The organism is Imperialibacter sp. (genome assembly GCF_048007035.1).
Lineage (GTDB): Bacteria > Bacteroidota > Bacteroidia > Cytophagales > Cyclobacteriaceae > Imperialibacter.
The window spans coordinates 5,670,395-5,901,080 of the sequence record NZ_CP180355.1 but is presented as its reverse complement, the minus strand read 5'-3'; the positions used below and the strand labels follow the sequence as shown (position 1 = coordinate 5,901,080).

Genomic DNA, 230,686 nt, shown 5'->3' with positions numbered 1-230,686 from the left:
TAATGACGCCAACATCGGTCAACAATTGATGGGCAGGATTTTGCGTGATAGGAAAGATCTCTGCTGCACTACCATGGTCTGGAATGTTCTCCATGGCATCGGCAACGACCAGGTTGGAATTCCGTGCCAGGTACCTGGCGGGAATGACCTCGGTGAAAAGGTGGTCTGCATTGCTGGTGCCAAAGTGGTGCCCCCAGTCATCGAACGTTTGCCCATATTGCGACTCGCCGGAAAGCATCTCCAATTGAAAAGAATCGGGTATGAACCTTACGTTCCTGCCATTGGCGTCAATCGGTAACTTAGGTGCGTTGCTATTAGCCGGAAAACGTACCTCACTCCCCTCGTCGCTGAATTCCTTCACACTTACTTTGGGAGTCACCATTCCCTGATGTGCCACATAAATCCAATTGTCGAGGCCATACATGGGTGTATTTGCGATGTGCTGCGGATTGGTCACCGCAAACCCAGTCAACAATACTTCCCTCTTATCCGCCTTTCCATCGCCGTTAGTGTCTTCGAGGTAAAGCACGTCCGGCACGTCTACAACGATCAACCCATTCTTCCACCTCATAAGTCCGGAGGGCAACTTTAGCCCGTCTGCAAACACGACGGCTTCGTCAAACCGCCCGTCGGCATCGGTGTCCAGCAGTTGTTTTATCACCCCACTTCCAGACAAGTCCAGAGGGTATCCGTGCATTTCGAGCACATAGGTTCTTCCCAGCTCATCTACTTCCATAGCCACAGGATCTGCTACCAGTGGTTCCGACGCAATAAGTTCAATTTGGAGGCCTTCGTATAGCTCGAAAGAAGCCAGGGCCTTTTCTGCCAACTGTTCAGCTTCTCTTTTGTCCCCCTGCGAAGCGCAAGAAGACAAGACGATCACAAGAGAGAAAACGAAGGTTTGCTTTAAAGTCATAAGGTAGGTTCGGGTGTGTTGCGACAACAATTTATCAAAAACGCACCTAATCCTTTAACCCACCAACATAAAATTAGCTGAGAATAAATTTAAGGTCGGCCGGGGAGTATTTCACAGACTTCAGGGTTTTTCTGTCCCCGGTTCTGAACACGAGGTATAGTCCGTCCGCTTCTTCATAGTGGCATTCAACACCTTGTGCCTTGTAGTGATTTACTGTGGCTTCAGCTTCTTCAATTGTCTTGCAGGTTTTACTCATATTGGAGCGCTGCACCTCGTCAAAAAGCTCTTTGAATTGCCCACCCAAGCCAAATTCAAGCACAGCACCACTGAGTACATACTGCAGGTCGCACAGAGCGTCAGCTATCTCTACGATGTCTTTTGCCTGAATAGCCTCTTCCAATTCTTTCAGTTCCTCAGCCAGAAGGTTTACTCTGAGGGCACACCGGTCAGCAGAAGGCACAGTAGCCTCTGGCAGTATCGGGTGGCCAAAAGTTCGGTGAAATTTTGCTACATCATTAAGAGAATCAGGCGATTGCATAAAGTGGGGTTTTAGTCTGCATAAATAATCGGATTCTAAAATCCGCCGTTTTACTTTTACAGTCAACCATGAGTGAAGAAAAACTTATCCACAACGAGCCAGCACGGTTCGAAAAACTTAGCGTCATTTACCAGGACGAGCATTTGGTGGCCATCAACAAGCCGAATCGGCTGCTCGTTCACAAAACCAAAATTGCCGAGGAAAAGCATTTTTTTGCCAACAGACTACTGGCCGACCAAATAGGCTGCGAAGTATATCCGGTGCATCGAATCGACAGAGCTACGTCAGGAGTATTGCTTTTCGCCTATTCTCCCCACGGCGTGGCCATGACCCAATCGCTCTTTATGAAAGGAAACGTAACGAAGGAATACCTGGCAGTGGTTCGGGGCTTTGTGGCAGAAACAGGATCGACAAGCGAGCCATTGATTAAACATGAAACAGGTGTTGAGCAAACCGCATTGACTGACTATGAAAGGCTACACACCATCGAAGTCGACATTTCAGTGAACAAATACCCTACCTCACGGTATTCACTTGTGAGAATGCTGCCAAAAACGGGCCGCACGCACCAACTCCGCAGGCATTTCAATCACATGGGGCACCCTATTGTTGGCGATACCAAATATGGTGATCTGCGGCACAACAGGATGTTCGAAAGAGAATGGGGGATCACCTCACTCCTTCTTCACGCCCACAAACTCACTTTTATTCACCCGTTTTCAAACAAAGAATTGAGTCTTCAAGCCCCGCTGTCGCCTGATTTTGTAAAAGCAATAGACACGTTCGGCTGGCAACACAATTACTAAAATTTCAACCCAGGGCTTTCATAGTTCGTATTGGTTAATGCAAAACCAGACTAAGCGTGTATTTAATACAATTCCTTTAATTTTTTGAATTATTCAGTTAATCATTGTTAACCCAATATTAATTAATTAAATTTGTTGTTAACAATTTGGTAACATTAAAAGAAAGGAGCCATCATGAAAGGATTGTATGAACGCAGGTTCAAGTATAGTCTGGACTATTTGGTGCTGGGTAAGCCTAAGAGAAAAGAGCGAGTGATCAATTGGTTGATTCTGGGTTTGGTAGCTCTTTTGGGCATTGTGCTTTCCATTTGAAATAGTCAAAACAGATATACTTACCGAATGCGAGGGGCTACACCCCACAAAAAAGCAAAGGTCTCCGATGAAGGAGACCTTTTTTTATTAGTAGACATTGCTTTGGTTCGCTACTTAAAACGGATCAATCTGTATTTCTGAGGGGATTGATGTTTGGCATGGGTATTTTCTGCTTGCATAAAAAAGCAAAAGGTCCAAGCCTAACCCGGCCGGGCGAGACGCATTGAACCAGTTTTGCTTTTTTATTGCCGTCTATTTGCTGAATCGAATAACACTCCTTTTGAGTTTTATCCCCCAGATTTTCCGCTTGATCCCTTAAAACTTAAGGCAAACTGGCTTAGATACAGAAAACTCTTTGCCAGTAGCAGCCAACAGGCCTGTTTCTTTGTTTCTCGTGAACACAACTATGTTGTTGGTATCCTGGTTAGCAACCAGTAGGAATTTTTCATCGGGCGAAAGCGTAAAATTACGGGGAGTCCTGCCCCCTACCGGTTCATTACCTAAACTGGTCAGGCTTCCGTTGTCCGCCACTGCGTACATAGCTATGCTATGATGTCCTCTATTGGAAGCGTACAGAAATTTCCCGTCTGAAGTAATGTGTATGTCGGCATCGGAGTTTCTTTCGGTGAAGTCAGCCGGTATTGTGCTTTTTCTGTCAATTGCCTCAAACGTGCCCTTTTCAAAATCCGCTTTCATTGAAACAACCGAGCTCGACAGCTCATTGACTACAAAGGCCATTGCCTTTGTAGGGTGAAATATCAAGTGTCTCGGGCCATCTCCTGGCTGCAGTTCAAAAGCAACATGGGCTTCACCGAGGGTGCCATCGGCAGCGAACGGATAGGCAAGTATTTTGTCGATGCCAAGGTCCACTGCGTAGAGGTATCCGCCTTTGAAAATGCTGCAGTGTGCATGGGGGCCTTTCTGGTTGGGATCCACCGGCCCGCTGCCTTCGTGCTGGCGAATCTGCGGACCAGCTTGCAAAGCAAGGCCCTCGCCGAGTTGGTACACTGCCAGGTTACCGGAGCTATAGTTGGCCACGGCTATCTGTCTGCCTGATGGGCTAATATCAACATAGCAGGGGTGTGCGCCTTGCGTTGAAAGCTTGCTAACCTCCACAAGCTGGTTGTTTTCATGGTCCCAGCTAAAAGAGCTAATGCCGCCCTCCTGGGTTTCGTTAACACTGAAAACGCTCTGTCTGTCTTTGCTGATCGCCAGGTAAGACGGGTTCGTGGTCTTCACCAACAAGAGACTGTCGCTGAGCTCACCGGTTGCTGTGTTGAATTGTAACTGGTAGATGCCATTGCTTCCGCCACCGGTATAAACCCCAACAAGAAGGTCTATCGTTTGTGGTTCCATTTTATCATCCTGGCCTTCAGTTTCCTGAGGCTTCTGCTGAGTGCATCCGGCCATAAAGGCGATCAAAACGATGAGCACTCCAAATAGCTTACTCCTTAGTTCCATAATATATTAGGTTAGTAGCACGAATATAGCGGTAAAAGACGAAACCCAACAGGTATTGAAATCACCTATTTAGCAGGGTATTTTTCAAAGCCACTTTTTGCGCTTGAAATAAAGCAGCATTAGAATAAGCACTGCCCCCATTACTCCCCAAACCACAAAGTAGCCATAGCGGTACTTGAGCTCGGGCATATATTCGAAGTTCATTCCATAAATGCCTGCAATAAAAGTGAGTGGAATGAAAATGGTGGCCACCGTGGTCAGCACCTTCATCGTCTCGTTCATTTTCTGACTGAGAGACGAAAAATAGATATTAGCAAGGCTCTCCAGGCTTTTACTTGTGGACTCTATCTCGTCCATGGCATTTTTACAGCTATTGAGCAGGTCATGAAAATACTTCTCATTTTCATTTTCGATGAAGTTGGTACGGCCGTTGAGAATGTTGGTTAAAGCCTCTTTGAAAGGCATCAACGACTTCTTGATCAATTGCGTGTCCTTCTTGTACTTCTCCAACTTGAGTAGTGTGCTCTGAGTGGGATCCTTCAGCACCTCTTTTTCCAGTTCAGCCACTATCAAATTGAATGCATCGATGGTTTCAAAATAGTTGTCCAGCACGGCGTCCAGCAACTGCACCAATAAAAAGTCACTTTTCCGGTGGCGAACCATGCCCAACTTCTCCCTGATCTTGTACCTGATGTGGTCAAAGTGATCTCCTTCTTCTTCCTGCAGCGAAATGATGTAGTTCTTCCCCAGGATAAAGCTGATCTGCTCAATGTTTAGCTCTTGTTGCTCGGTTTGCAGGATCGATTTTACACTGAAAAACAGGTACTTATCATATTCCTCTACTTTAGGCCGCTGGGTGGTGTCGAGCATTTGCCGCACCATCAGGCGGTCAAAAGACATTGCTTTCGACAGGTCTTCATAGAGCGACACCTCGTGCAGACCATGGAAATTCAACCAATAAGATTTTTTCGGATCAGGTGACTGGAGTGCTGAAAAGTCTTCTGGTTGATCCAGCTCCATGCAGTCGTCGGGGCTGTATTCAAACAGCTGAATGGCCACCTTCTCCAGCTTTTTCTTACCGATAAAAACTGTTTGGGCTTTTCCCTTTGATTCACTTTTGAGTGTTGAATACAGGTTGAAGGTAAGGTTGTCGCCTATCGTCCCAAGCGTCCGCAAGCCTGCCATAAGGATTTTGTCGGGCCTTGTAATATCAAATTGCTTCTTGTCCTTCTTCATTCACAGAAATCATTGATTGTCATTTCTTAAACTTACTACACTTATCCTCATCCCTCAAGCAAACCTAAAACATAAAGGCTCCGAACAGGGGCTTTCAGCCAGGTTAAGGCAAAAAAAAACCACCCGAAGGTGGTTTCTTATAGTGTCTTTTAATAAAAAAAGTATATCTATCGATTCCTTTTACTATCGCACTACTTCGACATTAACGGCGTTCATGCCTTTTTTGCCTTGCTCAACTTCAAAAGTCACTTCGTCGTTCTCACGAACTTCGTCAACTAGACCTGAAACGTGAACGAAGATGTCTTCACCGCCATTTGATGGCTTGATGAAACCAAAACCTTTTGAATTGTTGAAAAATTTTACTGTTCCTTCCATTGTTATTATTAATTGATTGTAATAAATGCTATGCTAGTGGCATTTTGGTAAAGGTAAAAAATCTGACTTGAGGGTAATTAATTAAGAAATTTGTGGGGTGCAAAGTTGAAAATTAACGACCTGTGGCCAGGCATATTTTACTATTACTGATTTAAATGCTGTGCAAGGTGGCAAATAGTGCGATTCAAAGCAAATAAATATTTGTTTTTTATTGCGGTCGATCTAAATGGTGGGCCTTTTGCATTCTCACTTTTTCTGGCACGGAATCTGAACAAGCATTTTGGTGACTTAATTGGGGAGTTAGGATTTTGTTTGAATTTTTTTAATTGAGTTGATAATTTAAACCAACCTTACTGTTAGTTTTGTGACTGTAAAAGCGGTTGTTAATCGTTGATAAATATTCATTTACAGATTAAGAATTTTTATTCACGCTATGAGTGTCAAAATCCAGCAGAACATTGACGTGGTGCATAATATCACCAGGAAGGAATTCGAGCAAAATTACTATTACCCACAAAAACCTGTAGTCCTCAAAGGGCTTGTAGATGGCTATCCGGCCAGCAAGAAATGGAATTTCCAATTCTTTAAGGACGAAATGGGTGATATGGAGGTGGGTGTGTTCGACGGGGCACTGGAGCGAGCTGATCGTTCTTTTAAAAAGCCTGACTATTATCTGAAGTTCAGGGAGTACCTGGATGAAATAGAAAAAGGGCCGACAAAAAAGCGGTTATTTCTTTTTAACCCTTTTAAACAGAACAAACGCCTGTTCGAAGACTTCGAATTTCCTAAGATATGCTCCGGGTTCTTAAGGTCTTTTCCTTTCATGTTTTTTGGTGGCGATGGATCAGTAACCCGCATCCATCAGGACATGGATATGTCGTGCGTTTTTCTCACGCAGTTCACCGGAAAGAAAAGAGTAGTACTGTTTGATCCTAAATACTCAACTTTACTGTACAGATTTCCTTACAACGTGCACACTGCTGTTAACATTGAAAAGCCCGACTACGACAAGTACCCGGGGTTGAAATATGTTGAAGGAAGAGAGGCCGTGCTGGAATTTGGCGATACCATCTTTATTCCATCCGGCTGGTGGCACCATATCGAATATGTAGGTAGTGGCTTTAGTATGAGCCTTAGGTGCCTGAGCCCACGGGTGAAAGACCGTGTGCAAGGTGGCTGGAATGTGACAGTTGCTACCCACCTCGACGAATTGCTTCTTAAAATGAGGGGAGACAAATGGTTCAAGCACAAGGAGAAAGTAGCAATCAACAATGCTAACAAAGAGATTGAAAAGCTTATAGCTCAATAGCATTGCCTTTTCAGAAGTGAGGTTGTGCTTTTGAAAAATACGAAACCCGGTCAAATAGTGTTGTTATACTACTTGACCGGGTTTTTAGTTGAGCCACCTCCTACTCTGAGCGCAGTGAATCCACCGGATTGGAGCTGGCCGCCTGCATCGACCGATAGCCAGTGCTAACCAGTGCCACCAGCAGGGAAACTGCAAAGGCCGACACAAATACAGTGAACCCAATGTCTATCTGATAGGCGAAGTCGTCGAGCCAGTCGCTCATAAGCGCATAAACAAGTGGCGAGGCAATTACAAACGCAATGAGTAACAGTCCTGCAATCTCCTTCCAAAACATCAGAAGCATTTGGAGCGTGCCAGCGCCTAATACCTTCCTCACCCCTATCTCTTTGGTCCGTTCGTTGGCCATAAAAGAAATGAGGCCGTACAACCCGAGTGCCCCGATTAGCACAGCGATGCTGGCAAAAATCATAAACAAAGTCGCCAGGTTCCGCTCGCTCTCATACTTTGCAGCTATGGAGGCATCAAGGAAACGATAGTCAAAAATGAATGACGGAAAGGTCTCATTCCAGATTTCTTCCACCCCACTAATGGCCTCGCTGGCTACTGCAGCGGAACTCCCCGCAGAAAATTTTATTACCATGGAATAGAATTCTGGCTGATAGTAAAGCAGTATTACTTTTTCCAATTTTTGGTGCAAAGAGTAAGCGTGAAAATCTTTTACTACACCAACAATCTCCCTCACATTATCGTCGTAGCCAGTTCTTATTTTTGCTCCAATGGCGTCATGGGGACTTTGAAAGCCCAACCCAAGAATAGCCTGTTCACTGGCGATAACAGCCGAAGCGGAATCAGCTGGCCGGAGATTTCTACCTGCCAGTAATTCTATATTGAAAAGTGAGAGATAGTTTTCGTCGACGGCTTTAAAATTGGCCCCGAGATCTGCCCTTCGCTCCTTCGCCACGGCAGGGTCGTAAAAGTTGGCAATAGAGTTTGATGATGACAAAGGCGCCCCTATACAAAATGACACGTTCTCTATCCCCTTTACTGACCTTATCCGCTGCCCAAGTGCGGAGATAGCCGACTGGTCGGGCACCCAGGTGGTAATGATAGCGTCTTTGTCGAAGCCAAGTGGCTGATCCTGTAGAAACCTGGTTTGCTGGAGCACCACCAATGTGCCAAACACTAATACCTGGCTGATCATGAACTGAAACACTACGAGCGCTTTTCTTAGAGAAACGCCTCGCAGTCCTTTGCTATGGGCACTTTTGCCTCGTAAAGCCATTACGGGGCTCAGCTTAGAAAGCACAAGCGATGGATAAAGCCCGGCTGCCAGCGTAACAAGAATGATAACAGCGAGTAGATAAACCAGCAACCATGGTTCATTGACAATACTTACCGAGAGTCGATAGCCAAGCAGGTTCTGCAACTCAAGCAACATCACTTCCGCCAGCGCCAAAGAAAGAAAGCTGGCTAGCACGGTAATGAAGAAGGTTTCCATGAGAAACTGCGTTCGCAGCTGTCGTTTGTGGCCGCCCATTGCTTTACGAATGCCTATCTCTCTGGCTCTTTTGGAAGCCTGGGCTGTAGACAGGTTGATGAAATTGATACAAGCTGCAATCAGGAGGAAAAAGGCAATGGTAATCAAGGCGATGAGCAGTCGGTAGTCCATTACACGGTCGCCGAAGTTGCTGTAATCAGGATTAAAATGCACGTCAGACAGCGGTTGAAGCCCGAAACGGTCGCCGGCATCACCCTCTCCATAATACTTCTTTGCAAACTCCGGCAGTGCCGCTATTAATTGGTTCTTATGCGATTCATCTTTCAACAACACATAACAATTGGTACTGCTGCTAGTGGCATCCCAGTCCTGTCCATCCCCGTAGTCAGGGTCAAAATCGCCAAGATTGTCGTAATGTACCACCAGCTGAAAAGGCAGATCGGTAGTAGCTGGAGATGCCTTAAATACTCCTTTCACCACCACGCTGAGTGTGGAATTAATGGTTATCCTGTTTCCGATTACCTTGTCAAAGCTTTCATCTTTGACATCGAAGTATTTGATGGCCCACTGATCCGAAATCACCGCCGAGTTGGGATGAGACACAGCATCGCTCAGGTTGCCAGCCAATGCTGGAAATGTAAACACATCAAAAACACCAGGTGAAGCGAATACGAGGCCCTCGTCCTCTTCCATCTTCTTTAGTTGTGTATCTCCTTCCCAAGATGCTATTATACCGCCGTACTCGTAATCAATTTTGGCGACAGCGTCTACAAAAGCGTAATCCGCTGCCAGCGCATCGCCTGTGGGGTGCGGCATGGAAGCACTTCCGCCATTGGTTACCCTGTAAATGTGCTCAAAATTGGCATGATGCTTCTCGTAGCTCAGCTCGTAGTTGACAATAAGGTAAATGACTACCGAACAGCCTATACCGAGTGCGAGCCCCAGCATATTGAGCAGCAGAAAGCTGGGGTGCCTCTTGAAAGTTCGGTAAACGGTGACAAGATAGTTTTTGAGCATGGCGGTTATTTTTTTGTTATTCCGACCTCAGAGAGTCCACCGGATTGGAGCTGGCCGCCCTAAGCGCCCGATAGCCTGTGCTAATCAATGCGATGACCAAAGTGAGACCAAAGCCAGCAGCGAGGATCAGTAGGTTGAAATCCATGCGGTAGACGAAGTTCTGCAGCCAGTCGTTCATCAGCCAGAAGGCAACCGGACTGGAGATAGCGAAGGCGATGGCAAGCAAAAGCGTGGTCTCCTTGCTGAAAATAAACATGATTTGAGCTACGCTGGCGCCCAGCACCTTGCGCACACCAATCTCCTTCACTCGTTGGTTGGCCACAAAAGAAATAAGTCCGAAAAGGCCCAGAGCCCCTATGAAAATGGCCATCCCAGAGAAAATAGTGAACAACTTGCTAAGGTTCCTTTCCGATTGGTAGGCAGCACTGATATCGTCTTCTAAAAATGTATAGTCAAAAATAGCCTCAGGGTACACTTCCAGCCACGCTTTGTCAATTTCACTGATCGTATTTTCCATACCTGCCAAAGAGGATGCACTGGCATCCAGCTTGATATCAATGGCGAAAAAGCCAGGAGGATAATAAAGAAGTACCACGGGCTCCAGGTCACTGTGAAGACTTTGCACATGAAAGTCTTTCACCACACCCACAATTTCTTTCTCCCCACCCCAACCTGATTTTATGCTTTTGCCAATGGCATCTTGCGGACTCGAAATCCCGATGAATTTCAGTACCTGCTCGTTAACTACAATGCGTTTCAAAGAGTCGGACGGTCTGATGTTTCGGCCTGCAAGCAGCTCCAAATCAAAGAAATCAACATAGTGCTCGTCTACTACTTTATAATTGGCGCTATAGGATTCCGTCACTCCTCCATCGGGATAGCTGAAATCGCCACTGGCAGTATTTCGGTCAATTGGAGAGCCCATGCCGAATGTCACATCGGCCACCCCGCTAATGCTGTTAATCTTGTTACGAAGCTCCTCAATATCTTTTGGGTTGGGGTTGCTTAAATAGGTGGTAACAATTGCTTCTTTAGTGAAGCCCAGAGGCTGGTTTTCCATGTACCTGATCTGCAAAAACACAACCAGCGTGCCAATTATCAATGCCTGGCTGATAACAAACTGCACCACCACCAGCCCTCTTCTGACTGACAGTCCCCCCGCATGCCTTCCTGAAATATTGTTCTTTATGGCCAGAATCGGATTCATTCTTGACAGCACCAGCGACGGGTACAAACCTGCCATCAGCGAAACCAGCACCACTACTCCTCCAAGAAATAGTATTGCATTGGGGTGACTGCCGAGGTCAACGGAAAGGCGATAACCGAGAATATCCTGTAACTGTATAAGAAACACTTCGGCCACAGCCAGGGCTAAAAACCCTGCGAAAAGTGTGATGAGTAATGCTTCGGAATAAAACTGGAACACCAACTGTCCTTTATGGCTGCCCATCACTTTTCTGATGCCTATTTCTTTAGAGCGCCTTACAGCCTGAGCAGTGGCAAGGTTAGTGAAATTGATACAGGCAGTAATGATCAGAAATGCAGCAATGGCGACAAGGGCCCACAAACGATCCATGTCCACGGCACGGCCGGCATAATTCCCATAGTCAGCATTAAAGTGGATATCGGAAAGCGGCTGCAAATCGAAAGAGGTTCTCGAAACCTCGTCTTCTGAATGATGCTGACTCCAAACCTCCGAGATGGTTCTGAGTAAGTTACTTTTTACTGCCTGATCCTTTACAAGCACAAAGCAGTTGGTGGCGCTACTCATGCTGCTCCACGATTTGCCTTCGTTGTAATAGTCACTCACTTCCCCAATATTGTCATAGTGCATCAGCAGATGAAATGGAAAGTCGCTGGTTTTCGGCGGTGCCTTAAAGACGCCTCTAATGGTTAAACTAAGGCGGGCGTTGATCGAAATAACCTCCCCAATCACACTTTCCCAGTCATCACCCCTCACGTCAAAATATTTCCTGGCCCACTCGTCGGAAATAACCCCCGAGTTGGTCTCTTCTACCGCCTTAGCAAGGTCTCCGCTCAATGACGGAAAAGTGAAGATCTTGAAGAAAGAGGGCGTCACAAAGGCCATGTTCTCCTCTTCACTCAGCTTTTTGAGCTGTTTGTCGCCATCCCATGACGCTACTACACCTCCGTATTGATAATGCGCCATGGCCACTTCGTCAACGGACGGAGACTCTTCTCTTAATGCGCTGCCAAAGGGATGCGGCACATTGGTGGCATGATAGAGTTTGTTGGGCTCCTGAAACGAACGTGTTACCCGGTAAATCTGGTTATAGTTTTCATGATGTTTGTCAAAGCTAAGCTCATACGACACGATCGAATAAACCACCAGTGAACAGCCAATGCCCAGTGAGAGTCCCAAAATATTGAGAAACATATAACCAGGGTTTCTCCGGAAAGTGCGCAGCGTAGTAATGATATAATTTCTGATCATATCCTTGGCTTTTAAGAGGTGAAAAATGATTACTCTGACCTCAATGATTCGACAGGATTGACCCTGGCGGCGAGAAACGATCGGTAGCCAGTGCTTGCCAGTGCTATAACAAGAGATACGCTGATGGCCAATACAAAGAACACCGGACTAAATGGTGTGCTATAGGCAAAGTCATCGAGCCAACCCCGCATCACCCAGTAGGTAAGCGGCGCTGCAACCACAAAAGCCACACCCAGCAACACAACCACTTCTTTGCTGAAAATGAAGATGATTTCGCCCATGCTGGCACCCAGCACTTTACGAACGCCAATTTCTTTGACCCGCTGGTTGGCCAGGAAGGAGATCAAACCATAGAGCCCAAGGCCCCCAATGAAAATGGCGATACCTGAAAAAATAAGGAACAGCTGGCTGACGTTTTTCTCCGTTTGATAGCGGTCGGCAATCTGCTTGTCGAGGAAATCATAATCGAAGATGAAGTCCGGGTAGGTCTCGCTCCACACCTTGTCGACCTCAGCTACCAGGTTATCTATTTTTGCCACCGCATCACCTGTAGTGGAAAGCTTAACCCCCATTTCATAGAATGCACCAGGGTAGTAAATAATCATCGCAGGCCTCAGCTCAGAATGAAGGGAGAAAATGTGAAAGTCTTTGAGCACCCCTACCACCTCTTTGTTTCCGTTGAAGCCAGTTGTTAGCTTTTTGCCAATTGCTTCGGCTGGATTATCGATGCCCATGATGTGCATGACCTGCTCGTTGATGACAACCGCTTTAAGAGAATCGGATGGCCTGATGCTCCTGCCGGCTAAAAGTTGCAGACCGTAAAAATCGATATAGTTCTCGTCGGCTATTTTAAAATTAGCGCTGTACTGATCGGTAACGCCGCCATCAGGGTAGCTGAAATTAGAGTTCGAGTTGCTGCCGGCCAGCGGCGCACCCAGCGAGAATGTAACGTCCTCAATCCCACTCACACCCAGCAGCCTGTTTCGCATGGTCTCAAGTGTTTGAGGATGTTCCTGGTCAGGGATATATACATTGATGATGGCGTCCTTCTCAAATCCCAAAGGCTGGCTTTGTATAAAACGCATCTGCATCAACACTACAATGGTACCTATGATAAGGGCCTGACTGATGGCAAACTGAATGACTACCAATGCCCGGCGCAACGAAAGCCCCCCGGTGTGTCTGTCGGAAGTAATTTTATTTTTGATGGCCAGCACGGGATTCATTCTTGATAGTATCAGTGAGGGATAGAATCCGGCGAGCAGGGTGACAGCAAAAACCGCTGCGATAAGAAACGCCAGCATTTCTGTATTTGACAGCAAGTCAATCGACAACCTGTAACCCAGTATTTCTTCAAGTTGGATAAGAAACAACTCAGCAATAGCCAGGGAGATCAGCGCAGCAATGGCGGTAATGATAAAGGTTTCGCTGTAGAACTGAAGCAAAAGCTGCCCACGGTGGCCACCCATTACCTTACGGATGCCGATCTCTTTAGACCTTTTTACCGCCTGAGCCGTCGCCAGGTTAGTGAAATTGATGCAGGCTGTGATAATCAGAAACAAACCTACTACTCCCAGTGCCATGATCAGTCGCATGTCCATGGTGCGGTCGCCGTAGTTCTCATATTCGCCATTGAAGTGCACGTCGGACAGTGGCTGTAAACCAAACTCCAGCTCTTCAACAGCCTCTTCGTCGTAATACTTTTTAACGAACTCAGGAAAAGAAGCCAAGAGTTGCTCCTTATCGGTTTCGTTTTTAATGAGTACATAACAGTTGGTTGAGCTGCTGGTACTATTCCACCTCGTGCCATCCTCGTAGTAAGGATTCATGTCCTTGAGGTTGTGGTAGTGAATCATGAGTTTGAACGGGAAGTCGCTGTTTTTGGGAGGCGCCTTAAATATGCCTTTAATGGTGACCGACAACTTGGAATTAATCGTCAACCTTTTGCCAATAACACTTTCGACCGTCTCGTCTGTCAGGTCGAAATACTTCTTTGCCCACTCATCTGATATGACTGCCGAGTTGAGCTCTTCCACTCCCCTGGCAAGGTCACCCGACACTGACTCAAAAGTGAATACCTTAAAAAAATCAGGTATTACATACGCTATCCCAACATCCTCGCTGAGCCTTCTCAACTGCTGATCGCCTTCCCAGGAAGCTACAATGGCTCCATACTGGTAATCAACTCTGGCCACTTCATCAATGAAGGAATAGTCTTCACGCAGCGCCTTGCCCAACGGATGTGGTACTCCCGAACCATGTTCGATCTTGTCGGGCTGGTGATCGGCACGTGTAATCCTGTAGATGTGTTCAAAGTTCTCGTGGTGCTTATCATAGCTGAGCTCGTAGGTGATCACCCTGTAGATGACGAGGGAACAGCCAATGCCCAGGGCAAGGCCAAAAACGTTGAGCAGCATGTAGCTGATGTTTCTGCGGAAGCTTCTAATGGTGGTGATGAGATAGTTTCTGAACATGGTGCTAAAGTTAATAGTATGCCAGCCAGTTAAGAAAATGTTGTGCCATTAACTATAGGTTACTTATTGTCAGTCTGTTACGAATAGCGTATGAAAATATAGTTGGCTTAGGTGTTTGGTTTTGCTACAAAAAAGTGTTTGTTTTTGATACAGTATTAACGACTTAGCGTCTCAGAACCGAGATGCCTGCTTTCGCAGGCATGACGCTGCTTCGACGACGTTCTGGTGATTGAAGAACTGCGCATGGATTAAAAATCAACCAAATATGCCCCTCACCCCCAACAAAATACTCATTGTAGACGACGACCGGGATGTGCTTACCACAGCCCGGATGCTCCTCAAACATCACTATGAGGGGGTGAAAACGAGCGTGCACCCCAGCGAGGCCCTCGACCTGATGGAGCAGTTCAATCCAGACGTGGTGCTACTCGACATGAACTTTCAGCGGGGAGAAAACACTGGTGAAGAAGGGCTGCGGGCTTTGACGAATCTGCTGGCCAAAGACCCCTCTCTCAAGGTTATTCTGCTCACTGCCTATGGCGATATCAACCTGGCCGTGGAAGGCATGAAAGCCGGAGCCGCTGACTTTGTGGTGAAGCCGTGGTCGAATGAGAAACTACTGGCCACGATCCAGAATGCATTGAAGCTGAAAGCCGCCGAAAAAAATGCTGAGAAGTACAAAGCGATTAGCACCGACATCACCGAGAGCGGCAAGCTGCTGGAGGAAGAACTCATTGGTCACTCGCCTGCATTCAAACAAGTGCTTGCGACGATCAAAAAGGTAGCGCCGACGGACGCCAACGTGCTGCTGCTGGGAGAGAACGGCACCGGCAAAGATGTGATGGCCCGCTACCTGCACAGCCTCTCTACCCGTAACAACCAGGTGTTTTTCAGGGTAGACACGGGTTCTTTGCACGAAAAGCTGTTTGAGAGCGAATTGTTCGGCCACGTAAAAGGCGCCTTCACCGATGCCAAGGAAGACAAGCCCGGCAAGTTTGAACTCGCCGAAGGTGGTACGCTTTTTCTTGACGAAATCGGCAACCTCTCCCCTGCCTCGCAAGCCAAAATCCTGACTGCGCTACAGCAAAAAACCATTACCCGGCTGGGCTCCAACAAACCCATCCCTATCGACTTCCGGCTGATCAGCGCCACCAACCAGCCGTTGGCACAAATGGTTGCCGACGGGGAGTTTCGGCAAGACCTGCTCTTCCGTATCAATACCATTGAAATTACCCTGCCCACCCTGAGAGAAAGACGGGACGACGTCCTCCTACTGGCCAGTCATTTCATCAGCCATTTTGCCAAAAAATACAGGAAAGGAGCGCTACAGCTTTCTGATGTGGCAAACAAGCAGCTGACCGATCACCACTGGCCGGGCAATATCCGGGAGTTGATGCACACCATGGAGCGGGCCGTGATTATGGCCGAGGGTTCGACCATCAACTACTTTGACCTGAGCCCATCCAAAACAGCGGCTGCTGACTCGCCACCGGAAACGCTGAACTTGCAGGAAAACGAGCTGAAGCTGATCAACGAAGCACTCAAAAAACACCAGGGCAATGTGACCCGGGCAGCCCGTGAGTTGGGCATTGACCGGCTGGCCCTTTACCGCAGAATGGAGAAGTATGGTATTAAATAGATTCCTTCTGTGGCTCACCATCCGCACTGGCCTTGTACTGGCAACACTTGTGGCGATCGCCTATTCGTGGACGCAATTTGACCTGGTTTACACGCCGATAGTGCTCTTAGTCGTCCTCATCTTTCAAGTCAACGACCTGTGGCGGTTTATCCGGCGAACGAATGATAACCTCACCCGTTTTTTGCAGGCCATTGAAACCAGGGACTTTACGGTCGGTTTCCGTCAGGACAAAATTGACCCTTCGGAAAAACGCCTGCACAAGGCCTTTCACCTGATCCTCGACACGATACAGGAGTCGGAGCTTTCCCGTCAGGCGCAGTACTTGTACCTGCAAGGCATTGTGGAGCATATTCCCACGGGCATTATTGCGCTGAATGACAGAGAGCATATTGACCTGATCAATCCAGAGGCGCAAAGCCTGCTCGATATCCCCAACGTGGCTAACTGGAAAAACCTGAAAACGGAAAACTCCGAGGCGATGGCGCAGCTGCTGCAGCTCAGTCATGGTGAAAGTCGATTGCTGGAGATCACCATAAGTGGGAACAAGAAATACCTGAGTGTGTCGCTCTATGCTTTCAAGCTGATTGACAAAAGCATCAGGCTGTTTACTATCAAGGACATTGCCAACGAGATTGACCAGAAGGAGCTGGAGGCATGGATCAAGCTGACCAGGGTCCTCACCCACGAGATCATGAATTCGGTGACTCCCCTCCTGTCGCTGACGGAAACCATGATCATGGTGCTGAAGCAGCCCAATGGCAAAGCCAAAAAGGTGGCTGACCTGACGGACGAAACCATCAGCGACATGGTGGAGTCGCTCGAAACGATACAACTCCGCAGCAAGGGCTTGCTCCAGTTTGTGGAAGACTACCGCCGCTTTACGAGAGTGCCAGAACTACAACCGGCACCTATTGAGGTGAAAGGCATGATCAGCTCCATCAACCTGCTGATGGCATCAGAACTACAAAAAGCAGGCATTCAGGTGCAAATGCCGGAGCAAAGTACCGACCTGACCATTCAAGGTGACCGCAAGCTACTGGAGCAGGTGTTCATCAACCTGCTAACGAACGCCATCCATGCGCTAGATGGATGCGACGCCCCGCTCATTACCTGGCGCTTTGAACCGGGAGACCGCTGGGTGGACATTGCCATCAAAGACAACGGCAGCGGCATCGACCCCGACAAGCTGGAGCAAATCTTCATTCCTTTCTTCTCTACCAAAAAGGACGGCTCCGGCATAGGCCTTAGTCTCAGCCGGCAGATCATCTACCGCCACAAGGGCCGTATTCATGTGTATTCAGAAAAGGGAAAGTTTACGGAGATGGTGGTAAGGTTGCCGGTGGGGTGAATAAGCAAAAGGCTAAACGAAGTGGTAAAACCTTTTCTCTGATACAACGCATTTATCTTTCACGTCTAAGAGTTCGATCAGCTCATTTGGGCTGACGATCAGTTCAGAAATAACAATAGGCAATGCTTTTTTGGCATTAAGCATAATTGCAACATACTCCAGATCAAACGCAGCGCCTCTTCTGCGGATAATGTGTTTAAAATGCATGATTGTTTTGATCTCTTTTCTCTCAATCAACTGGCCTCTAACCGTTAGCCCGTGGTCAGGCTCAATCATAATGACCAAATTCTTTTCAGTTCTAAAGAATTTGACGAAGTTGACCCAGCCTGGAATTTGAAAAGAAAGGATGACTAATGCGCCGATCGTAAGGAGAACTGGCGTTAGATCGAACATAATATCTGATTGATACTCAAACGATACTTTCAAAAGATACAGGACAAAGAGTAGGTAAAAAAAAGGAGAACAATATAGAAGGATAGTGTGGAAATAGATCAAGCTTTCGAACAATTTGGCCTTCAGAATTCATTCTCATTCAAAGGTATTATGGTACCGATCCTCTTATATCGTCCTTTTATTCTCAACAGTTATTTCAGATCCTTCTGCAAGCATAACTGACGTTGGTTGGAGGTTGGAAAGTTCGCCAAATTCAGTTCCATAAACCAATCCGAAGTTGACGTCTATCTTGTATTCAGAAACTTCATAACAATCCCACCTTGGGTGAGTTACTTCATACTCAAGAGATGAATTCTTCCCGGCCTTTGTATATCCCCAGTAATGCTCAGTGATAAATTCAGATTCAGAACCCCGTGCAATAACTGTTGGATCAAGGGCTGCTTTTACCGAAAAGGAATTCCCTTCTCCGTTAAGAGACCAACAATATTTTACTGTTCTGCTATTTTCTTGCTCTCGCCATTCATGAGACATTTTCATTGTCTGGTAGTGCTCCTTATAAACTGCATTCGCTACAAAAGTCAGCGCTGGCTTAGGAACGATTTCCTTTATAAAAACTACTCCTCTTTTCCATTCGCCTTTGTCATTATATCTGACGTAGAATCTCAGATTTACCTCTTCGAAGTTACGATGAAATGGAATGGGTATTCCAAGTAGCCTGGTTTTCAAAAACATAAACCCGACAAGGCTGACATAACAGGTACCGTTCCACAAATCCAATTCAGTTTTGGGTGGGATATGTCTGGCCAATACTTTTGGATCGATTGCGTAATTCGCAATAGCCAGTTTTCTCCATTCTGCCTTGAGGAAGCTCATATGCGGTTGTGTAATGCTAGTTAAAGTCCAAGTAAGAATCGCAATTATGGTCTGTGTATCGACCCTTACATATTATGATCTTGTGGTGCGACATGTTAGCTTGCCATGTCGAATTCTGAATAATTACCTATCTCTTCTTGGATATCAATGCAACGGCTTTCAGTTCCTTGTCCTGTTGATTGCAAGTCAACTATTCTCCCACCATCGGCTTCCCATTCCATCAATTCGCTTCTCTAACCGGATGGCGGAACAAAATAATGCCAAAACATACAGCAAATGCTGCGTAAATGACCCCAACTGTCCAGATAAGGTAGGAAGCATTGGAATTTGACATCAGCACTTTCACCAGGGCCAGTCCGCCAATGAGAAAGTGAGTCATATTGGCTACGGCAACCGGCCGGTTGTATATCCCTCCTATCAGGCTGCCTTTGCTCATCCAGTTGAGCATGGCAAAGGCGAAGTACATGGCACCCAAAATTTGCATCAGCAAGAGGGAAGTCTCGCTCTCCTCCATACCGGCATAATTCAATAAGGCATCGGGCATAAAGGTCAGGGCAATACCGGCAGTCCCCAATATAACCGCTGCCAGTGTCATGATAATTTTGGTGTTCATATTTTTGTGCTGAGATAAAAGGCGGAATATACAGCACAAACGCCTATTCCACCATGGGTAAAGCACTTGTTTCGCAATGCCTGAAGAGTTTTGTTGGGGATAGCGAAGAAAATGAGATGAACACCCCTGTGAGTATCAATACAGAAAATAGGGCTGATTCTGTACGGTATTAGATCGGCTCCGAAATGAAAAGATTGCCGCAGCTGCGACTTAAATCCCGGACACAATGCGTAGGCATTTGCCGCAGCCTCGCAATGACGGTCACCTTTGGGGTTAGTTCCTACTAAATAGGAAGGTGGCAACACTCCCTGTCGCCCCTTCCTACGGGACTCATCAAGACGGGTATGGTGGCACTGAGGCAAACTTTATGGCTTAATGGGAATTGCAAAACCCCACAAGAGAGCTACCGTTGCTCAGTCCCGTATGGACGACACACCGGTAAGCTCACCATCTAACGTCTTTTTTTCGCCAAGTGCCGTAGGTACGACACATATCCTTACCAGCAAGCCCCCTACTTCGCCTGGAGTCTATGCTCCTTCATCAGCCTGTAAATCGAATAGATACCCGGTATCATGGGCAGAAAGGCGGTCCACATGCCCGAAAAGTAGTAGTTACCAGTTGTTTTGTAGTAGTAGTTGGGCATGTCGGCTACTTCCACTCCATGAATGGTTTGGGTAATGTCGCTCACATTGCCTGGCTCCAGGCTGGGCGTCAGCAACGGAAAGACATAGTGAGTGAATTCTGCCACACCTGGCCCGATAAAAATGAACCAGGCAATAAAGCCCGCCAGCGGCACCCGGTAATAAAGGCCCAGCGAAGTTAATGTGTAGACCGTCGGGCCCACAAGAGCAAAAACAAGCAAAAAGCTCCTTTCTGTCCAGGGGATTTCGAAAAGCCGACTCATGGCTGGCGCAAAGCCCGTTTCATACTCTTCAATGATGTGAATTTGCAGACCGGCCACGGTGAGCAAAAACAACGGCAAAATGATTTTTGGATCAGTAGGATTCTTAAGGTAGGTGAAATACCAAAACAGGAAGCCGACGAGGGCAGATCCTCCAACAATGATCACTGGTGGAAGCCCGATGTTGATATAGCCAATTGTTGGCATGACAATACAGAAGGTGATGACAATGACCTGGCTAAAAATTCTGGTTGATTTCGATGTTTGCATGGTTGTAAAAAGTTGGTTGATGCAAACTTTCGAAGAAAAGCTGAGCCGTCTTTTTACAAATGTTAAAAAATCACTTCTTGGCCCTGATACGGCTGAGAGTTACTTGTGTGACACCCAAATAGTTAGAAAGGTCGCCGAGGCTGATCCGCTGCAGGAGCTGCCCCTCATTCGCCACAAAGTGGTTGTAGCGGGCAGTAGCGTTATCTTCCAGCATTTCACTCACCCTTTTCATCATATTGGCCGCCGCCATGGACACCAGTTTCCTGAAAAAAGTCTCCACACAGTGGTGTTTGCCACAAAGCTGCTCCAGGTCAGGCTTGCTGATATAGGTAACCCTCGTTTTTTCCAATGCCAGCATTCCATAATTCGACGGCATTTCGGACACAAAGCTGTCGAGCACGGTAAGCATGGAATGCTCAGCGAAGAAGCGCATGACGAATTCTTTGTCTTCGCTGGTGAAGAATGTTTTGGTCAGTCCTTCGTCGACAAAGCACAGGTGGCGGCATACCTCTCCCCGTTTCAAAATGAAGTCATTTTTTTCAATCGTCCGGCTCTTTAGTTTCTCCAGCAAATCGTCGGACGCTTCCTTATCAAGTGGGCAAAGCCTGTTGCAAAAGCTTAAAAAATCGATCATAGCTGTTCCGATGTTTGTGCCGAGCGTCACCAGCTCAGGTTAGGGTATTCACCTTCCGGCATACATCAGGAATATAGCTATAAATAGGGAGACTTCGCATTGTTTTCACCGGCAAGCCAATGCCCACCCTTTATGGAAGTTAGCCAAACCCCATTCTAACCATAGCCAGCTGCCCATGCATGGGGGAAATTTGTAAAAAATAAAAGTCAAATGTGTATCTGTAGATTACTCCTGCCAGACAGATTGGTGTTGGCGGGCACAACAAAAGCGACCAGCAAATTTGGCCTTCTTTCCTCACTCCTCTTCAGTTTTTACAATCAACTAAAAGTGCTGAAAATCAGTTTAATACCTTCTAAATGTTTTTGACTATGAACGTTGATTTCCGTTATTTTGCAGCTACTATCTCGAAACCAACGGCTCAATTAATAACCTTTTCGAAGCTGTCTGGTTTATGAAATATCGTTAAAATTTTGTATTATATAGTGATCTTTTGACAAGGGTAAGCTATGACTTTTGATCAGAAGAGACTTCGATCTATCCGACCTTAGTTCACTCAATGCCTCCTTTTAGATGTTTCATTTTGTTGTGTCTTTCCTTGTGCATCAGCCGCACAAGCCTAAGCCAACTGTCGACAACCGATAGTCTTGAGCAGGTATTGACGAGGTCAAAAAATGAAGCAAAAGTTGATGTTCTCAATCAGCTCACCTACGAGTTTATCACTGTCGATAATGAGAAAGTACAACTATATAATGGACAGGCGATTGAGTTAAGCAAGAAGATTGCCTATCGTAAGGGAGAAGCCATAGCCTATACGTACAAAGGTGTTAATGAATACCTCTCCGGCTTTCTTGCTCCCGCCCATGTTCACTTACACAAGGGCCTGCGACTGTCGGAGCAGATCGGAGACAGGAAAAACACAGGCTATTCATATCTCCAGCTTGGCAACCTGTCGCTGGAAGAAGTTGCCACCGATTCAGCCTTGTATTTCTTCAATAAAGCCCTTTTCTTTTTTAGCGATGAGTCAGATCCTGCCACCCTTTCGAAAATTTACCGTAATATGAGTGCTGCCTACGGGCAACAGCACAAAATTGACCAGCAGCAAACATACCTCGACAGCGCTATTGCCATACGCAGGAGACTGCCTAAAAAAGCATTGCTGATCGAAGCCCTTCTGCTAAAGGCGAATAACAGCATCAGGAACAATAATGTAAGTGCGGCTGACAGTATCCTTTCGGATGCTGAAAAGATTGCGGCCAGTGCCAACGAGTATGAGGAAAGCCGTTTCGACATCCTTCATATCAAAGGGTTGATCTTGTTTAAAAAAGGCGATGTGGACGGAGCGATGGTGCTGATGGACTCTGCCAGCAGCTTTTTTTGGAAAAATCACTCATCCGCAAATATATAACCCTGCAAATGGACGTTAGTCTTGAATTTGCCCACCGAGCGGAGTACGAGCTGGCCCTTGATCATTTGTATCCCGCCCTTGAACTCTGCAAGCTGCGTGGTTACAACGCAGAAGTTCGCAGCATTATCACCACCATGGGATGGATCCATTATCGGTTGGGCGATTTCCCTCAAGCCGTTGTGCTGGCAGATGAAGTCATAGCTTTGCAAGCTAACACCCAACTGAAGGCGGAAATCGGCACGTCTTTTCTGCTAAAGGGAGCCACACTAACAGAATTAGGCAGGTTTGATGAGGCACAAAGCAATCTGGACTCAGCTTTCAATGTTTTTCAGGCAGTTGATGCCAAAAGGGGCAGCAGCGACGCCCTGATGTATTTGGGTTATCTGAGGGTGAAGCAACAGATGTATGAAGAGGCACTACTCTATTACGGCCGGAGTCTCGAGCTTGCTGAAGAAGCTCGTTCAGACTACAGCCTTGCGCAAGTTAACTGGGGGCTGGCTGATGCCTACTTCAAACTAAAAAAATTCAAGGAGTCGACTCACTTCCTTGACAAGGCTGAGTACTATTGCGGTTTGACTGAAGCCAATGAAATATTGATTATGTGCTTCAACACCCGGCGGGATCTGCTGGCTGCTCAGGGGCAATTCGAAGCCTCCCTGGCCTACTCAATAAAGGCCAGTCAGTTAAAGGACTCGTTGCACAAATCTGATATAAGCAGAAAGTTCGCCAACCTTGAAAAGATGCACCAGATCGACCAGCGAGACCGGGACATCAGGGCATTACAACAAGAAAAGCTGTTGGCTGACAACCAGATTGCCCTACAGAAATCGAAGCTGGATCAGCAGTTTCTGCTACTGATCGTGGGACTCGCCGGCCTCGCATTGCTGGGCTTTGTGGCCATTGCCTACTATCGTTTCTATAAGAGAATCAAGGCATTGCACTCCACTATTGTGGAAAAAAATCAGCGCATTCAGGTGCAGTCGGAGGAGCTGGCCGCTAACAACGAAAGGATCAGCGAGCTTAACCGGGGTCTCGAACAGCTAGTGGAGGAAAAAACAAACGAGCTTGTGAAAACGAACGAGGAGCTTGTTAAATATAACAATGAGCTGGTGCAATTTTCGTATACGGTTTCTCACCATATTCGTGGGCCAGTCGCCCGGCTGCTCGGCTTGTCCGATTTGGCAAGCAGAGAGCTGGATGACACAAGTTCAAAGCAACTGATCGGGCTAATGGGCACCACGGCAGAAGACCTGGATCAAATCATTAAAGACTTAGGGCAGCTCCTGGATCTAAGAACGACACCCAGTCATTATCGTGAGCCCGTGGATCTGGAAAAGGAGTGGCAGGAGAGTATTCGCTCATTGAAAGAAAGCCTCACCGGGAGTGAAACAATTGAGAGTGATTTTTCGGCACTACCTGAGATATTCACGGTTCAGTCTATGATTCAAAGCATTTTTCATAATCTGTTCAGCAACGCTATCAAGTACCAGTCGTGGGACAGAAACCTGGTGGTAAAAGCAAAAAGTTGGGAAGTAGACGACAGTGCAGTTATACGAATCACCGACAATGGGCTGGGGTTTGACGCTGTGCTTTACAAAAAACAGCTATTTAAGCTCTACAAGCGATTTCACACGCACGTAGAGGGACGTGGGATAGGCCTGTACCTCGTAAAAGCCCAGCTTGAGATATTGCACGGGTCGATAGAAGTTGAGTCAGCGCCCGATGAAGGTACTTCCATTACAATCACAATTCCACTGGAGGGCAAGAAAGAAGTGCTTGCCAATAAGCTATTTGACACCACCGAAAACTGATCTAAGGAGTAAGGGAGATCAACAGTATTTTGTTGCCTGGCTCATCAGTTTTGTTTCCAAAGCAACAAGGCTTATTCGGGAGAAGCAAAGGAAACCCCAAAAAAATACCCACTGGTGAAGATTCAAAATCCACAAGCCAGCGGGTATTCTGTATGAGTAGAAAACGTTTCCTATTTTAACGGTACTGATGCCTTCAGCTTCTCCCATGCTATGGTAAAGCTATCCCCTGCCACCGCATAAGAAAGCGACTCCTGCATGTCGGCTGCCATAGGCGTGGTTTTCACTATGAAAACATCACTCTCTGGCTTTCTGGTACTGGTGCCGTCTCTGTTAATACCCCATTGCCCCACTTCTTTGTTGAATATCACCTGCCATTCCTTTTCACTCGGAATGATGTAGATGCTGTACTTGCCTTTGGCAAGTTTGTTGCCACCTACCATGATGTCTTTGTCGGTTTCAAAGGTGGTAGCATTATTGGCTCCTGCTCGCCAAACTTTGCCGTAGGGCACAAGTCCACCCCAAATCTCTCTGCCATTTGCAGAAGGGCTGCTGTACTCGATGGTAATGTTTGCATCGCCAACCTTTCCATTGGCGGTCATTTTGGGGCTCTTAGGCTGCGCCTGGGCATAAACAAGTGCAGCAAAAACAAAAAGGACTGAAAGTCCGAAAGCTCTAATTGAAATACTTTTCATGTTGGATAAGTTATGAGTAAACTGGAAATAATTGTAACCGGTTGGTTCCAAAGGGAAGATACGATAATTACGAGAAATATCTTAACCAAAACGCTACAACCTATGCTCCAATAAGCTCAGCCCGAGCTTGCGATTATGGACAGGCAACTCCTCACTATCGGGCGTAATATAGTTCTCAACGAAGGTGAAGCCGAAGCTCTGGTAATAGTTGATAATGTTGGGGTTAGCCGCCCAGGTGTCCATTCGAACGCCGCTAAGACCTTTCTGCCGGGCATGGCTCTTCGCCCAATCCACAATGTGGCCAAAGAGCCTCTGTCCTTTGAAAGCAGGGTTCACCACAATACGGTGCAAATACACAGCATCACCCTGATCCATAGCTCTCCAAATGAGCTTGTCAGAATAAGCCACGCTAAACACAATAAGTATATCGGCTCCGGCAACCACCTTGTACTGATTGCCCTGCTCAATGTCTCTGATGATCGCTCCCTTGTCGTAGTTGCGCCAGACCGGATAGCCTTTTGCTTCCTGATACCTGATTGATTCGTCAAATAGCTGGAAGATAAAAGGAAGGTCGGATAATTGTGAGTTGGCAACTTTCATTTGAGCAATGCAGTGTCTAAAGATAAAAATTGGCGAACAGTTTTTACAGACAATTCATACCCTTAACTGCCTTCTACTCCTCTCCCACATGCATCTTATAGAACTTCCAGGCCTCCCTCGCCACCTCACGGCCCAGCTTAAGTCCTTCAATATTGTCGGATTGGATATGATAGCCCCCTAGCACCCTTGAAATGCCAGCCATTTCAGCTGTTTGGGTGAATGTTGGAAATCGCAAAGTTACGGTGTCACCCAGGTTGTCGGGTTCTGTCATGGCCCCCGCCACCAAAACCGACTCGGAGCCAAATTCGTCGCTCCCTGTCCATAGCTTCAACGCTTCAGCGCATCCCCCACTGATGGTGCTATGGCCGGATACATAGCTGGGAAACGGCGGACAAAGAAAGGTTTCAGGAGAATAAGGTCGCCATTGATTGCCTTTCATTTCAATCATGCCCTTTCCTTCACCGCCCCAGGCTTTGATCTTTTGGTCATCGTAGTATTGATGCACCAACGCATAAGGCCTCGCATAATCGTAGAACATCTTGGAATCCCATGAAGTAATAAAAGCATCCATGGCTACTACCTGATTGTAGAAGTACATCTTCACGTCCTGGTCAAGGGTATGGTTGTCCCGCACAGAAACGTCCTGAGCAAATTTCAGCCAATGGCCAGCCTGTTGCACCGACTGCGGACCGTCCCGCATAAATTCCACAAGAGCCTTTTGTTCGTCGGTGAGGTTGGCCTGCATATCTATCACCTCCCACACCTCTTTTTCCAGTTGTTCCGACCCTACCATGGGTGGTGGTCCCGGGCGAAACTGGTCACCTGACTTCAGCGCCACTGGCTTCACTTTGTCCCAAAAGGGTGTGAGGCAGCCAGGCGCATACTTCCCTCCTTTGCCGTCTGAAAAATATTTGGGCTGCCAGCGATTCGGATCTTTGTTTTCATCAATGGAGTTTACCGGCGCATAGCCAGTATAGTCGAAATAGGGCTGACCACCGGAGCCCTCTTCCTCCGCATATTGGTTGGCACCGTCGCCTTTTCGTGCTTCAATCACTGCTTTGGCAGCCAGGTTGCCTATTCCCTCTGGTGTGCTAGCATCCAGCGATTCGTTGTCTGGATCAAGCCCCAATTCCTTCATGAAATCCCGGAACATGGGCTCGTCGGAAAAATAATATTCATTCATTGCCCGGAAAGCTGCGTAGCTGATAGCAACCTCTTTATTTTTAAGGGTTTGATCATCGGCAGGTCTTCGTTCAACTCCGGAAAGGTAAACAGGCGTTGCTTTTTCGTCGTATCTGGACCAAGCGTCAAAAACCGACACGAAGATCAATCCCAGGTAACGGGAGGTTATGGTAGGACGTGGTTTGAACTTCTCCGTGTCATTGGCGGTAGCTTTTAAGGCCATTTTGCCCCATTTATAGGCAACATTGTCAGCGCCAATCGGCTCTGGCTGTTGGTTTGAGGATGTTTGATTGTTTTGTTGACAACCGGGTAAAAGCGCTATGAACAGGAAGAGGGTGGAAATTCTTTTCATGACTGATGGTCAGCGTCGGCCGGCCAATGATGGCAATGCTCATTTAGCCAGGCAAAAGCTTCAATTCGTTTTTGAGTAGGTATAAAGCGGCTATTTTATCGAATTTAGATCGGAATGTAAAGGAATATCGGCGATGCATCCTTTTTTTATCCAAAAACAGTGGAAGTCGTGATTTTTCAGATCAGTCAAACCGTGGGTTCCAAAACGCCCATCGGGTGGTGAGCCTGAAAAGCATGAGAACAGATTCGGTTTTTTTCCGGGCAGAAAAGCGTTTGTAGTGTAATAGCCTTAACTTTAAAACATGCAACGCTCAGGCCACGCCGATCTTCCGCTTCACTATGGCACAGTGCCTCGCTGGCTGGCGGAACGCATGTCACTGTTAGGCGGCGCCATAGTAGAGGCCATTGTGCTGGAGTATGGCAAAGCAGAGGTGATCAAGCGGCTGAGCGACCCTGCCTGGTTTCAATCGCTGGGCTGTGTAATGGGCATGGACTGGCATTCATCGGGTATTACAACCTCTGTAATGGGTGCTTTGAAGTCATCGATCAACCCGATTTCAAAAGAGCTTGGCATCTACATCTGCGGAGGACGGGGGAAGCACAGCCGCAACACTCCCAACGAGCTCATGGCTATTGCTGACAAAACGGGGCTCAACGGGGCTGAGTTAGTACGTAGCAGCCGACTTTCCGCCAAAGTGGACAACACAGCCATCCAGGATGGATTCCAGATTTATCTTCACTCTTTCGTCCTGACAGACACAGGAGAATGGTCTGTTATCCAGCAGGGAATGAATGATAAAACAGGCTATGCAAGAAGGTACCACTGGCATTCTTCGGAGCTAAAAAGCTTTACCGAGGAGCCACACACCTTCATTTACGGACGAAATCAAGGGCAGATACTTAACCTCACACATAAAGAGGCTCATACGTCAAAGAACGGAATCATCGCTATTTCAAAGGAAAATCCTGATAAGATGCTTGCCGAGATCAAAAAGATCAGGCTTCCCTCCCATCATGATGTGCAAGCGAAGGATGTCGACCTTAAACGACTGGGTGCTGTGCTGGTGCTGGCGCAGGATTTGCTTACACATGATTTTGAAAACCTGCTGCTTCTTGAAGGCCTCGGCCCACGTACGCTCCAATCGTTAACCCTGGCGAGTGAGGTAATCTATGGCACTTCCTCCCGTTTCAGCGATCCCGCCAGGTTCAGTTTCGCTCATGGTGGAAAAGACGGGCATCCTTTTCCTGTGCCGACTAAGATATACGACGAGAGCATTGACGTGCTGAGAACTTCAATTGAAAAAGCAAAGCTGGGCCACAACGAGAAGTTGAAAGCGTTGAATTCGCTGACAAAAGCATCACAAGCTCTGGAAAAAGACTTTGAGCCAACAGGCAGTCTTGAAGACGTGATCAAGCAGGAAAGAGAGAATAGCTGGCGCTACGGAGGCAGAACGGTGAAGGGAGAAGCAAAACCACCAAAGGGTTTACGGGGTGGGCAGCTGGGGTTGTTTGAGTGAATGGCCCGGCATTGTTGTTTTCAATCAGTTAATTCATAGGCAAATACACCGTTTTATATGCTATCTTACATATAAATTGATGTGCTATGAGAACTACTCTGGATTTACCCAATGGGCTAATCGATAAAGCCATGAAGATATCCGGCGCAAAAACCAAAAGTCAATTGGTAACGGAAGCCCTGGAGGAGATGATTAATCGAAATCAAAGGTTAAAGCTCATATCATTTAAAGGGAAAATTGACCTTGATATTGACCTCGATCAGCTACGGGAACGAGAATGAGACTGAGTGCCAAAATATTAGTCGATAGCTCTATCTGGATTGACTTCTTCAGGCTGGGAAATTACGAAAGGCTGGAAACATACATACGGGAAGACCTTGTATGCACAAATGAACTTATTTTAACAGAGCTTATTCCACCCCTGGAGAAATTAAAGCAAACGGACGTAATCAATAGTCTGCATGCTATCCCGTTAGTTGAGTTGGATATTGATTGGTCTCTGATAAGAAAATATCAGTCACTGAATATCAGCAACGGCGTAAACAAAGTGGGGATAACCGACCTGATCATTGTTCAGCAAGTTATTGAGCACAATTTGACGCTATTGAGTAAAGACAAACACTTTGGGCTTATGCAACATTACCTTTCGTTCGATCTGATTCGGTGACGGGCTTTGCCGAAAAATTAATTATTTCACCACAAGGTAGACGACGTTTTAAAGTTGAAGGCAGCACTCAACTCTTGCCCTTATCTTTTTACCCAAAAGCTGCAACCCAATTCTTATTTAAACGTCTAACAATCTATTAAATATACATTTAGGGTTTTTATGTCTTTCTATTTTATATACATTTAGGACATTAAAGGCAAATGTTATGAACAACTACCAATTGGGCGAGTTTGAAGAGGTTGTATTGCTGACTGTGGCCATCCTGAATGATGACGCCTATGGTGTCAATATCAAGCAGGAAATTGAAATGCGGATGAAACGCAAAGTAAGCACGGGTGCTATGCAAACGGCTCTTCGCAGAATGGAAGCCAAGGGCTACCTGGCCTCCGAGTTTGGCGAAGCGACCGCAGTAAGAGGCGGCAAGAGAAAGCGCTACTTTAAGATTACCCCTTTTGGCGTAAAAGCCCTGGAGCATTATAGAGAAACAAGAATGAGCCTCTGGGATGCCATACCTGGCGCTGTACTTGATTTGAAGATCAGTGGAAGATAGGAAAGCAAAATATTACCCACCCAGCTGGGCCACCAAATGGCTGCTTTGGTTCTGCCATGCCGACTTTGCCGAGGATATACTTGGTGACCTGGAAGAGGAATATCAATTCCATGAACCGGAGACAAGCAAGCTAACCGCCGACTTTTGGTTTGTGAGGCAGGTGGCTGGTATGATGCGGCCCTCATTGATCAAGCCGTTTCTTCCCTTTTTGAAACTCAACAATAAATTGGATATGATTAAGAATTACATCAAAATCGGACTGCGCAACCTCACCAAATACAAGGTGAGTACCGCTATCAACCTGCTGGGGCTTTCGACCGGCATGGCTGCCTTTATTCTCATCGCCTTGTTTGTAAAGGACGAACTTAGCTACGACCGCAACCATGAACATGCAGATGAGATTTTCAGAATAACGATTAAGAACTTCTCTGGCGACGGTGAGACACTGTCCCGTCATTGGGCATTTGCCTCCGCTGGTCATGGCCCACGCATTAAGGAGGACTTCCCACAGGTGACTCATGCGACCCGCTTCTTCCCCTGGGCTTTCCCGGACGTTATTTATGGAGATAAAAGGCTCCCAGGCGAGCAGGTTGTGTTTGCTGACCCTGACGTTTTTGACATCTTCACCTTCCCTTTTCTCCAGGGAAACAAGGAGTCTGCCTTCACCAACGAGACTTCTATGGTTATCTCCGAAGATGCTGCCATCAGAATCTTTGGCAACGACTGGAGGGAGCAGGACATTGTTGGCAAGAGCGTGAAAATTGAAGCAAGAGGTGCCGGACTATCGCTCCAAATCACCGGTGTGATGGAGAATATGCCCCGTCAGCAACACTTTCACTTCGACTACCTGGCTCCATTCGCCATTTATGAAAACGTCGTCAATAACCCGGACGTCACGAACAATGTAACAGGTAACTACAACTACCTGACCTACGTGCGGCTCAGCGATGCCGCCGGTGCTCCAGCTGTGGAAGCTGGCGGGTCAGCTTTTTTTGACAAGCACATTGCCGATATTCGAGGGGTAAAAGCCCATAACTACTACGGACTGGTGCTGCAACCCCTCACCGACATTCACCTCACCTCTAATATTTCGGGGGAAATAGAAAACAATGGCAGCATGTCGCAGGTGGTGATATTCTCTGTGATCGGTATGCTGCTCATCGTGGTGGCTTGTATCAACTATATGAACCTGGCTACTTCACGGTATACCCGAAGGATGAAGGAAATCGGCGTTCGTAAATCAATTGGCGCTTCAAGAGGCTCGCTGATCAGCCAGTTTCTTACTGAGTCGGTCATACTCACATTGATTTCGTTTCCTCTTGCAGTTGGCCTGGCCACCATCGCCTTGCCATCGGTGAATGACTTTATGGACAAGCAGCTCACCATCAATTTTCTTCAGGACTTTCAGCTATTTTTGACTGTGTTCGGTTTGTTGGCTCTGGTTGCCATGCTGGCCGGCATTTATCCTGCCATTTACCTTTCGGGGCTGGATACTATCCGGTCGCTCAAGGGGGAATCAACCTTCAAAACTGGAAAGATAAACTTTCGGACAGTGCTGGTTACATTCCAGTATGTGGTTACGATCGCTATTATCTTCTCGCTGGCGGTTCTCGATGCGCAAATGGGATTTATATTCAACTCTGATCCAGGCTTCGACAAAGAAAGTGTGCTGGATGTTTCGCTATCGAACGATTTATATCCCAAAAAAGACGCTTTCCGAAATGAGCTGCTTGCCAATCAGAACATCACTCACGCCTCCTTTGTGTCCCGGATTCCGACAGGTAACCTGCTCGACTCTCAGGGAGCCAGCATCTTTCTCGGTGATTCGCTTACACCAGTGAATTTCAGACTACCTTACATCGTTGCCGATGAAAATTTCATCACTACCTACGGAATAGAAATGGCCGCCGGCAATGACTTTGAAAGGTATATGGACTCCGATTCCATTGGTTATTTTATCGTCAATGAGGCAGCAGTAAAGGCAATGGGTCTTGCCAGTGCAGAAGAAGCCATCAACCGTTCGATGAACTACGGTGGCACTGACGGGAAAATCATCGGCGTCATGAAGGACTTCCATTTTGAATCGCTTCACAGCGAAATAGGCCCCATGATCATGGTGAAGAATGATAATTACCGCAGGATTTCTCTCAAAATAAACCCGGTAAACCTTTCAGAAACAATAGCCTTTGTGGAGCAGACCTGGGCCAAATTTGACCAGAAGAACACCATCAACTACAATTTTGTAGACGAGTCGTTTGAAAACCAGTATCAGGGCGAGGAAAGGCTCAGTACTATGTTCAAAGCATTTGCTGTGCTGGCTGTGTTGATTAGCTGCCTGGGAATGCTGGGAATGGTCACATTCATCGTAGAGCGCAAAACGAAAGAGATTGGTATCAGAAAGGTGTTGGGAGCGAAATCGCCACATATCGTTTGGCTAGTGAGCCAAAATTTCATCTGGCTTATCAGCGTAGCAGCACTGGTGGCATTGCCCATTGGCTACTACTTCATGAGCGACTGGCTTGACACGTTCGCCTATCAGGTGACTATTTCTCCTGTTCTTTTTGTGGTTCCTATTGTAGCAGTAATTATGATCACCTTACTCACCATACTCTACAGAACCATCAAAGCAGTGTATATCAACCCGGTGAAATATTTAAGGAGTGAATAAATAGGCTTTCCAAGTCGATAAAAAAGAGGCTGCCATTTCCAGCCTCTTTTTTATTATCTCGACAAGTTATTCATCAAATAAGGCTGTTCCCACTATTCCCCTGTCAACATAACACCACTCAAGTCTGCCCTTCCGCTCTTCAAAAGCATAGGTCTACTTGAAGGAATCTTTTTCGCTTTAAATGCCGATTTCGCTTGAGCGTTGGTTGCATTTATTGATCAGCTGCACTTTCCATTGGTAACCCGGATAGTTAGCGTCAAGAGACTGCCTGGCCGACTTTCCTTCCTGACAGGTTTTGATGGTAATGGCAACCACTCCTGCATTGATGGTTCCAGAAACCAGTTCGGCATCATAACCATTGGCCGCAATTTGCCAGGTCGATGCGGGAGAGTCCAGAAAATACAACCGGGTTGGATAACAGGCATCTGCTAGCTCGCAATAACCAAAACCATCATATGCAATGATGCCGGGCCCATCGGCGGTAAAAGAAATCAGTATAGCAATTTTATCACTATTGCTACCGTCGGGGTATCCACAACTGAAGGACACTCCGGTAATAACAGGTGCCGTGGAAATACCTTCGCCACAATCGATTACCTTCAGATGACTGGCTACGTCCCACTCAATGGGGTCAATGTAATCTTCGGTATAAGTAAAACGGGCAGTAAAATCCTGGTCAGCGTCAACATTGCTCGTAAACACTGCCATATACTCTCCATCTATCCATTGCAAAGATCCAGTCACATCAGCATTGTCGACCACGTGAAGGCTCATGTTCTGAAAAGCTGGCGTAAGCGTGCTCTCCTTTAGAGGCAGCATAGCCGGGAAGCTCCCGAATTCGGTCATATAGCTATTCCAAAACTCGGTAAGTATGTTGTAGGCAAGTACAAAATTTCGATACAGGCTCACCTCCGAATTGAGGTCGGAAGGCTGCAAATTACGCATGCGCAGGTTCACATTTACCTTGCGTAGCTGACCATTTTCAAAAGTCTCCTGCGCTGTCCGCTGAAATTCAGCAGTTAAGCTTTTCTGAACAGCCACCATGCTATCGTCAAAAAGGTCGAGCACCGCCTGTACGGCAATTTCTTTTTGTTTAATGATCTGGTTGCGAAAAATAGCGATGCCTAATGTAGCTCCGGCAGTGGCCCACAGTTTGGTACCCACCACACCGCCTGGAATGAAAGCCCCCAATTCTACAAGCACAAGGGCCGGGCCGCCCACCATAGCACCAATCTTGGCCAGCGCAAAAGTTAAAGTGAGGAGTTTCTGTCTGGTTGCAGCATCTACCATTGCCCGTCCTCCGCTTGAACCTTCGGCCAACTGAAGTTCAGCCAGAGACGCCTCAACTTCATCAAAAAGGTGGCGGTTGACAGCAATAAAGCTGGCTGCTTCTTTTATTTCCCCAGCAGTAGCCTGATGCAACATTTGTAGGGTTTCGGCCTGTTCCTGCCGCACGGCCTTTAGAGTGGCGTCAGCGGCTTCTCTACTTTTGGTGCCTGCCTTTACCTGGGCATCAAGGGAAGCCTCAAGTTGGCTAAAATTGGCCTGTTTCACAAATTCATCAAGGTACACGGCCGGTTCAGCTACTTCTGTCGCAGCAGTTACGTTTAACTGCAGGTCAAGCAATTTCCCTTCGATAGTAGCTTGCAGGCTAAATGTCCCGGCCATATTCGGCACCATGGCAACAAGCAGAGTGTCATTGGCCCTCCCAATTGTTATGTCTTCCCTGCCAAATTGACCATTGTAATGAGCTTGTGAGAGCTTTGTGTCTTTGACAAAAATGGAAATTAATTCAAATGCCTGCACATCTGTTTTTAGTGTATATGCTTCTAGCCCGGGCAAGACCTCATCCGGTGTCAAAAGGTGACAGGAGGATAATCCAAGTAGAAAATAACTTGTCAGTACTGTCGAGGTAAGGAACCTGGTTTTCATAGATGAAAGCAAAACGAATGGGTAGCCCTGAATCGGCATTCGCTGGATCGAATATGATCATTAATTCCCGGGAGCAAAGTGTTACGAATCAATTATTTTTGAAGTGATCACTGAGACCCTTCCAACCGAGGCTGGTATAATATCAATACGAAGTTATCAACACTCCCTTCCGGTTATTACGTCTGCCGTTATACCAATTTAAAGATTCCTCTTATGCTACTGACCAGAGCAACCCCTTTTTATCAGCACTTTCTACCGCCGACTTATTTCATTTGTTTCACTATCCAATCGGATACCACCGCCAGGGCCATGGGAGAAAAGGTTTGCTCTATGACGGCGTATTCGGCCAGGGAACCGGTTTTGCTTTCCTGAAACAGGTGATTCAAACCAGGCAATTCCTTAATGGTCACCTGCTTATTTCCCCCTTTGTTTAATGCTTTTTTAATGGCTTCCAGGTTCTCCTTCGGTGGCACCTGCAAGTCATTTTCTCCATTGATGGCCAACACAGGGCATTTTACCTTTACAAGGGCCGGTGCCGGATCATACTTGATAAAATACTGCATCCAGGGACTTACCAGCTGGCTCACCTGCAAGTTCACAAAGTCATCCACATTCATGCCCTGCGGCAATGCGCCGCTTCCGCTTTCTTTCAGGGCGCTGCTGAGGTAGTTCGTCAGGTTTGTTTTTAACGGTTCGGAGTTGGTAGCGCTGGCCACCATTTCAAATGCCTTTTCGCTGATTGACCGATTCTTCTGCAAAACGTCGTCGCTAAGCCCCGATGCTTTCCCAATCAGTTGCTGTTGTGCCAAAAGCAGCTGGTCGCCGGGGATACCTGTTCCAGCCAATAGTACGATGAAAGCGACGTCTTTGGAGCGGGCAGCCACCATTGGTGCTATGAGCCCTCCCTCGCTATGACCAATCAGCCCTATTTTACGCTTGTCTATTTCTTTTCTTGCTTGCAAATAGTCGATAGCTGCTTCCACATCGGTTGCGAAGTCCGCACTGGTAGCGGTCTTGAAATCTCCTTCGGACGAAGCAGTTCCTCTGTCGTCAAACCGCAACACGGCAATACCGTTTCTTGTTAGGTAATCGGATAAAACCAGAAACGGTTTATGCCCTGCCAGCTCCTCATCCCTGTTTTGCGGACCACTGCCGCTTATTAAAATAGCCACAGGGAACAGGCCAGTCTCTTCAGGTAGCGTCAATGTTCCTGCCAGCAAAATGCCTGCTTTCTTATTCTCAAACGTGATATCCTCGGAGTGGTAAGGATAGGGCATTGTTGGCTCCTGCGGCCTTGCTATTTTTTCCTTTTCAACTGCTTCCCTCGACAAGTTCATGGGGAAAGATTGCCCGGCTTGTTTGAAATTTCCTTCCACAACATTGTCTCTCCCCAGAATACCCTCGTATTCAATTCCTGCATTTGCGACGGTAAGTTTCAAAGTGGCATTTTCAAAACTGGTGGTGGTAACGGGTATTCCTCTGGCCCCCTGGTCGGGGCTGTCCATGGTTGACTGAAAGCCGTCATCAACTTTATTGATATTGAAAACAACTCTCAATTGTATTCCCTGCACTTTCAGAATACCATTCCATTGCCCTGTTATGTCCTGTCCATGCGTTGATACAGCTGCCAGGACTATCAATAGCATTGTGATCAGGCTTTTCATCTTCCGGTTTTTAAGGTACTGGCTGAAAGCAGAGATATGAATCAGATTCTTTTTTCGTAGTGATTTGGTAGGTAATAATAATGAAATATTTAGAGAGCATGATTGTTTTTGATCAACGAACAAAGAACAAACATTTCCCCACCTATTCTTAGTAGTGAAGATTTCGTTCAACAACCCAAGTTTCCTCGAATAGCCGCCCAGACGACCCAACCCCGTGTCACAGTCATTCCGCAGTGAAACGGAGGAATCTTCTACAGCCTTGCAAGTCCTTGTTTTTGAAATGGAATCCGGTCATTGATTCAGACACCGTACGCTTTTATTGCTCGTATGGGAATTCTCTCCGCCAGCTGGCGGACTGCGAAATGGCTTCGCTGAGTGACGATTCAGCTTCGAATCGAAACTATCTTACCCAAGCGAAGCGGTGAATAATCTTTTGCCAGGCAAAAACCCAATCAACAACTTCTTAAATACAGGGTTAAAGGTTATTTTTAAACTATGAGTAACTACTTCACCTACATCCTTACCAATTCAACGAAAAAGGTGCTCTATGTTGGAATGACTAACGACCTTGAACAAAGACTAGTCGAGCACTTTCTGAATAGGGGAAAACCTGAAACGTTTGCAGGGAGGTACTACTGTTACTATTTGCTCTATTACGAAAGGTTTACGCTGCCAGGCCATGCATTGGAGAGAGAAAAGGAGATCAAGGATTGGAATAGGAAACGAAAAGAGGGGCTAATCAATTCACTTAACCCTGAGTGGAAATTCCTAAATAGCGAGATTATGCTATGGCCACCTGATCCTGAAACTACAGCGAGGTAGTCGTTCTCCATGTATAGAACCCCGTTCCAGATCTCTTTCAATATGCATAGGATTTCTCCGCTCCGCTGCGAAATGGCTTCGCTGAGTGATGATTCATCTCCGAATCGAAATTGTCGTATCCCAGCAAACTGACCTTCAAAAGATTGCCTGGCCATCCACCAACAGTGTTGCAGCTATTCCAACAACCAAAGTTATCCTCGAACAATCGCCCAAACGGCCGAACCCTGTGTCACAGCCATTCCGCAGTGAAACGGAGGAATCTTCTACAGTCCCGTAAGTCATTTTTTAGTGGAATCAGGCCATCGATTCAGACTCTATACGCTTTTATTGCTCGCATATGATTTCTCCGCTCCGCTGCGAAATCGCTTCGCTGAGTAATGATTGGGCTTCAAGATCAGGAAAAAGTGAGGTGACCAATGAACAGTTACCTAAACTCGCCATGGAACACCGCCGTCCGGTAACAGCCATTCCGTAGTGAAATGGAGGAATCTTCTACGGCCTTGTAAGTCCTTTGAAGTGGAATCCGGTTATTGATTCAGACACCCTACGCTTTTACTGCTCGCATATGATTTCTCCGCTCCGCTTCGAAATCGCTTCGCTGAGTAATGATTGGGCTTCAAGATCAGGAAAAAGTGAGGTGACCAATGAACAGTTACCTAAACTCGCCATGGAGCACCACCGTCCGGTAACAGCCATTCCGCAGTGAAACGGAGGAATCTTCTACCGCCTTGCAAGTCCTTGTTTTTGAAATGAAATCGGGTCACCGATTCAGTTTCCGTACTCTCTTGCTGCTCGCATAGGATTTCTGTCCGCCAGCTGGCGGACTGCGAAATGGCTTCGCTTAGTGATGATTCAGCTTCGAAATTTGGAATGTTCCACCACTTAAAGCCCAAGCCGTCCCATCAATTTCGAGGTTACTCTTGTGGTGCTGGCTAGCGTACCCCCTTAGTCGCCAAGTTTGGCTGATCAGGCACCTCTCGTTCATTCCTAAACCTACATCCTCGGCACCCACAACCCCATGGTAGCTGCTACTATGCCCAGGGCAGTACCTATAGTGATCAAAAAAAGTAGGCCGGAAAACGCCCATTTCGTCAATGCTACCTCTGACTTTTTAGCCAAAAAATAGAAAGCAACAATGGCTTGCGGAAAGACATAGACCATAAAGCCAAGGAAATTTAAAAAAGGCCCTGTGAAAGTTTCGGGGTCAAAACCTACAGGTGCTTGCCATGCCATGATCCACAGCATTAAGAATACCCGGAACAGCCAAACGCCACTCATGGCCAGGAATAAATGCACTGCCCACTGGTTGTGTGAAGCGATGTTCCGGCGAATAGCATTTTTTACTGCGAAGAAGGCACAAATCATAATAATCACCGCATTCATGGTGATAACCACGGAACCTTCCAGCCCTCCAACGGATCCTTTTATCCAGCTGAGGTAAAGGCCTGCCAGGCTGATGAGGAAGGCCGAAAAGATGTAGATACGTCCACTAACCCTGTGAAACCTGGGCGCTTGGCTGCGAACCTGTGGAACGAGCTGCATAGGACCCAAAATCGTGATGATAGCTGCCAGGGCTACATGTAAGCCAAAGATGGTGTTACCCAGCAGGTCGCCCTTGACATAGAAGTGTGAAGAGGCCGCATTCCACCTTTCAAAGTCGCCAAGTGCTGCCGACTTCCAGTAGAGCATGAGTACGTAACAGGCAAAGATCATTTGCCCGATTACCGCCACTACAAACCACGACTTTGCGGCAAGATCCACAGCCTTCGTTGCTGCGGAATGATTCTGTACTTTCATATTGAGTTTTTTTGACCAGACAATAATAGCTGGCCAAAAAGCAAGCACACTTAACAAATGTTAGGAAAGCAACTCCCGCCTGATGCGGCTCAGGCTCTCTGGCTTGATACCCAGGTAAGAGGAGATGTATTTGAGCGGTACGTTTTTTGGAATGTTTGGCTTTTCGGCAACCAGCTTGAGGTAGCGCTGCTCGGCTGTGAGGGTAGCAAGGTCAGTCGTTCGTTGCTTGTCCTCTTCCATTAGCCTCTGAAAAAGCAATAAAGCGTAGTCTTTTGCGGTCAAACCAGTGGCCACCGTGATGTCAAAACCTTCTTTGGTGATTCTGAGCAGCTCGCAGTCGGTGATACAGTGGAGGTTTTCGTTCGAAACTGTCTGGTTAGCAAAATGGAAATAAGAAGTGAAGAATCTCGGTCCGTGGTTTAAGTCAACTGTTACTTCTTCTCCTTTTTCATCAACCCGGAAATTCCTCATATAGCCCGACACGATGAAATTGTGGTATTTGGGTACTTTTCCCGATTCTTCAAGTATGGTATCTTTTGGCACCCAAAGCGGGGTAAAATACTGCCTGCATTGCTCCTTGTCACTTTCCGGCATGGTAAGAATTTGTTCCACATAACTAAAAAATGTTTCGAAGTAGTGGTTCATTGGGCGTGGGTGTCAACCGGAGGTACAATATAAGAGATATGTCTCTGTTTCAAAAAATAGGAGCCGCTGAGCTGAAGTGCAAAGTTACAATCTGTGGTTAGCATGGCACCAATAAGAACAGCCGGTCTCGCAATGCAGACCGGCCATCCCCCCTGCGAGCTATTATAATTTATAGAACACGCCAAATCCCAACATGCCCTGGTCTGCGTTGCCCAGAATATACTTTATCTCAAAAAAGCCGTCAATCTTGCTTGTGAAGGAATAGGCCAGGCCCCCACCCATGTTGAGACCAACTTCTGTGTTGGTTGTCTTGGTGTCATTGACTTTAACTTTTCCGGTGGTGAAATTTATACCCACTAAAGGATACAATTTGACCGCTCCACCCGGTGTAAAATTGTAGTGACCGTCCATGTCAAACATCCATATGTTGGACTTCACCTTAGTACCGTTGCCATTATTGTAGGTGTCAGGAAAGAATAAGCCAAAACCTCCTGCGAGATCGATTTTCGGAGTGATGCCCACCCTGGCCCCCAGTAGAACTCCCATTTTTTCACTTTGCATAGCATATCCAAGGCCGCCTTTCAGGCTGACGTCCTGGGCTTTTGCTTGTAGAAAACAGAGGGCGACAAAAAACGATAGAACGATAAATTTTCTCATAATGCTGGTTAGTTAAAATGAACTGATTGATTCAAAGTCCGAAGAAAAACAAAAAAAATCAGTTTTGCTTGACAAAAGTGATGGATACAGTTTTTGTAAAGGAGGTCATCAAGTTATCACGCTCGGCTTAGGTATTACTACTCAAAAAGGTTGGTAAGTCAGCAAGTAAGTATCAGCCACTTCTTCTTTGGTTCGGTGCAGTTGGAGGACTAATGATTTCTCCTCCAATCGAATGATGTCATAGACTGTTATGGCAGGCCCGTTGGTTAGAATGAGTTGGTTCCCTCCTTTGCAAATACACCAGGTTCCCTTTTCATACACCTGTGGGCTCTCGGGCCGGGCTTTGACTGGCCCCTCGTCGAAGACATAGGTGCCTTTCTCGTCAAAGATGGCCACATCGTCAAGATCAGAGGGACTGAACTGGCCAGTAACGTCTTTGAAATCTTTTGTGGTGGGCATTGCACCTGCGGATAATCTCCTCGCCTCTATGCTTACCTCCTGCCACCGTTTGCCGGTGAGCAATAGTGCTTGTTGCGTAAGCCGAAACTTACATCGAGGTGCATTGTTTGTCAGCAGCGTTCGATTGCATGAGCTAAGGGCAAATAGCAGAAAAAGCAGAGCTGGGAATCTATTCATATCTGACGAAGCACGGTAGTTGCGCTTCAAAACTAAAAACATAGTTAATTATAAACTAATGTTTTAGTTAAAAATTAACGGCTGTCAAAGCTGTCTCGTTTCAGCCTCTTTGGGGAAATGGCTTTTGAACCTTTTGTAAAACCAAAACATAAGGGCCGCACCTATCCCACCCCAGAGAAAAAAGCCAACCCAATTGTTGGGGTCTGCTTCGCCCGCTACAATATAGGCTTCCGGCACTGTGGGGTTTACAAGAAGGTTGAGTGTGTCGCCGGTATGCACTTCGGAAGGATCGTCGGTACTACATTTCAAAACCATGCGAGTAAATTGCCGGGCCGTGTCAATAACAGTCTTTTGCGGGTGCTCAAAAGTTAAGATTGGCGTGATTTCCAAATAGTCTCTGTAGCTACCCGTCCCTATTTTATCGTTTTTTTCAACTATACTCTCCCCGATCACATAAGCCTTTGTCGGTAAGCCATAATCATAAAGGGTCTCTGCTTCCAGAAGGTACTGGCAAGTTGACTGGTACAATACTGCTATACCAAGCAGACCAATGCAGATCGTCAAAACAAATCCGAATCCCTTTTTCATCTTCTTAAACTACGCTATTCCGCTCAACAATGAAACAGAAGTTCGATCTAAGGGCCATTCGATACCGAGAAATTGTAAAATTCTGTCATGTCTTCATTTAGGAAACAAATAAGTTTTTATATTAGGTCTTCAATTAGGACACTAATACTATGAAAGGCACGCAGCTAGGTGAATTGCAGGAAGTTATTTTGCTTTCGATACTGATTTTGGATGATGATGCCTACGGGCTAAAAATCCAGCAGGACATCAGTGAAAGACTCAACAGGCGTTTAAGCCGGGGGGCTCTCCACACCGCCCTAACAAGGTTGAGCGAAAAGGGTTTTGTCACCTCGCACTACGGTGGTGCTACGCAAGAACGTGGTGGTCGGCGCAAGCGCTACTATGCGCTCACTGTGAGTGGCAAAGCCAGCCTCAGAGAAATGAAAACCCTCAGAGACGAAATGTGGAGCCTTGTCCCTTCAACACAACTGTTATGAGCCATCCGCATTTACCCAAATTTTGGTTCCGGCTGCTGCAATGGTTTTGTCGGGAAGAGCTATTTGAAGAGCTCCAGGGGGATCTGGAAGAGGCTTTTGAGGAGAACATCGAAAGCGTTGGTTTACAGCAAGCCCGAAGAATTTACCGGTTGGAGGTGCTGAAGCTTTTCCGCCTCTCGGTGATAAAAAAGCCTGCTGTTGTGCGGGTGAGTCAGCTGCCCGGAAACTACATCACCACGTCAGTGCGGGCCATGAAACACAACCCGTTTTACATCGCAGCCAACATCCTCGGCATGGCCCTTGCGCTTTCTATAGGTACCATTGGCTACTTTAACTATCGTTTCAACGATATGTTCAATGAATACTTCCCTCAAGCGGCGGCGATTTATAAAGTAAACGGACTGCGTACCGCAGAATCAACTGTTGGCACCAGCCCCGGGGCCCTTGCCCCTGCCCTGCACCTCGCCGGCATAGCTGCCTTTCGCTACCACAATGAGTCCATTGCAGTCAAGCTGGCTAGTCAATCAAGCGAGGGAAGTGGACACAAGCTGTTCATGGAAGGCTTGTCCTTTACCGACCCGGGCTTCATTCGCTACTTTGATTTGGCAAACCTCAACAACGAACCACTGCCAGCCCTGGGCCATGGTGAAGTGTACGTGTCGGATGAAACTGCTATGAAATTCTTTGGTGACCCCTACCCCGTCGGCAAACTGTTGACGGTGATATTGCCTAATCATCAGGAGCAGCTATTAACGGTAAAAGATGTTTTCAGAAAGCTTCCCAACAATACAAGCTTCAGGCTGTCTATCCTTGCCGACTTTGAACACTTGTCCGGCTTTTATGGAATAGATGAAAATAGCTGGTCCAATTGGGTAGATGGTACGTTTGTCTATGCACCTGAAGGCGATATGACAAGGGTGGTGTCACAAATGAATAGTTACCTGGATGTTCAAAACCAAGCGAACAAGGACTTACAAATAAGTGGGTACAGACTCGACAATATACTGGAGTGGCCAGCCCTAGAGGCATCGTTGCACAATTCTGCTTTTGTGCCGCAAATGCATCCGGCAGCAGTAGCTGGCACGTTGGGTTCCGCCATTGGCATTTTACTACTGGCCTGCTTCAACTTTATCAACACAAGCATTGCGCTGTCAGGCAACCGCCTGAAGGAAATCGCCGTACGGAAAGTGCTTGGCGGCAACCGAGCCAGTACAATCACCCAATTCATTCTGGAAAACTTCCTTATGATAGGTGTGGCTGTGGTGATAGCGCTGGGACTTACCTATTATATGATTCCAGGCTACAATGCTATGATGAGCTATGAGATCATTCAACCTGATCAGATTCCATGGACCACTTTTATTTACTTTGGTTTGGTGCTGGTATTGTGCGTTGGGCTGATGGCAAGTGCCTACCCCGCTTTATACATTTCAAAGTTTGCATCGCTCGCCATCTTCAGAAACAAAGTGGTGCTTTCTGGTAAGAACAGGCTGATGACAGTGCTGCTTACTTTTCAGTTTGCGCTCTGCTTCTACAATATATTTGGCCTGCTGGTGACCACCGACAACGCATGGTATCAGGAGCGGCTCGACCGGGGCTATGACCTGGGCGGGGTGATCAATATACCTTTGAGCGACCCTCAACAATATACGTTACTGGAAGATCGACTGAAACAGCACACCGATATCAGGCAAATAGCAGGCACAAGCTCGTTGGTTGGGTTCAGCTTTAACAACAGTTCGATTGATTTCAACGGCCAGGAGTATGAAATTGCTGAATTAGGTGTGGGTGCTGGTTACCTTGAAACGCTTGGAATAAGGCTCATTAACGGGTCTCTGTTCTCTGGCAACGGAACACATACAGGAGAGCCCAGAAAGGAAGCAGTTATCAACAGCATGCTGGACGACCAGCTGGGAGGAGATGCGCTCAACAAACCAATTGTAGTAGACGGTGACCGATACACGGTAATTGGTGTTGTTGAGGATTTCAACTTGCGGCAAATCATGTTTAACAACAAAATAAAACCGTGCGTAATGCGCCTGATGAGCCCCCAAAGTTATCGCTATGCCACGTTAAAGGCCGATGGATTGGCCACCGACAAAAACAGGGAGTTGGAAGCACTGTGGTATGAGCTTTTTCCGCAGGAGCTCTACGGAGGTTTTCTTCAGGAAGATGTGATGCAGCAGGTGCGGCAAACCAACTTCATCATGATCAATATCAGCATGATCGTGGCCACTATTTCGATCCTCATTTCCATTTTAGGCCTATACACACTCATTTCTTTGATCGCCCAAAAGAGAAAGAAGGAATTTGGCATTCGAAAAGTGATGGGAGCTTCGTGGCAGCAAATTACGCAGCTGCTGGGAAGAGACATCTATTGGATCCTTGGCATTGCCGCCATCATTGGCCTGGCCGGTGGGTCAGCAGTGATGCATTCTGTGCTTGATGGCATCTACGCCTACCATGTCGACATCAGCATTACCCACTATGTTTGGCCAACCATGATTATTCTTGGGATTGTTGTAGGCGCTGTGGGCTACAAAATGATGCAAACCAGCAAGCTAAATCCCGTAGAGCAGTTGCGGGTGGAGTAGAATAGTATTCACCGTCTGAAATAACGACAAAGCGCCTGGAAACTACTTTCCAGGCGCTTTGGTAACTCATAAAATCAAGTGACAACTACAATGCTGCCTTCTTCATTTTCCTCCGGTAAGCAATTTTCGAGATAGCCACGTACAGCACCGGCACCACAAAGATGGCCAGGGAACTGGCTGCTACCATCCCTCCTGCCACCGTCCAGCCAATGGTTTTTCTGGCTTCAGCACCTGCACCAGTGGAAATCGCAAGGGGCAGCACACCCAAAATGAACGCCAGCGACGTCATGATAATGGGCCGCAGACGCAGCCTTACAGCTTCCAGCGTTGATTCTATAATGTCCCCCCCTGCGTCAACTCGCTCTTTTGCAAATTCCACAATCAGAATGGCGTTCTTGGCTGCCAGCCCTATCAGCGTAATCAAGCCAATCTGAGCATAGATATTGTTCGTAAGTCCTGGTAGAAATGTCAGCGTCAGGATAGAGCCAAACGCCCCAATGGGCACGGCAAACAACACCGAAAATGGTATCGACCAGCTTTCGTAGAGCGCCGCCAGAAACAGGAAGACAAAGACGATGGACACAAGAAATATGATGCTCTGGGTGTTTCCAGCCTTTACTTCCTCGTAGCTCATGCCACCAAACTCATAACTATAACCCGTTGGGAGTACTTCAGCTGCAACTTCCTGCAACGCCTTGATAGCATCGCCGCTGCTATAACCTGGAGCGTAAGTGCCGAGAATCTCAGCCGACCGGTAGATATTATAGTGTGAGATGAGCGCTGGAGTTTCTATCACCTTCGTGGTAATGAGCGCACTCAATGGCACCATCTCACCCATGCTGTTTTTCACAAAGTACTTACCGATGTCATCGATGTCTTTTCTATAGACAGTATCGGCCTGGGTTACCACTCTAAAGTTTCTTCCATAAATATTAAAATCGTTCACGTAGCTGCTTGCCAGCAAAGTCGACAATGTACCATAGGCCTGGGCCACGTTAACGCCCATCTTTTTTGCCTTTTCCTTGTCAAGATCGACCTGGTAAGCTGGTGTGCGAGCCGAAAAGAACGAGTAGGCGGCGGCTATCTCAGGTCGCTGATTGGCTGCCGCAATAAACTTTTGCATGGTCGCCTCAAAACCGAAGATATCGTCGGGGCTGCTGGTCTGCAAGAGCTCAAAAGTGAATCCTGAAGACCTTCCAAGACCAGGAATAGGCGGAGGTGCAATCGCCAGCACCCTTGCTTCCTTGATATCAGAAGTCATGGCCATGACCTGCCCAATAATTTTTTCCACACTCTCCGTTTCCGGATCACGCTCGTCCCAATGCTTTAAGTTTACAAACAGTGTTCCGACGTTCGATTTGTTAGAAAAAGTTAGAATGTTCAGTCCAGCCAGCCCCCCTACTACCTCCAGCGATGGCAGGGTCATGATGCGCTTTTGAAGCTCCAGCTGCATTTCAATACTGCGATTCGTGGAGGTGCCTTCTGCCATTTCATAGGTCACATAAAAGCGTTTTTCGTCTTCAGTAGGAATAAAGCCTGTCGATTTATTTTGGAACAGAAAGAAAAGCCCAACGAAGAGGCAAATCATCATCACCAGCACATACGGAGTTCCCTTGATCCACCTTCTCACCCCGTTTGTATACGAACCCGCCACTTTGTCGAACCAGCGGTTGAAACGGCTGAAGAACCACTCCAGGCCTTTCTTGCTTTTTGACTGATCAGATGGCCTCAACAGCAGCATACATAACGCCGGCGTCAAAGACAGAGCAACGAAGGCAGAGATCAACACCGAAATAGCAATGGTAATAGCAAACTGCTGATAAAGTTTTCCAATTATTCCCGGAACAAAGCCAACCGGAACAAACACCGCAGCCAGAATCAATGCAATGGCTATTACAGGTGCAGAGATTTCCTTCATCGATTTGATGGTAGCATCCTTCGCTGAAAGCTTGTGCGTGTCCATATTGTGCTGAATCGACTCCACCACCACAATGGCATCGTCTACCACAATTCCAATGGCAAGCACGAACGCAAACAGGGTAAGCGTATTAATCGTAAAGCCAAAGGGAATGAAGAAGATAAATGTGCCAATCAGCGACACTGGGATCGCCAGGATGGGAATCAAAGTGGCCCTGAAGGTCTGAAGAAAGAGGAACACCACCAGAATCACCAAAATCATGGCTTCCATCAGCGTAAAAGCCACTTCTTTAAGTGATACTTCCACAACAGAGGTTGTTTCCAACGGAATCAGATAATCCACGTCTTTGGGGAAATTGGCTTTAAGCTGCGCAAGCGTTTCCCGCACGCCCTTGTTTGCTTCCAGCGCATTGGCACCCGGCTCGAGATAAAGCAGCACAAATGAGGCTGGCTTACCCATCACAAAGGGGTGGTTACCATAGCTGGCCTTGGCCAGCTCTACCCTGGCAATGTCCTTTAGGTAAACCATATTTCCCGTGACAGGGTTGGTTTTCACCACAATATCTTCAAAGTCTTCAACCGTGCTTATCCTGCTGTTTGTCAGTATATTAAACTCAAATGTTTGGGTCGAAGCCTGAGGCGTGCTGCCAATTGTTCCTGCCGAAATCTGAAGATTTTGTTCCTGCAGGGCTGCATTCACTTCAGCCGGGGTAATCTTGAGGTTAGCCAGTTTTTGAGGGTCTAACCAAATACGCATACCAAAATCGTCGCCCACTGAAAAGATATCTCCCACTCCCTTTACCCGAAGGAGGGCATCTTTCATGTAGATATTGGCGAAGTTGCCAAGGAAAGTAGCATCATGTGTGCCTTCTGGAGAGTATAGGCCGAGCGCCATAAAAATGCTCGGGTTCCTTTTGCGCACCGTAAGTCCCAACCTCCTTACAATCTCAGGAAGGGTGGGCTCAGCCACACTTACCCGGTTTTGGACGTCGAGCGTAGCAATATCAATATTAGTACCTATATCGAATGTGACGGTGACGCCACTCACTCCGCTGCTGGTGCTGTTGCTCGACATGTACGTCATGCCAGGCGTACCGTTGATTTGCGTTTCAATGGCAGTGGTGGTGGTTTGCTCCACCGTCTCAGCGTCAGCTCCTATGTAAACGCCGTTTACGGCAACAGTTGGAGGTGTGATATCGGGATATTGGGAGATGGGCAATGTGCTCATCGCAATTAGACCAACCAGCACAATCACGATAGATATGACGATGGCGGTTACGGGTCTTTTTATAAAAACATCTGCGACCATTTTTTCTTGATTGAATAGATTCTGGTTGAATTATTTACTTCGCTGCGGCAGGTGAGGCAACGGTGATGGCGGCTCCCTCTCTAAGATTCTGAACACCCTCTACTGCAATTACCTCTCCTTGCTTCAAACCATCGGCAACGACGACGTTGCTGCCAATTTGTTTCCCCAGCTTCACCCGCCTTTGCGACACCTTGCTGCCGTCAGACACGTAGACAAAAAATTCGCCCAGCTGCTCTGTCACGGCTTTGAAAGGTATGGTGATGGATTTGCCGGACACGTTCGACAGCACTTGCAGACTGCCACTCATTCCCGGGCGTAACATGTGCTCTGGGTTTGGCATTTCCACCCGAATTTTGATGGTGCCCGTTTGTGGATCTACCGCCCTGTCGATAAAGCTTAGCTTTCCAAAATGCGGGTACAAAGACTTGTCAAGCACCAGTCTGAAAGTGGAATCGGCGGCGTTATCACTGCCTTTCGCCAATATCTGGCTAAAGCCACCAATTTTACTTTGATCTATAACTACATCCACTGCCATGGGATCATCGGAAGAAATAGTGTTAAGCAGCGTTTGGCCTGGCGTTACCGACGCACCAAGCTTTACTGCTGAAATGCCAATGGTTCCGTCAAATGGCGCCACAATCGTTGAGTAGCGCACATTGGTTTGCACGCTGTTCACAGTGGCTTTCGCTGCTTCTACAAGTTGCTTGGCTGAGGTGTAGGCCGATTCAGCATAATCTACCTGCTGCTTGGCAATCGCATCGTCTTTTTCAAGCTCTTTATATCTTTCAAAATCCTTTTTTGCTTTGTCGAGATTAGCCTCCTGCACAGCCAGGTTTGCCAATGCCTGGCTATATGCCGCCTGCGACTGCTGCTGATCGATGGTGTAGAGCTTCTGCCCTTTTTTTACTTTGTCACCTTCTTTAAAGAAGATTCCCGTGATATAACCACTCACCTGTGGACGAAGCTCAACTTCCTGCAAAGCCTTCACAGTAGCCGGGTATTCTTCATAAAAAGGTGCGATTGCATAGTTGACCTCTTGCACGGTAACGGCAACCGGGCCCCGTGCCGGCCTTCCTTGTTGATTGTTACTTCCGCATCCTGCGGCGATTAGCAGTAAGCCAAAGACAAAAAAGATGTAAATTTTATTCACTGACATGTATGGTTGAGTAATTAAAAGAATTAATAATTGATTTGGCCCAGGGCTTTCAGCACATCCATTTTGCTGGCAAGCACCATATACAGGGCATTGTAATAATTGATGCGGGTTGTTCTCAGGTCACTCTCTGCGATAGTGACTTCGAGGTAGGTTTTTACACCACTTTGATATTGAAGCTGAATGATGTCATAGACTTCCTCAGCAAGTTCAACATTGTCCTTTTGTGCCTGATAGAGTGCCAGATTGCTTTTGTAGGAAGCCAGTGCCCTGGTGTACTCAGTATTGATATTACTTTTCAGGTTTTTCAGTCCAAGGTCTAATCGACTGTTCGACAAATTAGCCTCCTGAATTTTCACTAACCTCTTGCCTCCTTGTAAAATTGGCAGAGCCAGCGAAGCCCCAACAAAAGAAAACGGATACTTTGTGTTGTACAAATCGCTGAAGTTATTGTTTTGATAGTTAAGGTTATAGTTACCAAACAAGCTAACAGAAGGCAAAAAAGCCCATTTGCTGTACTTCACGTTGGCTTCCTGAAGGTTTTTCTGTGACTGCATGATCTTAAAGTCGATATGATCAGCATAGTTCACCTCTTGGGTTGTATCGAGGGCTATTTCCTCTTCCATCAAAAGCGGATCATATTGCACCGGCAGGTTCTGATCAAGGGGATAGCCCATCAGCGTTTTCAGGTACTCTTGCTTGAACTTAAGCAGCTCCTGATTCGTCTTCAAAGAGGCTTTGGCGTTGGTCAGCAAAATAGTGGCTCTTTTGTAGTCCGTTTTATCCGACACACCAGAATTATACCGGCTTTGGGCATCCTTCAGACTCCGTTCCAGCCTGACGATTGACTCCTCGCTTACCTCAATTTGCTGCATCATGGCCAGGGCATCATAAAATGCTTTGGTCACATTCACCACCACATCAATCTTACTGCGGCTGGTATTGAGGCCAGCCTGACTTCGCACCTGGGAAGCTGTGCTACTGGCCAATAACACATCTCTGTTGAAGACAGCCTGCGTAGCACTGAACTGCGCTGATGACGTATTGTTAACGCCAAACCTGATCAGGTTTCCTCCTATTACGCTTGACTGCAGATCGATGAAGCGTTGATAGTTATAGGTAAAATTGACCTGAGGATACCAGTCGGCCAGCTTCCCTTTGATAGCCTTGTCGGTAATTTCTTCGTCAATCTGGGCCTGCTGCACGTTCGGCTGGTGTGCCAGGGCATATTCTACCACCTTGTCAAGGGTAGCTACCTCCAGCGGGTCGCCGCTTTGGCCCGTCGATAAAGAGGTATTCAATAAAATGAACACAAATGTCAGCATCGACATCCTGATGGATGCTTTTTGAAACAAATGTGCTTTCCGTAGAAAAAGCTGCATACTCAAATTTGTTCTTAAAAGTTTATTAATAAGTTACTGGTTGAAGAAGAAGTCACTAGCTAACTGATGGCATTTCTTCATTAAAAATGGTCATATAAATAACCTGTTTTCGTTCAAGCAAAAATTCGTGGTAAGCCTCTTCCGTCATGCCGTGAATAGTTCTTAAAATAGGCTTAGCCAGCATTGGATAGTTGCATAACGCAATAAGGTTAACCAAAAAATGTTCGGGCGTAATGGGCGCCAGCCTTCCCTGCTGGATTTCCTCGGCGAGCTGATCACGAATCAAGTCACTTGATCGGGACTGATTCCTGGCGCAATAGGCTTCAGTTCTATCCTTGTTTCTTACCGTTTCGCTGATGATGAAGTTTTCCAGGTATGGATACGTCATGTTGTAAGTAATGATCGCATCAATGTACCTGGCTATCTTTTCCCTAAACGGCAGGTCGAATGACAGAATGTTTTTTACCCGTTCTCGCTTTTCTTCCATCGCTTCGTCTAGCAGAATACTCAGCATATGCTCCCTCGACCTGAAGTAGTAATGGATCAAAGCCCTGTTCACCCCAGCAGCGTCAGCAATTTCCTGCGTAGTTGTTTTGATCAGCCCTTTCTTAAAAAACAGCTCTTTGGCCTTCGCTTTGATCACCTGCTCAGTCTGTGCTTCTTCGATTTTCATGAACGAAAGCTCTTTACTTTTTTGTTTAACATTTTTGTTAACGCAAGCTTTGGCTTTTAGTTCAGAAAGAGCAAAAGAAAAATTCAAGTGGTTGCTGACAGTGATTCACGGCAGTAGAGTATAACAGGGCAGCGCCTTTACCGTCCACCTTTAGTATTACCTGACAAGGTGAAGGTAGCCCTTCACCTTTTTTTCAGGCCGCAGCTCGTTGGCAAGTTGATAGAAGTAAACACCGGCGGCCAGTTCTCCTCCCTCCCAGTCATTTACATATCCTTCCCTGCGAAAGACCTGGTTGCCCGACCTTGAGTAAATTTCAAGTGTCCATAAGCCGTTTTCCACGCCAGGCAGGTAAAGAGAGTTATTGAAACTGTCGTTGTTTGGAGAAAATGCATTGGGGAGATCGGTGACTTCCTCTTGCACAAAAAACGAATGGACAACAGCAGAGCCGCATCCCACGGTGTCTTTTGTAAAAAGCGTCACATCGTTGTCTCCATAGTTTTCGAAGGAAACGGCCACTTCATTCCCCTCCCACTCTATGCCATCAATCAACCAGAAGTACCCCAAACTATCTGAGTCCTCCGTCACAGAGACTACCACTTCCTCATGGGTGAAAGGGTACATTTCACTGATTGTAAAGTCGGACTCGGGCCCGGGTGCCACGGCGATGGCAGGTGACACCTGATAGGGCACAGTGCAGCCTTGTGAATTGATGAAGACCAGGTTTAAAAAATAGTTCCCAGCTTCATCATATGCTCTGTTTATAGAACTGCTTTGCGTATCCACCACGTCTCCATCGCCAAAATCCCATCTGTAAGTCGATGTGTTTGTGCCATGTGCTTCAAACAGTATATCAAACCCTTCGCAAGTACTCAAACTATCAAAGTCAAGCGAACCATAGGGGCCGCCTACGCTGACTATAGTGTCTTTTGTAACGCTGCTCGTGCAGCCATACCCATCAACTACAGAGAGTGACACTGAGTAGTCGCCCGGAATGAGATAAGTCACCACCGGCTGAGCCAGTGCCGATGTTTGCCCATCGCCGAAATCCCACTGGTAAGAGGCAATGCCATCTCCCGACTTATCCTGAAAGGTGGTGATCAGCGGTGGGCATTCGGTAAAAGTATTGACAGCCTCGAACTTAGCCTGCGGCTGCGCAACAATGACTTCTTTGATCGCTGGTTCTTTGCTCAGGCATCCATCAACGTCCTGCGCAAGAAGCTTGATGGTGTAACTGCCCGGCGTCTTGTAAGAAACAACCGGCCCCAGCTCAGTGGATGTGCTGCCATCTCCGAGTTCCCAGCTATAACCGACGGCGTTCATCGATATGTTTTCTAACGTCAACGTATCATTCACACAATACGCATCGGCTTCCGTCATGAACCTGGGAATCGGCTTAACAAACGAAATAACGTTTTCTCTGAATATTGAGCACGTGCCTTCAGTATTTGTCAGTGTCAGCCCGATATTGTAGTTCATCTCGTCGTAGTAGGCATGTACGGGGTTTTGCAATGTTGACGAGTCGCCGTCTCCAAAACTCCATTCCCAGGCGACTATGTCGGGGGATCCTCTGGAGAAGTCTTTGAAGTCAACCACGAGAGAGTCACATTTATTATTTGTGATAAAACTGAATGCACCGTCGATGTCCAATACCCTGATGACATCTTCTTTTTTTATGGTAGAAGTACACTCGTCGGGGTCGGTAACAGTCAACTCTGCTCCAAAGTAGCCCGCATCATAATAGATTTGAATCGGATTGGTGACATCCGACCTGGTGCCATCAGAAAACGTCCAGACCCAGTGTTCGGCATCAGTTGATGCATCGTTAAATTGAACAGGAATACCTTTACATATCGTGGTGTCGGTGGTGGAAAAATCGGCCCGAACGTTGTAAATGCTTACTCCCTGCTCGACCGATACCACGCAGGACGTTTCATTGTTGAATGCGGTAGCTTTCAATGTATAAGTGCCCCGGCCTGGATAGGTGTGCGATGGGGCTATTTCGTTGCTCTTAGTGCCGTCGCCAAACTCCCATGTGATGCCATCGTAGTCACTTGAAAAGTTGCTGATGTTAATCGTGTTAGGATCGTCGCAGCTTTTCGAAAAGTCAAAACCAACAAAAGGGTTCAATACCTCTATTAGTTCTGTTTTAACAATCTCGTCTTCACAACCGGCATTTTTTGCTTTTAGCTTCACCGTGTACAACCCAGGCCGTTCATAACTATGTACCGGGTTCTCTTCAATAGTCCCTGTGCTGTCACCAAAGTCCCAGCAATAAAAAGTAGCATTCAGGGATTCGCTCCTGAAGTTGATTGGTTCCCAGGCACAAACAACCTGCTTGCTGACAGTGAAGGCCGCTGTTGGCACTGTAGATGACACTACCACGTCCACTTCTCTTCGGCTTGTGCAACCAGATGCGCTTGTCGCCAGTAGCACAACCTCATAGGTTCCCGGCTGAGCGAAAACGTGTACTGGGTTGGCTTCCGTAGTCGACGTATTGTCGCCAAAGGTCCAGAGTAAAGAGTAGCTTTCACTTGCCTCTGTTACAGAAGTAAACGGAAGTGTGAACGGTGCGCAGCCCGACAGCGAAATTTCGCTACAGCTTTGCTGGTCTTCGGGAAGAATCTTTGTATCGACAATATGAACCACCTCAACTTGCTGACTCAGCGATTCTTCGCAGCCCACATCGCTATAGCTGGTTAAAGTCACCTGATACAACCCCGGAGCGGCGTAAGCATGAATGGGTGACTCGTCTTCCGAGGTCATTCCATCACCAAAGTTCCAACTCCATCGGTTACTGTTGGTCGAGCTATTCGAAAACTGGATTTGAAGTGAGCACTTTTGCTGGGCGGTAAACGACGGTGCTGCATCTGCCCCCACGATGATCTCTTTAACTGTTTTTGCTTCACAAGCCTGCCCTTGTAGCTGGGCCGTGAGCACTACCTGATATTTGCCCGGCTCGCTGAAGGTGGTGACCGGAGAAGCTGCATCGGATGTCTTCCCGTTTCCAAAATCCCAGTGTTGGGAGAGTATCGCCTTGTCAGATGTTGCTATGAAGTAAACCTGGTTGCCAACACAAGTCTGTGAAGCAGACGCTGTGAAAGAGATACCAGCACCGCTGCCAATTAGAACTGAAAGCTGCTGAGTATCCTGGCAGCCTTTTTCATCAGTTGCAGTCATTGTCACCTTATAATCGCCTGCGGTTGAGTAGGTATGGGGCGGGTTTTGAGCTGTGCTGCTGCTGCCATCGCCAAAGTCCCATTTGTAACCGACGTTCTGGCCCGAGCCGGCCACACCTGAGCCGGTCACAGCCGCACTAAAGCTCACTTGTGCTGGCGTTTCGCACAAAACGGTCTTATCAGCCCCGATAGTTGCTTTGATACCGTAGGCCTTGATGATAGCACTTTTTGAAACAGTGCTTTCGCAGCCAAATTGGTCTTTTGCCACAAGTGTAACAGAGTAGTCGCCCTGGCTTTTGTAAGTGTTCGTAGGTGCCTCCTCATTGCTGGAGCTGCCATCCCCAAAAACCCACTCGAAAGACTGCAGGGTCTTTCCTGCTGTTAGGCTCTTAGCAGCAAAAGACACTGGCAACGGGCTGCACCCCTCAGCAGGGGAAAACGAAAAATCAATGGAAGGCTTATCATGTACCACAATGTCCATCGTTTTAGTCCCCAAAGTAGTGGCGCCAGATTTAGCCACCAATGTCACCTGAAATGTACCAGAAGCGGTATATACTGCGCTGGGGTTTTGAAGTACGGAGCTATTTCCATTGCCAAAAGTCCACTGATAGTTAGTGATCGGGCTTGCAGTGGATTTGTCAGTAAAATTGACTGTCAGTGGGACACAGCCTTCCGAAAAATCGACTGAAAAATCGACGCTTTGCGCAAGGCAGGACAAAGGAGCCAGACAAAGGGAAAACAGCAGATACTTCATGAATGAACGACTCATTCAAATATATAGGAAAAATACACAACTGATTGAATGCTAAATATACGGTGTTCAAATTATTTGGCATAATAATACATTCCATTAACACATGAATGCTTGCATGCTATCTCACGCAAAGAACGCATTAAGATTCACTAACGACAACAAGCAAACAATACCTTTCCTGGAGCTTAACCTTCGTTCAAATAGTAACCCTCCCACAGCCCCTGAAAGAACCTTCTGGCATTCACACCAAGCACCTTGTTCTTGTAGCCACCTTCCTGAATAACTAAAGTAGGCAACTTGAGTGCGGCAATCATTTTACCGTTGATAGCAAAATCGTCCGGTGACAGCAACCACGTGCCGGAGGGATCGCCCTTAGCGATATCAAGACCGAGTGCTATCACAACGTAATCTGGTTTGTACTTTTTTATGGCCTCAAGTGCTTTCTTCAACGCCTTATGATAGGCCGGCCCCTCTACACCCTTGGGCAAAGCGATGTTGAGGTTAAACCCTTCGCCCTCCCCTTCGCCAGTTTCGTCAGTAAACCCGGTGAAGTTGGGATAGGCGTATTCTGGATCGCCATGAATAGAGACTGTAAAAACATCAGACCTATGATAGAATATGTCCTGCTGGCCATTACCATGGTGATAGTCAATATCGAGGATCACCACTTTTTTACCGTTTTTGCTCAGGTAATGCGCCGCCACTGCGTTGGAGTTCAGGTAGCAAAAGCCGCCAAAATATTTCCGCTCGGCGTGATGCCCCGGAGGCCTCACCAGGGCATAGGCCATAGGTTGCCCGCTCAAAACGACATCAGCGGCAGTGAGTGCACAGTTCACGGCACCTCTGGCAGCCTTGTAGGCATTAGCATTGAGTGGTGTAGAGGTGTCGATACAATAGTAGCCTATTTGAAGCTCAATGTCCTTCGGAAGCCTGGCTGCATTTCTGATGGGAAAGACATCGCCATACATGGTAGTGGTTTCACCGATCCATTCACAAATCTTTTTAAGAAATTTGAGGTATTGCTTGTCATGTACTGCCTCAATATGGCTGTCCGGATACTGCCTGACTGGCGTATCCTTAAAGATGACGGTCTTCCTCAGTTCCTTCAAAATGGAAGTTACCCGCACCGGCGATTCAAGATAGCCTCTTTCCCTCACGTGATGAATCAAGTGCCCTTCGTTCACTACCAGCGCTATTTGTTTGTCGGCAGGAATAGAAACCCTGGCAGATTCCACTGGTTCGGATTTAACATATTTAAAAGGGCGTAGCGCAATTGATCCCTTTATCGACCGTAGCACCTGACCAACGTATTCATCAGATACTTTTCCTCTGGCCTTGTTTTCCAGTATGGCTGAAACAATACTCTTGCAAAGCTGAGCTGAAAGGTGATCTTTCTTGCCTAACCCATCAAAAACGAGGTAAAAGTAGGACTCATCGTCACGGCGCAGGTCATAGCAGAAGCCCTCAAGTGGCCGTGCTCCGTACTTTTCATAAAATTTCAGCCTGGCCTGGTTTTGCTTGTGCTCGGCACCGTCAACGGCCCACTCCCGCTTGTCAGTTAAACAATCGAAGAACACCCCTACAGCCGAAATGCTATGCGCTTCGTCTCTCAGGCGCTCATAAAGGGCCCCGCCAATTCCCCCGCTGATGCGGTGCTTGTTGGTAGCGATGAAGTCCAGAAATATAAAATTGTCCTTCAGAAAATGGGAAGCGATGGCCACTCCAAGCACCTGCTTATCCCTTCCCTCGGCAATAATCACAACCGATCGGTAGGGCTTTACGGCGTGCTCTCCGGCATCGTGCAGCAATTCATCGGCTTCCTTTTCGCTCATGTAGGGAAACTGGGAGAGCAAAATTGCCCTGCACTGTTCAAGCGCAACGATGTTATATTCTGTGGTGTGATCGTAAATTCGACGAATGGAGTTAAGACCCATACTTTAAAGCAGTTAGTTAGCCATTTTGTGGCGCAAAGCTACTTTAAGTATAGGTCAGTTGCAGCTATGAATCGGTATTATCTTTCGCTGCCAATCCTCTTCACACCGTTCGGAAATATACCTGCAAAGTCTGGGATCAAGCTGTAATGACGTTCGTGATTTCCATCCTTTTATTTCGCAAGTCCAGCCCTCCTTCCAGTACGGACTTTAAATTCGCCAGGTAAAAAATCCAGCCCCTTGAATCACCCACAAAATGCTTCATCGCTGTGTCGTCATCCAGAGGCAGCCCGCTTTCGATCAATTGAACAATTAACTCGCCAGCTTCCTCGTACATATTGATAGTTACAGGACATTTCATAGAAAAAGTGAAACTAAAAAGGTCTTTACCATTGGCTTTCAGCACTGTCCCTTTCTCTACCACACTATCAGGATAGCCATGCCAATACCACTCATACGTATCACCTTCTTCAATAAGTGCATCCTTTGGTTTTTCCTTTCCAGCCTTGTCCCTGAATAGTGCTTTTCTCAAAAACCACTTCTCCAAACCACCGGGTGTTGCCCAGCAGTTGTAAACTTCATCTACCGGGGCGTTGATGTTTACCCTCAGTTTGAACTGACTCCATTGATCTCTTTCCATCTTATTGTGTTTTTTTTTTCAAAAGTAGTCTCACCAACTCGCTCCGACTTATCGAAAATGGAGAATTTTAGCGCAGCCTCATTTGTCGCCGGTAACGCCCGGGCGATTCACCATATGCTCTTTTGAACAGACTAGTGAACGAAGGAACACTATCGAAGCCTACCGCCTGACAAATCTCAGAAACCGGCAGATCCGTCTCTTCCAATAGTTTCTCTGCCCTCTCTAACCGCATTGTGGTCAAAAAGTGGTGGGGTGTAATTTGATAGGCTCTCTTGAAAAGCCTGAGGAAATGCTGTTTATCGAGCATGGCTACGTCAGCTGCTTGTTGCAAGTCAACAGCCTGCTGAAGGTTATTCGCCATCCATTCCCGGGCGACAGCCAATCGCTTGTATAGCACTATTTTAGTGACAGTCTTCACAACTTTGAGCTCCCTGGAAATTTGAAGTGCATTTTGGTTCTCACCTATCAGGCTATCCAATATGGACCGCACTACCATGTCGGCTTTTAAAGAGTGAAAAGAAGCACAACTGTTTCCAAGCTCCATCAGGAGTTGAAACTGTTGTCTGAGCGAAGCATTCATGAAATGTACGTGCTCCACGAGCGAAAAATCCTCTTCACCAACCGGTGACCAACCGGCGGTTTCATCGCCGCTTTTCAGAAGTCCGTTCCATAACAGCTTTGAAAGTGTTGCGTCAAAGTACAGCAAGGCGACCAGGGTATCGTCCCGTTCCAGCTCAAACGACAGCTCGCTTCCTTTGTTAACCACCAGAAAGCTATCCTCATTTATTGCTATCACCTCCCTATTAATCCGAAACGTTGCCTCACCGCTCATTACCACCGCTACCCCCAATCCCGTGATGTGTGCGGGAACCACCGCCCCTTTGCTTCCCATATATTGGCAAAGAGTGTGATCAGTAAATACAGGCACTGCGTTGTCCTGCCTCCAAAAGTTGAACGTTGCCGACTGCCTTAGCTGCATAGGTGTCTATTTCGGAATCGTGCATATCGCATCAGATGAACTTGTCCCGAAAATAGCAAATTGACAATAAACTACTCCTTGAAGAGCAGAACTTGAAGGGTAAAAGGATTTGCCGGTACCTGTGAAAACGCCTGTCCTACGATGGTTAAGATCGGTAATTGAGTGTTTCAATAAGACATAACAGTATATTCTCCTATATTTATAACAATCATCCCCCATAGATAGTCTCTATGTTGCTTAGGTGTTCCTTTGCTCTACACCTTCGCCCAGAATTCAATAGAGGTCTTGTAAAGTTGTCTTAACACAGAGCTCTGGTAGTGTAAAAAGTATTTATGCCAAAAAAATCCTTCGATCGTGAAATGAAGACTGCCGACAATTTGAAATCGTTAGTTGCAGATCATATTGGAGCAATGCTTGTCTATTGGGACAAAGACCAAATTTGCAGGTTTGCCAACAACGCCTACAGAGAGTGGATAGGCATGAGTCTGGAGCAAATGGTGGACAAAGTAACATTGCAAGAATTATTAGGCCCATTTTACGAACAAAACCTACCTTTTATAACAGGGGCACTTGAAGGCCTTGCTCAGCAATTTGAAAGAGAGACCACAGTTCCATCGGGAGAAACACGTCACGTAAAGGCCAACTACTATCCAGACGTTTCTAATGGCGAAGTGAAAGGCTTTTTTGCTTATATAATCGATATCACCGAAGCAAAAAGTTTGGAAAGCGAACTAAAATCTTCCGAGCTTAAATTTCGAGGTCTGTTGGAAAGCGCTCCTGATGCCATAGTATTGGTGGATGAAACTGGCAGCATCAACATGGTGAACGCTATGTGCGAAAAGCTTTTTGGCTACACCAGAGATGAATTGCTTGGCAAACCAATAGAAATACTGATCCCGGAACGCTTCAGAAAGGCTCACCCCGGCCAGCGCTCCGGATTCTTTGCTAACCCTCACGCCAGGCCCATGGGCGAAGGGCTTGAACTTTTTGGGTTGAAAAAAAACGGCATTAAATTTCCGGTTGAAATTAGCATCAGCCCGATCGAGTTGCCGGAGGGCATGTTCGTGTCGGCAGCCATCAGGGACATTTCCTGGCGAAAAAAAGCGGAAGAGGAATTGCGTGCCTCAGAAATGAAGTTCAGAGGTTTGTTAGAAAGTGCTCCTGACGCAATGGTGATGGTGGATAAAAATGGGATTATCAATATGGTAAATTCCATGACCGAGGAGCTTTTTGGATATAAACGAGATACCTTGTTAGGGTGCCCAATTGAAACTCTTATCCCAGAACGCTTCAGAAAGGCTCACCCAGGCCAGCGCTCCGGGTTCTTTGCCAATCCTCACGCCAGGCCCATGGGCGAAGGGCTTGAACTTTTTGGGTTGAAAAAAAATGGCACTGAATTTCCGGTTGAGATTAGCATCAGCCCTATCGAGCTGCCTGAAGGAATGTTTGTGTCGGCAGCCATCAGGGACATTTCCTGGCGAAAGAGAGTTGAAGGAGAGGTAAATGCAAGCAACGAGCGAAACAAAATTTTTGTGGATCAATCGCCCAATGCCATTGCGATGTTCGACACTGAGCTTCGTTATATGGCTGCATCCAGGAAATGGATAGACGACTACGATCTATCGGGTCGGGACATTCTGGGACACTCGCACTACGAAATTTTTCCGGAAATCGGGGATGATTGGAAGAGAATTCATAAAGAGTGCCTGGCAGGAGCAATCAACACTTGCGAGGAGGCGTGTTTTAAAAGGGCTGACGGCACTGAGCAATGGATTACCTGGGATATTCGTCCCTGGTATATTTCTGAAGGAAAAATTGGTGGCTTGCTCATGTACACGGCCGACATAACACAGTCTAAGCTCAGGGATGTCGAAAAAAAGAGAGTTGAATACATTCTGGAAAAAACAAATCAAATAGCAAAAGTGTCAACCTGGGAGTTTGATGTTGACCGGGGAATCACCATCTGGGACGACATTGCCAATGATATTTTTGACCTCCCCCGGAGCACCCGGCCCGACAAAGACGCTATCATCAACTACTACGGGCAGGAAAGCAGAAACAAGCTGCTGGCGGCCACTGAAGAACTTGCAACAACAGGAAATCCCTATGACCTCGACCTAGAGGTAATTTCCGCCAAGGGAAACCAAAAGTGGTTAAGAATTATCGGAGAAGCTGAGTTTGCTGATGGGCGTTGCGTGAAGCGATATGGAATGATAGAGGACATTACCGACAGAAAACTGGCGGAAGAAGCGCTTCATAAAGCCAACGAAGAGCTTAATGCCATCTTTAATACCGGCCCCATCGCCATCATTGGCACAAACAAGAATGGAACAATCACCCACTTCAACCGTGGTGCAGAGCTAATGCTACAATATTCAGCCGAAGAAATGGTAGGGCTACAGACACCCCAACTAATTCATGTTGAAGAAGAAGTACTGAAACGGAGCACCGAGTTGACAACACTGTTTGGCCGGGAAATCAGTGGGTTTGATACGTTCGTTGAACTAGCCAAACAGGGTAACCACGAGTCCAGGGAGTGGACCTACGTAAGAAAGGACGGATCGAAATTCCCGGTTCAACTTATTGTCACAGCGCTTAGGAACCAGACGGAGGAAATTTCTGGCTTCATCGGTATTGCCACTAACATTACTGAAAGGGTTGAGGATCAGAAAAAGCTACTAGAGGCGAAAAACAACCTGGAAATTCTTGCCGAACGACTGACCAAGCAAAATTCCCAACTCACTAATTTCACGCACATTATATCGCACAACCTGCGATCTCCCGTTGGCAACCTTACGTCATTACTTCATCTGTATGAGATTTCAGAGGAAAAGGAAGAAAAAGAGCTGATATTCAGCAAATTTGAAATCGTTATCGAGCACCTTTCCTCTACGCTAAACACATTAATTAACACGTTAAAAATAAAAACAGAGGATGCCAATATACTGGAGCCTGTCAGCTTCGACGAAGTGCTTAGAAAGACAATGGAAATCATCACAGTTCAGATAGAAGAGTCGGAAATAGCCATTAAAAGTGATTTTTCCACTGTGGCCGAAATACAATACAACCGCAGCTACATGGAGAGCATTTTCCTCAACTTGCTTACCAACGCTGTTAAGTACCGGTCGGCAAAGAGAAAGCCTGAGGTGTCAATTTTTTCAACAAGTAAAAACGGAAAGGTAATCCTGAAATTCTCCGACAATGGTCTGGGCATCGATATGGACAAATTCGGTGACAAACTTTTCGGATTAAACAAAACGTTCCATGGCAATGATGAAGCGAAAGGAGTCGGTCTTTTTCTGACAAAAACGCAAATAGAGGCCTTGGGAGGCTCCATTACTGCTGAGAGTGAGCCAGGAAAAGGCACCACCTTCATCATTTCCTTTTCTTAAAGCTCTATCTAAGTGAAGGGCCAATGTCTCGTACTTGAAGATTTTAAAAAACTGCATACCACCCCTACTTCTTCACCACAACTGCAAAAAAGTTTACAATGTAGCTGGGGGATTTACCGCCTGGAAAACGATCGTTGGCGAGGTGAAGCAGGTGGAAGAAGTGTCACATGTGTCTTAAAAATCGAGCACCCCTCCTGCTGAAGAAAATGAGGAAAACCTACAACTCTATAATGTAAAATCCAAATAACAACAAATATTCCGCAAATATGCTTACCTTGCAGCATATGGAGATCGTTAGAAGCTGGAGAGAGCAAAAGGTAATGTTGAAATGGAGATTTCCTGACCTCAATGACAGCGACTTTTTCCTGGCCGATACTGACCGGGAAAGTATGCTGGTTAAGCTTGAAGAAAAGCTAAAAAAGACCAGAGCAGAACTGGAACACATATTCGCTGAACTTCAGCGTTACTAGATTTGTTCCTATTTAGAATCCACAACATGTAATTATCTGCTCTAAAAAATACGACTATCCATATCAGCCCCGAACTGAGGGTGATACATGAGTCGACTACCGTTATAAACTCGTCGGCAAGAAATATTCATAGAAAAACAATTTGTAAATAATCAATATAGTTCAATGGCCAATTATTCTTCTGAAGTTTCCCACACTTACACTTATTTGTGGAACAAGTACAGACCGGCAATTCTCAAGCACATGATAGACTCGGCAGAAGGTCCACAGACCTACAAGATGTCTAAACATGAATTTACCATCATCAACCCTAAGGAAAAGGGTGGTTATTCTTTCTCCTTGAATGTATTCAAAGGAAAGGCCCAAAATGACATTAGAACTTCTATCGTAGCAAAAGACCTTCTGGTGATTTTGCAGTCTTCAAAAACTGCCAATGACCTGGTAAGCACTGCCACTTATGAATTCGTTATGGACAAACACTTCGTGCTGCATATCAACCGGGGCGAGGAAATTGTTGAAGAAGAAACAGAGGTAGAAGAGACTGCTGAAAAAGAAGCTTAAACAGCAGGCGATTAGCGCTGATGATATTTGTGGGGGAATATGTCGACAAGACATGTTTCCCCATTTTTTTTGGCCTATGGCGACTCCGTTTCCAGAAGATTGCTTTTTATTAACAGGCAGCGTTGTGTTACATTTGCCACAAAGGTTTACAACAATTTGATGGCACACGCAGCTGAAATTCGTACTGTTAGCGTTACCCGCTACGTCACCCCTCTCCGGGAAGGTGGTTCACTGCCTGCCATTGTTGAAGCTGATGATGAATTTCTATATGTACTGAAATTCAAAGGAGCCGGACAAGGTAAAAAAGCGCTGATAGCAGAACTTATTGGTGGCGAAATTGCCCGGCTATTAGGGTTCAGAGTGCCGGAAATTGTTTTTGCAGACCTCGATGTAGCTTTTGGCCGGATTGAAGGTGACGAAGAAATACAGGATCTGCTGAAGGCCAGCGTCGGTATTAACCTGGGACTGCATTATCTGTCAGGCTCGATCACCTATGACCCGGTGGCGACTAAGCTATCGCCTTTGCTGGCGTCTCAGATCGTGTGGCTCGACAGCCTGCTGATGAACGTCGACCGCACGGCCCGCAACACCAACATGCTCTGGTGGCACAAAGAGCTTTGGCTAATCGATCATGGTGCTTCCCTGTATTTCCATCACAGCTGGGACAACTGGGACAACTGGGACAAGCCAAAAAAACCTTTTCAGCTGATTTCAAAGCACGTCCTGCTTCCCATTGCCAGTGAGCTTGAGGCTGTCGACAAACAGTTCGCACCTGTGTTGACTGAGCAGGCCATCAAAGCCATTGTGGCCCAAATACCCGACGACTGGCTGGTAGAGGACTCTCCGTTTGAAAACCCCGAACAGCACAGGGCCGCCTACACTCATTTCCTGGTTACACGGGTAGCCGGGTCTTCTTTTTTTGTTAACGAAGCCCAACATGCAAGAGAGACTGCTATTTGAGTATGCCGTCGTTCGTGTGGTGCCACATGTCGAGCGTGAAGAGTTTCTCAACGTGGGGGTGGTGCTGTTGTGCTCAGGGCAAAAGTTTTTGCGGGCTCGATTCGACTGGAACGAGGCGAGGTTGGCCGGGCTTTGCCAAAGGACAGATTTTAACGAACTGAAGGTGTATGCAGACTCCTTTGAGAAGATTTGCCAGGGAGGGAAAGAAGCGGGCCCGATTGGGCAGCTCGGAATAACCGAACGTTTTCGCTGGCTGACAGCAGCAAGAAGCACAGTGCTCCAGACCTCCAAAGTACACCCCGGCTTGTGCGTGAATGCTGAGGAGACACTTGACAGGTTGTTTGAAGAGCTGGTGAAGCTGCATGAAGCCTAGCAGCCCCGATTCCAACAAAAAAGCACCTACCCTTTCGGATAAGTGCTTCTTATATTTTTGCACGGAAATTATTCCGTAGACTACTCCAAGAACGATTTCAATATTTTGCTTCTGGTGCCACTACGGAGCCTGCGGGTAGCAGTTTCCTTGATCTGGCGAACTCTTTCACGAGTGAGGTTGAACTTGTCTCCAATCTCCTCCAGGGTCATGCGCTGCTCACCGTTAATACCATAGTAGAACGATACTACCTCAGCTTCTCTGGCAGTAAGCGTAGACAAACAACGCTGAATTTCTTTTTGCAAAGAAGCCACCATCAGGCCGGCATCAGGTCTTTCTTCATTTTCGTCCACCATCACATCAAGCAAGCCGTTTTCTTCACCACTCACAAATGGTGCGTCAATACTTACCTGACGGCCTGACACTTTCTGTGTTGCAAGCACTTCGCTCAAACTGACATCAAGCACTTCGGCCAACTCCTCAGCCGTAGGTTCACGCTGAAACTTTTGCTCCAGATCAGAAAATGCCTTCGATATTTTATTCAAAGACCCTACCCTGTTCAAAGGCAAACGCACAATTCTTGACTGCTCGGCCAACGCCTGCATAATAGACTGGCGAATCCACCACACAGCGTAAGAGATGAATTTGAAACCACGGGTTTCATCAAAACGTTGAGCCGCTTTGATCAAGCCTACGTTGCCCTCACTGATAAGGTCTCCAAGGCTAAGGCTGCCTGTTTGATATTGTTTAGCTACCGAAACAACGAAGCGCAAATTGGCTTTTGTTAGTTTTTCAAGTGCTATTTGATCTCCTTCTCTGATCTTTTGGGCTAAGATCACTTCCTCGTCTGCGGTGATGAGGTCTACTTTTCCAATTTCTTGTAAATACTTGTCGAGAGACTGACTCTCCCTGTTGGTAATCTGTTTACTTATTTTGAGTTGTCTCATCCAAGCTTTTTAAATGTGAAGACAAAGGTAACCTTTAATTTTGAGAACGTTTCTCTTTCTGAGGCAATTAGATGAAATAAAGATGTTCTTTCTGCCTTTCAGAGGGCAACAACTAAAGTTTGCTGCGATAGTAAAATGACATTTGGTGTTAAAAAGTTCTTCATTTGGCACGATAGCGTAAAAAAACATTTTCAGAAGCCAAAATTGCCACAAAACAGCCGCTAGTATGTTGGTTTATACCTGAATTCAGTGGGCACAACGCCATAAATCCTTTTGAAAGCCGTAGAAAAATGGTTAGGATTTTTGTAACCGAGGGTTCGTGCAATCTGCAAAACTTTTACGTCTTTGTCCTGCAGAAGATGCACCGCATGTTGCATTCTCAGGTCGCTGATGTACTCAAAAATGCTTTTTCCTTCCACGGCCCTGAACACCGACATAAGTTTATTGCCATTAGTTGCAAACTGCCTGGCGAGGCCAGCAATGGAATGATCCTCGAGATAGTTGTCCCGCAGATATTGCTTGAGAGCATGCGCCAACTCCTGATCCCTTCTATGTGTTGGACTCTTATCAGTCATTTTGTACTCTTCGCCGAAAAGAGCATGTAACTGAAGCAAAATAATCTGGGTTACCGAAGTCTCAACCATCATTACACCCAAACTCCCAACCAACGGACAATCGGTCAGGGTTTGAATGGCCCTAAGCTGGGCAAGACTGAGCGGCTGATACTCTTTGCCAAAAACCCTTTCTTTTTTGGCTATCTTTTCCCTCACCCAGTCAGCCCAGGGCTCGTTTTGAGGCAAGAAGCTATCCAGGTATTCCGGTGCGTACGACACGTGAACATAATGAAGCTCGCTGTTTGCAGCTATATGATGACGGTATTCGTTGTTAGGATCAAATTTGAAGTTTTGAGAAGACTGCTTAGTGGCTATAAACTGGCTCGATCCTTTCAGATATGTCTTTACGTCAGCCTTCATCAAAAGGCAGCTTCCGGGAAGATCCGCTCCCTCACTTCGGAGATTCTTGAGCACGACATCCCTTGAGAATATCCCTTCTACCTCCCGAATGGAGAAATTTGGAAGGTACATGTCTCTCGATTTGAAAGATGCAAGTTCCGAATCCGGTAGCGTAATCGGTTCACCGGGAGACTTGATAAAAACTCCATAGGGAATTGTGTTGTTCTCCCCATGCCTCAATATCGGCACATTGGGTGAGTCGAGGGTAATGTAGTCACTCATACTAAAAAATACCGACCATCAGGCCAGCAACAAAGCTCTTCCACGAAAAACACCGCCCATAAGTTTCAAATCTGAAAAGAAACTGCTAACAGATGCGAATAGAAGGAAAGTGTTTTCACGTACTATTCTCTCTTTTACACGTAGGCCGGCCCGTCAATAGTTTCGTAAAACCCGCCAAACCATCAATAATTCACCAATGAAAATGTTCAACAATTTTCGATTAAACAATGTAAGTGCAATAAAGAGGCGCATTAAGGCGCTGCACTCAGGAATCCTTCAGATCGCAAGCTTTGTGGCTTTAGCCGCAGCTATGTATGGCTGCTCCCCGTCAGCCAATGTAAGCGAGAAGCCAGTATCGCCGGACGTGATGAAACGAGAAGCTATACTACGTGGCGAATACCTTGTTAACACCAGCGCTTGCCACGATTGCCATACGCCTAAGGTAATGACTCCACAAGGGCCAGAGCTCGACACTACCCGACTGCTATCTGGTCATCCAGCAGGCGAGCCAGTGGCAAACGTACCCAATCAAAATGACTGGATTTTGTTCTCTCAAGGGTTCACTGCCGCAGCTGGTCCCTGGGGTATCTCGTTTTCTGCGAACCTAACCCCCGACAACGCCACCGGAACTGGTCGTTGGACCTACGAGCAATTCGAAACTGCCATCAGAAAAGGTAAGTCGAAGGGACTGGAAAGAGCACGTGACCTGCTACCACCAATGCCATGGCAGATGTACCAGCAAATGACGGATCAGGATCTGAAAGACATTTTCGCTTACCTGCAATCCATAAAGCCTATTGAAAATGCTGTTCCCGCACCGATCGCACCTCAGGACATCGTAGCTGTCAGCGTGAAGAATTAGAGTTTTTTTTTTAACCATACAACAAATGAAAGCGTTAGCTATTTTTTCAACTTTGTTACTCGGAGTACATTTTGCAACGGCTCATTCGCCCGAAGAAGAGAAAGGCACAGCCGCTGAAAACCTGGGGAGACAAATACTGGTCACTTTTCAGAACAAATCCATCAAAGAGTATTATCACCTGTTTCCATCACTCGAAGAGCTCCATGGTCTAATGATGGCCAATTCAGACGCTTACAGTGTGTTTCTTGACGTGGCAAAAAAAGACTTTGCCAAAGTTTACCAAAAGAGAATAAAGCCTGAGATTGAGTCGGCCTATTTAAGAACGTTCTATGCAGGCTGTGAGCTTGGTATTGAGTGGTCTGAAGTAATATTTGTCGGCGCTTACGAAGCGGAATCTCCCAGGGCCGATGGCACAAGTTCGCTTGTTATCGAATTTTTATCCGGACAGAAAAATTACAAGCTTTTGGTAGAGAAAGTGATGATACTCAGTGGCGAGTGGAAAACGACACAATACATTAACCTGATTTGATTTTTTAGTTTAAATGTTGTGCTAATATGGTAAAAGGGGCTCTTTTTTGAGCCCTTTTTATTGTTGCTAACCCATACGTTGACGAGAATTTTTCGCTTGCCCAAGCACAGTTTTCCGGCGGCAACTGCGATGCTGTTTACGGTTTTCGGAAAATGATTTTATGCCGATGGCCGTTTTTTTATCTTTACCGTAGTTACTTATCCCTATTTACGTCGAATACCTACTGCTATGAACTCAGTCGCCGGATATAGTCGCCGCCTCAGGAAGCTCATTATAGTGAGCTTTTTAATGCTCCTTTCCACTGGGGTGATGAACGCCCAAATTGTATCCTACAAGGACAGGAATGTAGTAGACTATCAGGACTACATCAATTACTCCAAAGCAATTACCGGAGCCAACAAGGGTGAAGAGTATGAAGGCTCTCCGTATATGGACGACGAGTTTAAAGACGGTATTGTCTTTATAGAAAAGGATCGAAAAACAAATCCGGTGCCCATGCGATACAACATGTACGCCGACCAAATGGAATTTAAGCGAGGGGACTTCACCTATCTGATGGAGCCTGTTTTAAGTATCGACATGATCTCGGTGGGTGAACACTTGTTCATATTGGGAGAGTATATTGAGGCAAACAAGTACAACCTCGGCTTCTTTGAGGTAATTGACACCGGAAGGTTGAATGTGATGATGAAACAGGTGGTGCGGCTGCGGCCGGGACAGGCTCCGAAAGCCATGGAAAGTGCTCCAACACTCCCTACCTATCTCAAGCTGGGCTTCGAGTACTACTACCAGCTCGACAAGGGCGAGGTGTTCAAGATATCAAAGGTAAAAGCGCTGGTTGAAAGCTTACCTGACCATCAGGACGAAATGAGGCAATTTGTAAAAAAAGAGAGAATCTCCCGGAAGAAGGAAGATTTGAGAAAACTGGCCGCCTACTACAACAGTCTGAAGTAGACCTACTTAAAACAATTGCCGATAGGCTAGACTTCTGTGTCAGCCATTACCCATTCGATAGAATCATCTTTCGAAACCTCACCGATCACCTGAAACCCATTCCTCTTGTAAAAGGACGTTAACCTGTAATCGTCTATTGTGAGCCAGAACGGTTTGTTGTTAAAAACCTTTCTTGCCTGCTCAATCCATTTAGAACCGAGATTGCATCCCCTCATCTCTTCCGAAATCCACAAAAAGCCAATATAAAGCAGGCCTTTGTCAAAAAGCTCTTGAGCCATTTTTTCGTCGAGTGTGTCTGGCGGAATTGTGCTGAATACTATGCCCCCTCCCAGTACTTTTTCATCACTTAGCAAGCAAAAAACACGGGCTGTAGCAGCGTATTGGGCCCAGAACGGCACTATACATTCCTGCCAATCGTCAGGAAGTATGTCAAAAAGAACTTGAGGGGTGTTTGTTACTTCCTTAAACTCCTGTAAATCAGGTGTTTTCACTTCAACCAGCAGGCTGGGTTCTGTTTCCATATTGTTATTAAAACTGCTGCAAAATTAATGGAAAGTAAAGCAGCTTTTTATCATCGAAGTCATAATATTTTTTCTTCCCGAAGTCAGACGTACTGCCACGCCCACCAAATCAACAGGCCCTGCGCCGGAAGCCTCAGCCACAGCCCCCCAATCGGCACCTTCATCCCAGCTCCTTTTTGCATCAGGTGATATACATTGGCGGGAAAGACAGCGATCAAAAGGGCGATAACACCAATGGCAGCCATCGGCCTGTAAGAGGTCAGTAGTAATATGCCTAAAAAGATTTCAGCCGCTCCACTTATGCTATTGATCAGCTGCTTGTATTTCAAAACAGGCGGAATAATGCGGAGATAAAATGTTGGGTTGATAAAATGATTGATACCAGCCAAAATATACAGCACGGCCATCACGTACAAATGCCATTGCGCTCCCATCTACTGCTTTTCGAAGGCCACGTTTCTTACCCTGCCCGCACTCACTTTGAAGCCATCAATTGCATTGCTGCTATTCCTTGTAAAATCGATGTTTCCAGTCCACCAGGCTGAGGATGAAAACCCATCTTTTTGCTTAATGGTCAGTTTGATATCATCGTGGCGTTGATGGTGGGCAACGAGGGTGTCGTTGACTACCTCAAGGGTGTAGGCTGTTTCAAGCTCGGCACTATAAAACCGGCCTGTATATTCCGACAGTACTACCGAAGATGTCTCGAAGGCTTCTTTAGGTTGATCCCCAGCCGGAGGAGCCTCCGATGTTTTAGGAGGTGCCTCTGCTAGCTGATCAGCGAGGTATATGTCTGCAATCTGATAGGCAATATTGCCAGGATTGAACGACGCCAGGTTGCTGAAAACAATTACTGAAAAGTGCTGCTCAGGAAACCGGTTGATAAAGGTTCGGTAACCCGCATCAGCTCCACCGTGCGTTTTGTTGACCAGCCCCTTGTAGCTCCCTATTCCCTGCCCGAACCCATAGCCCATGGTGTCGCCTTTGTTGAGGATATAACGCTCATCCATCATTTTCATAACGTTGTCGTTACCTACACTAACATTTTCAAAATTGACTGCCCAAAGTGCCAGGTCATCTACCGTAGTAAACAGACTGGTGGCGCCCACGTTGGCATAGCTGAGCACCGATTTCTTTAGCTCTCCCTGGTCATTTTTGTAATATGAGTAGGCTCGTCCCTTCACAATCTTCTCATGGTCGTCGTAAAAAAGCGTATTCTTCATTCCAAGCGGCTCGAACATGTTGGTCTTTGTCCACTCAGCAAATGACTGCCCCGTAACCCTCGACACAATCTCCGCCAGCAGTGTAAAACCCGTGTTGCAATACAGCATTTCCTCGCCCGGCTCAAAGTTGAGTTCCTTCTGGTTAAAAATCAGTCTCAGCACCTGCTCTCTGGTGATTACATCATCCAATCTCCAGCCTGCAAGCGCCAATAAACTCCACTGATCCCTCAGCCCGCTGGTGTGGTGTACCAGGTGACTGAGTGTGATCTTTTTGCCAAAATCGTTCATTTCTGGCAGGTACTTTCTAATGTCGTCGTCCATCGACACCTTGCCCTGATCGGCCAGCATAGCGATGGCAAACCCTGTGAACTGCTTGGAAACTGATGCCACATGAAAAATAGTAGTAGGCGAATTTTTTATGTCATATTCGAGATTGGCATATCCATATCCTTTACTAAAAACTACTTTTCCATCTTTGACCACGGCAACTGTTGCTCCAGGAACAGCCTCGTCCGCCCCAAGGGCAAACCTCATGAGCTGATCGATCCTACCTTCCTTTGTGGCAGCCACCGCTTCTACCCTGTCCAGCATCATCACGTAGTCACCTTCGCCCTCCTGAAAGGGCGTAACAACTATCTTGTAAACGCCTCCTTCACTCGTAAATTGAAATGGTTCGGGGCCCCTGGCCGGGCTGTCAAATTCATGTAACAGTTGACCTTCGGGGCCAAGCACTTTCACTACCACATCTACAGACACCTGGTCCGCAAACCCACTGGCAAGCGCACCTTTTTCAAGGTGAACCCTGAATGTATCGGCGGCCCCTTTTGCTAATTTTGATTCAAAAGGAGACGAAACAGACAAATCAGACCCCTCCGTTATCAGCAGAGTGGTGCCTGACTGCTCACAGCCAAACGCCAAAGACGCCGCCAGCAGCAGGTAGCTATATTTCTTCATCTTATTGTAAAAACTGATTATTTGAATTTTTAATGAATGTATCGATTTTAGGTGAAAAATCAGCTTATTGCTACTCCCAATTAAACTATTAAGCCCAGGGCTGAGGCCTCCCATCGATGAAAATGAAGTCAAGCACACATGAAAGTTTAAAGCCGAAGGAGCGATGAAGGTTGCAGTGAGGTTAATAGGGCTCTTTTTTCTGCTCTTCTGGATCATCAGCATACTCATAGACGGGCTCAAGCATTCAGAGATGGGCTATGAGGTCGATTTATGTGAGGATTACACGGAGTTTGATTCTTTGACTTCGGATAGGATCCATTACCGAAACTGGGATTTGATTGACTACCGAGCCTCCTATTGCACTCATTACCGCAGTTACGAAGACCTTGCAAACCAGAGCCGGGAAAAAAGGAATCTTATCAATCCGTCAAACAATGAATATGGAGCTTATTGGGGGAGTGTGTACAAGCAGCTGGTGGAAGAAAACGATGAATGGGTAAGTTTTATGGCGGACAGCCTTCTCCAAACGGCGTTGCTTGACAGTCTCGACGCCGCCTCGCTGGCAGAGTTGACCGTGTCCTTTGTTCAGGATATTCCTTACCATTTTATCAACTCTGGCGATTGCTCGGAAGCTGACAAAAAGAAGCATCCCTGTGTAGCCCTGGCCAAATTTGGTATCCTCTCGCCTTATGAGTTTTTGCACACTTTGTCTGGTGACTGCGACACGAGGGCGGTGTTGCTCTTTTCTTTGCTTCGCAAACTCAACTTTGACCCGATGATTGTGGTGAGCTATGAATACAGGCACGCTATGCTGGCACTCAATATCCCGTCTTCCGGCGACCACATTACTTTAGGTAGAAAAAACTACTATTTTTGGGAGACAACCGCCAAGGGCTGGCCTGTTGGCATGTTACCTCCTGATATGCAAAACATTGATTACTGGGAAATCGCATTAGTGAATGAACTATAACATCGCCATACTTGGGCTCATCGAAATAGTGTCGGCCGTCACTATTGGCATCTTCATCCTTGCTGTTACCTACAAAATAATGCAATGGGTGGGGAGAAGGTATTATAAGATCTCCGAAAGCAACCTGGCCTACAGTATTTTCACTGCCAGCATCATGTTTTCGGTTGGTTTCATGATCAATGAGGTAATTCAACCGCTTATTTCCTCGTTCAGGCTTCTTAATCAGGACGCTGCCAGCTATGTGTTGGCCTTCAGGTATATTGGGCAGGGCGCTGTTTACATTGCCATTGCCTACTGCGCTTCCATTGTGATAGCGCTGCTGAGCACCTCCCTGTATGCCCGCCTCACTCCTATCGATGAATTTGAAGAAATAAGAAAAAACAATGTAGGCATTGCGATCATCATTGGTAGTATCATCATAACCCTTACCTTGCTTACCAAAAGTGGTGTAGGGCTTTTGATAGAGTCCATCATTCCCTACCCTCAATTACCTCCGAAATAACTGAACACTTAAACTATAAAAATATGCGTACACAATTATTGACTGCCTGTCTGGCTATGTTTGCTTTGACAGCGTTTGGCCAGAAGGAACTACTGGATGCCGAAAAATACCGGTTCGAGGTGATGGCAAAAAAGGATACCAAGACACTTGAGACGATTCTTGCCGACGACTTGATGTATACTCATTCGCACGGTGGCGTTGACGGCAAAGCCAAAATCATTGAATCGGTGGCCGCTGGCACCTACAAAAATGTAGAGATTCTTGAGCAAAATCCGATTTCGTGGGGCAACACAGGTGTAATCTCAGGAAAGGCCCGTTTTCTGATAGGCGACCCTAAGGGCGATCGTACCATTATCCTTAAGTACACCGACGTTTACCGCAAGGAAAAAGGTACCTGGAAGCTTGCTGCCTGGCAATCTTTGCTGGTTACTGAATAAAGTAAAATGCCGGGAGGAACTATTCTCCCGGCTTATATCTTTTCTCCGCTACTGCCTCAATATCCACCCGGTAGAATAATACATCTCTGAACTCCCCTTTCCTGTACATTTCCGACTGGTCATTGAAGTGTGGCGAAGCCGGATCGCTCTTTTGCCCGCCAGTGACTATCGCCTTGGCTTTGACGGTGTCACCAAACTCCACTACTGCCACAAAGCTGTTGCCACCTGTTCCGTACCACCGTTTAGTGCCTGGATATGGCCTGCTACCGAATGCGGACAAAGCCCCCCACATGCTGCTTGTGTAAGCAATGGGATTACTTGTCAATTCATCATTGAAAGGCTCTCTGATGGCACCCTCCACCCGCTGGAAGCGATTGATTTCTCCCCAGGCTGTTTCCCAGGTACCAAAATCGGCTGTTAGCTTGTCAACTGCTTTTTTCAATGCATTGAGCTTCATTTGTGGTTCCGCTTCGGTGGTCATATAGTCAATCATAGCCAGTTGCCTTAGCCGAACGCCTTTTGTTTCGTACAAGTCCCGCATTAATTCCTGGGCCCAGAAAATGGCTAGCGCCGTACCTACCGATTCTTCCCCAAAACGTAAATCCCACTCTTTAAGCACTTTTATTGGGGCTGCCAGCTCAGCGTTTTTATCAGTGGATTTTTCATAGGCTTGCACAAGCGAAGGAACAAGATTCTCGAACCCTACCAAATACGGATCATAGGCTGCTTCAATCAGCTTGTCAAGTGTAAAGTTCGTTTTCCCCTCCAAAACACGAACAGCGTGAATGCCTCTGGCATTTTCCGAGTCAGGTGCCATGTATACGGGATAGTGTTCTGGCTTGGGACTGAAACCAGCTGCAGCTGTAAACGGGGTAGAATTGCAGTTCTGTAGCCAACCGCTTTCAGGGTTCAGCAAACTAACGAGTTCTTCGATTTTGTGGAGTCCCTGCCAGTCGGTGGCCGGGTTGCTGCCATCAATAACGCCCGAATAGTCAAACCGGGGGTCACGGATGGGCATAAAATTGCCATGGTAGTAACCGATATTGCCCTGGTCGTCGGCATACACCGTATTGTTCGACGAGTTGGTGCGAAGCCGCATGTTGTTATTGAATTCGTTGTAAGTGGCAGCCTTTGTCCGCATGTATGATTGACTGAGGGCATTGAGCGGATCTTGCATCAGGCCTACGGCAATCCATTTACCGCCTTCTTCCCGTACAATTGGCCCATGGTGAGACTTGTAGGTGGTGAACGTTTTGCTGGCGATTTGCTCGCCATCTTTATACTTCAAAGTGACCTCCGAAGCCTCCAGGGCTCTCTCCTCTTCTCCATACTTGTAGAAATATTTGCCGTCCCTTTCTACAATTGTCTCTGCAAACTCGTCAATTACATCAGCTGCGCTGGAAGTATGCATCCAGCCGCAGTGCTCGTTGAAACCCTGATAGATAAAATATTGCCCCCAGGTAACGGCGCCGTAGGCATTCAGGCCTTCCTCACTTACTACATGCTGTTCGGAGCGGAAAAAGAAAGAGGTGTGCGGGTTAATCAGCAGCAAAGAATTGCCAGAGGCGCTGTTGGAAGGTGCGATGGCGAAACCATTAGACCCTGTGGGCTCAGGTTCAGGTTCGTAGGTGTACACTGAAGAAACAGGAGAAGCTGGCTTCCCCCCATAGAACGCCTGTAAGTTTTCAGTTGAAATGGATTCGATGTCACCACCAATGCTTCCTTCACTAAAAGTGAGGGGCATCCACGGTTCAAACCTGGTGAGCAGCATTGGCTTCACTTCAGGATGTTTGTAAAGGTAATAGTTGATACCATCAGCAAAGCCCTTCATTTGTTCTTTCATCCCCTCCGGGGCCTGATCATAAAGGGCCTTTATCTCCTCTTCATTGATAAAAAGCCGTTGCCGAAGGTCAGTATACAGCGCATCCTCGCCTTCCACCTCAGCCATCCTCCCAATCGAGGTCAAATAATTGGTCTCAATTCGTTTAAAGTCGTCTTCGCATTGTGCATACATCATACCAAAAATGGCATCTGCATCGGTCTTTCCGTAAATATGAGGGATGCCCCAGTTGTCTCGAATGATGGTGACACGGGAGGCAGTGGCCTCCCAACGGTTGATTTCGTCAGTGGTGAATTCTGAGTCGCCCTGCTGAGGCGATTCGCACCGCTGGAAGATAAACAGGGAAACTAAAATAAGGGTCAGTTGGATTGGACTTCTCACGATTGATCACAATTTGGTGGTTGAACAATATACAGGTTGGCCATTAATATAGTAAAACCGCTTAGGTAAATAAGCGTCGTCGCAAGATCGACCAACCAGGCCAGATCAAAAATGATTTTTTCTACAAATAAGTACTTTTATATCCTGAGTTGTCATATCGTTATATGAGAGCACTATACCATATTATTTTCATAGCAGGTATCCTATTCAGTTGTGGCTGCAGCGATTCCAACCCGTCGCCGTCAGATGATGGCAACAAACCACCTTCTTCTGGAACCTCAAGTTTTACCATTACTACAGTTGAGCTATCCAGCGATCTAACGATTGACATCTATGTACCGAGTGCAGAAAATGCTTCTGGGAAATATCCCATTATTTACTTCAATGATGGCGATGTCTTCAAAGGAGCCATTGCCAGTCTGGCTTCTTACCAGTTTGAGGCTACTTCCACCATAGAGCCCTTCATGATGGTGGGGATATCAGCAGCAGGCCACAGATACGGCAGGTATATACCCTACAACGACCCATGGATCAAAGAAAACTGGTCGGAATACTCTCCGGGTTCTATCAACTACACCGAAAGGCTTATCAATGAGGTGATTCCGATGGTGGAGGAAGACTACCCTGTTGACCCGAAAAGAAGGGCCATATTTGGCCTCTCGCTTAGCGGACTCTATGCTGCCTGGGCGGGAATAAATTACCCCGAAGTCTTTTCCTTTTCGGCCTCCATGTCACCCTCTTTCTGGGTAGCCGACTATGCCATTTTCGATGAGCCACAAGAGTTATCAAACACCCGGTTCTACTTCGATATCGGCACAAAAGAATGGAACTATTACGTTCCGATGATTGAAAGCCTGGAGAATCAGGGATTTGAATATGGCAAAGATATTTTCTACTATGAGGTGCCCAATGGCATCCATGCTGAAAGTGTTTGGGCCGGCAGGTTACATATTCCTCTTGGGCTGTTCTTAAATGGGGCTCCAGAGGAAGTAAAAGACTACGAGGTCATAAAAGAGTGTATTCCCAGTCAATCGACTGCTGGTCTGGTTTTCCAAAGGCTTAATCCCATCATCACTTTTACCAACGGCATCCGGTATTCGCTCTCGACAAGCGCCGCATTTCAGGTCGTCAGCGGCGAAGGCGTTGTGTTGGAAGATGGAAGGTTCGACGCTAAGGGCGGGAATATGACCGTTGAAATAAGCCATGATAACTGGAGTGAGCATATAGACCTGACAGACTGCAATAATTAGCCTTTTATTGGTGCCCACCCTGGTCGGTCTGAGGTTTAATATCAACCCTTTCAGGAAGTTTAAATCTGAATTCCTATATTGCGTCACCCTAAACAACATGTCCCAAAAAGCTGGTGATTGAATTTTAAACACACCTTACATGAAGCTTTTTGTTCGACCAATTCTATTGAGTGGATTGGCTATTATCGCCTCTTCCACAGCTGCCCTTGCCCAGGAAACATCTGAGATAGACTCAGGTGCCACCGCCTGGATGCTGACTTCCACCACACTTGTGCTCCTGATGATTCCCGGTCTTGCCATGTTTTATGGCGGCTTAGTCAGGACGAAAAACGTGCTCGGCACAATGATGCACAGTTTTACAGCCATGGGTATTATGACTGTACTTTGGGTAGTTTGTGGGTACAGCATGGCCTTTGGTGAAAACGTGCTGGGCGGCTGGTTTGGCTGGAATTCCGACTATGTGATGCTTTCAGGCATCGACGACAGCATTATCGACGGCATCCCCGAATATGTATTCTCCATGTTCCAGGCAAAATTTGCCATCATCACCCCTGCCCTTATTGCCGGTGCAGTGGCTGAAAGAATCACGTTCAAAGGATACTGCTTTTTCATAGCACTATGGGGCCTCATCGTTTACAACCCTCTTTGTCACTGGGTATGGGCGCCTGACGGGTTCCTGTTCAATCTTGGAGCCAATGGCGCCATTGACTTTGCCGGAGGCACTGTGGTGCATATCTCTGCTGGCGTTAGCGGGCTTGTGGCTGTGCTCTTTATTGGTGCCAGAAAATCACATCCCCATTTACCCATGCAACCCAATAACCTGGTGATGACGATGATTGGCGCTGGGCTGCTATGGGTAGGTTGGTTTGGTTTCAATGCCGGTAGCAGTATTTCAAGTGGGTTGAGCACCGCTCAGGCATTAACGGTTACGCAAATAGCGGCTGCGGCTGGCGCACTTACCTGGCTGATTGTTGAAGGGTTCCACCAGGGGAAAGCAACAGCTCTTGGTTTTGCATCGGGCATTCTTGCTGGTTTGGTGGCCATTACGCCCGCAGCTGGCGTTGTTCAGCCCGGTGGAGCGCTGGTACTGGGAGCTCTCTCTACCATTGTGTGTTACCTGGCTATTATACTAAAAAACAAGCTTGGCTATGACGATACACTGGATGCCTTTGGTATTCACGGCGTTGGTGGTATCATCGGTGCCATTTTCCTTGTGTTCTTTATCAGAGAAAGCTGGATGACAGACGCTGCAACGGCTGCAGGTGGCACGTGGACTGTAATGCAACAGCTGGGTGTACAACTTACGGCGATAGCAATAGCCATCGTTTATGCGGGAGTTGGCACCTTCGTCATCCTCTTTGTGCTCAACAAGTTTGTCAAAATCCGGGCCAGTGAGGAAGACGAAATGAAAGGCCTAGACAACGTGTACCATGGTGAGAAAGGATACGGAATGATCACTCCTAACTAAGCAAGCATGAAACTTATTATAGCCATTATAAGAGAAAACCAGTTGGATCAGGTGAGGGAGTCACTGATTCAAGCAGGCATATCGAGAATCACCGTCAGCAACGTATCAGGTCACGGGCGGAGAGTATCCGAGGAGGTATACAGAGGCCAGAAAGTGATTCCCAACCTGGTGTCTAACGTCAGACTGGAGATAGCTGTAAATGACAGCTTCGTTGAAACTACCTGCAACGCCATTATGGATGCTACTCAGGCCCACGACGGCGATATGATAGGCAGCGGCAAGATTTTTATTACGCCGCTGGAAGAATGCATAAGAATCAGAACCGGTGAACGAGGTTCTGACGCTATATAACAACCCCAAGAATGTATTTTGGAAATATAGGTAATGAAAAGGCTGAGCTACTAACTCAGCCTTTTTCTTTTACCACTCGGTGTGGAAAATCCCTTCCCTATCGGTACGTTCATAAGTATGTGAACCAAAGTGATCACGTTGCGCCTGGATCAGGTTCAGTGGCAAACGGCCGGTAGTAAACGCATCGAAATAGCTCAAACCCGCTACCATTCCGGATACAGGGATACCCTGGCCAATGGCATAAGCGGCTACTTTTCTCGCCGACACTTCGCAGCTTTTGGCTTTGGCGGCAATGTCTTTATCCAGCAACAGGCTACTAAGTGCTTTATCCCTGGCGTATGCCTTCCTCATGTCCTCCAAAAGGCCTGAACGGATGATGCAGCCACCTCTCCATATTTTGGCGATGGTTTCCATATCGCAACCGTACTTATACTCTTTGGATGCTGCCCACAGCTGCGTCATTCCTTGCGCATAAGTCACTATGTAAGCAAAGAACAGAGCGTCCTCCACATCTTTCACTGTAAGACTACTGTCTCCTTTAATGGACTTGGCTCCGTAGAGCGATTCAGCTTTTTCCCTATCAGCTTTCATTGAGGATATTTCCCGCATACTGACAGCCACGTCAATGGTAGGCACAGGAATACCAAGATCCATGGCATTCTGAGACGTCCACTTACCTGTGCCTTTTTGCTTGGCTTTGTCAAGAATCACATCAACCAGGTCTTTGTTGGTTAGCTCATCTTTTTTTGTAAATATCTCTGCTGTTATTTCGACCAAAAAAGACTGAAGCTTCGACTTGTTCCACTGGTCGAAAGTATTGTGAAGCTGCTGATTGCTCAAGCCCAGCCCCCGCTTCATTACGTCATATGCCTCGGAAATGAGCTGCATCAACCCGTATTCGATACCGTTGTGCACCATTTTCACGTAGTTGCCGGCTGACCTGGCACCCATATAGTCCACACATGGCTCGCCATTGACTTTCGCTGAAACCGCTTCAAAAATCGGCCTTACAATTTCATAGGCATCTTTGTCACCTCCCGGCATAATACTGGGGCCAAAGCGGGCGCCCTTGGCTCCACCGGAAACCCCTGTACCAAAGAAGTAGATGCCTTTTGATTCCAGGCTTTCGGCTCTTCTGTCAGTGTCAGTAAAAAAAGAATTTCCACCATCTATGACCAGGTCACCTTTATCAAGCAACGGAGACAAATCGTTGATAACTGCATCGACAGGGCCACCTGCGGGAACCAGCAACATGATCTTTCTTGGCCTGGAAAGTTTTGAGATAAACTCCTTTTTGTCGGTAGTGCCATCAACAACCTTTCCTGCTCCTTCTTCCCTCAACGACTTTACCTTTTCCGAATCCGTGTCCAGCCCATAGGCGGAAAAATTATTGTCTGCCACGTTCAAGATGAAGTTTCTTCCCATCACTCCGAGGCCTACGAGGCCAAAGTCATACGTTTTTTCCATTCCAGTCCTTTTTTTCCTTCCACATGTGGGCCGTGGTGCAACCAACTGCCTTCACATGATGTTAATTGCTTGTTTTTTAGCGAATATCAAGAGATTCAGACCAAAAATACTGATCTTCGCCAATTAAATTGAATTTTGCCATCACCCCTGTGTAGTACCTAAATGAAAAAAACTGATAATCAGATACTTACTATTTTCGGAGCCTCTGGCGATCTTACTGAGCGTAAACTGATTCCTGCTGTTTTCAATTTATTCAAAAGAGGTTTTTTGCCTGAGAATTACGCTATTCTTGGTGTAAGCCGAACAGACTTCAGCGACGAGGAATACAGGAAGAAAGTTGTTTTCGACAACCCGCACCTGAAAGCTTCCAAGGACAACCCTGGTGAGTTGGAAAACTTCGCAAAGATGGTTTTCTATCAGTCGATTGATACGAAAGCGGTAGTAGACTATCAGTTGCTGGCCAATCGGCTTAAAACGTTGTGCAATGACTGTCATACGGATCAAAACTACATTTTCTACCTTTCTACCCCCCCTTCACTTTACTCTGTGATTTCTAAGAATTTGGGCGAAGCTCAACTTAATACTGAGGAAAATGGCTGGAAAAGGTTGATTGTTGAGAAGCCTTTTGGTTACACACTAGAAAGTGCAAAAGAATTAAACAACCAACTGCTCGAGTCATTCAAAGAAGATCAGATTTATAGAATCGACCACTACCTGGGTAAAGAAACCGTGCAGAATACGCTGGTGGCCAGATTTGGCAACACTATTTTCGAGCCACTTTGGAACCGCATATACATCGAGAAAGTGGAAATTACAGCTGCTGAGAGTGTAGGTGTGGAAAAGCGAGGCGGTTACTACGATGGCTCCGGGGCTTTAAGAGACATGATCCAAAACCACTTGCTGCAGTTGGTATCCCTTGTTACAATGGAGCCGCCAGCAAGAATGGATGCAGAGTCTATTCACAACGAGAAGCTAAAACTATTTAGATCCCTGCGGCCTTTAAGCGCCGACGACATCAGAGACAATGTTATCAGAGGTCAATACCTCAAGTCAACTATTGGAGATAAAGAATATCCCGGTTATAGAGAGGAAACTGGCGTTGACCCTGAGTCAAGAACTGAAACATTTGCGGCCTTAAAGTTCTATATCGACAATTGGAGGTGGGCTGATGTGCCTTTCTTCGTCCGCACCGGCAAGCGGCTGCCAACAAGAGTTTCCGAAGTGGTGATTCACTTCAAGCCCAACCACCACCACTTGTTCAGTCAGCGACGAATTGCCAACTCACAAAATGTGCTGGTCTTTAGAATTCAACCCAATGAGGGTATTTTATTGAAGTTTGGCCTGAAGGTGCCCGGCAACGGTTTTAAAGTGGAAACGGTGAATATGGATTTCCAATACGATGGGCTGACGGACGCTTATGTACCTGAAGCCTACGAAAGGCTGCTGCTCGATTGCATGCAAGGCGATGCCACCCTCTACGCCAGAGGTGACAGTGTTATTGCAGCCTGGGAGTTTGTTGACCCCATTCTAAAAGCATGGAAGGACGATCCTGACCTTCCGGTATACGGGTACCCCTCAGGCACCTGGGGGCCAGAACAGGCAAATACACTAATTGAAAATGGGCATGGCTGGAGGAATCCTTGTGCCAATTTGGTTGATGATGGACTTTATTGCGAACTATAATAGCTGATGGAATTACATATTTCTAAAAACCCCAGGGCAGTAGCGGAGGATTTTGCCACCTTTTTGGTTGATCTCAACAAAAACAGTGACAAGTTAAACATCGCTCTCTCCGGAGGTTCTACCCCACAGCTACTGTTTGACGTTCTTGCTGCTGATTACAAAAAGGCAATAGATTGGTCGAAGATGCATTTCTACTGGGGTGATGAACGTTGTGTGCCTCCTACCGACAAAGACAGCAACTATGGCATGGCTAAGGCGCATCTGTTTGACAAGGTTGGTATTCCTGAAGCGAATATTCACCGCATCCTTGGCGAAAACGAACCCCGACAAGAGGCTCAGCGACATAGCCACGAGATCAAAAAGAACGTAACTTCGTCAGACGGGCTGCCCAGGTTCGACCTGGTAATACTTGGCCTTGGCACCGACGGGCACACTGCATCAATCTTTCCTGATCAAATGGAGTTGTTAAAAGCTACCGAGACCTGTGTTGTGGCCACACACCCTGAATCAGGGCAAAAGAGAATCAGCCTCTCCGGTTCAGTAATCAACAATGCCAAAAGCATCGCCTTCCTCGTGACTGGCGAAAGCAAGCAGCCAAAAGTGAGGGAAATACTGAAGCACAGAGGTAAGTTCAGAACCTACCCTGCCTCGCATATAAAGCCTGCAAATGGTGTGCTTTATTGGTTTTTGGACGAAGCGGCTAGCGCCTGATTACTTCTTTAACTTCCTCACAAAGAAATCGGCCGTCGCTTTCCCTGCTTTTAAGGAGTTCCCATGCTTCATCCAATGATGGGTGTCGTCGACGATGACGATGGTTTCCATCTCCACTCCTTTTTCAAGCAGACGTTGCACCAAATCAGTGCTTTGGCTAAAACGGACGTTTCGGTCATCATCACCATGTATAATCAGCACTGGCGAAGTCCAGCCGCCAACTGTTGATGCCGGGGAAGACTCCCAGGCTACCTGAGCCGCTTTCTCGGCATCCGGCGCTTTTTCATATTGATCTGGGTAAAGGATATCACCTATCCTACCAGTCGTTCTCTCGTGCACACCGTGAATATCGACGCCAGCGGCAAAAATATCAGAGTTCCGTCCCAGCGCCATGGCCGTTAAATAGCCGCCGTACGACCCACCGTAAACGCCAATCTCAGATGCATCCACACCTGGCTGCTTGCCAAGCCAAAGCCCCGCTGCCTTAATGTCTTTGTACTCACTGGCTCCCCACGTACCTGCATCAGCCGGGTTGTGAAATTCGTAGCCATAACCTATCCCCAGTCTGTAATTGACTGCCAGAACCGTGAAGCCCAAACTGGCCAGGTACTGGTTTGTGGCGTAGGCATTCGTGTAATAATCGGAGTAATGCCAACCAAGCAGCATTTGCCTCGGCGGCCCACCATGCACGTAGATGATAGCAGGGCCTTTGGATGGCTTATTGGTCGGTGTAAACAGCTGACCGTGGATGGTAAATCCGTCCTCAGATGTAAATATGGCCTGCGTGGGAGTTACCAGGTTTTTGGATGGGAAATCGGAAGGAATGCGATCTTCGGCGAGCAGCTTCACTTTGCCTCCGTTGGTTGGCAGCACAGCAGGAAGCGGCGGCCGTTGTGGTGTTGCGCTAATCATTGCTATGCTTTTGCCGTCGCCGGTCATTACGGGTGTCCATTCAAGGCCGCTCCCGGGGGTAAGCACTTTCATATCGGCTTTGTCCACCGACACCTGAACTGCATGACGCCTGTCGAGATCGAGTGGAGCGGGGCCTGTATTCCCGCTAAACAACAATGTGCTACGATCACTGCTTAGGCTCACATGCTCAGCCATGAAGTTACCAGGCGTCAGCAACATGGGTTCGCCACCAATTTCAGGCATTGAATACATGTGAGGCCAGCCGTCTTTGTACGACATGAAGACGATCTTGCCTTTGGCAGCCCAATGGAGGTTAGCCCCACCGTGAGTGTTGGGTGTTGAGCCTGCCAGTGTTTTGGGTGCCTCCCAGAGCTTTTTGGCCTGAGCCGTTGACACATCGGCTGACCAAATGGCCCACGGGCGATGCTTTCTTGCCAGTATCGAGTCGGGCGCACCACCCGCACCTGGGGTACGAACAAAAACGATTCGTGTACCGTCCGGCGACCAATCTGGAGATCTGTCGAAATTGAAAGAAGGGGCCAGCCAGGTAATCGGCGTTTCTTTGTTGGTAAACACTCCGACAAATGAATGGTCGCCCCTATTGGATACGAAAGCCATTCTTGAACCATCGGGTGACCAGGTGATGCTGCCGTTTCGTCCTCTTGCTGTAAACAGCGCCTCACCTTTCGCAGAGCCGTCAATGGGTACAGACAATATCTGCCCAGCTTTAACATAGGCCACCGTTTTTGAGTTTGGCGAAACAGAGGGCAAGTCCCCATCTGCTAACATTTTTGGCTCTCCGCCTGCAAACGGAATGCTCCAAATCTGAACTTTTGGCGGCTCCGGAAGGAAAGAGGTATTCACCGGCGCATCGTCGTCCCAATTGGAACCATGGTCTCCCCCTCTCACATAAACTACCCACTGACCATCAGCACTCACTGCCAGGCTCGATATCTCCTGTCCACTGTCGTCGTTGTATTGCGTAAGCTTTCTGGCTTTGAATTCAGGGCCTTCAGCTACATAGATGTTTCTTTGACCTTGCTCGTTAAAAGTCCATGCTATCTTGCTGCCCGTAGCAGCGGAAGTCAGATCAGCCGGAAACGGATACGATTTGATGGATTCGAAAGAAAAAGGCTGAGCATGGACGTTTGCCATGGGCAAACCGTAGGACAAAAGGAACAGAACGATGGTAACAATTGGTCGCATGGTTAGTTAGAGTTAGGTGAATCAAACTAATCAATTTCAAATATTATTAAACAACCTTTTTTTTCGAAAGGTTAAATTCCGTTATGGCCTTTTTTTGAGGTCTGTTAGGTATAAGCTTATACCAGACTAAATTATCATTGCTTTAAAACTTTTAAAGAGCAAAATTTAGACAAACAATAACACCCATGATCAATTCCCCCTTACTCAAAGCCAATCCATCGCTGTATTCTTTCCTACCCATGTTTTACATGGTGTGGGCAGATGACGTACTTACGCCAAGCGAGATAAAAAATATCCAAAGTTTGATCAACAAACAGTCGTGGCTAAAAACCGAGGAAAGGGAATTGCTGCTGTCTTACCTGAACCCAGCGAAACCGCCGTCTCCCAACGAGATAAAAAGCTGGCTCACAGAAATAAAACGTATCTCTCAGGAGCTGTCGCCCGAAATGAAAACAAGTCTGGTGGACATTGGCAACAAGCTTGCAGAACTTAATAGTATCGGCAGGGATGAAGTGGCCTTTCAGAATGCTCAGCAGCCACTGCGGGATATTGAAGATGCCTTGGGCATTATTAGCAGGGAGTCGGCATTCCATCTGGCGTCTAATGACAGGGCTGCTACCGAAGCAGAAACACTCGCATCTCAAAAAACATTTTCGGTTGATAAACTCAGGGCAATTTTGGACGGTGATCAAGCTGCCCTCATTGCCAAAGTAAAGACACTCCTATCCGACCCCGAGTTCAAATACCCGGACACGGGAGACCTTACCGAATACCGTGAAAAAGTACTCCATTGGTGCAAAATTCTTGCGTCGCAAGGTTATGGCAACCGTGCTTACCCTAAAGAGTTTGGTGGGGCAGATGACATGGAAGGCTATTTCACCATCATGGAAACTCTCAGCTACCACGACCTGAGCATGGTCATTAAGTTTGGGGTACAGTTTGGCCTTTTCGGTATGAGTATCTATTTCTTGGGCACCGAAAAACACCATAAAAAACACCTGGCTGATGCGGGTACGCTCAATCTCCCTGGCTGTTTTGCAATGACAGAAACGGGCCATGGTTCAAATGTAAAGGGCATTGAAACCACTGCCACCTATGATCACAAGTCGGGCAAAATCACCATTCACACACCCAACCCCAAAGCCCAGAAGGAGTACATTGGCAACGCTGCGCTGCATGGCCAAATGGCCACGGTATTTGCCAAGCTGATCATTGACGGAACCGACTATGGCGTTAGCGCCTTCGTTGTTCCCTTAAGAGACAAAAAAGGCAATATGCATACGGGCGTGACCATTAAGGACTGTGGCAGAAAGATGGGCTTGAACGGCGTCGACAACGGGGTGATACGTTTCGACAATGTGGTGATTACAAAAGACAGCATGCTGGATCGCTTTGCGAGCATCGATGAAAACGGCCAATTCGCCAGCCCAATCAGCAGCGACAATCGCAGGTTTTTCACCATGCTTGGGACTCTCGTGGGTGGCAGAATAGGCATTCCCCGGTCTGGACTAAGTGCCACCAAATCCGGGCTTACCATAGCAATAAGGTATGCCGACGGCAGAAAGCAATTCGGACCGGAAGGTGGCAGTGAGGTGCCTATTCTCAACTACCGCACCCACCAGCGTCGCCTCATGCCGTTGCTTTCTAACGCTTACGCTTTGCATTTCGCCTTGCAATATCTTACACAACGGTTCCTTAAAAGAACCGAAGAAGATATGCAGGAAATCGAAGCCCTGGCAGCCGGGCTAAAGTCGTGGGCGACATGGAACGCTACCGCCAGCTTGCAGGAGTGCAGAGAAGCTCTTGGCGGCAAAGGCTATTTAGCTGAAAACCGCATCGCTGCTTTAAAAAATGACACAGAGATTTATACCACTTTCGAGGGCGATAATACGGTGCTGATGCAGCTGGTTGCCAAAAGCAGGCTGTCTGAGTTCAGGCAGGAGTTTGGCCACATGAACCTGTTTGGCATGCTGAACTACGTGACCGACCAGGCCAAGGTGAGCATCCAGGAAATGAATCCCATCACCATCAGGAATACTGATAAAGAACACTTGCTGGATTTTGAGTTTCATCTGGCGGCATTCAGGTACAGGGAAAAAAGCATTCTGGCCTCTTCCGCCAAGCGGTTGAAGCACTACATCGACCAGGGAATGGACTCTTTCGACGCTTTCAATCAATGTCAGTATCACCTCGTCATGGTAGGGCATGCATACATTGAAAGGATTATTCTGGAACAGTTTCAGGAGAAAATTAGCGAAGTGACCGATGAGGGCAGCAAGCATATTCTCACCAAGCTTTGTCAGCTATTTGCCTTGTCGCAAATAGAGAAGAACAAGGGCTGGTACCTGGAGGCTGATTACATGGCCGGTGCGAAAACCAAGGCCATTCGCCAGCTGGTCAACTCGCTTTGTTTGGAGGTTCGGCAAAACGCTGTGGCGTTAACTGACGCTTTTGGAATCCCTGACACTTTGCTAGCAGCACCTATTGCCGTAAGAAATAGCTAAACTCAGCTTGTAAGAGATTGCCAGATAATGTCATGCACCGATGTTGCTGGCACTGGAGAATCACTGACTTTTTTATCAGTTATAAGCACTGGGTAGTATTTGCTATCTACAAAAGGGCTTCCATGGGAGCCCTTGATCAAATTGGCATCCAGTGGGATCACGTCCATCACATAGCGGAAGCCGAGCTTTTTGCGAAGCAGCTTGTATCCTGCCCTGAGCTTCGAGCTCATAAACATCTCCACAGGATCGTAGCCAGGCTTCTTATGGATATCGACCGCCCTGGCGTAATCTGGGGCTTTGTCATCGTCGAGCCAAAAATAGTAAGTGAACCAACTATGCTCGTCGGCGATGAGCACGAGGTCACCAGACCTTTCGTGGTTAATATGATGTTTCTTTTGCTGGGCTTTATCGAGCACCAAACTCACTCCCTGAGTAGCTTCGGCCAGCCGTTTTACCTCCTCCATCACAGATAGGTCGTTGACGTAAATGTGGGCTACCTGATGGTCTGCTACGGCAAATGCTTTCGAGGCACCAGCATCCAGTAACTCCAGCCCCCTTTCCTCCCGGATACTAAGAAGCCCTTTTTTGCGCAACAGTCTGTTGAAATGAACAGGTCTGCTCACCGGGCTTATGCCGTATTCCGACAACAAAATAATATTGGCCTTCTTTTTTGTGTAGTAGTCCACCAGCCCTTTTACCACCTGGTCAATTTCGGTGAGCTCCTTTCCTATCAACTCGAAGTTGGGACCGAATTTTTGTAAGCAGTAGTCGAGATGGGGCAAATAGATGAGCGTCAACGTGGGGTCGTATCGGCGATCGGTAAAAACTGAAGCATCGGCTATCCATTGGGTGGACTTGATGTTAGCCCCAGGCCCCCAAAACTGAAACAAGGGGAATTGACCCAACTCCTTCTGCAACTCATCCCTAAGGCCGGTCGGCTGCGTATAGCAATCAGGCATTTTTCTGCCATCGGCCAGGTATTGTGGCCTGGGTGTTGCAGAAAAGTCGGCCGAGGAGTACATATTGTACCACCAGAACATTTTGGAGCAGGTAAACGAAGGGTCGACTTTCTTTGCCTTCTCCCATATCTTCTCTCCTGCTACCAGTTTATTGGATTGCTTCCAAAACTTTATTTCTGAATCCTGATGGTCGTACCAACCATTGCCAACAATGCCAGTTTCAGTAGGCCATTTGCCAGTAACATAAGTCGACTGAACTGAAGTGGTAACCGCAGGCAGCATCGGCACAATGGACTGCACCTGCCTTCCCTTTATATAGTCTTGAAGAAATGGTGTATGCTCTCCTATCAGGTGGGCCGATAGTCCTACGACATCAATAACGACGGTTTTTTTCATTTGCTGCTTGATGGAACTAGCCATTGAGCTGATTAATCACCCATTTCATTTCCCTTACTATGGATTCATCTATTGGTAACTTCAGCCCATCTGGCAACACTTCCCATGTGTAGGTTTCAATTTCAAGGTGATGGGTGAATGGCTTCGCCTTTTGTAGGTCAAGCACCTTCACAATGTCTTCTTGCGTCGATTTCAATACGCCGTAGTCTTCAACAAATAACGGCACATGAAAATGAGAACGCCATTCTTTTATGTCCTGATTGTCGGCGTCGGCAAGAGCTTCCGGTAAATCAGGATAGCGTTTAAAACCATCGCTTTGGGTGCGGGCAACTACTTGATGGAGATAGGTCGATTCGTTAAACCCCTTAAAAGCGGCTATTACCGGGTTTCTGGCGTCTCCTGGTGCCATCGGCGCTTTTAACGCAGCACTGATCTGAATTTTACCTGTTTTAATACCTAAAGCGCTTAACTTGTTGACCACTTCCTGGTGATTTTCATAACCCACCGCAAAGTGACACACGTCATAGCAAAGCTGCACATGACGCTTGATAGTTGCCTCTGCCTCTGCTACAGATAGATCAAATTCCTTTTGCAACTCAGCTCCCCCCAACGGAAGCAAGTATTTTTTGTACCAATCAATGAACTCTGGCCCGGATTCCAAAAGACCATCTGGCTCGGGTTCAATATCAAGGTGAAGTAGCTGCCCCGTGGTGTCATGTATCCGCTTGAGGTGCTTGGCTACCTCAATCATTTTTAGTGTGGCAACTTCAAAAACGTTGTGGAGTTCTTCAGGCTTGTGCCAATAACGATAGGTCAATGGCGAGGTGGATATCCCCCCTTCCATGCCTGCAGGCAGCAGTTGAGAAAGTATATCGAACAGGCGGGTGGTGTAATTCAGCCTGGCGTTTGTAGTCCAGTCGGGGGCATGCACCTGCTCTTTCACACGGGTATTATGAAAGCCACCGTAGGGAAACCCATTCATGGTGAAGACATAACAGCCGGAGGCTGACAGCCAGTCTTTAAATTCCACCAATGCGCCCTCTTTAGCAAGGTCTATCGATGCCTCGTTAGATAAGCGCAGCCCTATCCCAAAAGGCTGGCCTGGGCTGCATTTCTCCCTCACCGAAGGAATGAACTTCCTGAGTGCAGCGAAATGATCTGCCCAGCTTTCACCGGCGTGTATATTGGAGCAGTACGTTAAGTAACCAAAATCTGTTTTCATAATCAGAGGCTGATCGTTTGTTGGTGAGCATAATTTTCCAGCCATTCACTGGCCTCACGAATGGTTTTTTCATTCATTTCATGCACTTCCTCGCCTGTTCCAATGGCTATCAGCAGCATAATGGTGAGTTTACCACCCAGGTGCTCCCGGAATTCGTTAAGCCCGTCAAGTAGCGGGCTATTGCCCTCTTCAAACTTCAGCAATGGATGTTGCAGCGGGAAGCCAAGGTTTTGAAGCACCACCAGAATTCTCCTGGCATCGGCTTCCGACAGTCGGTTGGTGAGCATTGAGTAGACTGTGTCGAGGGCGATACCAATTGCCACTGCCTCACCATGTCTGATGGAAAAGTCGGCCAGCGCTTCCAATTTGTGTGCACTCCAGTGACCGAAGTCAAGCGGCCTGGAAGACCCCGTCTCGAAGGGATCCTTGCCTGCAATATGGTCGAGGTGCAGTGCAGCACACCGTTTCACCAAAAATTTCATGGCCCCCATATCACGGGCAGCAAGCATAGTGGCGTTGTGCTCAATCCAGTCAAAGAAGGAAGCGTCCTTGATCAGCGCCACCTTTACGGCTTCAGACATCCCTGACCGCCAGTCAAGGTCGGATAGAGTAGTCAGAAAATGATAGTCATTGAATACTGCAACAGGCGGAGCAAATGTGCCGAGGAAATTCTTTTTCCGATAGAAATTGACGCCATTTTTCACACCCACGCCAGAATCGTTTTGAGAAAGTACAGTCGTTGGAATGCGAATATGACGAACGCCTCTGTGTGAAATAGCGGCTGCATAACCCACCATATCGAGAACAGCACCACCGCCAATAGCCACCAGATAAGAATGACGGTCGATGCCGTGAGCGTTCACCGCATCAATAACCTGATACAGGAGGCTTTCATCGTTTTTAGCTTCTTCGCCACCCGACACGACTAGTGTCTCAGGAATGAGGTGGATATTATCGACTGTCTCAAAATAGTCTCGAATACCTTGCTTTAGCCCGGGATGCGCTTCGTCCACTCCCTGATCCAAAACAAACAGTACCTTCTGGATGGTACCTTCTTCCATTCTTTCTTTCAGAAAACTTGAAAGTGTATCGTTCGACCTATCGAAAAGGTTTGTGGTGAAATACACTTTGTAGTCAAACTTCACACTGAAGGACTGTTGTAAAAACTCCATAACTATGCTAATTGCCCGATGTCAGGCTGAAAATTTAAACAAACAAATTCACGTTACAGCAAAGGCTTTCGCCAGCAATAACGACAAGGGCAACAAAAGTACAATACCCAAGGCAAAATACGTAACGCCAAAAGCTGATGACCAGGCAGCATTCATTAGTATCAAGGCGATCACTCCCGATTTCACCGCCTTTCCTATATTTTTCCCAATAGGATCGGATATCGCTTTGAATAGCGGCGGGACAATCATTCCGCCAAATACGAGCACAAAGGCCAGGGTAAGATAAAACGCATTGTTTTGAGTAGAGAACCACAAAATGGCACCAATTACCACTACGTAAAGAGCCAGCGCAATGTACAGGGTCAATTTGCTGCCTCCATGCACTTCGCCCCGACTGATCATGGTGATGGCAGCGATATAAATCACTGGCACAATACCCAGCCACCAATAGGTATCCAGGATACCAGGAACAATGCTCATCCCCAGGACAAGATTCAAGCCCCTACAGAGTCCCATATTGATTGGCCCCAAAACCAACTGATGCTTGCCCCATTTATCGTAGACAACTGAGAACAAGGCGATGGCCGCAGCAATCATACCAGATGGCATCCAGTTCACTTTGCCAGCGGCCAGTATACCGATGCCCAAAAGCACTATCCCAAGCATTGCTGCCATAAACCTGGAAACCACACCACTGGGAATCGGTCGTTCCGGCCGCTCGACGGCGTCAAGCTCCGCATCAAACACGTCGTTGAGCACAACCCCGCCACCATATAAGCCCGTGGTGGCCAGGCTCAGCCAGATAATGGGCGTTGCACCCTGGGCAAAGCCCGTCAGGTAGCCCGAAATAGCCACACCAGCCAGAATGTCGGCTACCGCAGTGACAATATTGGCCGGCCTGGTAAGGCGCAGAAGTCCGATAATTTGCTTCAAATTATTTGATGATCAGGGAGTTCTTGTCCATGCGTGGTTGCTGGCCGCCACGCAAAACCGTATTGCCTTCAAATTTTTGGCTTTGATCGATGTCTTTCACCGAAGCAAAGTCAGCCTCGTCGATTTGTCCACTCTGACCAAACGCCGTGATGGCATTTTGATAAGTAACCAAACGAATGACATCATCACTAATACCATGCTGTTTCATCAAAGCTGCTGTTTTTGGCACTGCCAACGGGTCGCTGATGCCCCAGTCGGCAGCGGAGTTGATCATTATTCTGTCGGGTCCGTACTGTTTCACCACTTCGACCATCCGCTCGTTGCCCATTTTGGTGAAAGGATAAATGGTGAAAGCTGCCCAAAAGCCACGATCCAATACTTCCTTTACCGTCTCTTCATTGTTGTGGTCAACAACCACCATCTTCGGGTCAAGGCCCTGCTCCAGGGCGATGTCCATACTGCGTTGGGTGCCTCGTTTTTTGTCCCGGTGAGGTGTATGAATTTGCACAGGCAGCCCTGCTTCTTTGGCGAGGTCAAGCTGTGCCCGGTAGTATTTCTCTTCTGCCGGTGTCTGGTCGTCGAAACCTATTTCACCAACACCCACTACGCCTTCTTTGTAAATAAACAGTGGCAGGATTTCCATCACCTGCTCAGCCAAAGCTTCGTTGTTCGCTTCCCGGCTGTTCAGCCCTATCGTGCAGTAGTGCTTGATGCCAAACTGCGATGACCTGAACCGTTCCCAACCGATCAGGCTAGCATAGTAGTCACGGAAGGTGGCAATGCCCGTACGGGGCTGTCCGAGCCAGAAGGCAGGTTCAATCAGCGCTACCACACCGGCATCTGCCATGGCCTGGTAGTCGTCCGTCGTGCGGGATGTCATGTGCACATGCGGGTCGAAAAACTGCATGCCCTTTACACTATCGAGATAAACAGGGTTGGCGTCCCTTTTTTGTAAATCCGCCTCAGTAAAATTATCACTACAACACATAATCGTTCTGTTTTTATTCTGAGCTAAACCAGCTCTGTTTTCTTTGCTATACTTTCCCAGGAAATGTCACCCGATTTAACCAATGCATTCAGCTGCTTGTTCCTATCCAGGAGTTCAGTGGCAGCAGGAAATTGGCTCACACTACAGGCAAGAGCCGCAGCTTCTCTTTCGGTGCTATCGACAGACAGCACCAGGCGCTCCATGTCTCCAATTGTTTTTTCATTGATAAAAGGCCCGACACATCTCCACAACATTGGGGGTACCGTCCTGTGCGCCGCCCATCTTTCATGCGCAAAATCGGAGAGCGTGTTGGCCAGCTCCAAATTTGCCCTGTCGTCCAGGCCAATAATTGAATGCAATGGTTTTTCTGTAAATATTGCCTTCAGCACCAGTTGATTCCAGGCAGCTTCATCGAGTTGCTCAGAGGGGTATGGGTTATTGCACATAATTGCCTCCAGCACATCACCGATATTGCTTCGTATCCCTTCGGCACACTGGGCTTTCCACGCTTCGGGGTAAGCTACTACAGGCAGCGCAGAATACAACGCCACCAGCTCATTCATTTCCGCCGCCAGAAACAAGTTTTGAATCCTGGCTAAGTAATTGGTCTTGTTTGAAGCCGGCACCTGAATCAGCACCCACACCCGACACAAGCGGTCAATTGACCAATTGGTTATTTGAAAACCAGGTCTGATTTGTTGGATGTTGGTCACAGCACTTTCGCTAACACTCACACCATTCTTACCAACCTTTCTGGGAATAGCAGCGAAAGCCACATTTAATGCTGATTCGGTTTCAGAAGAGGAGACATCAGCCGCTTTTTCTTGAAGCCATCGCCAGGCATCGTCAGACACAGACGACTCAATAATGGCTGACAACGCTACACTAAGCACCCTGGCATCGTATGAAAACATCTAAAATAGGGTTTGTTTAATTAAAATCGCTATAACCGACAAATATCAAAGGTTTTGGCAAGTATAAAAATACCGTCCGACACATTGCGTGACATTGCTCACATCACAATAAATTTTTCGCTGCCCATTGTTCTGTTGTAATAAAAAAGTTTGATCAAATTGTGGGCACAAAACATTCAACTCAAAATGATGACCTTAATTAAAACCATTCTATGCGCTTTCACTTTAATTGCCCTTGTTCATTTATCCAATGCACAAAAGGCTGACTCGACAGTAAAAGAGATACCTGCGCCGAAGTCATTTATCACACAACACCAGGGCACCTTTAATGGAAAGGCCGTGCGGTACAAAGCCGTCGGGAAAGAAACACACCTGAAAAATGAAAAGAATGAACCCATTGGTGCTTTGTGGTCGGTCTCCTATTTGCAGGAAGGGGTCACAGACTATTCAAAACGGCCCGTCACTTTCATTTTCAATGGAGGGCCTGGATCTGCTTCGGTCTGGTTACACATGGGTTTTCTGGGCCCAAAGATCGTTAAAATTGCCAGCAACGCAGATACTGATGATGGTGGTGCACCCTATCCTCTCGTAGATAATCAACAGTGTTTGCTGGATAAAACTGATCTTGTGTTCGTAGATCCGATTGGAACAGGCTACAGTATTCCAGTGGGCTCGGGTAGTGGCAAAGATTTCTGGGGCCTCACAGAAGACGCAAGCTCCATCGCACAGTTTATCAGGATTTGGATCACAGATAACAAACGATGGAATTCTCCCAAGTATATTTTTGGTGAAAGCTTTGGCACAACAAGGGCAGCGGCCGTTACTAATGCGCTGGAAGGTGGCGGACAGCATGTATCAATGAATGGACTAGTTTTAATTTCTCAAGCAATTGACTATCAAGGAAATACTTCCATGCATGACAATCTTATTTCTTACCTCACCTACCTGCCCACGATGGCGGCCACCGCATGGTACCATAAGAAGGCCGGGCAAGGCAAATCATTGGAGGATTTCGTCCAGGAATGTCGTGTTTTCACTACCGATGAATATGCACCCGCTTTATTGAAGGGCTCCATGCTAACGACAGAAGCGCAAAACAGTATGGCCGACAAGCTGGTCTACTTTACAGGGCTACCAAAAGAATATGTCCTCAGGTCGGATCTTCGGGTGCTGGTACCCCGATTCCAAAAGAAGCTCATGGAAGAAGAAGGGCTAACAGTTGGGCGCCTCGATAGCAGGTTCAAAAGCAGGGAAGCAGATCTGGTAGCGGAATGGCCAACATTGGGGGATGCGTCAGACTATCAAATCGATGCTGCCTACACAGCTGCTCTCAATAACTATTTCGCATCCGTATTAAATGTGGAAATGGACAGGCCGTACATTACTTCCAATGAGGAGGTGGCGATCAACTGGCGATGGAGAGATGCACCCGAAGGTTCGTATTGGGAGCCGGTTTTTGTCAACGTAGCACGTCCGTTGGCCGAAAGCATGCGCCGCAACAAAGATCTCAAGGTACTTGTGGCGTGCGGCTACTATGACCTGATCACACCGTTTTTTGATGCTGAATACACCTTTGCCCGCAATGGAATCCCAAAAGAAATGGTGCAATTGAGCTACTATGAAGGCGGGCATATGATGTACAATCACCAGCCTGACTTTGATCAATTGATAAAGGATATCAGGTTGTTCTTTGGGAATTAGCCCGACGGCGCATCATTGCAATCAATATTTGAGCGAATTCTGATAGGATAGAAAAATATATAAATTATAATATAAAATATGAGTTAAATGCAATTTTTGTTAAGTTTGATCTTTCATCAATGAAACGAAACAAATAAATATGAGAAGGTTAGCAGTTCTATTATCATTTTCAATCCTTTGGGTTTCATGTAGCAAAGACGACGAAATAGACCCGGGTACTGCTCCGGCAATGCCTCCTGGATCGAGCATGGCTCCCAATTTTGATGATTTTAGCGGCAGTGACGGCGATGGAGGTGGCAGGCAAATGGTTGTCAGGAATTGGGTATATGCTGCTACAAGTGTTGGAGTGTATTCTGGCATCCTTTCCGGAGCGCTGGTTGTGCCTGTTACTGCGTTTAAACTAGCGGTGAATCAAGAGGCTACATTTGATACAGAAACTAAATTATGGGTTTGGGCTTATGATATATCTGTTCCTAATAGTGGCTCTTACTCCGTAAAACTTACTGCTGACGTGGATGGCAGTGATGTTACGTGGACAGGCTATATTTCGAAAGCAGGTGGCTTTTCCGACTTCGTGTGGTTTACGGGGGAGTCCAATTTCATGGCCAATGCCGGCACCTGGACACTCTATGAAGGGCCTGACAAGCCAAATCCATGGCTGTCATCTGAGTGGTCCAAATCGGAAGTTGACGGAGTTGCAGACGTGACCTTCACAGTTAAAAAGCCGGGCGACAGTTTCGGAAGTTCGATTAGCTATATGGTTGATGCCGGCGCCGAGCTGAACAGAAACGTCACCATCATTGACACCAATACCGAAAATACAATAGAGGTGCTCTGGAGTGCCGAGAACAGCAATGGAAAAATCAAAAGCCAGGTCTTTTTTGAGGATAACTTGTACCACTGCTGGGACACAACATTGAACGACGTAGCCTGCGAGTAAATCCTAACAAGCAGCGATACCAGGGCCTTTGATTCCTTTGAGTCAAAGGCCTTACTTTTTGCTGCGAGAGTAACTTATGTCACTCACCTCTACTTTCGGCTAACTTACCTTTGCAGAAAAAAGAAGACATGAAGGTATTCTCCATAAAAATCATTCTACTATTCTGCCTCACTCTGGGCCTGGCTCCCTTCTTCCCTGAGCCGCACATTTGGGGCAAAATCAAGTGGATAGCAGGCGGCGCTGTCGGCATGCAGCCCATGGACTGGTTCGATACAATTTTTCACGGATTCCCCTGGCTATTGCTGATCGGCTTTGGCATTGGTACTCTCATGAAAAAAAAGCCAGGGGTACTCAATAAATAATTTTACTGGTATCAGCCTCGATCAGCGGCATTTCGTAGCCACCAAGGTCTATCGAAGCATTTTCAAACATTTCCCGTAAAGCTGCAGTATCTGTCGGCTGCACCTCTGTTTGAAAGAGGAACAATTGCTGAAGACCGGCGTTACCTTGTAAAGTCTTGATACCGTCTCCTGTCACTGGATTATTAACAAGGTTCACATATTCCAATCTCGACAAAGGCTGCAATTTCGACATAAGGCTATCGTTCAATCCACAGTCTTTGAGACTCAGCTTCGTCAAGTTTTGCATCTTCCCAAGGTATTCAAGGTGTTCGGGCTGAAGGCCTTTTCCTGTCAAATCCAGCCACACACACTGTTTATTCAGGGACGTAAGCAACTGAAAAGCCTCGGTCATGTACTGCTGAGGCACATGCAAGAAGTTCACATTCAAATAGTTACTACCGTCGCTCACGGGTACAATACTCACCCCTAATGTGTCTAACCGGGTCACCAGCGCAACGTCTACCGGCTGAACCCTGTCTTTAGGAATATAGGCATAGGTAGCTGGTTTGTTGGTCGTAGCAGCATTGTACGCCATAATGAGACTATCGCTCCAGGCCAGTTCTTCCACTGTCTTGTCAAAAGAAGCGCCCGTGGCCACCCACTTTATTAAAACTGCTATCTCGGCTTTACTCAACTGGCTCTTCTCTTTAGGTGGCATATGGTCATCATTGTCAATCGGTAAGAGGATGTTTTCTATCAAATGACTTTCATCTGGTGAAGAAGCCACTATCACTTCTCCGTGCTTCCCTCCTTTCCGCATTTCTTCAGGTGAATCGAGTCTCAGCTTCCCCTTTTGGGTGCCGGGGCCGTGACAACTCTTGCATTTTCTATCCACAATATTGGCAATGGCCTGGTAGCCCAGCGTCTCTTTTGTCAGAACAATAGGCGGAACAGCCGCACCCTCTTTAGCAAACCACTCCGAGAGCGGCGGAGGCGTCAGAAAACCGTCTCCATGCGTAATGCTGCCTCCCAAGTGCCCGGTAATTACTAAAAGCAGTCCTGAAACAATCAGCGCCATTTTAAAAGCTTTCTCATTTCTCGAGTGCACAAAATATGCTACCCAACTAACAACGACAAGGCCTATGCCCATCCACTGATGCCAGTCGATCAGTTCGTTTGCGTAGCCGCCCGATTGTGAAAGTATCCAGCCTGTGAAAGCTGACAGCGTGGCTGAAACCGCCGCAAGAAAAAGTACAATGTGGTTAGCTCCCTTGAGGTAAGTGTAGTTTTCCTTTAAGCTCATGAAGCCAAAAAGGATGGCAATCATCAGCATACCAATAGGCAGGTGCACCAGCAGCGGGTGGAATTTTCCAATAAACGAAACGATACCGTAGTCCATAGAAGCCGAGCAGCGAGGTTATGAGGTGTATCGGTTTCTGATCAACTCAAGCATATAGCGATTGATGTCCCACTGATTGGCGACGGGTTGCCTCGTATAAGGAATGGTAGGCATATAGTCAGCCGGGCCAAATTCAGTCAGGAAGGTCATCGTATCGGCTCCGGCGTTTTTCCGGAGTTCAATGACTTTGTCCCACCAGGCCAGGTGCTGGTCAAGGGCCTCTTTCCATTCCGGCGCCCTAGGATCGTTCACCTGTGGACTTTCCGGATGCCCCACACGCAGGTGAATGTGCCTGGTGCGTTGTAAAGCCATGTCTACCGTTTCCTTTTGATCTTGCAGCAAAGTCTCGTGTACGTTACACCAATGTGAAATGTCCAGCGTCAATGTCAGATCCGGGTTTTTCTCAATGAAGTTTCTGGTAACCGGAGCCGAGTACATGATGCGGGAGCGATGCGTTTCGTGGTGAATGCCAACACCCGACTCTTTGCTGACTTTGATGGTCAGGTCAATAAATTGTTTGTTTTGCTCGTAGGAAAAGAAGTCTTTGCCGGAGTGACAGTTGATGTACAAAGGCTTCATCTTTGCAGCGGCCCGAAGATTCGTTTCAAAGAGTTCAAAATGAGGCTGAAATTCAGGCTGGTATGCACCCACAAGAAAGCCATATTCTAATCCATTGGCTTTGGTGGCATTCACCAACCTTTCTCTATCTCCGGCATCGGTTGGATACCATACCTCCAGCCCGTCATAGCCATAGCTTTTGATTTTTTTGCAAAAGTCCTCTATGGTATCCCCATCTCCCCAGTTGGTAGCCAGTATTTTAATCTTCATATCAGGTGTGTTGGTTTGTTTTCGCTTGGAGGCCAGCAGTGGTGAGGCCGCCAGCCCCACTCCTATGCCTGCCCCCAAAGTGGTTCCAATAAAATCTCTTCTTTTCATCTAAGGTGATCAACTCAAAATCTCCGTCAGCACCCTTCCATGCACATCCGTTAACCTGAACGGGCGCCCCTGGAATTGGTAGGTGAGCTTTTCATGGTCAAAGCCCAGCTGGTGAAGAATGGTAGCCTGAATATCGTATGTAAGCGCTTTGTCTTTCACGGCTGCATAGCCTATCTCATCGGTTTCCCCAAAGCTGAAGCCTTTCTTGATCCCACCTCCGGCCATCCAGATGGTGAATGCTTCCACATGGTGGTCACGGCCCAGGTAAGGATTAGCCTTGCCCTCCCTGTTTTCCAGCATCGGCGTTCGGCCAAACTCTCCCCCCCACACCACCAGTGTTTCATCCAGCAGACCCCGTTGTTTCAAATCAAGGATCAGTGCTGTTGTGGCTCTGTCCACCTGCCGACATTTGCCCTGCAGGCCAGCCCCAACAGATGCGTCCGGGCCTGTGCCGTGCGTGTCCCAGCCCCAGTCGTAGAGCTGCACAAAACGCACCCCATTTTCTACCAGCTTGCGAGCCAGCAGCACATTGTTGGCAAAGCTGGCCTTGCCAGGAGTCACTCCGTACATGTCTTTGATGTACTGGGGCTCTGAATCGATATTCATCACTTCCGGTGCCGACATTTGCATGCGGAAAGCCAGCTCATACTGAGAAATGCGAGTCAACGTTTCCGGGTCATTGAACTCCTCATGTGTTTCCTGATTCACTTTGTTAATGGCATCAATCGATGCTTTGCGCAAATCACGGGTTACGTTATCGGGGTTGTTGATGAACAATACCGGATCGCCGACTGAGCGGCACTGAATCCCCTGATAAACACTGGGTAAAAAGCCACTTCCCCACACGCTTTTTCCTGCATCGGGTGTGCTACCACCAGAGGTTAGCACCACAAAGCCTGGCAGGTTCTGGTTTTCCGTCCCCAGTCCGTAGGTCACCCAGGAGCCCATGCTTGGCCTGCCTAGTCTGGCTCCGCCTGTGTGCATCAGCAGTTGAGCAGGTGCATGGTTGAACTGGTCAGTTTCCAGGGCCTTCACAAAAGTGATATCGTCGGCAATGCTGTGCAGGTGCGGCAGGAAATCAGAAATCCATGCGCCACTTTGGCCTCGTTGCTTGAAATTGGCCTGAGGCCCCAGCATTTTGGGCACCCCCCGAATAAAGGCAAAACGTTTCCCATCGAGGAATGACGCTGGGCAGTCTTGACCATTGAGCTTTTGTAGCTCAGGTTTGTAATCAAAAAGCTCCAGTTGTGACGGAGCGCCAGCCATGTGCAAATAAATCACCGACTTGACCCGTCCGGGAAAATGAGGAGCTTTTGGCGCCATCGGGTTGCCTGAAGCAAATGAGTTCAAATTGGAACCTGTGTCGCAGCCGCACAAAACAGACGATAAAGCCATGGCTCCCATGCCCATCCCGCAGTCTTTGAGGAAGTGCCGCCTGGTTTTGAGCCTGGCCTGCTCTATGTTCGCTTCATGAATCAGTTTCTCGTAGTTGGTCATGGCTAATTCCTCGTTACAAATTCATCCAAATTTAGAATGGCTGCGGCCACCAATTGCATCGCCTGGGTTTCAGCATCTTCCTCCCCTTCATAGCTTCTGAGTGCTTGGTTGTACAGGTTTTCTAATGCCTCACTCTTCATTGGTGTAATGGGCTTTTTCATCGCCGCCTTGTATCCCCAGGCTATATGATCAGCCGTCGACTCTCCCGATTGCTTCATCTTGAGCGCTAGGTGATGGGCAGCTTCCACATACACAGAGTCGTTGAGCAGGACCAGGGCTTGAAGTGGTGTGTTGGTCCGTATCCTGCGGGCCACGCACACTTCTCTGGCGGTGGCGTCAAAAGTGAGCATGGCCGGATAAGCACTGGTGCGCTTCCAGTAAGTATACACACCACGCCGGTATTGATCCTCTCCTTCGCTCTGCTTCCAGTCGGCATTGGAGTAGGCAGAATTCCAAATTCCTTTAGGTTGATAAGGCATCACGCTGGGGCCATACATTTTATGACTCAACAGGCCGCTAACTGCCAATGCCTGGTCACGCAGTTGTTCTGCTGAGAGCCTGGTGCGTGGTGCCCTTGCGTAGTATTGATTAAATTGATCTTTTTCAAGCACCTCGTCGGTCGCCACTGAACTTTGTCTGTAAGTGGCCGACATCACCATGGTCTTCAGTATTTGCTTCAGGCTCCAGTCATGCTCATTCACGAGCTGCCACGACAGGTAGTCCAGCAGTTCCGGGTGCGTTGGCTCTATGCCCTGGCTGCCTAGGTCCTCAAGCGTTTCCGCCAATCCCTGACCATATAGTTGCTCCCAAAGTCGGTTAATGATCGTTCTTGCTGTAAGTGGGTTGGCAGGATCCGTCAGCCACATGGCCATGCCTAGCCTGTTGGCCGGCGCCCCGTCCGGCAAATCCGGGAAGACTTCAGGAACGCCGGGCTCCACCTTCTCCCCTTTTACCAGCCAGTTACCTCTTTCGAACACGTGGCTTTCTCTTGCCATTCCCGGAGGATTTTCCACCATAATGGGCGTCGTCTCCACTTTGGCGTTCACCAGCTCCCAGTAGGTACTTTGGGCGTCATCGGCCGCTTCACCCCCAGGAAACTGGCTGGAGAAATGAAACCAGTCAAAGAAAATACCGTTGGCCGCCGGGTTAGTAAGGCTGGGGCTTTCGTAGGAAAGATAAACATGGTGGCGTCCTTCTACCCCGGCAAAAGAAAGCGTGTCGATTACCCATTTACCACCCGTATCTCTCATTTTCAGCTCTTTGAGCACACTACCGCTTTTTCGGTCGTCCAGTCTGATCGTCCAGGTGCCGTCCTTTATATTGGTTCGGTAGCGGTAAGTGAGTAAATTCCTGGCCGTCAGCTCCACGCTGGGCAGCCGTGCCACTCCATGATTTCGGAACACCAGCCACTTGGTATCGGCAAGCTCTGCATCGACAAATTCGTCGGCCGTGATCGAATTGATGGCGGGCTGCCAGGTCTTCACAAACTGGACAACTTCCTTCGTTTTGGATGGCGTCGCATTTTCTTCAAGCCAGTTCTTCAGAGAGACCAGTTTGGTGCTGTCTTCTTCTTCAAAATGCCTCAGTAAAGGATATTCGTCATAAGTGTCTTCGTCCCTCGAATTATTGAAAAATGCGGCAAATCTATAATAGTCTTCATGCCTGATTGGATCATAAGGGTGACTGTGGCACTGCACGCAGGCGAAAGTAGTGCCCATCAGCACCTCCCAGGTAGTATTGACACGGTCAAGTACGGCAGCTACTCTGAACTCCTCATTGTCGGTGCCGCCTTCATCGTTGGTCATGGTATTCCGGTGGAAGGCTGTGGCAATGAGCTGGTCATCGGTGGGATTGGGCAAAAGGTCTCCTGCCAGCTGTTCCGTGAGAAATTCATCGTAAGGCTTGTCTTCATTGAATGCCTTTATCAGCCAGTCACGGTAATGCCAGATTTCCCGGCCCGGATCCCGCTCGTAGCCCTTAGTATCAGCATAGCGGGCTAAATCGAGCCACATAGCTGTCCAGCGCTCGCCATAAGCAGGGTCGGCCAGTAATGCGTCCACCACCTCTTCATAGGTTATTGGGTTCTCTTCAGTCAGAAAAGCTTCTACCAACTCATCAGACGGTGGCAGGCCGGTCAAATCCAGGCTTACTCTTCGCAGCAATATGTCTTTCGGTGCCTCCGGTGAAGGCTGCAGACCCACCTCGGAAAGCTTTTTTCTTATGAACAGGTCTATAGGTTGTTCCGAAGCGGCCGCTTCACTTTCCTTCAAAGAAGCAAAAGACCTGGGGGCCGGCAGTTCTGGCCTCTCCACCGGCTGATAGGCCCAATGCTCTCCCCATTCTGCCCCTTCGTCAATCCACCTTCTTAAAATGTCAATTTCTTCGTCAGAAAGTGGCTTCTTCTTGTAAGGCATTTTCACCTCCGGGTCATTGGCCAGGAGCCTTCTCATTAGCTCGCTTTCGTCGGCATGACCCGGGATAATAGCCGGCTTACCTGACTTGGTATCACCCAGGGCCTCTTCTCTGAACAGCACACTAAAGCCACCGTTCTTTTTCACACCACCATGGCAAGTAATACAATGCTGGTTAAGAATGGGCTTGACTTCCGAGCTGAAGTCAACTTTTTTCTGGGGATACATTTGCCAGACGGCTAGTCCTATTGCAAAGGCCAGGACAGGCAAAATAAGGAACCGGTAGTTAAGCAGGTGTTTCATAAAATACGACACCCTAATTACAAAAAAATCAGAGGAAAAACGATATAGAATGGGATTAAAGAGGTTACTCTGTGCGCTTCGGTACAGCGTAACCTCTTTAATTCGTTCTCAACTCACATCAAACGCCGACACATAAACCGGTCCCTTCATCGTAGCCAGGTCTACCCCATTCGATTTTACTACCACGTCCACCTGTTTGGGCTTGCGAAGCTTGCTCACCAACCCAAGGCCAAGTGACTGCATTACAGGGAATAGTCTGGAAGTCGGGTCGATACAAATGACTGCTGAGTAGACACCATTTACTGCAAGCGCATGTGCCAGTAGTGTGGCCAGCTTCTTTTCGTGGCCCGGCTTGTAGTACACTCCTTCTATAGTGACAAAGCGATAGTTGGGGTGAAAGATCTTGCTCAGAAGTCGCACTTTTGGGAAAACATTCATCATCACTTTGCCAGCCTTTCCCGGCATATCATGAACCTTCCAATTCTCCGGATTTGCCTGAATGCCTGCCACTATTTCTCCCTGTTCTCTGATCACAAAGTAGTTCTCTTTGTAGAAAAGGTTCTCGTCGGTTACAAGTACATGGTCGCTGTAAAACTTCAGCAGCCTGGGCTTAAAGTTGTCCCATTCATCCGGCGATAACTTCTCAACAGTTTTACTCAACCGTGGATTGAACCGGCTAAACACCAGCGACACAAAGGAACCGACCTTTTCAAAGCCGAAGCTCTTCACAAATGCTTCCGATCTAACATTTCCGCCATCGATGTACGCATAAAAAAAATGGGGAGCCTTTGCTTCAAAATCCGCACCGCTAAGCAACGAGCGAATCTCCCGACGCAACACCCCGTCTTCCTGAGGTCGTTCTATGTACTTGTCGCCCAGTTTTCTCAACGAAGGATGAAAGGTGAAGTACCTCACATAATACGATTCGCCCACAACGCCTCTGTTGCTTGTTTCCCGTTTACAAAAGCAACAGGTGGCTATCACTTTGGTTCTGCGCACCAGGCTGACAAAAAATGGCTGGGGAATGAACGTATACTTCTCTGCAGCCTGCAAGTGCTGATACACCATGCTCTTTCCCGGCGTGCCAATGACATTATCGTCCAGCAGTTCTTTCACCCCCTCAGTAGGCACCCTGTCAAAGTTCAACAACTTCAAATCCGGCATAGGCTGCCAAAATTAGATTTTCTATTCCTTCTATGAAACCTTTCGTGTGATAGTCCGTATTTTGATTTTAAAATACCGATCGGTATATTTGTATCTTATGAGAAACCCTGAGGTAACCAAACAGCTGATTGTAGAGAAAGCTATCTCCCTGTTCAATACGCAGGGCTACCGGGCTACGTCATTGTCTGACATTACCAAAGCCGCCGGTATTACCAAAGGGGCCATTTACGGAAACTTCAAAAACAAGGATGAGGTAGCGGAAGCTTCTTTCGAATATGCCATCGAAGTGGTGATGCAGGAAATGAAGGAGAGGATCAGCGCTGCGGAAACAGCTCCGCTAAAGCTGAAAGCTATTGTGAATTATCACGAAGAGTACATAAAATCACCACCTTTTTCAGGAGGATGCCCGATTATTAATACCAGCGTAGAAGCAGACGACAACTACCCTCAATTGAGATCGAAAGCTATTCGATCCGTCGGTATCATGAAAACCTCCATTACCAAAATATTGGCCCGTGGTATCAGGGAAAGACAAATTGATGCCAGTGTCAATGCTGAGGCTATTGGGATGATGATTTATACTTCTATTCAGGGAGCAATTGTGCTTTCGAAGGTCGAAGGTGATGGGCAGTCATACAGTGTCGTAAAGAAATACCTTCATTCACTCATTGATTCAATAACAGTCTAATTTTTTTACCTTATTAAATACCAATCGGTATATATCTATGAAAAAAGTACTTATCCAAACATCAAGCGAAGAAAAGAAAGTAAAGAAGCCAGCCAAAAAGGCCAATACACAAATGGAATGGCTGATCAAGGGTTTGCTTACACTACAGCATGTGTCACCGAAATTAACCTCTTCCATTATCTGGAACCAGTTCACCAAAACCCCGAGGGTGAGGTTCAACGACAAACAGCATGCCTTGATTGAAAAGGCCGAAATTAGCGTCATCAAGTACAGGGGAAATGACCTTAAGGCCTACCGGTGGCAGCCCTCAGGCAACAGCAACGGCAAAACCATCTTGCTGTCTCATGGCTGGGGTTCTAAAATCGCTGATTTCCGACGGATGATTGAAACAATTGTAGCAGAGGGCTATACGGTTGAAGGCGTTGACATGAAGGGACATGGCTTGTCAGCGGGCACTCACACCGCACTCCCAGAAATACGAGACGTGCTAAAAACCCACTATTCACGAAACGGCCCGTACCATGCCGTGGTGGGTTATTCCATCGGCGGACTGGCCGCCGGGCTGACGGTGAATGAAATGAGCACCGCCTTCCACCCCAATCATTTAATTATTATTGCTACGCCACCTTACACCCGGTATTTCTTCCAGGAAATCATTGACCAGGTCGGCTGCAAGGAGCGGGTGTTCACCGAAATGTGTGAATTGGTAGAAAAGCACTACCATGAATCCATCGACTATTTCGACCTCAGGAACAAGGCCGACAACCTGAAGCACCTCGACCTGCACATGATTTACGACGAGCACGACAAAACAGTACCTTTCACCAAGGGCCTCGAACTCAACGAAATGCTACCGATGTCGTCGTTCGTACATGTAACCGGCACCAGCCATAACCAGATCATTGCTGACGAGAAGGTGATTGGGTATATTTTGGATGCGGTGGCGGTAAAAGCTGAAGTCTGATGAGAAAGTTAGCTTACTCAGCTCCCTTATTACTTGCTAAAATAGTCACAAGTAGTCTAAAAATAACCGTCAGTAAAGAGTCTAAAGCAAGTGCAATTCTACGTTTCTCCAATAAATTAATTCGTTAACTTTACGTTATATCTTGAAAAATCCTACCATGAAAGGAGTGACCTTCATTAGTGACGAAAATAATAAAAAGCGTTTCGTTCAAATAGATCTTGAACAACTTGAAGAACATCAGGGGAAAATTGAAGAATTGCTGGACGTAGTCATTTCAGAAAGCAGAAAGAATGATGATGAGATTAGCTGGGAAGAGCTGAAAAAACAGCTAAAAGCAGAAGGCAAGCTCTAGTGTATTGAATCAATTTCAAACGGAAGGCGGGAAAGGAACTCCTAAAGCTACCAAGTCAAGCAGTACAGGAAATATCTTCTTCAATCGACGCTCTAGCAGAAAACCCCAGACCGGACGGTAGCAAAAAATTAAAGGGGAGTAATGAAAGCCTGTGGCGAATTCGTGTTGGTGACTACAGAGTAATTTATGCTATTGAAGACAAGATCAAAATTGTCAGTGTGAGGAGAATTGGGCATCGAAAGGATATCTAGAGGTAGGCTTCCTTTTCATTACTTGGTTCTTGCCTTCCTAACCCATCAACCACCCAACAATCGCAGGCCCCCAGTACATCTTGGTGAAATAGTAAGTACCCAGCCCTAAAAACCCGGTGGTAAGTAGCAGAATGAAAGCAACGCCATAGTTGTACAGGGCCGTTCTGTTGGCTTTTTGGGAACGAACAAAAAGCTCCACCACCAGCAGGTTAGGCAAGTAGAAGAAGAAAGCCATCACCCGGTCGAATAAACCAGTGAAATGCTCGGTGTGCCCAAGGCGATCGGTAAAGGAAAACCAAAAGCCGTAGTCCATCCTGTAAAGCCAGGAGCCAATGGCAAGGGCGTAGAGCCGCAAAGCCCATACCCGGTGAAGGTCGATGCTGCGTGCGGCGGCGTGCCTGTAGGTTTGAATGCCTGCAATGAACATCAATACGCCGTAAAGCCCAAAGCCTATGTCCATCACCGTGCCGCCAATGGTGCCCTTTACGAAGATAAAAGTCAGCCCGCCGACGGCAGCAAGCAGACAAGCGACAACATACACACGGCCAACCCAACGATGAAACGCCGGGTAACTATTTCTGACAGCATCAATCAGTTGAATGCTTCCGAGAATGAGAATGATTCCCCCTGCGGCAAAGTGCAGGCCAATACCGGAAGTGGCTGCTGCGTCACCTTCCCGGTAAAGATTGGGGAGCAGGTCGTTCCATTTGTCCAGGTTACCTCCAGCCAGCGGAGCAGCGTAGAAGGCCAGGATATAAAGACCAAAAAGGCCTGCGCTGACCCACACCATGGTAACGAGCAGGGTCTTTGACCATTGGAGTACCTTATCACTGGTAACTGATTGGGGAGCTGGCTGTGTGCTTGAAACTGAATCGGAAAATGACATTAGCTGATCAAAAAATTATGCGACAAAAAAAGTTGGTTACAATTTAAAACAGTTTGCTCGCTTGTTAGAGCCATTGGCCTTTTTTCTTACCTCAAAATTCAAACTTTAAACCTTGAAGCAACCTGTTTAGTACAGGATATTGCAAGAGCATAGACTCGAGCTGCGTTTAATCGTTGAACACATCCATCTCTCCCCTGCTAAACTGCCTGGCTTTATAAAGGCGATCGACCAGAAACAGTATCAAGAGCACAAATGGAACCTGAAGTACAAAGGACGGAATCGTCAGTTCCCACTCACCCAGAGACACCTCCAGATTTGAAATGGAGAACATGGCCACGAGACCGAGGACAAATCCTACACCAAAGCACACATACATCCTTCTTATGTACTTGTGGGTTACTGAAAAGCGCTTTGCTTCTCTGAAGACCTGGTCCATGACCACCTCTTCAAAGTTTTCGTCAAGCTCTGTTAACTCTTTTTTAGCCAACAGCTTTTTTAGCCGATCGTTTTCTGATATCATAGCAACTCTCTGGTTTCTGACTTTAGTAACTGGCTCAAATGACCGTAGAAAGCTTTCTTCCCTCGTAGTAGTAACATCTTCACTTTCGATTCTGACCATCCGCTCATTGTCCTGATCTCACTGATGCTGTTCTCCTGTAAATAGAAGAGCTCAAGTGCCAGGGCATACTCGGCAGGTAACTTTTCAAGCGCCATAGAAATGCACCTGCTTTGATCAGCTTGTATGATAGATTGCATCGTGTTCTCTACCTGTAACGTATCGGCTTCCGGCAAGTCATCAATTGTCATGGTGGCCTGTATTTTTACTGGCTTTGCTTTTCGCAGTGATTCGTTGATGACAATTCTACCTAACCATGTTTTAAAGAGCGATTCTCTTCGAAACGTGTGCAATTTCTGAAAAGCCTTGATAAACGACTCCTGAACAGCCTCTTCAGCAAGGTATTGATTCTTCAGAATAGCGAATGCCATTGAAAAAGCATACTTCTTGTAAGTGGATACAAAGTACCGAAAGGCCTCTGTGTCACCATCGAGCACTTTTTGAAGGTAGAAATCATCCATCTATTGTCTTTTCTTCCTTTCTATGCTGTTGCCAACAATCAGTCCGATGGCTCCAAATAAAAACATCAGGGAGAGAGACAGAAAGGGAAGAATATTATTGTACGGATCAACCTTTGTTTGTTGCAGGAAAAGAAATATGGTGATCCCAATGGCAAAACCCAGTGCACAACCAAGGATGGTGTAGCCCAGGATGAACCAGGGGAAGTGTGTTTCTCTTTTTTTATACACCTCTGATATGTCAGTCCCCTTCTCAATCAAAAGCATTTTTTCGCTGTTTCTGAACTTGAGGTAATAGTAGTAGCCAAAGAACACCGTGGCAAAAAAGCCGAGCCACACAATTGCCTCAAATATTTTTCTGATAATGTCCATTTTACTTTTTCTATTGAGTTATGTATCTCTTTAATTACTCATTAGATACATGGACCAAAGAAAAAGTCACAATTAACTATTTGATCCGCTTGTGGACAATATTGCCCAACTCCCCGACAACTTTCTTTTGCTATCGGATACAAAACAGTAGATTAAAGTAAAGTTTTGCACCCTACCCAAACGATTCATTGCTCAACACGATCAACATCATCGGATTTGTCCAGGCGGTCTTTGGTATTCTGGTTTTTTTAACCAAACGTCCAAAGCATCTGAGCTTTACTCTTTTGGCCGTCTGGATGGCGGTTATATCTATTCATTTAGGAGCCAGCCTGCTTCCCTTCCGGGTGGTGGACTATTTCAAACCCGGTATTTTCCCCATCTCATTTCTTTCTGGGCCGCTCCTGTACCTCTATATTAGTTCACTAACTGTCGAAAATTTCAAACTAAAGCCGCAGCACCTGATTCATTTGCTGCCATTACTCCTGGTCGCTATTCATCGGTCGATCATTCCGGTAGTGGACATTGCCAGCAGCTCCGATTTGTCGGAAAATCCCAATTTCGTTTATAACAAAGTATACTATTCTCTGATAATGGTATCGGCCCTCTTGTACTGGGTTTTGGGCTGGCGGCTCCTTATCAAACACCGGAAAAATATTCCCCTTTACTTTTCCAACTACTCAGGCAAAAATTCTTTGAACTGGCTACTGTTCGTGTTGTCGTTATTTTTGGTGGTATTCATAGCCAGCTTTATTAGCTTTTTCATCAACAATATTCTGGGACTGGGAATTGTGAGCTACACAAAGACAGCTACCAACATGACCATTTTCACTTTTATTATGGTCTACTTCGGCATCAATCAGTCGGCCATTTACTCAAAAAAGAAACCTATGCTGGCACCTCATTACCCGCACGCACCAGCCGAAGAGCCAGATTATAAACCAGCCAACACCCCTCTTACGCAGGATCAGGTCGAGTCGCTGTCGGCAATGGTAACAAACTACCTGATTGAAAATAGGCCCTACCGGAATCCGGAGTACAACCTGCAGATGATGGCCGACGACCTGCAGATATCGAGGCATAAATTGTCGCACATTATCAATTCGGGGCAACAAAAGAACTTCTATAAGTTCATCAACCAGTTCCGGGTGGCTGAAGTAAAGTTGATGCTGACCGACCATTCTTACCAACACTATTCCGTGCTAGGCATCGCCATGGAGTGCGGATTCAATGCCAAGACCAGCTTCAATCGTATCTTCAAAGAAGAGACCGGACTAACCCCTACAGAATATAAACTGGCGCTTGAGAAGGAAGCCAGAGCACGCAAACCGTCGTTTGGTTGACCAGCTTTCCTGCCGAATCTATTTTAAACTAGTACCAACTTATCCATTAGTACGTCGTCCACCCTCACAAGTAATAGATTTGAATAGTGACGCTCCAAAATGGCGATGGAGGTCAATCATGCATTTCAAGATAACACCTATTCAAAATATAATAAGTAGGGGTGGCGAGGACATTGTGAAAGGTTCTATCCATATATAACTCTTCATTAGTGGCAAGCGCCAACACAAGCAAGTGAAAAGCGCTTGTCTCACCCCTCTTTTAAATAACTGCTCTTGAATAAAAACTACTCAACTGACTTAATGCCATGTCTTTGCCGATGCAATGCAAGCAATTCGTCAAAAATAGGCTCATTCGATAAATCTGCCGCTAATTGATAGTATTTGGTTGCATCCGGATAATAACTAGAAAATTCCAAGTGGAAGCCCATTTCGAGGGCTTTTACCGCTAATATCGGCTCACACATCTCCGGAAGGTAATTATATTCTCTTTCGATCTTTATTCCGACATCATAAGATCGAAAATCAGAGTCTGTTACATCGCACACGTTGACGATAAAAAGACTACCATGCTCCATGAACTTTGAAAAGTCAACAGTTGTACTGTAGCCGTTGACCTCAATTAGGTCAACTTTCTCTTCAAAAATATCGCTAATCTCAACCTTGAAGGAAGTATGAAGATCCATGTCTCTTGCCTCCCACATTAGGCACAGCGTCGGATTTTTTCTGGAAATAGTTTGTACTCCAGCAATAGGAAGAACAAATTCTATCGGATAGCTGACGCACCGAACTACTGCTCCTGTATTGTGCATCCGGGAGTGATCTGCGGAAAATAACCCTTCAAAATCGATACGTGGAGCTCCTTGATCTGGAATAATATTGAGCTGATTTGCAATGTTCTCGGCAATATTTGAAATAGCGATGACCGTGTCACCAGAGAATTCCAAAAAGTGGCCCGTATGATGTGCCAAGATCAAATAACTCTCTGATGATAATATTATTGTATCTCCCATGGACAATAATCGAAATCTCACAAGGGAAGAATCTTCATTTGAAAGGATTGCGTCTTGAGCATGAACCACCTTAAATGGCTTTTTATCAGTTTCGTGATCATAAAAATGCACCTGATGGCTGGAGCTACCTCGAATTCTCGTGCAACCAATCGCTGCCATTGAAAGCATCATAAAAATCAATATCCTTATACGGCCATGCATATTCAAAAACAAATTAAGCATTGTTTCAGAATGATGGGATAATATCAGCTAACTAATCGCTAAGTATTTCCATCTTTTTCATTCTCGATTCCTCTGACTAACATTACAGAAACATTCAATACTCCTATCCAGTTATAACCAGATAACTTATCTTTCCAATAGTTAAAAAATCTGCAACCATGAAAAAGACCCTACTCAAGGCAATCGTACTTTCGTTGGCCCCATTTATGGCGCTGGCCCAACCAGACAAAATCAAAACCAATAAAGGCGACCTCACCATCACTCCGATCACCCATGGCACTGTGGCCTTTCAGTGGAATAACCTGACGGTATTCGTCGACCCTTACGGCGGCGCTGACCTGTTCAAAGGCCTCCCCGCTCCTGACCTTATCCTTATCACTGATATTCACGGCGACCACCTGAACCAGGAAACGTTGGATGGGCTGGATCTTTCCAAAGCGAAGATTGTGGTGCCACAAGCTGTAGCTGATCAAATCGCCGAGAAAAACAAAAGCCAACTGGTGATCATTGGCAACGGTCAAAGCACTGACCAAATCGGGCTCAACATCAAAGCCATTCCTATGTACAACCTGCCCGAAAGCGCCGATTCTCGTCACACTAAAGGCAGAGGCAATGGTTACATTGTCAATTTTGGTGGTAAGAATGTTTACCTGTCGGGTGACACGTCCGACATACCCGAAATGCGTAACCTGAAAGGAATCGACGTGGCGTTTGTCTGCATGAACCTGCCCTACACCATGGATGTGGATGCGGCCGCAAGTGCTGTCATCGACTTTAAGCCGGGCATTGTTTATCCTTACCATTACCGTGGACAAGGTGGGCTCAATGATGTAGATAAGTTCAAAGCGCTGGTGAACAAAGGCGCCAGCAAGGTGGATGTGAGGCTGAGGCAGTGGTATCCTGCACAATAATTGAAATAAACCCGTTTGGTATTATCAACTCAACCAAGGCCTGTCCCCCGACAGGCCTTTTTTAATGGCCATTCAACATGAGTTTGGTGCCACCAGCTAATACTGTGGGCACCGCTGCCACTTCGCCAAGGTCTGTCCCCCGACAGACCTTTTCTACTAACGCCCATCACAAAGCAGAATAAACTTCATTCATTTTTCATTACTTTGACTTCGTTGAAAAACTTCGAACAAAAAAACACCTAGTTGTGGCATTGAAAAACACCTACCTATTCGCAGCGGGCCTATTACTGCTCAGCGCCTGCCAAACCAAACCCCAAACTGAAGAACAAGAGGCGGCAGCCAAGCCCAACATTGTCATCATTTTCACCGACGACCAGGGCTACAACGATGTGGGAGTATTTGGTGCCAAAGGCTTTACAACGCCCAACCTTGACAAAATGGCCAAAGAAGGAGCCCAACTCACCAATTTCTATGTCGCCCAGGCTGTGTGCTCTGCCTCCAGAGCAGCATTGCTCACAGGCTGCTACTCCAACAGGGTCAATATTCATAATGCCCTGGGGCCCGAATCGAAAATCGGTCTCAACCCCGACGAAACAACGCTTGCAGAGGTGCTAAAAGCAGAGGGATATGCAACGGCTATTTACGGCAAATGGCACCTCGGCGATGAGCCGGGGTTCATGCCTACCCGCCAGGGTTTCGACGAGTATTTCGGTATTCCCTACTCTGGCGACATGTGGCCCAACCACCCATGGCAGGGCATCGTTTTCAACTTCCCACCGCTCCCGCTCTACGAAAACGAAACGGTGATTGATACACTGGAAGACCAAAGCATGCTCACCACACATATCACCGAAAGAAGTGTCGATTTCATCAAGAGAAATAAGGACAAGCCATTCTTTTTGTATGTGCCCCATCCGCAACCACATGTACCGCTCTTTGTCTCCGACAAGTTCAAAGGAAAGTCCGAACGAGGGCTCTATGGCGACGTGATCATGGAGATTGACTGGTCGGTAGGGCAAATACTGGCTGCTTTGAAAGAGAACGGCCTCGACGACAATACATTAGTGATCTTCACATCCGACAATGGCCCCTGGCTGTCGTACGGTGGACATGCTGGCTCTGCTTATCCGCTGAGAGAAGGCAAAGGCACAAGCTGGGAAGGCGGCATCCGTGAACCTGCTATCATGAGGTTCCCAGGCAAAATACCTGCGGGCAGTGTGATCAACACACCAATGATGACCATTGATATGCTGCCGACTATAGCGAAACTTGTTGGTGGCAAGATGCCCGAGAAAAAGATTGATGGAAAAGACGTTTGGCCAATCATCACCGGCAGTTCGCAGCAGTCACCTCACGAGGCATACTTCATCTACTACCGGGTAAATGAACTGCAGGCCGTAAGGAGTGGAAAATGGAAACTGTACCTGCCCCACACCTACCGTACGCTGAACGGACGAGAGGGAACCAACGATGGTCTGCCTATCGATTACGAACAGACGGAGGTCACGCAACCCGAATTATATGACCTGGACGGCGATGTAGCAGAAACCACCGACGTAGCAGCAGCTAATCCAGAAGTGGTGGACAGGCTATTGAAGCTGGCTGACGGCATGAGAGCGAAACTCGGCGACAGCCTCACAGGCGTTGAGGGAACTGAGAACCGGGAACCTGGTAGGGTGGCGACTCCCGAGTGATTTACTTGAAATCTACATCAAAATACGTCTTTGCATTGTCCCGCAAATTGTAGCGGCTCATCATCACTTCGCCATAAGCACCAGCAGAACGGATGGCAAGCAGGTCTCCCCTTTTGCTCTGCTTCAGCTCAATGCCTCTGCGGAAGGCATCTGACGATTCGCAGATAGGACCTACCACATCGTAAGTTTCGAATGCCTGGCTTTTCGAAGTGATGTTTTCAATAAAGTGCTCCGCCTGATACAGGGCCGGCCGGATGAGCTCCGTCATGCCTGCGTCGATAATCAGGAACTTGATCGTCTCCCCTTCCTTGTTGTACAGCACCTTGCTGATGAGGCTGCCGCACTGCCCAACAATGGCCCTGCCCAATTCAAAATGCAGCTCCTGACCTGCTGCCAGTTTCATGTGCTTTTCGAATACCTTGAAGTAGCTTTTGAAGTCGGGAACAGGGTTGCCTTTTGGATCGACATAATCGATACCCAAACCACCGCCGACGTTTACATGCTGCAACTCGATGCCTTTGCTTCTGAAGTAAGTATTGAAGTCATTGGCCCGTTGGGCAAGTTGTGTGTAGCTCTCCAAACTTGTCACCTGAGAACCAATATGAAAATGGATTCCGGTTAACTGTATGTTGGCCAGCTGTGGCAATTTATCGATCACCTGATCGATCTCCTTCGGAGGCAAGCCAAACTTATTCTCCTTCATCCCGGTGGTGATGTAGTGGTGCGTTTTGGCATCCACGTTGGGGTTGATCCGCAAAGCAATCTTCGCCTTCTTACCCATTTTCCCAGCTAACTCATTGATGACTTCCACTTCCTGCGCCGACTCGCAGTTGAAGCAAAAGATGTCATTCTGCAACCCCACCGTAATCTCCTCGTCCGATTTCCCCACACCGGCGAACACAATTTCTTCCTTCGGAAAACCAGCAGCCAAAGCAGCCTTCACTTCATTCGCACTTACAGCGTCGGCGCCCAAATGATACTGCCTGATGACCTCAAGTATGCGTGGATTCGCATTGGCCTTCATCGCATAGTGCACCTTATAGCCTTTGGTTAATCCGTGCTTTTTTACCTCATCCAGTGACTTTCTCAGCAGTTCCAGATCATAGAAATAGAAAGGAGTGGGAATATTTTGTATGCTACCAGGCAAAGAAGTGATATCGGCCATTAGAACTAAATTTTACTTGAATGAATATAAATTAATCAATTGATTAAAAGATGTTTATAAAATAGTTATAGATTTCATCTATGGGCAATTTCTGACATAAAACCGCCGGAAAGCTGCAAAGATAGCAGCCTATTGGAAGTCCTCATAAAATGTTTTGATCTCCTCCAACAGATTTCCGATATCTGCCGGATCGAGCGCTGCATGCAGGATGACTCTGCTAATCGGACTTGACGTTGGCTTGGGATATGGAAAATGGGAAATGATGATATTCCTACTCAGCAGGTAAGTGTAAAGCGGCTGGCTTTTCGAAAAGAAAACAGGCAATACCGGTTGAAAATTAAAGTGCTGCTTTACCAGCGAATGGCTCCCAAATGGCATTTGAAACTTACGGAGCTTTTGCAGTTGGCGGGCTCTTATCTCCCCTCCTTTCAGGAGCGCATGAAGAAATGCCGGCGCCGACGGAGCCGCTCCCACGAACCAGGGCGACTGGCGGACCTTCTTGATCAGGTTATGAGAGCCTGCGATAAAACCTGCTGCCAGCCCGGGTGCTTTGCCCAGCGAGGAAGTCACCACCCACTGCACATGCGACGGCAGCTTCCGAAGTTGCGACACCACCCCTTCTCCATTTTTTCCGGTCAGTCCAATGCCGTGCGAATCGTCAACCACCAGCAGCACTTCGTGCAGGGTGGAGATGTCGTTGAGCCAGTCAAAATTAACGGGGTTGCAAAAAAGCGGATCAGTGGAATTGCAAAGCAAGACCATCCGGCGAGGCAGCATTCCTTCCAGTTGTACCCTGATCATCGTTGACCAGCTGATGAAATCACCATTGGTAGCGTCGTCTGAGTTTCTCCACAAAGCAGGGTGGCAACCAGGGGCATACTCCATGCTCCATTCCATGTCTTGCAGCACCTTGATCAGGAGCTGGCCAGATGCAAAGCCAGACGAGGTAACCACAGCATCTCCAGTCGATAACCAGTCAGCTATGTGGCGCTCGGCCGCTTCAAAGAGGTGGTACTGCACGTTGCCATTCCTGGAGCCGGAAAAATGCACTCCGTATTTGTCTACCCCCTCTTTGATGAGCTCCTGGTATTCTTTATCAACCGACAGGCCGAGGTAAGAAGTGCCGCTGAAATAAAGCATTTCTTTACCATTGACATGCAGCGTTCTCCCTGGAAATTCCTCTGACCGCATCATTCGTTTCTACTTAAGGCTGGCACCTGTGCCATTTTCATTGGGGAAAATCAATCCGCTTGCGGTCACCTGTACACCTTTAGCAGGATCTTCCACCAGCAGCAATGCACCGTCCATGTCCACATAGTCGAGCAAGGGAACTACCTGGGCTATGGCAGAAATACCGACAGAAGATTCTGTCATGCAGCCCATCATTATTTTCATATCCAACGCACGGGCTCTGGCGATCATTCTGCGGGCTGGCGTAAGTCCACCACACTTGGTCAGCTTGATGTTGATGCCATGGAAATGATTGAAGCACTTGTCCACATCCGCTTCCACCTGGCAGCTTTCATCGGCTATTACAGGCAGCGCACTTTCGGTGAAAACTCTTTTCATACCATCAAGATCGTCAGCCTTCAAAGGCTGTTCAATGAACTGTACATTCAATTTTTTCAGCGCCTTACTATTGGTGATGGTTTCTTCAACGCCCCAGGCACAATTGGCATCCACCCTAAAGACCGCATCCGTTTGTTTACGTAGCTCTTCTATGATCCGGATGTCTTCTTTCGTGCCCAGCTTTATTTTATACAATGGCCAGGGAACTTCCTTCATTTTGGCCACCATGTTTTCCACCGTATCAATACCAATGGTGTAATTGGAAATAGGCCCTTTGCTTCCATCCAGTCCCCAAATCTTGTAAAGCGGCTGCCCCTTCAGCTTTCCATAAAGGTCGTTGAAAGCCAGGTCGAGGGCACATAAGGTAAACGCCTTTAGCTTGCCTGTGACCAGCATGGCCTTGTGAAACGCCTCCGGGCTTTCCAAAATTCCCGACTCAATGGTAGCTCGCACACTTTCCACCTGTTCAGTCATTTTAGGAACGGTTACGCCATAGTATGGATTGGCTGTGGCTTCCCCAAAACCGCTTTTGCCGTTGTGACTCAGCTCAACAATAAAAGATTCCTGCACGCTGGTGGAACCATGGGCAATGGTAAAAGTATGCCTCAACGGCATTTTGACAGGGTGGTATGTAACTTTCATAAAGCTTAGAGAACGGATTCTTCGAGAAGGGTCAACGATTGTTTGTAAGTGTCAAGCTCAGCAGAAATGCCCATTGGAAGCGTCGCAATATTGGACACGTGTCCAAAAGACATTCCATATAAGACGGGAATTCCCAATCCGCCCAGGCGCTCAGCAAGCGTTTCTTTCAGCGACGTTTTGTCGCCAAAATCAGGATCAGTGTCTTTTTCATCGCAGTCGTTGAACACACCCAGGACGATGCCTTTAGCAGCCTGTAGCTTACCGGCCAGCAAAAGCTGTGTCAGCATCCTGTCGACACGATAGGGCGACTCTCCAACTTCTTCCAGAAAAACCAGTTTACCGGTGAAATCGAGATCGAATGGTGTGCCGGTAAGTGAGCTAACTAAGCTCAAATTGCCTCCTACCAACTCTCCTTTTGCCACCCCTTCTGAAATTGAATAAATCTGAATATAGTCTTCCTTCTTTTCCCGGTCTTCTTTTGCCTGCTCAATCTTTATCTTCCCTTTGCCTTTGATGAGCGTATCTTCAAAGCTATCAGCGGTGTAGTCGGTGAAGTTGGAGGCGCCCACAGGGCCATGAAAAGTCACCAACCCGGTCTTATTGAATATCGCAAAATGCAGCGCTGTGATGTCGCTGTAGCCAATAAAAGCCTTTGGGTTGGAGGTGATCAAGTCGTAATCAATACCAGGCAAAAGCCTGCCTGCGCCATAGCCACCTCTGGCACAGAAAATCCCATCTACTGAAGTATCTGCAAACATGGCATGAAGGTCGTCGAGCCGCTGCTGGTCGGTGCCTGCCAGAAAGCCCTTGCGCACCCTCATATTGTCGGAGTACTTCACCTTAAAACCAAGGGCTTCCATGTTCTCAAGTGTGCTCTCAAAAGACCCCCGGGAGATGGCGCTCGAGGGGGTGATAAGGCCTATTGTATCTCCTTTGGTTAGCTTCTTCGGTTTGATGACCCGGGTGGGCCAGGTGCCTGATGTTGTAGCTTTTCCTTCAGCTTTGGCCATTGTTGGCAACAGCATTCCGCCTCCAGCTGCCAGCATACTTCCAGCAATAAACTTTCTTCTATCCATGAGCGCTAATTAAGCGGAAAACTAACAAAAGTTTGGATGATATGGCAATCCTCTCATCAAGATAAAGCCTTATTCTACTGCTCATTTTTCCGCTTTCCTGAAAAAGCTTTCATGTTCCTTTTTCCAACACTATCTTATGCCAAGCAAATCCAACAACTATATGCGATTCACGTCAGCGGTTATCTGCAGTATCCTTTTTTTCAGTGCCTGTTCACCCAAGGAAAATCTTACCGACCAACTCCATAACGTTGTGGAAAAGTACCACAATGAGGGTTTCTACAATGGCACCATTCTCATTGCGGACAGCACGGCCCCCCTGCTGAAAGAAGCCTACGGTATGGCCGACTTTGATGCTAAAAAGGCTCTCGACATCACGTCAACATTTTATATGGCCTCGGTATCCAAGCAGTTTACCACGATGGCGGTCATGCTTCTAAAGGAAGAAGGCACGCTGACTTTCGATGACACGCTGAGCACCTATTTCCCAAGCTTTCCTCTCTGGGCAGAAACAGTTACCATTCGACACCTACTTACCCACACCTCAGGCATTCCCGACTATTACGGCTTGGGTGCGGCGGTTCCTGGCTTTACCAATTCCGACGTGGTGAACGTGGTCGAACGCATTGATTCACTCAATTTTGCTCCTGGCGAGCAATATGAATACTCGAACACAGCCTATGTGTTGCTGTCATCCATCGTTCAGCAGGTCAGCGGTAAGGGTTTCAATGATTTTATGCAGGAAAATATATTCAAGCCAACAGGCATGACCAGCACGGTAGCTTATGATGAAACAATGCCTGAAAGAAGCAATCCCTGCAAGGGCTTTGATGCCGACGGAAAGGAAGATGACTATCCCTACTTTACCACCGGCGGCGGCGGGCTCTATTCCAATGTGGAGGACATGTACAAGTGGCACCAGGCTTTGCAAAGTTACAAGTTGGTGTCAAAAGCAACGATGGCAGAAGCCCACAAACCCATGACACTAAATGATGGAAGCACCTCCTGGTATGGGTTTGGGTGGATGCTCGACGAAAAGAATTCGAACAGAGTACTGCACACTGGTACGTTAACAAGCTTCCGCACCTATATTGAACGAAACCTTGAAAATGGGCAAGTCATCATCATGCTCAACAATGTTGGAAAGACCAAACGAGACGAGCTACTGGGGGAGATTAAGGCACTGATGAAGGCCGGGGAATCCAATCATTGAACTGCGCCATTGTGTACGGCAACACCGAGTGGGCTAAAGTGTAAAAAGATGTCACCAACACTCGCCATTTATCAGAATTTGGGATGAGCTAACAGCAATCATGGCTAAATTTGCAAAGCGTATTAGCACAGTTCGTTTAACAAAAGCCCTTAATGTTCAAATTAGATCGTAAAGAACTCTTACCCCTTGGTTGTTTTCTTTTAATTTTTCTTTTCTCTCCACGCCTGGTGTCAGCCGGCTCCGGTAAAAATGAGTTTGCCACCAAACGCATCACAAGCAGCCCAAAAGTAGACGGCATCCTTGACGAAGACATTTGGAGTCAAAACCCGACACCCACTCAATTCACGCAATTCAAACCTAACAATGGCGAAAAGTCGGACTTCCTGACAGCCGTTGAGTTGGTGTATGACGACAATGCCCTCTACCTTTCCGCAAGGCTCTTTGACCCTGAGCCTGGCAAAATAAGAAAGGAGTTTGGTAAAAGAGACGACTTTAACCGAAACACCGACTGGTTTGGCATTTTAGTTGACCCCTATAACAGCGGTCAGAATGCTTTCAGCTTTTTCGTGTCAGCGGCAGGTGTGCAAGGCGACTACTTCATCAATGGCGATAATTGGGATGAGAATTGGGACGCTGTTTGGGAAAGTGCCATTGCCTATGACGACCACGGCTGGACTGTAGAAGTAAAGATTCCCTACTATGCTCTCCGGTTTCCAGCTACTTCTCAACAAAACTGGGGCATCAACTTTTACCGCCAGGTAAAACGAAATCAGGAGGAATCGTATTGGAATCCGGTAGACAACTCAATCAGAGGCACAGTGAATCAATCGGGCGTTCTCAGAGGACTTGAAGATATCAAACCACCTGTTCGTTTGTCGCTATTGCCCTACGCTACCACCATTTACACCAACGACGGTGTCAATGGCAAAGAAAAATTCTCGTTTACTGGTGGCATGGATCTCAAATACGGCATCAACGAGTCGTACACCCTCGACATGGCCCTCATTCCTGACTTTAGCCAGGTGCAGTCCGACAACGTGGTACTGAACCTATCGGCGTATGAGGTACAATACAGCGAAAACAGGCAGTTCTTCACGGAGGGAACGGAACTATTCGACAAGGGTGACCTCGTTTATTCCAGGCGTATTGGTTCTACTTTTGGAGAGGTTAGCTACAATGACGAAACAGAAGAAGTAGTCAGTTCGCCATCGGCAGCACCTCTGATCAATGCCACCAAAATCTCCGGCAGAAATGGGGAAGGCTGGGGACTTGGCTTCCTTAATGCGCTGACCAACAAGACGCACGCCAACATACGGAATATTGAGACCGGCGAAACCAGAGAGGAGCAGGTTGATCCGCTGACCAATTTCAATGTGCTGGTGGTAGACAAGATCCTGAAAAACAATTCCAACGTCAACCTGATCAATACCAACGTAACGAGACTTGATGGTGTCAACGATGCCAACGTTACAGGAGCAAGCGTTAGCCTGCTCGACAGTACCAACACCTACCGATTCTCAGCATTTGGCGCTGTGTCTAACATCTACAATGCCGAAGACGCCGGTGTGTCAAGTGAATTGGAGGATGGATATAAGTACAGCGTGGGCCTTTCAAAAGTAAGCGGCAGCTTTCAGTATGGCGTCAGCAGGAATGTTGAGAGCAAAGGCTACGATCCAAACGATTTTGGATTTAACAGGGCAGCCAATAGTGTCTCGCACAACGTATCGCTCATGTACAGGATATTTAAGCCGACAGGGGTATTTAACTACTACCGGGCCAATGTCAGCGGATCATACCGGCAGCTTTTTGAGCCAAGAACATTCACAAGCACCGACGTTTACGCATCTACTTACGCCCAATTCAAGAATTTCTGGGGAGTGGGCATGTCGTCCAGTCTGAAGCCTATTGACAGCTACGACTACTTCGAGCCCAGAGAAGAAGGCTACTATTTCGTTCAGCCGGGCTCCTACAGCGTGAACTCATGGGTAGAAAGCGATTCCCGCAAAGCGGTAAAAATATATGTAAGTCAAAATACCTGGAGAAGGCCCGACTGGCAGCAGGCGTATAATTCATTGGGAGCATCTATCCGCTACAGGGTCAATAACAGACTATCCATCGACTTCCGGGTTAGCAGAGAGAGCTCCGAAGACTCGAAGGGCTACGTTACCAAATTGTATGCTGATGACGAATCGCTTGATGAGATCATCTTTGGAGAAAGAGATGTTCTTACCACCAATAATATCCTTGGCACCAAATACACCTTCAATAACAAAATGGGGCTGACCCTCCGGGTAAGGCACTATTGGAGCAATGTTAAGTATAACGGATTTTACGACCTGCAGGGCAATGGTCAATTGGCTGACTCTGAGTATGAAGGCATCGACGAGTCCGGACAAAAGCAGCACGACACCAACTTCAATGCACTCAATGTTGACTTTGTTTACTTCTACCAAATTGCGCCTGGCAGCTTTTTGAACGTGGTTTGGAAAGACTCCATCAGCTCAAGCGACAATAATACCGACATTAATTTTGCTGAAAACTTCGACAAGACCCTGAGCCTGCCCCAGGTCAATAGCTTGTCGGTAAGGCTCACCTATTTCATCGATTACAACTCTGCAAGGAAGTATCTATTCAGCGGTCTAGGGAGCTAGGATTTAACCGAATATGGTGTCTTCATTCATTTCTATTTGGCAATCGTCTCATCTTCTTTAGTTTTGACGATTGCAACTTCTTCTCACGAATAGCTAACGAAGCCCCGGCTACGTTATTTACTTTCTACATCACTGAGCCTTTTTTCACTCAAGTGCTTCAAAGCAAACCTTGTAAAAATAGATCCTGCCGCAATTAGTGTTCCTCCTCCAAATAAAGATCCCGCCATATTCTTGCCGCCATTTATTAGAGAGTAGGAAAAATACATACCCAAACCTATTAACGAAAATGCGAATATCATTCCTAATATCTGGATAATCCTAAACATTACAGCATCTTTATCAAGTCTATCTAATTCTCGTTCCTTTCTCTTAATTTCAAACTCCGCTTCAGCCTTTTCAATTGAAAGTCGATGATCCTGTTGTTCTTTAAAGTAACGTTTTAGAACAACGACTGCGTCAGGATCAGCCTTCTTTAGCCTATTGATCTCGTCAGGATCAAACATTGAACTGATCGAGGCATCAGAGTTACTCATTTGATTTTATTCTTTATGTTGGAATACATTCCGGCTTCCAACAAGGACTTTATCAAGATTTGATTGGGAAATTCACTTTGTTGAATGTTGATACTGTTCTGAACTAAATAGTTTTTTACAATGGTCAGAATTTTGACATCATTGTCACGAATCAGTTCATTGTCATCAACAATTTTCATGCAGAGGTAATTCATTGAATTTGGCACAAAGGATCTCACTACCCTTGATTTAAAACTAGAGTGAATCCAATAGGCAAGCGAATGCTTCTTGTTAAAACTTTCTCTACCACGAATTTGAATTTCAATAAAATTAGAGAAGTTTGTTTTGCCTAAATCAAGGGCCACTATGTGGCTGATATGTAGTGCAAAGCCTACTCCCTTAAACTTAAAGTCTTTAATGCCCATGTCAATCCAGACATCTCCGGAGAAATTGGAGGTGGGAGTTATTATCTTGATCTCGGGCTTATTGATTATTATTTGAGAGAAATCAAATTTGGACAAAGCATTAAAATATTCATCTTTATGCGGGATGAATGCTCCCTTTGTCTTCTTTGTCTTCGTTTTAAAAGTGGAACGAAAAGCCGCAAGTCTTGACTCAAAATAAGGATCACTCTGAGCAATAGATTTTAAATCAGACAAATAAGAGTCAACTAAGTTCTTGGGAGATGTTCGCTTAAGGTTGTCCTTGATGAAAGGATTGTCTTTATTAAGACTTCCTTCGAAATCCAAAATTCGAGAAAAGTTGTCGAAAAATGTCAAAAAGGCAAATTTGAAGGTCATATCATTTGAATTTAATCTGACTAATAGCTCACAAAATCTCTTGCGCAAATTTTTAGCTTCATCAGATATTCTTCTTCGCACAACAAAAATCACCCTGATTTAGTTACTCCTTTTTTTTGTAACTGCTTGGCAGTTTAAATTAAGCATTTTTTTCGTATTCTCGATAAGATGGGGAAAATGCTTAATTTAAACTGAGGAGTTTTTGGGCTTTCAAAGAATAACACACTAAGATCAATATCATAAAAATAATCATCGTCACCTAGAAACTATTGGTGATATAAAATAGCCTAGTTCTACTCAAAAAAACACAAAAAAAGCCCCATCTCTGGGGCTTTCAATATTATTGACAAAGGCTTGTTGAACTACTTTACCTTGTCCACCACAGCCTTGAAAGCTTCGGGGTGGTTCATGGCCAGGTCGGCAAGTACCTTACGGTTCAAATCGATCTTGGAAGTTTTCATTTTGCCCATCAATACAGAATAAGATATTCCGTGCTCTCTGGCACCTGCATTGATACGCTGAATCCACAAAGCTCTGAAGTTTCTCTTCTTCTGCTTGCGGCCTTCATAAGCATATTTCCATGCTTTTTCAACGGCATTCTTAGCTACCGTCCATACATTCTTTCTGCGGCCATAAAAACCTTTGGCTGCTTTGAGGATTTTCTTTCTCCTCGCTCTTGACGCTACGTGATTTACTGATCTTGGCATAGTAATTACATTTTTTGGTGTTTGGTGGTTCTACTCAGAACACTTGTTGACCAAAAACCTGGTGAAACATAGAACCTAAGTTTTTCTTAGATGTTGAGCATATCTCTTACTCTGTTCTCGTCTGACTTATGTACTAAAGTCATGTCAGTAAGAGAGCGCTTTTGCTTGGTTTCCTTCTTGGTAAGAATGTGGCTTTTGAAAGCATGCTTACGTTTGATTTTACCAGTCCCCGTTAGCTTAAAGCGTTTCTTTGCTCCCGATTTGGTTTTAACTTTCGGCATTGTATATATAGTTTAACAAAAATTATTTCTTAGCGACCTTAGGAGCAACGAATAGTGACATCCGTTTTCCTTCGAGCCTGGGTAGTTGCTCTACCTTTCCATACTCTTCCAATTCCTGAGCGAACTTAAGAAGAAGGATTTCTCCTCTTTCCTTAAACACAATCGTTCTGCCCACAAACTGCACGTATGCTTTAACTTTGGAACCTTCCTTAAGAAAGTTGATGGCGTGCTTCAGTTTGAAGTTGAAGTCATGATCATCCGTGTTAGGACCAAAACGAATTTCCTTAATGACAGTCTTCTGAGCTTTGGCCTTGATCTCCTTCTGTTTCTTCTTCTGCTCGTATTTGAATTTTGAATAATCAACTATACGGCAAACAGGAGGAACTGCAGTAGGAGAAATCTCTACCAAATCCAGGTTTTGCTCTTTGGCAATTTTGATTGCATCCCGGGTTGGAATAACGCCAAGATTTCCATCTTCGGCAATTACCCTTACCTCACGGGCTTCAATTCTCTCATTAATCTTGTAAGGTTCTTCAGGTTTACCCCTAAAACCTCGTGGTCTCGGTCTTAAAATTTTATACCTCCGTATTTAGGTTTCAAAACAAGGATGCAAATATCCACAAAAATTCTACTAATCAAAAGCAGCAAGCCGCTTTTATAAATAGCCTGCAATAATCCTCAGGCTTCTTTTTCGCCTGCCAGACTCATTTTTATTCGCTTTCCAAAATAGTCAACGAATTCACTGCCCGAAAAGGTGCCGATATCTCCCTTGCCATGCTCCCTAAGGGCAATGGTTTTGCTCTCCGCCTCCTTCTCGCCCACTATCAACATGAATGGGATCTTTTTGATTTCCGCATCCCTGATCTTCCGGCCTATTTTCTCATCTCTTTCATCCACATTACCCCGGATATCATTCTCCTGGAGCATCAGTCTAACCTGGTTGGCGTAGTCGTGGAATTTCTCCGAAATAGGCAGAATGGCAATCTGCTCAGGCGATAACCATAACGGGAACTCACCCGCAGTGCTTTCTATCAGAATAGCCACGAAACGCTCCATAGAACCGAATGGTGCCCTGTGAATCATTACCGGCCGGTGTTTCTGGTTATCTGCTCCCACATACTCAAGCTCGAAACGCTCGGGTAAAGTGTAATCTACTTGTATCGTTCCCAACTGCCAGTTTCTGCCAAGAGCATCTTTGACCATAAAATCGAGTTTAGGGCCATAAAAAGCCGCTTCACCAAGCTCCACAGTTGTTTTCAGGCCCTTTGCTGCGGCTACTTCTATGATTGCATTCTCTGCAATTACCCAGTTCTCCTCAGTACCGATATATTTTTCCGGTGTCTCAGGATCTCTTAATGACACCTGGGCATTGTAATCGCTAAAGCCCAAAGACTTAAACACATACAATACCAGGTCTATTACCTTGGCAAACTCCTCTTTCACCTGGTCGGGGCGGCAGAAAATATGCGCATCGTCCTGAGTAAAGCCCCTCACACGGGTCAAGCCATGTAGCTCGCCACTCTGCTCGTAGCGGTAAACCGTACCAAACTCAGCGTACCTCACAGGAAGGTCTTTATACGACCTTGGCTTGCTCTTGTACATCTCACAATGGTGAGGGCAGTTCATGGGTTTCAAAAGAAACTCTTCCCCTTCCTCTGGTGTGTTGATCGGCTGAAACGAATCCTTACCGTATTTTTCATAGTGCCCCGAGGTCACATATAGCTCCTTGCTTCCTATATGCGGTGACACCACCTGGTCGTAACCTGCTTTCACCTGCGCTTTGCGCATGAAATTCTCAAGGCGCTCACGAAGAATGGCACCTTTAGGCAACCACAACGGCAGTCCCTTGCCCACCTTTTCTGAGAAGGTGAAAAGCTCAAGTTCTTTCCCAATCTTTCTGTGGTCACGTTTTTTGGCTTCTTCAAGAAGCTCGAGGTACTCCTTCAACTCTCCCTGTTTGGGAAAAGTAATCCCATAAAGCCTTGTAAGCTGCTTGTTCTTCTCATTACCACGCCAGTAAGCACCGGCGATGTTCAGTATCTTGGTGGCTTTTATGAAACCTGTGTTGGGGATATGCGGTCCCCGGCAAAGGTCGGTGAAATTGCCTTGCTCATAGAAAGAAATAGTGCCATCTGCCAAATCTGCAATAAGCTCTAGTTTGTAAGGGTCGCCCTTCTTTTCAAAGTAGGCTACAGCTTCTTTCTTGCTGATGTCACGGCGAGAAAAGGCATTCTTCTGCCTCGCCAGTTCCAGCATCTTCTCCTCTATTTTCGGAAGTTCGGCAGCGGTAAACTCCCTGTCTCCAAAATCAACATCGTAGTAAAAACCGTTTTCAATCGGTGGGCCAATACCCAGCTTAACACCCGGGTACAGCGCTTCAAGGGCCTCGGCCATTAAGTGAGCTGAAGAGTGCCAAAAAGTTGATTTCCCTTCCTTGTCATTCCATGTGAGCAACTGAAATGTTCCGTCTTCCGTGATGGCACGAAATGCATCAATTACGTTTCCATTGAATTTGGCGGCCAACACATTCCTGGCCAGGCCCTCGCTGATGCTCATTGCCACATCCAGCCCGGTTACCCCCTTGTCATATTCCCGAACACTTCCATCAGGGAGGGTAAGCTTAATTTTCTCGTTACTCATTCAATTCTACTAATTATCAGATTTCTTGGGAGTCAGATCAAACACTGGCATTGCTGCCTGCTGCTCCCTAAGTTTGCGCAAATATGCAATTTTTCCCGCAACAATACCCCGTTCTTCGAGGGCTATTTGGTTGGTGGAATCCAACGCCAGCGCTGATGTGTAAAAATTATAAGCATCTCCCATTCTTCCCCTGCGATTAAAGTATCGGGCTTTGAGGAGTCGACCCGGCACACTAAGCGAATCCTGCTGAATCATCCTGTCGGCATACCAAAAGGCGGAGTCGCTCATCGACGATTCGAGCATCAGGCTCCCGTACTCAAAAAGCCCGTTTTCGGAGGGTTCAGGCCAGTTCTCAGCAAAGCTGGACGCCTTATCATAATCCGCTGCCCTAAAGTAGGCACCGAGCAACTCACCCCTGTAGGTGCTATAGTCATCCGTAACTTTGCCATAGTCCTCCAGCAGCGCTACCAGCTCGGTAAGTTGGCTTCGCTGCTCAAATAATGTCACCAGCAAACGGGTCATACTCCTGTGGCCCGGATTCGCTGCAACTCCCCTCTCCAAAATGGACAACGCCTTGGTCGTATCTTTCTTCTGGAGATCCAATTCAGCTGCTACCAAAAATGCCTCTGGGAGCTTGCCTCCGGTGTCAAAATAATGATTGAGGTACCTGGCGGCCTCACTGTAGTTCCTTCTGGAGTAATGATATTTTGACTTGATCAGTGATAAACTAGGGTGAACCGAACCCAGCCGGTCAGCCTGCTGGGCATATATCCAACTCCTCTCAAAATCGTTTCTATGTATATAGTAGTCGGCCACCAGCACCATCACCTCCGGATCTTTGGGTGCCATCCTTAAAATCGCCTCGATATTGGCGTTGGCCACCTCCGGCCATTCAAGCGTTTGATGATATGAAGCCAATTTGACCCTAAGCCCAAGGTTATCGGGATCTTCCTGCACTTTGTCTTCCACAAGTGCTAATAGTTCACTATAGTAGGCTTTGTCGGGGTTTGGGCTGTCTGCAATTGGCAATGACGCCTGAGGAGATGAGCACCCCATCATGCACAAAACCGAGAGAAGTATTAAACCGAGAGAAGCTCTTTGTGTTCCGAACGCCATACTACAAAGAAAACTTATAGCTGAATTTAATCCCAAAATTATTTACTCCGGGACGGTTGGTATAAGTAAGTCTGTGTATGAAGTCGACTCTGAAAAACCTGAATATATTCTCCACACCATACCCTGCCTCTATATAAGGCCACTGGCCAAGAGCGAAGAAGGGTGCTATTTCGTTGCCATTAGTGTCGTAGGTGGGTGGTATCAGGTTGTAGTTCTTTTGTCCCACACCGCCGTAAAGCACATTAACAGTGCCTACGAGTCTCCACTTTAACTTTTTGATGGCAGGAATACTGTTGAGCAGGAACCCATTGAAAGAGTGATTCCATCTGAAGGCTACATGCTTGTCGGTAACGAACTCAAAGTAGTCCATCATGTTGTAGGCAAAGTTAAAATAGAAAGGCGTTTGGTTTCCAATGTGTGCCTTCAGCAACGGATAAGGCAGATTATTGAAGTTATAGCCGCCGCTCAATGTCAGGTAGCCCACTCCGAAAATGCCCATCTTCTGCCGTTTTTCGATCGACAAGCCAAATTTGTGGTACGTAAAGTCGCCCCCAAGGGCACTTAGTCCAAGTGTATAACGGAAATTAACAGCTGGCCAGCGGATAGTGCCCATGCTCAACCGCTGGTTATCGTTGATGACGAAAATTTCGTCCCGGGCGTAGCGGGTGTCGAGAATTACCTCTGCCACACTCAGGTTATTACGCACCGTAGGAGTTTCGGCGTAGGGGTCTTTGTAGTATTCAAAGTCAAACAATGGCTTAAAATACTCCTGGCGATACGACACTCGCTGAGAAAGGCCACGGCCCAGCACCGTGAAAAAAGTAAAGTAGTTCTTTTGCCGGAGAAAGGGATCTATCAGTGTGCCGAAGCGGGAAAAAGCATAGAACACATTGGCATTATCGATATCATCATTCAGCAGCCAAATCTGATCGATTTCCTTTTGGTGCATGTATTTCACCTCAGTCCATGGGCTGCGGCTCAAAATCCTTCGCACATGAAACTTGTACTTCCACTCCTCATCTTTTAGGCCATAGGCTACGTTAGCGCTCAACTCCCATTTCCTGCTGAAGTCAATATTAGTTCTGCCTCCAAGCCCCAGCCTTATGCCCTCTATATTATTATTGCCAAAAAAGTAAGAATAGGAACCTATGTCGAACTTTCCGATTTTGTAGTAGCCGGTGTATCCGGTCTGAATAATGTCTGTATAGGTCTTGATCACCGGAATCTTTGTCAGCGTGTCGATCATTTCATACACGTGAACCTCCGTGGCACTAAGGGTATCGTGCCTGATGTCTGCCCAAAATTCATTGTCGTCTGCCCGATCGTTAACGTCCTCCACCATCTCAATGGGGTTTTCATAGAACTTATCGGGTTTTGGCTGATTCACCACAATGTCTTTGTTGGACACATAGAATTTAGCAAGAAACCCTGCTGATCGGTTGGTGAGCTCACTTACGTCAATCATCACCCTGGTTTTGGCAGGCAGCCAGGCACTTTCGGTAGTAGGCACCAACTCCTGTTGAATTTTTATCTTCTCAATGAAGTTGACATTCGCCTCTTTACCGACCGTTACGTCAATTTGCCTGATAGCCCAGGTGTCTTTGTGAATCCACATCGAGCCACGAAAGGCCAGGTCCTGCTCCCTCTTGGGGAAGAAATCCAACCGGTAGCAGTAATAGTCGCCGAGCCAAAGACTATCTACCAGGTCATATTCGTAGTTGATCTTCCAGCCATCCGAAATCGGAGACACGAAGTCTTTGCCGACAATATTGAGCCAGTTTTGATAAAAATTATATTGCTGAAAAGAGGCACCTATCACCTGCGAAGTCAGTGTACCGTCGGTCACCCCCACTCCGGTTACTTTCGTATTCAAAACAGTCTCGTGCGCCATTCTGGGACTGTCTTTATAATAGTACTTGCTAATGGCCTCTGAAATAAACACCGGCAGCACCGGTTTCCCATCTTCACCTGCAATCTGCTCAATACTGTCGAGCACCGAAGTTACTTTTTGGATGATCTTACGCTGCTTAAACTTATCTGAAATGTTGTCAATATCCATTTCAATTTTGGTGTACGCCTCGTATTCATAGGCAGAAAGTCTCCTTTTGTCGTTGACCTTTTTGTGGTCGACTATATTCCTCAATATTTGAAACGCCGGGTTTTCGCCTGCTTCAAAAACAAGCTCCTGAAGGTTGACCACATCTTCTTCCAATTGGATATTGATGTTTTGCTCCTTTCCTGCCACAATGAATTTCGTTTTTTGAACAAATCCGATATAGCTGAAATGAATGGAGTCGAAGCGCTGGGTAGTGCTAAGTTTGTAATAGCCCTCAAAATCAGTTGTAGCGCCAATAGAAGTTCCCTTGAAAACGACATTGGCAAACGGAATCGGGCTACCGGTAGATGCTTCGGTAACTTTGCCCCACACCACTGTTGTGCCTTGCGCCTGAGCCCAGCTAGTGACAGATAGAATAGATAACAGAAAGAGAATTTGTACTCTTTTCATAGGTTTGGTAAACCAATAACATCCATAAGGACACTTTTCTCGCTAAATCGTTCAAAAAATGTGAGAATTATTTTCTGATCTCTATAATTTCCTTCTCACCAAGGAATTTGGGGGGTTGTTTGAGAACGTAAAGGTCTAAAATTGCTTTCGGTCTGGCAAGCCATTCTCTGCTCACCACAGACTTCATCCCTGATTTTGCCGCATCATCGGATGCAAAGGTAACTGCTTTTATTCCATAAAATTTACTAATAAATAGCGCCCGGTAGGCATGAAATTGCTGGGTGATAATAACGATCTCGTTTTGCCCAAACACTTCCTTTGAACGCACTATGGAGTCAAGGGTTCGAAAGCCGGCATAGTCCATTGTCATGTCTTGTGCAGGCACGCCCAGCACCAAAAGGGCATTGAACATATCCTGGGGCTCATTGTAGTACTTTGTGTTGTTGTCTCCGCTGAGTATCAGGTGCTTTACTTTGCCAGCTTTATATAGTTTAGCGGCGGCTTCCATTCTGGTAGTGAAAAACGAATTGGAACCGCCATCAACACTTCTTTTCGATGTTCCGAGCACTACCCCGACGTCCACAGCCGGGATTTCTTCCACGTTGAAATGGATATCATCTGTCGTCTTCCACATGATCCATACATTGCTGGCGATGACAAAGGCAAACACCAATGCACCCAGCATAAAAAGCATCTTTAGTAAAAACCGCATCCGTCAGCGTTAATACTAAATGCCTGAAAGAAATCTCACTTCGTGTATATCAGATCTCCTTACAATCTTACGATACCACTCCAGAGTCAACTGCTTCTTTTCTTCTTCACTCATACACCAATCAATTTCCGAGTCTCTTAACTTCCTTAACAAAACATGCAAACACAAAGCAACACTTACTGATACGTTGTAGCTCTCAGTAAAACCTTGCATCGGCAGGCATACTCTTTTATCGGCCATTTCCAGCACTTCCTTCGACGCCCCGTCGAATTCTGTACCAAACACCAGGGCGACTTTTGAATCAACATCAACATCGTTCAAGTCTGCAGCAGCCTGATCCGGACTGGTTACCCATATCTGATAGCCAGCATCCTTCAACAACTGTAAACAATGAGCACTATTCGTTTGCTGGTGCTCATTGTGCTTAGTAACAGTGAGCCATTTACTACCGCCTTTGGCCACATAAGCACTTAATTTATTCCTAAACTGGTTTTCGATGATATGAACATCCTGCACTCCCATCGCCTCGCATGACCTTAGAACGGCACTAACGTTTAGAGAGTTTTCAAAATCTTCCATTACCACCGCAATGTGACGAGTTCTTTTCTCAAGCACCTGTTGCACTTTCGCTGCCCTTGCGGGTGTTACGAAATTTCCCAGGTAATTAATCAGCTTGTCTCTGGTGGCATCGTCCATCTATTATTTGCAGGTTAGAAAAGGCCAAGCTGGTCTTCTCCATTGCTTTTTGGTTTCTTAATATCCAAATCTATGCTGCTTCCCACATCAAAATTCTCATCTGTTTCTTTACTGAACTCTTCTTTCAGCTTCTTTACCGTTTCAGCTATTTCCTGCTTGTCGTCGGTTGCTTTCGAAGCAGTATCATCACCAGCTTCTTTGGTATCCGGCCCTGAGTCATCGTCGTTGCCATCCTTCTCCTCAGCCTCCGGGTCTTCATTGGCCAGCCACTCCAGTTTTTTGATATCCGGGAAACTCAATTTATTGCCGACTGCCTTCCACCCTTTGATGTCGATAAATTCCTCAAATACAATGACTTCCTTGTCTACCTCCTTGCTACCCTTCTTCTTATAGCTGACTTCGAAGGATGGTGAGGGATGCGAACTCACTAGTAGCAGCCTGGATCCCTTTTCTTCAGAAATGAAGACAAATTTCTTTTCAACTGTACTGGTTTCGATCAGGAATCGCTTACCAAAATGCACCTTCGACTTGCCATCCAGGTACACTGCGCTGATAACTGCCTTAGGGTTAAACTTTTGGAGTGTGAGAATCTGATGGTAGTCGTACCTGTTGGTCAGTTCAAAAGAGGTGAGCTCGTAGCTGCCGTCCTGATAAAAGACGATGATCTTATCATCCGCCAGGAAGTTGCCAAGGTACTCTCCCCTATCATCAGTATTGAGTCGTCCGATAGTAGCATCGTACCATATATCAAGCCCTCCCAACGTTGATCTCCCTGCTTCCTTCAGCACAATCTTTCTCACGGGGTATTTGGTTAAAATATTGCCCTGCGAGCCACGGCCTTTGATCTCTATTTCGGAGAAGTCAAAATCGAAAACTTTCTTTTTGGCCTTCGACCCGGAGGTCAGGCTGATATTAATGATTTCGGCTTCCCCGTTCGGATTTGCAGAAAAATAGAGCACTCTGGATCCTTTTTCACCTTTACTAACATCATACTCCTTGTCACGGGTGACGCCCAGCACCTGGAAGCGCTTGATCATGGACCGGCCCGACTTGCCATCTACGTAGACTGCATTGTACACCATGCGTTCGTCGTTTTTCTTGAACACACCTGCATAGAGGATGTCCTTGCCAACGAATACTTTGTCCTGAATTTTGACGACAGAAAACTTTCCATCACGTCTGAAGGCAATGATATCGTCCAGGTCAGAGCACTCACATATGTACTCGTCTTTTTTCAGTCCATAACCTATGAAACCGTCTTCTCTGTTGACATACAGCTTCTGGTTGTTTGCCGCCACCACGGTAGCCGCAATGGTATCGAACTGAGCTATTTCGGTGAGTCGCTCCCTTCCCTTGCCATACTTATCCAAAAGACTTTGATAATACTTAATGGCATACTCCACCAGGTTCTCCAAGTTATAATTGACTTCTGCCAGCTCTTCCTGAAGCTTCTTCATCAGCTCGTCGGCCTTGAAGGAGTCAAATTTGGAGATTCTCTTGATCTTGATTTCAGTCAATTTCAAAATATCGTCCTGTACGATCTCACGGTAAAACTGGTCTTTGAAAGGATCAAGCCCCTTATCAATGGTGTCCAAAACAGCTTCCCAGGTTTCACATTCCTCAATATCCCGGTAAATTCTGTTTTCGATAAATATCTTTTCAAGTGAAGAGAAGAGCATCTTTTCCATCAGTTCTGCTCTTCTGATCTCCAACTCCCGCTTGAGCAGGTTGACCGTTTGGTTGGTACAAACCTTCAGAATGTCATTGACAGACATGAATACAGGCTTGTCGTCAACAATCACGCAGGCATTGGGAGAAATGGATACTTCACAATCCGTAAAGGCGTACAAGGCGTCGATGGTGATATCGGGCGATACGCCAGGTGCCAGGTGCACCTCGATTTCAACGTCCTTGGCCGTGTTATCCACCACCTTTTTGACCTTGATCTTTCCCTTATCGTTGGCTTTCACGATGGAGTCCATCAGGTTGGTGGTGGTAGTGCCAAATGGAATGTCTTTGATAACGAGTGTCTTCTTGTCGAGCTCTTCTATTTTGGCCCTTACACGAACTCTGCCGCCTCTCTTTCCTTCATTGTAGTCTGAAAAGTCTGCCAGGCCACCGGTAGGAAAGTCGGGTAAAATATTAGTCTTCTTGCCCTTAAGCACTGCAATGGAAGCTTCAATCAGCTCCCGGAAGTTGTGAGGCAATAGTTTGGTAGAAAGGCCGACCGCAATACCTTCAACACCCTGGGCAAGAAGCAATGGGAATTTAACCGGCAGCGTGACAGGTTCACGTTTACGTCCGTCGTAGGAAAGTTGCCAGTTGGTGGTTTGCGGGTTGAAAACCACTTCGAGCGCAAACTTCGATAGTCGGGCCTCTATGTAACGGGGTGCTGCGGCCCGGTCTCCCGTGCGAATGTCACCCCAGTTGCCCTGGGTTTCAATAAGCAGGTCTTTTTGGCCAATATTGACGATAGCGTCACCAATGGAAGCGTCGCCGTGCGGGTGGTACTGCATGGTACTACCGATGATGTTCGCCACTTTGTTGAAGCGACCATCGTCCATTTCCTTCATGGCATGCAGGATACGCCGCTGTACCGGCTTAAATCCGTCTTCAATTGCAGGCACGGCCCTCTCCAAAATTACATAAGATGCATAATCGAGGAACCAGCTTTCGTACATGCCCGAAACGGCTACCACATCATGAATCTGATCTTCTCCTTCGTGACTGTTAAGGTTCTCTTCTTCCATACTTTACTTCAAAACTTCTATTTACAACGATGTTGTGACCAACAAAACCCTCATCAACAATGATAGCCCCAAAAGGCCTATTCCAAAAATTGACACATAGCAACAAATTTTAAATGTTCGAAATTTGGAAGTTGCTATTCTAGAATTAACGAGAATCTGATTTACCAGATTCTCGTCGGACGCAGTGGGCTTGAAATCAGGGTAGGATCTCCTGTATTCAAGCAAAAACCCATCTAAACTCGTCTTTGACAAGTCTTCAAAGAAGTAAATGTTCGGGTTTGCTTTATTTGAAGCGCCAATAAGCAAATTCGACGTTGTCGGAAATTGAGAGGCTAGGCTTATCAAAATTGAGCACCCACAAATTGCCAATGAAGCAGCTGCCGAGTAGCTATCAAATAGCTTTGAATCGGGAAGTACACTAATAACCCCTATGATAATTGCCGAATTTAGGAGAATCAAACCACCATGCTTCGCCTCGGCAAACTTGAGCCAGTCATTTACATTGCTAAAAATATATTTTAGTTCCTCTCTCAACTCTACTTCTTTTCTATTGCAGACTGCATTTATTGGACACTACCAATCTTAAAAGACTTTTTGAAACAAAAAGTTGATCAAGTTTTAATGAAATTCTTTTTCTCCATACAGTAGATGGATCTTTAGCTAACTTTTTGCTAACCCCCTTGTAGTCATCATTTTCGAAAAACACTGTTAGATATTCCTTGTCCCTAAGCGACCAGTCACGGTATATTGAATCATACAGTTGAAAAATGCCGTTCAGCATCGAGTCCAAGTAAAAATCATCGGTTGCTAAATGATGGCGAGTTTTCTTTTTCTTTAACACTTCAAGTCCTCTTCTTGCGTCCACCAGCCCTTTTCCTAACATTTCATATGCCCTTTTTTCGTTTATCGTGTATAGATCACCCCATTTTGAACACTACCTAATTTTGAATTCTTGTTTCAATGACACCACTAACTCGTCCAGGTAAAACATCGCTTGTAAACAACTCAACAAATCCATCATAACTCCCTGAAATTCATCCCCAAGAGTAACTGTCAGGGGAGATAATATGTAATCGGATAATTTCTTGTTGGTTGCTTCAATAACCTTTTTGAAATCCATCATCAACTGCGCTCCATTTTTTGAAGTGCTCCCTACTATATCTCCCATCAAAATGTACCGCTTCTCCAATATGTTTAGTCTCAATCTTCTATCACCACCTCTTCTACCAAGTCCTTCTCTATTTTCAGGTTATCGATAATGAAAATTTGCCTGTCCGGCGTATTCTTACCCATAAAGAACTCCAGTAATTGAGGGATCTTAGTTTCCTTCTTCAAAATAATGGGTTCCAGCCGCATATCTTCCCCGATAAACTTGCCAAACTCCTCTGGTGATATCTCCCCCAGTCCTTTGAATCGGGTTATTTCCGGCTTAGACCCAAGCTTGTTGATGGCCTGCTGCCTCTCCTCATCGCTGTAGCAATAGATAGTTTCCTTCTTATTCCTAACCCTGAAAAGTGGTGTTTCCAAAATGTATACATGGCCGTTTCGAACCAGGTCCGGAAAAAACTGCAGAAAGAAAGTCAGCATCAGCAGTCTGATGTGCATCCCATCCACGTCGGCGTCAGTAGAAATGATGATTTTACGGTAGCGAAGCCCTTCTAACCCGTCTTCAATATTGAGTGCGTGTTGAAGAAGGTTAAACTCCTCGTTTTCATACACAATCTTTTTCGTCAGGCTGTAGCAGTTCAACGGCTTACCACGCAAACTGAACACAGCCTGAGTTTGCACATCCCGTGACTTGGTGATAGATCCAGAAGCGGAATCACCCTCGGTAATGAAAATCATGGAATCATCCCGGCGCTCATTCTTCAGGTCGTCGAAGTGGATGCGGCAATCCCTCAGTTTTTTGTTGTGAAGGTTGGCCTTTTTGGCCCTGTCATTGGCCAGCTTCTTGATGCCCGCTATTTCTTTGCGTTCCCTCTCCGACTGAATAATTCGTTTTTGCAGGGCTTCCGCCACGGAGGGATGACTATGCAGAAAGTCGTCAAGGTACTTTTTAACAAAGTCATTGATGAAAGTACGCATGGTGGGGCCTTCCGGGCCAACGCTTTGAGAGCCTAGCTTCGTTTTGGTCTGCGATTCGAACACAGGCTCCTGCACCCGCACTGCAATAGCTCCTACAATACTTGTGCGCACATCCGATGCATCAAAGTCTTTTTTGTAAAACTCCCTGACCGTTTTTACCAATGCCTCCCGGAAAGCCGCCAAATGGGTGCCGCCCTGGGTTGTGTACTGACCGTTAACAAAACTGTAATACTCCTCACCATATTGGTTATTATGAGTGAGCGCAATCTCAATGTCCTCTCCCTTCAGGTGAATGATTGGATAACGCAGCTCTTCTTCGTTAGTCTTGCGGTTCAGTAAGTCGAGAAGACCATTTTCTGAATAATACTTAACACCATTGAAATTGATTGTCAATCCGGCGTTCAGGAACGCATAGTTCCAAAGCAGGTTATCAAGATACTGCGGAATGAAATGGAAGTTTTTGAAGACCGTGCCGTCGGGTTCGAAGATGGTGAGTGTGCCATTTCTTTCAGTGGTGGTAGTCTCAGGCGGATCGTTGGTCAGCTCCCCCTGATGGAACTCAGCCATTTTAGTGCGGCCTTCTCTGAATGATTGCACCTTGAAGTAGTCCGAAAGGGCGTTCACCGCCTTAGTACCTACTCCGTTCAAACCAACTGATTTCTGGAAGGCGTTAGAGTCGTATTTACCCCCAGTGTTGATCTTGGACACACAGTCGATGACTTTACCCAGCGGAATGCCACGACCAAAGTCACGCACCTCTACCCTATGGTCGGTCACCTTTACGTTAATGACCTTGCCATTCCCCATCATGTGCTCATCGATACTGTTGTCGATGATCTCCTTTACAAGTACATAAATACCGTCATCCATCGCAGCACCGTCGCCGAGCTTGCCGATATACATACCTGGCCTGAGCCTGATATGCTCTTTCCAGTCAAGTGAACGAATATTGTCTTCGGTGTAATTTGATACTGCAGCTTGTTCGTTTGCCATAAGTCCTTCAATCGCAGAAAGTTTCCATCATTTTGACCGTATCTGGGGTCAAAAATTGCAGTGAATTTAGGATAATTATGGAAATTTTCTGGAATATAATTTCCCTTAACTTGCTGTAAATGAAGGATTTATATTCAACTATTGATTGAATATCCCAGCACTAAGCTACTGATATTAAGAGGGTTGATAGCTCCGATAGCGGAGAACAAAACCGTAAGAAAGAATCCAGGCAAAAATCAGAAAAGTGCCTAAATAGACCAGATAGGCAAAATTATTAAAGTCGAGGTTCACACGATTGTTGTACACGCCTATGAAGGCAGCGCCAGTTACAAAAAAAACGTTGATGAGGCTGATAAGCACTTCGAGCCAAATGAGCGTCTTGTTCTTGAATATCTCAGATGAAAACAAACCTCTTCCTTCAGTGACCGGCACGCCATCGAGCACCTTGCCAAACACAAACAACAAAAGGTTGACAACCAGAAAAAAAGCAAACGAGTAATAGAAGAATTGGCTTTTAGAAATGAAGTAGATGGGCGTGCCTAGTTGATCGCTGTACAGCGAAACATTTTCAGGCAGATAAGCATACACAAACAGGAGCCCGCCAAGGAAAAACAGCAATGAAATAATTCTGATAAATGAAAATACTCTCTTCATGCTACAGCCATCAATTTGGATGCAAAACTAGTTAGTATTCTTAAATAAATAGCTTTTTTAATTACATTGTTATCTGTATTAGTAACACCCATGAACATTAACCCTGTCATTCTTTCTATCCCAATCTATTTTCTGCTGATTGGTGTGGAGCTTATTATTCAGCACTTCCAGCACCGGAAAATCTACCGGCTGAATGACGCCCTCACCAATATGAGTTGCGGCATTACTCAGCAAATTACCGGAGCCTTTCTTAAGGTACTTACTGTTACGAGTTACCAGTTGGTCTACGAGAACTTTGCGCTTTTCAATGTACCCGTAACGTGGTATACTTTCATCCTTATCTGGTTGGCTGTGGACTTGTGCTACTACTGGGCGCACAGGATGAGCCACGAAATCAACCTATTCTGGGGAGGGCATGTGGTGCACCATCAAAGTGAGGACTACAATTTCTCTGTAGCGCTCAGGCAGGGCTCGTTCCAGGTGTTCTGGACCTTCTTTTTCTACCTCCCGCTGGCAATTATTGGTGTGGACACACTCACCTTTGTGCTGGTTGCTGCCATCAACACAGTTTACCAGTTTTGGATTCACACGGAAACGATTGGCAAACTAGGCTGGTTCGAATACGTTTTCAATACTCCCTCCCACCACAGGGTGCATCATGGGCGTGACCCAAAATATATTGATAAGAACCATGGAGGTACCTTTATCATTTGGGACAGGCTATTTGGCACGTTTCAGAAAGAGGAAGAAAGGCCGACATATGGCATTACCAAGCCTGTGAATACCTGGAACCCTATCAAAGCCAACTTGCAGCATTATATCGACATGGCGGGGCAACTCAAGAAAGTCAGATCGTTGGGTGATGGCCTCAGGATCATGTTCAACAAACCCGGCTGGCTCCCCGATTACCTCGGCGGCTATCAGGGCGTGCCTGATGTTGATAAAAGTGCCTATCGCAAATTCAACCTTCACCCTCCTTCGGCATTTTCGGCGTACCTGATCTTCCAATACCTGTTCGTCCTGGGAGGCACGTCGTTCTTTATGTTCAATCAAGGTAATTTCTCTATCATGGAAAAATCGGTGATAGCTGTAACCATCGTGGTTTCTATCATCATTCTTGGGGGCATTATAGAAATGAGAGAGTGGGCCTTCACCACCGAACGCATCAGGCAGCTTATTCAACCACTTTTAGCTTATTTTTTGACCTATTCGTTAATTCCCGTTTATATACTGGGAGTTGTTGGCATTGCCTCCTTAATTTGGATGTACAAAATAAGAACCCCCACTTCCAAACCGGATCAAACCATCAATGCCTGACTTAAGACAATTGAAAAAGTATCGTTTGCTGCCCATCATTGCACTAATGTTTTACGGCTGCGGACTACCTGCCGATTTGGATGGGTACAACGATGTGACATGGAAGAGTGACGCCAATGGATGTAATGGAGACAGACTGGCTATGACTGAGGTGTTCGTTACTCAAAAAGACAAAATAAAAGGTCTGGATGAGCCTCAAATACTCAGGTTGTTGGGTAAACCAGACAAGCAGGAGCTTTATATCAGAAGTCAGAAGTTTTTCGTGTATTACATGGAACCAGGGCCAACCTGCGAAAACAGCGTAGAGCCGCCTCTCCTTCTTACCATAAGATTCAATGCACTGGGCTACACCAATGAAGTTTTTCTGGAAAACTTCACCAAGTAATCGGGCCTTTTCAACTTTTTTGAGAAAGCTTGTCATATAATTTCCCTCCTTTCCAGACTAAGCTAACAGATGACAACAAGGGAGCAACTGGAAGTACACCACAAAGAGGCATGGTTTTGGGCCAGACAATGCTGTCGCTTCCAGCCCGACTTGGCAGAAGACGTTCTGCAAACAGCTTACCTCAAGGTGCTGGAGAAAAGAGCAGTCTTTGTTGGTAAATCAAGCTTTAAGACCTGGCTCTTTAGTGTGATCCGATTCACGGCGTTGGATGTCTTGAACTCCCGGCAGTTGCACACAGTCAGACATCTGGATATCGACGGGGTACAGGTTGCTGCTCCACGGGAAGAAAGTGATATGGTCAACTATGAATACATGATAAATCAATTGCCCCAACGCCAAGCCGAACTACTGCTGTTGGTCTTTTATCACAACATGACGCTGGAAAAGGCCGCTGAGGTAATGGAAACGAGTATTGGCACGGCACGCACCCACTACGACAGAGGAAAAAAGAAACTTAGAGCATTGATATTGGCTTCACAATTAAAGAAAGCGATATGAAAAAAGAAGACGACGACCTAAAAGACTTTTTTCTTGAAATGAAAAAGGGTGATGCCTCCTTTGACGTTCTGCCTTTGGCTAAGCTACTGCGTCAGCAAAAGCCGCAAAAGCTACCTGTTTGGGCAGTAGTAGCGGCAACTATAAACATCATTCTTTTTGTTGGAGGCTTCTGGTACCAAAGTCTTCAACCCACCGAAGGAGTGGATGCGTTACCCCTTGTCGACACACAATCTTTCATTGATCAAAACAGCGATATGATGACGTGGGAAACACCCACGGACAAGCTGTTAACCAACTTTTAATCTTATTACAATGAGAAACATAATCACAACTTGCTTAGTGCTATTTCTGGTGGGTTCGATAACCTCCTATGCGCAAACTTCTGATCCTTTTGCGGCGACACTTTACGAACCTGATCTCGTAATGAGATATAAAAATGATATCGGCCTGGCCGATAATCAAATAGGACAAATAAAAGCCTTGTACGAAGTAAATAGCGTATTATTCAATGAAAAGAAATCAGGCTGGTCATTAGCGATGACGGAGTTCCAAGTCTTAATATCACAGCCAAATGTAAACTATGAGACTTTGGACGAAAAATTTAGCAAAATTCTTGCCATGGAAAGTGATTTAAAGAAATTGAAACTCAAGTCTTTGGTAGAGATCAAGAATCAACTTACACCTGAGCAACAAGTAAAGCTCGATCAAATCAAAGCAAGAAACCCTGATTACAAAAAAGCCTTCGAACTTAATGTTACGCCGTTTGGTGACGGCACAAAAATAGTTATCACTGACACCGATAAACTTACCATATCGGACGACCAACTACCTATGTATGTGTTTTTCAATGGCAAAGATAAAATCCCTGTTATCGGGAGGGCGGCAGCGCTGGCAGACATAGACCCAAACAATATTACCTCAATGAGCGTCTTGAAAGGTACCGCAGCTACCAATAAATATGGCGACGAAGGAAAAAATGGTGTTATCGAAATCACCCTTCGTACCAAAAAGTAATGAAACTAGTACCCAAACAACTCCGGCAGCCACAAACTTAGCGCCGGCACATAGGTGACGAGCAGCAACACGGCGATCATAGCCAAAAACAGCGGAAGTAACGGTTTGAGCACTTTTTGAATGCTCAAACCGGCCACGCTACATCCAACGAATAGCAGAGAGCCTACTGGCGGAGTACAAAGCCCAATACAAAGGTTCATTACCATCACAATACCGAAATGGATGGGATTCATACCCATTTGCACCACCACTGGCAGGAATATAGGTGTGAAAATCAGTACCGCAGGCGTCATGTCCATGAAGGTACCCACAGCCAGCAACAAGAGGTTAATAATCAGCAGGATCACAACCGGATTGTCGCTCACATTCAGCAGGAAGTCGCTGACCCCCTGAGGGATATTCTCATAGGACAATACCCATGACATACCCATAGAAGTGGCCACCAGCATCAACACGATGGTGGTAGTTAATGTAGTGTCCAGCAGAATGCGAGGCAAGTCTTTGTACTTCACCTCTTTGTAAACAACCATCGACAGGATCAGGGTGTACAGCACGGCAATGGCCGACGCCTCAGTGGCGGTGAATATCCCAGCGATAATACCACCGATGACAATTACCAATAGCAAGAGGCTTGGCAATGCGCCGAAAAAGCTTTTGAAGAATATTTTTACCCCCGTCGTCTCGTTTGACTTGTATCCTTTTTTCAGGGCCACAACACCAGCAACAATCATCAATGCAAGACCAATAAGCAACCCTGGAATATAGCCAGCGAGAAACAGCGCTGCAATAGAAACACCTCCGCTCGCCAGGCTGAATACGATAAGAATATTGCTAGGCGGAATAACCAAACCTGTAGAAGCTGAGGTGAGGTTCACAGCAGCACCAAAAGCTTTATCATACCCCTCTTTTTCCATTCTGGGCACCATGAACCCGCCGATTGCCGAAGCAGCAGCGACAGAAGAACCCGAAATGGCGCCGAAAAGCATACATGCCAGTATGTTAATAAATGCCAGGCCTCCGGGAAGTGGCCCCACCATGGCCCTCGCCAAATCGATCAGTCGGCTGGCAATGCCGCCCTTGTTCATCAGCTGCCCAGCCAGCACAAAAAACGGTATGGCGAGCAGCGAGAAACTATCAATTCCTGTGGCCATTCGCTGAGCCAGTGTGGTAAAAGCTATCACCGGATCCATGGTGATCAGTATTGTGACAAGGGAAGAAAGTCCGATGCTATAAGCTACGGGCACACCAATGCCCAGCAGCACAACGAAAGTCAATACTAAAATGGCTATCTCTGTCCAGTTCATACTTCGGCCCTCCCTTTGATCAATTCATGAATACAGTAAAAACAAATTAGAAGTCCACTGACTGGCAGTGAAATGTATACGTAAGCAAGTGATACCTGAAGTGTGGCTGCCAGCTGACCCAGAGCAAACGAAATGTACACAAGCCTAATACCTCCTACAACCATGACCAGCAGAGCGAATACCAGTATTAGCAGGTAGATAAAGCGATGAAGTAAAACAGCTTTAGCTCCTTCCAGTTTACCGGGAAGAATATCAATTGCCAGGTGCATATTTTTGCCAGTGGCATATGCTGCGCCAATCAGTGCTACCCAAATGAGCAGGTACCTGGCAAGCTCATCGGTAAAGGAGCTGGGGCTTCTCAATATATATCGGGAGGCTACCTGCCAAAGGACATCCAATACAAGGAGGCTCATAAGGATAACAAGCCCACCTTCGGTAATTTTGTCAATTTTCTGTCTGAGAACTTTCATCTACGGCTTCAATTCTTTCAAGTAGTTTCTTTCGGTATTCTGTATTGGCAAATGCATCCAGCATCGGCCTGACTTTTTCAATAAATGGCCCTTTCTCGGGGTATTCAACGTGTACCCCATCCGCTATCATGGCTTCCAGCGCTTCGTTCTCTGACTCCTCCCACAGTGTGCGCTGGCGCACAGCCGACTCATAGGAAGCTTCGCTCAACCACTTCTTTTGCTCATCGTTCAAGTCGTCCCAGGTATGGGTGCTCACCAGCATCACATCCGGCACAAAAGTGTGTTCATTGAGGCTATAATAGCGACAAACTTCATAGTGCCTTGTCAGGTAAAGACTCGGGGGATTGTTTTCTGCGGCGTCCACAACGCCCTGCTGAAGTGCTGTATAAAGCTCGCCAAACGGTATGGGGGTCGCAGAGCCGCCCAGCAACCTCACCATTTGAATAGCTGATGCGCTGGACTGCACCCTCACTTTGAGCCCCTGAAGGTCTTCCGGCTTCATGATGGGCTTGTCTTTGGAATAAAAGCTGCGACTGCCAGCGTCGTAAAAGCACATGCCCCGCATCCAGAACTCCTCGCCACTCGTCAAGAGCTCCTGCCCAATTTCGCCACCCAACACTTTTCTGTAATGGTCCTTACTATGAAAAACATAGGGTAAATTCACCACTGCCATCGACGGCATGAAGCTTTCCAGCACTGCCGCAGAGGCTTTGGTCATTCCAATGGAGCCTATCTGCAACAATTCAAGCAGCTCTCTTTCAGATCCCAGCTGTCCATTGGGGTAGACATCAATTCGCATTTTGCCGTTTGATTTCTCATCTACTTTCTCCGCCAAAAAAACCATCGCCTTGTGCACTGAGTGGTTTACGTCTAGAGCATGGCCAAGCTTAATCACCTTCACATCGCTTTTCACAGCACAGCCCGCAATCGTTAGCATTAAAAAAAAACAGAGCAGGTACCTTAGGGTAGTTGTCGTCACCTTATTTACTTATTAAATCCAAAATATGATTTTGCATTGAAATAGCAGATATCCTCCACCATTTTGCCCAGCCACTCCCGGTCATTCGGTAATTCACCGTTGTGAACGTCAGTTCCGATCAAATTACACAGAATCCTTCGAAAATAATCATGCCGGGGATAAGAAAGAAAACTTCGGCTGTCGGTAAGCATGCCAACAAAGCGGCTGAGTAGCCCCATGTTTGACAGGGCGTTGATTTGCTTTTCCATCCCGTCTTTCTGGTCGAGAAACCACCAAGCCGAACCGTATTGCATCTTGCCTGCTGTGGAACCATCGTTGAAGTTGCCCGCCATAGTGGCGAAAAGCTCATTATCCCTTGAGTTGAGGTTATAAAGAATGGTCTTGGCCAGTTGGTCTGTTGAGTCAAGTCTGTCAAAGAAGCGGCTCATGGCTCTGCCGTGCTCAAAGTCACCCATGCTATCAAAGCCTGTGTCAGGCCCCAGTGTATCAAGCATGCGCTTGCTATTATTGCGAAGGGCGCCGATGTGAAACTGCTGCGTCCAGCCTTTTTCATGGTCCATGAGCGCCAGCTGGTGCAACATGAACGACTGGTAAAGCAACATATCAGCTTTTGCAGGTATTTTTCCGGATCGTAGCTCCGCAAACACTTTTGCAGCTTCGGCCTCAGTAAAGTCGGCGGCGTAGAAGGTCTCCAGCCCATGGTCGCTCAGTTTGCAGCCAAGTGAAGCAAAGAAGTCGTGACGATTTCTCAAGGCCGACAGAAGATCAGTAAGCGTTGAAATGCTTTGTGAGGCAGCCTTTTCAAGCTTGTCCAAATAGGCATTGAAGCTGGCGGCGTCGCTGGTAACGACCACTTTGTCTGCCCTAAAAGCAGGAAACACCTTTATTTTATAGCCCTCCTTTTGAAGCGCTTTATGGTAAGTGAGATCGTCCGCAGGGTCATCGGTGGTGCAAATGGTCTCCACTTTCATGTCCTCCAAAATGCTTCTTACCGTCCACTTAGCACCTAACTGTTCGTTGGCCTCATCATATATTCCCCTCGCAGTGGAAGGGTTAAGAATCGTGTGAATACCAAATGGTCTTTGTAGTTCCATGTGCGTCCAGTGGTAGAGCGGGTTGCGCATGGTGTAGGGAACCGTTTCGGCCCATTTCTCAAACTTCTCGTAGTCAGAGGCATCGCCAGTGCAATACTTTTCATTGACCCCGTTGGCCCGCATGGCTCGCCATTTGTAGTGATCTCCCTCCAACCAAATCTCAGTCAATGTTTTAAAACGCCTGTCATCAGCGATGTCCTTCGGCGACAGATGGCAATGGTAATCTATGATTGGTTGATCCCTGGCATGTTCAAAATAGAGGTGTTCCGCAGTGTTATTAGAAAGCAGGAAATTGTGATCCAGAAAAGGCCGCATACTTACAAGCAGTGTTGTCGTTTTTTAAAATGAAGGCTTCAAGATAGCATAAATAATAGGAGCTGGTAAAATATTTCGTTTGGTCAGTCGTATTTTAAGTCAGGTGGTCGGAATGGCCTCCTTTTACCAACTAATACTAAGTTGAATCGGTACTGGCAGATTTACCTATTGATTTTCAAAGCGTTCGTAGTGTATACGCTGATATTTAGTGGCCTGGCGCTGGTCATCTATCTCAATATAGGCTGGTTGGGGCTTGTCTACATTTTCTGGATCAAGGTTGTCGGTTTCCTCTCCATTTGCGCTCTTTATTACTTCTCCAAAAACAACCAGCTTACGTTTTTTCACAATCTTGGTTTGTCGGTGCCTGCACTTTTGGCAATAGCTGGTCTCTCCGATATTATTCTATTCTTAAGCGCTGTAGCAATTACCAATTCGATCACATGATGCCACACCATGTATTGGAGGGTGATTCGATAGACTTCCATTATGGAAGCCACAGCGTGTTGGCTGGTGTTTACATAAAATGTGAAACTGGTAAGGTAACGGGCTTGCTGGGTAGGAATGGTGCAGGAAAGTCAACGCTATTCAATATCCTGTTTGGTACTGCCAACCCGGGAGGCGGTTCGGTAAGATGGAATTCGAAATATGTGAGGAGCGCTTTTCAAAAACGAGGGCTGGTCAGCTATATGCCGCAGTTTCCCAGTATTCCGACTCACCTCACATTTAAGAAACTATTGACGCTATTCGATTGTGAAGGTGATCAGGTTGAGAGGGTTTTATGCAACGAACTGGTCAAAAAACATTTCAATACCCGGTTTTCTAACCTTTCTACAGGTGAAAGAAAATTGCTGGAAGCATTGCTCTTCCTCCATTCCAGAAATCATTTCGTTCTGCTGGATGAGCCCTTCTCCTTTCTATCACCTTTGCAGGTCGAGCAGTTGTTGCCTGTCATCCAATCTCAGGCCCTATTGAAGGGTATTTTGCTAACTGACCATCGTTACCAGCAGGTCATCGACAGCAGCGACACAGTGCTTCTTCTGAAAAATGGTTCCATTCATCCTATTCAGGGAATTGAAGATCTAAAGCAAGCAGGCTATGTCAGATAGCTTTTTTTATTACTTCTTGATCAACCTGAACACTTCACCACTTGTGCTGCTTTTCAAGATATAGACACCCGCATGAAGACCGTACAGGTCAATTGTGTTTTGGAAAGGCGCAAGCTCAACTGTTTTCACCAACACACCAGACTGATCGAAGATGTTGATTGCAACGGCTTCTGTTGACACGCTACTTTCAGACAAGGTCAGCTCGGTGCCTGACAATGGATTAGGATAGGCACTGAAAGACGAAGTAGCAAATCTGCTTTTTTCAATGCTCAATACTTTAAATATCTCAGTGTAGCCGTCGAAGTCGAAAGACTGAAGTCTGTAGTACAAACGACCTGCGGGGGCTGAAGTGTCCGTATAAGAATAATCGTTCAATACTTCTGACCACCCCTTGCCATTGATTTGAGAAATTTCTTCGAAGTCAACGCCGTTCGTTGAGCGCTGCACGGAAAAGTACTCGAAGTTCTCTTCCATGGAAGTTGTCCATTTTACAAGGATATCCTGACCTGATTTTGCCACGGTAAAAGCTGCCAGTTTGATAGGGAGAACTACTGCTGAATAGCTTCCAAGGTCAAAGGGGCTGCTTGATGGAGGATCCGTGTAATCGTGGCCGTTCACTGTCGATCCATTGTTTGACATTTGGAAATTACGACCCCAGCTAGCTGTACCTACCCCATTAATCTGCGACCCGCCTGAAGGGTTGCCAAGTTTGATATCCCTCGATACCGCTATCGATCCATCTATCATGGCAGAAGTACCACCGCTTACGGCAAAGTCTCTGCCTACTGTAAGCGTTCCTGTAGGTGTTATGGTCATCATAGGCGTGCCTGTACCTGGGCCTGATGATAAAGTCAAATCCCTATCAATGTTTACGTCACCGCTTATGTTGAACCTCCCGGCTCCACCAGAAGAAGTAACGTCTCTGTCCACGTCGAGGTAACCGCCCTGGTAGACATTGAACACACCATTCATTTTCATGTCGGTTGTGACACGGCCATTACCATAAAGGTTCACCACTGCATCGCTATTGCTTGTTACTTCCATACTGGCTGCGGTGAAAGACGCACCCGATTTAATCGTCAAGGTACTTCCGTAAGTGACAGTCAGTTTGCCAGTAACCACGAGTGTACCCGAGTTGATAGTGAGGGAAGTGGCAGGAATTGTCAAGTCACCATTTATTGTAATTGTCCCGTTTGAAACGAAATTGGTGATATTGGACAATGTAAGGTTTCCTGTAGAAGTGAAAGTTTTTCCAGTTGCAAGAGTAACGTTACCCAAGCCATTGATAGATCCACTGGTAGTCCCTGTGATGTTGTGATTGATCGTGACGTTGTTCTTAGGACCGGCCCATTCAGTTGGTACGGCGTTGCCGTTCCATGTAGTTCCTGTGTGCCAGTTTCCATTCGCCTTCGACGTGTAAGTCGTTTGTGCATTGGCTACCTGTAAGGCGAAAAAAACTAGTACTAAAATGGTTGAGAATCCTGATTTCATTGCGCTGATCGTTTCAATTATTACTTCAAATCTATTATTGAATACGCAGCGCAATTAATGCCGGAGGACAGCATTCGACGAATGAAGATTATGATTCGACATGAGCCGTTAAACTGCCTATGGGCTAGTTTTGAGATTTCGCAGCAAACTGGGAAAAGTGAAGTTTTTTAGTCAGGGAGGTGGCTTTTACAGAAGTACTAAAAATGCCAAAATTGAAATAAATAAGATCGTACACCCCTGAAGCAACGACATAAGGGTGATGGTGCGGTAAGCGACTTTGATGTCTTTGATGCCTGAGAACTGGGCCACCACCCAAAAGAAAGAGTCGTTGGCATGAGACACCGTCATTCCTCCCCCACCAATGGCTGCCACCATGAGCACGATGCCCGTTGGGTTATCAAGTCCGCCAAGCGGCAACAAAGGGCCAAGTATGGAAGAGGTAATCACCATGGCCGAGGTGGTAGACCCCTGGGAGGTCTTAAGAATGGCTGTGAAAACAAAGCCCGCCAGAATAAAGTAGATACCATCGGCATCTCCGCCGCTCAGCCAGCCTTCCACCATTTGGGCCATTGGTGTGGCCTTTAGTACGGCACCAAACGCAGCGCCAGCACCCGTAAGGATGAGTACAGGGCCGGCTTGAACAAGGCCCTCCTGAAAAGAAGACGAGCGTTCGACCTTTCCTATATACTTTAACAACGGAACCGCTATAAGCAAGCCTGCCAGCAAGGCGATGACAGGGTTTCCAAAAAAGACCAGGGCATCTATCAGCCCATTGCGGAAACCAACAAACTGCGCAACCGAGCCAAGACCAATGAGTATCAATGGGATGAAAATAGGGCTCATGGAAAGGCCCAGGGAAGGCAAAGACTGATCAGAAAGAATCGGGGTGTCATTCAGCTCTGACTCGTAGGGATATTTTTTGAAAATATACTTTGAATAGCCAACAGCAATTAGAACCACTGGAATGGAAATAAGCAGCCCTGAAATAATCACTAAACCTAAGTAGCTTTCTCCGCCGAGGTTACCAGCCGCTGCAATAGGCCCTGGCGTGGGCGGCACTAGTGTGTGGGTCGTATACATGCCGCCAGCCAATGACAGGAACAAAGAGCCGGCAGCGATATTTCTTTTTTGAGCCATCACATGACAAAGCCTTGAGAGTATAATAAAGCCTGAATCGCAAAAAACAGGAATACTCACCAGGGCTCCCAAAAACCCAATCCCCAGCTCCGGGCTCTTTCGTCCGATTGTTTGCAGAATAAACTCTGCAATTTTTACAGCAGCACCAGATTTCTCCAGGATTACCCCCAGAATACTCCCCAATATGATCACTATCCCAATACCACCAATGATACTCCCGAAGCCGTCATTTATAAAACCTACTACTTTGATGGCCGGAATACCCACCACAATGCCTACTAATAACGACGCAATAAGCAACATGATGAAAGGGTGCACTTTGAACACCGAGGCCCCGACTACAATCAGCACAACAGCCAAAAGGATGACAACGAGCAGCAGCGGGCCTTCAATCATGATCGAGCAGGGTTGGTTTTTACATCAATAATAAAATTTGTTCTGGATAAAAGGGCTCCATTTATCATATTCATGGCATGGAACAATCACCGGGAGAAAAGGAAGTCACATTTGCAGAACAGCTCCTCCATTTTTTGTCAAACCTTGAGTGGCCTGAGGTGCCAGAGGACGTGGAAGTGATGAATCCTTATGCAGACGCAACCGCCTGGGCACTTACGCAGACTTTTTATAGAAAGTACTATTCGGACAATCAGGCCAGAACGCTCATCATTGGCATTAACCCGGGTCGTTTTGGCGGTGGGGTAACGGGCATTCCGTTCACCGACCCCTTTAAACTACAGGACGTCTGCGGCATTGAAAACAACCTCGCCAGAAAGCAGGAGCTTTCGTCCACCTTTATCTATCACATGATTGCTGCTTTTGGTGGCCCGGAAGCCTTCTACAAATACTTCTGTTTTTCGGCTGTGTCGCCAGTGGGCTTTACCATGCATGGCAAAAACCTCAACTACTACGACCACAAGGAGCTGCAAACCAAACAATGGGTGAGCTTTATGACCAGTTGTTTCGAAAGCCAGCTACAAATGGGCGTCAACCGTGAGGTGGCCTACGTGCTTGGGCAGGGACAAAATCTCAAGTTTCTCTCAAAGTTGAATGATGAAAACGGCTTCTTTGAAAAACTGGAAGTGCTGCCACATCCAAGATGGGTGATGCAATACAGGTTGAAGCGGCTGGAGGAGTTTATCAATGTTTACATTGACAAACTCTCCGTTCACATCTAACTGTTTTTCATAAAAACCATCAGTGCCGGAACCCAATATTGTCAAGGTAAACAATCCCCTTCGACGGCTTTCCAAACTCAAAGCTTATCTCAATCAATCCAGACCAATTCAGTTCAGCGTCACTCACGTCTATTTCCACATATTCAAACTGCGGTTCCCAAAAGACGTTGAAGCGATCTTTAGTCATCTTATCCGATTTGAAATAGTGAGATGCTGCCCTGGGTGCCAAAACATGGTAGTCCGCAAGCTGCCTTTCAAATATGTTGCCCACACTGTCTTTGAAAACAATCCTGAAATCAGGAGTCAGCTCCCCCTTGATCGAATCCAGCAAGTCTTTGTCTCCATGCGACAAGTCGAACACAAACCGGCTGGGGTTGAACGCCTCTCCTAAGCCGTTCGGGAAGCTTACTTTATAGGTCGCTGTACTCCCTGACGCTGAGTCAAGCTGCCAGCCAAGCAGAAGTGCATTGTTTTCCTGAAATAGCTTGCCCTTATATTGCATCAGCTCTTCTCTGAACACTTTGAAGCTGTCGGCTTCGGATTTTCCATTACCAAAACTTTCAATGTCAATATCAGATTCGAAGTCTTCCAGCATGGCTATCTGATTGTCCTGATATACAACACTGATATTGTTTTTGGGTAACCAATTGTCGGCGAACCATCTGTTTCTGAACACAGCTCTGTAATCGGCCTGATCAAAAAGCGCTGTCTTGAGAAACGCACCGATCATCACTTTTGCGGTTTTCCGCTGTATTTCCCCATCCACCAGCGGAGTTTTGTTGAGCAGATAGCTATAGGGAGGCCCGGCATCGTTGGCTCCCCAAATGGTATTGAATTGCCCGTGGTTGGCCCCTTGAATGAGAACACCTGTTTTAAAGGTGCTGTCTGTCAATTCCGTTCTCCTGTATTGGCGAAGTCCGTAAAAGCTATCTTCATCGCTATCCAGCGAGCCCTGAAGCGCCAGGAAATTCACGCCTTTCAACTCCATGCGTCTCTCGTAGCGGTAGTCGGTTTGGGCCAGGGCAATCACCCCCTTAATGCCGAAATGAAAGTCAAAAGCTTCCAGTGCGTTATCGGGAAAGGCGGGAAGCTCATTGAAGGCCGCTGCAATACTTACTGCCTCTCCCCCCCTGCTGTGACCAATCAGAGCCACTCTGTCCAGGTCAACTTTTCCAAACAACTCATGAGTTTTGTTCTCATTCCATTGTTTCCACTGCTGCAAATGCTTCAGCAGCAACCATCCCCTGGCGGGCATTTCCTTGCCGCCGAAGTCTCCATCAGGTGAGCCATTTAGAAAGTTTTCGTCCGCCGACACCATAATGATGCCGTTGGAGGCCATCCACTCGCCCAGGTAGGCATAGCCAGGGTCGGAATATTCCAGCATGGAGTGATTCCCATGCACGGTGAGCACAATAGGGAACGGCCCTGCCCCCTCCGGCATCCAAACCAGTCCGTTTACCGGAAGCTTTTTTGGCCCAAAACCCCAGTATTTTTCTCTACCCTTATGCTTGTCGCCTTTCCAGGCTGGAATGATCCGGGAGCCATCAACCGTAGGGGTGACAAACTTCACTTCCTTGGCAAACTCTTTCCTTCTCTTACTTTCTCCCGACCCATAACTAAAAGTCTTAACTCCAAAAGTGCCATTCGAGGTGGGGTCGGTCAGGCTCAACTGGGTACCCCTCTTCGGTGGAGCAGGAGGCAAAGTTGCCTCCTCTGGACTCCCAACGTAAGTAAGCCAATAGAACCCGACGACGAGAGTAAGTGAACCAACCGAGCCCAGCATAAACGCCAGATTGAGAAAGGTCTTCGATGATTTCTTTTTAGAAAAAGTGCCAAGCAAAAAGGCTGACAAAGGCAATGCCGTTAACCATACGCCCATCGCCCCTAACCAATAATATTGAGACGGGAAACGAAGAAAGTTACTCCCGATGAGCCAACAAACCGTTATCGAAGATACAACCAATGCACCCACTGGTGCCTGCCGCTTGTTGACCCAACGATCCAGGTAAAAATATACAAGCCCGAGACCATATTGGGCACCTATCCCATAGATAATTCCGAGCACCAGATTCACCTCCCGGGGGTCATAGTTTCGGAAGTAGTAAGCCGCAGTTGCAGCAAAGGCAACATTCGAAATCGCCAAACCAAACAGCACTGATTTCTTTAAACGGTCTTTTCGCTTCTTACTTGTTAAGATTTTTTTCCATGGGTTCAAAAACCCCCAAACCTTAGGTTGTTTTGATTTCAAACGTATGCAGTTAAATATGAAGTCATTTATTTAAAAGGATGGGTGCGTTTACTGTGCTTTTTATTGAACTGTGTTCATTCTTCAGTCGAGAATATACTTAACTTAGTGCGCTTAAAACAAGCCATAAATGGAAGAAAGGAAATTCTTCGTCATTGACTTTGACAGCACCTTTACAAAAGTTGAAGCCCTGGACGTGTTATGTGAGGTATCTTTGGAAGGCCGACCCGAAAAAGAAGAAGTACTTCAGAAAATAAAGGACATCACGGATTTAGGGATGGAAGGCAGCATCGATTTCAGAGAATCACTGAAACGCAGGCTCGATCTTCTGCAAGCACATAAAAACCACTTGCCGCCACTTATCGAAAGGCTGAACAAACTCATCACTAAGTCGGTAAAGCGTAACAAAGACTTTTTTGAGACCTATAGCGACAATATTTTCATCATCAGCAATGGCTTCAAAGAGTTCATCGTCCCTATTGTGACTCCCCATGGAGTAAAGGCTGAAAATGTATTTGCCAATGAGTTCCGTTTTGACGATAAAGGAAACATCATCGGCTTCGACGAGAACAATATCTTATCGAAAAGTAACGGTAAGCCAGCCTTGATTAAATCTCTAAACCTTGATGGCGAGGTATATGTTATCGGCGATGGATATACCGACTATGAAATAAAGGCTGCAGGCTTCGCCAAGAAATTCTATGCCTTTACCGAAAATGTATCCAGGAAAAAAGTAACTGATAAAGCAGACCATATAACACCATCCTTCGACGAATTTTTGTACATGAACAAGATGAACACCACCCTTTCTTACCCTAAGAATCGAATCAAAGTGCTTTTGCTGGAGAACATCCATCCGAGAGCCATAGAAATACTCAAAGAAGAAGGCTATCAGGTAGAGGTTCACGCAGCCGGCCTCGATGAAGATGAGCTCATCGAGCGCATCAAAGATGTTTCTATTCTTGGTATCAGGTCTAAAACCCAGGTAACCAAAAAGGTACTTGAAAGTGCTCAAAGGCTTATTTCCATTGGCGCCTTTTGCATTGGCACCAACCAGATCGACCTGGAAACAGCAGAAAAGAAAGGCGTAGCAGTATTCAATGCACCATTTAGTAATACACGTTCTGTGGTAGAACTCGCCATTGGCGAAATGATTCTTTTGATCCGCAACCTGCCCGACAAAATTGCAAAAATGCATGACGGCGTATGGAACAAGTCGGCCAACAACAGCTTCGAAATCCGGGGCAAAAACCTGGGCATTATCGGCTACGGCAATATAGGCTCTCAGCTTTCTGTTTTGGCTGAATCGATGGGCATGAAGGTGCATTTCTTTGATGTGGAAGAAAAGCTGGCCCTGGGTAACGCTACCAAATGCAATTCTTTGGACGAACTGCTGGCTGTATCGGACATTCTCAGCCTTCATGTGGACGGCAGGAAAAGTAACAAGAACATTATCGGTGCCGCCGAGTTCAAGAAAATGAAAGATGGCGTGATCTTCATGAACCTGAGCCGTGGCCATATCGTCGATATCAAAGCGCTGAAAGATGCCATTGTGTCTAAAAAAGTCAGTGGTTGCTCAGTGGACGTGTTTCCCCACGAGCCTATCAGCAACAACGAAGAGTTTATGAGTGAGTTGAGAGGGCTGCCCAACACCATCCTCACTCCTCACATTGGTGGTAGCACGCTGGAGGCACAGGAAAACATTGCTACCTACGTACCCAACAAAATGATTGAGTATGTGAACACAGGCTCTACCAGCGGCAGCGTCAACTTCCCTAATGTGACATTGCCACTGCTCAAAGAAGCGCACAGGCTGTTGCATATTCATGAGAACATACCTGGCATTATGGCCAAAATCAACCAGGTGTTTGCCAAGCATGAAATCAACGTGGTTGGGCAGTACCTGAAAACCAACGAATTGACAGGCTATGTCATCGCCGACATCAACAAGAAATACGATAAAGAAGTACTGACTGACCTGAAGGCTATTGAGGGGACAATCAGGTTCAGGGTTTTGTACTAACAATAATGATGGAGCCCATGTTTGGCGAATGGGCTCCATCACTGTTGGCCAGGTAGCTGCCTGGGTTAAGGAATACTGAGTAGGGTACTATCCTGAGTTTGACACGATTTTGAGTTAAGTAACTGATATATAAGTAATTAAAAAATTGCTTTCGATATACAAGATTTTATAAGTATTTGATTATCTGATCCTTATGAAAAAGGTCTGGGAGGTTCTTTTCAGCCACTGCTTGTAGTAATTGCTGTGAGATTTCAGAGGTCTTGGAGCGCAGGTAGAAGTATTGATCGGCTTGTTTGACAAGGCTGACTTGCATTTTGGACAAGTGGGTTCGGATGGTTTGCTCTGTAAGTGGGGTGCCTTGTTTGGTTAGCCGAAGTTGTAAATGGTTTAGCATGCTATAGGCGATATAGCACAGACAAATGTGACCCTGGATACGCTTATTGGTCCAGTGGAACATCGGGCGGGTTTCCAGATAGCCTTTGAAGGTACGGAAGCTATGCTCTATCTGGTATAGATGGTGGTAGTGATCCAGCACCTGTTCATGGGAGAGTCCTTTGGCGTGGTAGGCGATGGCAAGGAAGCCGTCATACTTTTCGCTTCGTTTGATTTTTTCAGTATCAACCACATACTTTTCCCCTTCGGTATTTTTGAGGTAGTAGTGATGGGCCTTCTTTTTGAGTTGCGTTGGGTTTTTGAGCAACAATTCAGCCTTACGAAGCTTTTCTTCTCTTTCTTGTCGATCTTTTTCAGCTCGCTTTTCGCTGTAGGTAGCTATGATCTTTCGCTCATTGTATTCCAGGACAGTGTAGCGCACTTTGACCGGCTCACGCTCCGAACCTACTGAAGAACTCATCCATTGATGGTGATAGTTATCCAGATCGATCAACCGGGCCTGGATGGGTTTGGGGAGTACCTTGAGCCGCTCTCCCATGATGAACTCATAGCCTTTGTCAACAGTGACTTGCAGGTTGTCAGTATTGAGCATGCCTCGGTCGGCTACCAAGACGATGTTTTCGATCTGGTATTCTTTCTTGAGGCTTTCCACCATTTCTGTGTAGGTGTATCCTTCCCACAGGTCTCCGCTATAGAGTTTGTAACCGATGGGTTGCTTGTATCTGTCAATGAGCATGGCAAAAACCACTTGTGTGCTTCCTATTTTGCCATCTTTGCTAAAGCCTTTCTGACGCAATGCTCCTTCCTGTTCTATTTCTGATTCAAAATAGAAGGTGGTCACGTCATAGAACACCACATCTAATTTCTGGTTGAACAGGTCTCTACCAGTTTGGAAAATGGTTTGCTGGATCAGTTGGCTATGGTCAGCCAGGTAGTCCAGACTCCTGTAGAGGTGTTGCAAGGACACCTGAGCCAGTCCCAGGTATTCTTCCTGGTGGAAAAAGCTACCCAGCTTGCTACAAGGATCATTGAGGCGCTCAATGAGCAGTAGTAAAACCACTTCAGTAAGAGAGAAGGTCAGCTTTTTCTTTTTGGTGATCCGCTGAAATATGCGATCAAGGCCGTAATAGTGGAGTATTTTACGGTAAACCAACAGAAAGCCGTAGTTATATCTACCTTCTTCGCTGACTTGCTCACCGAGTAAATCCTTCAGATTTCCACCACCTAATTCATAGAGCCGCTGGCCCATTCGTTTCAGAGACTCGGGCGAAAAACTGTCTACCCGCCCCAGGCTGTAAAGCGTTTTGGTGCGTGGCTTGCCATCCTGGTCACGATAAGACTCAACGATGCGGATATAATCACCTGATGGCTTCTTGTCGATAATGATACTAGGCACTCAAAATCTGTTTGAGGCAAATCAAGCCACTATCTGAAAGAAAATCAAGCGAGTTTTCGATATACAAATTTCTGAAAAGTAGTCTAAAAAGTGCCCATACACAGCGCAATGGCACTTTTTCAATTTCAGCGTGTCAAACTCAGGAAGAAGTACTGACTGACCTGAAGGCTATTGAGGGGACAATCAGGTTCAGGGTTTTGTACTAACAATAATGATGGAGCCCATGTTTGGCGAATGGGCTCCATCACTGTTGGCCAGGTAGCTGCCTGGGTTAAGGAATACTGAGTAGGGTACTATGTTCGGCACTATTCCGTTGCTGTCATCCATCTGCCTATAGATACATTAATCTTCAACGGCATCCGGTCGGTTTGAAAGCACCATTCTAAACGCCCCCTCAATCAAGCCATCAATTATTGCGCAATCAGCGTTACATTGTCGTGCGCTTCCTTTTCGGACTTACCTGCAGCATGAACGCAGCCGAGCGGTATCCATATGCAAGCATTTGAGTTTGCTTTTTGAATACCTTCACACCAATCTGTATGACGTCGCCGTAGCAGACGCCTGCAAAAACATTTGATGTGTTACTATGACTATTATTGTTTGAATACTGCGCTCCAACAAACGCCCATTTGCCAATGTAGGCCGTTGCATTCAAATTCAATACTGCCGGTAGTTCACCCGGAAGGGCATAAAGTGCCGATGGCGTCAACTTTAACCATTTATTTAGTGTGAAATTCTGCTGCAAAAACGCAACTACTTTTGTTCTGCCCTCTATAACAGACAAACTGTTTGAATCGTCTATTCTGTAATATGTAATCGGATCGTTGATAACACTTAACCCCACCTTCGTCCCTTTGACAAAAGAATAGCTCAGCCCAAGGTCATAACCTAACGATTCCGTCTTTGAAATACCGGTCAACAGACTACCACCTGAAGAATACAACTTATCCCAGTCACTCTTCCATGATTTGTAGAACAACGAACCTCCCAAAGCCAGTTCGTTCCCGTTTTTCATTTTCCATCGATAATTGTACATCAAAGCTTGCTTCAATTCAGTATGTACACCTATGGCTTCCCTATTGAACATTGCTCCAAATCCACTGTTAATCTTTTCAATAGCCTGGTCGTATGAAAATGTGACACTTGACGGCGCCCCATCAATACCACTGGTTGGAATATTTAAAATCAATGTGAAGGTCGGATCGATCCGGCCACCCGCCATCGCCGGATTGATCAACATCGGGGATGCAAAATAAAAATCTTTAAATGGGAGCGTTTGGGCGGAAGCGCCGTAAAGCAAAAAAACAAGCAGCGCAGAAAGTGAAATCCTTTTCATTTTTTGACAAAGACATGTGAAATAAAAAATAAATCAGTCCTTCAAAAACACAAATTCAAGAAAAAACACCCAAAAAAGTCAAATATATGGTTAATAGCGTAATTCAATACTTGGTAACCCATTAATATGAGTCTATAAAAAAGAAAAAATCAATTTACCCCCACTCCCATCGCCATCATAGCCCCGAGCAACGGAATGATCAATACAAGAGTCAGCTCGATGCGCAGAATCATTTTCATCTTTTTTGGAATATCAATCACTTCTTCTGGATCGCCCTTCCTTTCTTTCAAAAAGTAAAAAGTGGGAATAAGAGAAATAGCGCCTACGATACCAAAAAGAATGAGCTTGGCATAAATAATCCATCCGTTGCTGTAGAAGTCGGCAGGCTTGCCCACCCCAAACCACAAGGTAAAGCCAGCGCCCATTACCAGCAGGGCCCCAATTCCATACACGGCATCGACAATAGAGAGCCTCTGGATGGCCTTGCGGGAAAGCTTGTCCTCAAGGAGCAAATGCTCCCCAACCAAGCTGCTGAATACAGCCAGAATACCCAGGTAGTGCAGGTACTTCAATAAAATGTAGGCGGTCATGATGCTATTAGTTAGACTTTATGGGAACGGTGAACTTTACTTTTTCAAAAGCCACATTGACATCTACCCCACCGTCTGCCGGAGATAATGTAATTGTGTGTTGTTCAGTAACACTTCCGTCTGTCACTACTGGTACGGTCGTAGAAAGAACATCTAGCTCATGGTCAGCCTCTGAATAGCCCCAGTTTCCCAATTCAGTGTTAAAAATTACCTCAAAACTCTCCGGCCCAGGAACTGCATAAACCTTATACGTCCCCTTTTTAAGAGGCTTTCCATTAATACTCACGTCGCTATCAACAGTCACCTCAGTCGACTCGTTGGCTCCCAGCCTCCAATAAACACCATAAGGTTGCAGCGCTCCCTCCTCCTCCGTTCCAAAAATTACCCGATCACGAACAGAGGGGCGGCTGTAAGTCAAAGAAACTTTTACTCCGGCATTAGTTAGTTCGGCACTGCCAGCAGGGCTTAGCGTCCTGTTACGGTTATTCATATAAAACATGGCAGCCGCAAGCAGCACCACAACCACACCGACACCAATTAGTATTTTCTTGCGCATAGTAAGACAGATTTAATTGAAACGCCAATTTATGGAATTTTGATTGATCTGGTTGGAAAAGGAGCTTTTACCTTGTGGTAAATCTTAGTTGCCAATCCTGCTTCGCCAGATCCGGGTTCTTAACGGTTGTATCTTCATCAAAAAGGCGTTGGAGGTTGTTGCCGGCAAGGTCCTCTATGGTTGGGTCAACGACCAGCAGGTAGGAACCTGCCAACCAGGGCTTAGCTGGCCTAAAAGTCAGTCCGGCTTCTCCAGCTATGATTTCAAAAACGCCGTCAATTATTTGCCCGTTGGCACTTTCCGTCTTCACACTAAATTTCCCATCCAATGAGCCAAAGTCCATCGGCTCGCCGAATTGAACAGTAAGTGCATCGTTGCTGCCAGCAGATGGGACCACCAGCTTCCATGTCTCAAGGTCGGGCTTCTCCCTGTCATCATCACCGGTGGAAAAAGGACGACTAAATCGCTGACCTAACTGATCTCCTTTTTGGCTACTAAAGACTCCTTCGACTACCAACGAATATCGCTTGCCGGGTTGTAGTGGAGTGCCATGCATTTGATTGGGTTGCAAATCCCGTTTGATTTTCCCCGGATCAAACCAAAGAGTCAGGATGGTATTATCAGCGTTCCACAAGGCTGGTTGTAACGGCAATATCGCACCAGGTAACCTCCGTCCATTTTCGTCTGCCACGTAAATGTGCTCATAGACGCCGTCTGCCCTCATGGGCTGATCAAATTTGACATACATCTTTAGCTGATTGGCGGGAACAGTATTTGAGCTTGGATAAACGGCTACTACCATAGGTGGTCGCTCGTCGTTCCTTTCAAATCGGAACTCAGCAAGTACCTTCTCCCCTTCCCGGATCACATACTCCTGCCCTTCAGTAAAGGGAATAGCCGCTCTGAAAATAGTTTTATCTCTTTCAGTTAGAAATTGTCCAAAAATAGGCCTGGGGTTATTCTGGAGAGCAACTGAAAGCCTTTTTAGGTCGCCAGCGTAAGTAAACTGAATGGCTACTGCCTTTCCTTCTTCCAAAATAAACTCAGGAGAAAGTTGAGCAGTAGCCACAAAGTAACTTAAAACCAGCAGGGGTATTAAGTAATATCGCTTCAAGTATGAATGAATTTATAACCAAAAATCATTGCCCGTGATGAGGTTAAGATCCCCATTGGCTTCTCTTTTTAGCATCACAAAACTTTTGTTGCCCAATTTATCCAATTGAACAACATTGACCATCGGAAGCGCTATGAAATTAACTCCACCAGTTTTGCCAGGCTCCTTGATCGGTTCTGTAAGACTGCCTTCGAATCCGGCAATGTCAGAGAACCTCACCTTCATTACCGAACGATTGCTATTGGCCATCAAAAGAAAGCTCTCGCCACCTTTGTCAATCACTATCATGTCGAGCGGCGTATTGCCAGCACCAAATTCGGCCACTGTGCGGCCTTTGATGTGCTTGCCACCTTTCAGCTCATCCATTGGGAAAAGAACTAGTGGCGTGCATGTATAACTAGCCACCAGGTAGTCTTTGCCGTTAATCGTGCTCGTGGTGAAGGTCTTCACTGGTGCATAGGTCTCAAAACGGCCATGGGCTGCGTGGTATATCTCCAGCGAAGCATCGTCCTGGCTTTTCCCGAAAGGAAACGCCATGCTTCGAAAAGTGGAACTGAATTCCGCATTGCTTAACCCTGTCACCATCACTTTTCCATTTTTGAACTCGATGTCGGAAACTGTCCACACCCGCTGAGCCCTGCCTCTGTCGTCTTTGTAGTCTTCGGCGTAGGCGTTTTCAATCCCTCTTGAAGAATAAGAAACTTTGTCGAGAGGAACCCACTCAATTTTATCGCCAACAAGCTTCAGTAACACAGGCGTCCCGTCCTGGTTGTGAACAGCAAAATAGGGAACATTCGATAGAGGATTCACCGCCATGTCCTGAATAGAAATTTTATCTGCTGTTGTTCCCAGCGCAGCCGCAATAGCCACGTCTACATTTTTCATTTCTATTTTGGCCGGAGCCTCCGTGGCTTTTGCATCTTTTGTGTCAAGAGCAACAATTGAGGCCGATTTAGAGTCCCCAATAAAAAGGATGCCTTCCGGGCCAAATGTCATGGCATTGATCGACTTGATATTCGGGTTGCCGTCCTTAAAATTGGCTTTCAGGGATTTCTCTTCTGCTGAAGCAATAAAGAAGAGCATTGAAAACAAGATTGCAAGTAGTTTTTTCATAGCGCAGGAATTTGGTTTAACTTATTAACTGTTTCATTATTAATAAGTTAAAAATTAATTATAAACGGTCAGAAAATCCAGCAATAGCCGACAGAAAGTCGTTTAATGGGTGCAATGCATGCTGTCAATAATTGACCAGGGTGGGCTACGCTCCATCAATTCGGTCGCTTGTTGTGACCTGAACGGAGGACATAGTTCCTGCCAGGCAAGACAACTAAATACATTTTTCTTGCACTGCCTCACCTCTCCCAATACCCCGATTGTCATAAAGGTTGATTTTATGTTTTGACTTCCTCATATTAAATGGGATATTACACTGTTGCCGCCAACAACTAAGAATTGGGGCGATTGAACACGTAGCGCTACATACCTAAACCTACCTCAAATGAAAAGATTTGAAGCATTGGATATTTTTCGTGGGATGACGATCTGTCTCATGATCATTGTGAACACACCTGGCGATGGCGCCTCTACTTTCTCTTTGCTGCTCCATGCCGACTGGCATGGGTTCACCCCCACCGACCTTGTTTTTCCTTCCTTCCTTTTTGCAGTGGGCAATGCCCTGGCCTTTGTAATGCCTAAATGGCAAGACTGGGAGTTTAAAGACGTTTTTCTGAAGCTTTTGAAGCGATCCGCCGTCATCTTCCTTCTGGGCTTTATCATGTACTGGTTTCCTTTCTTCAGGCAGGATGCGTCCGGTGCATGGTCGTTTATACCGTTTTCAGACACCAGAATACTTGGCGTGCTGCAACGGATTGCCATTTGCTACTTCGCCGGTGCGTTGATGATCCATTTCTTTTCCACCAAAGCGCTGTACTGGGTATCCGGAGGGCTTTTGCTTGGCTACTGGGCAATTATGTCGTGGTTTGGCGACCTCACTATGCTGGGCAATGCAGGACAAACGCTGGATCTCCTGATTTTAGGCGAAGGGCACATGTACCACGGCGAGGGTGTCGCTTTTGAACCAGAAGGAATACTTAGTACACTACCTTCCATTGTGAATGTAATTGGCGGCTACCTGCTGGGGTTGTACGTTAAGGAAGGTATCAGCTACGAAAAACTGGCCAAGGTCATGCTGTATGGTGCCTACATATTGTTGGTCGCCTATTTGTGGAACTTCATCTTCCCCTTCAACAAAAAACTTTGGACAAGCTCTTTTGTCGTCCTTACTATTGGATTAGACTTCATCATCATTGGGATTATCATCTACCTGACAGAGTTCTCTGCTAAGCCATATAAATTCAGCTTTTTCCAGACTTTCGGAAAGAACCCTCTTTTTATTTATTTGCTTTCCGAATACCTGGCCATCACGATGTATGTGGTCAAAATAGGAGACAGAAGCCTTTTCCGTGTGGTTTATGAGAGCCTTTTCAGTTGGTTGCCTCCCTACATCAACTCGCTGGCCTTCGCAGTTGTGTTTATGATGATTTGCTGGGCTGCCGGCAAATGGCTTGAGAAAAGAAACATTTACATCAAGGTGTAAAAAAGCAGAGGGATCCGGCGAAAGATCCCTCTTAGATGAACAAAACTGATAACGGGGTCAATTAACCACCGCCACCAGGTACTTTGAAGATTTCCAAAACTCTTCATTGCATCCACCGTGATTACGATAATTAAAATACGATAAATTTTATAATATATTGTATTTTACTAAGTAAAATTAGAGCTTGTTACGGGTAGATGGGGCGAAGATGCCCGTAGTGCGTTTGAACAACGCAAAAGGATTCTTGGGTATTAGAAACTAACTAAGTGGGTGGATTGACCAGGGTAGTCCCACCCACATATAACACAGTAACGAACTATCTGCCAGCCGGGGCCTTTCTGCGGACTTCTTCCAGTTGGTTGACAGCAGTTTGAAGTTCACGTTTCAGTTTCACCTGCTTTTCATTGGATCGTTGACGAAGCTCCTCAAGTTCCTCAGTAACCTGCACCAGGTCTCTTTTGGCCCGGTTAGTGATCGAATGACTGTTCTTGAATGAAACATACATGATGCCGAGCAAAACCAGCAGCCCCCCTACTATTCCCCAAACTACCACGTTATAAAAAGACTTATTGAGTGACATCCCTAGAAAACTTATCTCGCTATTAACTTCTTCGCTGGCCTGAAGTTGCTCATTGACTACGGCCAGACTATCGTTAACTGCTTCCAGTGTTGTGTTGATATTAGCTATGGCAGTTTTAACATCCGCTATTTCTTTGCGATAGCTAACTAAACTATCCTCCACTTCTCCCCAGAAACTATTGAGCTGTTGGGTGGCGATCACTTTGTATTTTTCGTAAGTCTCCGCATCCTCCACCATTTTTTTGTACTTCACATGCAGGCTACCTTGGTCATCGCCTTGCTTTCCAAACACCATCCCGGCATTCAAGCCGATCAAAAGGACAAGCACCCATCCCCTCCTGATCTCTGGTAAAATCATTCCTTTCATAGCTAATCATTTAAAATAAACACTGGTTACTAATTTTCCTTCTTCTTAAAAATGCTCTTTATTTTCGAAAGAAAGCCCTTCTTTTTCTCCTCACCAAAGTCCCTGACTTCTTGTTCTTTTCTGGTAAGCAGTCCTTTAATGAAACCTTCCTTTTCTTTAAACGGCTCACAGTCAACTAAATATAATAAATCACCCGAAGGAGCAGCGAACCTCTCTCGGGTAATGCCATTATAATGACTGTCTTTATTGAGTTTTTCCAGGAAGAATGCAAATATAGGCAAAGCTGACGAAGCTCCCTGCCCTAATATAGTACTTTTAAAATAAATTTTAGGATTATTTGCGCCAACCCAAGTGACTGTCACCAAATTTGGCAGCATTCCCACAAACCAGCCATCCCGGTTTGACTGTGTGGTGCCAGTTTTGCCTGCTAAAGCATTGGTGAGGTTGTAACTGGAGTGAAGACGCTTGCCCGTTCCATCTTTTATCACTGCCTGCATCATGTCCAGCATGATCTTGCTGGTACTTTCGCTCATGGCCGCTTGCTGCTCGTCGGCAACAAACTCTTCCAATACATTCCCTTCGCCATCCTCCACTCTTAGTAACATTTGAGGTGCAACGGGTATCCCATGATTGAGGAAAGCCGCATAAGCCCCGGCCAGCTCTATTGTCGAAATGTCTGCTGTGCCTAACGCCAGTGAGGGCACTTCCGGCAATGTGCTCGAAATATTAAGGTTTCTGGCCAACTTTACTGCTGACGCTATTCCCGTTTCTTCCAGCACTTTCACCGACACGGTATTGACGGAGTGCGTCAAAGCCCCTTTCATGGTATAGAAGTTATGGGTCTCCGCTTCGGCATTTTCCGGCGCCCAGTTCTCCATGTTTTCGTAAGTAATTTGCTTCGCAGAAAAGTAGTCGCACGGTTTCACTCCATTCTCCAGGGCGCTGGCAAAAACGAAGGGCTTGAATGTAGACCCCACTTGCCTTTTAGTGTTGACGTTGACGTGGTCATATTCAAAGTACTGATGGTTAATACCACCAACCCAGGCCCTCACAGCCCCTGTTTTCGGGTCCATCGCCACGAAACCGGCCTGTAAAAATTTGAGATAATGCTGCACGCTGTCGTACACACTTGCCTTTACCTCTTTGTTTCCGGCCCATTCAAAAAGCTCCATCGTCCTTTCCTTATGCAATGAGTCGGAAATCTCCTTTTCTGTCAGTCCCTTTTTCTGGAGAGACAGATAAACTGGCGTTTGCTTAACTGCATGCTCTAACAGCGACTTGTCCCGTAGCCATGGAGCGTTACTCCCCCACTCTTTTTCGAAGGCGGTTTGCAGCGCTGCCATATGCTTTTGCATAGCAAGCTCCGCTGCTTGCTGCATACCGGCATCCAGCGTGGTGTATATTTTCAGGCCATCGGTATACAAATTGTAGGGTGAACCGTCGGCCTTGAAATGACTTTTGCACCATTCCAGCAATTGCATCCGCATCTGCTCTCTGAAATACGGTGCAGGGCCTTCATGCAGGGTCATTTTGGTGTAGTCCAACTCAATTGGCAAATCCTGGTAGGCATGAAGCTCCAGTTCGGTCAGGTAGCCGTACTTATTCATCTGCGATAAGACCACATTCCTTCTGCTCAGCGACCTCTCGGGAAACACCCGGGGGTTGTAAGCGTAGTTGCCTTTCAACATGCCAATCAGCACAGCAGCCTGGTCTATCGTTAAGTCATTCACCGACGCATTGTAGAACCGCCTCGAAGCACTTTCCACACCAAATACATGATCACCAAAGGGAACAGTGTTGAGGTACAGCGCTATGATTTCATTCTTGCTATAGATTTCCTCCAGTTGTTCGGCAATGGCCATTTCCCTGAATTTGTTAACCGGGATGCTCAGAAGTCCGAAATCCTGCCGTGGGAAGAGGTTTTTGGCTAGCTGCTGGGTAATGGTGCTGCCGCCACCCGCACTGTTGTCCTGCAAAACGATGGTTTTGAAAAAGACCCGCAAAAGACTTCTGTAGTCAATGCCATGGTGTTCGAAAAACCGGGCATCCTCTGTAGCAATCAGCGCATTGACCACGTGAGTCGGAAGGTAGTTGTAGTCAACGGATGTTCTGTCGTAAAGGTAGTATTTGCCAAGAAGGTCACCGTTGGAGAAATAGATTTCAGACGCCTGGTTGTTTCTTATGCTTTGAATTTCCGTCGAGTCAGGAATGGCTCCGAACAATCCCGCCTTCACTCCCCACCAGACAAAGAATGGAGATGCAAACATTATAAATGACAAAGTGAGCAAGCCGTAAACCAGCTTTCTCGTTCGATTAGATCCCATAGCTAAATAATATAGGTTAACAACGGAAGCCAGTTCCGAAGTTGATTCAATAAAAGGTTACCTTACAATCAGGCTGCTGAGACTTGAAGTCCTCAATTTCCCTTGCCGACACCTTCGTATTAAAGCAGGTAAGCGACTGCAAACCCTTTATGTCTACTAAACGGTCTAACCTCCCCACTTTCGTATTAGAAAAATCAATTTCTTTCAATCTGCCAAACCTTTCAATGCCCTTAAGGTTTTTCAGTTGGGTACCAGCGCAATTGAGCGACTCCAGCTCCCTGAAATATTCAATTTCCCGCAGGTCTGCAACAGCGGTATTGCTCACGTCCAGTTTTGTAAGATGAATAAGGCCCTGAATGGGTAGAAGACTGGAAACAGGGTTTTTGGAGACGTTAAGCGCTTCGAGGTTGTCGAGCCTCGATAGCTCCGTGAGGGATGACAGACCAATGCTGCTTAAATTAAGTGCCTTTATGTCCAGGAAGGCATACAAAGGTGCCAGCGATTTAACAGACGAACCTGCGGCGTCAATACTGGTTTGCGCAATCAATCGATGCAACTCCATGCTTGTGGGGCTTGGGCTTAACTTTTGATTTTGCCGGAGCACCGTTTGCCAATCTACTGATAAGGCCTCCCACCAGGCCATTACTTCTTTTGTTTGAAAAATCACCACCGCCTCAGGGTGTGTACGTATGAAGTTGACCACTGAACCCCTGGAAACAAAGGTGTCGTCCAGGTTTAGGTATTGAAGGCGAGGCAAGCCTTGCAGCACCTCCAAATCGTACACCTTGGTGTTGATCAGTTCGATCTTTTCAAGGGTAACAATACCTTTTAGCCCTGCAATGTTTTCTATCGGCGTATCATTGGCCTTCAGCACTTTGATGTCGCCCAACCTCGAGAGAGAAATGAGCTCGTCAACAGGATTTTTACTGATGTCAAGGTAGGTAAGCTTTTTGAATCGCTCCAATGGCAGCAGGTTGGACAGCATCTTGTTTACCAGCACCAATGAATCCATATTGACCAGCTTTACCAGCTGCTCCTTGGTAGGCTTTTGTCCTTTTGGCACTTGCATTAGCGACATCAGTGCCAGGCGCCACTCGCCGGTTAGCCCTGTCCACCAGGCATCCAATTGCCGACTGTTCATCACCACCAGCGTCTTTTTCTTTTTACTCATGAAGTCGTCGGCCTGCTTGTCCGAGACAGAGGTGTTGTCGCAATACACCTTTTCCAGAGAAGCTATTCCCAAAAGCGCATCCAGGGATGAAACGGGGCAGTCGTTGACCATTAGGTCTCTGAGGCCGCCCAAACCCGATAGCGGACTGAGGTTTGAAATAAAAGTACCGTTGGCCTGTAGCACACTCAGTTTGCTGAGTTTTTCCATTCCTTCCAGCGAAGTAATGGCGGTAGAAGAAATATTCAGTTCTTCCAACCTGGTAAGTTTAATGATGGGCTCGGCAGTAGCCAGACTTGTTTGAGAAACATCAAGCCAGCGGAGCTCACTAAGCAAGCCAATGATGCTAAAGTCAGCTGCGGGAACCCCTTTCAGCAGCAAAACACGTAGGTCAGACAGACCAGCCAGCTCACTTAAGTCATACACAGGCGTCAAAGAAGCATCCAACATGTTTAGTTTTTCTGAGTACTTCAAAAAGGTGATGTCCTCCACCTTCGTGTTCGAAATGTCAAGGTGCTGAAGATTCGACAAGCTCCTCACCGGACTAAGGTCTGTGATCCGGGTGTTGCTCATTTTCAGGTACACCAGGTCAGGCAGCATTTCCAGCGGGTTGATGTCTGCCAGGTATCGGTTGTCTGAAATATCGAGACTGTCAATTCTTGCAATCGTCTCCAACTGGGCATTGCTGACACTGTCGGCAGGTATGATGCCTGCTGTTTGCTGCAGCAGCGCCATCCACTCAAATGAAAGCGTGTTCCACCAGGCTCTGAGCGCCTTTTCACGGCTTATTTTGGTGGTGTAAATGCTGGCGATTTTCAAGTCGTCTTTCTGAGCATCGAGATTAATTTCAATAAACCTCTTTCGGGTATTGGACACAGCATCGCCTTCAATCCCAGTTCCTTTTATCAATCGATTGGTTTCTACCTTGAAATACCATTGACCATTGTCTCTTTTGAGTGGCTCTACTTTCAGTATCTCAAATTCGAGGGAAACATGCTTGAAAAAGAAGTCAACGTCTTTGAAGTAGGCCTGCACGTCTTTGTTGATGACTACCTGCCTGTCTGTAAGCAGATCGTCTTCAATTTGTACTTTCCCGTCTCTGAATACCTTCAAGTAACTTTCAGAAATAATTACCTCCTTGTCTCTGGCGGAAGTTTTCTGATCGCCGACAGTGTTGAGCATGAACTGAAGAAAAGACACCAGGTCTTTGCTCTTTTGCTCGTAGATTTTGAGGTCGTCTTCGTTAAGGTTGACTGCTTGAGAAAAAACTCCGGTAATAGAGAAAGCCCCAGCTAATAAAAATACAATGGCATACCGAAGGCTAGTTCTTCCCATACAAATAGTTCTTGATCGCTTTTTTATTCTCCTCAGAGGTTTTTACAATATTGGAAATCAGCCAGCCTGAGTTGTAACCTGACCGATTGAATTGAGACACCTCAAAATACCAGTTGTTGAGCTGAAAGAAATGAAACTTCACCTCTCTGACCGTTTTGAACTTCAAAGTTCCTCTTTTCATCTCGTAAAGAAAAAGCGTGAGATAGCTCGGTGCAAATTCATCTGGTGTATACGACTCTGGGTTTTCACTTTCCTGGAAAGCCTTGCGCAAGTTCATGAAGTCAAGCTCATGGCTCATTGGGTGTAGAAACTTCTTTGCAGCTGTGGTGTCTTTGTGGAAGTATTTTTTGAAGGGCTCAAAGTAGACCTCTTCAATTACCCATTCGTAACCCAGGCGCTGAGGTTGAAGCTTCATAAACAGCGTGACTGGTTGCTCCTTTCCCTGATAAGTAAAAAGTGCATTCACCTCAGCCATCCAATTGCCTGAATGAAAATCGAGAAAATTCTGCCCGGACTTATCAGTCATCTCCTGGGCAAACTCCTTTTTCAAGGAGGCCGGAATCATCGTATTTTGATTGTCGAAAAGAATCCCTATGTACCTCCTTCGAATGGCCGGGTCATGGAAGTTTTTGTTGCCTTCGTAGTACCGCTCGCCTTTTTCATCTTCCTCGCCATTAAAGCGGCGAAAAAACTGATTTACCAGCTTCGTAGAGGCATACAGCTTACTTTCGTCCCCCATTTCGTCAATCACCTGAGCGCTGACCTGCCCGGCTGACGAAATGGAGAACGAAAGAAGAAGCGCATAAAACAGCCGCTTCATCCTTATCATGCAGAAGTTTCGGTTACCCGGATATCGCCAAGCATCACATCCCAAAACTCAATGGTGCGACCAGATATTTGGGTTTTCTTTCTTTCTACATAAATGGTGATGTCCTTTTTGGTGGTGTCCTTGTAGGTCATCCCATCGTCCGAAGTACCCTCAAAGCGCTGGTAGATCGTGATTACACCCACATATCGACCGTCAGGCTGGCGCTCCAGGTCACTGATATAGTGAATATCGTACCATTTAATGGACACCTTGTCGTAGTTGAGTGCCATCAAGCGTTCGAAGTACTTTCTTACTTTGTAGTAATTGATGTCGGTGGAGCTAAGGGAAGACACGCCCATTTCACTGTCAGGGGCAAATAGTTCTTCTGCCCTGTCCATCACCCTAACTGCCTCTGAATAGGCTGTCTTTTTATCACCAATAATACTGATGTACTTGCTCAGGTCTTTCACTTTTTCAAGTGCCAGTGAGTCGATCGCCTGCTTTCTGCGGGGGCTGATGTCGGCGGTTTGGGCCATCGCTGTGCCCATCGTCGCAACAAGCATTACTGAGAACGTATATTTGAATATCTTATGCATGGTTATTTCTTTTTTGGATGGTTATCGTACCTCTACCTTTTTATCAGCTCAAGTTCTGTGATTTTTCCTGAAGCATTAGTCTTCATGTCCCTTATGTTGTTCAAGTTCTTTTTTTGGTCTTTCAAATAGTTGAGGTACTTCTCTGCTGTGGTAGGCTCATCATAATCGACCTCTCCTGAAGGCGACTCATAAATGATGATAAAAACAGGGACGCCAGGAGATGCAAACAGCATCAGGGCTTCGTTGATACTGCTGTTGGCCGAAGCGACCGTTGGCGCAGAAGAAATAGCGGCGAAGTATCCAGACAATTTAGATGATAGCGTAGCCGGAGGGGCAGTCTTTGCCTTGTTGGCATCGTTTTCCATTTCTTTGTTCGCATTGTCATAAGAAATATCCTTCTCCACCTTTTCCATAGGCTCTTTATTGGATACTTCCCTCATTTTCTTCTTGCTTTTGCAGGAAGAGGCTCCCAATACAATTAATAACACAAGTAGGCCATTTAGGGTACCTGTTTTCATCCACCTGTTTACGTGTTGTAACATGATTTGTCAGTTGTTTAATTTTGCTCAAAAGTTACGGCATAACAACAAGTCATACCAATTGATTTTCATTTTCTATTAAGAGGTTTAATGAAATCATCATACACAAAATGTTTGCCATGATTTCACATAAACGCCTTCGGAGAAAAGAATATTTCTCGGAGAAACCTTAAAGGTTATTTGCTTGTGGCTGGTGCGTTGGCATTTACTTCGTCACGGGCCTTTTCAAGCTTTGTAATGGAGGTATTCACCTCTGTCAAATGCTTGCTACTGAACGACCTGCCCTGCTCCTCTTTGCCGTCAGAAGCATAGGCTTTCATCATTTTCTCAAGGTCGGTTAGGTACCTGAGCGATTCGTTGATGTAGTAGAGGTCAAATTTGTCCGTTCCTGCTTGCTTTTCGATAAACTGATAGTCTCGATCGGCATCACTGTCCAGGGCCCTGGGTAGTTTCATCCCCGACTTGGTCGACACAATACTCAGGTCGAACAACACATCGCCCATAAGGGAGGCCACGTCGTTGGCTGCCAGGTAGGTGGTTCTCAACTTGGAATCCTTTCCGGCGAATACTGAGGCATTTTTTATAAACTGGGTTTTGTTCTGCACTTCAACCAGGTAGTTGGCCATTTCTTCTTTGGTACCTGTAAACTTGTCCTCGTTGTAAGTAATGGCGCCGTAGTAACTATTGCTTTTGCAACTGGCGAAAAGAATGATAATTAATCCAAAAACTAATTTGGTAGAATTCATGATTTGCTGGTTTAATTGATGGTTGAACTTGTTGCGCTACACAATCTTAGATAATCGTATAAACTACAAAAAGTTATAATTTTTAATGTATTAATACAATTATTAACGGCTCCGGCGGCAAATTGTTGCGCCAGGAGGTTATTGATTCCAATTCTATAGTTCCGCTGGTTCAAAGGTTGGCAGCACAGAATTGCCGAAAACCCACCTGCTGTTAGTGCATAAGTCCTTATATTTCGACATTCAACAATTTGACTTATGACCCGATCCTCCTTTCTCAAAACCTCAGTCTTCTTCGTCATCATTTTGGCTGCCTGCGAAACCAAACCAGTTGTGCCGCCGATGCCTGTTTTCCCTGTGCCCAGTGAAGAGCAACTCAAGTGGCATGAACTGGAGCAATATGCCTTTATTCATTTTACAACGAATACTTTTACTGATAAGGAATGGGGATTCGGCGATGAGCCGGAAAGCATATTTAACCCAACAGGGCTGGATGTTAGCCAATGGGTAAAAGTGATCAAAGATGCGGGGCTAAAGGCGGTTATATTAACTGCCAAGCATCACGACGGCTTTTGTCTTTGGCCCAGTATCTATACTGAACATTCCATCAAAAATAGTCCTTATAAAAATGGTAATGGGGATTTAGTGAAAGAACTTTCAGAAGCATGCAGAAAGGAAGGACTGCTATTTGGCATCTATCTCTCCCCGTGGGACAGGAATCATCCTGAATATGGACGACCAGACTATGTGACTTACTACAGGAATCAACTGCAAGAAATCTTCACCAACTACGGGCCCATCTTCGAAATGTGGTTTGACGGAGCCAATGGCGGCGATGGATACTACGGTGGAGCCAACGAAAAGCGCCGGATAGATGGAAAGACCTACTACGATTGGCCAACTACGATTGAAATGGTGAGAAAGATGGAGCCGAAGGTGCTTTTCTTTAGCGATGCAGGGCCGAGTATCCGGTGGGTGGGCAACGAAAGAGGACTCGCAGGAGACACCAACTGGAACACCATCAGCAACGATACTTTATACGCTGGGCAAGCTGGCATTACAGACTTGTTGAATACGGGCCACGCTGAAGGGCAACAATGGATTCCAGCCGAAGTAGACGTCAGCAGTCGGCCGGGTTGGTTTTATCATGCCAAAGAAGACAGCCTGGTAAAAACACCTGAAAAGCTGTTTGAGATTTATTTGACATCAGTGGGCCGAGGCTCCAATTTATTGCTCAATATCCCACCCGATCGCCGGGGGTTGGTTCATGAAAATGATGTGGCTGCTCTGCAAGGCTGGAAGAAACTCCTGGAAGAGGCCTTTAGTACCAATCTGGCATTAAATGCCAAAGCTTCAGCGTCAACAGTGAGAGGAGAAGCTGATGCCTATGGCGCAGCAAACCTCACCGATGGAAAAGCTGACACCTACTGGGCAACCGACGATGAGGTGACCACCGGCAGTGTCGATATTGCCTTGCCTCCATCGACGGCCGTTAGTTATGTGACTTTGAAAGAATTCATCAAGCTGGGACAAAGAGTAAAAGCATTTACCGTGGAAGCGAAGGTGGATGGTGCCTGGAAGCAAGTGGCGCAAGGCACTACTATCGGCTACAAGAGGATATTGAAGCTGGATGGCCCGGTAGCGGCTGAAGCTATTCGGGTGAATATTACAGAGAGCAAGGCTTGCCCGGTGTTGGCGGAGGTGGAGGTTTATTGATACCTCACCCCAAGTCACGGAGTGACTTTCCCCCTCTCCTGGCAGGAGAGGGGAAGAAATCCTTCGGATTTCTAGGGGTGAGGTAAATACCCCATCTCCTTCAAATGCTTCACCCAAATATCATAGCCCCGTCGGTTGAGGTGCAGGCCGTCTTTTGTGAGATTGGCATCCAGCCGCTGGCGGTCGTCAAGGAACAGCGGAAACAGGTTCACGAAGGTCACTTTGGTGTCGAGCGCCACTTTATAAAGCAGTTGATTGGTCATCAGCACATGGTACTGCTTGTCGTAGTGCTGAGGAAACCTCGGGTACTCCGGGTTGACTGGCAAAATGCTTTGGATATAAATCTCTGTGGCAGGGGTTTCCGCTTTTAGCCTTGTAACTATCTTCCTGACATTGTTGGCGATGACAGCATCGGGGATGTCGTTACCGATATCATTGACGCCGATCAGCAGAAACAGCTTCGATGGCTTGCGCTGAATGATCTCATCAAGCCTGTTGAGGATGCCATAGCTGAAGTCGCCACCGATACCCCGGTTAACGACCGTTGGATCACCAAGCAGTTCGGCCCAGGGCCCGCCCTCTGTGATGCTGTTGCCCAGAAAGAGTATTTTGCCTGTGCTCATTGGTTCTTTTGCAAACTTCTCCAGCCTCCGCTTGTGATGCTCCATGATGAATGGAATGGTGTCGAACACATTCTGGTGGGTGACACTCTGCTGTGCCGTAGCGGGCAAGTATAGCGTGAGTATCGATAAAAGGACTATGGAGCGGAGTAGGTGTTTTTTCATTGAGGTTTTTTAGAAGAGTGTGCGCAATAGTTAATGCTAAAAGTAGCAAAGAGGATTTCCAAAGTAAAGAGCAAACTCTCTCGTGCCACCAGCTAAGGCTGTGGGCACGACGGTGGTGCCCACAGCCTTAGCTGGTGGCATCACCTCACCTGATCCCAAAAGTATTCGGTGAAAAAAGGCACAATACTTGCTTCATTATTTCAAAACCCTGCGCCATGAAGACTTATACTACCCTCCTATTGTTGCTGGTTGGCTCAACCGCCTTTGGTCAGCGCCTTGTACCCATCAATTTTTCCAAAGCTTACCAGGATCCATACTATATGGTGCTGGAAGCCGACAGCATCACAGCGGTGCTTGAGCATGTGGAAACGGAAAACAGGTTGGTCATCTTTGACCTTGAAATAGTCAACAAGAGTGGCATGCCGCTCAAAGTTGATCCTAAGCTATTTCACTACTACGCTGGGAGCAGCCCTTTTCCTGAGCTTACCGGTGAGGCCGACAATGTCCATCAGGTATCATTCCCCTACAGCCAGGTGCCTGGCTATCTGAGAAAATCGCTGACCAAGAACGTGGTGGAAGACCATTATGAAACACAGATCAAGCAGCAGCAAACATTGGCCATCATCTTCGGTGTCCTCTCAGTAGGCATGATGGTGGCTGATGTTGCAAGCGACGTGAGAGATTCAAAGAAAGAGTTTTATACCCAAAAGGACTGGAGCAAATCGCAAACCAGGGATGTCCTCACGGCCACCACACTGATGACAACGGATGCAGTCATCCGCTCTTCGCAAGAAAGAAACTACTATACAAGAGAAGACCTGCACTACCTCGATCAGGAGATTATGCAACCTATGGATCTACCCGACACATCAGCGTTAAGAGGCAAGGTCTATTTCCCTAAAAATGGCACCTACAGGTATTATCGGGTGGTGGTGCCAGTGGAGGGGTATAATTTTGTGTTTGATTTTAGAAAGGCGAGGGTGAGCGACTACTGAGAAACCATCATTTTCAGTTCTATTCTATGAAGAAATTGGTGACATTAGAGGAATGGTTAGCTTGTTTCTCATACTTCTAATTTTCAGTCTAGCGTATTTTATTCCACGTCTAGGCTTTGTATCACGAACACTTTATTCAAAAAGGAATGGCATCACCTTTTCTGAAAATAGAAAGACTGCTTTAAGCAGCCTCAAGGACACTTCAGTCGGTCTAATTATTTACTTAATTATCGTTTTCGCCTGCACCATTGTGGATTTGTTAGACGACGATCTCGTTTTTGCAGCCATTTTCTTTCCTATGTTCCTTTTTGTGTTTCCTATCGTCGGCTCGGGGTTTCGCTGGCTAATTTTTTACCGAAAGTCAAAGAGCTTCTCCGAGATATATGATGGCGGACATATCATTGATATGTATATTGGAATTTTCATGTTGGGCATAGTCTATATGCTATTGGACAATTACGGTCATATTCCTCTCGACTGGAGTCTGACAGTTACATAATGCGCAACTGACAACAATCCTCAAAGCGTACGGAGGTACTGATGATTTCTGAAGGCTAAGACACCTTCCCTCCCACTTTCTCCAGCAAATTCTTCGTCAACTTGATACCTTCCTCTTCGGTCGGGTAGTTGCCTTCTACGCCAAACATTTTCATGGCAGCGCCCTCGGCTTCTATGCCCATAAACCCTTTGAAACCGGAGTCTTTGATGATGGTGAGCATTTTAACGAAGTCCGTTTCTGTATCGTTACCCTTGGCATCAAATCCGTGCGTTTTGGCACTTACGCCTTTGGCATAGGGCATCATGGCTTTCACACTTTCATACTTATCAAAAGTGGCTATGACTTTGGCGTTTTTGAATGCTTCAATCGTCATTTCTTCCATGCGCTCCCTACGGACGAAGTTACCGAAATCAGGCAGTAGCCCTGCATAAGGGTTATTGACCTGCTTCATTACTTCCACCAGCCATTTGGCATCGGTCGAGGGGCCAAAATGGTTTTCAATGATGACATTAATGCCGGCTTGCTGTCCGTACTCCACGAGGCTGCCGTAGCCATCCACGCCGGCTTTGGCAATTTCCTCATCGGTGCCGGGCCCGTCGAGGTTCACCCTGATTGCATGACAGCCAAGCTCTTTGGCAGCTTCCACCCATTTGTAGTGGTTCTCAACAGCCTGCTTTCGGGTGGCGGCATCGGGATGACCTAGTTCTCCTTCTGCATCCACCATAATCAGCACATTGCGCACACCCAGGTCGTCGGTGCGGGCTTTTAGTTCCTTCACATACTCCTTGTCTCCGCCCTTCCCGTTCCAAAAAGTAGACACATATTCGATATTGGAGATGCCGTAGGTGTTTTTGGCCAGCGCCGGAAACTCGATGTTGGTCAGCTTCTGGCTAAAGAAAGAGCCCGCCAGGGAAAACTGCGCCAGGGAAATATCGAAGAACAGCTTTTTTGCTGGTGCCTCTGCGAAAAGGTCGAATGGCAAAGTGGCAGCAAGGCCCAAACCGGCAGCCCCTGCTCCGGTCTTTTTAAGAAAATCTCTTCGGGTGTTCATAGTATATCAGAGGAATTAATAGCGTTTAATTCATCAGCGTCCGTTTAAGAAGATACTGATGGAATCCGGGAATGGCTCAATAGACAATGCCGGAGTCAAGCTAAGCTAAAGAATGTCTGGTCTATGTCAAAGCCTTGGTGCGTCTTTTTAACACAATGAGATGTAACTCAACGGTCACCTGCTTATCAAATACGGGTTCCAATAATTGCGAATTCTGTCTATCTTCCCTCCGGCAGCGCTTGCATTACCTACAACATCCCTTTATGAAAAATATTATCAGAGTTAGTTTTTGGAAAGCTTTTTCAATTGCGTCTCTTTTTCCTGCCCTGTTCTGTCTTCCATCATGCCAAAACGGAACTGCAACGAGAGATAGTTGGTCGGTGTACAAAGGCGACGCCACCAGCAGCAGCTATTCCAGCCTCAATCAAATCACCAAAGAAAACGTAGCTACCCTTGAAGTTGCGTGGGTTTTTGAACCAAATGACGCCCCTGACGGTGCGAGGGCCGTCAAGTACGAGTGTAACCCAATCATTATTGATGGAGTTATGTACCTCACGTCTGCCAGACATGTGGTGTATGCGCTTGATGCGGCTTCCGGCAAAATCATCTGGTCATTCGACCCTTTTGATGGTAAAGGGGGTGCTATCAAAAGAGGCGTGAGCTACTGGCAAAGTGGGACAGAGCGACGGATTATGTTCACCGCCGGGAATCATCTCTTCGCTTTGGACGCAACAACCGGAGAGCAGATTTCCGACTTCGGCGACAACGGAAAAGTAAATCTGAATATTGAGAACTTCTCCGGAGAGGAAGCCTGGGTGGTACCCACTTCACCGGGTATCATTTACAATAATCTTATCATCCTGGGCTCAGAGGTCTCCGAATCCTATGGCGCCGCTCCGGGTTACATCCGAGCTTACGACGTGCGCACGGGGAAGCTGGAATGGACTTTTCACACCATCCCCTGGCCGGGAGAAGTCGGGTATGACACCTGGCCACCGGACGCATGGAAGAAGGTAGGCGGTGCCAACAATTGGGGTGGAATGAGTCTCGATGAGAAGAGAGGCATTGTTTACGTGCCGCTTGGCTCGCCCACCTACGACTATTATGGGGCGGATCGAAAGGGCATGAATCTGTTTGGCAATAGCCTGGTCGCTTTGGAAGCTGGCACGGGCAAGCTAGTATGGCACTTTCAAACCACCCACCACGACCTGTGGGACTACGACCTCCCAGCCCCTCCCAACCTGATCACTGTAACAAAGGATGGGCGACAAATAGACGCAGTTGCACAAACTACCAAAACAGGGTTTCTGTTTGTGCTGAACAGGGAAACCGGCGAGCCTATCTTCCCCGTGGAAGAGCGACCCGTACCTGCTAGCAATATTCCTGGAGAACAAGCCTGGCCTACTCAGCCCTTCCCTACAATGCCTGCTCCTTATGCAGGGCAATACCTAACAGAACAGGACTTGGCTGATTTTTCCTCTGACTCACAGCAGCAGGTGCTGGATGCCTTCCGCAGCTTCCGGTATGAAGGAATTTATACACCGCCCGATACGAGCGGCACGTTGTTGACCCCCGGCAGCCGTGGTGGTTCGGAATGGGGTGGTGCCGCCTGGGATCAGCAAACAGGCCTGCTCTACCTGAATGCCAACGAGTCACCCGAAATTGCCAAAGTAAGCCGGGGAGTGGCGTGGAAGAGCCCCAGAGACCAAAGCATGTACAATGTGGGGCGTTCTTTTTACAATACTTACTGCGCCTCTTGTCACGGTGCTAACAAACAGGCAACCGATCCCTCTATTCCATCCCTAGTAGACGTGGGGAAGCGGCTAAGCAAAGACGAGATACTTAACAGAGTGAAAAATGGCAAAGGTAAAATGCCTGCCTTTGGACAGGTGGCGACAGGCAATGAGGAAGAAATTCTTTCTTACCTGCTGGAGATCAACAGGGACAAGATTTCTCAAAAATCCCAGAATGAGTCTGACACAGGCATGGTGTACCTCAATCTGACGGCTTATGGGTATTTTAGAGACAAGGAAGGACGTCCAGCCATCAAGCCACCCTGGGGTACATTGAACGCCATCAATCTGAATACAGGAGAGTATGCCTGGCGGGTGCCGCTGGGCAATATTCCCGAACTCCAACAGCCAGGCGATCCCCCGACGGGTATTGAGAATTATGGTGGGCCAGTGGTAACAGCTGGTGGACTGGTATTTATAGCAGCTACCGGTGACCAGAAGATCCGGGCGTTTGACAAAGAGACAGGTGATGAGGTTTGGACGGCAGACTTGCCAGGCAATGGGTACGCCAGTCCGGCGGTATACGAAGCAAATGGCAAGCAGCATCTGGCAATTGCCGTAACCGGTAACCGAGACAAGCCGGGCGGTTGGATGATCGTTTTTTCCCTGCCCTGACCGAAGCCAAAGCTATCAATACTTTTGAAACACAACCGACAAACACTGGTTAGGCGCTGTTCCTACTATTTGGTTTTCTATTCACCCTTTATCGCTGTAACTTCTTTGCCATGAAAACCATCGTCCTGATTACACTCCTCACCTCTTTCCTTTTTATTAATTGGCAACCTGCCTCGGTAGCTGACAAAACCATGGCAGACGAGTTTATCGTCGAACCCTCTACCCTGTTGTGCGCTGGCTTCGAATGGAAAATTTTTGGCGACGACAACAGGAATGCCACCGTGGCCGTGGAGTACCGAAAAAAGGGAGACACTCAATGGAAACAAGGCCATCCGTTGCTGAGAATTGGCGATGAGAAAGTGTACGGGCACGACCAACGATGGGTTTACACCGTGCCCGACATGTTTGCGGGCAGCATTTTTAACCTGGAGCCAGGCACCAGCTACGAGGGACGGTTCACTCTCACCGACCCCGATGGGGTGTCGGGCATAGCGGAGAAAGTGGTAACGTTTGACACCAGGCCTGAACCTCAACCTTATGCTGGCGGGCAAACCTACCATGTTTATCCGATGGGTTACGATGGCCCTAAGGAAAGTACTGCTTTTACTGGTCTGAATGCTGCCTACTATGGCGAAGGCAACCAGGGCGACTGGTGGATGGTACCCGAACCAAGGGTGCAGCCAGGAGATGTTATTTTGGTTCACGCTGGCCTTTACAAAGGCGACAGAAGAAAGTACGCCCATGAACTAGCGCTTGATTTTCATGGTGCTTACGTGCTGACACAAAAAGGCACACCTGAAAAACCCATCACTATTAAGGCAGCCGGTGATGGGGAAGTGATTTTTGATGGCGATGGTGCCTACCGCCTGTTCGATGTGATGGCCGCCGACTACCATTACTTCGAAGGACTGACCATCAGGAATACCGAGGTAGCCTTTTATGCAGGACTAAAACGGGTCATGGGTGCCAGCGGACTGACCGTGAAGCGCTGTAAAATGGAAGACATTGGCATGGCCGTGATGACGCACAGCGCTGATTCTAAAGACTTTTACATTGCCGACAACACGCTTATCGGCAGACACGAGCCCGACACCCTCATTGGCTGGTACGGCTTCGAAGAGCCAGCTCCTCTCACGTCCTACGTGGCCATCAAGGTTTATGGTCAGGGGCATGTGGTGTGCCACAACAGCATTTCGTTTTTCCACGATGGTATCAGCGTTGATACGCATGGACTGCCTGAAGAAGGCAAGCCCAAGTGTGCGTCAATCGACTTTTACAGAAACGATATCTTCAACATGGCCGACGACTTTATTGAAGCCGACGGCGGCGTGCACAATATCAGGGTGTTTGAAAACCGGGGCTTTAATTCCTACCACGCCTCTCTGAGTGCTCAACCGGTATTTGGTGGTCCGGTGTACTTTATTCGCAATATCTGTTACAATACGCCCGGCACTGCCCTGAAATACATGATCCGCCCGGCTGGTATTTATACTTACAACAACACCTTCATTACCGAGGCCGCCATCAGTGTCTTTTCCAATGGCCATTTTCGCAACAATATTTTCATGGGATCTTCCGACAGCCGCCAGGCACTAAGTGCGACAACCCTTACTACCTACTCGACCATGGACTACAATGGATACAGGAAAAAAGGCAATTCCGAAAAACCTTACCGGCTTCGCTACCCTACCGCCAGCGCTCAAAACCAGGCGGATGAGAAAGAACTTACGTGGGTGGAAGCTTCGTCGTTGAAAGAGTTGGGCAAACTGACAGGGTTCGAACTACACAGCACGGAGCTCGACTTCGACGCTTTTGAAAATGTGCCTGTACCTGACAAAAGAGGGCATATCTACGCAGTGGAAGGGGTTAACTTGTCCCTGAGAAAAGGCAGTAAGGCGATAGATGCTGGTGTAGCCATTCCCAACGTCACAGACGGATTCACCGGAAAAGCACCGGATTTAGGTGCTTTGGAGGCTGGAGCGGCGTTGCCGGTTTATGGGCCGAGGAATTGAAATACTTGGATTGTGAGCAGGATAAAGGCTTTTAAAGGAAGTCTCATGAGAAACCCTCGGACGGTTGTAGTTTAAAGCGACTACCGGGGCTTTCAAGACTAGTTAGTTCCGAAACCCAACAATTGACTAATTTGGAGGCTTGGTATTCCTCGTATTCAACCAATGACACCAGGCGATTCATTTTCCAGCAAGCAATTCGCTCCCTACAACACTCTGGTGCTGTCAGGGCTTTTTTGCTTTGCCTGGGCCAGGGAGGCGTGGACTGCTGGGTTAATCGCCGACAATATCCTTTTTTGGCCTGGCGGCTACTTCCTTTCCCTTTGGATACTAAGCCCCTTAGCACTTTATTTCTTCAAATCACTGGAAACAACTGGGCGGCGGGCTTTCATTAAACAACATTTGACAATAAGCGCAGGCTTTGGGATGCTGCATTTTTTCCTAACAGGGTTGGTCATCATTTTATTGGAACGCTTTTTTAAACTGCCCGAGCATTATAATTTTTATCAGCCAGGCAGCTATATCCGGCAATCGTGGCCCTATTTGTTTGACGGCATGCTCTGGTATTGGGGTTATATCTTCGTGTTTTTGTACCTACAAACCAGAGAGCGACTAGCCGTTGAAAAGCAAAAATCGGAAGCTATTCAAAAAGAGCTGGCAGCGTCCGACCTAAGCGTGTTGCGAACAGAGCTCAACCCACACTTTCTTTTCAATGCTATGAACAGCATTGCCATGAAGGTGAGGCTCAAAGAGAACAAACTGGCTGTGGCCATGATAGCCTCCCTCAATGATCTTCTGAGGTCGGTGCTGTCGAGGAAACGAGAAAAAACGGTGCCTCTTTCCGAGGAAATTGAGCTACTGAACAAGTACCTGATGATTGAAAGGGTGAGGTTCGGTGACCAGGTAGAAGTAACACAAGATTTCAAGGAAGATTTGCTCCCGGCAAGTGTGCCACAAATGATATTACAACCGCTGGTTGAAAACGCCTTTAAACATGGAGTGAAAGACAGCCTGCAACAGCAAAAAATCAGCATTACCGGAGCAAAGGAGAACGGCGCTCTGATCCTCACCGTCTTCAACACAACCGAACAAATGCGAAGGTTCGATACTGCCAGCGGATCGGAAGGCGTAGGTTTGCCCAATGTCATCCACCGGCTTCGCAGGCACTATGGCACTGACTTTCGGTTCCAAAGCATGAGCACTGGCGCTGGCATTGCTTTCAGAATTACTTTACCTTTTCGGTCGATATGAAGATTAAGTGCCTGGTAATAGACGATGAGGAAACAGCCCGCAGAGGATTGGCTGTGCTGCTGGAAGACTATGAAGAGGTGGAGCTTATCGGACTCTGCGTCAACGGTGTGGAAGCCATCGACCAGATCAGGGCACTGAAACCCGACCTGATCTTTCTGGATGTACAGATGCCGGGCGTGAATGGGTTTGAAGTACTGGCTAGCCTTCCAAAGCCCTGGCCTCAAGTCGTTTTCATCACGGCTCACGATCAATTTGCGCTGAAAGCATTTGAGGTCAATGCAGTGGATTACCTGCTTAAACCCTTCAGCGACGAACGATTCGAACAGGCACTTCAACGGGCGAAGGCCAAAATAAAGGCCCAGGGATTAGAAAACGGAGCAGTTAAAAACCTGATCGATCAAACTAAGGCCAGCCTGAAAGGGACGTCGTCACTTGTACAAAATGATGGCGAGCAGGAAAGGCTGGTGATCAAGGTAGACGGCAGCATTCATTTACTGGAACTTCCCGACATCCGGTATGTGGAAGCATTTGACTACTATGTAAAAATCCATGTGGCAGATCGCTTCTTCCTGCTAAGGGAAACCATGAAAAAGATGGAGGACCGCCTGCCTGACAGTAGTTTTACAAGAATACACAAGTCATACATTGTAAACCATGCGTTTGTCAAGGCCCTCCACAAGCAGGAAAACAATGAATACGAAATAGAATTAACTGATAGTTCCCAGCTAAAGGTGAGCCGAAACTTCCGTGCTCAGTTGCTGGAAAGGTTGGGTATATGACCTGTTCCTGCACCCCGCCTACCTCTTGCTGCAAGCTTCAGTCGTGGAATGCCAGCATTCGTTATTTTTGGTTTAACAACTCAAAATACTAGCTCATGCTTCGCAACCACCTCATCTTTGCCCTCAGGTTATTTCTAAAAGACAGCGTTTACTCCGTGCTCAACATTATGGGCCTGGCACTGGGTATCACTGTGGGCATCATTCTCCTGCTCTTCCTCCAGGGAGAGCTCACTTACGACCAGCACTTTGCCAAACACAAGCAAATTTATCGCTTCACCAACCACCTGAAGGCTGATGGTGCCGATTTTAATACAGCCAATACAGCCAGGGAGCTGGCACCTATCCTTAAAGCCGATCTCCCCGAAGTGCTGGAATATGTGCGGTTTCTGGGATACAGCGAGTCGATGGTAGAGTACAAGGAGCAAGATGGGGTGCATAAGCAATTCTACGAGGATAAGATTTGGAGGGCCGACAGCAATATGTTCTCCTTGTTTGATCACACTTTTTTTGAAGGTGACCCAAAATCGTGCCTGGAAGGCCCTGGCAAGGTCGTCATCACAAGGAGCATTGCTCAAAAGTATTTTGGAGAGGAAGAGGCTGTTGGCAAGCTGCTGATTTTCCCGGAAGGGGACACACGCAAAGTTACAGCTGTTATTTCTGACCTTCCCGACAACTCCCACCTAAAGTACGAGATCCTCTTATCTCATATTGCTCCACGAAATTGGATTGAAGAAGGCGATGCTACCCGAAAATCGGAAGGGTTCTGGAACCCTAACGGGTACACTTACCTCCTCATGCCCCTCGACTATGATCCCAACACTTTCTACGACAAATTCCCGGCTATATTTGACAAGACTTTTGGCCTTTTTGCCAAACGCATCAACGGAACTGTTACACCAAAATTACAACCCCTTGCCGACATCCATTTCAATTCCGACTTTGCTGGCGATGAGCCGGTAGGCAACATCAACTATGTTTACACCTTCGCCATAGTAGGCATTTTCATCATCATTTTGGCCTGTATTAACTACATGAACATGGCTACCGCTCGTTCCGTGGTGAGGACGGGTGAAATGGGTATTCGTAAAGTGCTGGGGTTTTCAAAGGCGGAGCTTTTCCGCAATGTGATGCTGGAGGCCATCCTGATTGCCTTCATTGCCATGCTGATTGCGATTGTGATATCATATGTGGTGTTGGAACTCACACCTTTCAACTCCTGGATTGACAAAAACCTCTCTCTCAACTTCTTCACCAACCCATTCCTCACCTTCGGAATGTTTAGCATCACGCTGCTAGTAGGTCTGATTTCGGGAGTCTACCCCGCTCTCTACATCCCCTCTGTGCCGGTGGTGCAAGCCCTCAAAGGCACCTTCACTGGCGACAAATCAGGCACCTTATTGAGAAAAGGACTCATCATATTTCAATTTGTGGTGTCACTGTTTGTTATCATTTGCACAGTGCTCATGGACAAGCAAATTGAGTTTATGCAAAACAAGGAGCTCGGGTTCAAGAAAGAAAACGTGGTAGTGATAGAGGTCAAAGACACTGTTACGGCCAACCACATGGATGCCATTAGAACTGAGCTTAGAAAAAACCCCAATATCATTAGTGCGGCGACCTCCTATGGCACGCCGGGAATGGGCTTTGGCGGTCAGGTGGTGTGGGTAGAACGGGACACAGCCATGGCACAGCAAAGCATGACCATGATATGGTCCGGGCCCGATTACCTTGAAACCATGGGTATAGAACTAGTTGACGGACGTGATTTTAATCCAGACTCTGAGGCAGAGTACGTTATGAAGTTCATCGTCAACGAAACCGGCGCCAGAGAGTTAGGCTGGGGAGACAATGCTGTGGGCAAGAAGGTGAAGTATTTTCACGGCGAGGAGTTGGGTCAAGTGATAGGCGTGGTCAAGGATTTTAATTTCGAGTCTCTGCATAACCAAATTGAGCCACTATTCATTGTGCTGGACGAGAGCAACGGTGGGCGCATTCATATACGCATCAAAGGAGAAGACATTAAGGCAACAATTGCCGATATTGAAGAGATTTGGACCGGTTTTGACCCCAATCATCCTTTTGAATACACTTTTCTGGATCAGGAGTTTGCCAAACAATACCGGGCCGACCAAATTCAACTAAAACTCATTTCAACGTTGTCCTACATCTGCATTATTGTGTCAATTCTGGGGCTTATCGGTTTGTCGGCTTTCACTGCCAGCCGCAAAGCCAAAGAAATCAGCATAAGAAAAGTGCTGGGGGCCAGCTCCGCCACGATAGTGTTGCTGTTTTCGAAAGACTACGTTAAGCTGATCCTCATCGCTTTTGTGATCTCAGTGCCGCTGGCGAACTACATTATCGTAGAATGGACCTCCAAGTTTGCCTACCAGATGTCCATCCATTGGTTCTATTTTGTGCTACCCGGAGTGTTGGTGCTTGCGCTCGGTCTTCTAACTGTGGGAGCACAATCGCTGCGGTCAGCCAGAGCCAACCCTGTTGACGGCCTGAGGAGAGAGTAGCTGAATGTATTTCTTGTTTAAGCGGACACCCTTTGCACCGATTTATGTCGTCACATACTACCCCTGGAAAGCTCGGCAAGCGGTGCTGTAACAGAACAAAGCAGGCCCCTTTGCATTTCACGGAATGATAACCCGATAACCAGATTTGGGCGTTAATTCGTGGTAACACAAACTGAGGTAATAGGTACGGGAATTATCTGAATCTAAACTATTCCCTACCGCTAGCTGTTGTAATAATATAATCTAAACCATAAAATCATGGACATAGCAGCGAAAGCAAAGGAAGAAATTGAAAGCAGGCTCAAGAAAATTGAAAGCTTCATAGAAGAAAAAGGGCTTGGCTCTTCCTACCTAACAAAAGCAAGACGCACCCAGCGCAACGTAAATCTCGCCATTGCAGTGGGTACACTGATCACTGTGGCTGGCATTAGCATCTGGCTATTGAGCAGCCCTCGAAAAGACTAAATCTTTATCAATGTCGGTTGAGACCGTAGTGGCAGTGGCCTTACTTTTCGATCATTCCTGTGGTCACAAAGCAACTCAAGGAACTCCAATTTCGGAATTGAGATGTCCGACTATTAATTCGTCAAATTTCCGACCCAATATCGGTTAGCCTGGAATGCTATGGTTTTGAAAAGTCTGGAGCTGAAGGTTATTTCACATCCCTGCCTTTGAATTGGAAACCGGAGGCTAATATCAGCGGATCAAGGCCCAATTAAACAAATTTTCCTTTCTTTGCCCCATGAAGAAAGTATATCACTTATCAAGCTGCTCCACCTGCCAGCGCATCATCAAAGAGCTGGGCATAGGAGACGAATTTGAGTATCAGGACATCAAAAAGGAGGCCATTACGCCAGCTCAAATTGACGACATGAAAGCGATGGCAGGGTCTTATGAGGCCTTGTTTTCGAGAGTGGCCATGAAATACAAAGCCCTTGGGTTAAAGGACAAACAATTGAGCGAACAGGACTACAGAAATTATATTCTTGAAGAGTATACCTTTCTAAAGCGCCCGGTCTTTCTCATAGATGGAAAAATATTCGTTGGGAACTCCCCAAAGAATGTGACAGCGGTAAAAGAAGCCATTTCCTAAGGGTTGTTGCTGGCGGGGTCATAATCGTTGGGCAGCATCATGGCCACCCAACCCTGGCTCATAGCACCTGAAACCAGCAGCTGGTCGGGCTTTTGGTTAAGCCCGTTCTTAGTCACATCTATGTAGCCTTCCTTCACCTCCAGCCACGACACCTCCGCTAGTGTGTCGCTATAAATCGTGTTTTTTGGCACACCCATCTCCCTTTTGTAGTGCACCTCTACTTTGCCGTTGAGCAATATTCTGTAAAGCCCTGTCCGATATGAAGCCCCCACCAGGTTTTCCATTGGGTAGTCAATCAGGATTTCTTTTTTTGTTTTTGCAAGATCGGGGTGCCGCACAATGGGCCCTTCCCTCGGGAACTTCTCCTGAAGCAAAGCAAAGCCTTCCTGCAGCAATTGTCCCTTTTGAATATACTCATACAGAATGGCCAGAAAGAGGTGCCTAGTCGACCCTTTAAAAGCAATGACTCTGTTTTTGATCCACTGGCTCTTTTGCTGCTCATCTGCGGGAGTCATTTCTTCGAACCTGGTTTCTCCGGTAAAAAAGAAATATGTCGAATTGGCATTGAAAAGTCGCAAATGGTAAAATACCTTGTAGCCCAATGCTTGGTTTTCAATTTCCACTGGCTGGCTGGCCGTTGCTACCAGGCCCTTGTCTTTGTCTTCGGCAAACTCAAGCACCCAGGGGTTCAGTATCCTACAGCGCTTTGAAAATTCCGTGTCTCCCAGAAACACTTTCGTGAATTTCGACAACTTCCTCTCCCACTTTTTGTCCTTCTTCGAAGCCACCTCCACCGCAGCCAGTTCTTCTAATGCTGGCTCAAGCGCTATAGCCGTGCTTAGGTTGGAACTTTCCGTAAAATCAAAGTTGAATGTTTGATTTTGGTAGCCAACATATGAAACGACAAGCCGCACCGCCCCAAAGGGAACTCTCTCAATCAGGAACGAGCCATCTAGCGCTGTGGTAGAACCCAAAGTCGTGCTACTGATAAAAACATTGGCAAATGGCAACGGCTCTTCAGTACTGGCGTCTACCACCCTACCCGACAACGATCCTGTTTGCCCCAGGACAGCTAAAGAGCACGCAAGAAAAAACAGGACAAAAAGAATTCGTTTTGATAATAATGCAGAGATCAGTTGCATACAAATACTACTTTTGTGTGTTTTGCAAGCCGAAATAAGTATAACAACCAACAAAGTGTCATCGCTTAATTTACGCTAAAATATCAACTAACATCATGCAAATAGCTGAAATACACACCAAGAAAGGCGTTATGAAGATCAAGTTCTTCGAAAAAGACGCACCAAAGGCAGTAGCCAACTTTAAAGAACTGGCCAATCACAATTTCTATGACGGGCTTACCTTCCACAGGGTTATTCCTGATTTCGTTATTCAAGGTGGCTGCCCTAAAGGTACAGGAGCCGGCGGACCTGGCTACACCATTCCCTGCGAACTTGATGGCGAAAACCAATACCACGACCGTGGCGTACTCAGCATGGCGCACGCTGGCAGAAACACTGGCGGTTCACAATTCTTCATTTGCCACAGCCGCAAAAACACCGCACACCTCGATAGAAACCACACCGTTTTCGGCAAAGTGTTCGAAGGCCTTGATGTGATTGATGCGATCAGAGAGGGTGAAGTGATGGAGAAGGTGGTGATTGTCGAGGAAAAGTAGGAAGACCGAGGCCAGGCGTCGGCACGATAGTGCTGGCAGCAGTGGTGGCCATCGTCAGACGCCCAAGAGGTTGGAAGACAGGAGACCGAAGCAGGCGTCGGTACGGCCAGCGGGCCCAGGCGGTGGAGCCGTCAGATGCTGGGGAAGAACGTCGGGAGAATGAAGGCTGGAGGACTTAGCGTCTTGGTGCCTTCGTGGCAATATTTGACTAGTGTCGAAACGTCGGCCGCCCGAAAGGTCGGAAGAGAGACGGAAGTTGGCGTGTGCTCAATTACTCAAATCTCATGTCTTTCTGTGACAGGTGGTTAATGTTTTTTTGTGACTGAATAGTAAATTTGGTCTGCAAGAAAAATCACTGACCACCTGTTTCATTTTTAGTCCATCCAGCATCATGAAGTTCAAAATTTGCTTTCTTTTCATTCTCGCTACGGCTCCTGCCCTATTATTCAGTCAAAAAAGCAAAGCCCCGAAGCCTTACTTCCCTCCTTCAGGCTCCTGGGAAGAACGCACACCTGCCTCTATGGGTGTGGATGCAGCCTTGCTCCAGGAGGCTGTTGATTTTGCCATTGCCAGTGAGTCAAAAGCTTCGAGAAACCTAAAGGAAGCTCACTACCTAAGCTTCGGGAAGGAGCCCTTTGGTGACGCCGTCGGTCCGCTAAAGGAAAGAGGCCCGGCCACAGGCATGGTGATCAAGAACGGTTACATCATTGCCAAATGGGGTGATCCTGACCGGGTAGACCAAACGTTTAGCGTTGCAAAAAGCTTTCTTTCCACGACTGTTGGCCTCGCTTACGACAAAGGCATGATCAGGGACGTGAACGACAAGGTTTATCCCTACATCGGGCCGGTGATTCCTTATGAGCCTGCCCGGATGTCGCTCAACAAAGCGGAGTCGTTTGAAGAGCCTGACGTGCTGGAGCTTTTCTCATCAGAACACAACCGCAAAATCACCTGGGACCACATGCTGCGCCAAACCAGCGACTGGGAAGGCACACTCTGGGGCAAGCCCGACTGGGCCGACCGTCCGCCCCGTGACACTGAAGGATGGATTGGGAGAGAAAGAAACGAGCCGGGCAGCTTCTACAAGTACAACGATACCCGGGTAAACTTGCTGGCCTTGTGCATTCTCAACGTTTGGAGAAAGCCGCTACCAGAAGTGCTCAAAGAAAATATCATGGATCCTATTGGGGCCTCTCCTACCTGGCGGTGGCTCGGCTACGAAAACTCGTGGATAGTGCTGGATGGCAAGCCGGTGCAGTCGGTCAGCGGTGGTTCTCACTGGGGAGGTGGCATGTTCATCAATGCCTATGACCAGGCCCGTTTTGGCTACCTAACACTACGCAATGGTAACTGGAATGGGCAACAGCTCATCTCCGAAAAGTGGCTGAACATGGCCAGAACACCTACACCCGTGCAGACTACCTACGGCTTCATGAACTTCTTCCTCAATACAGAGCAAAAGCCTTTGCCAAGTGCCCCGGCCTCAGCGTTTTATCACCTGGGCGCAGGCGCCAACATGGTATATGTTGACCAGGAAAACGACTTAGTCATCGTAGCCCGCTGGATTGACAGCAGCAGCATGGACGGGATTGTGGAGAGGGTGTTGAAGAGTGTGGGGAAATAGGGCAGAAAAATCAGAGAACATTGTGATAATATGAAGTCAATCCACCTCCCCACCGCATTGCGATAGGCGACGCTCCCAGCCACACGTAAAGAAGCTAGTTGGCAAAAGGACCAGACAGAAATTTCGCTTATACGAAAGCGGCGCTTTAGTGTCGAGAGAAAAGCAGGAGAACGCCGCAAGCGCTGGCTGTGATTACCTTTCTGATACCGATTTCCTCGATTCGCTACCTCACCTCGCAGGCTGTCACAGTCAGCATTATTTTCAAGAAGATAGCTGGCACCTGCTCTATTAAAGCAAGCCTGATTAAAACCTTCTTTTCTGTCATGAAAACAATAAATGTACTAGCTTGTACTTCGGGTGACTCCTGAAATTGACTCGCTTGAGTCAGGAAACGAACCGTTGATTAAAGAACGAACGAACCCAAGGAATTATCAGATTGTAGCTTATATTTCTTTATCAAATTGGCAGAACACGCCACAATTAAACTGTTCTTAAACAAACACTTAAAATGAAACACATTTTCACCACCTTCGCAGTATCGCTTATTTTCTGCGCTGGCAGCTTTGCCCAGTCCGCTCAGAAATTGCCCCCTCTATCGTTCGATCACTATGCGCTCTACGTCAAAGACATGAACGTTAGTGCTGAGTTTTATATGAAGGCCCTTGGCCTGAAAGAAATGGATTGTCCGATCAAAGATGGCAGGCACCGTTGGTTCTATCTGGGCAATGGACAAGAGCTTCACATCATTCAGGGTGATAACAGCAAAATCCAGATGGAAAAGAACATGCACATCTGTCTGCATACAACAGATATCAAGCCCTACATGAAACATTTAAACGAAGTAGGCATCCCCTTTGAAAGCTGGCAGGGCAAGCCTGGCGAGTCGAATGTTCGCATAGATGGTGCCAGCCAAATATACATCGTAGACCCCGATGGCTACTGGGTGGAGATCAATGATGCGAATACGAAATAGTTAATAAAAAACAGCCCCAGGCCCCAGCTGGCAAGCTATTTGTGCCACTTGTTACCTGGACTGATCATCAGATCACGTCTGAAAATTTACTGTTATGGGTAGAATGACGCACCAGCAAGTTAAACATCTTTATTGGAGAGCTGGTTTTGGTATTACCAACAAGGAACTAAAAAGAGTTGCAAAAAGAGGAAGAGCTCACCTAGTCAGGAGGCTATTAAAGCCAGGAGAGGTGGCTCAATTGCAGCTTCGTAGCGAGGAGTTCGTAAAGGATGAAATACCTCCGGAGAAACTGAATCCCTCCAGAATTAGGCAGCGACAGAAACAGTACCTCAATTTTGACTGGCTCACAGAGATCATCTCGTCAGATAATGTTCTGACAGAAAAGATGGCGCTCTTTTGGCATGGACATTTTGCTTGCAATATTGGAAACACATATTATCAGCAAGACCTTGTTAACACTATACGGAATAATGCCCTTGGCAACTTTGACACTCTTCTGAGAGCGATTTCCAAGTCGCCGGCGATGATGCAGTTTCTTAACACCGGCCAAAATCAAAAGGAACACCCTAATGAAAATTTCGCCAGAGAACTTTTAGAGTTGTTTACTCTTGGAATAGGCAATTACACGGAGGAGGACATCAAAGAGGTAGCAAAAGCCTTTACTGGCTGGAAGACTAATAGAGATGGTGACTTTTTTATCAACAAAAAACAACACGACAACTCTCAAAAAACTTTCAAGGGGGTAACCGGCAACCTTGATGGAGACGGGATAATTGATATTATCCTTGAACAAAGGGAAACAAGTATCTTCATTTGCCGAAAGATTTTCAAGTCATTTGTTAACGAGCAAGTGGACGATAGGCTTGTGGGACTAATGGCAGATGTATTCCGGCGGGACTACAATATTTCGGAGCTTATGGAATTCGTTTTTATGTCCGATTGGTTCTACTCGAACCATAACATTGGCTGCAATATCAAATCACCCATTGAGTTGATAGTAGGCTTAAGCAGGTCATTCAAAGTTCAATACACCAGCAAAGACGGCCTCCTGAGAGCTCAAAAAGCTTTGAATCAAACGCTGTTTTATCCCCCAAATGTGGCGGGGTGGCCTGGTGGGAAAGCCTGGATTGATAACTCAACTCTTGCCTACCGACTTAGACTCCCTTCATTGATATTGAACAATGGCAGTCTGGACTGGGAGGATCCTGACGGCGACGAAGACACCTTCTTAGAAAGTGATCCGTCCAGAAGTAACCTGTTTTCCTCTACGGATTGGGATTTCTTTAAAAAAGATGTGAAAAAGCTTCCACGTACTGAAATTCCTGGCCTTTTATTGCAAAGCAATCCTTTAGCGATTGAAAATAATGCATACGCCTTCAACGAGACCGACTCACTTGAGGAATTTACACTGGCGATTCTATGCCTGCCCGAATACCAAACTTGTTAGAAATCATGAAAAGAAGACAGTTTATAAAGAGGACATCATTGGCGACATCAGCTGCATTCGTCCCGCTTTTCCTTAAACCCTTCGAAAGTAGTGGATCACTTAGGTTCGAAGGCCGAAACCTTGTTATTGTCCAGCTGTCGGGCGGAAATGACGGGCTCAACACGCTGGTACCATTCAACAATGACTTGTATTATCAAAACCGGGCAAAGATCGGCTTGACAAAAAGTGAGCTTATTCTTCTAAATGATGAAATTGGGCTAAATCGTGGTCTCAGTCCATTGAAGCGACTTTATGATCAAGGCTATCTGGCGATAATCAATTCGGTTGGCTATCCCAACCCCAACAGGTCGCACTTCCGGTCAATGGACATTTGGCATTCCGCCTCTGGCTCAGATCAATACCTCTCGTCGGGGTGGATAGGCAGGTATCTTGATGCTCAGTGCTACCCCCCTCACGGTGCCGTAGAAGCAACTTCAAATCTTTCACTTGCATTAAAAGGCGAGAAAGTAAATGGATTTGCGGCCGGGAATTCACTCGGGTCAATGAACAGTCAAATCTATAACTCTCTGGCAAAAAACTTTGCCGGAGATGGCAAAGAAATGCTATCGGAAGGAAACCTCGGCTACCTGTATAAGACCATTGCCGACACCCACTCTTCTACGGCCTACCTCAAAAGAATGATGGATCAATCGCCAAGCGGCAGGGAGTATCCGGGCACTAGTTTGGGAAGAGACCTAAAACTGATTGCCGATTTAATTATTGGTGGATCAGAGACATCGGTCTACTACGCTTCACTAGGTGGCTTCGATTCCCATCAAAACCAGGGCAAAACTCAAGAGATTCGTCTAGGTATTTACGCTGATGCCATCGAATCATTTGTAAATGATTTAACTAAAAATGATAAATTTAAAGAGACTGTGATTTTCACATTTTCTGAGTTTGGCAGGCGAGTTCAAGAAAATGCCAGTGAGGGGACGGATCATGGTACTGCAAATGTGGCCTTTGTTATTGGTGACAATCTTAAACAACGAGGGCTGATCAATACAATGCCCGATCTTTCAAATCTCGACGAGAATGGAGATTTAATTTATCAGATTGATTTCAGAGCCATCTACTCAACCCTCCTGAGTAAGCATTTGAATGTCGAACACGAATCAATCATTGGCAGCTCGTTCGGCACTTTAGATTTTCTGTAATGACTACCCAATTGAGTGCATAACAATGTTGAATTTGAAGAGCAGCCAAAGATATGGGTACCAAGGCAGATGTTGCTAAAGCTTCCAAACCGGCCTTTATCATACGTGGTCACAACATTCATCGACAAAAAAAAGGTAACTTATCGAACGAATCACTGCTTTCACCGAACATGCACGTCTGCTAGGGTTACTTTGCTTCGTCTCACAAGATTCAATATACTATGTCCAAACCCGTACGCTGGCTAATGGTTTTCTTGTTTCCACTGCTCAGCTGTAGTAAGGAAGACAATATCGTTACACCTCATGAGCTTCTTTCAGCACATACATGGGTTTCCAAAAGCTATGTCTTTGAAGATGAGCCCACATCAACCTTCTATTGGGACTGCAAATTTGGTCAGGACATACCCGAATACTCATACGAGGCGGGCGACTACGGCCGCCTTGAAGTAAGTATGGAGCTAAGCTTTACCAAAGATAGTCTGTACAATAGAATACTGTTTGTGTCGAGGTACTTAAAGTGTGAGGGTTGTAGTGATTATGAGTTTGTGGAACAAACCAGAGGCACCCTTGGGGCCATTTATGTGGCCGAAGAAGATCGGTTATGGTTTGGAAGCAGGCAAGACCCGTTGCAATACTTTTATCCAATAGAATTCAAAAGCAGAAAAGAGATAGTAATCAAGGAGTTTTTCGAAGTATCGAATGTAGTGGGTAACTCTGAATGCTTTTTTAACGATCAACCCTTGCGAAGTAACAGGCAATATGGTATCGATTTTGTCTTCAAACCGAAATAATTTTGAAAAAATTGCAAAAAAATATTGGTCAGCAAATAACATTGATGCCTGGCTAAATCGAGCTTGGCCGAAAAGTTCATTTTTTGAAAAAACAGGGCTTCCTCTTTTCCAGAGCCTATTTATCAAATCCTCAAATAGTCCAAGTATGTCATAATTTGTAACATTAGAAAGAGGGTCATTTTAATGGAATTACACGCATCCATCAACATTATGAGACCAGCATTATTAAAATATCACAATTTCGGTTACATTGAAATAGTTTTGTGTACCAACCTTTGAGCTTATGTACCGTTTTAGTCACTATTTGGGCCTCGCCGGGCTCATTGTTGTAGCACTGTCTACTGACGCATTTTCCCAGGGCAATTCCGTTGGCATCAATACCGCCACACCCAATCCAAACGCAGTCCTTCAGCTCGTTTCACCCGACAATAACCAGGGCCTTCTTATTCCCCGTCTTACCACCCCTCAGCGACTAGCTATGCAATTGCAAGCCTCGGAAAAGGGGCTGATGGTGTTTGACGACACCGAAGGTTTGTTCTACTATTGGAACGGATCGGCATGGAATAAATTGCTCGTGTCACAAAATCTTCAAACGTTATCTCTCAACGGCAGTCTACTGAAAGTATCGGGAGCTAACGAAGTTGACCTGGCCGGTATCGACACTGACAAACAGAACCTGACATTTGAGGGCACCAACCTGTCCATCGAACGAGGCAACACAGTTGATTTAAGCAGTCTTATTACCACCAGCGACGCCGACCCTGAAAATGAACTTCAATCGCTGGAGTTCAGTAGCGGTGTATTGAAACTCACAAACGATCCAACCCTGGCTCAGGTTGACTTATCAAATTATGATACTGATGTAACCGACGATTTTGATGGCGACTACAATAGCCTGACTAACCTACCGACACTTTTTAGCGGTGATTTTGGTGATCTTGGTAATGTGCCTGCAGATCTTGCTGATGGGGATGACGTGGATGATGCGGATGCCGATGCCACTAACGAAATACAAGTAATATCGCTCAGCGGTAGTACATTATCTCTGTCTAGTGGCGGCGGTTCAGTTTCTATAAATGATGCAGACGCAGACCCCTCTAACGAAATTCAGACTTTATCCCTTGCGGGAAGCAACTTGACCCTATCTAACGGAGGTGGGACAGTTTCGATCAATGATGCAGACTTCAGCACAACCAATGAAATCCAGGATGTATCCATTTCAGGAAATGCCGTGGCTATTAGTGGAGGTGGTACTGGCTTCAATCTGGCTGCAGCAGCGCCTTCCTCCGGACAGGTGCTAAAATTCAATGGCACTGACTGGACATCAGCTGCAGACAATGTAGATGATGCAGATAATAGTACCTCCAACGAACTGCAAACGCTGTCGCTGTCTGGAAGCGACATCACCCTATCCAATGGTGGCGGAACCGTGTCGATCAACGATGCAGACTTTAGCACAACTAATGAACTGCAAACTTTATCGCTGTCTGGAAGCGACGTCACGCTATCTAATGGAGGTGGCACAGTATCAATTAACGATGCGGACTTCAGCACAACCAATGAACTGCAAACTTTATCGCTGTCTGGAAGCGACGTCACGCTATCTAATGGAGGTGGCACAGTATCAATTAACGATGCGGACTTCAGCACAACTAATGAACTGCAAACACTATCGCTATCTGGAAGCGACATTACGCTGTCTAATGGCGGTGGCACGGTGTCGATTAACGATGCAGACTTCAGCACCACCAATGAAATCCAGAATGTGTCCATTGCCGGAAATGCCGTGGCTATTAGTGGAGGTGGTACTGGCTTCAATCTGGCTACGGCAGCGCCTTCCTCCGGACAGGTGCTAAAATTCAATGGCACTGACTGGACATCAGCTGCAGACAATGTAGATGATGCTGATAATAGCACCTCCAACGAACTGCAAACGCTGTCGCTGTCTGGAAGCGACATCACCCTATCCAATGGTGGCGGAACCGTGTCGATCAACGATGCAGACTTTAGCACAACTAATGAACTGCAAACTTTATCGCTGTCTGGAAGCGACGTCACGCTATCTAATGGCGGTGGCACGGTGTCGATTAACGATGCAGACTTTAGCACAACCAATGAAATTCAGGACATCAGCACCGATGCAACGGCAGGGAATATCACTTTGTCGTCAGGCTCCACTTTGACCCTTAATGTAAACGACGCTGACGCTGACCCTGCCAATGAGTTACAGACAATTTCTCTTACCGGAAGCGACGTCACGCTATCTAATGGCGGTGGCACGGTGTCGATTAACGATGCAGACTTTAGCACAACCAATGAAATTCAGGACATCAGCACCGATGCAACGGCAGGGAATATCACTTTGTCGTCAGGCTCCACTTTGACCCTTAATGTAAACGACGCTGACGCTGACCCTGCCAATGAGTTACAGACAATTTCTCTTACCGGAAGCGACGTCACGCTTTCTAATGGAGGTGGCACGGTGTCGATTAACGATGCAGACTTTAGCACAACCAATGAAATTCAGGACATCAGCACCGATGCAACGGCAGGGAATATCACTTTGTCGTCAGGCTCCACTTTGACCCTTAATGTAAACGACGCTGACGCTGACCCTGCCAATGAGTTACAGACAATTTCTCTTACCGGAAGCGACGTCACGCTTTCTAATGGAGGTGGCACGGTGTCGATTAACGATGCAGACTTTAGCACAACCAATGAAATTCAGGACATCAGCACCGATGCAACGGCAGGGAATATCACTTTGTCGTCAGGATCAACCCTAACCCTTAATGTCGACGATGCAGATGCTGACGCCACCAACGAGATTCAAGACATCAGCACCGATGCAACGGCAGGGAATATCACCTTGTCATCAGGCTCAACATTGGCTCTTAATGTCGACGACGCAGATGCCGACCCAACCAACGAGATTCAGGACATCAGCACCGATGCAACGGCAGGGAATATCACTTTGTCGTCAGGATCAACATTGGCTCTTAATGTCGACGACGCAGATGCCGACCCAACCAACGAGATTCAAGACATCAGCACCGATGCAACGGCAGGGAATATCACTTTGTCATCTGGATCAACATTGGCTCTAAATGTTAACGATGCAGATGCTGACCCAACCAACGAGATTCAGGACCTGGATCTGACTGCGAATACACTAACAATCACCAACAACGGCTCGGCCACAAACATTGACTTAAGCCCTTACCAGCAGGATATATCAATTTTGGGAAATGCAGTAAGCATTAGTGGAGGAACCGGTTTCAATCTAACTGCCACTTCCCCAAACCCAATGGATGTGCTCAAGTGGAATGGCACCAATTGGGACACTGGCACTGATAATGTAAATGATGCGGATTCGAACCCGTCAAATGAGCTTCAAACACTAAATCTTACCGGCACAAATTTGACGATATCCGGTTTCCCGCTCAGCCCGGTCGATCTTAGCCCAATTGGCGTGCTGCCAGATCAAACCGGCCATACCGGCGAATATCTTACAACCAATGGCACTGGAGCCAGCTGGAACGCACTTGGTGCATTGGCTTCGCAGAATTCAGTGACAACTGGTTTTATCACCGATGGTACTATCACCGCAGCAGACTTGAATGCAACAGTGGCTGGAAATGGTTTATCTGGAGGAGCCGGCACGCCGCTGGCAGTCAATTTATCAGGCACATCAGGCCTTCAAATCACAACGGATCAGTTGGAGATGCCTACCCTTTTTCCAGGCGGTACCACAGTAGGCGGAGGAGCAACTACCGCAATCAACAGTTTAACTTTCGACGCCAAAGGTCGGTTTGTTAGTGCAACTACTATAATTGTCCTTTTGAGTGACAAGCGTCTAAAAAAGGAGATTACTCATCTCGACAGCTCACTGGAGAAATTAATGCGATTAAACGGATACAATTACTATCTTAAGTCTGACTCTCTCAACCAGGAGCTAAAAACTGGCGTCATTGCCCAAGAGGTCGAAAAAGTATTCCCAAATCTCATTTTGAATAGGCCTGATGGTTTTTTAGCTGTCGACTACCAGGGCCTCATCCCCATCCTCATCGAAGCCCTCAAAGAAGAACACGCCAGGGTTTCTGACCTGAAGACAGAAGTCGACGAAATGAAAGCCCAACTTTCCTCCAACGACGAGCGATTCAAAACCCTTGAAGCTAAACTTAACCTCCTGATTCAATCCACAACTACCGCCAAAGCATCTGCTTCCAGCCAGGAATAGACATGCGTCTTTTATTCTTCATATCGATCCTTTTTGCAGGTGTGCAATGCCTGGCTCAGCCGTTTACGCTACAGCCCAATGCCTCTATGTATATAGAAGGCAATGCGAAGGTATTTTTCAGCAACCAGGTAAATTTTGAAGGTTCTCTTGACAACAAAGGCACGCTGATTCTAAGTAAAGACGTCGACTTTGCAGCAAACACCTCAGCTGGCTCGATGGAGTTTACAGGAGCCGCCGACCAAAAGCTGACTGGTAGCGAGCTGTTGGCCAAAGATCTCACCCTTTTGAAGCAGGGCCGCTTGTTTCTGTTCGCCAATACCATAGATGTATCAGGCACGCTGGACATGAACAAAGGCTACCTCTACCCACAAGCTACAAAGGTGCATGTGAGCGGTGGACAGATCGCTGGCGGCTCGGCGGAAAGCTATATTGAGGGAAGGATAAGTCAAACATCCGTTGGAAATGCCCTCTACTACCCCATGGGAATAGACGGGTATTTCAACAGCCTCTCTCTGCTGCAAACATCTCAGGGAGATAAAATCGCCGTGGAAATAGCTATTCCCGACGCTTCTCTTTTGATACCGGGCGATTCACTGATCGGCCTGGCGGATGAAGCGCAGTGGATAGTTACCAAAGAAAGTGAGAAGAACCTTGCCACTACCGTAGAAGTAAACTTCGACGGCTTTGAGCTGAACGCCCTGGTGAACCCTCAAACAATACGGGCACACAGGTACGGGCCAGTAATCGCCCATTTAGATCCTGAAGAAGGTAAATACTTCCAATTGGGCATCGGCTCACTCACGGACACCGATTCGGTGACTTACGGCATGCTAACCTCGTCCAAAACCCTTGCACTGCGAAACGAGCCTAAGTATGTAAGCCTTGGCAGAATGCCTTTAAGCTCGGGGCCTGCGTTTTTCGTACCCAACATATTTGCACCCCGTGCGGCGCTGGAAGAAAACAGGCTTTTCAGGCCATTTCTTGCCGGGGTTCCTGTCGAACGGTTCACAATGGCGATCTGGGATGGTTACAATGTAGAAATGTACAACGTCAATCAAATCGATGCGGTACTTGACGAGCTGGGTTGGGACGGAACTACAAACGGTGGTGCCACAGCCTCAGAAGGCGTTTACTACTATTCCATTCAGGTGGTTACGCCACAAGGGTCATTCAGCAAAAAAGGATCGTTCATTTTACTGCGATGAAAAGAAGCACACTCACCGGCCTTATTCTACTTCTGCTCATTGGACAGATAAAAGCCCAGGGTGGGCAGTTTTCGCAGTTTTACTCCAGCGCTATTTTTGTTAACCCGGCGTTTGCAGGAACAAATCCGTACCTTTCAGCCAGGATAAACTTCAATAAAAGTAAGCTGGCAGGGGACGGATCACTTCATGATCTCAGTCAGGCCACCGTCTCCTACCCTGTTTTTCAAAATACGAGCAGGAAATTTCAGGTAGGTGGAGCGGGTCTTACCTTCTTTAAGGAAACCCAGGGCATTCAGGGCGCCTTTTCTACACAAAAAATATTGCTTACGGGCGCCTATGCACTGAAGCTAAAACGATTAAAGAACAACACTTTGATCTTTGGGTTACAGGGAGGCGTTACACAAACAAGAATCTCTCTGAATGGGTTACAATGGGGATCGCAGTACAACCCCTATATTGGCTTCGATAATACACAAAATCCTGAGGACATTGGCAAGCTGTCGTCTTACCACCCTGTTTTCAATTTTGGCGTTTTGTATTCCGCCATCGACAACCCCAATGCGATGTTCAGGGATCGGTCGTTTACCATTGGGCTCTCTGCCGACAATCTCAACACACCAAAAAGCCGGTTTGGCGGACTTTACCTTACTGACAACCCTATACTGTTCAAACTGGTTTCAAACGCCAAGTTTATCGTTACGCCAAAAACATATGTACACCCTTCCCTATTGGTGGCATACTCATCACAAAGCTATCAGGTGAACCTTGGCACCTACCTTTCACATCAGATCAACAGCACCATGTCCGATGTTGCTTTGACTCTGCAAGTAGGCACATGGTACCGGTTGTTTGATTCATTCATTGTGCTAGGCGGTTTCAAAATCAACGACTTTAGTGCGGGCATTAGTTACGACCTCAACTCGAATACTTATCGTAACAATGAGATTTATGGTCAAATTGCACCATCATTTGAAGTATCTTTGGGATATGACTTCAACTTCCGCAATAACCCCTTCAAGGTTAATAGCCCAATATTCTAAGACATGAAATTTTTTTGGTCTGCGTTGCTGCTTGCTTTTTCATTGCATGTCTCCGGTCAGTCTGTTGAAAAACTGAAGAAGGTGGCCGACGAATACTACGATGCGGAAAGGTACCTTGAGGCAGCGGAGTTTTACGATAAAGTGATCTCTCTTTCTCCCAGCGACCTTGAGTCGAGATACAGGCAGGCGTTTAGTTACTTAAAAAGTACCAACTACAACACAGCGGAAGAGAAATTCAGTGCGTTGAGTTTGATTTCCGGCCCGCATCAACCGTCCTCCATTTACTACCATGGGTTCCTGACAAAGATCAAGGGAGACTTTAAGGCTGCGGACTCCATCTTTAGCACTTTCCTCCAACTAGAACCAGCCAGCCAGCAAAAACTATTGTCACTGGTTAAGTTTCAGAAGGCTGGTTGTGAGCTGGGCATGAGGCTCCAGCGAGCCAAGCCCAAGTATAAACTCACTTCTCTGACAGACGTTAATTCAGATCAAAACGATCTTGGGGTGATCGAGTGGCCGGTTAATGGCAACCTCGTAATGTCTACGACCCGAAAAGTACACTCTCTCCAATACTACGACCCTAAGTTTGGCGACTATCTGCCAAGCCTTATGTCGTACGGCAAAGCCAATAATAACAAATGGAAGGAAACCTCATTTTTCAAAAAACTCAACACCCGATGGTCGCAGGGCACCGGCTCATTTACCGGTGATGGCCAAACGTTTTACTATAGCGACTGCAACAAAGAAAGTACCTGCAAAGTGCTTGTCAGCACCTGGGACGGAAAAAACTGGACGGAGCCTGCCCAGCTTGACACTACCATCAACATGCCTGGCACTGATGTAAAGCATCCGTTTGTAACAGCAAGTGCCGATACTATCTTTTTCTCCTCCAACAGACCCGGAGGTCAGGGCGGGCTCGACATTTGGATGAGCCTTCGGATTGACAGCAGCAGATGGACAACAGCTATCAATCTGGGAGAAAGAATCAATACGCAGGGTGACGAAATAACGCCCTTCTACTCTCCTGCGTATAGCTGCCTGACGTTCGCCTCCAACGGCTTGGCTGGTTACGGTGGTTTCGATCTGTACCTGGCCAAGCAGCTGTCCTTTTTTGAACCCAAAGTATTTAACCTCGGAGTGCCCTTTAATAGCACTCTGGACGACACCTATCTATTCCTGGGAAAAAGCGGCTATCTCTCATCTAACAGAGATGGCAAAGAACTTGACGTCATGACCTTTTCCTACGGCAGTCTTAAGGAGTTTTTTGAGTACATCATGACCAACGATGCCATTATCGACTTTCAATATTACACAGCCTCCTCACTCGATCTCTACACCTTCCGGATGGATGATTACCAAGGATACGATATCTTTTTTCCAACAGGGAGAGACTCGGCCCCGCCAACCTTCAATACAACAACAAATCTTATTAATATACATGGCACAAATGTGGCACCTGGGGAACTTGTACGCTTGACAATTGATTCGAGGACAGAGATTTTGACACTCGCCAATAATGCCGGACAGTTTACCTACCTGTTTACGCCAGACAGTCTCTCCAATAAGTACACAATAACTACTGCAAGCAACCAAAACGCTAGCGTAACAGAAGTCGACACAACTGGAACCTTTTATGAATACTCGTTCGAGAAAGTATACTTCGACTACGGTCGCTACCAGCTACGAAGTGAAACTATCGTGGCACTTAACGACCTGATAAGTCATTTCGATCAGGACAATATTGTTATGATCGACATTGAGACACACACCGATAGTCGAGGCAACAAAGATTATAACCTGACGCTGAGTGAAAACAGAGGTATTTCAATTATGAAATACCTGCTTGCCAAAGGAGTTCCTGAATCAAAAATGAGGGTCATTGCCATTGGTGAGGAAAAACCCCTCTCTGAAAAAGATTCATGGTATGCCCAGTTTTTCAATAGAAGAGCAGAAATCATTATTCACACTAAAACCGAGGTCAACTACACCAAGCCTGAAATTTTCCTTGTGATGAGGAGCCTTGACTTAAACCTGGTGTCCCAGAACCTGGGTATTGAGCCTGCAAAACTACAAAGCTGGAATGGTATTGGCGCAAAGGCTGTTGCCGAGGGGAACACACTGAGAGTATTTGACGCTGAGTACAGAACACCAAGCATGCGCAACCTCATCAATCAAAAAGACATAGATGATAATTTTTTTCTGTACACAGTAAAACCAGGAGAGACACTTGAATCGATTGCCAGGAAGTTCAAAACCATTGAAGAGCTTATATACGAAATAAATCAACTTGAAGAAGAGTTGAAGCCCGGGGACGAAATAATCGTGATGTTGTAATTACTTCTTCGACACAAGAATAAAGGCACCCCAGGTAAAGGGATCCGGATATTGTTGCTTAAAACGCTGTCTTGCTGTGAAAAAAGAGTCTTCGATAGAATGCTCTTTCACAAACTCCGAGTAAAACATGTTCATGAAGTTTTTGGTGGCTGTATCGTTCACCTTCACCAGAGAAATAATAAGGTTGCTTGCCCCAGCCACCAAAAAAGCCCGCTGTAAACCGTAAACGCCCTCCCCATTCTTAACCGTTCCCAGTGCCGTTTCGCAAGCCGACAGGACGACAAGCTGGGTTTGGTCAAGCTTAAGGTTCATCGCTTCATAGGCAGTCAATATACCATCGTCCCCGGTGCTCTTATCTCTGGCGAGATAAACGCCCGAATGAAGCAACGCACTCTGCCGCTTGCTGTCTTCCTCAAAATAGCCATGAGTCGCCAGGTGAAGAATACCCGGATCCTGATTAAGTTTGAGGTTGCTCTCAGTAGCATTCAGATAATAGAAATCTGACACTTTCCATTTTCCTCCCTGTAGAATCTCGGTTACATCATCAGCCTCCCTTTCCGCTTCTGGCAGTGGGTTGAGTGGTGAATTCAAATTCAGTGTTGTAAAGTCAGGATTGCCAAAGATTGCGGCTGTGTTCATTTTTTTGGCAGCCACCTTGCCCCCCTGAATAAAATCCTTTCCACTGGTAATATGTACAAGCTTATATTTGTCCGACACATATTGCTGGGTGGCCGAATCATACAAAACGGCCGGGTTTAATTTGTGATAGATGCCATCCGGGGCATAATAAACCTTGTTGTCTGTTTTAAGTTCGGTGTCAATTTTTTTCCAGAAAACATTATAGGAAGCCGCATCCTCAAGGCCATACCTGAGGGAATTCTTATAGTAACTATACTGATCCACCAGCCGGTCGCTGCCATCAAGCTTGATCCTTTTGAGCTGGTTAGAGCCTCCCTGAAGAATGAACACCACGTAGCTGCTTTGGTCGTCAAAACCCTGTTCTGCACCAAATTTACCAAGCTTGAATGAGTAGTTCCTGAATTCGATCACTTCTACGAGCACTGCGCTGTCAGCAATATTCTTTTCAACGTCCTGCCAGCTGTAGAACGAAAGTTCGCTCTGAGAAGAGAAGGTTGACGAAAGTAGCGCCATCTTTTTTTCGAGATTGTTGCACTGATCCTCCAGACTTTCGATGTTGATCCCCCTCAGCGCCAGCTCATGTTCAGAAAGAAGGTAGCTTTGAGCCAACATATACTTCGCCTCTCTCCACTCAATAAAACTATTTTTTACGGCGGGATCTGAATTTTCCAACATGCTAGTACGCATCTTGTCGGCCGCATAAAACAACACCGATTTTGTATTCAAATAGTAGTTGTAAACCTTTTCCGTCCACTCTGTTTCAAAATATCTTTTCCCAAAAGAAATACTCGCAAAACGCTCCAGGTTAAACTTAATGTCTTCAAAAAATAACTGCCTTTGTTGATCCGTGAGTACTGGAAACACCGACTGCATGTGGTGAATTTCTGTTTTTAGTGCCCCGTCAAAATGTTCGAGTGCCTGAAGTGTATCTCCCTTGTTCAGAAAGTGAACTCCGAGGTCATTGAGGCTCTTCGCATACATCGGATGTTTCTCTCCCAGCTTCTCCTTCCTGATTTTCAGCGCTTGCAGCAAAAGTTTCTCCGACAATTCCACATACCCAAACGCCTGATAAATCAGCGCTATGTTGTTAAGTGTTGTGGCATACCTGGGGTTTTCCGGACCATAAATAGTCTTGTCCAAGTCAAGCACCCTCATATACATATTGAGGGCACTACTAATGTCTCCAAGGCTTTTTTGGCAATTAGCCAAATTGCTCAGCACGTTAGCATAATCGGGGTGGACGCCGCCATATAGCTCCCGCATCGCTGCGGCACTCTCCTGAAACATAGTAAAAGCCTTCTTGTAGTCTTTCTTCTTTGAATAAATAGCGCCGATGTTGTTGACTACATACGGTAAGATTTCTATCCTGCTACCTGCATAGTTTAACAAGTCCTCAAAATATGCCTCCGAGGTAACAAGGTCGTTGACTTTAAAGTATAGTACAGCCAGGGTATTTAGTGTTTCTATTCTAAGTAGTGAGTCTGACGGGTAACGCTCCTTTTTCAACTGTAGATTGCTCAGCAGCTGGTTCTCCGAGGCAGAAAACTCACCTCTGTCAAGCTTTATTGCCGCCAGTCTATCCAATGCCCGCAGATGCATGACCTCATTCTTTCCCTTCAGCGCTTCTATAGCCTTTTTCAATGCTATTTCACCCTCCTCAAAGTCGCCCATGTCCCTTAGAAGTGTTCCATACTCTGTCAGCAATCCGCCCCGAATAGAATCATTCTCAGCAAAGTACAGTGCTGACAATCTGAGGGCACGCTCGAACTGACTTCGGCTCTTTTCATATTGGCCAACTTCCATATAGAAGAGTCCATTTTTGTAGGTGGCGTCGAGGTAAATCTGGCTCTGTTCGGAATAATTCTTTCGCACGAGCGAGTCAGCCCAAAGCAGATACGACTCAGCTGCCAGGTAGTCACTATTGTTCTGATAAGCCGCTGAAAGGTTCAAGCATATTTTGATAAGTCCGGGGCTTAGGCTATCGTATAGCTCTAGTTCTTCCCTCAAGCTGTTTTGAATGGCCCTGATAGCTCTGTTGTGTTCTGCAAAGCCCAGGTAAATAAGTCCGATATTATTGTATGCTTCTGCGTACCCCACCTCCCTCTTACAAAGTCCCGAGTCGAGCTTTACGATGAGTTGATCAGCAAAGTGCAAAGACCTGGCCCTATCTATTTTTGAGTAGTAGTTAGCGCTGTCCAACTGTTCCAGGCAATTTTGAGAAATGGCCAGAGTTGGAGTTAAAAAAAATGCAAACCAGAAAAGATAGAAAAGTAGTCTATTCATAATAGGATTCAATCCTATATACGCACGAAACTAGCAGTTGCAGATTGGCAAAACATAAGTTTTCCTTCAAATATTTATATGAAAAGGATGGACGGTCTTCTACAGGTCAATCCCAAGGAGAAATACAACAATAAATAACTTCAATATAGTCTGACTATCATTTTGCGAGGTGCCTGGAGATTGTAAAGTAAAAGCTACTTCCGCTGCCTGCTTTCGACTCCACCCAAATCTTGCCTCTATGTAGTTCAACTATCTTTTTACAAAATGCGAGGCCAATACCGGTACCTTCGTAAGAGGCGTCGCCATGGACCCTTTTAAAAATGATAAAAATCTTATCAAGGTCATCTTGTTTTATACCAATACCATTATCTATGACTAAAAATTCAAAAAAATCACTTTCCTCTTTTACCGACAATTCTATTATGGGTTCCACATCTCTACGCCTGAACTTGATCGCATTGCTAATCAGGTTCTGAAACAACTGATTGAAATCCAGCGGAAAAACTGCCAGGGGCGCCATGCGCCTTACTGATTCATCAATCAGCACCTTTGTGCCGCTTTCAGAGACCGCCGACTGGAGGTCTCCGACGACATTTTTTATTACCTCATCGCATTTAACCTCTTTTGGCTCTAACTGCCGGCCAATGCGGGCGTAGTCCAAAAGTCCCTTAATTAACAACTTCAAGCGCTCCACTGAAAAAGAAATGTAGTCCAGGCTGTTTTCGAAATCTCCGTCTCCTTTCTTTGAACTCGGCAGCTTAAGTACTTCGGTGATGCCAAGTATGGTATTGAGGGGTTCCTGAAGATCATGTGAAGCTATATAGGTAAACTGCTCCATTTCCTCGTTTTTAATTTTCAGTTCTTTAACAAGCCTCTCAGATTCAACCATCTCATTTCTTATACTTTCCTTGAGTGAACTTTCCTTGTCAAGCGTTTGGGCAAGGCCGGAGGTGAGCATCTGAATAGAGACTGCAAACAAAACACTTAGCAGCACCTGATTTGATGCAACGGCCAGCCAGGCCGCAGGCGTGTAAATGTTCACCAGGGCGGAATCCATCAAACCAAGGTGCATGCCTAGTGCGAATAGAACACAGATTGCAGTATTCGCAGCAATACACCAATAAGCCAGTTTGCTGGAGTAAATGAGACTTACAAAAATGACGGTGGATAACAGATACAAAAGACCAGGCCCGTATACCCCCATGTAGTACAATAGTGTAACTGACAACAGGTACATTGTAAACACAAACAAAAGCTTTCGCCAACGTAGATTCATTTTTTTGGAGAACGTGACCATTGCCAGTAACGCCACGGCGAGGCTGTCGTAAAATGCTATGTAGGGTTGATCGAGATAATAACATAGAACCATTGCCGGTATGTAGGCAATCATACACACTGGCAGCATGTAAACAACTATCACTTGGAACAGTTTGTCTCGCCAATACCCAACTCCCTTTACATCCGGAACAGCCCCATCCGACAGCCTTGACGCTACCAGTTCCTTATATTTTGACCAAATACTCATGCGACGGTTTTACTTACTAACAGCATTTTTTTAACATCTAAAAAAACTTAATCAGATTGACGGAAGGAGTTAATTGCACAGTGAAGTTAACGAATGGCAAAACGATCAGATGCGTCACCCTATCTCAAATTCGACAAATAAAAAAGCCAATAGTCTCTCAACACCACTTGCAGCCTTTTTAACGAATTGCGTTTCGACAAACAATACATCCGACAAGACCAATAATAACCTAAGTTTTTTCTAAATTCACCTATCTAATATCTGGTAGCCTGAGAACGGGAAGACATTCTGGTTCCTGGCCGGTATTGCACATCCTTTAAAAATCAAAATTATGAAGGCGATTACACTTGTTGGTCTTTTACTTCTTACTTACGTCAATGGTTTTGGGCAGGGCGTTCCCTCATCAGATATTCAAATAAAAACAGCCTTGCTTGCCGCACCTACGGAGCTCAAGGACGGAGCAAAAATTTACGGCTATAATAGTGCAGGAGAGTTCATCACTCTCCGTGAGGGAACAAATGGCCTAATATGCCTCGCCGATGACCCCAATTCAAAGGGCTTCAATGTGGCCTGCTACCAAAAGGATCTCGATCCGTTTATGGCAAGAGGCAGAGAATTAAAGAAGGAAGGCAAAACATCACAGGAAATATTCGACATCAGAGAAACTGAAACGAAGGCTGGGAAAATAAATATTCCCAAGGGCAGCACACTCTATGTTTATAATGCTGAGGACGGCGATGTTACCTGGGCTTCCGGCGAAGTGGTTAATGGCTACTTAAGATATGTGGTTTACGTACCTTTTGAAACTTCTGAGTCAACCGGCCTTCCAACAAAACCAGAATTTGAAGGGCAGCCATGGATCATGAACCCTGGTACTCACAGGGCGCATATTATGCTTAGTCCGCCGAGAGAGTAGTAACTGTCTCCTTTTTCGCTTTTTCTGGTGAGCATTTAAACGAAAAGCCCGGGAATCGAGAACCTGTGTCCTGGAGTTTGGTTTTGCATTGGGGCATTGATCAATTAATATTCCTTCGGGCAGAAGTATGAAGCAACATTAAGTAGCAGCTTGTTTATTTCAGCACAAATTTCACCGTTTTTTCAGCACGACCATCGAGTATTTTAAGGATGTACATAGTAGCTGACATTAGGTCTGTTGAGATCGGTAGAGTGATATGTTGCTGCCCCTCGTGCAAATAAATGCTACTTTCGGCAAGCACATTTCCTCCGATTTCGAAAAGGGCTAAATAGGCCTGGTCATTGTCAGCAGCAAATACATCGAAAGCTAGACTTTGCCCTTGCTTGTCGAAGGCGACATTGCCCACTTTCAATTCAACCTGATGCAAATCGGCATTATTATAGCGTACGGTCTTAGAAAAGCTGTATTTGCCATCAAAATCAGTCTGCCTGACCCGATAGTAAGTAGATAACCCAGGTTTCGGGCTGAGCGGGCTATCGTACCTGTTAATGCCTTGGGTGGATCCGCTTCCGTCCATTTCTGCAATTGCATCAAAGTAAACACCATCGGTACTTTCTTCGACGCTGAAATAGTCATTGTTCTCTTCCCAGGCCGTGCTCCAATTCAGCACTGTCTTATGCCCCTTTTCTTCAATCCAAACGTCAATAAACTCAACAGGAAGTACCTCCTCCTCTCCCAATACAGAAAAGGGACTCAGTGAGGTAATACCTGATCGGGTGGTAAAGAAAGGCCCCAGGCCACTTGCCGAAGCTGCCGAGTTAGCATCCCATGCGCCGCCCGTATAGTGACTAACGTAAGAACGGTCTCTGTCGAAGGAGGCAGATTCATCTGCCGCATTCCAATACATTGTAAATGACACGTCGATTACTGAAGCGTCGCTGCCAACCTGCCACGTCTTGTTTACCCGTGGCAGCGAAACCGGATCGCCCATCACCCCGTTTTCCAGTACGTTGTCATGTACCCTCACGGAAAAGTTGCCAGCAGATCCTGTTGCCGACTGCGTAACTGCTATAGGCGTGTAAGAGGCTTGACCGACAGGGAAAACAACAGGCGTATTGTCATTGGCTACAGGCATAGTTAAGGTTCCTGTTCCAGTGGTTTTCACCCATCCGCTGGTAAAGTCGATGGTACCTCCATCACTTACTGTCAAATCATTGTCACCTAAAATAATGCTTGCGCTACCCATGCTTAGGCCGCCTCTTAGATTCACGTCTTTCTCGAGGGTCAAATCGTTGGCAGCCGCAACATTCTTAAAGTGAGTCTTTGAGTTTCCTTTTATTACAGGCGTAGCTCCCGCAAAAACAACTGTGCCTGTGGCGTCTTCGAGCACATTGATGGCGGTGCTGTTATTGGCCCAATTTCCCTCAAGGTAAATCGTTCCTTCCAATACAATATCACCCTGCAAAACACCATCGTCAGCGATGCTTACCGAGGCGTCAGAGCCACCGAGCACCTTCAAAAACGCTCCGTTTTTGACAACAATCGTTGCACCATTATTCAAAACACCAGCAGACTGTGCGCTGAGTGCACATATATTTACTAAGTGAGTCACTAAAAGCAACACGAGAGTTTTCATCTTCATGGCCTACCCTAGTTAATTCTGTAAACCATAAAATTCATGGAAGAGGCATCAAAGGTAGTACTACTCATATGGTTCACATAAAACCAAAGTTCCAGATAGTCGCCGGCAGCAAGCGATATCAGTCCGCTAAAGCTACCAACGTCAGTCGTGCCAGTTTTCATGGTCTTTTTTGCGGTAAGATTAGTAGCAGTTACCCCATTTTTGTGTACCTGAGCCCATACTTCCCGGTCTGTTTGAATACCTGACATTGTGAAGGCTAAATAAACTTGTACCATGTAAATACCACCACCTTCAGAACCTATCACTATTTTGTCGGGAATGCTTACAGAAGAGCCTTCCGTAATGGTCAGTTCATCGCCTCCGGCCGCTTGGCTGGCAGAACCGCTTACAAACCCAATCCATGTTTTACTTGGCAAAACCGACGACAAATTTGAGGTGAGGTGAATTTCTCCATAGCTGGGTCGCCGTAAATTACCTGCATCCCATACCTCATGCCATTCACCACTCCTGAAAATCATCAGTTCCGAAAAATCAGAATCAAATACTAAAAGCCCTTCGGCCGGAGAGGAAATGGATGTTCGCTGGCTGGTTGTTAGCCGGGGAGGCAGGAAGCCTTTGGTAGTGGACTTAACATCTAACATGGCCGACGAAGCCCCGGTATAGCTGTCATCGTCGGTAACAATTACTTGCTGACCATAACTTTTGGCTGTGAGCAAGCAAACAACAAACAGTAGATAGAATCGAGTCATGAGAGTATAATTTGAACCTATACAAAGGTGCTCCCATAAAAAACTTATAACAGACTCATCTGCTGCAATTTATAACCCGAGTAAGAAAACTGAGCAAACACGAATAAAAACAGGCCTTTATGCCAAGTACAGCATTCAGTCATGAATAACTGAATGTAAGTTTTCCTTCTTAGTGGTACTTTTCGCTAAAAGGCATCAAAAGCCCTCATCCATAAATTCATCGTCCTGAGGCCGTTTCCTAGGCTTTCGCTGATATACCCGAACAAAATCTACTTCCATTCGCTGAGGCCAGTCGGTAGACTCCAACCCTTGTCCTTGCCTCACCGAAACATTGAGAATGAGGTAAAATGGATTAAAAAATGGCCAACCATCTTTTCCTGTGCCGTCATCCACTGCTTTATGGTACTTCTTCCCATCCACAAACCATTCAATCTTTGTGGGAGTCCACTCTATAGAGAATGTATGAAACCTTTTATCGACAGCGCTCAGTTGTATATGTCCCATTCTCTCGGTGCCAAGAGAGAGGTTGTAAGCGGAAGTATGCACCATACCATGGATCACGTCCACTTCAGCGCCTGAATGCACCATAATGTCCAACTGTCCATCCTCAGGTAGTTTGACAGGCCTGTCGTCGAAGTAGGGAAGCATCCATATGGCAGGGCTGGTACCAGAGCCAGCGGGGAGTCGTGCCCTCACCTCTATCTTTCCGTATAGCCACTCGTTCTTCCCACGGGTAACCACCCTGGCCGAGGTGTAATCAGCATCTCCAAATTTTTCCCGATGAGCTTCAATAACCAAGTAGCCCGACTCAACTCTGGCATTGTTGGTTCGCTTGTACGTGTAGTATTGCTCTTCATTGCCCCCCCAACCACAAAACACCGGGCAACCATCTCCAACATCATAGGTCCACTTGGTGCTGTCCGGCAACCCTTTGTAGTCGAATTCGTCAGACCACGCAAGCCTGTACCGTTGCGCATTGGCACAATATCCAACCAAACTAACGGCAACTACCGCCGCACCAACTATCAACCTCCATTTACTCTTCATCCAAAAAAATGCTATGATGATTTTCTCCAAACATTAAATGTAATTGAAAGTTAACTAAAACGAACAACTATCATTTTCAATGTCAGATATTACAGCTATCTTTTCTGCCATTCAGCTAACACCTGACAGTATCAAAGTGCTCAGTTAGCAAGAACATTTTCCAATTTATCCAGAATGATCTTTTATCGTGGTCTAAAATATTTGAAGCAAACAGAATTTTATTGCAATAAAGAGTGTATTCATATATAGTTGCCTACCTTTCGGTAAAATTCACCCGAGTTAACAATTTAAAGAGTATAATAAACCATGGAAAATCGTCGCTTTTTACCTGTAATCGTGGTGCTGCTCATTGCAGTCATTCTCCTCATCTATCTTTCTTCTAGTATTTTTTACACAATACGTCCAGGAGAAAGGGCCGTTCTCTTCTATAAATTTGGTAGAGGGATGGACAAGGAGAACATTCAAATGCCCGGCTTTCATGTGAAAGCACCCTACAATGAGCTTTTCGTATATGATGTGACCGAAAATCAAGTGGAGGAAACCCTCGACGTGCTTGACAGAAACGGCTTGTCTATCAGCGTCGATGTCTCAGTTAGGTTTCACCCAATGTTCGACAAGATCGGGTATATACAAGAGACTTTCCAACAGGACTACGTAAACAGGTTGGTCGTGCCAGAGGTACGGTCTACCGTTCGTCAGGTAATGGGTAGATTTTCGGCTGAGGAAATATACTCGACCAAACGGCCCGAAGTGGAAGCAGCTATCAAAACTGAAACAGAAGCGGTACTGGGTGCTGAAGGCAACTTCATTCAGATGCGGGCTCTTCTTATTCGGTCCATCAAATTACCAGAGCAAATAGGGCTTGCCATCGAAAACAAGTTGAAGCAGGAACAGGAAGCGCTGGCCTACCAGTTCAGGCTCGACAGAGAAAAAAGTGAGGCAGAGCGCAAGCGCATTGGTGCTGAGGGTGAAGCTGCCGCTAACAAAATTATCAACAGCAGTTTGACCGACGAGTTACTCAAGATGAGAGGCATTGAAGCCACTCAGCAATTAGCCAACTCGCCTAACGCAAAAATTGTAGTTATTGGCAGTGCAAAGGACGGACTCCCTCTTATTTTGGGAAATAATTGATCTTTCCTGATCCAATAATTTTACATATTTTAGGGCAGCATTATTTATCGTTAGTAACATATAAATTTATTCGAATCAATGTCTAAAGTTGCTGAAATACATTACGACGGCCAGGTTTACGAAATGCCTGTGATTGAGGGTTCAGAAAATGAAAAAGCAATCGACATTAGTAGCCTCAGAGCAAAAAGCGGGCTGATCACCATTGATCAAGGCTTCAAAAACACGGGCTCTACGACGTCAGCCATCACCTTTCTCGATGGAGAATTGGGCATTCTAAGATACCGTGGTTATCCAATTGAGGAACTTGCCGAAAAATCGACCTTCCTGGAAGTGGCCTACCTGCTTATTTACGGAGAGCTACCTAAAAAAGACACCTTCGACAGTTTCAAAAAAGACATCACGCACCATACACTTGTGCATGAGGACATCAAGAAAATACTGGAAGGGTTTCCAAGCAATGCCCACCCAATGGGGGTGCTTTCTTCGTTGGTTTGCTCACTTACTGCTTTTTACCCTGAATCTCTCGACCCAAACAGGTCGTGGGACAAAGTGAATCTTGGTATTATCAGGCTGATCGCCAAAATGCCAACTTTCGCCGCCTGGGCATATAAGAACGAAATGGGGCACCCGGTCATTTATCCAGACAATAACCTCGACTACTGCGGCAACTTCCTGAAGATGATGTTTGCTCTTCCTGCAGATCAGTATCAGGCAGACCCGGTAGTTGCCAGCGCTTTGGACAAACTGCTCATCCTCCATGCAGATCACGAACAAAACTGTTCAACGTCAACTGTGCGAATTGTCGGCTCATCACAGGCAAGCCTTTACTCTTCAGTATCTGCAGGTATCAATGCGCTGTGGGGCCCGCTCCATGGTGGTGCCAATCAGGCGGTTATAGAGATGCTGGAAGCTATTAAAGAAGATGGCGGCAACAGTAAAAAGTGGCTTGAAAAAGCGAAGGACAAAGATGATCCTTTCCGTTTGATGGGATTTGGCCACAGAGTATACAAGAACTTTGATCCAAGGGCGAAGATAATCAAGAAAGCAGCTGACGACGTTTTGGCGAAAATGGGTGTGAACGACCCAGTGCTTGATATTGCCAAAGAGTTGGAAGAGGCTGCATTGAAAGATCCTTATTTCGTAGAAAGAAAGCTTTACCCCAACGTAGACTTCTACAGCGGCATCATTTACAGAGCCATTGGCATACCTACAGAAATGTTCACTGTGATGTTTGCACTGGGAAGGCTTCCGGGCTGGATTGCCCAGTGGAAGGAAATGAGAGCCAACAGTGAGCCTATCGGCAGACCAAGACAAGTGTACGTAGGTGAGGTAGAAAGAAACTACGTCCCAATTAGTAAAAGATAAGATCGTTTTTGATCAAAATAACTTAGCCCTGTCTTGCGATAGGGCTTTTTTTTAGCCAATTTGTTCTGAACACTAAGCCAGTAATAATCGACCGGGGATGGCAGCTAAGAAATTTCATGTTTTCATTGTAGACGATGATCCATCTTTTCGTTTCATAACAAAAAAATTGTGTGAGAAGGAACCATCGATTGGCCGGATAGAAGACTTTGAAGACATTTACGATGCCCTAAGGCAAATCATGCTCCACAAAAAAAGTGCTGAGAATTTGCCGGACGTAATCCTTCTTGATTTGAACTTTCCAACACTAAATGGCTGGGAGTTTCTGGAAGGTTTCGTGGATCTTCAGGTATCTCTGGCTAAAAAAATACCGGTGTTTGTCATCAGCTCCTCACTTCTGAATTCCGACAGGGCAAGAGCAAAGGAAATCGACATTGTAAAAGGCTTTTTCTCTAAGCCAATCACTCTTGAGCAGGTAACGTCGATCATGCAGTCGCTTGACTCTGTCTAGGACGAGGAAACTGATCTTACTTTCGACAAAGTAAACGCCGTTGTCACACCCACAATAGCGCCCATCAGGTGTGACTCCCAGCTCACGCCAGGCTGCGAGGGGAAAATACCATAGATGATACCTCCATACAAAGCCACTACAACAATAGAAATGAATAGTGATTTAAAATCCTTCCGAAAAATACCGAAGGAGATAAGAAAAAAAGCCAATCCATAGATCAACCCACTGGCACCGACATGGTAGAAAGGCCTTCCAAACAACCAGACAAATATCCCCGTGAAAAGGTAACACTGGAGAAATACCCGGGTGGCAATCTTGTCATAAAAATAATAGAGGGCACCTCCCAAAAAAAGCAAAGGAAGCGTATTGGATGTGATGTGCATCCAGCTGCCGTGAATCATCGGACCGGTAAGTATGCCGATTAGCCCGTAGAGCGTTCTTGGGTAAATACCAAGAAAACCAAGGTCAACAGACAGGTAGTTCTCCACAGCGAAGAAAGCCCACATTAAGAAGACAAGCCTGAGGGGCGGGAGAATGTATTTTCCGTTAAGCATAAAAAAACCCAGGGACTGCCTGGGCTGTTCATTGTCAAATAGATTTTTACTTCTTTGCCGGGTCGTTGATCATTGTCAACTCCATCAATTTAGCCTCTTCATAACTAACTGACAGATACCCGAGAATGCCACCAGAGGATTCCGCAATCTTCTTGGCAATATCCTTCAGGCTCGCATAAAACTCAGTCGAGAAAGTTTTGTTTAGCTTCGGCAGAATGAGATTCAGCTTTTTCAGTTCTCTGTTGATGGCCGGCCCTCTCTCGGCTGCCTTGTGAGGCAACTCTTCTATCATGGTCATGAAATCGTTCTCAAACCTCTCTCCTACTGCCTTATAGTAGCCAAGCAGCGACTCCCTGGCCTTTTGCTGCTTCACCTTAGCCAGTTGAATTGCTTTCTGGATTTCTGATTTGTCAATATTATCGTCTGCGCCCGCAATAAGCACCGATACATAGGCAGGTGCCTTTAGCAAAATTTCTACTTCATCGTCACGAAGCTTCTCAAATTCAGGTATCATTAGATATCGTTTGTTGAAATGAATGTCTTATGCGAAAATATCAAAAATTGCGTTACTGAAAGCGATGAGTCATCACTTTTACGAACAAACATTTAAACCTCACTGTATTTCTAATGTTTTAGTTAAATTTAAAGACTTGGAAAGCTAAAAAGAAAACATGGCCAACATAATAGATTTATCTTATTTGGAAAAAGTTTGCGAAGGAGATACTGAATTCATGAAAGAAATGATCGAGGCATTTATCGAGACTATTCCAGAGAATTTGACTGAAATGCAAAGCGCACACAATGCTGCTGACTGGCCTCTGCTGGCACGAATCGTCCATAAAATGAAGCCGTCCATCGCATTTATGGGCATAGAGGAGCTAAAAACCAATGTGCTTGAGCTGGAAGCGCTAGCCAAAGAGGGGAAAAAGCCTGCCGAAATAAAGGTACTTGTCGACAAAGTTGATGGCACCACCACTCAAGCCATTGCTGAATTGAGTGAACTACTGAAGACATTCTAGCGACCTTATTGCATGAAAAGTAAAAAGGCTGTGCTTCATGGAAGCACAGCCTTTTTTATGACTGGATCGCCACGTATCAATGAATAATCAACAGCTTCTTAGGTTCAAACATGGCATTCTCGTTGCTGATGATCACAAAGTACATGCCACTGGGCACAGACCTTGTATCTAGTGTTACCCCTTCACTACCCTTCTGCACTCTGCCATTGGAAATTATAGCCCCCGCCTGATCAATCAGTCGCCATTCAAAGTCATTGTTCAGCTGACTGTCAAACCTCACACCCACTTCTGTATTGGCTGGGTTCGGGTAAAGGGCGTAGGAAGAAGCTATTTCGCCGGGAAGGTCGACCCCGGTTTCGGTAGCCTGCTTGCCTTTGATGTCCAGGCTGGCAGCCTGATAAATCAGCTTAGTGTCGTTGCTCTGAATAAACGCCACCACTTTCAACTGATCGGGGTCTTTTACGAGCTTTCCACTAATTTCCCAGGTATACGGAAAGGTCAGCACAGTTTCCGTGCTCAGCCCGGCAAACCCACTGATGATCTCGCCATTACCATTGGGTAGTAACTTCCGCATTACACTTTGATATGGTTTGCCCTGAAATTCAAGAGAATCTTCTACGATAGCCACATACAAGCGATGCTCACCGCTAGATGGCACTGTCCCATTTGTAGAAGCCTTTCTACTTATTTTCACATTGAACGACAGCTGAGTATCGCCGGCACTAAGTTGTTCAATCGATATACTTGCCAGTGGGTCCCGAAGCGACGACCTTGACAACTCCAGTTCACGAAAAGGTCTTCCACTAGCATCTGCTGCCCGATAGGTTTCTTCCGAGACATTACCAGAGAGAATTGAAGTGGGCACATCGGTAATACCATAGAAAAGAACCCTCGACCCCGCATCGGCCTTGTTAAGCTGATTAAACGGATCACTGCCCTCCCCTCCTTTGAATTCGGTATGATAAGCGATTGGGATAATATCATTATTGTTGTTAGCAAGAACTGCAAGCTCCGTTTGAAGTTGTGTGTCAACGTCATTGCTCAACCTATTAGTTGTTGAGCTGAATTTCTCGAGCAATACCTGCTTGGTTCGGTTGCCTATCCAGAAGTTATCGAACGCAAAGCCTTCGTCTTCCGCATCTTCAGAGGCATTGGACGCAAACGCAAACCGGAAAATAACTTGCTTTCTATCTCCGGGAATCAAATCCAGTTTCTGTCGGGCCGATGCGTAGGTAAAGTCCACCTGACCGGTCTTCAGGCTCGATCCAGCCCAGCCTACTCTGCTGCTTGAGGTGCTATAAAAATCCTGGCTTCCCGGATCAGAAGAGATGCCGTCGATTGAATACCAATTTTCTCCGGTTGACTGACCTTCGAGTGCTTCGTAACTTCCAAGCACCTGCCAGGTATCTCCATTGTCAATAGAGTATTGAAATACGACGCCGTCCTTCCTGGCCTCTGTTAGAAACATTCTATCGAAGCTGACCATAGGGCGTGAAAGGGCCGAGAGGTCAAAAGCCGGCGACATCACCCAGGCGGTCTGGTTGATTTTATATAAGCCTCCCGCCTTTGTAAACATTGCCCTTTGTCCCACACTGGCGGAATTTAGTCTTGCGCCACCACTTGTTCCCGTCTCCCAGTCATTGGGGCGAACCGCTTTTGAAAACTTATCAGCAGTTGGCGTAAACAGAAATGTATTATCTACCCACCAGCCATCAGTGCCAGCCTCAAAGCTGTGCGGAGTAAAATTTTCGCTAACGCTTACAAGCGGTAAAATATGAACCACCCTCTCGGTAGTAGCAACACACTCGTTCACAGAAACCATTGTCAGCCTCACAGTATAGTCACCCTCTCCCGGGAAAGTAAAGCCTCCATATTCAGCATCAAAATAAGCCCTCGCAAAATCATTACTGTTCTGAGTGTCAGTATTGGCGCTTCGCTCAGTGATTAAGATGTTTCCGCTAGCAGTAACCCACTCAAGCTTCATGTACTTCAAAAACTGATCGGGCAATATTCGGTTGTCAAACGAGAAAATAGTCGGGCTGCCTGCTACGATATGCCTCCAGGCAATATAAGGGTCGGGCGAACTACCGATATTTCTAACTACTTCTACCGAATTAACAGTACCATTAACACCTGTAACTTTCGCTTTGAAAATATAGTTACCAGGCGTTGGCTTCTCAGTATAGGTGAAATTTATGCCGGTACCAATCACCGTTTCCTGTGCATTTGAAGCATCTCCTTTGATCGTCCATTCTACCGAGCTGACACCACCCAATGCCTCTGCATTGGCAACGTTAGCTGTTAAATCGATATCGAAGGAAGAACACCCCCCAGTCACCACTAAATCAACTTGAGGAATGGGCTGAACAGTGACTGTTTTTGTGACCTCATTATAGCAGCCATTTGTACCAGAAGATCCGTAGGTTATCGGATAGCTGGTGTTAGCTCCATACAAATCTTCGTCTCTCGCAGCCAACGGAGCAAATACTGCTGTGGTGAGACTTGTAGTGGTAGTACCAGTGCCCGTAAATGTACCATTGCTCTGATTGCCGGTAAACCGGATAACCTGACTTTCCGACACATCTACTAACAGGTTACTGTTTTCTTCATCAAAAGAAATTGTGCTGGAAAAATCAACCACTGTCAAAGGCTTCACCCGAACCACCCTTTGGAGAGAGTCGATACAACCATTGGCATTTGTCAATGTGTACGTAATCGTAAACTCTGGATTTTCCGCAGCAGGCAACTCCTGCGGATCCGTAAGCCCCACTGCCAACAGAGGATCAAAGATGGCAGTTCCATCGCCATTGTCTGTAATACCGGTTCCCTTAAAGGTGCCGGCTAGAGTTCCCGCCAAAGAACCAACAAGGTTAAATGTTCCATTGTCTACACAGATGGCATAAGTACTTGGAACGGGTGTCTTATCATCATCATCAAAGGTCATTGTGACCGCCGGCAAGGAGTTAATCACTACCTCTACTTTTGTCGCAGCACTTTGACATCCTTGTCCAGTAACTTCGGATGTAACGTAATACGTGTAAGTGCCGGCTTTTTTCGAATCAAATGTTGGATTCAGGCTTGGTACGACATCATTGTTAACCGACGTGGTAGTTGTCAAAAGGTTATTTAAGTTCACATCACTAAACCACCTATAAGTAAATATCGAATTGATGTTAGCATCGATTTGAAGATTGCCTATTTCCTCTCCTATACAATAAGTATACACGTCATTAGTGCCTGTGGTATGGGGCACACCCGCTATTGGAGCGTGATAAAAAGTAAAGAATTCAACGCTACTTTCACAACCAGCAAAAACATCATCCCTAATTGTTTGTGTGACCTTAAAATTATAGAGTGTACCTGACGGCGGATAATCTGCAACCGACGGCGTAAAACTGCTGTTGGTTGCTGCCAAAGGAATATTCTTGTCGACATCCCAGAACTGTACAGTTGCGCCGGGAAATCTGTTTGCTATACTAAAAGAGGGTACAACGGCATCACCCTCACACATGGCATACCGGGGGTTGGTATCGTCGGGGACACTTGCCATGACTGGCCTTGGAGGAATAGGCACCACCGTTACAGATATCCTCCGCCTATTACTCTCACACCCAACAAAAGGTGGGGTTATCCCATTATCGATATTCACCACTTGGGTTACATAGAAAACCGACGTTTGCTCCAATACTTGATTAGCAGGCTCATTGTTGATGCTCAAGTCGGCTGCGCTTGCCGAAGGCCCCTGGAAAATTGGTATGGCACCGGGATTATCCAAAGGGTCGACATTGTACCAATTAAAAGTGGCACCAACCGCACCATTCATTGTAATATTGTCGATGGTAGCACCATTACAATAATAATAATCGTTAGTGCCACTTGCGTCAGTCGGGGTACCTGGCGTTCCATACAAAGTAACCTTAAGCGCCACTAAGTTACTTTCACATCCAAGATGCTTCCCGTCACCTCTAATATTGGTAGTTTGGCTTATGAGGAAATATCTTTCCGAGGGGGGGGAACCAATCAAAAACAAGTCACTGGCATTCGCCGTCTTCCGCTCGACATCTGCCCCCGAAAGTATGAGCGGGCTCGACACAGCCTTCACGATAGCCGTTCCGCCTCCGTTCAAGGCCGCCTGATACCAGTTGTATTTTCTGGTTTCACCCGCTCCAGTGAAGGCAGTAAAAGTATTGCTCACCTGAAACTCTACACTCGTAGTAACATCTTCAATACAGTACTTAAATTCATACACCGGAACTCCTCCAATATTGTCAGCGGGCAAAACGGGGCCATGGCCCGCATTTACATTATCGACTATAGTCGGAACGCCTGCTTCGGGGTAAACAGTAATTGTTAATTTTGTTGGTGGTCCCTCGCACCCTGCGAATAATGTAGCTGCATTCTGATCCTGCAACTTAGTTACCCACACATAGGTGAATCCATTATTAGCTGGATTGAAGCCTGCGCCTACCAAATCAGCATTTGTAATAACGTTAGTGGCCGACGCAAACTTAACGTCATCTCCTCCAAGCTCTGCAACCTGATCCCCATCGTCGATATACCATTGATACGCCACGCCAGTTTCTGCTGGGGCAGAAATATTCCCTACTGCATTGTTTTGACATGTATAAAACGCAGTTTCCGTTAACGAAGGTGCCGTTGGTGACTGAACGATTCTAACTTCCACCTTTCTGGCGACGGACGTACAACCTGCAAACTCGCTCAGATAATCAGACTGGGTTACATAGAAGTCATATATACCAGGAGTATTTGTATCAATCGACAAATCTGCCGCAGTCGCTTGTATGTATTGCGTACCTCCCGTGGCAGGAAACAAAGGCCCGCTCAGATCAGCATTTTCATACCATGAAAAATAGCTACTGTTTTCATCTCCTGAGTCAAGAGAACCTGCATTCAGTTGAATAGGAGACACAGCTTCTCCCTGACAGTATTCAATTACGTATGTGTCACCTATTAAAGTAGCCCCCTGCACCTGTGGAGGACTTGGTTCATAAAAAACATTAACAGTAACAGTTTGAAAGGCACCTTCACATGATTGAATTGCACCTTTGAAGGTCTGTGTGACGTGGAATACAAAGTTATCTCTCCTATTGGATGAATTTAGCGAAGAAAAATCGTCAAGGCCCACACCTGCCAAATTAATGAATTTCCCATCGTCATTCGTTTCAACCTTGTTGCCGGGTATACCTCCATTGTCTTTATAAAATGTATAAGTGACTGGGTCGTCTGGGAAGTCTGGGCTTTCAAAAACAAAATCTCCGGCAACTAGTGTCTCATTGCTACAATAATTGAACTCATATACGGCTGGGGTCAATACTGGTGCCACAGGTTCCCGATATAGATTAAAATTCTGAGACCCCGTGGACGCACACATAAATGCTGGATCTTGAGCGTCTGAAGTAATCACTTCTAGCTTATATTCACTTTGAGCCAACCCATTTAGGCCAACTGTTCCGTCGCTTGCTAGAGCAGCCATATCTATTATTTCACCCGAGAACGTCTTGGGTCCGGTACCTCTTGTTACATTGGTTATTTTGTAGTTTGGCCAGGAAGTAATATTAGGGCCATTGGCACCACCATTTGATATGGAAGCTGTAATAGCATAGCTCGAACTGGCATCAGCGCAATAAGCACTATTCAAATTTTTGATAGTGACAGTAGGCAAAGTCCTTAAGTAGATAATTTGATAGGCGTCCCAGCAAGAATAGCATGGAGGCGTAATCCCGTCCCAGGTGTATCGAAAAATGTAGACGTAAGGATCCTTGGTCGATGGCAGGCTACTTAAATGATCGCTTATATAAAACCTCCATCCATTTGGATTATTCAGATCCCCACTTGCATTCGTAAGATTCGGGCTGAAGTCAAATCCCGGTAAAATGCGTAGTGGATCGTAATTCAAATACCCTCCACCATAAGGCGAATAAAGTGCGAATCCATAAAACTGCTTCCCTACAGGTATTTCAGCAGTAAAAGCTGGACTTACAAAGTCATCCTGGCAATATTCAGTTGGTATGTTATTACCAGGGTCAACGTCGGCATTCTCGGCAAATATTGAAGTAGATTCGACAACTTGCAATGTTTTAACCTTAGTGTAAGCCACCTGGGTTGTCTTGTTGGTTATCTCAAAGTTGATATTATGGTTTCCGATCCCAGCAGTACTGGGAATAAATTTTGTTGTAATTGAATTCCCACTAGGCGACTGACCACCTAACCCTGGCCCGGAAAACACCCCATCATATTTAACCACGTCCAAATCGGCTGCAAGATTTGCCCCATTGCTGTCGTCGATAACAAATTTGTCCGTGTTAGTGCTAAAAACAAATCTAATTGCCGCCACTGAAACTTTGGTGGCAATACTACGACACCCATTTTCTGTTTGCGTCACCCAATAGGTCGATAACCCACCCGGCGAATCAGGAACATTGTTATTGTCAGCGTCAACAAACCCCCACCCAGCGAGCCCCTTCATTGGGGGGTTGATGCTACCATTCAAGGCCGCATTACTGAGTGTTAGTGCTTCATTTTCGTACCAGACCAAGTTATTTGTGTTACCTGTAATTGAAATTGGTGCTGCTGAAGCTCCACCGTAAGAGATCGAGCCAGATAATACTTGGGTATAGTATTCATGCGTAGCCTTTGATGCAACAGGCGCCCCAGGTTTAATACTCCCCACATCACCCAGGTCCGTGCCCACGTCTAATCCAAGTATGCTGGCAGCACCTCCAAGATTAAGTACATCAGCGGTGGCGGTGGCGGTGGCCAAATTAGTTGCCACTTGCACGTTTGCTATCGTGATATCGTTTAGTTGACCAAGGCTACCAGCGCTGGCAGTGTACGTAACACGAAGCACATTGTTGGCCGGGAAGCTCACAGAGCCTGTAACCGGGTTGCCGCCGCCTTGAGTATCTGAAAATGTCGGTATCACCGCAGTATTGAAAACAAACCCATTGGGCAACTGAACGCTGAACACCTTACTTGTGCCCTGCTGAATGTCACCATTTTGCGTTTCAGTAATGGCAAAAGACCCTGTTCGATACCCCCCGTCTACACATATTTGAGTAAGGTTCAAAGCTGAGATATTAACCCCGTTGGAAATCAATAGCTCGTTGTTAGTAATATCGGCCGAACTGTTTGACTCAGCGTCAAGGCCAGTAACGTTAACGCTGTAGGTACCAAAGGGCAAGGTAGTGGGCACATTCAAGGACCAGCTACCACCAGAGAGCGTAACAGCCCCCCCCGACACATAGGGGCCATAGGGACCGCCCGGGCCGTCAATAGTAATGCTAACAGATGCTGCGCCGGTAGCAAGACCTTCCAAAAGAGGCGTTTGGTCGGTCGTAATAAGTGAATTCACAGTAAGTGCGGGGCCCTGGCTGTCAACCGTCACGTTTAGCGTAGAATTAGTTGTGGAGTTAAGGTTAACACTTGCGTCGGTTGCCTTAATCGGAATATTTCTCACCCCATTGTTTAAGAACTTGGCAGGAATGGGCAATTGGTAAGTATAAACACCTGTAGCTCCTACTTCTGTCATAGGTTGAGTTGCAGACAATGACAGAAGTAAGTTGGTCAAATCAGCTGTGACGGTCAGCCCAGACTCGCCTAAGTCAGCTGAAATTGTGATGAGCTCATCGGAGCTGAAGATGCCCGCCGATCCTACGACATTACTTCCTGTTGCCACCGGATTCGGTGAGAAAACCGGAGCCGCCTCATCAGCCAAATAAAATGTGAACTGGTTAGCCGCTATGTCCAACATAAATTTGGAGGGATCCGCCTTAGCACTTATCTGAGAATTGTTCCTGACTTTAAGAGTATAGGTCTCCTTTCCTGTTGGCGTACCAACTATATCATTAAGATAGAGTCTGAATGAAGGGCCAAAGTAGTTATCATTATTACTCAGTAAGCTTTTGGGACTTTGATTTCTGGCCCATTGGATATCTGCATCATCGTTGTCGTTGATCACTACACCCGTACCGTTAGCATTATAAATCAAACACAATTCATCTTCGTCGCAAAGAGAGGTGCCATTGGTATAGTCGTCCCTCTTAATCTGTCCATTATTCGAATTAGCAATATGGATGGTTCTGTCGCTTGTACCATCTCTATATACATCTTCCGAAAAGGTAATTGTCACATACGAGTTGTCGGGCTGAGGGACAGCACTAATAATCCTTAGCAGATTACTTACATCAATTAAATTGAGGTTCTTATTACCCGTAGTTCCGACTAAAGTATTGTCGCTACCGTCTTTGACATTGGCACCATTCACTGCAACACTTACTGTTTCAGCTCCTGTGACGTCAAGGACTGTAGGAGCAGCAGTAAGGATAAACCTAATAACAGCACTACCAGCCGGAACTAAATCCTGATCCTGATCGTCTTGCAGAGTTGAACCGATGGAAATAGTAGCTCCACCGTTTGGCGAAGTGGCAGTGGTGAAGTCTGCTTTGGTCAAAGTGCCTCCGCCCTGCTTCACAACAACTTCAGAAAATACCACCTCAAAATAAGCATTCGCTGATTGAACGGAAGAGGAAACAATGTAAGGTGCAGCCCCATCTGAAGTGCCAACAGTCGCTGCAATGGCTGCCACAGCATTTAGATCTGTTACCTGGGAAGCAACAATATTCACATCTGGGGTAACTCCAGTATCCGGAGAGCCTCCCGTATTGAGTGTCAAAGTAACCTCATTGGCAGCCGATACTGCTGCCGACGAAATTGTATAACCTGCAACAGAGAAATCATCAGATCCACCGTCTACGTCGATAGAACCGGCAGCAATGTCCTCTGAAAAAGTAATGACGATTTGGTCAATATAACCATCGGGCGTATTGTCTTTGGTTACAGCAGAGACAACCGTTGGTGCCACTCCATCTGCTATCGTTCGATCTGCTATCGCAGCTATGCCATTGGTCAATGCCCCTGCATCCTTCACGGCATCAACAGCTATGTCCAAATCCGTAGATGCGAAATCTGTTCCGCTCAAGGTATTCACCGTCAGATCAACCTGATTAGTGCCAAATACTACAGCTCCAGTCACCGTAAAGTCTCCGCCGCTGGAGGTGAAATCTCCTCCTCCTGCATTTGTCACAGTTATGTCTTCTGAAAAAGTCAGGCTTATATTGGTCAGGCTTGTCGTCTCGGCACTTACAAAAGTGGGAGCAATGCCGTCGTCCACGGTCTGATCCAAAGCCGCCGCATTGCCGATAGTTCCTGCGCTTACATCCGCTACAGCATCCACAGCGATATCCAAATCCGTGGAGCTAAAAGCTCCATTGGCTATCCCGGCTACGGTTAAGTCTACCAGTGCCCCTCCCGCTGAGGTGGCAGCTGAAACTGTAAAATCTCCAGAGGTGAATTCGGTACCTGCTGGGGTTGATACAGTCACATCTTCCGAAAAAGTCAACCTGATATTGGTCAAACTCGTCGTTTGTGCACTTAACAATACCGGAGCTGCTCCATCAGCGATTGTCTGGTCCAGGGTAGAGGCTACCGGATTGGATCCTCCATCCTCAACTGCTCCGGCCGATATATCTAAATCTATTGACGTAAAATCTGTCCCGCTCAACGGATCAACTGTCAAGTCAACTTCTGTGGCACTAAATGAAGCAGCACCTGTTATCGTTACACCACCTATCCCAAAATCGGTACCTGAGGCAGTTACAACTGTGACAGCCTCTGAAAACGTCAACCTGATATTGGTCAGGCTGGTTGTTTGGGCACTTACAAAAGTGGGAGCAATGCCGTCATCCACCGTCTGATCCAAAGCCGCCGCATTGCCGATAGTTCCTGCGCTTACATCCGCTACAGCACCCGCAGCAATATCCAAATCAGAAGAGCTAAACGACCCATCAGCCAGAGCCCCAACGGTTAAATCAACTTGACTGCTTCCAAAAACAGCCGCCGCAGATACAGTAAAATCTCCCCCACTGGAAGTAAAATCTCCCCCTCCTGCTGTAGTCACAGTAATTGGCTCTGAAAATGTCAGCCTAATATTGGTCAAACTTGTTGTTTGTGCACTTAACAAAACCGGCGCTGCTCCATCTGCTACCGTTCGATCTGCTATCGCAGCTATACCATTGGTCAATGCCCCTGCATCCTTCACGGCATCAACAGCTATATCCAGATCGGTAGATGTGAAATCTGTTCCGCTCAACGTATTCACCGTCAGATCAACCTGATTAGTTCCAAATACTGCTGCACCGGTCACTGTGAAATCACCCCCACTAGAAGAAAAATCGCCACCCCCCGCTGTAGTTACTGTAATTTGTTCGGAAAACGTCAACCTGATATTGGTCAGGCTGGTTGTTTGGGCACTTACAAAAGTGGGAGCAATGCCGTCGTCCACCGTCTGATCCAAAGCCGCCGCATTGCCGATAGTTCCTGCGCTTACATCCACTACAGCATCCACAGCGATATCCAAATCCGTAGAGCTAAAAGCTCCATCGGCTATCCCGGCAACGGTTAAGTCTACCAGCGCACCTCCCGCTGAGGTGGCTGCCGACACTGTAAAATCTCCAGAGGTGAATTCGGTACCCGCTGGGGTTGATACAGTCACATCCTCCGAAAAAGTCAACCTGATGTTGGTCAAACTCGTCGTTTGTGCACTTAACAATACCGGAGCTGCACCATCTGCTACCGTTCGATCTGCTATCGCAGCTATGCCATTGGTCAATGCCCCTGCATCCTTCACGGCATCAACAGCTATGTCCAAATCCGTAGATGCGAAATCTGTTCCGCTCAAGGTATTCACCGTCAGATCAACCTGATTAGTGCCAAATACTACAGCTCCAGTCACCGTAAAGTCTCCGCCGCTGGAGGTGAAATCTCCTCCTCCTGCATTTGTCACAGTTATGTCTTCTGAAAAAGTCAGTCTTATATTGGTCAGGCTTGTCGTCTCGGCACTTACAAAAGTGGGAGCAATGCCGTCATCCACCGTCTGATCCAAAGCCGGCGCATTGCCGATAGTTCCTGCGCTTACATCCGCTACTGCATCCACAGCGATATCCAAATCTGTGGAGCTAAAAGCTCCATCGGCTATCCCGGCTACGGTTAAGTCTACCAGCGCACCTCCCGCAGAGGTGGCTGCCGACACTGTAAAATCTCCAGAGGTGAATTCGGTACCCGCTGGAGTTGATACAGTCACATCTTCCGAAAAAGTCAACCTGATATTGGTCAAACTCGTCGTTTGTGCACTTAACAATACCGGAGCTGCTCCATCAGCGACAGCTAATTCATCCTGGAGCACACTGGCACCTCCTGCATCTGTAACAGCACCGGCTGCTAGCAACATTCCTCCCGGCCCTGCCGACAACGAAAAGTCGGTACCAAATGGATCACATGTTAAAAGTGCTTTCGTATCGTCTCCCGGGTCAACAATCGCTCCGGTAACATTGACACCAGGAATAGTGAATAGTCCGGCAGCCCCTATGGCTGTCAAACTAGAGTTAAAGCTTATTTCTACTTGCGTTGCGCTAATTGTCTTGGCACTATTGTAAGTCGGTTGAGCATATGCCCCAACTGTAAAAAACAATCCAGATAAAAAAATCAGGCCAATGTGTCGATATATATTTCTCATGGTAATGAGGATTGATCAATCAATAAAAATAAACAAAAAGTGAAATTAAATGCGGGAATTATACAATTATTTCCCCAATACACCGTTTTTATTGGTTTTTATTAAACCAATGACTGTCTGCGGGTTGTTATCGATTTCTATGGTTGTTAACATGACAAACTTGCCGTCAGGGAGTTGAACAATGGCATTGGCTTTGTCATTGCCACTTCCTCCGTAGCGGTACCCCAGATAATCAGCTTCACCAAAATTGTTAGTATCGCCGCCAAAATCATCAGTTCTCATGAGAAGTAACTGCGATCCATTAGCACCGCCTTCGTCCGTTTCTGCGGTAGTAGCCGCATATACAAATCTACCACCAAGTGTTCTATAAAAATCAGCAACCTCAACCCCGTCTGGAACATCGATTTGAGTCGAGAGTTGAATGCGGCCACTCGTAATTCTCATCAAAAAAGGTTTCAAATTTTGTAAAGTAAGTGACAGCCTGTTCCCGGCCAAAAAGATATCAGTGTCTGATAACTTAAGCATCCTCACCACCTGCTCATTAGCGTCCGTAGTTCCTGATTGCGTAAACTCTATATTTACAGGACTTGTGCCCTGCAATGGAATTGTTGCAATAGCTGCATTGAGCACGGATCGATTGTTTCCTCTGGTCTGACCGGCAATGACCACCTGGCTCCCATTTTGAATGCTTACTACAGCAACCCCAAAATCATCGGCTGCCGTTCCTTCACTTTTCGTCCATACGCTATTAAGGTCTACATCGAGCTTGACGAGAAAAAAATCACTTAAGTCCTGCGCTTGTGCATTTCTCAGCGGAACATTTTCGGTTGAACCAACAGCGAAATATCCGTCAGCTATTTCTACTATATCAGCCCCTTTTTGACTAAGTGATAATGTATCATATAAACCGCTCGACTCTATCTCGACCGTCTTATATTCACTGCCAAATACCCTGACATCCGAAACAGAGTCATAGTTTCCGCTAGCATCCACCCTCACTATCAGCATAGCAGATTGTTGAAAACTGCTCTCGATCTCATTTTCGTATATACTCCTGTAGGTGATCGAGCCAACGAGCAGGTAGCCTCCATTCACTGTCTTCTTTATTCGAACCGGGGTACACGTCACTTTTCCCGTGGACGAAAAATAGGGCAATAATGGAAGAAAGTCCGCCGTAGGAAAACGCTTAATTCCATTTGGTATGAGATTACCGCTCTTGTCTGCAAAAAGCAATACCCATTCGGTGTTTCCAGTTTGCTCTGTGAGCAAATAGCTGTCACTTGACCCGAAAATCACATAGTTTTCCACTTCAGCACCTTGCAGATTCACGACAAAGTCTGCTGCCTTATCAATACCTTCACCACCAAAATATTTCACAAAGACCTCATCTGGCGCTAAAGAGTTGGGATCTTCGGGCGTACATCCCATAAGCCCACCAACTACCACAAAGCAAATCGCTCTTAATATCCTCTTCATCTAAGTCTCTTCTCTTTAAGTTTTTGTGGATTATAGATCGATAACTGAAAACCACCTACCAGCGTGACTCCATCAAGTGTAAAATCGTTGTCGACCAAACCGATGTTAAAAATACTCTCCTGCTTGTTGCCATCAGCAGTGATTTCTGAGGGAAATCTGTTATCACCGTTGACTATATTCATCATGCCGTAGTTATACCTGGCCTCCACAAAAAAGAAATGTGTCTTCCTTCGAATTTTCACGCCCAACCCCGCAAAGCCATAGTAAGTCAATGCTTTTCTTCGTTCATCTGCTACCAGATTGGGGTCAGGGAGTGTAGCTGAAGCCTTCACACCGTCACGCTCTGACTGATTCGCTCTTCTTGTTGAGGTCTGTTTGGCATTGACTAAGTAATCAAAACTCACCCCAGCAAAAACGTACGGATTGAATGTTTTCTCTCCATCTCCATAGTAGGTGTATTTTACAAAAACAGGAGCTTCCAACACAGCGTAGTTCTCTGAGTAAGTGGCGAGGTTACCCAAACCTTGCGCAACAGCCAGTGAGTCAGATGCGTCGCTGGCAGCCTTTCCGTATATAACCTCGCTCTCGGCTGAAAATGTCCTCAACACATAGCCCAAGCCCAGGCCCACATCGAAGCCCGGATACACCTCTTTCTCAATCTGAGCAAATCCATTAAACTGTATGCCTGGCGTATAAACCGATTGATCTTCGTCTGACCAAAGAGAGTAGCTGGTTATCAACCGGTAAGTGCTCCGGTTCAACCCAATACTGCCACTAACCCTAAAAATAGGCTTGTAACGGAATTTTTCCTTGTGCAAAATAATCTCCTGCGGATCCAAAGAAGGATCCAACTTG

At 46.5% G+C, this 230,686-nt stretch carries 188 protein-coding genes (2 of these 188 cut by a window edge); 78 read left to right on the top strand and 110 right to left on the bottom strand.

Annotated elements, in window-relative coordinates; all coding sequences use genetic code 11:
- On the bottom strand, positions 1 to 916 hold the 5' end (the start) of the coding sequence (locus ACMVP2_RS25175; RefSeq protein WP_416865614.1) for a PVC-type heme-binding CxxCH protein. 2,099 nt of this gene lie to the left of the window's left edge; only the first 916 of its 3,015 coding nucleotides appear in the window; it begins with the start codon at positions 914 to 916; the stop codon falls past the left edge of the window.
- 73 nt (positions 917 to 989) lie between these two features.
- Entirely contained in the window at positions 990 to 1,454 is a 465-nt protein-coding gene (locus tag ACMVP2_RS25170; RefSeq protein ID WP_151996710.1) for a nucleoside triphosphate pyrophosphohydrolase family protein, read from the bottom strand.
- 68 nt (positions 1,455 to 1,522) lie between these two features.
- On the opposite strand from ACMVP2_RS25170, the gene ACMVP2_RS25165 reads away from it, so the two are divergent.
- A complete protein-coding gene (locus ACMVP2_RS25165) occupies positions 1,523 to 2,260 on the top strand; it encodes a pseudouridine synthase (RefSeq protein ID WP_416865613.1) in 738 nt (245 codons plus the stop codon).
- 174 nt (positions 2,261 to 2,434) lie between these two features.
- The gene (locus ACMVP2_RS25160; RefSeq protein ID WP_193217741.1) at positions 2,435 to 2,572 is read left to right on the top strand and encodes a hypothetical protein; all 138 of its coding nucleotides are present in this window, start codon (positions 2,435 to 2,437) and stop codon (positions 2,570 to 2,572) included.
- Positions 2,573 to 2,887: 315 nt separating this feature from the next.
- Here the strand turns inward: ACMVP2_RS25160 and ACMVP2_RS25155 are convergent, their stop codons facing one another.
- The 3 genes from ACMVP2_RS25155 to ACMVP2_RS25145 all read right to left on the bottom strand — a co-directional run bounded on the left by ACMVP2_RS25155 (position 2,888) and on the right by ACMVP2_RS25145 (position 5,644).
- Positions 2,888 to 4,033 carry a lactonase family protein gene (locus tag ACMVP2_RS25155; protein WP_416865612.1) on the bottom strand — a complete coding sequence of 382 codons (1,146 nt, stop codon included), beginning with the start codon at positions 4,031 to 4,033 and terminating at the stop codon, positions 2,888 to 2,890.
- An 84-nt stretch (positions 4,034 to 4,117) separates the two neighbouring features.
- Complete coding sequence (corA, locus tag ACMVP2_RS25150; protein ID WP_339787633.1) at positions 4,118 to 5,269, bottom strand: magnesium/cobalt transporter CorA; 1,152 nt, start codon at positions 5,267 to 5,269, stop codon at positions 4,118 to 4,120.
- Positions 5,270 to 5,452: 183 nt separating this feature from the next.
- The gene (locus ACMVP2_RS25145; RefSeq protein WP_151996716.1) at positions 5,453 to 5,644 is read right to left on the bottom strand and encodes a cold-shock protein; all 192 of its coding nucleotides are present in this window, start codon (positions 5,642 to 5,644) and stop codon (positions 5,453 to 5,455) included.
- A gap of 433 nt (positions 5,645 to 6,077) precedes the next feature.
- On the opposite strand from ACMVP2_RS25145, the gene ACMVP2_RS25140 reads away from it, so the two are divergent.
- Positions 6,078 to 6,953 (top strand): cupin-like domain-containing protein, encoded by an 876-nt coding sequence (locus ACMVP2_RS25140; RefSeq protein ID WP_317491669.1) that lies wholly within the window; start codon positions 6,078 to 6,080, stop codon positions 6,951 to 6,953.
- 100 nt (positions 6,954 to 7,053) lie between these two features.
- Here the strand turns inward: ACMVP2_RS25140 and ACMVP2_RS25135 are convergent, their stop codons facing one another.
- From ACMVP2_RS25135 to ACMVP2_RS25125, 3 genes are read right to left on the bottom strand one after another with little or no spacing between them, the layout of a single operon-like run.
- Positions 7,054 to 9,468 (bottom strand): FtsX-like permease family protein, encoded by a 2,415-nt coding sequence (locus ACMVP2_RS25135; protein ID WP_416865611.1) that lies wholly within the window; start codon positions 9,466 to 9,468, stop codon positions 7,054 to 7,056.
- A gap of 16 nt (positions 9,469 to 9,484) precedes the next feature.
- Positions 9,485 to 11,923, bottom strand: a complete 2,439-nt coding sequence (locus ACMVP2_RS25130; RefSeq protein ID WP_416865610.1) for an FtsX-like permease family protein — start codon at positions 11,921 to 11,923, stop codon at positions 9,485 to 9,487.
- 29 nt (positions 11,924 to 11,952) lie between these two features.
- Positions 11,953 to 14,397 carry an FtsX-like permease family protein gene (locus ACMVP2_RS25125; protein ID WP_416865609.1) on the bottom strand — a complete coding sequence of 815 codons (2,445 nt, stop codon included), beginning with the start codon at positions 14,395 to 14,397 and terminating at the stop codon, positions 11,953 to 11,955.
- 265 nt (positions 14,398 to 14,662) lie between these two features.
- Here ACMVP2_RS25125 and ACMVP2_RS25120 point away from each other — a divergent pair, with 265 nt between their 5' ends.
- Together ACMVP2_RS25120 and ACMVP2_RS25115 are read left to right on the top strand one after the other, a co-directional pair.
- A complete protein-coding gene (locus ACMVP2_RS25120) occupies positions 14,663 to 16,036 on the top strand; it encodes a sigma-54-dependent transcriptional regulator (protein WP_416865608.1) in 1,374 nt (457 codons plus the stop codon).
- Positions 16,023 to 17,384 (top strand): sensor histidine kinase, encoded by a 1,362-nt coding sequence (locus tag ACMVP2_RS25115; RefSeq protein WP_416865607.1) that lies wholly within the window; start codon positions 16,023 to 16,025, stop codon positions 17,382 to 17,384. Before ACMVP2_RS25120 ends, ACMVP2_RS25115 begins: the two co-directional genes overlap by 14 nt.
- A gap of 12 nt (positions 17,385 to 17,396) precedes the next feature.
- On the opposite strand, the gene ACMVP2_RS25110 is transcribed toward ACMVP2_RS25115, so the two are convergent.
- From ACMVP2_RS25110 to ACMVP2_RS25090, 5 genes are all read right to left on the bottom strand, one after another.
- Positions 17,397 to 17,777, bottom strand: coding sequence for a hypothetical protein (locus ACMVP2_RS25110; protein ID WP_416865606.1), 381 nt, complete (start codon positions 17,775 to 17,777; stop codon positions 17,397 to 17,399).
- A gap of 165 nt (positions 17,778 to 17,942) precedes the next feature.
- Positions 17,943 to 18,650: a YqjF family protein gene (locus ACMVP2_RS25105; RefSeq protein ID WP_416865605.1), complete on the bottom strand. Its 708-nt coding sequence runs from the start codon at positions 18,648 to 18,650 to the stop codon at positions 17,943 to 17,945.
- Between the two features lie 220 nt (positions 18,651 to 18,870).
- The gene (locus tag ACMVP2_RS25100) at positions 18,871 to 19,263 is read right to left on the bottom strand and encodes a hypothetical protein (RefSeq protein ID WP_416865604.1); all 393 of its coding nucleotides are present in this window, start codon (positions 19,261 to 19,263) and stop codon (positions 18,871 to 18,873) included.
- A gap of 511 nt (positions 19,264 to 19,774) precedes the next feature.
- A complete protein-coding gene (locus ACMVP2_RS25095) occupies positions 19,775 to 20,434 on the bottom strand; it encodes a hypothetical protein (protein WP_416865603.1) in 660 nt (219 codons plus the stop codon).
- A gap of 70 nt (positions 20,435 to 20,504) precedes the next feature.
- Positions 20,505 to 21,068 (bottom strand): Crp/Fnr family transcriptional regulator, encoded by a 564-nt coding sequence (locus ACMVP2_RS25090; RefSeq protein WP_416865602.1) that lies wholly within the window; start codon positions 21,066 to 21,068, stop codon positions 20,505 to 20,507.
- A gap of 655 nt (positions 21,069 to 21,723) precedes the next feature.
- Here ACMVP2_RS25090 and ACMVP2_RS25085 point away from each other — a divergent pair.
- Together ACMVP2_RS25085 and ACMVP2_RS25080 are read left to right on the top strand one after the other, a co-directional pair.
- A complete protein-coding gene (locus ACMVP2_RS25085) occupies positions 21,724 to 22,473 on the top strand; it encodes a hypothetical protein (protein ID WP_416865601.1) in 750 nt (249 codons plus the stop codon).
- A gap of 8 nt (positions 22,474 to 22,481) precedes the next feature.
- Positions 22,482 to 24,284, top strand: coding sequence for an ATP-binding protein (locus ACMVP2_RS25080; RefSeq protein WP_416865600.1), 1,803 nt, complete (start codon positions 22,482 to 22,484; stop codon positions 24,282 to 24,284).
- Positions 24,285 to 24,454: 170 nt separating this feature from the next.
- Here ACMVP2_RS25080 and ACMVP2_RS25075 read toward each other — a convergent pair whose 3' ends face one another.
- From ACMVP2_RS25075 to ACMVP2_RS25065, 3 genes are all read right to left on the bottom strand, one after another.
- On the bottom strand, positions 24,455 to 24,976 hold the full coding sequence (locus tag ACMVP2_RS25075) for a DUF2911 domain-containing protein (RefSeq protein WP_416865599.1): 522 nt from the start codon (positions 24,974 to 24,976) through the stop codon (positions 24,455 to 24,457).
- Between the two features lie 93 nt (positions 24,977 to 25,069).
- The gene (locus tag ACMVP2_RS25070; RefSeq protein ID WP_416865598.1) at positions 25,070 to 25,576 is read right to left on the bottom strand and encodes a GNAT family N-acetyltransferase; all 507 of its coding nucleotides are present in this window, start codon (positions 25,574 to 25,576) and stop codon (positions 25,070 to 25,072) included.
- 73 nt (positions 25,577 to 25,649) lie between these two features.
- Positions 25,650 to 27,110 (bottom strand): vanadium-dependent haloperoxidase, encoded by a 1,461-nt coding sequence (locus tag ACMVP2_RS25065; RefSeq protein WP_416865597.1) that lies wholly within the window; start codon positions 27,108 to 27,110, stop codon positions 25,650 to 25,652.
- Between the two features lie 301 nt (positions 27,111 to 27,411).
- Here ACMVP2_RS25065 and ACMVP2_RS25060 point away from each other — a divergent pair, with 301 nt between their 5' ends.
- From ACMVP2_RS25060 to ACMVP2_RS25040, 5 genes are all read left to right on the top strand, one after another.
- Entirely contained in the window at positions 27,412 to 28,626 is a 1,215-nt protein-coding gene (locus ACMVP2_RS25060) for a DUF763 domain-containing protein (protein WP_416865596.1), read from the top strand.
- A gap of 86 nt (positions 28,627 to 28,712) precedes the next feature.
- A complete protein-coding gene (locus ACMVP2_RS25055; RefSeq protein WP_317491644.1) occupies positions 28,713 to 28,907 on the top strand; it encodes a type II toxin-antitoxin system VapB family antitoxin in 195 nt (64 codons plus the stop codon).
- On the top strand, positions 28,904 to 29,293 hold the full coding sequence (locus tag ACMVP2_RS25050; protein WP_416865595.1) for a PIN domain-containing protein: 390 nt from the start codon (positions 28,904 to 28,906) through the stop codon (positions 29,291 to 29,293). Before ACMVP2_RS25055 ends, ACMVP2_RS25050 begins: the two co-directional genes overlap by 4 nt.
- 205 nt (positions 29,294 to 29,498) lie before the next feature.
- Positions 29,499 to 29,843: a PadR family transcriptional regulator gene (locus ACMVP2_RS25045; protein ID WP_317491642.1), complete on the top strand. Its 345-nt coding sequence runs from the start codon at positions 29,499 to 29,501 to the stop codon at positions 29,841 to 29,843.
- Entirely contained in the window at positions 29,833 to 32,511 is a 2,679-nt protein-coding gene (locus ACMVP2_RS25040; RefSeq protein ID WP_416865594.1) for an FtsX-like permease family protein, read from the top strand. Before ACMVP2_RS25045 ends, ACMVP2_RS25040 begins: the two co-directional genes overlap by 11 nt.
- 177 nt (positions 32,512 to 32,688) lie before the next feature.
- Here ACMVP2_RS25040 and ACMVP2_RS25035 read toward each other — a convergent pair whose 3' ends face one another.
- Both ACMVP2_RS25035 and ACMVP2_RS25030 read right to left on the bottom strand, forming a co-directional pair.
- Positions 32,689 to 34,443, bottom strand: coding sequence for a hypothetical protein (locus tag ACMVP2_RS25035; RefSeq protein WP_416865593.1), 1,755 nt, complete (start codon positions 34,441 to 34,443; stop codon positions 32,689 to 32,691).
- A 263-nt stretch (positions 34,444 to 34,706) separates the two neighbouring features.
- A complete protein-coding gene (locus ACMVP2_RS25030; RefSeq protein WP_416865592.1) occupies positions 34,707 to 36,107 on the bottom strand; it encodes an alpha/beta hydrolase family protein in 1,401 nt (466 codons plus the stop codon).
- 495 nt (positions 36,108 to 36,602) lie between these two features.
- Between ACMVP2_RS25030 and ACMVP2_RS25025 the strand changes: the two genes are divergently transcribed.
- Positions 36,603 to 36,929: a GIY-YIG nuclease family protein gene (locus tag ACMVP2_RS25025; RefSeq protein ID WP_151996743.1), complete on the top strand. Its 327-nt coding sequence runs from the start codon at positions 36,603 to 36,605 to the stop codon at positions 36,927 to 36,929.
- Between the two features lie 565 nt (positions 36,930 to 37,494).
- Positions 37,495 to 37,635, top strand: coding sequence for a hypothetical protein (locus tag ACMVP2_RS25020; RefSeq protein WP_416865591.1), 141 nt, complete (start codon positions 37,495 to 37,497; stop codon positions 37,633 to 37,635).
- Positions 37,636 to 37,922: 287 nt separating this feature from the next.
- On the opposite strand, the gene ACMVP2_RS25015 is transcribed toward ACMVP2_RS25020, so the two are convergent.
- The 5 genes from ACMVP2_RS25015 to ACMVP2_RS24995 form a co-directional block, all read right to left on the bottom strand.
- Positions 37,923 to 38,726 carry a DUF2306 domain-containing protein gene (locus ACMVP2_RS25015; RefSeq protein ID WP_416865590.1) on the bottom strand — a complete coding sequence of 268 codons (804 nt, stop codon included), beginning with the start codon at positions 38,724 to 38,726 and terminating at the stop codon, positions 37,923 to 37,925.
- Between the two features lie 60 nt (positions 38,727 to 38,786).
- Positions 38,787 to 39,371 (bottom strand): Crp/Fnr family transcriptional regulator, encoded by a 585-nt coding sequence (locus ACMVP2_RS25010; protein ID WP_416865589.1) that lies wholly within the window; start codon positions 39,369 to 39,371, stop codon positions 38,787 to 38,789.
- Between the two features lie 162 nt (positions 39,372 to 39,533).
- Positions 39,534 to 40,028, bottom strand: a complete 495-nt coding sequence (locus tag ACMVP2_RS25005) for an outer membrane beta-barrel protein (RefSeq protein WP_416865588.1) — start codon at positions 40,026 to 40,028, stop codon at positions 39,534 to 39,536.
- A gap of 141 nt (positions 40,029 to 40,169) precedes the next feature.
- The gene (locus tag ACMVP2_RS25000; RefSeq protein ID WP_416865587.1) at positions 40,170 to 40,706 is read right to left on the bottom strand and encodes a hypothetical protein; all 537 of its coding nucleotides are present in this window, start codon (positions 40,704 to 40,706) and stop codon (positions 40,170 to 40,172) included.
- Between the two features lie 42 nt (positions 40,707 to 40,748).
- A complete protein-coding gene (locus ACMVP2_RS24995) occupies positions 40,749 to 41,252 on the bottom strand; it encodes a hypothetical protein (RefSeq protein ID WP_416865586.1) in 504 nt (167 codons plus the stop codon).
- 149 nt (positions 41,253 to 41,401) lie between these two features.
- Between ACMVP2_RS24995 and ACMVP2_RS24990 the strand changes: the two genes are divergently transcribed.
- Both ACMVP2_RS24990 and ACMVP2_RS24985 read left to right on the top strand, forming a co-directional pair.
- Entirely contained in the window at positions 41,402 to 41,728 is a 327-nt protein-coding gene (locus tag ACMVP2_RS24990) for a PadR family transcriptional regulator (protein WP_416865585.1), read from the top strand.
- Positions 41,725 to 44,322 (top strand): FtsX-like permease family protein, encoded by a 2,598-nt coding sequence (locus ACMVP2_RS24985; RefSeq protein WP_416865584.1) that lies wholly within the window; start codon positions 41,725 to 41,727, stop codon positions 44,320 to 44,322. The genes ACMVP2_RS24990 and ACMVP2_RS24985 overlap by 4 nt, the downstream gene beginning before the upstream one ends.
- 85 nt (positions 44,323 to 44,407) lie before the next feature.
- Here ACMVP2_RS24985 and ACMVP2_RS24980 read toward each other — a convergent pair whose 3' ends face one another.
- From ACMVP2_RS24980 to ACMVP2_RS24945, 8 genes are all read right to left on the bottom strand, one after another.
- Positions 44,408 to 47,548: an efflux RND transporter permease subunit gene (locus ACMVP2_RS24980; RefSeq protein WP_416865583.1), complete on the bottom strand. Its 3,141-nt coding sequence runs from the start codon at positions 47,546 to 47,548 to the stop codon at positions 44,408 to 44,410.
- Between the two features lie 34 nt (positions 47,549 to 47,582).
- The gene (locus tag ACMVP2_RS24975) at positions 47,583 to 48,704 is read right to left on the bottom strand and encodes an efflux RND transporter periplasmic adaptor subunit (RefSeq protein WP_416865582.1); all 1,122 of its coding nucleotides are present in this window, start codon (positions 48,702 to 48,704) and stop codon (positions 47,583 to 47,585) included.
- Positions 48,705 to 48,727: 23 nt separating this feature from the next.
- Positions 48,728 to 50,083, bottom strand: a complete 1,356-nt coding sequence (locus ACMVP2_RS24970; RefSeq protein ID WP_416865581.1) for a TolC family protein — start codon at positions 50,081 to 50,083, stop codon at positions 48,728 to 48,730.
- A 55-nt stretch (positions 50,084 to 50,138) separates the two neighbouring features.
- Complete coding sequence (locus ACMVP2_RS24965) at positions 50,139 to 50,756, bottom strand: TetR/AcrR family transcriptional regulator (protein ID WP_416865580.1); 618 nt, start codon at positions 50,754 to 50,756, stop codon at positions 50,139 to 50,141.
- 156 nt (positions 50,757 to 50,912) lie between these two features.
- A complete protein-coding gene (locus tag ACMVP2_RS24960) occupies positions 50,913 to 54,701 on the bottom strand; it encodes a PKD domain-containing protein (protein ID WP_416865579.1) in 3,789 nt (1,262 codons plus the stop codon).
- Between the two features lie 170 nt (positions 54,702 to 54,871).
- Positions 54,872 to 56,620, bottom strand: coding sequence for a hypothetical protein (locus tag ACMVP2_RS24955; RefSeq protein WP_416865578.1), 1,749 nt, complete (start codon positions 56,618 to 56,620; stop codon positions 54,872 to 54,874).
- A 136-nt stretch (positions 56,621 to 56,756) separates the two neighbouring features.
- On the bottom strand, positions 56,757 to 57,257 hold the full coding sequence (locus tag ACMVP2_RS24950) for an SRPBCC family protein (protein ID WP_416865577.1): 501 nt from the start codon (positions 57,255 to 57,257) through the stop codon (positions 56,757 to 56,759).
- A 67-nt stretch (positions 57,258 to 57,324) separates the two neighbouring features.
- On the bottom strand, positions 57,325 to 58,236 hold the full coding sequence (locus ACMVP2_RS24945; protein WP_416865576.1) for a helix-turn-helix domain-containing protein: 912 nt from the start codon (positions 58,234 to 58,236) through the stop codon (positions 57,325 to 57,327).
- 332 nt (positions 58,237 to 58,568) lie between these two features.
- Here ACMVP2_RS24945 and ACMVP2_RS24940 point away from each other — a divergent pair, with 332 nt between their 5' ends.
- From ACMVP2_RS24940 to ACMVP2_RS24920, 5 genes are all read left to right on the top strand, one after another.
- Positions 58,569 to 61,628, top strand: coding sequence for a PAS domain S-box protein (locus tag ACMVP2_RS24940; protein ID WP_416865575.1), 3,060 nt, complete (start codon positions 58,569 to 58,571; stop codon positions 61,626 to 61,628).
- A 284-nt stretch (positions 61,629 to 61,912) separates the two neighbouring features.
- Complete coding sequence (locus ACMVP2_RS24935; RefSeq protein ID WP_152000033.1) at positions 61,913 to 62,098, top strand: general stress protein CsbD; 186 nt, start codon at positions 61,913 to 61,915, stop codon at positions 62,096 to 62,098.
- A gap of 165 nt (positions 62,099 to 62,263) precedes the next feature.
- A complete protein-coding gene (locus ACMVP2_RS24930) occupies positions 62,264 to 62,659 on the top strand; it encodes a hypothetical protein (protein ID WP_317491593.1) in 396 nt (131 codons plus the stop codon).
- A 159-nt stretch (positions 62,660 to 62,818) separates the two neighbouring features.
- Complete coding sequence (locus ACMVP2_RS24925) at positions 62,819 to 63,619, top strand: HipA family kinase (protein WP_416865574.1); 801 nt, start codon at positions 62,819 to 62,821, stop codon at positions 63,617 to 63,619.
- Entirely contained in the window at positions 63,597 to 63,992 is a 396-nt protein-coding gene (locus ACMVP2_RS24920; RefSeq protein WP_416865573.1) for a DUF3037 domain-containing protein, read from the top strand. The genes ACMVP2_RS24925 and ACMVP2_RS24920 overlap by 23 nt, the downstream gene beginning before the upstream one ends.
- 80 nt (positions 63,993 to 64,072) lie before the next feature.
- On the opposite strand, the gene ACMVP2_RS24915 is transcribed toward ACMVP2_RS24920, so the two are convergent.
- Together ACMVP2_RS24915 and ACMVP2_RS24910 are read right to left on the bottom strand one after the other, a co-directional pair.
- Positions 64,073 to 64,936, bottom strand: a complete 864-nt coding sequence (locus tag ACMVP2_RS24915; protein WP_152000029.1) for a sigma-70 family RNA polymerase sigma factor — start codon at positions 64,934 to 64,936, stop codon at positions 64,073 to 64,075.
- Between the two features lie 221 nt (positions 64,937 to 65,157).
- Complete coding sequence (locus ACMVP2_RS24910; protein ID WP_416865572.1) at positions 65,158 to 66,171, bottom strand: helix-turn-helix transcriptional regulator; 1,014 nt, start codon at positions 66,169 to 66,171, stop codon at positions 65,158 to 65,160.
- Between the two features lie 196 nt (positions 66,172 to 66,367).
- On the opposite strand from ACMVP2_RS24910, the gene ACMVP2_RS24905 reads away from it, so the two are divergent.
- From ACMVP2_RS24905 to ACMVP2_RS24895, 3 genes are all read left to right on the top strand, one after another.
- Positions 66,368 to 67,033: a c-type cytochrome gene (locus ACMVP2_RS24905; RefSeq protein WP_416865571.1), complete on the top strand. Its 666-nt coding sequence runs from the start codon at positions 66,368 to 66,370 to the stop codon at positions 67,031 to 67,033.
- A gap of 25 nt (positions 67,034 to 67,058) precedes the next feature.
- Positions 67,059 to 67,562 carry a hypothetical protein gene (locus tag ACMVP2_RS24900; RefSeq protein WP_317491588.1) on the top strand — a complete coding sequence of 168 codons (504 nt, stop codon included), beginning with the start codon at positions 67,059 to 67,061 and terminating at the stop codon, positions 67,560 to 67,562.
- Between the two features lie 228 nt (positions 67,563 to 67,790).
- Complete coding sequence (locus ACMVP2_RS24895; RefSeq protein WP_416865570.1) at positions 67,791 to 68,516, top strand: hypothetical protein; 726 nt, start codon at positions 67,791 to 67,793, stop codon at positions 68,514 to 68,516.
- A 26-nt stretch (positions 68,517 to 68,542) separates the two neighbouring features.
- Here the strand turns inward: ACMVP2_RS24895 and ACMVP2_RS24890 are convergent, their stop codons facing one another.
- From ACMVP2_RS24890 to ACMVP2_RS24880, 3 genes are all read right to left on the bottom strand, one after another.
- Positions 68,543 to 69,037 (bottom strand): GNAT family N-acetyltransferase, encoded by a 495-nt coding sequence (locus ACMVP2_RS24890; RefSeq protein WP_416865569.1) that lies wholly within the window; start codon positions 69,035 to 69,037, stop codon positions 68,543 to 68,545.
- A gap of 83 nt (positions 69,038 to 69,120) precedes the next feature.
- On the bottom strand, positions 69,121 to 69,471 hold the full coding sequence (locus ACMVP2_RS24885) for a DoxX family protein (protein WP_416865568.1): 351 nt from the start codon (positions 69,469 to 69,471) through the stop codon (positions 69,121 to 69,123).
- Positions 69,472 to 71,214: a serine hydrolase domain-containing protein gene (locus tag ACMVP2_RS24880; RefSeq protein ID WP_416865567.1), complete on the bottom strand. Its 1,743-nt coding sequence runs from the start codon at positions 71,212 to 71,214 to the stop codon at positions 69,472 to 69,474.
- A 163-nt stretch (positions 71,215 to 71,377) separates the two neighbouring features.
- Here ACMVP2_RS24880 and ACMVP2_RS24875 point away from each other — a divergent pair, with 163 nt between their 5' ends.
- From ACMVP2_RS24875 to ACMVP2_RS24865, 3 genes are read left to right on the top strand one after another with little or no spacing between them, the layout of a single operon-like run.
- A complete protein-coding gene (locus tag ACMVP2_RS24875; protein WP_416865566.1) occupies positions 71,378 to 72,184 on the top strand; it encodes a hypothetical protein in 807 nt (268 codons plus the stop codon).
- A complete protein-coding gene (locus ACMVP2_RS24870; protein ID WP_416865565.1) occupies positions 72,174 to 72,686 on the top strand; it encodes a DUF350 domain-containing protein in 513 nt (170 codons plus the stop codon). Before ACMVP2_RS24875 ends, ACMVP2_RS24870 begins: the two co-directional genes overlap by 11 nt.
- 23 nt (positions 72,687 to 72,709) lie before the next feature.
- Entirely contained in the window at positions 72,710 to 73,123 is a 414-nt protein-coding gene (locus ACMVP2_RS24865) for a nuclear transport factor 2 family protein (protein ID WP_339791503.1), read from the top strand.
- A 19-nt stretch (positions 73,124 to 73,142) separates the two neighbouring features.
- Here ACMVP2_RS24865 and ACMVP2_RS24860 read toward each other — a convergent pair whose 3' ends face one another.
- The gene (locus ACMVP2_RS24860; RefSeq protein ID WP_416865564.1) at positions 73,143 to 75,344 is read right to left on the bottom strand and encodes an acylase; all 2,202 of its coding nucleotides are present in this window, start codon (positions 75,342 to 75,344) and stop codon (positions 73,143 to 73,145) included.
- Positions 75,345 to 75,508: 164 nt separating this feature from the next.
- Between ACMVP2_RS24860 and ACMVP2_RS24855 the strand changes: the two genes are divergently transcribed.
- The 3 genes from ACMVP2_RS24855 (at position 75,509) to ACMVP2_RS24845 (ending at position 78,413) form a co-directional block, all read left to right on the top strand.
- Positions 75,509 to 76,594, top strand: coding sequence for an alpha/beta hydrolase (locus tag ACMVP2_RS24855; protein WP_416865563.1), 1,086 nt, complete (start codon positions 75,509 to 75,511; stop codon positions 76,592 to 76,594).
- 139 nt (positions 76,595 to 76,733) lie between these two features.
- Positions 76,734 to 78,062 (top strand): ammonium transporter, encoded by a 1,329-nt coding sequence (locus ACMVP2_RS24850; protein WP_339791499.1) that lies wholly within the window; start codon positions 76,734 to 76,736, stop codon positions 78,060 to 78,062.
- A 6-nt stretch (positions 78,063 to 78,068) separates the two neighbouring features.
- On the top strand, positions 78,069 to 78,413 hold the full coding sequence (locus ACMVP2_RS24845; protein ID WP_317491577.1) for a P-II family nitrogen regulator: 345 nt from the start codon (positions 78,069 to 78,071) through the stop codon (positions 78,411 to 78,413).
- Between the two features lie 69 nt (positions 78,414 to 78,482).
- Here the strand turns inward: ACMVP2_RS24845 and gndA are convergent, their stop codons facing one another.
- Positions 78,483 to 79,880, bottom strand: a complete 1,398-nt coding sequence (gndA, locus tag ACMVP2_RS24840) for an NADP-dependent phosphogluconate dehydrogenase (RefSeq protein ID WP_339791497.1) — start codon at positions 79,878 to 79,880, stop codon at positions 78,483 to 78,485.
- Between the two features lie 162 nt (positions 79,881 to 80,042).
- Here gndA and zwf point away from each other — a divergent pair, with 162 nt between their 5' ends.
- Together zwf and pgl are read left to right on the top strand one after the other, a co-directional pair.
- The gene (zwf, locus tag ACMVP2_RS24835; protein ID WP_339791495.1) at positions 80,043 to 81,563 is read left to right on the top strand and encodes a glucose-6-phosphate dehydrogenase; all 1,521 of its coding nucleotides are present in this window, start codon (positions 80,043 to 80,045) and stop codon (positions 81,561 to 81,563) included.
- Between the two features lie 6 nt (positions 81,564 to 81,569).
- Positions 81,570 to 82,274 carry a 6-phosphogluconolactonase gene (gene pgl, locus ACMVP2_RS24830; RefSeq protein ID WP_416865562.1) on the top strand — a complete coding sequence of 235 codons (705 nt, stop codon included), beginning with the start codon at positions 81,570 to 81,572 and terminating at the stop codon, positions 82,272 to 82,274.
- On the opposite strand, the gene ACMVP2_RS24825 is transcribed toward pgl, so the two are convergent.
- Positions 82,275 to 84,392 (bottom strand): S9 family peptidase, encoded by a 2,118-nt coding sequence (locus ACMVP2_RS24825; RefSeq protein WP_339791491.1) that lies wholly within the window; start codon positions 84,390 to 84,392, stop codon positions 82,275 to 82,277.
- 185 nt (positions 84,393 to 84,577) lie between these two features.
- On the opposite strand from ACMVP2_RS24825, the gene ACMVP2_RS24820 reads away from it, so the two are divergent.
- Entirely contained in the window at positions 84,578 to 86,896 is a 2,319-nt protein-coding gene (locus ACMVP2_RS24820) for an acyl-CoA dehydrogenase (protein ID WP_416865561.1), read from the top strand.
- Between the two features lie 2 nt (positions 86,897 to 86,898).
- On the opposite strand, the gene ACMVP2_RS24815 is transcribed toward ACMVP2_RS24820, so the two are convergent.
- From ACMVP2_RS24815 to ACMVP2_RS24790, 6 genes are all read right to left on the bottom strand, one after another.
- On the bottom strand, positions 86,899 to 88,251 hold the full coding sequence (locus ACMVP2_RS24815) for an alkaline phosphatase family protein (protein ID WP_416868225.1): 1,353 nt from the start codon (positions 88,249 to 88,251) through the stop codon (positions 86,899 to 86,901).
- 16 nt (positions 88,252 to 88,267) lie between these two features.
- The gene (gene eboE / locus ACMVP2_RS24810) at positions 88,268 to 89,473 is read right to left on the bottom strand and encodes a metabolite traffic protein EboE (RefSeq protein ID WP_416865560.1); all 1,206 of its coding nucleotides are present in this window, start codon (positions 89,471 to 89,473) and stop codon (positions 88,268 to 88,270) included.
- 2 nt (positions 89,474 to 89,475) lie between these two features.
- Entirely contained in the window at positions 89,476 to 90,645 is a 1,170-nt protein-coding gene (locus tag ACMVP2_RS24805) for a 3-dehydroquinate synthase (protein WP_416865559.1), read from the bottom strand.
- 48 nt (positions 90,646 to 90,693) lie between these two features.
- Positions 90,694 to 91,578, bottom strand: coding sequence for a UbiA-like protein EboC (eboC, locus tag ACMVP2_RS24800; RefSeq protein ID WP_416865558.1), 885 nt, complete (start codon positions 91,576 to 91,578; stop codon positions 90,694 to 90,696).
- 1 nt (position 91,579) lies between these two features.
- Positions 91,580 to 92,485 carry a TatD family hydrolase gene (locus tag ACMVP2_RS24795; protein ID WP_416868224.1) on the bottom strand — a complete coding sequence of 302 codons (906 nt, stop codon included), beginning with the start codon at positions 92,483 to 92,485 and terminating at the stop codon, positions 91,580 to 91,582.
- A 104-nt stretch (positions 92,486 to 92,589) separates the two neighbouring features.
- On the bottom strand, positions 92,590 to 93,480 hold the full coding sequence (locus ACMVP2_RS24790; RefSeq protein WP_339791477.1) for an EboA domain-containing protein: 891 nt from the start codon (positions 93,478 to 93,480) through the stop codon (positions 92,590 to 92,592).
- 186 nt (positions 93,481 to 93,666) lie between these two features.
- On the opposite strand from ACMVP2_RS24790, the gene ACMVP2_RS24785 reads away from it, so the two are divergent.
- The 3 genes from ACMVP2_RS24785 to ACMVP2_RS24775 all read left to right on the top strand — a co-directional run bounded on the left by ACMVP2_RS24785 (position 93,667) and on the right by ACMVP2_RS24775 (position 96,483).
- Positions 93,667 to 95,181, top strand: coding sequence for a S10 family peptidase (locus ACMVP2_RS24785; RefSeq protein WP_339791476.1), 1,515 nt, complete (start codon positions 93,667 to 93,669; stop codon positions 95,179 to 95,181).
- Between the two features lie 139 nt (positions 95,182 to 95,320).
- Positions 95,321 to 96,121, top strand: coding sequence for a hypothetical protein (locus ACMVP2_RS24780; protein ID WP_416865557.1), 801 nt, complete (start codon positions 95,321 to 95,323; stop codon positions 96,119 to 96,121).
- Between the two features lie 128 nt (positions 96,122 to 96,249).
- Complete coding sequence (locus ACMVP2_RS24775; protein WP_416865556.1) at positions 96,250 to 96,483, top strand: hypothetical protein; 234 nt, start codon at positions 96,250 to 96,252, stop codon at positions 96,481 to 96,483.
- Here ACMVP2_RS24775 and ACMVP2_RS24770 read toward each other — a convergent pair.
- From ACMVP2_RS24770 to ACMVP2_RS24750, 5 genes are all read right to left on the bottom strand, one after another.
- Positions 96,473 to 97,861 (bottom strand): c-type cytochrome domain-containing protein, encoded by a 1,389-nt coding sequence (locus ACMVP2_RS24770; protein WP_416865555.1) that lies wholly within the window; start codon positions 97,859 to 97,861, stop codon positions 96,473 to 96,475. The two genes, ACMVP2_RS24775 and ACMVP2_RS24770, sit on opposite strands and share 11 nt — an antisense overlap.
- 18 nt (positions 97,862 to 97,879) lie before the next feature.
- Positions 97,880 to 98,797 carry a sugar phosphate isomerase/epimerase gene (locus ACMVP2_RS24765; RefSeq protein WP_339791468.1) on the bottom strand — a complete coding sequence of 306 codons (918 nt, stop codon included), beginning with the start codon at positions 98,795 to 98,797 and terminating at the stop codon, positions 97,880 to 97,882.
- A gap of 9 nt (positions 98,798 to 98,806) precedes the next feature.
- On the bottom strand, positions 98,807 to 100,294 hold the full coding sequence (locus tag ACMVP2_RS24760; protein WP_416865554.1) for a DUF1501 domain-containing protein: 1,488 nt from the start codon (positions 100,292 to 100,294) through the stop codon (positions 98,807 to 98,809).
- Positions 100,295 to 100,296: 2 nt separating this feature from the next.
- The gene (locus ACMVP2_RS24755) at positions 100,297 to 103,008 is read right to left on the bottom strand and encodes a DUF1553 domain-containing protein (protein ID WP_416865553.1); all 2,712 of its coding nucleotides are present in this window, start codon (positions 103,006 to 103,008) and stop codon (positions 100,297 to 100,299) included.
- A gap of 108 nt (positions 103,009 to 103,116) precedes the next feature.
- Positions 103,117 to 104,172 (bottom strand): hypothetical protein, encoded by a 1,056-nt coding sequence (locus tag ACMVP2_RS24750; protein WP_416865552.1) that lies wholly within the window; start codon positions 104,170 to 104,172, stop codon positions 103,117 to 103,119.
- A gap of 97 nt (positions 104,173 to 104,269) precedes the next feature.
- On the opposite strand from ACMVP2_RS24750, the gene ACMVP2_RS24745 reads away from it, so the two are divergent.
- From ACMVP2_RS24745 to ACMVP2_RS24730, 4 genes are all read left to right on the top strand, one after another.
- On the top strand, positions 104,270 to 104,860 hold the full coding sequence (locus ACMVP2_RS24745; protein ID WP_416865551.1) for a TetR/AcrR family transcriptional regulator: 591 nt from the start codon (positions 104,270 to 104,272) through the stop codon (positions 104,858 to 104,860).
- Positions 104,861 to 104,897: 37 nt separating this feature from the next.
- The gene (locus tag ACMVP2_RS24740; RefSeq protein ID WP_339791461.1) at positions 104,898 to 105,824 is read left to right on the top strand and encodes an alpha/beta hydrolase; all 927 of its coding nucleotides are present in this window, start codon (positions 104,898 to 104,900) and stop codon (positions 105,822 to 105,824) included.
- Positions 105,825 to 105,966: 142 nt separating this feature from the next.
- Entirely contained in the window at positions 105,967 to 106,176 is a 210-nt protein-coding gene (locus ACMVP2_RS24735; RefSeq protein ID WP_339791459.1) for a hypothetical protein, read from the top strand.
- Positions 106,177 to 106,184: 8 nt separating this feature from the next.
- Positions 106,185 to 106,427, top strand: coding sequence for a type II toxin-antitoxin system RelE/ParE family toxin (locus tag ACMVP2_RS24730; protein ID WP_339791529.1), 243 nt, complete (start codon positions 106,185 to 106,187; stop codon positions 106,425 to 106,427).
- 37 nt (positions 106,428 to 106,464) lie between these two features.
- On the opposite strand, the gene ACMVP2_RS24725 is transcribed toward ACMVP2_RS24730, so the two are convergent.
- The 4 genes from ACMVP2_RS24725 to ACMVP2_RS24710 all read right to left on the bottom strand — a co-directional run bounded on the left by ACMVP2_RS24725 (position 106,465) and on the right by ACMVP2_RS24710 (position 108,759).
- Positions 106,465 to 107,313 carry a DUF2306 domain-containing protein gene (locus ACMVP2_RS24725; protein WP_416865550.1) on the bottom strand — a complete coding sequence of 283 codons (849 nt, stop codon included), beginning with the start codon at positions 107,311 to 107,313 and terminating at the stop codon, positions 106,465 to 106,467.
- A gap of 166 nt (positions 107,314 to 107,479) precedes the next feature.
- Positions 107,480 to 107,833 carry a hypothetical protein gene (locus tag ACMVP2_RS24720; RefSeq protein ID WP_416865549.1) on the bottom strand — a complete coding sequence of 118 codons (354 nt, stop codon included), beginning with the start codon at positions 107,831 to 107,833 and terminating at the stop codon, positions 107,480 to 107,482.
- The gene (locus tag ACMVP2_RS24715; protein ID WP_416865548.1) at positions 107,830 to 108,390 is read right to left on the bottom strand and encodes an RNA polymerase sigma factor; all 561 of its coding nucleotides are present in this window, start codon (positions 108,388 to 108,390) and stop codon (positions 107,830 to 107,832) included. Before ACMVP2_RS24715 ends, ACMVP2_RS24720 begins: the two co-directional genes overlap by 4 nt.
- Positions 108,391 to 108,759, bottom strand: coding sequence for a hypothetical protein (locus ACMVP2_RS24710; RefSeq protein WP_416865547.1), 369 nt, complete (start codon positions 108,757 to 108,759; stop codon positions 108,391 to 108,393).
- 296 nt (positions 108,760 to 109,055) lie between these two features.
- Between ACMVP2_RS24710 and ACMVP2_RS24705 the strand changes: the two genes are divergently transcribed.
- Positions 109,056 to 110,099, top strand: coding sequence for a helix-turn-helix domain-containing protein (locus ACMVP2_RS24705; protein WP_416865546.1), 1,044 nt, complete (start codon positions 109,056 to 109,058; stop codon positions 110,097 to 110,099).
- Between the two features lie 284 nt (positions 110,100 to 110,383).
- Here ACMVP2_RS24705 and ACMVP2_RS24700 read toward each other — a convergent pair whose 3' ends face one another.
- A complete protein-coding gene (locus ACMVP2_RS24700; protein WP_416865545.1) occupies positions 110,384 to 111,331 on the bottom strand; it encodes a hypothetical protein in 948 nt (315 codons plus the stop codon).
- 158 nt (positions 111,332 to 111,489) lie between these two features.
- On the opposite strand from ACMVP2_RS24700, the gene ACMVP2_RS24695 reads away from it, so the two are divergent.
- Together ACMVP2_RS24695 and ACMVP2_RS24690 are read left to right on the top strand one after the other, a co-directional pair.
- Entirely contained in the window at positions 111,490 to 112,242 is a 753-nt protein-coding gene (locus ACMVP2_RS24695) for an MBL fold metallo-hydrolase (RefSeq protein WP_416865544.1), read from the top strand.
- A gap of 251 nt (positions 112,243 to 112,493) precedes the next feature.
- The gene (locus tag ACMVP2_RS24690; protein WP_416868223.1) at positions 112,494 to 113,936 is read left to right on the top strand and encodes a sulfatase; all 1,443 of its coding nucleotides are present in this window, start codon (positions 112,494 to 112,496) and stop codon (positions 113,934 to 113,936) included.
- Position 113,937: 1 nt separating this feature from the next.
- Here ACMVP2_RS24690 and lysA read toward each other — a convergent pair whose 3' ends face one another.
- From lysA to ACMVP2_RS24670, 4 genes are all read right to left on the bottom strand, one after another.
- On the bottom strand, positions 113,938 to 115,101 hold the full coding sequence (lysA, locus tag ACMVP2_RS24685) for a diaminopimelate decarboxylase (protein ID WP_416865543.1): 1,164 nt from the start codon (positions 115,099 to 115,101) through the stop codon (positions 113,938 to 113,940).
- Between the two features lie 129 nt (positions 115,102 to 115,230).
- Entirely contained in the window at positions 115,231 to 116,295 is a 1,065-nt protein-coding gene (locus tag ACMVP2_RS24680) for an aminotransferase class I/II-fold pyridoxal phosphate-dependent enzyme (protein ID WP_416865542.1), read from the bottom strand.
- Positions 116,296 to 116,301: 6 nt separating this feature from the next.
- Positions 116,302 to 117,312 (bottom strand): dipeptide epimerase, encoded by a 1,011-nt coding sequence (locus tag ACMVP2_RS24675; protein ID WP_416865541.1) that lies wholly within the window; start codon positions 117,310 to 117,312, stop codon positions 116,302 to 116,304.
- Positions 117,313 to 117,317: 5 nt separating this feature from the next.
- Positions 117,318 to 118,388, bottom strand: coding sequence for a S66 peptidase family protein (locus ACMVP2_RS24670; RefSeq protein ID WP_416865540.1), 1,071 nt, complete (start codon positions 118,386 to 118,388; stop codon positions 117,318 to 117,320).
- A gap of 136 nt (positions 118,389 to 118,524) precedes the next feature.
- Here ACMVP2_RS24670 and ACMVP2_RS24665 point away from each other — a divergent pair, with 136 nt between their 5' ends.
- Both ACMVP2_RS24665 and ACMVP2_RS24660 read left to right on the top strand, forming a co-directional pair.
- Positions 118,525 to 119,598 carry a serine hydrolase domain-containing protein gene (locus ACMVP2_RS24665; RefSeq protein ID WP_416865539.1) on the top strand — a complete coding sequence of 358 codons (1,074 nt, stop codon included), beginning with the start codon at positions 118,525 to 118,527 and terminating at the stop codon, positions 119,596 to 119,598.
- A 152-nt stretch (positions 119,599 to 119,750) separates the two neighbouring features.
- Positions 119,751 to 122,249, top strand: a complete 2,499-nt coding sequence (locus tag ACMVP2_RS24660; RefSeq protein WP_416865538.1) for a DUF5916 domain-containing protein — start codon at positions 119,751 to 119,753, stop codon at positions 122,247 to 122,249.
- Positions 122,250 to 122,362: 113 nt separating this feature from the next.
- Here ACMVP2_RS24660 and ACMVP2_RS24655 read toward each other — a convergent pair whose 3' ends face one another.
- From ACMVP2_RS24655 to ACMVP2_RS24580, 16 genes are all read right to left on the bottom strand, one after another.
- On the bottom strand, positions 122,363 to 122,782 hold the full coding sequence (locus tag ACMVP2_RS24655; protein ID WP_416865537.1) for a hypothetical protein: 420 nt from the start codon (positions 122,780 to 122,782) through the stop codon (positions 122,363 to 122,365).
- On the bottom strand, positions 122,779 to 123,561 hold the full coding sequence (locus ACMVP2_RS24650; protein ID WP_416865536.1) for a hypothetical protein: 783 nt from the start codon (positions 123,559 to 123,561) through the stop codon (positions 122,779 to 122,781). Before ACMVP2_RS24650 ends, ACMVP2_RS24655 begins: the two co-directional genes overlap by 4 nt.
- 362 nt (positions 123,562 to 123,923) lie before the next feature.
- The gene (gene rplT / locus ACMVP2_RS24645) at positions 123,924 to 124,268 is read right to left on the bottom strand and encodes a 50S ribosomal protein L20 (protein WP_151998594.1); all 345 of its coding nucleotides are present in this window, start codon (positions 124,266 to 124,268) and stop codon (positions 123,924 to 123,926) included.
- Positions 124,269 to 124,354: 86 nt separating this feature from the next.
- A complete protein-coding gene (gene rpmI / locus ACMVP2_RS24640) occupies positions 124,355 to 124,549 on the bottom strand; it encodes a 50S ribosomal protein L35 (protein WP_151998595.1) in 195 nt (64 codons plus the stop codon).
- A 22-nt stretch (positions 124,550 to 124,571) separates the two neighbouring features.
- A complete protein-coding gene (gene infC, locus ACMVP2_RS24635; RefSeq protein ID WP_151998596.1) occupies positions 124,572 to 125,123 on the bottom strand; it encodes a translation initiation factor IF-3 in 552 nt (183 codons plus the stop codon).
- A 104-nt stretch (positions 125,124 to 125,227) separates the two neighbouring features.
- Entirely contained in the window at positions 125,228 to 127,189 is a 1,962-nt protein-coding gene (thrS, locus tag ACMVP2_RS24630) for a threonine--tRNA ligase (RefSeq protein WP_416865535.1), read from the bottom strand.
- Between the two features lie 9 nt (positions 127,190 to 127,198).
- On the bottom strand, positions 127,199 to 128,305 hold the full coding sequence (locus ACMVP2_RS24625) for a tetratricopeptide repeat protein (RefSeq protein ID WP_416865534.1): 1,107 nt from the start codon (positions 128,303 to 128,305) through the stop codon (positions 127,199 to 127,201).
- A gap of 1 nt (position 128,306) precedes the next feature.
- Positions 128,307 to 130,811, bottom strand: coding sequence for a DUF5686 family protein (locus ACMVP2_RS24620; protein ID WP_416865533.1), 2,505 nt, complete (start codon positions 130,809 to 130,811; stop codon positions 128,307 to 128,309).
- Between the two features lie 67 nt (positions 130,812 to 130,878).
- Positions 130,879 to 131,523, bottom strand: a complete 645-nt coding sequence (locus ACMVP2_RS24615) for a SanA/YdcF family protein (RefSeq protein WP_416865532.1) — start codon at positions 131,521 to 131,523, stop codon at positions 130,879 to 130,881.
- A gap of 15 nt (positions 131,524 to 131,538) precedes the next feature.
- Positions 131,539 to 132,219 carry a TrmH family RNA methyltransferase gene (locus tag ACMVP2_RS24610; RefSeq protein ID WP_416865531.1) on the bottom strand — a complete coding sequence of 227 codons (681 nt, stop codon included), beginning with the start codon at positions 132,217 to 132,219 and terminating at the stop codon, positions 131,539 to 131,541.
- Positions 132,220 to 132,233: 14 nt separating this feature from the next.
- Positions 132,234 to 134,969: a DNA gyrase/topoisomerase IV subunit A gene (locus tag ACMVP2_RS24605; RefSeq protein WP_416865530.1), complete on the bottom strand. Its 2,736-nt coding sequence runs from the start codon at positions 134,967 to 134,969 to the stop codon at positions 132,234 to 132,236.
- Positions 134,970 to 134,990: 21 nt separating this feature from the next.
- Positions 134,991 to 135,338: a Pycsar system effector family protein gene (locus tag ACMVP2_RS24600; RefSeq protein WP_350121820.1), complete on the bottom strand. Its 348-nt coding sequence runs from the start codon at positions 135,336 to 135,338 to the stop codon at positions 134,991 to 134,993.
- Positions 135,339 to 135,516: 178 nt separating this feature from the next.
- Positions 135,517 to 135,852, bottom strand: coding sequence for a hypothetical protein (locus tag ACMVP2_RS24595; protein ID WP_416865529.1), 336 nt, complete (start codon positions 135,850 to 135,852; stop codon positions 135,517 to 135,519).
- Positions 135,853 to 135,903: 51 nt separating this feature from the next.
- On the bottom strand, positions 135,904 to 136,137 hold the full coding sequence (locus ACMVP2_RS24590; protein ID WP_416865528.1) for a SatD family protein: 234 nt from the start codon (positions 136,135 to 136,137) through the stop codon (positions 135,904 to 135,906).
- Between the two features lie 32 nt (positions 136,138 to 136,169).
- Positions 136,170 to 138,047, bottom strand: coding sequence for a DNA topoisomerase IV subunit B (locus ACMVP2_RS24585; protein ID WP_317491531.1), 1,878 nt, complete (start codon positions 138,045 to 138,047; stop codon positions 136,170 to 136,172).
- A 174-nt stretch (positions 138,048 to 138,221) separates the two neighbouring features.
- Positions 138,222 to 138,701: a hypothetical protein gene (locus ACMVP2_RS24580; RefSeq protein ID WP_339788438.1), complete on the bottom strand. Its 480-nt coding sequence runs from the start codon at positions 138,699 to 138,701 to the stop codon at positions 138,222 to 138,224.
- Between the two features lie 90 nt (positions 138,702 to 138,791).
- On the opposite strand from ACMVP2_RS24580, the gene ACMVP2_RS24575 reads away from it, so the two are divergent.
- The 5 genes from ACMVP2_RS24575 to ACMVP2_RS24555 all read left to right on the top strand — a co-directional run bounded on the left by ACMVP2_RS24575 (position 138,792) and on the right by ACMVP2_RS24555 (position 141,975).
- Positions 138,792 to 140,018: a sterol desaturase family protein gene (locus ACMVP2_RS24575; RefSeq protein WP_416865527.1), complete on the top strand. Its 1,227-nt coding sequence runs from the start codon at positions 138,792 to 138,794 to the stop codon at positions 140,016 to 140,018.
- Positions 140,011 to 140,403, top strand: a complete 393-nt coding sequence (locus ACMVP2_RS24570) for a hypothetical protein (RefSeq protein WP_416865526.1) — start codon at positions 140,011 to 140,013, stop codon at positions 140,401 to 140,403. Before ACMVP2_RS24575 ends, ACMVP2_RS24570 begins: the two co-directional genes overlap by 8 nt.
- Before the next feature lie 69 nt (positions 140,404 to 140,472).
- Positions 140,473 to 140,961 (top strand): RNA polymerase sigma factor, encoded by a 489-nt coding sequence (locus ACMVP2_RS24565; protein ID WP_416865525.1) that lies wholly within the window; start codon positions 140,473 to 140,475, stop codon positions 140,959 to 140,961.
- Positions 140,958 to 141,263, top strand: a complete 306-nt coding sequence (locus tag ACMVP2_RS24560) for a hypothetical protein (RefSeq protein ID WP_416865524.1) — start codon at positions 140,958 to 140,960, stop codon at positions 141,261 to 141,263. Before ACMVP2_RS24565 ends, ACMVP2_RS24560 begins: the two co-directional genes overlap by 4 nt.
- 10 nt (positions 141,264 to 141,273) lie before the next feature.
- Positions 141,274 to 141,975, top strand: a complete 702-nt coding sequence (locus ACMVP2_RS24555; RefSeq protein WP_416865523.1) for a hypothetical protein — start codon at positions 141,274 to 141,276, stop codon at positions 141,973 to 141,975.
- A 5-nt stretch (positions 141,976 to 141,980) separates the two neighbouring features.
- Here ACMVP2_RS24555 and ACMVP2_RS24550 read toward each other — a convergent pair whose 3' ends face one another.
- The 5 genes from ACMVP2_RS24550 to ACMVP2_RS24530 form a co-directional block, all read right to left on the bottom strand.
- Entirely contained in the window at positions 141,981 to 143,279 is a 1,299-nt protein-coding gene (locus ACMVP2_RS24550; RefSeq protein ID WP_317491524.1) for a TRAP transporter large permease subunit, read from the bottom strand.
- Entirely contained in the window at positions 143,276 to 143,749 is a 474-nt protein-coding gene (locus ACMVP2_RS24545; RefSeq protein WP_317491523.1) for a TRAP transporter small permease, read from the bottom strand. Before ACMVP2_RS24545 ends, ACMVP2_RS24550 begins: the two co-directional genes overlap by 4 nt.
- Positions 143,724 to 144,686: a TRAP transporter substrate-binding protein gene (locus ACMVP2_RS24540; RefSeq protein ID WP_416865522.1), complete on the bottom strand. Its 963-nt coding sequence runs from the start codon at positions 144,684 to 144,686 to the stop codon at positions 143,724 to 143,726. Before ACMVP2_RS24540 ends, ACMVP2_RS24545 begins: the two co-directional genes overlap by 26 nt.
- A 47-nt stretch (positions 144,687 to 144,733) precedes the next feature.
- On the bottom strand, positions 144,734 to 146,137 hold the full coding sequence (gene uxaC / locus ACMVP2_RS24535) for a glucuronate isomerase (protein ID WP_416865521.1): 1,404 nt from the start codon (positions 146,135 to 146,137) through the stop codon (positions 144,734 to 144,736).
- 165 nt (positions 146,138 to 146,302) lie between these two features.
- Positions 146,303 to 146,482, bottom strand: coding sequence for a hypothetical protein (locus ACMVP2_RS24530; RefSeq protein WP_416865520.1), 180 nt, complete (start codon positions 146,480 to 146,482; stop codon positions 146,303 to 146,305).
- A gap of 95 nt (positions 146,483 to 146,577) precedes the next feature.
- Here ACMVP2_RS24530 and ACMVP2_RS24525 point away from each other — a divergent pair, with 95 nt between their 5' ends.
- Positions 146,578 to 147,243: an ATP-binding cassette domain-containing protein gene (locus tag ACMVP2_RS24525; protein WP_416865519.1), complete on the top strand. Its 666-nt coding sequence runs from the start codon at positions 146,578 to 146,580 to the stop codon at positions 147,241 to 147,243.
- Between the two features lie 9 nt (positions 147,244 to 147,252).
- On the opposite strand, the gene ACMVP2_RS24520 is transcribed toward ACMVP2_RS24525, so the two are convergent.
- Complete coding sequence (locus tag ACMVP2_RS24520; protein ID WP_416865518.1) at positions 147,253 to 148,734, bottom strand: T9SS type A sorting domain-containing protein; 1,482 nt, start codon at positions 148,732 to 148,734, stop codon at positions 147,253 to 147,255.
- 186 nt (positions 148,735 to 148,920) lie between these two features.
- The gene (locus tag ACMVP2_RS24515; RefSeq protein WP_416865517.1) at positions 148,921 to 150,267 is read right to left on the bottom strand and encodes a GntP family permease; all 1,347 of its coding nucleotides are present in this window, start codon (positions 150,265 to 150,267) and stop codon (positions 148,921 to 148,923) included.
- Positions 150,268 to 150,344: 77 nt separating this feature from the next.
- Here ACMVP2_RS24515 and ACMVP2_RS24510 point away from each other — a divergent pair, with 77 nt between their 5' ends.
- Positions 150,345 to 151,046, top strand: coding sequence for a uracil-DNA glycosylase family protein (locus tag ACMVP2_RS24510; RefSeq protein ID WP_416865516.1), 702 nt, complete (start codon positions 150,345 to 150,347; stop codon positions 151,044 to 151,046).
- Positions 151,047 to 151,065: 19 nt separating this feature from the next.
- On the opposite strand, the gene ACMVP2_RS24505 is transcribed toward ACMVP2_RS24510, so the two are convergent.
- Positions 151,066 to 153,294, bottom strand: coding sequence for a hypothetical protein (locus ACMVP2_RS24505; RefSeq protein WP_416865515.1), 2,229 nt, complete (start codon positions 153,292 to 153,294; stop codon positions 151,066 to 151,068).
- A gap of 127 nt (positions 153,295 to 153,421) precedes the next feature.
- Here ACMVP2_RS24505 and serA point away from each other — a divergent pair, with 127 nt between their 5' ends.
- On the top strand, positions 153,422 to 155,314 hold the full coding sequence (gene serA / locus ACMVP2_RS24500) for a phosphoglycerate dehydrogenase (protein ID WP_416865514.1): 1,893 nt from the start codon (positions 153,422 to 153,424) through the stop codon (positions 155,312 to 155,314).
- 166 nt (positions 155,315 to 155,480) lie between these two features.
- Here serA and ACMVP2_RS24495 read toward each other — a convergent pair whose 3' ends face one another.
- The 7 genes from ACMVP2_RS24495 to ACMVP2_RS24465 form a co-directional block, all read right to left on the bottom strand.
- On the bottom strand, positions 155,481 to 157,103 hold the full coding sequence (locus ACMVP2_RS24495) for an IS1634 family transposase (protein WP_416865513.1): 1,623 nt from the start codon (positions 157,101 to 157,103) through the stop codon (positions 155,481 to 155,483).
- 189 nt (positions 157,104 to 157,292) lie between these two features.
- Entirely contained in the window at positions 157,293 to 157,430 is a 138-nt protein-coding gene (locus ACMVP2_RS24490) for a hypothetical protein (protein WP_416865512.1), read from the bottom strand.
- 100 nt (positions 157,431 to 157,530) lie between these two features.
- Entirely contained in the window at positions 157,531 to 158,439 is a 909-nt protein-coding gene (locus tag ACMVP2_RS24485) for a PorP/SprF family type IX secretion system membrane protein (RefSeq protein WP_416865511.1), read from the bottom strand.
- 149 nt (positions 158,440 to 158,588) lie between these two features.
- Positions 158,589 to 159,029, bottom strand: coding sequence for a DUF2214 family protein (locus ACMVP2_RS24480; RefSeq protein ID WP_416865510.1), 441 nt, complete (start codon positions 159,027 to 159,029; stop codon positions 158,589 to 158,591).
- 7 nt (positions 159,030 to 159,036) lie between these two features.
- Positions 159,037 to 159,585, bottom strand: coding sequence for a DUF2911 domain-containing protein (locus ACMVP2_RS24475; RefSeq protein WP_416865509.1), 549 nt, complete (start codon positions 159,583 to 159,585; stop codon positions 159,037 to 159,039).
- 67 nt (positions 159,586 to 159,652) lie between these two features.
- Positions 159,653 to 160,699, bottom strand: coding sequence for an Ig-like domain-containing protein (locus ACMVP2_RS24470; RefSeq protein ID WP_416865508.1), 1,047 nt, complete (start codon positions 160,697 to 160,699; stop codon positions 159,653 to 159,655).
- Positions 160,700 to 160,711: 12 nt separating this feature from the next.
- Positions 160,712 to 161,812 (bottom strand): hypothetical protein, encoded by a 1,101-nt coding sequence (locus ACMVP2_RS24465; protein ID WP_416865507.1) that lies wholly within the window; start codon positions 161,810 to 161,812, stop codon positions 160,712 to 160,714.
- Between the two features lie 385 nt (positions 161,813 to 162,197).
- Here ACMVP2_RS24465 and ACMVP2_RS24460 point away from each other — a divergent pair, with 385 nt between their 5' ends.
- On the top strand, positions 162,198 to 163,295 hold the full coding sequence (locus ACMVP2_RS24460; protein ID WP_416865506.1) for an acyltransferase family protein: 1,098 nt from the start codon (positions 162,198 to 162,200) through the stop codon (positions 163,293 to 163,295).
- Positions 163,296 to 163,611: 316 nt separating this feature from the next.
- Here the strand turns inward: ACMVP2_RS24460 and ACMVP2_RS24455 are convergent, their stop codons facing one another.
- From ACMVP2_RS24455 to ACMVP2_RS24425, 7 genes are all read right to left on the bottom strand, one after another.
- Entirely contained in the window at positions 163,612 to 164,241 is a 630-nt protein-coding gene (locus ACMVP2_RS24455; protein ID WP_416865505.1) for a hypothetical protein, read from the bottom strand.
- 29 nt (positions 164,242 to 164,270) lie between these two features.
- Positions 164,271 to 166,565: a transglycosylase domain-containing protein gene (locus tag ACMVP2_RS24450; RefSeq protein ID WP_416865504.1), complete on the bottom strand. Its 2,295-nt coding sequence runs from the start codon at positions 166,563 to 166,565 to the stop codon at positions 164,271 to 164,273.
- Between the two features lie 46 nt (positions 166,566 to 166,611).
- Complete coding sequence (locus ACMVP2_RS24445) at positions 166,612 to 169,068, bottom strand: leucine-rich repeat domain-containing protein (RefSeq protein ID WP_416865503.1); 2,457 nt, start codon at positions 169,066 to 169,068, stop codon at positions 166,612 to 166,614.
- Complete coding sequence (locus ACMVP2_RS24440) at positions 169,055 to 169,897, bottom strand: hypothetical protein (protein ID WP_416865502.1); 843 nt, start codon at positions 169,895 to 169,897, stop codon at positions 169,055 to 169,057. Before ACMVP2_RS24440 ends, ACMVP2_RS24445 begins: the two co-directional genes overlap by 14 nt.
- Positions 169,894 to 170,439, bottom strand: coding sequence for a hypothetical protein (locus ACMVP2_RS24435; RefSeq protein WP_416868222.1), 546 nt, complete (start codon positions 170,437 to 170,439; stop codon positions 169,894 to 169,896). Before ACMVP2_RS24435 ends, ACMVP2_RS24440 begins: the two co-directional genes overlap by 4 nt.
- 65 nt (positions 170,440 to 170,504) lie before the next feature.
- The gene (locus ACMVP2_RS24430; RefSeq protein WP_339788373.1) at positions 170,505 to 171,014 is read right to left on the bottom strand and encodes a nucleoid-structuring protein H-NS; all 510 of its coding nucleotides are present in this window, start codon (positions 171,012 to 171,014) and stop codon (positions 170,505 to 170,507) included.
- Positions 171,015 to 171,187: 173 nt separating this feature from the next.
- The gene (locus tag ACMVP2_RS24425) at positions 171,188 to 171,757 is read right to left on the bottom strand and encodes a hypothetical protein (protein WP_416865501.1); all 570 of its coding nucleotides are present in this window, start codon (positions 171,755 to 171,757) and stop codon (positions 171,188 to 171,190) included.
- 255 nt (positions 171,758 to 172,012) lie between these two features.
- Here ACMVP2_RS24425 and ACMVP2_RS24420 point away from each other — a divergent pair, with 255 nt between their 5' ends.
- Entirely contained in the window at positions 172,013 to 173,470 is a 1,458-nt protein-coding gene (locus ACMVP2_RS24420; RefSeq protein ID WP_416865500.1) for an alpha-L-fucosidase, read from the top strand.
- A gap of 71 nt (positions 173,471 to 173,541) precedes the next feature.
- Here ACMVP2_RS24420 and ACMVP2_RS24415 read toward each other — a convergent pair whose 3' ends face one another.
- On the bottom strand, positions 173,542 to 174,255 hold the full coding sequence (locus tag ACMVP2_RS24415; protein ID WP_416865499.1) for a GDSL-type esterase/lipase family protein: 714 nt from the start codon (positions 174,253 to 174,255) through the stop codon (positions 173,542 to 173,544).
- 215 nt (positions 174,256 to 174,470) lie between these two features.
- Here ACMVP2_RS24415 and ACMVP2_RS24410 point away from each other — a divergent pair, with 215 nt between their 5' ends.
- Complete coding sequence (locus ACMVP2_RS24410; RefSeq protein WP_416865498.1) at positions 174,471 to 175,250, top strand: hypothetical protein; 780 nt, start codon at positions 174,471 to 174,473, stop codon at positions 175,248 to 175,250.
- 554 nt (positions 175,251 to 175,804) lie between these two features.
- On the opposite strand, the gene ACMVP2_RS24405 is transcribed toward ACMVP2_RS24410, so the two are convergent.
- Positions 175,805 to 176,800, bottom strand: coding sequence for a sugar phosphate isomerase/epimerase family protein (locus ACMVP2_RS24405; RefSeq protein WP_416865497.1), 996 nt, complete (start codon positions 176,798 to 176,800; stop codon positions 175,805 to 175,807).
- Between the two features lie 263 nt (positions 176,801 to 177,063).
- Here ACMVP2_RS24405 and ACMVP2_RS24400 point away from each other — a divergent pair, with 263 nt between their 5' ends.
- The 7 genes from ACMVP2_RS24400 to ACMVP2_RS24370 all read left to right on the top strand — a co-directional run bounded on the left by ACMVP2_RS24400 (position 177,064) and on the right by ACMVP2_RS24370 (position 186,859).
- Positions 177,064 to 179,208, top strand: a complete 2,145-nt coding sequence (locus ACMVP2_RS24400) for a PQQ-binding-like beta-propeller repeat protein (protein WP_416865496.1) — start codon at positions 177,064 to 177,066, stop codon at positions 179,206 to 179,208.
- A gap of 110 nt (positions 179,209 to 179,318) precedes the next feature.
- On the top strand, positions 179,319 to 181,220 hold the full coding sequence (locus ACMVP2_RS24395; RefSeq protein WP_416865495.1) for a hypothetical protein: 1,902 nt from the start codon (positions 179,319 to 179,321) through the stop codon (positions 181,218 to 181,220).
- Between the two features lie 162 nt (positions 181,221 to 181,382).
- Positions 181,383 to 182,468: a sensor histidine kinase gene (locus tag ACMVP2_RS24390; protein ID WP_416865494.1), complete on the top strand. Its 1,086-nt coding sequence runs from the start codon at positions 181,383 to 181,385 to the stop codon at positions 182,466 to 182,468.
- Complete coding sequence (locus ACMVP2_RS24385; protein ID WP_416865493.1) at positions 182,465 to 183,247, top strand: LytR/AlgR family response regulator transcription factor; 783 nt, start codon at positions 182,465 to 182,467, stop codon at positions 183,245 to 183,247. Before ACMVP2_RS24390 ends, ACMVP2_RS24385 begins: the two co-directional genes overlap by 4 nt.
- 95 nt (positions 183,248 to 183,342) lie before the next feature.
- Positions 183,343 to 185,766 carry an FtsX-like permease family protein gene (locus ACMVP2_RS24380; RefSeq protein WP_416865492.1) on the top strand — a complete coding sequence of 808 codons (2,424 nt, stop codon included), beginning with the start codon at positions 183,343 to 183,345 and terminating at the stop codon, positions 185,764 to 185,766.
- A gap of 258 nt (positions 185,767 to 186,024) precedes the next feature.
- Entirely contained in the window at positions 186,025 to 186,231 is a 207-nt protein-coding gene (locus ACMVP2_RS24375) for a hypothetical protein (protein WP_339788330.1), read from the top strand.
- 277 nt (positions 186,232 to 186,508) lie between these two features.
- A complete protein-coding gene (locus ACMVP2_RS24370) occupies positions 186,509 to 186,859 on the top strand; it encodes an arsenate reductase family protein (protein ID WP_416865491.1) in 351 nt (116 codons plus the stop codon).
- On the opposite strand, the gene ACMVP2_RS24365 is transcribed toward ACMVP2_RS24370, so the two are convergent.
- A complete protein-coding gene (locus ACMVP2_RS24365; RefSeq protein ID WP_416865490.1) occupies positions 186,856 to 188,001 on the bottom strand; it encodes a carboxypeptidase-like regulatory domain-containing protein in 1,146 nt (381 codons plus the stop codon). The two genes, ACMVP2_RS24370 and ACMVP2_RS24365, sit on opposite strands and share 4 nt — an antisense overlap.
- Positions 188,002 to 188,096: 95 nt before the next feature.
- On the opposite strand from ACMVP2_RS24365, the gene ACMVP2_RS24360 reads away from it, so the two are divergent.
- The 10 genes from ACMVP2_RS24360 to ACMVP2_RS24315 all read left to right on the top strand — a co-directional run bounded on the left by ACMVP2_RS24360 (position 188,097) and on the right by ACMVP2_RS24315 (position 203,387).
- Complete coding sequence (locus ACMVP2_RS24360) at positions 188,097 to 188,537, top strand: peptidylprolyl isomerase (RefSeq protein WP_151998648.1); 441 nt, start codon at positions 188,097 to 188,099, stop codon at positions 188,535 to 188,537.
- Between the two features lie 391 nt (positions 188,538 to 188,928).
- The gene (locus ACMVP2_RS24355) at positions 188,929 to 190,161 is read left to right on the top strand and encodes a serine hydrolase domain-containing protein (protein ID WP_416865489.1); all 1,233 of its coding nucleotides are present in this window, start codon (positions 188,929 to 188,931) and stop codon (positions 190,159 to 190,161) included.
- Positions 190,162 to 190,669: 508 nt separating this feature from the next.
- Complete coding sequence (locus ACMVP2_RS24350; RefSeq protein WP_416865488.1) at positions 190,670 to 191,134, top strand: VOC family protein; 465 nt, start codon at positions 190,670 to 190,672, stop codon at positions 191,132 to 191,134.
- A gap of 94 nt (positions 191,135 to 191,228) precedes the next feature.
- The gene (locus ACMVP2_RS24345; RefSeq protein WP_416865487.1) at positions 191,229 to 192,581 is read left to right on the top strand and encodes a DUF1800 domain-containing protein; all 1,353 of its coding nucleotides are present in this window, start codon (positions 191,229 to 191,231) and stop codon (positions 192,579 to 192,581) included.
- A 5-nt stretch (positions 192,582 to 192,586) separates the two neighbouring features.
- Positions 192,587 to 193,777, top strand: coding sequence for a DUF1501 domain-containing protein (locus ACMVP2_RS24340; RefSeq protein ID WP_416865486.1), 1,191 nt, complete (start codon positions 192,587 to 192,589; stop codon positions 193,775 to 193,777).
- Between the two features lie 221 nt (positions 193,778 to 193,998).
- A complete protein-coding gene (locus ACMVP2_RS24335; protein WP_339788312.1) occupies positions 193,999 to 194,568 on the top strand; it encodes a hypothetical protein in 570 nt (189 codons plus the stop codon).
- Between the two features lie 283 nt (positions 194,569 to 194,851).
- A complete protein-coding gene (locus ACMVP2_RS24330; RefSeq protein WP_416865485.1) occupies positions 194,852 to 198,808 on the top strand; it encodes a tail fiber domain-containing protein in 3,957 nt (1,318 codons plus the stop codon).
- A gap of 2 nt (positions 198,809 to 198,810) precedes the next feature.
- Positions 198,811 to 200,013 (top strand): hypothetical protein, encoded by a 1,203-nt coding sequence (locus ACMVP2_RS24325; RefSeq protein WP_339793996.1) that lies wholly within the window; start codon positions 198,811 to 198,813, stop codon positions 200,011 to 200,013.
- On the top strand, positions 200,010 to 201,053 hold the full coding sequence (locus ACMVP2_RS24320) for a PorP/SprF family type IX secretion system membrane protein (RefSeq protein ID WP_339793994.1): 1,044 nt from the start codon (positions 200,010 to 200,012) through the stop codon (positions 201,051 to 201,053). The genes ACMVP2_RS24325 and ACMVP2_RS24320 overlap by 4 nt, the downstream gene beginning before the upstream one ends.
- A gap of 3 nt (positions 201,054 to 201,056) precedes the next feature.
- Positions 201,057 to 203,387, top strand: a complete 2,331-nt coding sequence (locus ACMVP2_RS24315) for an OmpA family protein (protein WP_416865484.1) — start codon at positions 201,057 to 201,059, stop codon at positions 203,385 to 203,387.
- On the opposite strand, the gene ACMVP2_RS24310 is transcribed toward ACMVP2_RS24315, so the two are convergent.
- Both ACMVP2_RS24310 and ACMVP2_RS24305 read right to left on the bottom strand, forming a co-directional pair.
- The gene (locus tag ACMVP2_RS24310; protein ID WP_416865483.1) at positions 203,388 to 206,309 is read right to left on the bottom strand and encodes a CHAT domain-containing protein; all 2,922 of its coding nucleotides are present in this window, start codon (positions 206,307 to 206,309) and stop codon (positions 203,388 to 203,390) included.
- A 157-nt stretch (positions 206,310 to 206,466) separates the two neighbouring features.
- Entirely contained in the window at positions 206,467 to 207,834 is a 1,368-nt protein-coding gene (locus ACMVP2_RS24305) for a sensor histidine kinase (protein ID WP_416865482.1), read from the bottom strand.
- Positions 207,835 to 208,165: 331 nt separating this feature from the next.
- On the opposite strand from ACMVP2_RS24305, the gene ACMVP2_RS24300 reads away from it, so the two are divergent.
- Positions 208,166 to 208,750, top strand: a complete 585-nt coding sequence (locus ACMVP2_RS24300) for a hypothetical protein (RefSeq protein WP_416865481.1) — start codon at positions 208,166 to 208,168, stop codon at positions 208,748 to 208,750.
- A 154-nt stretch (positions 208,751 to 208,904) separates the two neighbouring features.
- Here the strand turns inward: ACMVP2_RS24300 and ACMVP2_RS24295 are convergent, their stop codons facing one another.
- The 3 genes from ACMVP2_RS24295 to ACMVP2_RS24285 all read right to left on the bottom strand — a co-directional run bounded on the left by ACMVP2_RS24295 (position 208,905) and on the right by ACMVP2_RS24285 (position 212,188).
- Positions 208,905 to 210,392, bottom strand: coding sequence for a hypothetical protein (locus ACMVP2_RS24295; RefSeq protein ID WP_416865480.1), 1,488 nt, complete (start codon positions 210,390 to 210,392; stop codon positions 208,905 to 208,907).
- A gap of 8 nt (positions 210,393 to 210,400) precedes the next feature.
- The gene (locus ACMVP2_RS24290) at positions 210,401 to 211,141 is read right to left on the bottom strand and encodes a hypothetical protein (protein ID WP_339793982.1); all 741 of its coding nucleotides are present in this window, start codon (positions 211,139 to 211,141) and stop codon (positions 210,401 to 210,403) included.
- Between the two features lie 195 nt (positions 211,142 to 211,336).
- Entirely contained in the window at positions 211,337 to 212,188 is an 852-nt protein-coding gene (locus tag ACMVP2_RS24285) for a family 16 glycosylhydrolase (RefSeq protein WP_416865479.1), read from the bottom strand.
- A gap of 306 nt (positions 212,189 to 212,494) precedes the next feature.
- On the opposite strand from ACMVP2_RS24285, the gene ACMVP2_RS24280 reads away from it, so the two are divergent.
- From ACMVP2_RS24280 to ACMVP2_RS24270, 3 genes are all read left to right on the top strand, one after another.
- Entirely contained in the window at positions 212,495 to 213,319 is an 825-nt protein-coding gene (locus ACMVP2_RS24280) for a prohibitin family protein (protein ID WP_339793978.1), read from the top strand.
- A 78-nt stretch (positions 213,320 to 213,397) separates the two neighbouring features.
- Complete coding sequence (locus ACMVP2_RS24275) at positions 213,398 to 214,684, top strand: citrate synthase (protein WP_416865478.1); 1,287 nt, start codon at positions 213,398 to 213,400, stop codon at positions 214,682 to 214,684.
- A 97-nt stretch (positions 214,685 to 214,781) separates the two neighbouring features.
- Complete coding sequence (locus tag ACMVP2_RS24270) at positions 214,782 to 215,192, top strand: response regulator (protein WP_416865477.1); 411 nt, start codon at positions 214,782 to 214,784, stop codon at positions 215,190 to 215,192.
- On the opposite strand, the gene ACMVP2_RS24265 is transcribed toward ACMVP2_RS24270, so the two are convergent.
- On the bottom strand, positions 215,189 to 215,698 hold the full coding sequence (locus ACMVP2_RS24265; protein WP_416865476.1) for a rhomboid family intramembrane serine protease: 510 nt from the start codon (positions 215,696 to 215,698) through the stop codon (positions 215,189 to 215,191). The two genes, ACMVP2_RS24270 and ACMVP2_RS24265, sit on opposite strands and share 4 nt — an antisense overlap.
- Before the next feature lie 94 nt (positions 215,699 to 215,792).
- The gene (locus tag ACMVP2_RS24260; RefSeq protein ID WP_317491465.1) at positions 215,793 to 216,260 is read right to left on the bottom strand and encodes a hypothetical protein; all 468 of its coding nucleotides are present in this window, start codon (positions 216,258 to 216,260) and stop codon (positions 215,793 to 215,795) included.
- Between the two features lie 157 nt (positions 216,261 to 216,417).
- Here ACMVP2_RS24260 and ACMVP2_RS24255 point away from each other — a divergent pair, with 157 nt between their 5' ends.
- On the top strand, positions 216,418 to 216,765 hold the full coding sequence (locus ACMVP2_RS24255) for an Hpt domain-containing protein (RefSeq protein ID WP_416865475.1): 348 nt from the start codon (positions 216,418 to 216,420) through the stop codon (positions 216,763 to 216,765).
- 76 nt (positions 216,766 to 216,841) lie between these two features.
- On the opposite strand, the gene ACMVP2_RS24250 is transcribed toward ACMVP2_RS24255, so the two are convergent.
- The 3 genes from ACMVP2_RS24250 to ACMVP2_RS24240 form a co-directional block, all read right to left on the bottom strand.
- Positions 216,842 to 228,355, bottom strand: a complete 11,514-nt coding sequence (locus ACMVP2_RS24250) for a T9SS type A sorting domain-containing protein (RefSeq protein WP_416865474.1) — start codon at positions 228,353 to 228,355, stop codon at positions 216,842 to 216,844.
- Positions 228,356 to 228,421: 66 nt separating this feature from the next.
- Entirely contained in the window at positions 228,422 to 229,831 is a 1,410-nt protein-coding gene (locus tag ACMVP2_RS24245) for a hypothetical protein (protein WP_339795132.1), read from the bottom strand.
- Positions 229,828 to 230,686: the 3' portion of an outer membrane beta-barrel protein gene (locus ACMVP2_RS24240; protein WP_339795134.1), read on the bottom strand. It continues 314 nt past the right edge of the window; only the last 859 of its 1,173 coding nucleotides appear in the window; its start codon lies off the right edge, out of view — the gene reads right to left on this strand; it ends in the stop codon at positions 229,828 to 229,830. Before ACMVP2_RS24240 ends, ACMVP2_RS24245 begins: the two co-directional genes overlap by 4 nt.

Excerpts from the sequence above, each read along its gene's own strand:
- ACMVP2_RS25170 (WP_151996710.1), bottom strand. The coding sequence starts at position 1,454 with ATGCAATCGCCTGATTCTCTTAATGATGTAGCAAAATTTCACCGAACT.
- ACMVP2_RS25165 (WP_416865613.1), top strand. The coding sequence starts at position 1,523 with ATGAGTGAAGAAAAACTTATCCACAACGAGCCAGCACGGTTCGAAAAA.
- ACMVP2_RS25160 (WP_193217741.1), top strand. The coding sequence starts at position 2,435 with ATGAAAGGATTGTATGAACGCAGGTTCAAGTATAGTCTGGACTATTTG.
- ACMVP2_RS25155 (WP_416865612.1), bottom strand. The coding sequence starts at position 4,033 with ATGGAACTAAGGAGTAAGCTATTTGGAGTGCTCATCGTTTTGATCGCC.
- corA (WP_339787633.1), bottom strand. The coding sequence starts at position 5,269 with ATGAAGAAGGACAAGAAGCAATTTGATATTACAAGGCCCGACAAAATC.
- ACMVP2_RS25145 (WP_151996716.1), bottom strand. The coding sequence starts at position 5,644 with ATGGAAGGAACAGTAAAATTTTTCAACAATTCAAAAGGTTTTGGTTTC.
- ACMVP2_RS25140 (WP_317491669.1), top strand. The coding sequence starts at position 6,078 with ATGAGTGTCAAAATCCAGCAGAACATTGACGTGGTGCATAATATCACC.
- ACMVP2_RS25135 (WP_416865611.1), bottom strand. The coding sequence starts at position 9,468 with ATGCTCAAAAACTATCTTGTCACCGTTTACCGAACTTTCAAGAGGCAC.
- ACMVP2_RS25130 (WP_416865610.1), bottom strand. The coding sequence starts at position 11,923 with ATGATCAGAAATTATATCATTACTACGCTGCGCACTTTCCGGAGAAAC.
- ACMVP2_RS25125 (WP_416865609.1), bottom strand. The coding sequence starts at position 14,397 with ATGTTCAGAAACTATCTCATCACCACCATTAGAAGCTTCCGCAGAAAC.
- ACMVP2_RS25120 (WP_416865608.1), top strand. The coding sequence starts at position 14,663 with ATGCCCCTCACCCCCAACAAAATACTCATTGTAGACGACGACCGGGAT.
- ACMVP2_RS25115 (WP_416865607.1), top strand. The coding sequence starts at position 16,023 with ATGGTATTAAATAGATTCCTTCTGTGGCTCACCATCCGCACTGGCCTT.
- ACMVP2_RS25110 (WP_416865606.1), bottom strand. The coding sequence starts at position 17,777 with ATGTTCGATCTAACGCCAGTTCTCCTTACGATCGGCGCATTAGTCATC.
- ACMVP2_RS25105 (WP_416865605.1), bottom strand. The coding sequence starts at position 18,650 with ATGAGCTTCCTCAAGGCAGAATGGAGAAAACTGGCTATTGCGAATTAC.
- ACMVP2_RS25100 (WP_416865604.1), bottom strand. The coding sequence starts at position 19,263 with ATGAACACCAAAATTATCATGACACTGGCAGCGGTTATATTGGGGACT.
- ACMVP2_RS25095 (WP_416865603.1), bottom strand. The coding sequence starts at position 20,434 with ATGCAAACATCGAAATCAACCAGAATTTTTAGCCAGGTCATTGTCATC.
- ACMVP2_RS25090 (WP_416865602.1), bottom strand. The coding sequence starts at position 21,068 with ATGATCGATTTTTTAAGCTTTTGCAACAGGCTTTGCCCACTTGATAAG.
- ACMVP2_RS25080 (WP_416865600.1), top strand. The coding sequence starts at position 22,482 with ATGGACGTTAGTCTTGAATTTGCCCACCGAGCGGAGTACGAGCTGGCC.
- ACMVP2_RS25075 (WP_416865599.1), bottom strand. The coding sequence starts at position 24,976 with ATGAAAAGTATTTCAATTAGAGCTTTCGGACTTTCAGTCCTTTTTGTT.
- ACMVP2_RS25070 (WP_416865598.1), bottom strand. The coding sequence starts at position 25,576 with ATGAAAGTTGCCAACTCACAATTATCCGACCTTCCTTTTATCTTCCAG.
- ACMVP2_RS25065 (WP_416865597.1), bottom strand. The coding sequence starts at position 27,110 with ATGAAAAGAATTTCCACCCTCTTCCTGTTCATAGCGCTTTTACCCGGT.
- ACMVP2_RS25060 (WP_416865596.1), top strand. The coding sequence starts at position 27,412 with ATGCAACGCTCAGGCCACGCCGATCTTCCGCTTCACTATGGCACAGTG.
- ACMVP2_RS25055 (WP_317491644.1), top strand. The coding sequence starts at position 28,713 with ATGAGAACTACTCTGGATTTACCCAATGGGCTAATCGATAAAGCCATG.
- ACMVP2_RS25050 (WP_416865595.1), top strand. The coding sequence starts at position 28,904 with ATGAGACTGAGTGCCAAAATATTAGTCGATAGCTCTATCTGGATTGAC.
- ACMVP2_RS25045 (WP_317491642.1), top strand. The coding sequence starts at position 29,499 with ATGAACAACTACCAATTGGGCGAGTTTGAAGAGGTTGTATTGCTGACT.
- ACMVP2_RS25035 (WP_416865593.1), bottom strand. The coding sequence starts at position 34,443 with ATGAAAACCAGGTTCCTTACCTCGACAGTACTGACAAGTTATTTTCTA.
- ACMVP2_RS25030 (WP_416865592.1), bottom strand. The coding sequence starts at position 36,107 with ATGAAAAGCCTGATCACAATGCTATTGATAGTCCTGGCAGCTGTATCA.
- ACMVP2_RS25025 (WP_151996743.1), top strand. The coding sequence starts at position 36,603 with ATGAGTAACTACTTCACCTACATCCTTACCAATTCAACGAAAAAGGTG.
- ACMVP2_RS25020 (WP_416865591.1), top strand. The coding sequence starts at position 37,495 with ATGATTTCTCCGCTCCGCTTCGAAATCGCTTCGCTGAGTAATGATTGG.
- ACMVP2_RS25015 (WP_416865590.1), bottom strand. The coding sequence starts at position 38,726 with ATGAAAGTACAGAATCATTCCGCAGCAACGAAGGCTGTGGATCTTGCC.
- ACMVP2_RS25010 (WP_416865589.1), bottom strand. The coding sequence starts at position 39,371 with ATGAACCACTACTTCGAAACATTTTTTAGTTATGTGGAACAAATTCTT.
- ACMVP2_RS25005 (WP_416865588.1), bottom strand. The coding sequence starts at position 40,028 with ATGAGAAAATTTATCGTTCTATCGTTTTTTGTCGCCCTCTGTTTTCTA.
- ACMVP2_RS25000 (WP_416865587.1), bottom strand. The coding sequence starts at position 40,706 with ATGTTTTTAGTTTTGAAGCGCAACTACCGTGCTTCGTCAGATATGAAT.
- ACMVP2_RS24995 (WP_416865586.1), bottom strand. The coding sequence starts at position 41,252 with ATGAAAAAGGGATTCGGATTTGTTTTGACGATCTGCATTGGTCTGCTT.
- ACMVP2_RS24990 (WP_416865585.1), top strand. The coding sequence starts at position 41,402 with ATGAAAGGCACGCAGCTAGGTGAATTGCAGGAAGTTATTTTGCTTTCG.
- ACMVP2_RS24985 (WP_416865584.1), top strand. The coding sequence starts at position 41,725 with ATGAGCCATCCGCATTTACCCAAATTTTGGTTCCGGCTGCTGCAATGG.
- ACMVP2_RS24980 (WP_416865583.1), bottom strand. The coding sequence starts at position 47,548 with ATGGTCGCAGATGTTTTTATAAAAAGACCCGTAACCGCCATCGTCATA.
- ACMVP2_RS24975 (WP_416865582.1), bottom strand. The coding sequence starts at position 48,704 with ATGTCAGTGAATAAAATTTACATCTTTTTTGTCTTTGGCTTACTGCTA.
- ACMVP2_RS24970 (WP_416865581.1), bottom strand. The coding sequence starts at position 50,083 with ATGCAGCTTTTTCTACGGAAAGCACATTTGTTTCAAAAAGCATCCATC.
- ACMVP2_RS24965 (WP_416865580.1), bottom strand. The coding sequence starts at position 50,756 with ATGAAAATCGAAGAAGCACAGACTGAGCAGGTGATCAAAGCGAAGGCC.
- ACMVP2_RS24960 (WP_416865579.1), bottom strand. The coding sequence starts at position 54,701 with ATGAGTCGTTCATTCATGAAGTATCTGCTGTTTTCCCTTTGTCTGGCT.
- ACMVP2_RS24955 (WP_416865578.1), bottom strand. The coding sequence starts at position 56,620 with ATGGGTCTTAACTCCATTCGTCGAATTTACGATCACACCACAGAATAT.
- ACMVP2_RS24950 (WP_416865577.1), bottom strand. The coding sequence starts at position 57,257 with ATGGAAAGAGATCAATGGAGTCAGTTCAAACTGAGGGTAAACATCAAC.
- ACMVP2_RS24945 (WP_416865576.1), bottom strand. The coding sequence starts at position 58,236 with ATGCAGCTAAGGCAGTCGGCAACGTTCAACTTTTGGAGGCAGGACAAC.
- ACMVP2_RS24940 (WP_416865575.1), top strand. The coding sequence starts at position 58,569 with ATGCCAAAAAAATCCTTCGATCGTGAAATGAAGACTGCCGACAATTTG.
- ACMVP2_RS24935 (WP_152000033.1), top strand. The coding sequence starts at position 61,913 with ATGGAGATCGTTAGAAGCTGGAGAGAGCAAAAGGTAATGTTGAAATGG.
- ACMVP2_RS24930 (WP_317491593.1), top strand. The coding sequence starts at position 62,264 with ATGGCCAATTATTCTTCTGAAGTTTCCCACACTTACACTTATTTGTGG.
- ACMVP2_RS24925 (WP_416865574.1), top strand. The coding sequence starts at position 62,819 with ATGGCACACGCAGCTGAAATTCGTACTGTTAGCGTTACCCGCTACGTC.
- ACMVP2_RS24920 (WP_416865573.1), top strand. The coding sequence starts at position 63,597 with ATGCAAGAGAGACTGCTATTTGAGTATGCCGTCGTTCGTGTGGTGCCA.
- ACMVP2_RS24915 (WP_152000029.1), bottom strand. The coding sequence starts at position 64,936 with ATGAGACAACTCAAAATAAGTAAACAGATTACCAACAGGGAGAGTCAG.
- ACMVP2_RS24910 (WP_416865572.1), bottom strand. The coding sequence starts at position 66,171 with ATGAGTGACTACATTACCCTCGACTCACCCAATGTGCCGATATTGAGG.
- ACMVP2_RS24905 (WP_416865571.1), top strand. The coding sequence starts at position 66,368 with ATGAAAATGTTCAACAATTTTCGATTAAACAATGTAAGTGCAATAAAG.
- ACMVP2_RS24900 (WP_317491588.1), top strand. The coding sequence starts at position 67,059 with ATGAAAGCGTTAGCTATTTTTTCAACTTTGTTACTCGGAGTACATTTT.
- ACMVP2_RS24895 (WP_416865570.1), top strand. The coding sequence starts at position 67,791 with ATGAACTCAGTCGCCGGATATAGTCGCCGCCTCAGGAAGCTCATTATA.
- ACMVP2_RS24890 (WP_416865569.1), bottom strand. The coding sequence starts at position 69,037 with ATGGAAACAGAACCCAGCCTGCTGGTTGAAGTGAAAACACCTGATTTA.
- ACMVP2_RS24885 (WP_416865568.1), bottom strand. The coding sequence starts at position 69,471 with ATGGGAGCGCAATGGCATTTGTACGTGATGGCCGTGCTGTATATTTTG.
- ACMVP2_RS24880 (WP_416865567.1), bottom strand. The coding sequence starts at position 71,214 with ATGAAGAAATATAGCTACCTGCTGCTGGCGGCGTCTTTGGCGTTTGGC.
- ACMVP2_RS24875 (WP_416865566.1), top strand. The coding sequence starts at position 71,378 with ATGAAGGTTGCAGTGAGGTTAATAGGGCTCTTTTTTCTGCTCTTCTGG.
- ACMVP2_RS24870 (WP_416865565.1), top strand. The coding sequence starts at position 72,174 with ATGAACTATAACATCGCCATACTTGGGCTCATCGAAATAGTGTCGGCC.
- ACMVP2_RS24865 (WP_339791503.1), top strand. The coding sequence starts at position 72,710 with ATGCGTACACAATTATTGACTGCCTGTCTGGCTATGTTTGCTTTGACA.
- ACMVP2_RS24855 (WP_416865563.1), top strand. The coding sequence starts at position 75,509 with ATGAGAGCACTATACCATATTATTTTCATAGCAGGTATCCTATTCAGT.
- ACMVP2_RS24850 (WP_339791499.1), top strand. The coding sequence starts at position 76,734 with ATGAAGCTTTTTGTTCGACCAATTCTATTGAGTGGATTGGCTATTATC.
- ACMVP2_RS24845 (WP_317491577.1), top strand. The coding sequence starts at position 78,069 with ATGAAACTTATTATAGCCATTATAAGAGAAAACCAGTTGGATCAGGTG.
- gndA (WP_339791497.1), bottom strand. The coding sequence starts at position 79,880 with ATGGAAAAAACGTATGACTTTGGCCTCGTAGGCCTCGGAGTGATGGGA.
- zwf (WP_339791495.1), top strand. The coding sequence starts at position 80,043 with ATGAAAAAAACTGATAATCAGATACTTACTATTTTCGGAGCCTCTGGC.
- pgl (WP_416865562.1), top strand. The coding sequence starts at position 81,570 with ATGGAATTACATATTTCTAAAAACCCCAGGGCAGTAGCGGAGGATTTT.
- ACMVP2_RS24825 (WP_339791491.1), bottom strand. The coding sequence starts at position 84,392 with ATGCGACCAATTGTTACCATCGTTCTGTTCCTTTTGTCCTACGGTTTG.
- ACMVP2_RS24820 (WP_416865561.1), top strand. The coding sequence starts at position 84,578 with ATGATCAATTCCCCCTTACTCAAAGCCAATCCATCGCTGTATTCTTTC.
- ACMVP2_RS24815 (WP_416868225.1), bottom strand. The coding sequence starts at position 88,251 with ATGAAAAAAACCGTCGTTATTGATGTCGTAGGACTATCGGCCCACCTG.
- eboE (WP_416865560.1), bottom strand. The coding sequence starts at position 89,473 with ATGAAAACAGATTTTGGTTACTTAACGTACTGCTCCAATATACACGCC.
- ACMVP2_RS24805 (WP_416865559.1), bottom strand. The coding sequence starts at position 90,645 with ATGGAGTTTTTACAACAGTCCTTCAGTGTGAAGTTTGACTACAAAGTG.
- ACMVP2_RS24795 (WP_416868224.1), bottom strand. The coding sequence starts at position 92,485 with ATGCAGTTTTTCGACCCGCATGTGCACATGACATCCCGCACGACGGAC.
- ACMVP2_RS24790 (WP_339791477.1), bottom strand. The coding sequence starts at position 93,480 with ATGTTTTCATACGATGCCAGGGTGCTTAGTGTAGCGTTGTCAGCCATT.
- ACMVP2_RS24785 (WP_339791476.1), top strand. The coding sequence starts at position 93,667 with ATGATGACCTTAATTAAAACCATTCTATGCGCTTTCACTTTAATTGCC.
- ACMVP2_RS24780 (WP_416865557.1), top strand. The coding sequence starts at position 95,321 with ATGAGAAGGTTAGCAGTTCTATTATCATTTTCAATCCTTTGGGTTTCA.
- ACMVP2_RS24775 (WP_416865556.1), top strand. The coding sequence starts at position 96,250 with ATGAAGGTATTCTCCATAAAAATCATTCTACTATTCTGCCTCACTCTG.
- ACMVP2_RS24770 (WP_416865555.1), bottom strand. The coding sequence starts at position 97,861 with ATGGACTACGGTATCGTTTCGTTTATTGGAAAATTCCACCCGCTGCTG.
- ACMVP2_RS24765 (WP_339791468.1), bottom strand. The coding sequence starts at position 98,797 with ATGAAAAGAAGAGATTTTATTGGAACCACTTTGGGGGCAGGCATAGGA.
- ACMVP2_RS24760 (WP_416865554.1), bottom strand. The coding sequence starts at position 100,294 with ATGACCAACTACGAGAAACTGATTCATGAAGCGAACATAGAGCAGGCC.
- ACMVP2_RS24755 (WP_416865553.1), bottom strand. The coding sequence starts at position 103,008 with ATGAAACACCTGCTTAACTACCGGTTCCTTATTTTGCCTGTCCTGGCC.
- ACMVP2_RS24750 (WP_416865552.1), bottom strand. The coding sequence starts at position 104,172 with ATGCCGGATTTGAAGTTGTTGAACTTTGACAGGGTGCCTACTGAGGGG.
- ACMVP2_RS24745 (WP_416865551.1), top strand. The coding sequence starts at position 104,270 with ATGAGAAACCCTGAGGTAACCAAACAGCTGATTGTAGAGAAAGCTATC.
- ACMVP2_RS24740 (WP_339791461.1), top strand. The coding sequence starts at position 104,898 with ATGAAAAAAGTACTTATCCAAACATCAAGCGAAGAAAAGAAAGTAAAG.
- ACMVP2_RS24725 (WP_416865550.1), bottom strand. The coding sequence starts at position 107,313 with ATGTCATTTTCCGATTCAGTTTCAAGCACACAGCCAGCTCCCCAATCA.
- ACMVP2_RS24720 (WP_416865549.1), bottom strand. The coding sequence starts at position 107,833 with ATGATATCAGAAAACGATCGGCTAAAAAAGCTGTTGGCTAAAAAAGAG.
- ACMVP2_RS24715 (WP_416865548.1), bottom strand. The coding sequence starts at position 108,390 with ATGGATGATTTCTACCTTCAAAAAGTGCTCGATGGTGACACAGAGGCC.
- ACMVP2_RS24710 (WP_416865547.1), bottom strand. The coding sequence starts at position 108,759 with ATGGACATTATCAGAAAAATATTTGAGGCAATTGTGTGGCTCGGCTTT.
- ACMVP2_RS24705 (WP_416865546.1), top strand. The coding sequence starts at position 109,056 with ATGGCGGTTATATCTATTCATTTAGGAGCCAGCCTGCTTCCCTTCCGG.
- ACMVP2_RS24700 (WP_416865545.1), bottom strand. The coding sequence starts at position 111,331 with ATGCTTAATTTGTTTTTGAATATGCATGGCCGTATAAGGATATTGATT.
- ACMVP2_RS24695 (WP_416865544.1), top strand. The coding sequence starts at position 111,490 with ATGAAAAAGACCCTACTCAAGGCAATCGTACTTTCGTTGGCCCCATTT.
- lysA (WP_416865543.1), bottom strand. The coding sequence starts at position 115,101 with ATGGCCGATATCACTTCTTTGCCTGGTAGCATACAAAATATTCCCACT.
- ACMVP2_RS24680 (WP_416865542.1), bottom strand. The coding sequence starts at position 116,295 with ATGATGCGGTCAGAGGAATTTCCAGGGAGAACGCTGCATGTCAATGGT.
- ACMVP2_RS24675 (WP_416865541.1), bottom strand. The coding sequence starts at position 117,312 with ATGAAAGTTACATACCACCCTGTCAAAATGCCGTTGAGGCATACTTTT.
- ACMVP2_RS24670 (WP_416865540.1), bottom strand. The coding sequence starts at position 118,388 with ATGGATAGAAGAAAGTTTATTGCTGGAAGTATGCTGGCAGCTGGAGGC.
- ACMVP2_RS24665 (WP_416865539.1), top strand. The coding sequence starts at position 118,525 with ATGCCAAGCAAATCCAACAACTATATGCGATTCACGTCAGCGGTTATC.
- ACMVP2_RS24660 (WP_416865538.1), top strand. The coding sequence starts at position 119,751 with ATGTTCAAATTAGATCGTAAAGAACTCTTACCCCTTGGTTGTTTTCTT.
- ACMVP2_RS24655 (WP_416865537.1), bottom strand. The coding sequence starts at position 122,782 with ATGAGTAACTCTGATGCCTCGATCAGTTCAATGTTTGATCCTGACGAG.
- ACMVP2_RS24650 (WP_416865536.1), bottom strand. The coding sequence starts at position 123,561 with ATGACCTTCAAATTTGCCTTTTTGACATTTTTCGACAACTTTTCTCGA.
- rplT (WP_151998594.1), bottom strand. The coding sequence starts at position 124,268 with ATGCCAAGATCAGTAAATCACGTAGCGTCAAGAGCGAGGAGAAAGAAA.
- rpmI (WP_151998595.1), bottom strand. The coding sequence starts at position 124,549 with ATGCCGAAAGTTAAAACCAAATCGGGAGCAAAGAAACGCTTTAAGCTA.
- thrS (WP_416865535.1), bottom strand. The coding sequence starts at position 127,189 with ATGAGTAACGAGAAAATTAAGCTTACCCTCCCTGATGGAAGTGTTCGG.
- ACMVP2_RS24625 (WP_416865534.1), bottom strand. The coding sequence starts at position 128,305 with ATGGCGTTCGGAACACAAAGAGCTTCTCTCGGTTTAATACTTCTCTCG.
- ACMVP2_RS24620 (WP_416865533.1), bottom strand. The coding sequence starts at position 130,811 with ATGAAAAGAGTACAAATTCTCTTTCTGTTATCTATTCTATCTGTCACT.
- ACMVP2_RS24615 (WP_416865532.1), bottom strand. The coding sequence starts at position 131,523 with ATGCGGTTTTTACTAAAGATGCTTTTTATGCTGGGTGCATTGGTGTTT.
- ACMVP2_RS24610 (WP_416865531.1), bottom strand. The coding sequence starts at position 132,219 with ATGGACGATGCCACCAGAGACAAGCTGATTAATTACCTGGGAAATTTC.
- ACMVP2_RS24605 (WP_416865530.1), bottom strand. The coding sequence starts at position 134,969 with ATGGAAGAAGAGAACCTTAACAGTCACGAAGGAGAAGATCAGATTCAT.
- ACMVP2_RS24595 (WP_416865529.1), bottom strand. The coding sequence starts at position 135,852 with ATGTTAGGAAAAGGGCTGGTGGACGCAAGAAGAGGACTTGAAGTGTTA.
- ACMVP2_RS24590 (WP_416865528.1), bottom strand. The coding sequence starts at position 136,137 with ATGGGAGATATAGTAGGGAGCACTTCAAAAAATGGAGCGCAGTTGATG.
- ACMVP2_RS24585 (WP_317491531.1), bottom strand. The coding sequence starts at position 138,047 with ATGGCAAACGAACAAGCTGCAGTATCAAATTACACCGAAGACAATATT.
- ACMVP2_RS24580 (WP_339788438.1), bottom strand. The coding sequence starts at position 138,701 with ATGAAGAGAGTATTTTCATTTATCAGAATTATTTCATTGCTGTTTTTC.
- ACMVP2_RS24575 (WP_416865527.1), top strand. The coding sequence starts at position 138,792 with ATGAACATTAACCCTGTCATTCTTTCTATCCCAATCTATTTTCTGCTG.
- ACMVP2_RS24570 (WP_416865526.1), top strand. The coding sequence starts at position 140,011 with ATGCCTGACTTAAGACAATTGAAAAAGTATCGTTTGCTGCCCATCATT.
- ACMVP2_RS24565 (WP_416865525.1), top strand. The coding sequence starts at position 140,473 with ATGACAACAAGGGAGCAACTGGAAGTACACCACAAAGAGGCATGGTTT.
- ACMVP2_RS24560 (WP_416865524.1), top strand. The coding sequence starts at position 140,958 with ATGAAAAAAGAAGACGACGACCTAAAAGACTTTTTTCTTGAAATGAAA.
- ACMVP2_RS24555 (WP_416865523.1), top strand. The coding sequence starts at position 141,274 with ATGAGAAACATAATCACAACTTGCTTAGTGCTATTTCTGGTGGGTTCG.
- ACMVP2_RS24550 (WP_317491524.1), bottom strand. The coding sequence starts at position 143,279 with ATGAACTGGACAGAGATAGCCATTTTAGTATTGACTTTCGTTGTGCTG.
- ACMVP2_RS24545 (WP_317491523.1), bottom strand. The coding sequence starts at position 143,749 with ATGAAAGTTCTCAGACAGAAAATTGACAAAATTACCGAAGGTGGGCTT.
- ACMVP2_RS24540 (WP_416865522.1), bottom strand. The coding sequence starts at position 144,686 with ATGCTAACGATTGCGGGCTGTGCTGTGAAAAGCGATGTGAAGGTGATT.
- uxaC (WP_416865521.1), bottom strand. The coding sequence starts at position 146,137 with ATGCGGCCTTTTCTGGATCACAATTTCCTGCTTTCTAATAACACTGCG.
- ACMVP2_RS24525 (WP_416865519.1), top strand. The coding sequence starts at position 146,578 with ATGATGCCACACCATGTATTGGAGGGTGATTCGATAGACTTCCATTAT.
- ACMVP2_RS24520 (WP_416865518.1), bottom strand. The coding sequence starts at position 148,734 with ATGAAATCAGGATTCTCAACCATTTTAGTACTAGTTTTTTTCGCCTTA.
- ACMVP2_RS24515 (WP_416865517.1), bottom strand. The coding sequence starts at position 150,267 with ATGATTGAAGGCCCGCTGCTGCTCGTTGTCATCCTTTTGGCTGTTGTG.
- ACMVP2_RS24510 (WP_416865516.1), top strand. The coding sequence starts at position 150,345 with ATGGAACAATCACCGGGAGAAAAGGAAGTCACATTTGCAGAACAGCTC.
- serA (WP_416865514.1), top strand. The coding sequence starts at position 153,422 with ATGGAAGAAAGGAAATTCTTCGTCATTGACTTTGACAGCACCTTTACA.
- ACMVP2_RS24490 (WP_416865512.1), bottom strand. The coding sequence starts at position 157,430 with ATGGATGACAGCAACGGAATAGTGCCGAACATAGTACCCTACTCAGTA.
- ACMVP2_RS24485 (WP_416865511.1), bottom strand. The coding sequence starts at position 158,439 with ATGAAAAGGATTTCACTTTCTGCGCTGCTTGTTTTTTTGCTTTACGGC.
- ACMVP2_RS24480 (WP_416865510.1), bottom strand. The coding sequence starts at position 159,029 with ATGACCGCCTACATTTTATTGAAGTACCTGCACTACCTGGGTATTCTG.
- ACMVP2_RS24475 (WP_416865509.1), bottom strand. The coding sequence starts at position 159,585 with ATGCGCAAGAAAATACTAATTGGTGTCGGTGTGGTTGTGGTGCTGCTT.
- ACMVP2_RS24465 (WP_416865507.1), bottom strand. The coding sequence starts at position 161,812 with ATGAAAAAACTACTTGCAATCTTGTTTTCAATGCTCTTCTTTATTGCT.
- ACMVP2_RS24460 (WP_416865506.1), top strand. The coding sequence starts at position 162,198 with ATGAAAAGATTTGAAGCATTGGATATTTTTCGTGGGATGACGATCTGT.
- ACMVP2_RS24455 (WP_416865505.1), bottom strand. The coding sequence starts at position 164,241 with ATGAAAGGAATGATTTTACCAGAGATCAGGAGGGGATGGGTGCTTGTC.
- ACMVP2_RS24450 (WP_416865504.1), bottom strand. The coding sequence starts at position 166,565 with ATGGGATCTAATCGAACGAGAAAGCTGGTTTACGGCTTGCTCACTTTG.
- ACMVP2_RS24445 (WP_416865503.1), bottom strand. The coding sequence starts at position 169,068 with ATGGGAAGAACTAGCCTTCGGTATGCCATTGTATTTTTATTAGCTGGG.
- ACMVP2_RS24440 (WP_416865502.1), bottom strand. The coding sequence starts at position 169,897 with ATGATAAGGATGAAGCGGCTGTTTTATGCGCTTCTTCTTTCGTTCTCC.
- ACMVP2_RS24435 (WP_416868222.1), bottom strand. The coding sequence starts at position 170,439 with ATGCTTGTTGCGACGATGGGCACAGCGATGGCCCAAACCGCCGACATC.
- ACMVP2_RS24430 (WP_339788373.1), bottom strand. The coding sequence starts at position 171,014 with ATGTTACAACACGTAAACAGGTGGATGAAAACAGGTACCCTAAATGGC.
- ACMVP2_RS24425 (WP_416865501.1), bottom strand. The coding sequence starts at position 171,757 with ATGAATTCTACCAAATTAGTTTTTGGATTAATTATCATTCTTTTCGCC.
- ACMVP2_RS24420 (WP_416865500.1), top strand. The coding sequence starts at position 172,013 with ATGACCCGATCCTCCTTTCTCAAAACCTCAGTCTTCTTCGTCATCATT.
- ACMVP2_RS24415 (WP_416865499.1), bottom strand. The coding sequence starts at position 174,255 with ATGAAAAAACACCTACTCCGCTCCATAGTCCTTTTATCGATACTCACG.
- ACMVP2_RS24410 (WP_416865498.1), top strand. The coding sequence starts at position 174,471 with ATGAAGACTTATACTACCCTCCTATTGTTGCTGGTTGGCTCAACCGCC.
- ACMVP2_RS24405 (WP_416865497.1), bottom strand. The coding sequence starts at position 176,800 with ATGAACACCCGAAGAGATTTTCTTAAAAAGACCGGAGCAGGGGCTGCC.
- ACMVP2_RS24400 (WP_416865496.1), top strand. The coding sequence starts at position 177,064 with ATGAAAAATATTATCAGAGTTAGTTTTTGGAAAGCTTTTTCAATTGCG.
- ACMVP2_RS24395 (WP_416865495.1), top strand. The coding sequence starts at position 179,319 with ATGAAAACCATCGTCCTGATTACACTCCTCACCTCTTTCCTTTTTATT.
- ACMVP2_RS24390 (WP_416865494.1), top strand. The coding sequence starts at position 181,383 with ATGACACCAGGCGATTCATTTTCCAGCAAGCAATTCGCTCCCTACAAC.
- ACMVP2_RS24385 (WP_416865493.1), top strand. The coding sequence starts at position 182,465 with ATGAAGATTAAGTGCCTGGTAATAGACGATGAGGAAACAGCCCGCAGA.
- ACMVP2_RS24380 (WP_416865492.1), top strand. The coding sequence starts at position 183,343 with ATGCTTCGCAACCACCTCATCTTTGCCCTCAGGTTATTTCTAAAAGAC.
- ACMVP2_RS24375 (WP_339788330.1), top strand. The coding sequence starts at position 186,025 with ATGGACATAGCAGCGAAAGCAAAGGAAGAAATTGAAAGCAGGCTCAAG.
- ACMVP2_RS24370 (WP_416865491.1), top strand. The coding sequence starts at position 186,509 with ATGAAGAAAGTATATCACTTATCAAGCTGCTCCACCTGCCAGCGCATC.
- ACMVP2_RS24365 (WP_416865490.1), bottom strand. The coding sequence starts at position 188,001 with ATGCAACTGATCTCTGCATTATTATCAAAACGAATTCTTTTTGTCCTG.
- ACMVP2_RS24360 (WP_151998648.1), top strand. The coding sequence starts at position 188,097 with ATGCAAATAGCTGAAATACACACCAAGAAAGGCGTTATGAAGATCAAG.
- ACMVP2_RS24355 (WP_416865489.1), top strand. The coding sequence starts at position 188,929 with ATGAAGTTCAAAATTTGCTTTCTTTTCATTCTCGCTACGGCTCCTGCC.
- ACMVP2_RS24350 (WP_416865488.1), top strand. The coding sequence starts at position 190,670 with ATGAAACACATTTTCACCACCTTCGCAGTATCGCTTATTTTCTGCGCT.
- ACMVP2_RS24345 (WP_416865487.1), top strand. The coding sequence starts at position 191,229 with ATGGGTAGAATGACGCACCAGCAAGTTAAACATCTTTATTGGAGAGCT.
- ACMVP2_RS24340 (WP_416865486.1), top strand. The coding sequence starts at position 192,587 with ATGAAAAGAAGACAGTTTATAAAGAGGACATCATTGGCGACATCAGCT.
- ACMVP2_RS24335 (WP_339788312.1), top strand. The coding sequence starts at position 193,999 with ATGTCCAAACCCGTACGCTGGCTAATGGTTTTCTTGTTTCCACTGCTC.
- ACMVP2_RS24330 (WP_416865485.1), top strand. The coding sequence starts at position 194,852 with ATGTACCGTTTTAGTCACTATTTGGGCCTCGCCGGGCTCATTGTTGTA.
- ACMVP2_RS24325 (WP_339793996.1), top strand. The coding sequence starts at position 198,811 with ATGCGTCTTTTATTCTTCATATCGATCCTTTTTGCAGGTGTGCAATGC.
- ACMVP2_RS24320 (WP_339793994.1), top strand. The coding sequence starts at position 200,010 with ATGAAAAGAAGCACACTCACCGGCCTTATTCTACTTCTGCTCATTGGA.
- ACMVP2_RS24315 (WP_416865484.1), top strand. The coding sequence starts at position 201,057 with ATGAAATTTTTTTGGTCTGCGTTGCTGCTTGCTTTTTCATTGCATGTC.
- ACMVP2_RS24310 (WP_416865483.1), bottom strand. The coding sequence starts at position 206,309 with ATGAATAGACTACTTTTCTATCTTTTCTGGTTTGCATTTTTTTTAACT.
- ACMVP2_RS24305 (WP_416865482.1), bottom strand. The coding sequence starts at position 207,834 with ATGAGTATTTGGTCAAAATATAAGGAACTGGTAGCGTCAAGGCTGTCG.
- ACMVP2_RS24300 (WP_416865481.1), top strand. The coding sequence starts at position 208,166 with ATGAAGGCGATTACACTTGTTGGTCTTTTACTTCTTACTTACGTCAAT.
- ACMVP2_RS24295 (WP_416865480.1), bottom strand. The coding sequence starts at position 210,392 with ATGAAGATGAAAACTCTCGTGTTGCTTTTAGTGACTCACTTAGTAAAT.
- ACMVP2_RS24290 (WP_339793982.1), bottom strand. The coding sequence starts at position 211,141 with ATGACTCGATTCTATCTACTGTTTGTTGTTTGCTTGCTCACAGCCAAA.
- ACMVP2_RS24285 (WP_416865479.1), bottom strand. The coding sequence starts at position 212,188 with ATGAAGAGTAAATGGAGGTTGATAGTTGGTGCGGCGGTAGTTGCCGTT.
- ACMVP2_RS24280 (WP_339793978.1), top strand. The coding sequence starts at position 212,495 with ATGGAAAATCGTCGCTTTTTACCTGTAATCGTGGTGCTGCTCATTGCA.
- ACMVP2_RS24275 (WP_416865478.1), top strand. The coding sequence starts at position 213,398 with ATGTCTAAAGTTGCTGAAATACATTACGACGGCCAGGTTTACGAAATG.
- ACMVP2_RS24270 (WP_416865477.1), top strand. The coding sequence starts at position 214,782 with ATGGCAGCTAAGAAATTTCATGTTTTCATTGTAGACGATGATCCATCT.
- ACMVP2_RS24265 (WP_416865476.1), bottom strand. The coding sequence starts at position 215,698 with ATGTGGGCTTTCTTCGCTGTGGAGAACTACCTGTCTGTTGACCTTGGT.
- ACMVP2_RS24260 (WP_317491465.1), bottom strand. The coding sequence starts at position 216,260 with ATGATACCTGAATTTGAGAAGCTTCGTGACGATGAAGTAGAAATTTTG.
- ACMVP2_RS24255 (WP_416865475.1), top strand. The coding sequence starts at position 216,418 with ATGGCCAACATAATAGATTTATCTTATTTGGAAAAAGTTTGCGAAGGA.
- ACMVP2_RS24250 (WP_416865474.1), bottom strand. The coding sequence starts at position 228,355 with ATGAGAAATATATATCGACACATTGGCCTGATTTTTTTATCTGGATTG.
- ACMVP2_RS24245 (WP_339795132.1), bottom strand. The coding sequence starts at position 229,831 with ATGAAGAGGATATTAAGAGCGATTTGCTTTGTGGTAGTTGGTGGGCTT.